Raw genomic sequence first — 224,231 nt, forward strand, 5'->3', positions numbered from 1 at the left:
GCCGGGAGACGGCGTGGTAGGCGCCGCGGAACTTGAAGGCGCCGATCCGCTGGAAATTCTCGGCCTTGAGGTGCACCTCGGTGCCGGCCAGCCGGTCCAGGGTGCGGGAGCGCAGCACGGGCGTGCGGTGCGCGACACCCTGGAGCCGGGCAGCGGCGTCGCGAACGTCGCCGAGCGTAACGCTCATGCGGCGGCACCGCGCAGGACGGCGTCCACCAGGCGCTCGGCGAAGTTGTCCTCGGCGACCTGCGGGTTCCAGTGCATCATGTTCTGCATCGCGGTCGGGCCGGAGAGCATCAGCAGGGTCAGCTCCACGTCCAGGTCGGCGCGCAGCTCACCGGTCGTGATGCCCCGGCGCAGCACGCCGCGCATCACGTCGCGCCGCGGCTCGATGACGCCCTGGTAGATGCGCCGCATCTCGGGGCTCTTGGCGATCTCCGGCAGCAGGCACATGGTGACCTTGCCGTAGTGCTCCATCCGCTTGTTGCGCATGGCCGAGATCAGCATGATGAGGTCGTCGCGGACCGACTCGCCCACCGGCTCCGGCAGCGGGCCCTTCATGGTGGCCACCGCGTCGACCAGCAGCGCCTCTTTGTTGGGCCAGCGCCGGTAGATCGTCGCCTTGCCCACGCCCGCCTTGGCCGCCACCGCCTCGATGGAGACGGCGTCGGCGCTCTGGCCCGAGCTGAGCAGGTCGAAGACCGCCTGGATGATGGCCTGGTCGGCGTGCGCGTTGCGCGGCCGGCCAGGAGCCTTGCGGTCCTGGCCGGCCGGTTCGTCCACGCTGACCGTCGTCATGGGCTCCATTGTTACCGAGCCTTCATGTCGTGGCCACCTGCCCCTGTCATGAAGCGTCGACCAGTGCGATGCCCTGCTCCTCGGCCAGCCCCTCGGCTGTCGTCGGGGCGGGGACGCCGGCCGGCGGCTTGCCCGGCAGCCAGACGGCCGCCACCAGGGCGCCCAGCAGCGCGAAGATCGTGCTGCCGATGGACGCGTAGTGCATCGCGGTGATGAAGGCGTCGTTGGCCGAGCTGATCAGGGCGGCCCCGCCCGGACCGGCCTGGGCCGCCACCCCGTACGCGCCGGAAATGGATTCCTGGGCCACCTCGCGGGCGGCGTCCGGCAGGCCGGCCGTGGCCGTCGTGACGTCGTCGCGGTACGAGGAGGAGACGATCGCACCCAGCGCGGCCACGCCCAGGGCGCCACCGATCTGCCGGATGGTGTTGCTGACCGCCGAGCCGACGCCGGCCTTCTCGCGGGGCAGCACCGACATGATGGCCTCGGTGGCCGGCGGCATCACGTTGGCCATGCCGACGCCCATCAGGAAGAACAGCGCCCCGACGATCCAGATCGGCGTGGTCTCGCCGACGACGAGCCAGCCGGCCAGGCCGGCCGCGACCAGGAGCAGACCCACGGTGCTGACCAGCTTCGGGCCGAACCGCTTGACCATCGCGGCGCTGCGCGGCGCGAAGACCATCTGGGCCACCGCGAACGGCACGAACAACGCGCCGGAGGCCAGCGGGCCGTAGCCGCGGACCAGCTGGAGGTAGAAGGCGCTGAAGAACATCGCGCCCATGGCCGCGAAGAAGACCAGGCCGATGGCGCCGACCGAGGCGGAGAACTGCGGGATGGCGAAGAGCTTGACGTCCAGCGAGGGGAACGCGATGCGGCGCTCGTACAGGATGAAACCGGTCAGGACCGCGACCGCGGCGACCAGCGTGCCCCAGGCCTCGGGCTGGCCGAAGCCCTTCTCGCCGCCCTCGATGACGCCGTAGGTGAGCAGGGTGAGCCCGACGATGCTGAGCAGCACGCCGACGATGTCGATGCGGCCCGGCCGCGGGTCGCGCGACTCGGGGACCAGCACGCTGACCAGCACCACACCGGCGATGACGACCGGCACGTTGATCAGGAAGACCGAGCCCCACCAGAAGTGCTCGAGCAGCAGGCCGCCGACGATCGGGCCGATCGCGACGCCGAGGCCGACGGCGCCGGCCCAGACGCCGATCGCCCGGCCGCGCTCGCGCGGGTCGAAGACGTTGGAGATGATCGACAGGGTCGACGGCATGATCGCGGCGGCGCCGAGGCCCATCAGCGCGCGGGCCCAGATGAGCTGGTCCGCGGTCTGGGCGTAGGCGGAGACCAGGGAGGCGATGCCGAACAGCGCCAGCCCCACGGTCAGGGTGATCCGGCGGCCGAGCCGGTCGGCCAGGATGCCGGCGGTGAAGAGCAGGCCGGCGAAGACCAGGGTGTACGAGTTGATGGCCCATTCGAGCTGGCTCTGGCTGGCGCCCAGCCCCTCGTCCGGGTCGGCGATGGTCCGCAGGGCGACGTTCAGGACCGTGTTGTCCAGCACGACCACGAGCAGGCTGATGACGAGTACGGCGAGAATGGCCCAGCGCCGGGGGTGCCCGGTGTTCTCTGCGGTGGGAACGTCCATGTGGTGCCACTCCTGAGCTGTGGAGGCTGATCCGATACGGAACTGTTCCGTATCTCTGGCCGACCGTAGACCTGTCCCGCGCGATACGGAACAGACTCGTATCGTATTGTGGGCGTCGTCACCCTCGATCGTTTCGGGCACCGGACCGCCGGCAACGGCCGGAACACCGTCGGCACGGATTATTGCGTCGCGGTAAAAGTCTCGATCGCCCATTGACCGGCGCCACCGCCGCTGCTGATCCTGTGACGACGGAGACACGGCCCGCTCCTAGGCACGGCTCGTTCGGCGAAGGGACGCGGGGCATGGCGATCGTCATCATCGGAGCGGGGATCGTCGGGTGCGCCCTGGCGGACGAACTCACCCTGCGCGGCCGCACCGACGTGACGGTGCTGGAGCAGGGCCCGCTGTTCAGCACGGGCGGATCCAGCTCGCACGCGCCCGGCCTGGTGTTCCAGACCAACCCGTCGCGGACGATGGCCGGGCTGGCCCGCTACACCGTGGAGAAGCTGACCGAGCTTGGTTGCTTCGACGCGGTGGGCAGCCTGGAGGTGGCGACCACCCCGGAGCGGCTGCGCGAGCTGCACCGGCGGCATGGCTACGCGACTGCCTGGGGCATCGCCGCGGAGGTGCTCGGGCCGGACGCCTGCCGGGAGCTCTATCCCCTGCTCGGCGAGGTGCTGGGCGGGCTGCACGTGCCGGGCGACGGGCTGGCCCGGGCGGTCGACGCCGGCGAGGCGCAGGCCCGCCGGGCCATCGCCCGCGGCGCCCGGTTCCTGCCGCATCAGCGGGTCGTGGCCATCGAGCGGACCGGCGGCCGGGTCACCGGGGTACGCACGGACGACGCCACCTATCCGGCCGACATCGTGGTCAGCTGTGCCGGCTTCTGGGGCCCCGCGGTCGGCGCCCTCGCCGGAGTGCCGGTGCCGCTGCTGCCGATGGCCCACCAGTACGCCCGGACCACGACGCTGCCCGGCCCGCTGCCCACCCCGATCCTGCGCCACCAGGACCGCGACCTGTACTTCCGCTCGCACGGCGACCGGCTCGGCATCGGCTCCTACCTGCACCGGCCGATGCCCGTCGAGCTCACCGAGCTGGCCGAGGGCCCGCAGCCGTCCATGCTGGCCTACACCCCCGATGACTTCGCCGAGTCGTGGACCGCCGCCACCGAGCTGCTGCCCGCGCTGGCCGGCAGCGCGGTCGAGGAGGGGTTCAACGGCGTCTTCTCGTTCACGGCGGACGGCTTCCCGCTGCTCGGCGAGTCCCGCGAGGTGCGCGGCTTCTGGACGGCCGAGGCTGTCTGGGTGACGCACTCCGCCGGGGTGGCCCGGGCGATGGCCGAGTGGCTGGTCGATGGGCGGCCGGGCGTCGACCTGCACGAGTGCGACCTGAACCGCTTCGACGTGTCCCAGCTGTCCCCGGCGTACGTGCGGGAGCGTTCGGTGCGCAGCTTCGTCGAGGTGTACGACATCATCCATCCGCTGGACCCGCCCTCGGTCCGGGATCTGCGGGTGAGCCCGTTCCACACCCGGCAGCGCGAGCTCGGTGCGGTGTTCGGCGAGGCCGCCGGCTGGGAGCGGCCGCTCTGGTACGAAGCCAACGCCGATCTGCCCCGTACCGCCGTACCGCGCGACGAGTGGTCGGCCCGGCACTGGTCACCGATCGCGGCGGCGGAGGCCCGGGCCACCCGCGAGCGCGTCGCCCTGTACGACATGACCCCGCTGACCCGCCTCGAAGTGACCGGCCCGCTCTCCTTCCTCCAGGGGCTGAGCAGCAACGACCTCGACCGGCCGGTCGGCACGGTGGTCTACACGCTGCTGCTCGACACCGACGGCGGCATCCGCAGCGACGTGACCGTGGCCCGCCTCGCTGAGGACCGGTTCCAGGTCGGCGTGAACGGGCCGCTGGACCTGGACTGGCTGCTGCGGCGGGCCCCGGCCGGGGTGGTGATCCGGGACATCACCGGCGCCACCTGCTGTGTCGGCGTGTGGGGGCCGCTCGCCCGGGAGCTGATCGCGCCGCTGGCCGACATCGACGTCTCGCACACCGCGTTCGGCTACTTCAAGGCCCGGCGCGCCCATCTGGGTCCGGTGCCGGTCACCATGCTGCGGCTCTCCTATGTGGGCGAGCTGGGCTGGGAGGTCTACACCACCGCCGAGCTGGGGCTGCGGTTGTGGGACACGCTGTGGGAGGCCGGTGCCTCGCTCGGAGTGGTCGCGGGCGGCCGAGCGGCGTTCAACAGCCTGCGGCTGGAGAAGGGCTACCGGGCCTGGGGCACCGACATGACCGCCGAGGACGACCCGTACGAGGCGGGGCTGGGCTTCGCCGTGCGGCTGGACCGCGGTGACTTCGTCGGGCGGTCCGCCCTGCTGGAACGGCGTGAGCCCGCGCGCCTGCTCACCTGCCTGGTGCTGGAGGACGAGGGCTGCGTGCCGATGGGCCGGGAACCGGTGTACGCCGACGGCAAGCCGGCCGGGTTCGTGACCAGTGCGGCGTACGGGCACACCGTAGGCGCCCCGATCGCGTACGCCTGGCTGCCCGCCGAGGTCGCCGTGCCCGGCACGGCCGTCCGGGTGGGCTATTTCGACCGGCTGCTGCGCGCCCGCGTGGCCGCCGAGCCGCTGTTCGACCCGAAGCATGAACGGATTCGGCGATAGGAGCCGGCGTGGCCGCATTTGACGTCATCGTTGTCGGGCTCGGTGGAATGGGCAGCGCGGCCGTCCACCAGCTCGCCGCGCGCGGGGTCCGGGTGCTGGGCCTGGAGAAGTTCGGGCCGGCGCACGACCGGGGGGCCAGCCACGGCGGCTCGCGCATCACCCGGCAGTCCTATTTCGAGAGCCCGGACTACGTGCCGCTGCTGCTGCGCGCCTACGAGCTGTACGACACACTGGCCCGTGACTCCGGCACCGACGTCATCACGCTCACCGGTGGGGTGATGGTCGGGCCGCCGGAGAGCCTCACCGTGTCGGGCAGCCGGCTCAGCGCCGAGCGCTGGGGGCTCGACCACGAGATGCTGGACGCGAAGGCGCTGCGCGGGCGGTTCCCCACGCTGAGCCCGCGCCCGGACGAGGTGGCGCTCTACGAGGCCAAGGCCGGCTTCGTACGCCCCGAGGCGACCGTGTCGGCGCAGCTCACGCTGGCCGCGCGGGCCGGTGCCGAGCTGCACTTCGACGAGCCGATGACCAGCTGGGGGCCCGCGGCGGGCGGCGGCGTACGGGTCGAGACCGGCTCCGGCTCGTACACGGCCGGGCAGCTGGTCATCACCCCCGGACCGTGGGCGCCGCAGCTGCTCGCCGACCTCGGCGTGCCGTTCACCATCGAACGCCAGGTGCAGTACTGGTTCCAGCCGGCCGGCGGGGTGGCGCCGTTCACGCCCGAGCGGCATCCGATCTACATCTGGGAGGACGCCGCGGGCAGCCAGATCTACGGCTTCCCGGCCATCGACGGGCCGGACGGCGGCGCCAAGGTGGCGTTCTTCCGGCGCGGCGTCGTCACCACCCCCGAGACCATCGACCGCGAGGTGCACCCCGACGAGATCCGGGCGATGGCCGACCGGACCCGGCGCAACCTGCCCGACCTGCCCGGCACGTTTCTGCGCGCCAAGACCTGCCTGTACAGCAACACCCCGGACGAGCACTTCGTGATCGCCCGGCACCCGGCGCACGAGGCGGTCACCGTCGCGTGCGGGTTCTCCGGGCACGGCTTCAAGTTCGTGCCAGTGGTCGGCGAGATCCTGGCCGACCTGGCCACCACGGGCGCGACGGGGCACCCGATCGATCTGTTCCACCCACGCCGCCTCACAGGGGTGACCACATGACCATGACCGAGCTGCCCGCCAGCCTGTTGCGGACCCTGCCGGGTACCTACTACACCGATCCCGCGATCTTCGCCGCCGAGCAGGAGCGGATCTTCGAGCAGATGTGGTTCTGCGCGGTGCGCGGCTCGGACGTCGGCACGCCGGGCGCGTTCCGTACGGTCCGGGTGGGCCGGGAGAGCGTGCTGGTGACCCGCAACGCGGCCGGGGAAGCGCGCGCATTCCTCAACATCTGCCGGCACCGCGGCGCCCAGCTGTGCGCCGACGACAGCGGGTCGGTCAAGCGGACGTTCCGGTGCACGTACCACGCGTGGGCGTACGACCTGGACGGCAAGCTGGTGGCGGCACCCAACCTGGTCAAGATGCCCGACATCGACCGGGTCGAGTACGGCCTGAACGCGGTGCACGTCCGCGAATGGCTCGGCTATGTCTGGGTGTGCCTGGCCGCGACCCCGCCGTCTTTCGCCGAGACCGTGCAGGGCGCCTGCGAGGAACGGCTGGGTGATCTGGCGGCGGTGGAACGCTACGGCATCGACAACCTGACGGTCGGCCGGCGGATCCGGTACGACGTACGGGCGAACTGGAAACTCATCATCGAGAACTTCATGGAGTGCTACCACTGCGCGACGATTCACCCGGAGCTGGTGCACGTGCTGCCGGAGTTCGCGGGCGGCTACGCGGCGCAGTACTACGTCGGGCACGGCGCCGAGTTCGGCCCGGGCGTCGAGGGCTTCACCGTCGACGGCGGCGCCGGGGTGACCCCGATCGCCGGCATCGACGCGAGCCAGGACCGGCGCTACTACGCGGTGACGATCAAGCCGCAGGTGTTCCTCAACCTGGTGCCGGACCACGTGATCCTGCACCGGATGTACCCGCTGGCGGCCGACCGCACGGTGGTCGAGTGCGACTGGCTTTATCTGAGCGAGGTGGTCACCGAGGGCCGGGACCTGTCGCGCTCGGTGGAGCTCTTCGACCGGGTCAACCGGCAGGACTTCGACGCCTGCGAGCGCTGCCAGCCGGGGATGGCTTCGCGCGCGTACGCCGACGGCGGGGTGCTGGTGCCCAGCGAGCACCACATCGCCGGTTTCCACGACTGGCTGCGTACCCGCCTCGCGGCCTGAACGCGTCGTTAGGGTGAGCAGATGCTCATCGCTCTGACCGCGGCCGGCGTCACCGTGCTGATCGACGCCACCGCCGGGCGGCTGCCCGCCGTCGCCTACTGGGGGCCGGCCCTGCCCGGGCTGGACGCCGAGCAGGCCGAATCGCTCGTCGCCGCGGCCCAGCCGGTGACCGGCTCGAACGATCCGGAGATCCGGCCGCGGGTCGCGGTGCTGCCCGGGCACGAGACCGGCTGGACCGGCCGGCCCGGACTGCGCGGCTCGTTCGCCGGCGCCGGCTGGTCGCCCGCGTTCCTGGTCACCGAGGTCACCGTCGACGGCGACCCGGTGGGCGCCTTCCACGCCGGTGGCGCCGGCCGCGTCGAGGTCCGGGCCGTGGACGACGCCGACCGGCTGGAGCTGCGGCTGACCCTCGAGCTGCTACCGGCCGGGCTGCTGCGGTGCCGGGCGGCGGTGCGCAACCTCGCCGGCGAGCCGTACGCGCTGGACGACCTGGTGCTGGCGCTGCCGGTGCCGGCCGAGGCCACCGAGCTGCTCGACTTCACCGGACGGCACAACCAGGAACGGGTGCCGGTGCGGACGCCGTTCCCGGCCGGCACGCACCTGCGGGAGAACCGCAAGGGCCGGACCGGGGCGGACAGCGCGTACCTGCTGCACGCCGGCACGGCCGGGTTCGGCTTCGCCACCGGGCGAATCTGGGCGGTGCACACCGCCTGGAGCGGCAACCACACGCACTACGCCGAGCAGGTGCACACCGGTGAACGGCTGCTCGGCGGCGGCGAACTGCTGCTACCCGGGGAGATCCGGCTGGCCACCGGCGAGAGCTACCAGAGCCCGTGGCTGTACGCCGCGTACGGCGACGGCCTCGACGAAATCGCCCGGCGCTTCCACCGGCACCTGCGAGCCCGCGAGCCCAAGGTTTCCACCCAGCGCCCGGTGACCCTCAACGTCTGGGAGGCCGTCTACTTCGACCACGACACCGACCGCCTGATCGACCTGGCCGAGCGCGCGGCCGCCGCCGGCGTCGAGCGGTACGTGCTGGACGACGGCTGGTTCGGCTCCCGCCGCGACGACACGTCCGGGCTCGGCGACTGGGTGGTCTCGCCGGAGGTCTGGCCCCGGGGACTGCACCCGCTGGTGGACCGGGTCCGGGCGCTGGGTATGCAGTTCGGGCTGTGGTTCGAGCCGGAGATGGTCAACCCGGACTCGGACGTGGCCCGGGCCCACCCGGAATGGATCATGGCCGCGCGGGCTGCCTGGCCGATCGAGGCCCGCACCCAGCAGGTGCTCAATTTGGGCATCCCGGAGGCGTACGAGCACGTCAAGACCCAGATCCTGGCGGTGCTGCGGGAGTACGACATCGGCTACGTCAAGTGGGACCACAACCGCGACCTGGTCGAGGCCGGCGACCAGACACACCGCGGACGGCCCGGCGTGCACGCGCAGACGCTGGCGTTCTACCGGCTGCTGGACGAGATCCGGGCGGCACACCCGGGGCTGGAGATCGAGTCCTGCTCCTCCGGCGGGGCCCGGGTCGACCTGGCGGTGCTGGAGCGTACCGATCGGGTCTGGGTCTCGGACAACATCGACCCGCACGACCGGCAGCGGGTGATGCGCTGGACCGCCCAGCTGGTCCCGCCGGAATACCTCGGCTCGCACATCGCCTCGGGCCACTCGCACGTCACCGGCCGCCGCCACGACCTCGCCTTCCGGGCCGGCACGGCGATCTTCGGCCACCTGGGCATCGAATGGGACCTCGCCGAGGCGACCGAGGCCGAGGCGGCGGAGCTGCGCGAATGGGTGGCGTTCTTCCAGCGCGAACGCGACCTGCTGCTGGGCGGCGACATCGTCCGGCTGGACGGCTACGACGACCGCATCCTGGTGCACGGCGCCGTCGCCCCCGACCGGTCGCGGGCGCTGTTCGCGATGGCGATCACCGACAGCATCACCCCGGACCCGGCCCCCCGGCTGCGCCTGCGCGACCTGGACCCCGAGGCCCGCTACCGGATCCGCCCGGTGCTGGTCGGCCCGGAGCCGCGCCTAGTCGCACCGGGGTGGTGGGGCGCCGACCGCTCGGGCCACATCCTGACGGGCGCGGCCCTGGAGCTGGCCGGCGTGGCCAGTCCCCGGACGCACCCGGACCAGGTGGTGCTCTACGAAGCGAGCAGGGTCTAGCCTCGCGGCAGTGCCTGTGCGAGATCACCCCGGGAGAGACGATGACCCAAGCTGACGGCAGCGACGACCAGTGGGACGCGGTCGAGGACGACGGCGTGCTGGACAACTCGGACACCCTCGACGGTGACCCGGCCGGTGACCCCCTGGACGTCGGCTACCAGGCCGCCGACCGGTGGTCCGGCGCCGACCGGTTCGGCACCACCGCGGCCGAGCAGCGGCAGGGCGAGTCGCTCGACCAGCTGCTGGCCGAGGAGGAGCCGGACGTCGACCCGTACGCGGATCCGGACCCGGACGCCGACGAAGACGACATCGCCCGCCGCGGCTCGGAGCAGGACCCGCGTTCGGGCCGGCTGTTCGCCGAGGACGAGGGCCTCGGCCCGGACGAGGAACGCGACGCGGTCGCCTTCGACGCGGGCATCGACTCGGGCGCGGCGAGCGCCGAGGAGGCCGCGATGCACGTCACCGACGACCCGAACGGGCCCGGCGAGGGCCCGCGGCTCTAGCCGCTCTCCGCCGCCGGCTCAGGCAGCCTCCGCCAGGGCTGCCTTGGCCTCGGCCAGCACCGCCGCCGGAGCCGAGGTCGTGAGCACGTGTTCGAGCGCCTTGCCGTACGCGAGATCGAACGCCGCCGCGGCCGGCACCGCGATGTCCGGCACCACCCCCGTGCCCTCCCAGTTACCGCCGGTCACCGGATTGACCGAGCGGGCCAGCGGCACGGTGATCTCGACGGTCGCGGTGATGGGGAAGACCTCGGTGGGGTGGGCGCCGCCTCGCGTGGTCTCCCCGATCAGCGTCGCGCGGCCCAGCGCCTGGAGGTTGTAGCAGAACTCCTCGCCCGCCGAGAAGGTGGCGTCGCTGGTCAGCACGAAGACGGGCCGGTCCGGGTACCGCTCGCCGGGCAGGTGGGCCAGGGTCCAGAACTGCCGGGTACGCCCGGACGGGCCGTCGTAGATGTCGTTCAGGTGTGTCTCGTCGTCGCGGAACAGGTAGCTGAGCCAGAACGTGACGCCGTTCGGCGCGCCGCCGCGGTTCTTGCGCAGGTCGATGATCAGGGCCTCGGTGTGCACGATGAGCTCCATCGCCGCGGCGATGGCCCGGCCGCCCACCGAGGCGTCGGCGATCTGCCGCAGGTCGAGGTAGCCGACGTTGCCGTCGAGCCGCTCGACCCGGGCGATGCCGTAGTTGGCGTGGCGCAGGCCCTCCCGGTAGGCCGCCTCCAGCTCGTCCCGGGTCAGCACGTCGTGCAGCGCCGCCTCCCGGGTCCGGACGCGCAGGTGCTTGTCCGCGCAGACCTCGGCCAGGTCGGCCGTGAGCCGCGCCGCCAGGGTCTCCTCGTCCAGCCCGTCGTACTCGCCGGCCGCCCGGCGCTGCCGGATCGCGTTGGCCGCCGTCGCGGCCTTCTCCGGGAAGATGTAGTTGGCGCAGAGCAGGTCCAGCGCTTCGTCGATGATGTGCGGCGACATGCCGGTCAACCTAACGGGATCCGGCCGATCCCGTTGTCCCGCCGGGGAGCCGGCACCGGGACGGCGATCCCGGAGCCGGCTCGCGGCGAACGGTGTCTCAGCCGGCCGGGGTGCCGGTGACCTTCAGGGCGCCGAGCCGGCCGATGTTGTCGAACGAGCCGAAACCGACCCGCCCCGAGCCGAACGTCGTGTCGCGGGCCGTCATCAGCGGGTCCCGGGAGCCGTCCACGTAGACCGCGATCTCGCCGGTCGCCGGCAGGTGCCGGACCACCACGTCGTGCCAGTCACGGTCGACCACCGCCGGGTTCGCGCCGCGGGAGCGGCCGTTCCACTGGTAGTCGATGCGTTCCCGGTCGGCGTTGTTGACCTTGAAGATGCCGTTGTGCGGGTAGATCGTGTTGTCCGTGGACAGGTGGGCGTAGTAGAACTCCGTGTCCGAGCGGTAGCCGAAGACGATGATCACGTCACGGTTGGTGATCTCGACCGGCTCGTCGAGGCGTACCGTCGCCTTGATCTCGACCGACGACAGGGCCGGGCCGGCCGTCAGGACCGCGTATTCGAACGGGCGCCGCGGGCCCGGGCGTTGCACGCCCGCCTCCGCGAGGATCACCTCGTCGCCGGTGAGGCGCCACTTCGCCGGGGTGACCGGCGCCCAGCTGGCCGGGTCCATCGTGCGGCGCACCCGGGTGTGGCCCACCGGCCCGGCCGCGAAGGTACGGGTGCCGGTCACCTTCCAGACCTTGCCGTTCGCCTTGGCCAGCAGGTAGAGCTCGCCCCGGGCGTCGGTGCCGAACCGCAGGTCGACCCGGTTGGGGTCGCCGGGTGCGCCCGGTGCCGACAGGTCCTGCATGCGCACCGGGGTGCCGGCCGCGTTGAACAGGTTGAGCCGGTGGATGGTGGCGGGGGTGCGTCCGCGGCGCATCTCGCTCGCCTCGGTGTAGAGGACCCGGCCGTCGACCAGGTCGCCGAAGACGTACTTGCCGCGCAGGGCGGCCACGTCGCGGCCGCGGTAGACGAAGCCGCCGGCCACGGCCACCCCGACGTCGGAGGTGCAGTTCCAGTCCGGCGGCGGGTTGTGGTCGTACGCGGCCACCGGGTACGTGTAACCCGCGTCGTCGGCCGGCAACGGCAGCAGCCGGTCGCACGGGTTCGTGGCGGTCTTGTCGTAGACGAACCTGCCTTCGCGCTCGCTCCAGCCCAGGTTGTCCCCGGCGCGTACCTCGTAGATGGCCTCGACCGCGTGCTCTCCGATGTGGCCCAGGTAGAGCCGGCCGGTGGCCCGGTCCCAGCTGAACCGGTGCGGGTCGCGCATGCCGTACGCGTAGATCTCGCCCAGCCGCCCGGCCTGCCCCACGTACGGGTTCGACGCCGGGATGCCGTACTTGCCGTTCGGCGCGTTCGTGCCGCGCGGGTCGATGCGCAGCAGCTTGCCGTGCGGCAGCGCCAGGTTCTGCGGGTCGGTGTTGTTCGCGCCCTGGCCCCCGTCGCCGACGGCCAGGTAGAGCAGCCCGTAGTCGGCGTCGCCGGGCCGGGCGGTCGGGTTGAAGTTGATCTCCTGGATGCCGTGGATCTGGCCGCCGAAGCCGATCCGCAGCACCTCGCGGTGGGTGCCGGAGAAGGTGCCGGCCGCCGGGTCGGTGGCCTTCCACTCGTTGATGACCCCGTGGAACAGCACGTTCGTCTGCCGGTAGTCCGGGACGTCGCTGGTGATCGCCCCTTCCTCGGTGTGGATCGTGTAGAAGAGGCCGTTGCGCTTGAAGTCGGGGTGGAACGCGACGTACCCGAAGCCCTGGCCGAGGCCGCGGCCGGAGAAGAACTCCGGCTGGAAGGTCGCGGCCACGTCGAGATAGACGTGCGGCACGCCGTTCTCCACGAAGTACAGGTTGCCGTTCAGGTCGGGCACCGCGCGCCGGCCCGAGCCGTCCGGCACCTCCATGATGGTGTTGATCCGGGCGACCCGGTTGAGCCGCTGGTCGATCAGTGGCGGGTCGGTGACCGACTGGGGGAAGCTCGCGTACTCGGACAGCACCAGGCCGAGCCGGGAGGTCACCGGTTCGGTGGGCACCGGGTCGTAGACGGCGCCGTCCGCGGCATGAGCCGCCTGGGGCAGACCGACCAGAGTGGACAACAGCAGGGCGGCGACGGGCAGGATCCTTCGGAACATCATTACCCCCGGGTCATGAAGCGGTACTGGCTCGCGACCTCGCGCGCCGGCAGCGAGCGGTCGAGGAGCATGAGCGCGTCCATCCGGCAGTCGCACGGATTGCGGTCCGGCGAGCCCTGCCAGGGGAAGCTGCCGCCGATCTTGATGCCGCGCGGATCGGTGGCCGTGGTGACGTGCGGTCCGGGCCCGTTGATCAGCCACGGGTCGTCGGTACGGGTGTAGAAGCCCTCGACCGCCTTGCCGTTGCGGTAAAGCGCCATGGTGCCTGCGGTGAAGTCGAACGTGGCGGTGAGGTGCACCCACTGGTCCCTGGGCAGCAGAGTGCGCCAGTCCTCGTTCGCGGCGAACGTCTGCGAGTTGCCGCCGTCGATGCGCCGGCCCAGCGCGACCAGCCGCAGCGTGCCGTTGACGTCGATCAGTTCGAGCAGCGCCCGTACGGCGTGCCCGTCGGAGTCGCCGGTCAGCACCCCGGTCAGGCCGATCGCGTTGAAGCCGGCGGCCGGGCCGTCCATCGAGCGCTTGAACCAGCCCATCACCGTGGTGCCCTCGGCCGCGTTGAACGCGCGCAGCGTGCGGACGCCGCTGGCCGACCAGATGCCGGCCTTCCAGTCGTCGGTGGTGCCGGCGGCGACCGGCCGGGTCTGCAGGACCTTGCGGCCCCCGGGGTAGGCGCGGTCCGGCACCCGCATGGCCGCTCCCCCGTTGACCAGCTCGATCTCGGTGCCGGAGCGGCCCTGGTCGGCCTCCAGCGCGGGATCGGACGGCATCGGGTGGTCGAAGTCGTAGAACGCGACCAGGCTCGATCGCAGGGACGGATGGACGTCACGCGGGCCGGTGGAGCCCGCCTGCGCCGGGACCGCGGCGGCGCCGATCGCGACGACCACGGCGGTGGCGAGGAGTGCGCGCCTCATCGGTTCACCTCTCAGCTCTTCGGAGTGACTTTCGGCTCGGCGGGACGGCCGCCGAGGTAGAGCTCACCGAGCTGGGGATCGGCCAGCAGCTGGTCGGCCGGGCCGGAGATGTGCACCCGGCCGAGGTCGAGCACGCAGCCGATGTCGGCGGTCTCCAGCGCCCGCCGCGCGTTCTGCTCGACCAGCAGCACGGCTGTGCCGGCGTCGCGCATCCGCACGACCTGCTCGAAGATGGTGCTGGTGGCCTTCGGGTCGAGCCCCATCGACGGCTCGTCGAGCAGCACCGCCTTCGGGTCGACCATCAGCGAGCGGGCGAACTCGACCTGTTTCTGCTGGCCGCCGGAGAGCAGGCCGGCGAGCGATCCCCAGCGCTCGGCGACCACCGGGAAGAGCTCCTTGACGAAGGCGGCCCGCTCGGCGGCCTTCGCCTTGTCCTTCAGGGTGTAGCCGCCGAGCAGGACGTTCTCCTCGACGGTCATCTCCCGGAAGACGCTGTGACCCTGCAGCACCAGGGCGACGCCGGCGGCCAGCATCCGCTGCGGGCCGATGCCGGTGACGTCCTGGCCGCCGACCAGGATCCGCCCGGACCGGGGCTTGAGCAGCCCGCTGGCCACCTTGAGCACGGTGGACTTGCCGGCCCCGTTCGGCCCGACCAGGCAGACCACCGAACCGGCCGGCACCGCCACGCTGAAGCCGCGCAGCACCGGGGCCGCCCGGCCGTAGCCGGCCTGGACATCGACAAGTTCGATCTCAGACACCAAGGTAGGCCCCCAACACGCGCTCGTCGGTGCGGATCAGCGACGGCGGGCCCTCGGCGATCGGGCGGCCGCGGTCGAAGACCACGATGTGGTCGCTGATGCTCATCACCAGGTCCATGTTGTGCTCGACGATCACGAACGTGCGGCCCTCGGCGTTGAGGTCGCGGACCAGCGTGCCGATCCGGTCGAGCAGCGCCGGGTTGACGCCGCCGGCCGGCTCGTCCAGGAGCACGGTGGCCGGCTCGCCCATCAGCACCCCGGCCAGCTCCAGCAGCTTCTGCTGGCCCCAGGACATGTTGCGGGCCTCGATGTCGGCCAGGTGCTCGATGCCCAGCCGGGTCAGCCAGCCGCGGGCCCGGTCGACCTCGGTGCGGTGCCGCGCGCCGCGCAGCCCGCCGGTCACCCCGCCCGGGCGTACGGCGGCCAGCACGTTGTCCAGCGCCGTCATCCGGGGGAACACCCGGCAGAGCTGGAACGTCCGGCCCACCCCGGCCCGGGCGATCTGGTGCGGCGCCTTGCGGGTGATGTCGGTGCCGCCGTACGTGACGGTGCCGCTGTCGGCCCGGATCATGCCCGTGACGCAGTTGAAGAAGGTGGTCTTGCCGGAACCGTTGGGTCCGATGAGCGCGTTGACCTGGCCCTCGCGGAAGGTCACGGTGGCACCGTCGAGCGCCACCACTCCCCCGAACGCCTTGCGCAGCTCCACCGTCGCGAGGCTCATTTGGCCACCTCCGCCCGTTGCCGTTCGGTCTGCAGGTCGGCCGCGCTGACCTCGCGGATCGAGCTCTGCGGCGACTTGCGCAGGCGCTGCCACAGGCCGGTGATCGCGGGGAGCACGCCGTCGGGCATGAACATGACGACCAGGCCCAGCAGCACGCCGGTGGCGACCAGGTGCAGCGGGGTGTTGCCGAACTGGCCCTTGAAGTACTCCAGCGCGGTGCCGACGATCAGGGCGCCGGCCAGCGGGCCGAACAGGTTGCGCACGCCGCCGAGCAGCGCCATCAGGACCAGGTAGGAGCCGGTGAGGATGGAGAACTGGAAGACCGGGTCGAGGTCGCCGAACCACAGCGCGTACAGGCCACCGGCCAGCGCCGTGAAGCCGGCCGACACCACGAAGACGATCAATTTGTACGCGAACGTCGGGGTGCCCAGCGCCTCGGCCTTGTCCTCGTCCTCGCGGATCGCCTTGAGGCCCAGCCCGAAGCGGGACCGGTCGATCAGCCACCAGGCCAGCAGGGCCAGCGCCAGCAGGGCGGCGAACAGGTAGAAGAAGACGCGGTGGTGTTCCGGGCGCCGCAGGTCCGGGAAGGGCCGCGGCACCACGAGTCCCCGCGAGCCGCCGGTCACCGACGCCCAGCTCTGGAACACCAGCAGCAGGATCAGCACCAGGGCGATCGAGACGATGACGAAAGACGCGCCGCGTACCCGTAACGCGGCGAGCCCGATCGGCACCGCCAGGGCCGCGACCGCCAGCGCGGCCACCGCCAGGGCCACGAAGCTCGGCAGTCCCGCCTCGGTGACCAGCAGCGCGGTGCCGTAGCCGCCGAGGCCGGCCAGCGCGCCGTGCCCGAGCGAGATGTAGCCGGTGAAGCCGCCGACGAAGTTCCACGAGGTGGAGAGCACCGCGTAGTTGAGCACCACGATGCCGGCCGACAGGATGTACGGGTTGGGGGCCAGGATGGGGAACGACAGGACCGCGGCGGCGAGCAGGACCAGCCCGACTGCTTTGGCAACGCTGCTTCCCCTAGAAACGCTGCGCAAGACGACCTCCGAAGAATCCCTGCGGCCGGAACGCCAGCGTGGCGAAGAGCGCGAGGTAGAAGATCGTCTGCGCCCAGGTGGTGCCCAGCGGGATCTGCAGCAGGCTCTGGATCAGCCCGAGCAGCATCGCCGCGGCGGCCGCGCCGGGCACGCTGCCCAGGCCGCCGACCACGATGATGGCCATCAGCGGGCCGATCCAGTGCCAGTGCAGCGACGGGTAGATGGTGGTGTCCAGCGACAACGCCGTGCCGCCGATCGCGGCCGTGGCCAGCCCCAGGCCGAAGCCGTAGCCGGCCACCTTCTCGGTGTCGATGCCGACCAGCCGGGCCGCGTCGCGGTGCTGGATCGTGGCCCGCAGCGCCCATCCGAAGGTCGTCTTCTTCATCAGCAGGTACAGCGCGGCGAGCGCGAGCACAGCCAGCCCGAAGGCGATGAGCTTGACGACGGCGATCCGCGCGCCGAAGACCTGCAGGCTGGCCGAGCCGTAGCCGAGCTGGATGCGCCGCTGGGTGCCGGTGAACGCGTACCCGAGCAGCCCCTCGATGATCAGCGCGACAGCGAAGGTCAGCAGGACCGACATCATGGTCAGGGTGAGCGCCCGCAGCCGGGACAGCAGCCCCCGTTGCAGCAGCACCCCGGCGCCGAAGAACAGCGGCACGGTGACGATCAGCGAGAGCAGCGGGTCGATGCCCAGCCGGGTGTGCGTCCACCAGGCCAGGTACGCCGCCAGGATCAGGAACGCGGAGTGCGCGATCATGACGACCCGCATGATGCCGAAGTAGAGGGTGAGCCCGGCCGCCAGCAGGGCGTAGAGACCGCCCAGCAGCAGACCCAGGATCACGCTCTGGAACAGCAGTGCACCGGAGGGCATGCGGGCCTCACCAGGCCGGCTTGGGATAGACGAAGTCGGCTTCCTTGACGGTCGCCGGCAGCACGATCTTGATCTTGCCACCGACCCACTGCTGGATCATGTGCGCGCCCTGCGGCTTGCCGGTCTGGTCCCAGCTCAGCGGCCCGACGACGGTCTCCACCTTGTTGCCGTGGACCCAGTCGACCAGCTTCTTCTGGCAGTCGCCCTGCTCGGCGCAGCCCACGGCGGTCACCGCGGCCGCGACGACCTGCCCGGCCGTGTACCCGTTGGCCTGGTCCTCGTCGGGCGCCTTGCCGAACTGCGCGGTGAACTTCTCGACGAACTCCTTGTTGCTCGGGTACGGCGCGTCCGGGCTGTAGCCGGTCGGCGAGAGCACACCCTCGGTCTTGTTGCCGATCGCCTTGGCGAACTCGGGGTTGGTCGGCGCGCCGGAGAAGGCCGCGAGCTTGGGCTGGTAGTTCAGCTGTTGCAGGGCGACGATGAGGTTGACGCCGTCCTGGTACTGCGAGCCGCCCACCAGCATGTCCGCCTTGGACGAGGCGATCTTCGCGGCGATGCTGCTGAAGTCGGTGGTGTTCGGCGGGTAGACCTCGTTGACGACCGTCTTGATCCCGGCCGCCTCCATCTTGTCCTTGAGGCCGTACGCCGTGCCCTGCGCGAACGGGTCGTCCATGGCCGCGTAGGCCACGGTCTTCGGCCGCTTGTCCGCCGGCAGCGCCAGCAGGTATTCGGCGAGGTGGTTGTAGTGGTCGTTGGCCACCGCCGGGGCCGCGTAGAACAGGTTCTTGAACCCCTGGGAGAAGACCTCCTTGGCGGCGCCGGCCGGCTCGACGAAGAGCATGCCGTACTCCTCCGCGACGCGGGCGGCGGGCACCACGAGCCGGGTGGAGAACGGGCCCACCACCAGGTCGGCCTCGTCGCTGCCGATCAGCTGTTCATAGTCGGCGACGACCCGGTCCGCGTTGGACTGGTCGTCGAGAATCTTCAGCTGCACCTGGCGCCCGAGCAGGCCACCCTTGTCATTGGTGATCTTGGCCCAGGCCTCGTAGCCCTGCTGCACACCCTTGCCGGGCTCGGAGAAGTCCCCGGTCAGCGGCAGCGAGATGCCCACCAGGATCGGGTCGTCAGTGGCGGTGGAACCGCCGTCGCCGTCGCCGCTGCACGCGCCGAGGGCGAGGATCGTGGTCGCGCCAAGGGCTGTGGCCCAACGTGTACGCCGTAGTGATGAACGCATCCTCACCAAGCTCCTTTGCCCGGGACGTAAGCGCTTGCGAAAGCGCTTACGTAGCCTAGGGTGTGTATCACGTCACTGGCAATAGCGGCGTAACACCAGCTTCACCGTCGGTGATCAACTGCGTGTGATCGTTTCCGGGGAGAGTGGACGGATGCCCAAGCCCGGTCCGAGGCTGCGCCTCGTCGACGTCGCCGAACGTGCCGGTGTCTCGCTGGCCACCGCCTCCCGCGCCCTCGCCGGCCGCGACGGGGTCAGCGAGGAGGTGGCCAACCGGATCCGGCAGATCTCCCGCGACCTGGGCTACGTGGCCAACCCGTACGCGCGGACCCTGGCCGGCGGGGCCAGCTCCACCGTGGGCCTGGTCGTGCACCAGGTGGACGACCCGTACTTCTCCGAGATCGCGGGCGGGGTCATCCAGGTCGCCGACGAGCAGAGCCTGCTGGTGCAGATCTGCCACTCCGGCCGCGACCCCGACCACGAGCTGCGCCAGATCCGCAACCTGATCGCCCAGCGGGTCGGCATCATCATCGTGGCCGGCTCGGGCTACGACGACCCCCGCATCGAGGCCGAGGCCAAGGCGGACCTGTCGGCGTTCCAGAGCCTCGGCGGCCGGGTCGCGGTCATCGGCCGGCACTCCCTGGGCGTCGACGCCGTGCTGCCCGACAACGAGGCCGGCGGCCGCGCGCTCGGCGACCACCTGGTCGAGCTCGGCCACCGCCGGATCGCGGTCGCCGCGGGCACCCCGGGCCTGACCACGGTGGCCGACCGGCTCGCAGGGGTGGCGGCGAGCCTGCGCGCCCACGGCCTGTCGCTGGACGACCTGCCGGTCGTGCACACCGACTTCACCCGCGACGGCGGCCGGGCCGCGGCCGACCGCATCATCGACGAGCACCCGGACACCACGGCGATCGTGGCCCTCAACGACGCGATGGCGATGGGGGTGCTGTCCGCGCTGCGCACCCGCCGGATCGCGGTGCCGGACCGGATGTCGGTGGTCGGCTTCGACGACGTCTCGGTGGCGGCGGACCTGGCCCCGAGCCTGACCACGGTCCGGCTGCCGATGACGGACATGGGACGGATGGCGCTGGATCTGGCTCTCAAGCCTCGGTCAGCCCGGCCCCGCCGCCGCCCGACCGGCCACCAGCTCATCGTCCGCGACTCGACCGGGCCGGCACCCACCCCCTGACTACGCGACAGCGGCGACCTCGCGCCGGGACCGGACGAATCCCCGCACGGCCTGGAAGACCGTGAGGTAGCCGTAGCCCTGCACAGTGGTGGCGATCCACCACATCGGGCTGCGCCAGTGCCAGCCACGAACCAGCTCGAAGTCCACCAGCCACCACCCGGCCAGGACGGCGGCCAGACCCACGACACCGCGTACCACTGCTCCCGTTGTGCTCATGGGAACGACGCTATCGACGACGGCGGCCCGGCCTCTTCCCTCTCGCGACCGGAACCGGCTATACCTCAGGCACTAGGCGAGGCCGGCCGAACGCGGCGCGAGCCGAGCCTCGCCAGGGACAATGGCTCCATGGACGCCAGCGATGACGGTCGGTACATCACCGTTTCCGGCCGGCGAAGGCAGGCCGCCGACCCCGCCATCCCGGAGCCACTCCGTCGGGAACTGGTGAAGGAGTTGGCGGCAGCCCGTCAACTCGCCCACGAAGACCCGGAGGCGGCCCGGTCCCGGGTGCGGGATGCCGAGGTCGCGCTGGCCGAACGAGGCGATCCCTGGTGGGAACCGACGCCCGACGGCCAACGTGTACGGCTGGCAGCCGCAATGCGCGCCCTGCTGTGGAATCGCCGTCCCGACGCCACCATCTGCCCCAGCGACGCGGCCCGGGTCGTCGGCGGCGCGGCGTGGCGTGACCTGATGGGCACAGCGCGGGAGGTCGCCGGCGAGCTGGCCAACGAGGGAGTCATCGCTGTTCGTCAGCACGGCACCGATGTCGACGTGGCTACCGCGGTCGGGCCTGTCCGCCTCGCTCGTGGCACCGGCTGGTGAGACGCTAGGACCGGTTGAAGGTTCGGGTCAGTGCGGCTGCGACGGCCGTGAACAGCAGCCAGCCGAGAATCGTCAGCAGATAGGCCAGCCACCGCGCGTTTCCGGTGAAGCCGAAGGCGGTTTCCTGGCCGAAGTTGACGATCGGGACGAGCACGTCGAGCGTGTAGATCAGCGGATTGAACGCGACGCCGCTGCGCCCGCCGGTGGCCGGGTGGAGGTGGAACACCCCAGTGCCCAGGGCGGTCAGGCCGAGCAGCCACAGGGCGGCGCGCCCGGGCCGGTAGCCGTAGCCGACCAGCAGGTCCTGCAGGAGACCCCAGGCCACTGCGGGCGGGGACAGCTGCCGGCGGCGCCGGCGTTGCTTGGCCAGCAGGACCGTACGGGCGTCAGCCTCGTGCCCGATCTGGCGGTAGTGCGTGGCCAGTTGCTCGTACGGCTGCGGCCGGTATCCCTCCGGGTCCTGGCTCAGCCACCGCAGGCGGCTTCCGGCGACGCCGGCGGGCTCCAGGGCGGTGTACCGGGCTCCGTCCAGCCGTAGCCGGGCCGGCGATTTCGCCGGGTCGTCGCGGAGGATCTGGACCTGGGCGTGGCGCAGGTCGACCGTGCCGTCGACGCGTTCCGGCCGCAGGCTCAGTTCGGCGGCGCGCATTCCCCAGGCGTCCAGGGCCGTGTCGTCGGGGTTCAGCAGCACCGCGTCGGTCAGGTTGGCCTCGCCCGTGATGTCGGCTCCTCGAAGCCGTAGCATGCCTTCGACCCGCAGCCCCCGGTGGGCGTAAACCGCGCCGCCGACACGTATGCCGGACAGCTCGACGTTTCCGCTCGCGGTTGTGCCCTGCAGGTACACGTGCCGGCCCACCTGCATCGAATCGCCGAACACGGCTGCCACGCGGTCGCCGAACATTTCCTCGGCGCGGCCGTCGCCGCTCAGGTGGGCCCAGTCGAAATCCAGGTCGCCGCTGACCTGGACGCCGTAGATGACGACGGCTCCGGTCAGGGTGCCCTTGACGAAGCTGAGAGTGCCCCCGATGGTCGCCGCGAAGGCGTCGAGGCCGGGGAGGGTGCTGCCCTCGAAGGACACGCCGCGCAACCGGGCGAAGGACAGCGACGGCACCGAGTCGAAGGTGCAACCGACGAGGTCGATGGCGACGTCGACGTCGGCCTGGTGCAGGTCGAGGACCCCGGCCACCTCGGCGCCGTGCAGACGCAACGCCGCCTGGTGGCCGGGCTCCGCCGATCGGGCGCCGAGCAGCAACGACCGGATCACCGCGGCGCGGACCGTACGTGCGCCGCTCTGCGGCGTTGCCACCCGGCCGTACGGGAACGCGTCCCACAATTGCTGCTCCGCCGCGGACAACTCACCCAGCTCGACGGGGACCACCACGGTTCAGGACGACTGCGGCAGGTGCTGCGCGATCTCCCACATGTTGCCCGCCGGGTCGGCGAACGCGGCTGTCCGGCGGCCCCACGGGCGGTCGACCGGGCCGTTGAGGATGGTGACGCCGTGCTGCCGGAGCTCCTCGCACACGGCGTCGGCATCATCGACCTGGATGGTGATCAGCAGGCGGGCGCCGTTCTCCGGCGGGCCCACCGGCTGCGGCTCGATCAGCATTTCGGCCCGCTCGGCGCGGAGGACATTGATCATCAGGTTGTCCAGCCGGACCACGGCCGAGGCCTCGTCCGCGTAGACGACCTCGAGCCCGAAGACGTTCTCGTAGAACGCCCGCGTGGCCGCGAGGTCCTCGGCGAACACCGTGATGACCTCGATCTTGCTCAGTCCCTTGATCACGCGCCGGTTCCTTCTCTCCACGATCGATCGCGCGACGCCTGCCGCATGGCGGGACAGTAACGGAAGCTGGGCGTCCCGGCTGCCCCGCCGGAGGCGGCTACTGCTCGACGTGCTCCCGGTAGCGTTCCAGGGTCTCGCCGAGGACCTCGCGGCCCTCGCGCGCCCAGACCGCCTCGTTGAAGACCTCGACCTCGATCGGTCCCGTGTACCCCGCCGCGTCCACCGCCTCGCGGAAGCGGCGCAGCTCCACGCAGCCCGTACCGGGCAGACCCCGGCCCAGCAGCACGCCGGCCGGCAGCGGCGTCACCCAGTCGGCCACCTGGAAGCAGGCGATCCGCTGCTCACGACCGGCCCGGGCGATCAGCTCCCACACCGTGTCGTCCCACCACAGGTGGTACGTGTCGATCACGACCCCGACCGCCTCGGCCGGGTACGGCGCCGCCAGGTCCAACGCCTGCCCGAGGGTCGACACGACGCAGCGGTCGGAGGCGTACATCGGATGCAGCGGCTCGATCGCCAGCTGCACGCCCGCATCCAGCGCGTACGGCACCAGCGTGCCGATCGCCTCGCCCACGTGGGCCCGGGCCGCGTCGATGTCCCGGCTGCCCTCGGGCAGACCACCGGAGACCAGCACCAGCGCCGGGGCGCCCAGGGTCGCCGCCTCGTCGATCGCGCGTTTGTTCTCGTCCTGCCAGCCGTCCTGCTGGAAGAAGCCGCCCCGGCACAGCGAGGTGACGCCCAGTCCCGCGTCGTGGACCAGCGCCGCGGACTTCTCGACGCCGTACGCCTGGACGTCCTCGCGCCACAGGCCGACGCCGGTCACGCCGGCCTCGACGCAGCCGGCGACCAGATCGGGCAGGGGCCAGTGTTTGGTGGTCGCCTGGTTCAGGGAGAAGCGCTTCACGGCTGCGCCACCCCCGCAGTCGTGAGCCAGGCCCTGGCCCGGTGGGCGGCGAGATCAGCGTCGGGCAGCAGCCCAGCGGCGTCGGCCAGGCGTAGCAGCTGCGCGAGGTGCCGCGGGGAGCGACCGCTCTGCACGCCACCCACCATCGTGAAGTGGTCCTGGTGACCGGCCAGCCAGGACAGGAACACGATGCCCGTCTTGTAGTACCAGGTCGGTGTCTCGAACAGGTGCCGGGACAGGGTCACGGTCGGGGCCAGGATGCGGTCGTACGCCTCGGGGTCGCCCGCGTCCAGGGCCCGCAGCGCCGCCGCGGCCGGGGGTGCGATCGCCGCGAAGATGCCCAGCAGCGCCTGGGAGTGGCCCTGCTCGTCGCCGCGGATCAGCACCGGGTAGTTGAAGTCGTCGCCGGTGTAGAGCCGTACCCCGGCCGGGAGCCGACGCCGCATCGCCACCTCGAAGTCCTCGTCCAGCAGCGACAGCTTGATCCCGTCGACCTTGCCGGGGTGCGCGGCGATGAGCTCGGCCACCGTGTCGGCGGCCCGGCCCTGCTCGCCGGCTCCCCAGTAGCCGGCGAGCAGGGGGTCGAAGGCCGGGCCGAGCCAGTGCAGCACCACCGGCTGGTCGGAGTCGTCGATCAGCTGGCCGTACACGTCCAGGTAGTCCTGGGCCGTGCGGGCCGCGGCGGCCAAGTGACGGCTGCACATCAGCACCGGGACGGCGCCGGCTTCCTGCACGTCGGCCAGCTGTTCGCCGTACGCCTTGCGGATCTCGTCCAGGGTCGCCGGGCCGGGCGGGAGCTGGTCGGTGGCGACGCCGGCGACGATCGTGCCGCCCACCGCCGCCGCCTCGCGGGCCGAGCGGCGGATCAGCTCGCGGGCCGCCGGATAGTCCAGGCCCATGCCGCGCTGGGCGGTGTCCATCGCCTCGGCCACGCCGAAACCGTGCGCCCACAGGTGACGCCGGAAGGCCAGCGTGGCGTCCCAGTCGACCGCGGGCGGCGCGCCCGGCACGTTCTCGGCGGCGGGATCCGCCACGACGTGGGCCGCGGCGTAGGCAACCCGGCTGGTGAACGGCGCCCCGGGCGTGGCCCACTCGGCACCCGCGCCGGAGAGCGTCAGCGGCCCGTCCGGCAAACGCAGAATCGCGCTCACTGCTCCAGCTCCGGGATCTCGATGCGGCGGCCCTCGCGGGCCGACTGCAGGCCCAGCTCGGCCAGCTGCACCCCGCGCGCCCCGGCCCACAGATCCCACGTGTACGGGGTGTCCTCGGCGACGTGGCGCAGGAACATCTCCCACTGCGCCTTGAAACCGTTGTCGAAGTCCTCGTTGTCGGGCACCTCCTGCCACTGGTCGCGGAAGGAGTGGGTCAGCGGCAGGTCGGGATTCCACACCGGCTTGGGCGTGGTGGCCCGGTGCTGGATCCGGCAGTTGCGCAGGCCCGCCACGGCACTGCCCTCGGTGCCGTCCACCTGGAACTCGACCAGCTCGTCGCGGTTGACCCGGACGGCCCACGAGGAGTTGATCTGCGCGACCACACCCCCGTCGAGCTCGAAGATGCCGTACGCGGAGTCGTCGGCGGTGGCCTCGTACGGCTCGCCGCGCTCGTCCCAGCGCTCGGGGATGTGCGTGGTGACGTGGGCGGTGACCGCGCGGACCGGGGCGAAGAGCTGCTCCAGCACGTAGTGCCAGTGCGGGAACATGTCCACCACGATGCCGCCGCCGTCCGCGGCCCGGTAGTTCCAGCTCGGGCGCTGGGCGGCCTGCCAGTCCCCCTCGAAGACCCAGTAGCCGAACTCGCCGCGGATCGACAGGATCCGGCCGAAGAAGCCGCCCGTGATGAGCCGTTCCAGCTTGCGCAGGCCGGGCAGGAACAGCTTGTCCTGCACCACGCCGTGCTTGATCCCGGCCGCGTCGGCCGAGCGGGCCAGCTCGATCGCGCCGTGCAGCGTGGTCGCGAGGGGCTTCTCGGTGTAGATGTGCTTGCCGGCCTCGATGGCCAGACCGATGGCCTTCTCCCGCTCGCTGGTCACCTGGGCGTCGAAGTAGATCTGCATGTCGGGGCGGGCCAGGGCCGCGCCGAGATCGGTGGTCCACTCGGTCAGGCCGTGGCGGGTGGCCACGTCCCGCAGCTTGGCCTCGCTGCGGCCGACGAGCAGCAGCTCCGGCCAGAGCACGGAGCCGTCGCGCAGCGGCAGCCCGCCGCTCTCCCGGATGGCGAGCAGGGAGCGGACCAGGTGCTGGCGATAGCCCATCCTTCCGGTGACACCGTTCATGACGATCCCGATCGGGACGCGAGCGGACATGGGCCGACCCCCTCAGGTAAGCGCTTTCCCGGCAGGTTACCGGCGCGCGGACACTCCAGGCAAGCGGTTGCCCCCGGCCGCTGATGGACTAGTGTTCACGGCGTGGCGACTCTCGCGGACGTCGCGCGGCGGGCGGGGGTCTCGACCGCGACCGTGTCCCGCATCATCAACAACAGCCCCAAGCCGGTCGCCGAGGCGCTGCGCGAGCGGGTCCTCGCGGCCGTCGCCGAGCTCCAGTTCGTCCCGAACGCCAACGCGCAGCAGCTGGCCCGGGCCGACCGCACCGCCGTCGGCGTCATCGTGCACGACGTCTCGGACCCGTACTTCGCCGAGATCACCCGGGGCCTGCAACGGGTCGCCACCGACCACGGCCGGCTGGTCATCATCTGCAACAGCTACCGCGACCCGGAGCGCGAGCTCGCCTACGTGGACCTGCTGCACGCCCACCAGACCGCCGCGATCGTGCTGGCCGGCTCGGGTTACGTCGACGCGCCGATCACCGCCCGGCTGGACGGCAAGCTGCGCCTCTACCAGAGCACCGGCGGCCGGGTGTCGGTGATCGGCCGGCACGAGCACGCCGGTGACGCCGTGGTGCCGGAGAACGAGCCGGGCGGTTATCTCGCCGGGGACGCGCTCTACCGGCTCGGCCACACCGCCATCGGGGTCATCGCCGGGCCGCGGCACCTGACCACGACCACCGACCGCCTCGCCGGCCTGCGCCGCGCGGCCAAGGAGCACGGGCACCGGCTGGGCGCCAAGCAGGTAATCTACGCCGACTTCGACCGCAACGGCGGTGCCGCGGCGGCCGCCACGCTGCTGGAGCAGAATCCGGGACTGACCGCCATCGCGGCGCTGAACGACTCCATGGCGGTGGGCGCCCTGGCCTGCCTGCGGGAACGCGGGATCGACGTGCCCGGGCAGGTGAGCCTGATCGGCTTCGACGACATGCCCATCTCGGTCGACGTGACGCCGCCGCTGAGCACCGTACGGCTGCCGCTGGAGGAGATCGGCGTCCGCGCGATGTCGCTGGCCCTGCGCGACGGTGACCGGGACGGCCCGCTCGTGGAGCACGCGGCGGCGAAGCTGGTGTTGCGCGGCAGCACCGCCGCCCCGCCCGCGCGTTAGGCGGCCAGTTGGGCCACGTGCCGAGCGTCGACGTCTTCCGTGACGCCGCAGTTCGTGCACTGCATGTAGTAGCGGGCCGGGCGCACCGGGAACAGCGGGATGAAGAAAAGGCTGAACTTGGTCGTGCGTTTGATCAGCACCTGCGCCACCGTGGCACCGCAGTAGGCGTGCAGCAGGGTGGGGGCCGCGATCCGGCGGTCCGAGGACTTGAATCCGAAGATGAGGAACACGCATTGACGGTACCCAGCCACCGCGGGCCCACACCCGGACGGCGCCCGGCGCTGGACCGGCGTACCCGGATCACCCGGTTCTTGTTCGGTATGCGCCCGGAGAGGACGTGACGATGCGCGTCGAGATCGAGAGTGAGACCCGGCTGTGGTTCGGTCCCGGGGTGCCGGTGCGGGCCGCCTCGGCCATCGCGGCGTTCGGTGACGGCTGGCTCGTCGCCCAGGACGACGCCACGCACGCCGCCTGGCTGCGGCCCGGCGGGGTCACCGCGATCCGGGTGATCGCGGCGGTCGACGGCCACGAGACCTTCAGCTCGGCCGAGGGGACCAAACATCTGAAGCCGGACTTCGAGGCGGCGGTGGCCGTCGACGGCGGCGTGCTGCTGCTCGGCTCCGGCTCCACCGCGGCCCGGATGCGCGCCTCCCTGGTGACCGAGCCGGGGGCTTTCCGCACCGTCGACCTGACCCCTGCCTACCACCGGGTCGCCGCGGCGCTCGGGCTCGCGCCGGACCAGCTCAACCTGGAGGGCGCGGCCCGGATCGGCGACCGGCTGCGCTGGTTCCAGCGGGGCAACTCGGCGGCGGGCGTGCCGTCCGCGGCGGTCGACGTCGACCTGTCCGCCCTGCTCGCCGGGGAGCCGCCCGAGGTGCGTCGGCCGTGCCGCTACGACCTGGGCACGGTCGGCGGGGTGGCACTGGCGATCACCGACGCGGTGGCCCTGCCGGACGGCCGGCTGCTGGTGTCCTCCGCTGCCGAGGACACGCCGAACGCGGTCGACGACGGTCCAGTGGTCGGCGCCGCAATCGCCCTGCTCGACGACGAGCGGGTGCTCGCGGTGGCCGCGGTGCCCGGCGGGCCGTACAAGATCGAAGGGCTGGCCGTCCGCGCCGCCGGGCCGGGCGAGGCCGCGCTGATCGCGGTCGTCGACGCCGACGACCCGCTCGCCGCCTCCAGCCGCCTCGACCTCCGGATCACCTGGTGATGTTCAGCGCGGCGCAATGAGGGAAGCAGGAAGACATGGCGACGATTTTGGTGACCGGATCCAGCGACGGCATCGGACGGCAGACGGCGAGCACGCTCGCGGCGGACGGGCACCGGGTGGTCCTGCACGCCCGCAACGAGGAACGCGCCGCCCAGGCCCTGGCGTCGGTGCCGCAGGCCGCCGCCGTGGTGCGCGGCGACCTGACCTCCCTGGCCGAGACCCGCGAGCTGGCCGAGCAGGCGGCGGCGGTCGGCCCGTACGACGTGGTGATCCACAACGCCGGGGTGGGCGGGGGCCAGGACGCGCCGGTGCGCACCGGTGACGGCCTGGAACGCATCTTCCAGGTCAACGTGCTGGCGCCGTACGTGCTGAGCGCGCTTGTCCCCTGGCCGGCCAGGCTGGTCTACCTGACCTCCGGGATGGAGGCCGACGGTGTCCCCCGCCTCGACGACCTGCAGTGGCAGGGTCGCGACTGGGACGGCATGCAGGCGTACAGCGACTCCAAGCTCTACGACGTGATGCTCGCCTTCGCAGTGGCGCGGCGCCGGCCGCGGACCCTGAGCAACGCCGTCGATCCCGGCTGGATCCGGACCCGGATGGGCGGGCCCAGCGCGACCGACGACCTGCCGGCCGGGGCCGAGACGCAGCTCTGGCTGGCCACCAGCGACGAGCCGGCGGCCCTGGTCACCGGCCGCTACTTCAAGCGCCGCCGTGACCTGCGGGCCAACCCGGCGGCGTACCGCGAGGAGCTGCAGGAGGAGCTGCTGGCCACCTGCGCCGAGCTGTCCGGGGTCAAGCTGCCGGACTGAGCGGGCGCCCGGCCGAGCGGACCCGGGCGCGGTACCGGAGAATCATCGACCATGAGTGATCAAGCCGCCGCCCGGGTCCGCGACCTCGACATCGTCGTCTACGGGGCCACCGGCTTCGTCGGGGAGCTGGTGGCCGCCCACCTGGCCGGGCACGCGCCCGCGGGCACCCGGATCGCCCTGGCCGGGCGGTCCGCCGAGCGGCTGGAGGCGGTCCGGTCCCGCCTCGGCGTGGACTGGCCGCTGCTGGTGGCCGACTCGGGCGACGTCCCCGCCGTCGAGCGGCTCGCCGCCGCCGCGCACGTCGTGATCACCACCGTCGGCCCGTACGCGAAGTACGGCCGCGCCCTCGCGCACGCCTGCGCCGCGGCCGGCACCGACTACGTCGACCTGACCGGCGAGGTGATCTTCGCCCGGGCCAGCGCCGACGAGAACCACGAGCTGGCCCGCTCGACCGGCGCCCGGATCGTGCACTCCTGCGGCTTCGACTCGATCCCGTCGGACCTCGGGGTGCACGTGCTGTGGCAGCAGGCGCAGGCCGACGGCGCCGGCGAGCTCACCGACACCACGCTCGTGGTCACCAGCATCCGCGCCGGGATCAGCGGGGGCACCATCGACTCCATGCGTCACCAGCTGGACCTGGTCCGCCGCGACAAGGCGCTGCGGCAGCTGGTCGCAAGCCCGTACTCGTTGAGCCCGGCACCGGCCGAGGAGCCGGACCTGGGCCGGCAGGAGGACATGGTGCTGCTGCGGGGCTCGGAGGTCGACCCGTCGCTGCGCGGCAGCCTGGGACCGTTCGTGATGGCGTCCTACAACTCGCGGGTGGTGCGGCGCAGCAACGCCCTGCGGGGTCACGCGTACGGCCGGGCGTTCCGTTACCGCGAGGCGATGAGCACCGGCACCTCGCCGCTGTCGCCGGTGATCGCCGCGGGCACCAAGGCCGGGCTCGGTGCGCTGGTCGTCGGCCTGTCCCTGCCGCCGACCCGGTTCCTGCTGGACCGGATTCTGCCCAAGCCCGGCGACGGTCCCGACGAGCGGACCCGCAAGCGGGGGCACTTCACCATGGACCTGTTCACCACGACCAGCACCGGCGCGCGCTACACGGCCCGGTTCCGGGCCAAGGGTGACCCCGGCTATCAGGCCACCGCGGTCATGCTCGGCGAATCGGCGCTGGCCCTGGCGCTGGACCGCGCGGAGCTGCCGGAGACCGAGGGCGGCGTGCTGACGCCGGCCACCGGGATCGGTGACGCATTGGTCAAGCGGCTGCGGGCCACGGGTATGGAGATCACCGCGCGGCGGCTCGGCGACTGAGTACTGTCCGATTTAGGTACTCGGGGTCGCCCGGCCGGTGCGGCCGGGGTTAGCGTCCGGGGATCGCCCGCAATGCCGCGTGGAGGTCCTGGATGCGCAGAGTTGCCCTCATCTCATCTGTCGTCATCGCTCTGGTGCTGGCGGCGGTCGCGCCCGCCGGCGCGCAACCCACCCCGTTCCGGCCCGGTGCGCCGGGCATCGGAGACCCCTACTTCCCGCTGGCCGGCAACGGCGGTTACGACGTACGCCACTACGGCCTGGACATCAGATACACCCCGGCCACCGACGTGCTGGCCGGCACCGCCACGATCACCGCCCGCGCCACCCAGCACCTGTCCGCGTTCAACCTCGACTTCGACGGCCTGACCCTGCGGTCGCTGACCGTGGACGGCCGCCCGGCCGCCTGGCAGCGGGCCAACGGCGAGCTCACCGTCACGCCGCAGCGTGGACTGCGCAAGGGCCGCACGTTCACCGTGGTGGCCCGCTACGACGGGGTGCCGCAGATCATCGCCGACCCCAACCTGGGCTCGTCCGGGGTCTTCACCACCGACGACGGCATGGTCATCGTCGGGCAGCCCGAAGTCGCGTCGACCTGGTTCCCGGTCAACGACCACCCCCTGGACAAGGCCTCCTTCACCACCCGGATCACCGCGCCGCGGGGCCTGCAGTCCATCTCGAACGGCGTGCTGGTCGGCACCAGCACCCGGCGCGGCTGGACCACCACCACCTGGCAGGCCCGCGAGCCGATGGCGCCGTACCTGGCCACCGCCACGGTGGGCGAGTATCAGGTGAAGAAGTACAAGAAGGCCGGGGTCGAGTACCTGGACGCGCTGGACCCGAAGCTGTTCAAGCCGGCCGCCGCACCGCGCACCGGCACGCAGGTGGCGTTCACCCAGGCCGGCGAGCCGGCGTACAAGCGGCTCACCCACACCGTCGACGTGCCCGCCGGCGGGGCGACGCTGAACTTCTACGTCACCCGCGACACCGAGCCGGAGTGGGACTACTTCTTCGTCGAGGCACACACCGCCGGGGCCGACGACTGGACCACCCTGCCGGACGCCAACGGGCACACCAGCACGGAGGCCGCGGCGCTCTGCTTCTACGGTCCGCAGACGTATCCGTTCCTCACCCACTACCTGACGCCCGGCCCCGACGACACCTGCGCGGCGCCGGGCACCACCGGCACCTGGCACGCGGCGACCGGCAAGAGCGACGGCTACGAGGCGTGGTCGATCGACCTCTCCGGGTACGCGGGCAAGCAGATCGAGGTGTCCCTGAGCTCGGTGAACGATCAGGCCATCACCGAGGCGGGCGCGTTCGTCGACGACGTGGTGGTCTCCACCGGCCAGGGCACGACGTCCTTCGAGTCCGACGGGAACACCCTGGACGGCTGGGTCCCCGGCGGTCCCCCGCCCGGCAGCCCGGCCAACCCGAACACGTGGATCGCCGGCACGGTGGACCAGTTCCCGCCGACCGTCGGTGACCGGGCCGCGGGGTCGCTGGCCCGCGAGCCCGAGATCATCTCCTTCCTGGCCGAGAACTTCGGGCCGTACCCGTTCTCGGCCGCGGGCGGCATCGTGGACAGCTCGGACAGGTTCGGCTTCGCACTGGAGACTCAGACCCGCCCGGTCTACGCCCAGGTCTTCTTCAGCAGCCCCGAGTCCGGCGACGCCGTGGTGGTGCACGAGCTGGCCCACCAGTGGTACGGCGACAGCCTGGCGGTGGCGAGGTGGCAGGACATCTGGCTCAACGAGGGCTTCGCGACGTACGCCGAGTGGTTGTGGAGCGCGCGCGAGAAGCACGGCACGGAGCAGGAGATCTTCGACGCCAACTACCAGGGGCTCTTCCCGGAGTTCTGGGGGCTGCCGATCGGTGATCCCGGCCCGGATCACCTGTTCGACTTCCAGGTCTACCTGCGCGGCGCCATGACCCTGCACGCGCTGCGTATGGAGGTCGGCGACCGGGCCTTCTTCACCATCCTGCGGACCTGGGCCTCGACCCGGCGCGGTGACAGCGTCACCACGCCGGAGTTCATCACCCTGGCCGAGCGGATCTCCGGCCGGTCCCTGGACGCGCTGTTCCAGGCCTGGCTGTTCAGCCCGACCCGGCCCGAGCTGGCGACGCCCCCGGCGACCTCCGCCCGGACCGCGTCCGTTCCCGCCCCGATCCCCCGGCACCTGCGCCGCTGACCCGCCGGTCCCGCCCCCGCAGCACCGGGGGCGGGACCGGCCCGGGCGGGCGGGCGGGCGACGGGATGCATCTTCCACTGCCCGGCAAAATCTCCAAGTCGGCCCGCACACCGCCCCCCGGTGGTGATAGTGAGGGCATGACCACGGTGATCGCCCCGACCCAGCCTGCCCGCGGACGGCGGTCGTTCGCCGACCTCAGCGTCAACCTGAAGGTGCTGTCGGCCGTGGCCGTCGCCGCCCTCGTGGCTCTGATCGTCGGCATCAACGGCATCCGGTCGCTCAGCGAGGCGAGCAACTCCGCGCAGCTCATCTACACCAGCAACGTGGCGAGCATCAATGCCGTGGGGGACCTCCGGGCGGCGGCGACCCAGGCCCGCTCCGACCTCGCGAACCAGGCCCTGTCACCGGACGCCGCCTCGGTCACCAAGTTCACCCAGGCGTTCATGAAGGATCTGGACCTGTTCAGCACCGCGATGGCGGCGTACCGGGCCAGCGGGCCGGCCGGTGATCCGGCGGTCACGGAGAAGGTGCAGACGACGTGGAACGCGTACATCAAGATCGCGCAGGAGGAGATGCTCCCGACCGGGGCCAAGAACGACTTCGTGACGTGGTCCAAGCTGCGCGACACCAAGACGCTGCCGTTGCTCACCTCGCTCTTCGCTGACGTGAGCACGCTGGACCAGGCCGAGGTCGACGACGCGGCCCGCAACGCCGCCGCGGCCAAGTCGGGCTACGAGTCCAGCCGGACGACCGCGATCCTCACGCTGATCATCGGGGTGCTGCTCGCCCTGGCCCTGGGCGCGCTGGTCGCCCGCCGCATCGTGCAGGCGCTGACCAAGGTCAAGGCCGTCTGTGACGCCCTCGCCGCCGGGGACCTGACCCGGACCAGCGGGCTCACGTCCCGCGACGAGCCGGGCCAGATGGGCCGGGCGCTCGACGCCGCCGTGGGCCGGCTGCGCCAGACGGTGACCACGATCGACGGCTCCGCGGCGTCCCTGGCCAGCGCGTCGGAGCAGATGACCGGCACAGCGACGCAGATCGCCGCCTCGGCGGAGGAGGCCTCGGCCCAGGCCCAGGCGGTCTCAGCCGCGGCCGAGCAGGTCTCGCGCAGTGTCGACACGGTATCGGCCGGCAGCGAGGAGATGGGCGCGTCGATCCGGGAGATCTCCCAGAACGCCACCGAGGCCGCCCGGGTCGCCGAGGAAGCCGTCAGCGTCACTGCGGCGACCTCGGCCACCATGGGCAAGCTCGGCGAATCCTCGGCCGAGATCGGCAACGTCATCAAGGTCATCACCTCGATCGCCGAGCAGACCAACCTGCTCGCCCTCAACGCCACCATCGAGGCGGCCCGCGCGGGTGAGATGGGCAAGGGCTTCGCCGTGGTCGCCTCCGAGGTCAAGGACCTGGCCCAGGAGACGGCCCGCGCGACCGAGGACATCTCCCGGCGGGTGCAGGCGATCCAGTCCGACACCAGCGGCGCCGTGCTGGCCATCGAGGAGATCAGTGCGGTGATCTCACGGATCAGTGAATTCCAGACGACCATCGCCTCGGCTGTGGAGGAGCAGACGGCCACGACCGCGGAGATGAACCGCAGCGTGGCCGAGGCGGCCACCGGCAGCGGTGAGATCGCCCAGAACATCACCGGCGTCGCCGAAGCCGCCCGGCTCACGAGTCAGGGTGTCTCCGAGACGCAGCAGGCGACCGCGGAGATGGCCCGGATGTCGACCGAGCTGAGCAGCCTGGTCGCCACCTTCCGCTACTGATCCGCGCAGGCCACGCAGGTGGTGGCGAACGGCCGGGCGGCGAGCCGCTCGGCCGGGATCGGCCGGCCGCAGCGTTCACAGCCGCCGTAGGTGCCGGCCGCCGACCGGTCCAGCGCGTCGTCGAGATCGGCGATGCGACGCCGGCCCGCGGCGAGCAGGGCGGTGAGCTGCGCCCGCTCGAAGGCGATGGTGCTGCCCTCCGGGTCGTGCTCGTCGTCGGCGTTCGAGCTGCGGGAGGCCGCGAAGAGCTCGAGCAGCTCCTGGTCGAGCCGCTCCACCTGGGCCCGGGCCTCGGCCCGCAGGTGTCGCAGGGTGTCGTCGCGGTCCATCCCCCGACGATACGTTCCATGACCGGGCCTAAGCTGCACTGCTGTGGATGACCTCGCGCACGCCCGGGTGCTCCGCGACCAGCTCGGGCCGACGTTCTGCCTGACCTACGTCAAGGACGCCGACGCCGCGACGGCCCTGCGCCGGCTGGGCGGATGCCCGGACACCATCCGCGAACGCACGACCGCGGAGGTGACCGGTCAGCGGCAGTCCGCCGAGGCCGGATCCCCCGAGGTCGCCGTGGCCCTGGAGCTCGGCGCCTGGTCCGTGGTCATCGAGCCCGGCGGGATCCTCGGTGCCGACCACGGCCTGCTGGAGGTGGCCTCGCGGGGCAGCGCGGCGGTCTCGGTGCTGCGCCACGACGACGCCGCCGCGCACTTCGGCTACGCGGTCGACGGCACCACGATCATCGGCTTCGACCCCGGCTACCCGGCCGAGGAGACGGTCTGGGGCGCCGACCCGGGCATGCTGCGCCACCTGATGGACGCGCTGGGCCTGCGGGCGCCGACCGACGAGTACGAGCCCACCTGGCCGGACGCCGAGGCCCGGGCGATCGTGCTGGCCCAGCGGATCACCGGCGCCCGGCTCCCGGACCAGCCCCTGTCAGCCGCCCGGATCTCGGCCGAGCTGGAGCCCTGGTTCGTCACCCCGGCCACCGCCGGAGACCTGCTGCGCGCCGGCCGGCGGACCCCGTACGCCGCGGAGCTGGTCACCGCCGCGGAGGCCGCCGCGCCGCAGCTGCAGCGGTCGGTCGCGGTCGCGGAGGTACGCCGGCAGGCAACAGTCCTGGGCCTCGCGGACACCCCCGGGCTCCTGCCGGCCATCGCATCCGGCGACCCGATGACACCGGACTCGCCGCTGGGCAAGCAGGTGCGCGAGTGGCTGGCTGCCGGCCGACGGGCGGGGCGTGACTCCGCGTTCCCCTGGTTCCTCGCCGCCCTGCGTGGCGTACGGGACCCGGACCCCCGCGTGGCCCTGCTCGCCGCGCTGAAGCCGTACGGGTCGGGCCTGCCCGGTCTGGCCGACGAGCAGGCCCGCACCGCGGTCCTCGCCGCCCTAGGCGACCAGGCTCGCTGACCGCCCGCTAAGCCGGGCGGTGATCGCGCGCAGCGCGGCGACGGTCTCCGCGTCCCGCTCCGCGTCGTCCTCGGTCGGCCAGGCGCTGCACTTGACGATCACCACGTCGGCCGCCGGGTCGACGAACAGGTACTGCCCGTGCACGCCCAGCCCGGTGAACGCGCCGCCGTCCAGCGTCCACCACTGGTTGGCGTAGCCGTAGTGGTCGTAGCCGCTCGGGCCGAGCGCGCCGATCGCCAGGTGCGCCACGTCGCGGACTCCGCTGCGGGCCACCCAGTCGCGGGGGACGATCTGCTCGCCGTCCAGGACACCGTCGTGGGCCATCAGCAGCCCGAGCCGGGCCACGTCCCGCGCGGTCGCGTTGAACGAGCCGCCGCCGATCGCCGTACGCGGCCGGGAGCGGGAGAGCCAGTAGTAGGCGTCGCGGTCGGCGCCGATCCGGCTCCACAGCCGGTCGGCGGCGTACCGGGCCAGGGACTTGCCGGTGGCGGCCTCGAGCACCCAGCCGATGAGCTGCGCGTCGAGGGTGGAGTAGTTGAACCGCTCCCCCGGCGCCCCGGTGCGCCGGGCCGACCGCAGCACGTCCTCGACGCTGCCGCGGCCCAGGCAGGCCTCCTCGAAGCGCTTGATGTCGGTGCCGGGCACGTCCCACTGCTCGATGTCGCCGACGCCGCTGCTCATCGCGAGCAGGTCGGCGAGGGTGGCGGACTCGTAGGCCGTACCGGCGAAGTCGGGCCGGTAGTCGATCACCCGGTCGGTCAGGGCGCCGATCGCGCCGTCGGCCAGGGCGATGCCGACCAGCATCGAGGTCAGCGACTTGGACAGGGAGAAGAGCTGGAAGCGGGCCCGCGGACCGGCGAAGACACCGGGGTACGACTCGTGCACGAGCTCGCCGCGGTGCAGCACGACGAAGGCGGTGGTGAAGGTCCGGCGGTGCAGGTCGGCGAGGCTCAGCTCGGCGCCGCCGAAGGTGTACGTCACGTCGAGCGGGCGGGACCGGCCCGGCAGCGGCCGGTGCACCGGGCCCCGGGCCACCCGCTCGGTGGGCAGCAGCCAGTTCATGTGGGTGAAGGTCCACTCGTTGAACGGCCGCCGCATGATCAGGTCGCCCTGGCGCTCCCACCAGGAAGAACTCGGCTGAAGGTGATGCTGGTCGATGACACTGGTCATAACAGCCCCCGCTGTCCGATCGACGGTGCGTACGCGTTACGTAACGCCTCGGACATGACTACGGAGTGGATCGGCGAATCGTTCGGCCCGATCGGATGACTTTTTCCCGGCCTGTCCTGGGCCGGCTCAGCGGGACAGCGGGAGCACCAACCGGGACACGCCCAGCCGGACGCCGACCGTGGTGCCGGCCGGGTAGCGCAGTGTGTGGTCGCGTTCGGTGGAGATCAGCACGAGGCCGATCCGGTGCCCGGCCGCGAACACGTGGTCCTGGGTCTGCAGGTTCCAGCTGAAGGTGTAGGTCCTGCCGGCGCGCACCGGCGTGCTGCGCGCGGCGGAGAGCCGGTTGCGCACGTCGAGCCAGCCCCGGGTGACGATCTCCGAGTCGGTGCGCGTGGTCACGTACTCCCGGCGGTTGAAGCAGCCCGGATCCTCCGGGATGCCGGGGCCGACGCAGTCCTGCACCGGCAGCGACCGCAGCCCGGCGAAACGGTCGGCGGGACCGTAGTCGACCAGCAGCGCGGTGAGGTACGGCGACGGGCCGTCCACGTCGGCCCGGATGGTGACCTTCGGCGTGCCGGAGAGCCGGGTCTCGCGGGCCAGCGGCTCGGACAGGTAGGCCAGCCTGTTCGGGTCGGCGGTGAACTCGTCGTCGGCCAGCTGCTCGGCGGTCTGCGCGGGATCGTCGACGAACGACTCGCGGGTGCCGAAGCCGGACGGCGTGCGGCTCAGCGTGCCGCCCGGGCCCGGGAACATGGCGGTCGGCCGGGTGCCCGGCACGGGCCAGGACCGGGCGGTACGCCAGACGGTCGGCGCGACCTCGACGTCGGCCATCGGCTCGCGCATGATGCCGGTGTCGATCCGGTAGAGCCAGTAGTCGAACCAGCGGTGCAGCGTGCTGAGCCACTCGGCCCGCCGGACGTTGAACGGGTCGGTGTGCGCGGCCTGGTGCAGCCAGATCTTGCGCGGCACGTGCCGCTTGGCGAGCGCGTCCCACCACTGCCCGGCCTGCGAGGTCCGCACGTTGTCGTCGTGCAGCCCGTGCACGAGCAGCACGCTGGCGCGCACCTTGTCGACGTCGCGCAGGTAGTCCCGCTCGGCCCAGAAACGGTTGTAGTCGCCGGTGACCCGGTCCTGGTCGCGTTCGATCGCGGCCATGACGTCGGCGCAGACCTCGGGATGCTCACGGGTGAGCACCGCCTTGGCCAGCACGTCGGTGTCCTCACCCTGGAACCCGCCGGGAGCCACGACCCCACCGTTGGCCCGGTAGTAGTCGTACCAGCTGGAGATGGCGGCGATGGGCACGATCGTCTCCAGCCCCCGCACCCCGGTGGCGGCGACGGCGTTGGGCAGCGTGCCGTTGTAGGACACCCCGATCATGCCGGTGCGCCCGGTCGACCACCCGGCCCGTACGGGCGCGCCGGCCTCGTCGAACGCGGCGGCCCGCCCGTTGAGCCAGTCGACGACGGCCTTCATACCGAGCGTCTCGTTGCGCCCGCCGGAGGTGGGACACCCGTCCGACCCGCCACTGCCGAGACTGTCGGCGAAGGCAACGGCGTAACCGCGCGGCACGAAATAGTTGTCCAGGTAGCCGGCGAAGGTCACGGTCTCGGCCGCCCGGTCGGCGCCGGTCACCCCACTGCGGCGCGCGCCGGCGCCGTCCCGGTCGATGTCGTCATGATTCGGTACGTCGTTGAGCCCGGCGTAGTACGGACTGGCCTGGAAGATGACGGGGACGCGGCGCTCGGTCCGCGGCCGGATGATCCGTACGGCGACCCGGTCGGGCTGCCCGTCGGCGTCACTGTCCACCGTGGTCTGCACCCACACCCGCTCACGCACGGCCTGGGTGTAGTCATGGATCGGCTCGGTGCCGACGACGGGCGCGGCCTGCGCGACACTGGCCCCGGCGACCACTGTGAGCAGGGCGGAGCCGGCGGCCAGGGCACGAACCAGGAATCGGACGGATCGCATCGACGCACGCCTCCGGCACTCGGAACCAGATACCGGCCCGACCCTATCGTCTTTGATCGATGCCTGGGGGGCGGCTGATGGTGTCAGTGAACCGTCGGGGGAAGCGCAACCCGTTCCGGGCGCGTCGCCAGTTCGAGCAGGAAACGCGACGCGGACATGTAGTAGGTGACGGAGAAGCGCAGACTCTCGTCGAGGATCACAACCGGCCATTCCTTCGGTTTGCCGGATGCCGGCAGCCAGCACAGGTAGCCGCCGCCACGCAACCGGCCCCAGGTGATCAGGCCGCCGGACTCGGGGTGGATGGTGCCGATCGGCCCGGCGCCGGCGGCGCGCAGCTCGGCCACCCGGTCGCCGAGTTGCTTCAGCTGCGCGAAGAAGTCGGTGGCGGAGCCGTCCGGCGCGGACACGGTCGCCGGCCCGACCGACACTGCGCCCAGCGTGTCGACAAGACGGAAGAAGTCCGGCGGCACCCCCCGGCCTATCCGGGTCAGCACAGCGACACGGTCGACGGTCGACTTCGGCCCCGGCGCTACCACGGCGGCGAGATCGGCGACCGCGTTCACCGGCTCGGCCAGCGGCGTGCGCACCTCACCCTCCAGCCAATAGCCGGCGCGCGGCCGCGCCTGGGTGGCGGAAGCGTAGGAGGACGGGCCTCCAGCGGGCTTGAACGCGACGAAGGTCGGTGGCTGGCGAGCCTCGGCGACATAGGCCAGCATCGGAACTCCCGACGGGACCGTGGTGATCGCACGCATGAACTCAGCGGTGCTCAGGCCGGTCACCTGCCATTCGATGAGCCGGCTCTCACAGACGACGACCGGCCACGCGTCCGGCGTGTCGCCCTCGGGCAGCCAGCAGATGACGTAGTCGAACCCGATCGTCGCCCACGGAACGACCCCGTCCGGAGCGGGATAGAGGGGATACGGGAAACCCTTCTCCTGGGCGTCGTCACGAAGCAGGGCGGCGTATCCGCCCACCTCGGCGGCGTACGCGGCCGGATCCGATTCGGCGGACGGATGCAGGACCTTGAGAAAGCTCTGGAACACGCCCGGCGGGAACAGCGAGCACAGCTCCCGGAACTCGGCCGGGTAGCGCAGACCGATGGCCTGCTCGATCCCCGCCCACTCCAGTTCGGTGGGCGGTGCCGCCCATCCCACGTCCGCGCGGAGGTCCGGCAGAGTACTCATGATCACTTCCGATTCTCGGTCAGGCACTCGGGGACCGGCTCGTCACCCCGGTGTATCGGTTCGACACGGTAGTAAACCGCCACGATCTTCTGGCCGAACCGCCTCGTGCCGGACCGCACGCCGGGATGCCAGAGTTCCTCAGGTGACCTACGAACACGATCAGGAAGCCCGCCGCGAGGCCGCCGACCATGCTCTGAGCGAAGCCGATCTGCGGCAGCTGGCTGCTCAGGTCGCCACCAAGCGGACAAGCCTGGGCGACGATGGCTGGCGCGGCCAGTCGATCGCGTTCGCTCCCGCGAACTGGGCCGGGCTGATCGACGGCATGACCGTCGCCCAGGCGGGGAAGATCTCCCGCGGCGAGGTCTTCGACATCGCGGCCCGGGGCTCGGTGGTCGATGTCTTCATCGCGAGCTTCGTCTGGGGCAGCGGCAAGCGCGGGTACGGCCCCACCCGCTGCCGCAGCATCCTGGAGCTGGCCGGAACGAACCTCGAACGGGCATTGAAGCGCGCAGCGTCGGCGCAGGATCCGATCGCCGCCTACGCGATCCTGTACGGCGGCTACGACCCCAAGAAGCGCGCTCAGGCAGGCGATGAGGCGTGGGGCCGGCTGACCGGGTACGGCCCGGCGTTCTTCACCAAGTTCCTCTACTTCACCACCCCGGGCGCCCTGATCCTGGACCACCGGCTGGCCACCACCGTGCACCGGCTGACGAAGATGCCGTACCTGGTCACCTCCAAGGGCCGGTCCCGCGCCTGGAGTCCGTACCGCTATGCCGTCTACCTGCACTGGATGCACCAGACCGCGCACCGGCTGGCCGTCGAGCCGGACCTGCTCGAACTGACGCTCTTCGAGTCATGAGGTGGCTTGGCAGCACGGGTCGTTTGTCTCGGCCCGTGCTGCCGTCACCGCCGTGCACCGCCGGGTGATGGCGGGCTGACCGGATGGCGGCCGGTCAGTTGTCGCACGCGATCTTGTTGCCGTCGGTGTCCAGCTTCTGCCGGTCCTCGGCGGCCACCTTCAGCTTCTTGAAGCCGTGCTCGGCCAGCCAGGTGCACTTGTCCGTCGTGCCCGGCGGGAACGTCCACGGGACGCACTGGGTGACCTCGCCGTAGTTGTGGTCGCAGCCGTCCACGTTCGGCCGTACGAAATGCGTCCTGGTCGGGGACGGCAGGGGCTTGAGCGGCTTGACGCCCGGCTGGCCCGCGTAGTTCTGCACGAACGGCTCGGCCACCGGCTCGGCCGGGCCGCCGGCCGGAGCGTCCGGTGACGACGGCACCGCGGGGGTGTCCGCGGCCGGCGGCACCGACGTCGCGACGGACGGTCCGGCGGCGAGGCCGGGCCAGCTGCTGTCGGTCGGCCGGGGGGCCGGCGCGGCCACCGGGGCAGCGTCCTGCTGCCCCGGCGCCGCGACCAGCCAGATCCCGGCGGCCACGACGCCGAGCACCCCGAGTACGGCCAGCGCCAGCACGCTGCGGCGGACGCGCGTCACTTGACCTGCACCCACTGGGCGACCGACGGGACGCCGTTGGTGCCGACCACGTAGAGCATGTACCAGCCAGGCGGGGCCAGGTTGGGGTTGCTCGTCAGGTTGAGGCCGATCGTGTTGCCGGTGACGGTCATCGGCAGGTCGACGTAGCGCTGGTTGGGGTCGCTGGAGTGGGTCACGGCCTCCGGGCGGATCAGCGAGGCCTTGAGGATCGGGCCGTCCACGGTGATCTGCTTGGTGGTGCCGTACGGCCACTGCGCCCCGGCCATGCTCAGGATCTGCGGTCGCCCGCCCTTGAACAGGTACGGCGGGGAGTAGACCGAGACGCGCATGTCGAACGTACCGTCGCCGGGGTTGTCGCCGACGGACATGACGCGCCCGTCCGGCAGCAGGAACGCCGACGAGTGGTAGCCGCGCGGCACCGGGTCGGTGGCCATGCCCGGGGTGAAGGTGTTGGTGGCCGGGTTGAACATGGACGCCTCGTACACCGGGTCGGCCCGGTTGTGCAGCGCGCCGCCGGTCTCGAAGACCTTGCCGTCGGGCAGCAGCACCGCCGAGACGTACATCTTGCCCTGCGCGGCCGTCTGCGCGACCCCGCCGGTCAGCTTGCCGCTGGGCAGCAGCGGACCGGGCTTGTAGACCGGGGTGGCCTGCTTGAGGTCGATCAGGTCGGTGAGCCGGTTGGCGTCCGGGTTGCTGTCGATGTTGCCGCCGCCGATGGTCAGCACCCGCTGGTCCTGGGCCGGGGGCAGCAGCACGCTCATCGACTGGTCCCGCTCGTCCTTGCGCTGCAGGCCGGTGACGGGGGTGATGGTGTTGGCGTTGTAGTCGTAGATCGAGGAGCCGGTGCCGGGCAGGCCGTTGCCGAAGACGTGGCTGCCGGTGTAGAACAGCCGGCCGTCCTGCATCAGCACCATCGACGGGTACAGGCCCCAGAAGCTCCAGGTCTGGTTGGCCTCGTTGAGCCCGAGCCAGCGCTGCTCGCTGTTCTTGAAGTACTGCGTCGCGACGGTGCCGCCGGAGTCCTCGCCGAGGCCGCCGAGCGAGATGACGTCGCCGTTGCCCAGGACCGTGGCCGACGGGTACCAGGAGCCGGCGGTCATGTCGTTGACCTTGGTGTACGCCATGGTGTCCGGGTCGAAGATGTACGAGTCCTTCAGGCCCTTGTAGCCGTGGCTGCCGTCGGCGGCCGGGTAGTCCTTGTTGCCGCCCATGATCAGCACCCGGCCGTCGGCCAGCTGGACGTGGCCGGAGCAGAACAGGTCGGCCGGAGTCGGCACGTTGGCGAACGTACCGTTGCGCGGGTTGTAGACCGCGGTCTTGAAGGTGCCGGCGGCGAAGGCGGCCGGGTCGTTGCCGGAGCCGGCCACCAGCAGCACGTTGCCGTTCTTGAGCACCACGGCGTGGATGCCGCGGACCGGCGAGTTGAACGGCATGACCTGCCAGGCGCCGGCCGTGCAGGCGGGACCCGCGCTGCACGAGGTGCCGGGCGCGGCCTGGGTGGCGTCCACCATCGCGTAGTCGTCGGTCTGCAGCGTGCCGACGCCGTAGATGGTCACGCCCCAGACGACCTGGTCGGTGTTGGCCGGCACCGGCGGGGTACGGACCGTCTTCTGCTTCCAGGTGGTGCTGGTGGTCAGGGTGGCGAGGTCGGTCCAGTAGACCCAGCCCTGGGCCACGTCGTGCCGGAACATGGTCATGACCGTGTTCGGCGTGGTGGTCTTGTACCAGGTCGAGACGTCGTACTGGTGGCCCGGCGTGACGTTCGGCGCGCAGGACGGGTTCTCCAGCATCAGCGCCTTGCGGTCGCCGCTGGTGATGGCCGAGACGGTGACCTTCATGGCGTTCGCGCCACTGTGCGGCGCGGTGTGGGTCACCTCGTACGTGTGGGTGCTGTCACCCCAGCCGGACTGCTCCCAGCAGACCGGGAAGCCGGTGGAGTCGACGACCTCCAGGCCGGGGTTGCTCAGCAGGTTGGCACCGGCGAAGGACTTGCCGGGCACGGCCAGCACGAGCACCAGCGTCACGATGACGACCTGGGCTATCCGGACCCGGTCACGCCGGCTCAGCAGGGGCAGGGGGCGACGGTTCATGCGTTCTCCAAAGCGGTGGCCCTGGGCTTGGCCCGGTAGATGACCTTGTCGAGGATGAGGAAGCGCACGACGAAGGACGTCACGAGCGTCATCAGGTTGGCCACGAGCACGCCGACGTGCACACCGTCGACGAGCAGGGCCAGCAGCGGGATCCGCAGCAGCAGGTCGGCGTTGCCCATCAGGAAGAAGCGGGTGAGCCGGCTCGCCAGGCTGCGGTGCCGGCGGTTGCGGTAGAGCAGGGTGTCGGTCAGGGCGAAGTTCCAGCCGACCGCGATCAGGTTGGCCACCACAGCGGCCGCCAGGTAGTGCACCCCGGCCACGTGGGCCAGGAACCACAGCGCGAGCTGGTTGGGCAGCAGGCCGGACACCCCGATCAGGGCGAAGGCCAGCATCCGGGTGCGTTCCGCGCCGAAGCGCAGGATGGCCAGGTGCTTGAGGAAGCGGACACCCTCGGCCATCGTCGACTTGGACTCGCCCGCGTGCCGCTGCTGGAACGTGTACGGCACCTCGACGATGCGGCCGGGCCGGTTGCGGACCACCAGCTCCAGCAGCACCTTGTAGCCCAGCGGCCGTAGCTCGTCGACCTGCAGCGAGCTGGTGCGCACCGCGAACAGCCCGCTCATCGGGTCGCTGACCTGGAGCAGCGAGTTACGGAAGATCAATTTGGTGGCCAGGGTGGAGCCGCCGGAGATGAGCTTGCGGTAGCCGTCGGAGAGGCCGTCGGTGGTGCCGCCGCCCGCGTACCGGGTGCCGATCACCAGGTCGGCGCCGTCGCGCAGACCCGCCGCGATCAGGTCCGGCACGATCTCCGGCGGGTGCTGCAGGTCGGCGTCCATGACCACGATCCAGGCGCCCCGGGCCAGCCGCATGCCCTCGACGACCGCGCCGCCGAGGCCGCCGGTGCTGTGCTCGCGGTGGTGCACGGTGATCGGGATCGGGCAGGTGTGCGCGGCGGCCCGGATCACGTCGGGGGTGTCGTCGGTGCTGTCGTCCACGAAGACGATCTCGGTGTCGCTCTCCGGCAGCACCGCGACGAGCCGTTCCAGCAGGGCGGCGATGTTCTCCCGCTCGTTGAAGGTGGGGATGACGACGGTCTGCCGCAGCGACGTCGCCACCTGCACCTCGCCGATCGCGCCGGTCATCATCCGGACCCGGCCCGTCGAACGTCCTCCGGCAGTGAGTGTCATGGCTTCTCCTTGTCGATCCGGCGGATCTCGATGCGTCCGTCCTCGGGACCGAACGTCGCGATCGGCGTGGAGTTCGTGAGCAGCTTGGTCACCGTGGGCAGGGAGCCGGGGTCCTGGCGCAGGGCCGGGGTGGACACGATGTAGTCGACATCGCGCCAGCCGTCGGGCAGCGTCGCGGCGACCGCGGTGTCGAGGTCGAGCTTGTAGAACCAGATGACCTTCTCGCGCTGGAAACCGGCGTCCACGCAGTCGATCCACAGCACGTCGTCGACCACGATGGTGGCCCGTCCGGCGTCCGGCAGGTCGTCGCGCAGGTAGGTCGCCGCGGCCACGTACTGGGCGTTGTCGTCGGTGGTCAGGGCGCGGCGGTCGCCGACGTACCAGCGGGGCAGCACAAGGGTCAGGGCCGTCACCGCCGCCACGCCGAGGATCGCCCAGCGCCACCAGGACCGCTGCGGCTTGAGCAGCCGTACGCCCTCGTCGGTCACGCCGGCGATGACGATGGCGAAGAACGGCAGGATCTGCACCACGTACATGGCCGGCAGGTAGCCGCCGGGGCGCAGGGCGACCAGCGCCAGGATGGTCGCGGCGATCGCGGGCGCCCGCAGCCGCCGTACGGCCAGTGCGATCACCGTGGCCACGAGCCCGGCGGCCAGGATCACCGTGTCGTAGTAGAGCCACGAGGTGATCAGCGAGTGCGAGCCGGAACCCTCGTCGAAGACCGTGCCGGAGCCCGACCGCGACATGAGCTGGAACTGCCAGGCGCCGATGAGCGAGACGTGCCCCTCGCCGGGGAACAGCTCACCGCGCAGCAGAGCGTAGAGCGGGTAGAAGACGCCGACCAGCACGATGCCGCTGGTGTAACCGCCGAAGGCCCACGGCCGGGTGGACGTCTTCGCGGCGTTCTGCCACATCGCCACCAGCACCGCTGGGGCGGTGAGCAGCATCGTCTCCTTGGACAGCACCGACACCGCGGTCGCGGCCCCGGCGGCCGCGTAGTGCCACAGGTGCTTGCGCGGCGACAGGGCCAGGGCCAGCGCGGCGAGCATCCAGGCGACGGCGAAGCTGTCCAGGTAGATCTGCCTGTTCATGGTGATGGACAGCGGGGACAGCCCGAAAGTGAGCAGCGCGAGCGCGGCAGCCCAGCGGGAGAAGTTCAGCCGCCGGCTGATCACGTAGACCAGGACCAGGCTGGCCGCGACGACCGGCAGCATGGCGATCCGGCCGGCGGCCACGGCGATCAGGTCCGGGAAGAGCAGGGCCGGCAGCCAGGCCAGGCCGGCGAGCTGGATCCAGGCCAGCGGCGGGTGGTCGTACCAGTACGTGTAGTGGGCCAGGCCCTGGCCGTTCTGCACCGCCCACGCCTGGGCGAGGTAGGTGCCCTCGTCGTCGGTGGCGGTCGGGAAGCCGGTGATGTTCCAGGCCATGAAGAACAGGACCACGGCCGCCAGCCCGCCGACCACGTACAGGTCGGTGCGCGAGCGCCGGACCGGCGCGGGCCGGGGCTCCGGCTGCACGGGTACGTCGGGCAGGATGATGACCTGGGTCGGCGCTTCGGCGATGCTCATGCGGCGACACCACTCTCGGCCTTGACGGGCTGGTTGGTCAGGTGCGCGCCGGTGTGCGCGGTCAGTTCCCAGTTGCGCTTGCCGGTGTACTCACGCCAGACCGCCCGCAGCGCTGCCACCGCCAGCACCAGTGCGTACGGGAAGGCGCCGAGGATCAGCCGGGCGTAGTGGTGCCAGCGGGTGCGCAGGCCGTACTGGAGGCCGAAGTCGCGCAGACCGACCGTCTGGAAGACGAGGTTGGCGGCCATCGGGATGACCGGCACGAAGGTGATCAGCGCGACGAAGACCGGCAGCTGGGCCCAGATCGCGATGGCGATGCCGATCGGGATGACGATGCCCGAGAAGGCCTGCAGGAACGGCTGGGTCAGGGTGTAGCGCGCGAGCATCCGCTGGCCGAACTCCGGCAGCCGCCGCCACTCCCCCTTGCGGTACACCTGCAGGAAGCCCTGGTTCCACCGGGTGCGCTGCTTGAGCAGCGACGTCAGCGTGCCCGGGGTCTCCTCCTTGGTCACGATCGCCGAGTCGTACGCGACCACGACCTTGGCGCCCCGGCTGGACAGCCGCACGCCCAGGTCGCAGTCCTCGGCGAGGCAGGTGCCGTCCCAGCCGTTGGCCGCGCGCAGCACGTCGGTTCGCACGAAGACGGTGTTGCCGCCGAGCGGGATGAAGCCCTTGCGGGCGTGCAGGTGCAGCCGGCTGCGGAACCAGAAGAAGTACTCCAGGCAGTTGTGCAGGCTGTACCAGCTGGAGTGGAAGTTGATCAGCTGCACGCCGCCCTGCACCACGTCGGCGTCGGTGGACCGGAACGCGTGGTCGACGTGCTCCAGCAGCTGCGGGTGCACCTGGTCCTCGGCGTCGAAGACCCCGACCACGTCGCCGCGGCAGTACGGCAGCGCGGTGTTGAGCGCGCGCGGCTTGTTCTTCTGCTCGTTGGTGTCGGTCACCACGAGGATGCGCCCGGGCGCGGTGGCGGCCACGCGGTGGGCCACCTCGGCGGTCTCCGGGTCGTCGTGCCCGACGATCACGATGATCTCGAAGCCCTCGTGTGTGGACTCGAGCAGGCGCTGGACGGTGTGCTCCAGCACTGCCTGCTCGTGCCGCGCGGGCACCAGCAGGCTGAACGTCAGCCGGTGTTCCCCGTCCGGCGCGGCGAACCGGGTCGATGCGAGCGTCTCCGGCGTGCGCCAGGCGTGCATCGTCCACCAGAGAGTCACCGCGGCGAAGCCCGCGAGCACCAACGAAACCACAATCATGACGGCGGCAGCCAAAACCCGTTGCCTTTCGGAATGTGGTGGGCCCCACCCCCACCAGCGGGCAAACAATAGCCCGCGGCACCAAGGTGATTTCAAGTCACCGGACAGTTTTTTCACAGCCGCATCCGGATCGTTGCCGAAAATGGCGGGTGCGCGAAACATCGCCTTCATTAATGGCCCGGGAATGGCATGATCACGGCGCTGATTTCAAGCCCCGATCTGACATTACGGGATACGCGAGGTATCAGCCGAATCGGGCCTCGACAGCAGCCGTGCGGAGACGTCCGTCGCTGCCGGAAGTACGAAGGTACTACACGTCTCCACCGAACGGGCGACCGGGGTGGGGCCGTTTCCTGGTCTGCTGAGATCCACGTCTCGTTTGACTGGAAGCGTTCCCACCTGCGGCTCAGCGCCCAGCATCCGGGACCGCCACCGGTGGACGCCAGTTGAACAAGGGGTGAGGAATGGCTTTCCGGGCCGCGCGCGAATAGCCATTCGCGGACAAGAATTGGCAGGTCGCAACCGGTGCCCGCCACGTCCGGGGCGACCCTTCCCCGGGCCGGGGCACCAACCGCGGGCAAACCATTGACGACGCAAATGTTTCCAGCGTGCTTCAGGTCGGAACCGCTCGCTCGACGCCACCGGGTAATGACATGATCACGGTGCGCCCACGGTGCCATTCCGGAATGCGCCGCGCCTCAACGGTCGTTAATGGAACGACGGCTGGTTGACAACTCCGGCCTCAGTGCACGGCGGCCCGAAGCGCGTTGGCCGCGATCGCGTCGATGATGCGGGGCCACAATGCGCGGGGCAGGTCGTGTCCCATGCCGTCGATGACGACCAGTTCGGCCCCCGGCACAGCGTCGGCGGTCGCCTCGCCACCGGTGACGGTGATCAGCGGGTCGTCGGCACCGTGCACGACCACAGTGGGTGCGGTCACCCCACGCAGCCCGGCGGTCCGGTCCGGCGAGGCGATGATCGCGGCGTACTGCCGCAGCGTGCCCAGCGGGTTGTAGGCCCGGTCGTACTTGGCCTCCGCCCGGCGCAGCAGCTCGTCCTCCGGGGCGGGGAAGCCCGGCGACCCGACGATCCGTGCCGCCGAGACAGCGGCAGCCACCGCGGTGGCCCGGTCGCGCGCCGGCGGCCGGCCCAGGACCGCCGCGGCCTCCGGCGTCGCCCGGCCCACCGACCTCTCCCCGGTCGTGGACATGATGGAGCAGAGGCTGGCCACCCGCTCCGGATGGTCGATCGTGAGCTGCTGGGCGATCATGCCGCCCATGGAGGCGCCGACGACGTGCGCCCGCCGCAGACCGAGGGCGTCCAGCAGCCCGGCCGCGTCCCGGGCCAGGTCCGCGAGCAGGTACGGCACCGTCGAGCGGTCTCCCGCCACGATCGCCCGCACGTCGGGCACCCCCCACTCGGGCCGGCTCGCCGACAACCCGGAGTCACGGTTGTCGAAGCGGACCACGAAGAAGCCCCGGCCGGCGAGCTGCTCGCAGAACTCCTGCGGCCAGTCGATCAGCTGCGCGCCCAGCCCCATGACCAGCAGCAGGGGCGGGCCGGCCGGGTCGCCGAGGGTCTCGTGGTACAGCTCGATGCCGTTGGCCTGCACGTCGGGCACGGTGGGGTCCTCTCGTCGCCGCCCGGCGCGGACGCACCCGGCACTGACGATGATGGATGAAGCGGGACCCCGCTGCTACCCGGCCACCACGCTAGGCAGGCCGTGGAAGTCGGGCTGGGCCACGGGCCGGCCGAAGTGGTAGCCCTGGGCCAGCCGGTAGCCCAGGCGGTGCAGCTCGGCGGCCTGCTCGGCGGTCTCCACGCCTTCGGCGACGGCGGTGAGGCCGAGGCCGTCGGCGACCTGGATGAGGGCGGTGGCGATGACCGCGTGCCGGCCGGCCATGGTGATGGTGTCGACGAAGCTCTTGTCGACTTTGAGGGTGTCGACGGGCACGGTCTGCAGCAGGCCGAGGGAGGAGTGGCCGGTGCCGAAGTCGTCGAGGGCGATGCGTACGCCGAGCTGGTGCAGGTCCTTGACGGTCTGCACACTCTGCCCGCCGCCGAAGACCGCGGTCTCGGTCACCTCGACGATGAGGTGGTGGGCGGGCAGGCCGGTGCTGGCGAGCGTGTGGGCGACGAAGTCGGCGAAGCCGGGCTCGGCGAGCTGGCGGGCCGAGACGTTGACGCTGACCCGGCTCGGCGCGACGGCGCCATGGGTGTGCTGCCACGTGACGGCCTGGGCGCAGGCGGTGGTGAGGATCCAGGCACCGAGCTCGACGATGAGGCCGTTCTGCTCGGCCACGGGGATGAAGTCCACCGGGTTGACCAGGCCACGCTCGGGGTGGTGCCAGCGGATGAGGGCTTCGACGGCGACGATGCGGGCGTCGGGCAGCGACACGATGGGCTGGTAGACGAGGCGGAACTGGCCGGTGTCGAGCGCCGTACGCATCTCCGCCCCGAGCCGCGCCTCCGCACCGGCCTCGTCGTCGAGGCAGGGGGCGTAGCGGCGCTGGCGGTCACCGCCGGCCTTGGCCGCGTACATCGCGACGTCGGCACGGCGCAGCAGCTCCATCGGGTCGCCGGTGCCGGCCGCGCCCGCGACGCCGACACCGGCGCCGATGAGCAGCTCGTGCTCGCCGGCCTGCACCGGGACCCGCAGCGCGGCGCAGACCCGCTCCACGAGCGCGTCGCCCTCGGCGTCCGTGGCGTCCGGCGCCAGTACGGCGAACTCGTCCCCGCCCATCCGGGCCACCAGGTCACCCGGGCGCAGACCGGCCACCAGCCGGCCGGCCACGGCGATCAGCAGCCGATCGCCGACGGTGTGGCCGAGGCGGTCGTTGACCGCCTTGAAGCCGGTCAGGTCCAGCATCGCCACCTGCGGGGAACCGGTCGCCAGGGCCTCGCGGACCCGCTGCTCGAACAGGCGCCGGTTGGCCAGCCCGGTCAGCTCGTCGTGCATGGCCAGCACCTCGAGCTGCGCGGCCTGGCTCTGCACCTGGGCCACGAAGCCCGACATCCGCAGCAGCACGAGCAGGAACAGCAGCACGGCGCCGAGCCCGATGGCCAGCCAGCTGACCGGCCGGTGCCCGCTGCTGCCCTGGACGAAGAGCACCGCCGGGACGATCAGAGTCGCGCAGGTGAGCACCGCGAGCCGGCCCCTGCCGAAGCGTTCCGCGAGCTCACGGACCGGCGGCGCGCTCACCGACGGGTGCAGCGCCGCGCCGGCCCAGTAGACATAGGCGATGAGGAACCCGACGTAGATCACGTCGCCGGCGCCCGGCACCACCCCCGGCAGCAGCGTGAGGATGACGTTGGAGGCCAGCGTCGCCACACTGCCGATGATCAGCAGCCAGTGGCTGGGCGTGGGGTGGGCGGCCCGGGTCGCCAGCCGGGCCACCACGGCGATCATCAGCACGCTGGCGGTCGGGTAGCCGACCGTGGCGAGCCGGGCGAGCAGCGGCGTGGCCGGATCGGCCAGGATCGGGTCGATCACGAAGATCCAGTAGACCAGGCCGAGGCCGGCCGCGATGATCAGCGTGTCGACCAGGCCCGCCAGCGGGCGCTGGCGGTGGCTGCGGGCCAGGCCGTAGAGACCGGCGATGAGCGGCACGTACGCGCTGAGATAAAAGGCGTCGGCCCACGACGGGAACGGCAACGCGGGCAGCACCAGGCGACTCACCGAGAACGCGATGTCACCCAGCACCCACAGCACCAGGCTGGCCAGCACGACGTACCAGCAGCGGGCCGCGGCGGGCCGGTTGCGCCGGATCCCGGCGATCGTGACCAGCAGCGCCGCGAGGCCGACCACCCAGGAGATCACTCCCTGCGCGGCGTCGGAGGGCACCAGCGGATAAGCCAGGCACACGAGGGTTCCCGCGCCCATCCAGAGCGACCACCAGCGGTCGACGCGTCCCGTCAGCACTCCCCGTCAATCGGTCGGCCCGGGCCCGACCTGAGGTTCCCGGCCTTCCCGGCCTCCGGGCGGCCGCCGGGGCAGCAGTCCTGCACGCCCGGCCCGACATCCCCGGCCGGGGATGTCGGGCCGGTGGACGCGCGATAGTGTGCCATCGGCGTGTCATGAAGCGTGGGGAGAAGGACCTTTGTCGAGTCAGCCCCTGCGCCCGGGCGACCCGGCCCACCTCGGCGAGTACGAGCTGCTCGGCCGCCTCGGCGCCGGCGGCATGGGCACGGTCTTCCTGGGGCGCTCGCCGCAGGGCCGGCTGGTCGCCGTCAAGGTGGTGCGCGCCGAGTTCATCCGCGACGAGGAGTTCCTCGGCCGGTTCCGCAGCGAGGTCAACCGGGCCCGGCAGGTGCCGCCGTTCTGCACGGCCGAGGTGCTCGGCGCCGACCTCGACCACGAGCCGCCGTACCTGGTGGTCGAGTACGTCGACGGGCCGGCGCTGACCGACGTCGTCCGCGAGAACGGCCCGCTCTCCCCGGCCGCCCTGCACAGCGCCGCGGTCGGCATCGCCACCGCGCTGACCGCCATCCACGGTGCCGGGGTCATCCACCGCGACCTCAAGCCGGGCAACGTGCTGTTCGCGCTGGGCGGGCTCAAGGTGATCGACTTCGGCATCGCCCGCCCGCTGGAGGCGACCAGCCAGCACACGCGTACCGATCAGATGGTCGGCACCGTCGCCTACATGGCGCCGGAACGCTTCGACGAGCATCCCGGCCTGCGGCTGAGCCCGGCCGCCGACATCTTCGCCTGGGGCGCGGTGGTCACCTTCGCGGCCACCGGCCGCACGCCCTTCCAGGGCGACTCGGCCCCGGCCACCGCGATGCGCATCCTGACCCAGCAGCCGGACCTCACCGGGCTGCCCCCGACGCTGCGCCGGATCGTCGCCCGGACCCTGGCCAAGGAGCCGGCCGACCGGCCGACCGCCCGGGAGCTGCTCGACCTGCTGCTCGCCACCGGCCAGCCGGCCGCGACACTGCCGGCCCGCCCGGTCCCCGACGACATGGTCACGGCGATGGCCGCGGCCGAGCCTCGGCCGGACCACGGCCCGGCCGGATCGACGCCGGCCCGGTCCGGCACGCTCTTCGGCCCGGGCGGTGCGGTGCAGCCGTACGGCCCCGGCGGTGACGTCGCGACGCGGCCGCCGCGCCGCCGCGGCCGGGCCGTGCTCGCCGGCCTGGCGGCGTTCGCCGTGCTCGCCGGCGGGGGCCTGGTCCTGGCCCACTGGATCGCGACCCCGCCGGACAACGAGGCGGTGCAGTCACCGGGAGCCGACGCCTCCCCGGCCGGCGGCCCGGGATCGTCCCCGCCGAGGGTCTCCCCCAGCCCGACACCGGCCGGCCCGGCCACCATCCTGGCCGGCGAGCGGCGCATCCTGATCCACTTCGTGGAGATCGACCGCGACCTCGCCATGCCCTTCCCCGACGAGGTCGTGACCTCCGGCGGCACCGGCAAGGACTCCCTGTTCGCCCTGGTCCCGATGGGCGTCGACTACCTGATCCAGTCGCAGAAGCCGACCGACGGCGAGCCGCCCTGCCTCGGCGCCAAGGTGATCCCGGGCGAGTCCGCCGAGCTGGTCGCCACCGAGTGCGCGGCCACGAAGGCGACGCTGTTCAACATCTCGGAGACGGGCAAGAAGGACGACAAGGGCCGCCCGACGTACACGATCTACAACGACGCGCACGGCACGCTGCAGTGGCGCACCCGCAAGCCCCAGGTCTACCTGGAGTTTCTGGGCGACGCGGAGACGGACACCACCTTCAGCTTCGTCGACCGGGGTCCGCTCTGAGGCCGGTGATGCCGTCCAGGACCGTGGTCAGGTTGTGGTCGAAGGTCTCCTCGGCATCGAGGTGGGCGCCGTCGATGACGAGCCGGGCGACGGTGGGATACCGGCCGGTCTCCAGCATGCGGGTGAGGTAGGGGCCGAGGCCGGCCTGCCAGGCAGCCTCATCGGTGCCGGTGGCCCGGGCGGTGCGCCGCTCGGTGACCTCCCGGCGGACCGCTCCGATGACGAAGGAGTTGAGGGCCCCCAGAGCCCGCTGGAGGTCGTCGATGCTTCGCACGCCGGGGGCCCGGCTCAGCGCCGCCGCGGTCGCTTCCCCCACGGCGAGCGCGTGCGGTCCCAGGTGCGGCCTTCCGCCGAGCAGGTCGGCGAACCACTCGTGGTCGAGGGCGGCCTTCCGCGTCGCGTGGGTAACGGCCAGCACCGTGGCGCGCCACTCGGAGTGCGGGGTGACCTCGGCGATCCCGGCGTAGACGACGTCGACCATCAGATCGAGCAGCTCGGACCGGTTGCTCACGTAGTCGTAGAGGCGCATCGGCCCGACGCCGAGCTCGGTGGCGATCTTGCGCACCGACAGGCCGTCGAGGCCGTGCGCGTCGGCGAGCCGGATCGCCACAGCAGCGATCTTGTCGCGGCTCAACGGCACCGGTGCCGCCCGGGGCCGAGGTTCCGGCCGTTCCCAAACCGGCGCGGGCCCGCTACCGTACGGTGTATCCATGAGGTACAGCGTACGGTAAGGACGTGGACATGCGCATCGCGATCGCGGGTGGCGGACTCGGCGGGCTGACTCTGGCCCGGATCCTGCATCAGCACGGCCTCGACGCGGTGGTGTACGAGCGGGAGGCGAGCCGATCCGCGCGGGGGCAGGGCGGCTCGCTCGACCTGCACCCCGAGTCCGGCCAGCGGGCACTGGCCGACGCGGGTCTGGCCGGCAGTTTCCGGACGCAGGCGCGGCCCGAGGGCGAGGAGCATCGCATCGTCGATCCGGCGGGAAGGATCCTGGTCCACCACGTCCCGCAACCCGGCTCGTTCTCCGGACGGCCCGAGATCGACCGGGGCGCACTTCGTGACCTCCTGCTCGATTCCCTCCCCGACGACACGGTTGTCTGGCGGCACCGGCTCGTCGCGGCGGCCCCGCGACCCGGCGGAGGCTGGGAGCTGACGTTCCCTGGCGGTCAGGTGATCGGCTGCGACATCCTCGTCGGCGCGGACGGCGCGCGCTCAGTGGTCCGGCCACTGCTGACCGACGTGCGGCTGTCCCCGGTGGCCACCCTCGTGGAGCTGCACATCAGCGAGGTCGACCGGCGCCACCCCGAGCTCGCGGAGCTCGTCGGCCCGGGAAACCTGTGGTGCGTCGGCGTCAACCAGATCCTGGCCGCGCAACGACTCGGCGACGGCGGTCTGCGGGTCGGGATCACGCTGCCCGCCGGGGATCGCCCGATCGACACGTACGGCAGCAAGCGTGCTCTGCTGGAGATCTTCGGCGACTGGGACGCGCGGCTCACCGCCCTCATCGAAGCCGGCGACAGCGCGCCGGTGCCGCGCCTGATCGAGGCGATGCCCACGGGTACGCGCTGGGCCGGCCGGCCGGGCCTCACCCTCATCGGCGATGCCGCGCATCTCATGCCACCCGTCGGCGAGGGCGCCAACCAGGCCATGCTCGACGCCGCCGAACTCGCGGGCCGGCTCGCCGCCGACCCGGACCCGGCCGTCCGGGCGTACGAGGAGGCGATGTTCGCCCGGACGCAGCCGATCGCCGAGATGTCCGCACGGGTCCAGGCGATGATGCTCTCCCCCACCGCGGCGCAGGACATCGTCCGCTTCTTCACGCCCCGGCCGAGGGAGGCGGCGGCCGTCGACAGCTGAAACTCAGGAGGACGGGCGTGCAACACTTTCGCCCGCTCGAGCGTCCGGGTCGGGAAAGGGGACGCATGACAGAGGAACAAGCATTCGCGGACTTCGTCCGCCTCCGCACGGCTGCCCTCTACCGCTACGGCTACATCCTCAGCGGTAATCACCACGATGCGGACGATCTGGTCCAGGACGCCCTGATCAGGTTGCGCAGTCACTGGGCCAGGGTGGTGCGACGCGATGATCCCACCGGGTACGTCCGTACCACGATGGCCCGTCTGCATGTCAGCGCGTGGCGACGCAGGCGCCGCGAGTGGCTGACCGCCCACGTTCCCGACGCGGCCGTCCCGGATCCGGGTCTCGCCCAGGTCGACGTGGCCGGGCACGCCGAGCAGCTCTGGACCGCCCTCGCTGCTCTGCCGCCCCGTCAGCGGGCGGTGCTGGTCCTGCGGTTCTACGAGCGACTGAGCGACCAGGAGATCGCCACGACGCTGGGCGTGTCCAGCGCCACCATCCGCAGCCAGGCCAAACGGGGCCTGGACAAGCTGCGGGCCGCGAAGTTCAGCGACCTGTCGGAGGCCCTGCGATGAGCGATGTCAACGTGCGCGAGATGCTCGAGACGTATGCCGCCGCGGCACCGGCCCCGCCGCCGGATCTGCTGGAGCGGGTGGAGGCAGGCCACCGGCGGCGACGTCGCCGCCGCCGGGCCGGGAGCGCGGCGGTCGTGCTGGTCCTCGTGGCGGTCGCCGTGGGCGCCGCGATCGGTCCGTGGCCGGGGCGGCGCGCCGCCCCGGATCAGACGGCCGGGCAGCCGGCGCTGCTGGTGCCCGCCTCGTTCGACGACGGGCCCCAGATCGCGTCGGTGTGGCCGCGGGCCATCATCGACGAGCCGCCGGTCACCTCCCCGACGGGTAAGAAGGCCAGTGTGGTGGGGCGTCTGGACGCCGACCGCGTGCTGGTCAGGGACCCGGTGTCGTTCTACTCCTACAACGTGCGCGACAAGACGTTCAAGACGCTCGTCACCGGATACGGTGGCAACGACACCGCCAACGAGGTCCTCATCACGCCGAACTGGCTGGTGTGGCAGGTGCGCAATCACGGCGAGGAGTTCTTCTCGGTCTACCGCGCGCCGGTGACCGGCGGGGAACGGCAACTCGTGGTTACGGTACAGACCAGCTACCTGCTCGCCCGCGACTGGTACGCCACGGACGAAGCGGTGTACTGGTCGGCCCGCACCGGCGGAGTCACCCGCGTCTCGTTGTCCGACGGCGTCATGACGACGCCGGCAGAGTTGCAGCGCCTCGGCACCCACGGCACCGCCTGGGCCGAGCTGACCGGCCGGCCCGCCGGCCGGAGCAGCGGGACAGTGTCACGGCTGCTCCGTAATCTCGTCACCGGGGAAGAGCGTACGGTCACCGCGCTGCCCGACACGGTCTCGCTGCGGTGCGCGCCCACGTTCTGCCTCGGCCGGACGGAGGTCGCCGAGCCGTCGGCCCCGCGTGGCACGATGCGTGAGATCTCCGGCTGGTTCGTCCAGGAGCTGGACGGGTCCGGGCGCCGCGCGCTGCCGCCGGTGTCCGACCCCGGCGGCGCGCGGTTGGTACCCACCGACACCGGGGGCCGGCTTCTGATCTGGACGAAGCGCGTGGACCAGATCGTCCTGAACCCGGTCACGGGCCGCTGGGGCAGCACGCGAACCGGGACCGGTCGATCTCCGAGCTGTGCCACCGCCGGCCAGGACGCCTTCGTCTGGGGCGGGGACAAGCCGCCGGTCAACTGCAACACCGGTCAGGGCGCCCGGATGATGCTGTTCGAGGACGCGGAGTAATACGGGTGGGGTCGCCGATCGCGGCCCCACCCGTATATTTTAATTCGCACCTCTGAACGTGCATCACAATGTTCGGGCCGAGCGTCCTGAACATATGCGGAAACTGAAGATACTGATTTGTTCATTCACCGCGCTGCTTCTTCCCGGTATCGTCCTTGCCGTAGCGGGGGATGCTCAAGGCTTCCATCCGCCCCCGATAATCGTGTGGAACGAATTGCCCGGCGGTCCTTTGTCGGCGATTCCGCCGCCGGTGAGAACCACCGGCCCGTCATCGACGCCGGCCGTCGATCGGTCCGATGCGGGCGCCGACTGCGGAGCGCCGGCCGATGAACTGACCCGGGGTTCGCGACTGGTGGTGACCATTCCTGGAGCACCCTCGTTCACCGTGGGCGATATTCCGGCAACCTCATGGGCCCGACCGCCGTCAACGGATCCGTCCTGGCGGCTGAAGTTCCAAAGCCTGCTGTGGATGAAACCGCTCGCTCGCCGGGCCGGCCTGGACGGCAACAAAAGGGCGCTCAGGGCTCTCGTCGCGCAGACCGTTGCGTTCCACCGCCAGAATCCCGACCCCGGCAGTGACGCCGACGGCTGGGACGAGGGCACGGCGCTGCGCCGGCTGGAGACGGAGAACTGCCTCTATGCGATCAGCCGGTCACCGAGCTTGATCCCGGGGATGGAAGCCGACGCCGGAGTCCTGCTCGGCGATCGGTACTACGGGCCACCGTATCGCCGGGTGCACAACCACGGTCTGTTCGCGAATCTGCGACTGATACAGGCGGCGGCTCTGCTCGATCGTCCGGACTGGCGGGCCACCGCAACCCGGCGGATGATCAGCGAGGTGCCGTACGCCTTCTCGGCCGAGGGGGTGACCAACGAACAGTCGTCGATGTACCAGGGCATCAACGCCAACCTGTGGCGCCAGGCCGAGCGGCGGTTGACCGGCCCCGCGGCCGACCTGGTGCGGTCGGCCGGCGATGATGCCTACCGTGCGTTCGGGTGGATGACGGAACCGGACGGGAACATCGTCCAGATCGGCGATTCCTATGAGGGCGGAGGCCGGCCGATCAGCGTGCCCGGCATCCGCACCCTCCGCGACGACAAGGCCGGATGGATCATCGGCCGTTGGTCGTGGACCGACCCGATGACCAGTTACTACACCGTGCGGTACGGACCCGCACGATCAGCCCACGGCCACCATGACCAGGCCGGTGGGGTCACTTGGACAACGCGCGGCGTCCGCGTTCTTGTCGGGCCCGGAATTTACACTTACGACACCGATAACGCATTGAACAGATACGGCATCGGACCGGAAGGACACAATGTCGCCATCCCTGACGGTGGCACGCCCGGGGTAAAGGCCGCAAAGGTCACCGAGGCCGGTCAGAACGCAACAACGGCGTGGTGCAAAGTCAAAGACCGGATCTATGGAATGTCACATACCCGGGACATCAGGGTGCTGGACGACCTCGCCCGTTTCGAGGTCGCCGACTCTTTTCCCACCGGATCGTCCTGGCGACAGGTATGGCACCTCGACAGCCTGTGGACCATTGTCTCGGCCACCGACAAGAAGGCGGTGTTCTCCCATCCTTCGGGCCGACGCCTGACGGTTTCGACAACGGGCCGGATCGCGGCGATCCTCAGGGGCGATGAATCGGATTCACCGCACGGCTGGCACTTTCCCGCTCCGTCGGTCAAGGTGCCGGCAGCCGAGATCGTCATCCGCAACGTCGGCGGCAACTCCTCGACAACCTTCAAGGTGAGCTAGTTGTCACGTCCGCGTGAAAGTGCGGCCGATCGAGGCGCCGCCGGCGATTCGTCGGCGATGGTGAGTTCCCAGCTTGAAAGGAAACACCGACGATGCAGCACCTGTACGCGCGGCGCCTCCTGGGCGTACCGGCCGCCGCCGCCGTTCTTCTGCTCACCGTGGCGTCCCCGGCCCGCGCCGCGGACATCTACCGCGGCGATCCGATCTCGGCCGCCTTCCCGGACATCGAGGTGCCCGTGGGCGGCACCGCCGTCGACGCGCTGGGACCGAACCTGTGGTCCACGGGCCCGACGAAGCTGACCGGCGCGAAGGTCATTTATGACCTGCGCGGAGTCACCGGCGTCCGGCTCACTCCAAGGAAAGGTGGCGGTGTATGCGTCACACCGTCACCGACCCGTGTCGTCTGCTCGGATCCCCGGGTGTTGTCGTTCGAGGGCGAGACGATCGAGCAGTACCTGCCCGTGCTGGTGAAGGCCACCCGGACCGCGACGGCCGGCCACACCGGGACGGTGACCATCACGTTCTCCGCCGAGGGACTGGCGCCGATCGCCGGGAACAGCGAGGTCCGCATCGTCGACGGCCGGGAGACCCTGGCGGCCACCGGCCCGGCGACCGGGGTGATCGGCCTGCTGGCGCTCGGCGCCGGTGTGCTCGGGGTGGCAGCCACGCGCCGCCGCCGCACCATCGGGTGACGCTCTCCTACGCCGACTCGCGGATGACCAGATCGGTCGGCAGGATCACGGCCGAGTGCTCCTCGCCGTCGATGTGGGCCAGCAGCAGCCGGACCATCTCCGCGCTCTGCCGGGCCCACGGCTGACGGATGGTGGTCAGCAAAGGCTTGGTCGTGGTGGCGATCTTGTTGTCGTCGAAGCCGCCGACCGCCACGTCCTGCGGGACGCGCTTGCCGGCCCGCTGCAAGGTGGTGATCGCACCGGCCGCCATCAGGTCGGAGCAGACGAAGACCGCGTCCAGGTCCGGGGCCTGCTCCAGCAGGCGGGCCATCGCCGCCTCGCCCGAGGCCTGGGTGTAGTCGCCGGTCGCGATCAGCTCAGGGTCGCCGTGCCCGACGATCTCGCGGTAGCCGGCCAGCCGGTCGACGCCGCCGGGGGTGTCCAGCGGGCCGGTGATGATGGCGATCCGGCGGCGACCGGCCGAGCGCAGGTATTCGGTCATCTGCCGGGCGCCGTCGCGGTCGTCGGAGGCCACGTAGGTGACGTCGCGTTCCTGGCCCAGGGGACGGCCGCAGACCACGAACGGCAGCCCGCGCTCCTTGAGCTCGGCGATCAGCGGGCTGCCCAGGTGGTTGGAGACCAGCAACGCGCCGTCGACGTGCCCGGCGGTGACCCAGCGGCCGATCCGCTGGCGGTCCTCGCCGGTGGCGGCCACGGTCAGCAGCAGGGTGATGTCGTGCTCGGCCAGGACCTGGGTGCAGCCGCGCAGCAGGTTGTTGAAATTGGGGTCCTCGAAGAGCTTGTCCTGCGGCTCGGAGAGGATGAAGGCGACCGAGCCCGAGCGCTGGGTGACCAGGCTGCGCGCGTGCTGATTCACCACGTACCCGGTTTTGCTGATCGCGCGCTCGACCGCGGCCAGGGCCTGCCGGCTGACGTTGTGACCGCCGTTGAGCACCCGCGAGACCGTGCCGCGGGAGACGCCGGCCACCGCCGCGACGTCGTCCATCGTCGGGCGGGAGCGGAGTCGGCTGGGCTCGGTCACGGTCACATTCTCCCGCCCGGTCCCACCGCCGCGCAGCCGGGTTGGCCGGACATCAGCCCTTCACCGCCCCGGAGACCAGGTCCAGGCGCCAGTAGCGTTGCAGCAGCAGGAACAGCGCGATCAGGGGCACGATGGAGATCAGTACCCCGATGATCACGACGCTGTAGAGGGCGGGCACGGTCTGGCCCTGGTTCAGCAACGTGAACAGGCCGACGGTCACCGGGAACTTGTCGTCGTCGGAGAGCATCACGAACGGCAGCAGGAAGTTGTTCCAGATCGCCACGAACTGGAACAGGAAGACCGTGACCAGCCCGGGCAGCATCATCGGCAGGGCCACCCGGCCGAAGATCCGGCCCTCGGACGCCCCGTCGGTGCGGGCGGCCTCGAGCACGGTGTCCGGCACGGCCGCGGCGGCATAGATCCGGGCCAGATAGATCCCGTACGGGCTGAGGATGTTCGGCAGCAGCACCGCCCAGTACGTGTCGGTCATCCCCACCTTGGCCAGCAGCAGGTACTGCGGGATGGCCAGCGTGACCCCGGGCACCAGCACCCCGGCCAGCAGCACGTTGAAGATGACGCCGCGCCCGGGGAACCGGAACTTGGCCAGCGTGTAGCCGGACAGCCCGGACACGAACGCCGACAGCAGCCCGCCGGCCCCGGCGTACAGCAGGGAGTTGAGCATCCACTTCCAGTAGACGCCGCCGGCGGACAGGTCGCCGAGGTTGGTGAGGAAGTCCCCGCCCGGGGCGAACGTGAAGGTGGTGAACAGCGACGACCCGCTCTTGGTCGACGCGGCGACCACCCAGGCCACCGGCAGCAGGCAGTAGACCGCCCCGATCAGCAGCACGGTGGTCGGCAGCCAGGCGGTGCGCCGCTGGGACCGCCGGCGCGGCGCCGCCGGATCCCGGTCGTCCCGCACCGGTACGGAGGTGGCGAGCGCCGTCATCGCTCCTCGCTTCCGAAGGCCTGCCGCTGCACCAGCCGCAGGAAGCCGAACGAGACCACGAGCGTGATCCCGGCGATCAGCACCGAGCTGGCGGCGGCCGAGTAGATGTCGTTCTGCGCGAACGCGTCGCGGTAGATCTTCATGAGCGGGGTCCACGTCGAGGAGATGGAGTTGGTAAGCGAGCGCACGGTCAGCGGCTCGGTGAAGACCTGCAGGGTGGCGATCAGCGAGAAGACCGTGGTCATGATCAGCGACGGCATCAGCAGCGGGATCTTGATCCGGACGGCGAGCTGGAATTCGGTGCAGCCGTCGAGGCGGGCGGACTCGTAGATCTCCGAGGGGATGGCCCGCAGCGAGGTGAACAGCACGATCATGTTGAAGCCGACGCCGCCCCAGACCGCGATGTTGACGATGGCGAAGAACACCGAGCCGCCGGTGAGCGGGTCGGGCTCGGGCAGCCCCAGCCGCACGGCCAGGTCGGTGAACGGGCTGACCGCCGGCAGGTAGAGGAAGCCCCAGAGCATGCTGGCGATCAGGCCCGGGACGGCGTACGGCAGGAAGATGGCCAGGCGCGAGAAGCGCGCCAGCCGGACCCCCGGCCGGTCCAGCAGCAGCGCGAAGAGCAGGGCCAGGCCCAGCATGACGGGCAGCAGGGTCAGGCCGTAGGCCAGCACCCGGCCCGCGCTGCCCCACAGCTCGGAGTCCGACAGCGCGGTGCGGTAGTTCTCCAGCCCGGCGAAGATCTCGGTGCGCGCGTTGCGGCCCAGGCCCAGGCCGCTGACCTTGACCTTGCGCAGGCTCAGGTAGACGGCGTAGCCGATCGGCACGAGCAGGAAGAGGACGAAGAGCACGATGGCCGGGGCGAGGAAGAGGTACGGCACCCCGCGGGATGCCGCACCTCGCCGCCGCCGGCCGGTGACGGCCGATGACATGACGGGTCCTCTCAGCTCGCGACCTTGAAGCCGTTCTTCTGCATGTCGGCCACGGTGGCCGTCTGCATGGTGTCGACGGCCCCGGCGAACGGTGTCTTACCGGTGATCGCCTTGCCGAAGGCGTCCTTGTACGTGTCGTACGCGACGTTGACGTTGGGCCCCCAGACGAAGCCGGACGCGGTCTCGGCGATCGCCTTGGCGGAGGTGTAGAAGTCCTTCTGGTTGGCGAAGAACGCGGGCGGCTCCTGCAGCAGCGGGCTGGACTGCGCGTCGCGGGCGGCCGGGTAGATGGCGCTCTCCTTGATGAGCAGTTCGGTGGCGGCCGGGTCGGCGTTCATCCAGGCCGCGAACTTCACCGCGGCGGCCTTGTTCTTGCCGGCCGCGGTGACGCCGGTGGAGGAGCCGCCCCAGCTGCCGGTCTTGTTCTCTCCGGCGTTCCACTGCGGCATCGGGGCCATCGCCCACTTGCCCTTGGTCGCGGGCGCGTTGCCGGCCAGCACGCCGGGCGCCCAGATCGCGCTCGGCCAGGCGATCAGGGTGCCGTCGTTGAGTGCCTTGTTCCAGGCCGGGGTGTACATCGGCTGCTTGTCGATGGCGCCCTCGGCGACCAGGCCACCCCAGTAGTCGGCGACCTTCCTGGTGGCCGCGTCGTTGACGCTGACCTTCCAGGTCTCGCCGTCGATGCCCCACCAGGAGGCGCCGGCCTGCTGCGCCAGGCCGGTGAACCAGCCCGGGTCGTTGGCCGAGAAGGTGGTCAGGTACTTCTTCGGGGCCTTCTGCCGGACGGTACGGGCGGTCTGCGCGAACTCGTCCCAGGTCTTCGGCACGGTCAGGCCCAGCTTGTCGAACTCGTCGGCCCGGTAGTAGAACATCATCGGGCCGGAGTCCTGCGGGATCGCGTACACCGCGTCGGTGCCCAGCGTGACCTGCTGCCAGACGCCCTCGGCGAACTTCTCCTTGACCGGCGCCGCCTCCTTGGCGATGTCGGCCAGCACGTCGTTGCTGACCAGCGTGGGCAGCGACTGGTACTCCACCTGGGCCAGGTCCGGCGGGTTGCCCGCCTTGGCCGCGGTCAGCAGCTTGGTGACGATGTCGCCGCCGCCGGCCTGCTTGCTCAGGGTCACGTGGATGTCGGGGTTGGCGGCGTTCCAGGCGTCGACGGTCTTGTCGATGTTCGGCGCCCAGGCCCAGAACGAGAGCTCGACCTTGCCGCCGGGCTGCGCGCTCTGGTCGGCGTCACCGGAATCGCTGGTGCAGGCGGCACTCAGGCCGGCGGCGAGCACCACTGCGAGCAGGGCGCCGAACTTCTTCCTCATCATCGTGCCTTTCCGGGGATGGTGGCTGTGAGCGCTCACAGCCTTAACCCACGGAAGCACAGTGTCAAGAGTTGCGGATGCGTTAACTGTGCAGGTAGAAGCTATGCAATCATGCCTGTGCACGGTTGGGAGCGCTCACAGATCGGAGCCGTACATGCCGCTCGTCCCGGGGATGGACCGGATCGCCTACGGCGGGGACTACAACCCCGAGCAGTGGCCGGAGGACGTCTGGAGCGCCGACGTGGCGCTGATGCGCGAGGCCGGCGTCAACCTGGTCAGCCTCGGCATCTTCGCCTGGGCGATGCTGGAGCCGGCCCCCGGCGAGTACGAGTTCGGCTGGCTCGACCGCAGCCTCGAGCTGCTGCACGACGCCGGCATCGCGGTCGACCTGGCCACCCCGACGGCCGCCCCGCCGCCGTGGTTCCTGCACCGGCACCCCGACGCCGCCCCGATCACCCGCGAGGGCACGCGGCTGGGCGGCGGCGCCCGGCAGTCGTTCTGCCCGAGCTCACCGGCGTACGCCGCGGCGTCGGCCGGGATCTCCGAGCAGCTCGCCCGCCGCTACGCCGGCCACCCCGCGGTGGTGCTGTGGCACGCCCACAACGAGTACGGCGGCGCCAACCCGTTCTGCTACTGCCCCACTTCGGCCGCGGCCTTCCGCAACTGGCTGCGCGACCGCTACGGCGACCTGGGCAAGCTCAACGACGCCTGGGGCACCACCTTCTGGAGCCAGCGCTTCGGCGACTGGGCCGAGATCGAGCCGCCGACCGTCGCGCCGACCACCGTCAACCCGGCGCAGGAGCTGGACTTCTTCCGCTTCAGCTCGGACGCGCACCTGGCCAACTTCCGGCGCGAGCGCGACATCCTGCACCGTCTCGCCCCGGGCATCCCGGTCACCACCAACTTCATGCTGGCCAACTGCAAGAACATCGACTACTGGAAGTGGGGCACCGAGGTCGACGTGGTCGCCAACGACCACTACCTGCAGGCCGAACGGGCCGACAACCACATCGAGCTGGCCATGTGCGCCGACCTGACCCGCTCGGTGGCGCACGGGCGGTCCTGGCTGCTGATGGAACACTCCACCAACGCGGTCAACTGGCAGCCCCGCAACCTGACCAAGGCGCCGGGCGAGCTGGGCCGCAACAGCATGCAGCACCTGGCCCGCGGCGCCGACGGCATCCTGTTCTTCCAGTGGCGCGCCTCGCGGTTCGGCGCGGAGAAGTTCCACTCGGCGATGCTGCCGCACGGCGGCACCGGCACCCGGACCTGGCGTGAGGTGGTGGCGCTGGGCGCGGCGCTGGACGAGCTGGCCGAGCTGCGCGACAGCCGGATCACCGCCGAGGTGGCGCTGCTGTGGGACTGGGAGTCGTGGTGGGGGCTCGAGCTGCCCTGGCGCCCGTCGCAGGAGCTGAGCTTCCGCGAACGGCAGGAGGCGTTCTACGAGCCGTTGTGGCGGGCGCACCGGACGGTCGACTTCGCGCACCCGGAGGGCGCGCTGGAGGCGTACCCGCTGGTGGTGGCGCCGAGCAGCTATCTGCTCAGCCCGGGCGCGGCCGATAACCTGCGACGTTACGTGGCCGGTGGCGGGACGCTGCTGGTGTCGTACTTCTCCGGGATCGTCGACGGGCACGACACCGTGCACCCCGGCGGCTACCCCGGCGCCCTGCGCGACCTGCTCGGCCTGGGGGTCGAGGAGTTCGAGCCGCTGGCCGCCGGGCGCAGCGTCCGGCTCGACGACGGCCGCACGGCCGACACGTGGGCGGAGCGGCTGGAACTGCACGGCGCCACGGCGCTCGCGTCCTACGCGGACGGTCCGGCGGCCGGGCTGCCGGCGATCACCCGGCACGCGTACGGGAAAGGCCAGGCGTTCTACGTATCGACCCGGTTGACTCCCGAGGGCACCGCCGCTCTGCTGGCATCGGTGTCCGAGGCGGCCGGCCTGCCCCCGGCGCCGGACCTGCCCCCGTCCCTGGAGGTCGTCGAGCGGCACTCCGACACCGGCGCGTACCTGATCGCGATCAACCACGGGAGCAGCGAGGTCGTCGTGCCCGGCGCCGGCGTCGAACTGCTCACCGGGGACGTGGTGGCCGACGGCCTCCCGGTCCCCGCCGGAAGCTTCCGCGTCCTGCGGCGCGGCAACCGATAACAGTCCGTCCTCCCCTTGGAGCTCCCATGCTTCGCACACCCCTCGTCCTGACCGCAGCCACCGCGCTGGTCGTCGCGGCCTCTCCCGCCCACGCCGCCGCTCCCGGTGACGTGCGCAATCCGGGCTTCGAGGCCGGCATCACCGGCTGGTCGGAGAGCGGCTCCCGGGCCGCCAGCTTCGTCGAGGCCGGCGGCTACACCGGCAGTTCTCAGTTGACGCACTACGCGGACACCGCCTACCGGGTCACCACGAGTCAGCCGGTCACCGGGCTCCGGCGCGGCACGTACACGCTGAGCCTGCGGGTGCGCTCGGGCGGCAACCAGCCCTCCGCGTACGTGGGGCTGAACAGTTGCGGCTCCGCGGAGGAACGGGCCGCGATTCCCCGTACCGGAAATGAATGGGTCCGGCTCGCCGTCACCGTCAAGGTGACCGGCGGGCGCTGCACGATCGTGCTGCACTCCGACGCCGCCGCCGGGCAGTACACGAACTTCGACGACATCGCGTTCGGGCCGTCGGACTCCGCGCCGGGCACCCCGCTGGCGATCACCGGAGCGGACGTCTCGCACGTGACCAAGAACGAGGACCACGGCGCCGTGTACCGCACCGCCGCCGGGCAGCGGCGTGACCCGTTCCCGCTGCTCGCGGCCAACGGCGTGAACTTCATCCGGCTCAAGGTCTGGGTGAACCCGGCCGACGGCTACAACGACAAGGACGACGTGCTGGCCCAGGCCCGCCGGGCCAAGGCGGCCGGACAGCAGCTGCTGATCGACTTCCACTACTCCGACGCGTGGGCCGACCCGGGCAAGCAGAACAAGCCGGCGGCGTGGGCGGCGCTCAGCTTCGCCGACCTCAAGCAGGCCGTCTACGACCACACCTTCGAGGTGCTGCACGACCTGCGGGCGCAGGGCACCCCGGCGGCGATGGCCCAGGTGGGCAACGAGATCAACGGCGGCCTGCTGTGGCCGGACGGCCGCTGGGACAACTGGGACGGCCTGGCTGCCCTGCTGACGGCGGGCAGCACCGCGGTCACGGCGGCGTCCCCGGGCACCAAGGTCGTGCTGCACCTGGCCGAGGGCGGCAACAACGGCGGGCACCGCTGGTGGTTCGACCAGGCGACCGCCCGCAACGTGCCGTTCGACGTGATCGCGGTGTCGCACTACGTCTACTGGCACGGCTCCCTCGGCGCGCTGCAGGCCAACCTGCTGGACCTGGCGGGCCGCTACGGCAAGCCGGTGATGGTGGCCGAGACCGCGTACGGCTTCACCACCGCCGAGAACGACCACGAGACGAACATCTTCACCGCGGCCCTGGCCGAGACCGGCGGCTACCCGGCGACGCCGCGCGGCCAGTCCGATGCGCTGCGCGACATCCTGACCGTGGTCGCCGGGGTGCCGAACGCGTTGGGCGTCTTCTACTGGGAGCCGACGTGGACGGCAGCCGAGGGCGCGGGCTGGGACCCGGCCGACCCTGCCTCCGGTGACGGCTGGGAGAACCAGGCGCTGTTCGACTACAGCGGGCGCGCCCTGCCGGCCCTGTCGGTGTTCAAGCGGTTCTGAGCTGTCGAGGGCCCGTGGCACGCCCGCGGGCCCTCGCATGATCAGCCGGGGAGGTCCCCGCGCCGCCGACCATCGACGCGTGACCATATCCTGTCCTTCCCGGCGGGTGCGGACGCACCGTGCCGGACCAACCGGTGCGACCACAGGAGGCCGAGCGATGCCCGACGGCACCCTGCCCCGCGCGGCGGTCCGCGCCTACGTCGAGGGCCTCGGCCCCCGGGACCGTGCGGACGTCGGCGAGGACGTGCTGGCCACGATCCGCGACGGCGGCTACGAGCTGGCCAACCCGTTCGACGCGGTCGACGCCGGGATCCGCCGTACCCTCGCGGTGAGCCGGATCGACGTGCCGGCCGGCACCCATGTCGGTGCGTTTCCGCACCGGTCCCTGCACGCGCGGACGCACAGCGTGGAGGGCGGCACGCTGATCCTGCTCGACACCGGCCTGCGCCCGTTGCTGGACCGGGTGGCCGCCACCCTGGTCGCGTCGCAGCTCACCCCGGCCCGCGACGAGCAGGGCGCCAGTCGGTACGCGGCCGCGGCCCTGCAACAGCGTCAGCAGCGCGAGGAGGCCGACGCGGCGTTCGCCGACGCGGTGACCGCCTACCTGGAGCGGGACCCCACCGCACCCGACGCCCCGGCGGAGGCCCAGAACACCTTCGGCTTCTTCATGGCCCGGTCGGCGGAACGGTTCGCCCTGGGCCACGAGTACGGCCACCTGCTCGCCGGCCACCGCCACACCCCGCCGGACGACGACCCCCGCAACTCCCGCCGCGAGTACGAGGCGGACGAGCTCGCCGCGATGCTGATCCTGCGCGGCGTCGACGAGGGCGCCGAGTTCCGTTGGCGCGCCCTGGCGGTGGCCGGGCCGTTCCTCTTCCTGGCCGTCGAGCAGCTGGTCAACCGGGTGCGCGGCACGACCGACGGTGAGCACCTGCCGCCGGCGCGCCGCACCGAGCTGCTGCGGCGCATCTTCGAGCAGGCCGGCGCGCGCGGCCTGCTGCACTTCGCCGAGGCCTGGGTGAGCTCGCTGGTGCTGCGCGAGGAGACCATCGTGCGGCGCGCCCGCGGCTGACGGCTCAGTTCCCCAGGTGCGGCCCGAGCAGGGTGAGGTCCGCCGGTGACAGCCGGTCACTCGCCGTCTTCGCCTGATGCCAGTACGGGTACAGCAACGTCGGCGCGCTCACCGCGTCCAGCCGGGCCCGCTCCTCGGCGCTGAGCACCAGCTCGGCCGCGGCCAGGTTGTCGGCGAGCTGCGCCGCGGTGCGCGCCCCGATCACCAGCGACGTCACCGCCGGCCGGCCGAGCAGGTACGCCAGCGCGACCTGGGCCGCCGACACGCCACGGTCCGTGCCGATCTGCACCAGCACCTCGACGGTGTCGTAGAGCTTCTCCTGGTCGTGCACCGGCGGCTCGTTCCAGTCGGTGAGCTGCCGCGAGCCGGCCGGCGCCTGCACGCCCCGGCGGTACTTGCCGGAGAGCAGGCCACCGGCGAGCGGGCTCCACACCAGCACGCCCAGGCCCTGGTCGACGGCGGCCGGGATCAGCTCGTACTCGGCGTCGCGGGCCTGCAGCGAGTAGTAGATCTGCTCGCTGACGAAGCGCGGCAGCCCGTTGCGGTCCGCCGTGCCCAGCGCCTTCATCAGCTGCCAGCCGGTGTAGTTGGAGGCTCCGACGTACCGCACCTTGCCCGAGGTGACCAACTGCTGCAGCGCATCGAGGGTCTCCTCCAGCGGGGTCTGGCCGTCCCACTCGTGCACCTGGTAGAGGTCGATGTGGTCGGTGCGCAGCCGGCGCAGGCTGGCCTCGCAACCGGCGATGATGTGGTGGCGGGACAGGCCGGCGTCGTTGGGGCCGGGTCCCATCGGCATCCGGACCTTGGTCGCGACCAGCACCTCGTCGCGGCGGCCGGCGAGCACCTCACCGACGATCTCCTCGGAGGCCCCGTCGGAGTAGACGTCGGCGGTGTCGATCAGGTTGACGCCGGCCTCGAGGCACTGGTCGACCTGGCGCCGGGCCTCCGCCACGTCGGTCGAGCCGACGCTGGCGAAGCCGCCCTTGCCGCCGAAGGTCATCGTCCCCATGGTCAGCACGGAGACGCGGAGACCGGACTTGCCGAGTGTGCGATATTCCATCCAGCCAGCCTAGATCCGCCGCCGCCCGTCAGCCGGTGTGAGCCCGGTCCCGGTGCCGTTCGAGCAGCTCGCAGGCCTGCCGCGTCATCGCCTCGATGATCGCGCCGGCCGGCCGTACCGCATCCACCAGCCCGGTCCCCTGACCCGCCGGCAGCGCCATCTCGTCCAGGTCCCCGGTGGTCAGGCCCCGCACGGGTACGAGGCTCGAGAACTTGCGCAGCTCCGTCGGCACCCCGCCCAGCTCGGTGTGCCCGATGACCGGCAGCCCCGAGGTGTCCGCCGGGACCTCGGCCACCCGGTCCTGCCACTGGAGCACGACCCGGTTGCCGAGCACCCGCATCGGGTTGAAGTCCGGCCGGTCCGGGCCGAACAACGCGGTCCGCACGGTCCCGGTGGCCGGCGCCTCGACGATCCCGGCCTTGTAGCCGTCGTGAGCGGCCGACTCCTGGGTGGCCACCAGCCGGGTGCCGACCCAGACGCCGTCCGCGCCCAGCATCAGCGCCGCGGCCAGGCCCCGCCCGTCCGCCACCCCGCCGGCGGCCAGCACCAGGGCCGGCGCCACCGCGTCCACCACCAGCGGCACCAGGGCGAACGTCGGCAGCTCGGCGAAGTTGTGGCCGCCGGCCTCCAGGCCCTGCGCCACGATCACGTCCACGCCGTCGCCGGCCGCCCGCTGCGCCCCGGCCACCGAGCCGACCTGTTCGAGGACGCGGATCCCGGCGTCGTGCAGCCGGTCGATCCAGGCGCGCGGCGGATGTCCCCAGTGGAACGACACCCCGGCGGGCCGGGCCGCGCAGACCGCGTCGATCTGCTCGGGGCCGGTGAACCCGGTGATGAAGTTGACGTGGAACGGGCCGTCGGTCCCGGCCCGGACGGCGGCGATCGTCGCGGTGATCGCCGCAGCGGGCATCAGGCCGGCCCCGAGCGAGCCGAGCCCGCCCGCGTTGCCGACCGCCACGGCCAGGTCCGGGGTCGCGCCGACGAAGGCCATGCCGGCCTGGGCGATCGGGGTCGACAGGCCGAAGGCGTCGGTGAAGCGGGTCTGCAGTCTCATCCGGTCACCGTGTCGGATGCCGGTCGCGACGGTGTCGCCCTGCGCGCAGCCGGAGTTGCATGGAGCGCAGACGTCGGCAACAGGACAGGAGCAGCCGTGCCACAGACCTGGTCCACGTCGGCCGTCGCCGCGGCGGACCAGTTCGCCTGCTGGCGTGAGCTGATCTGCGAGGCGTTCCTGGCGCTGAGCCCGGAGTCCGATCTGCGCGGCGCCTTCACCGGCCAGGTCACCCAGTGGCCGCTGGGCCGCCTCGACCTGGCCCGGATCGACTCGCAACGCCAGCGGGTGCACCGCACCGGGCGGGACATCGGCCGGTCCCACCGCCCCGGCTACTACGCCAACCTCCAGGTCCGCGGCTCGAGCCTGGTCACCCAGCGGGGGCGCGAGACCGTGCTGGGGCCGGGCGACCTGGCGCTGGTGGACACCGGCGAGCCGTTCACCATGGCGTTCAGCGGCGACTTCCGGCAGCTCTCGTTCTTCGTGCCCGAGCCCCTGCTCAGCGCGCAGACGAGCGGACCGGTCCGGACCGCCGCCCGCGTCGGCACCGGCACCGGGGTCGGTGCGGCGGTGCGGCACGCGTTGACGGCGCTCACCCGTACCCCCTTGGGCCCGGACGTGGCCGCCCGGCTGGCCACCCACGCGGCCGGCCTGCTCGCGGTGGCCCTGGAGCCCGCGGACCCGGCGGCGCGGGGCCACGCCGGGTCCGCGCGGTCCCGGGCCGCGGCGGTGACCGACGTTGAGGAACACCTGGCCGACGAGGACCTCTCCCCCGCCGCGACCGCGCGGCGGCTCGGCGTGTCGGTGCGCACCGTGCACACGTGGTTCGCCGGGAGCGAGCACAGCTACGCCGGCACCGTGCGGCTGGCCCGGCTCGAACGGGCGCGGCGGGCGCTGGCGGATCCGGAGCTGGCTCATCTGCGGGTCATCGACATCGCCGCGGACGCCGGTTTCGGCAGCGTGGCCACGTTCCACCGGTCGTTCCGGCGCGCCTTCGGGCGTACTCCGGGCGACATCCGCCCGGATTGAGCGGTCAGTTGAGCGCGGCTACCGCCGCCAGCACCTTGCCCTGCAGCGCCGCAGGCAGCGGTGTGTAACCGAGCCGTGCGGCGGCGGCCTGGCCCTGCGGGCCGGCGGTGTAGGTCAGGAAGCCGCGCAGCAGCGGCAGGCTGCGGGCGGGCGTGCCGGTCCGGCAGACCACCTCGTACGTGACCAGGACGATCGGGTACGCCCCCATTGCGGTGGTCCGGTAGTCGACGGCGAGCCGCAGGTCGGACCCCGTCCCGGTGACGGCGGCGGCCGCGACAGTACGCCCGGCAGCCTCGTCGGTCAGCGCGGTGAACTCCCCTGCACCGTTGCGGACCCGCGCCACGGCCAGGTTGTGGAACCGCGCGTACGACGCCTCGACGTAACCGATGGCACCGTCCGTGCGGGCGATCGTGGACGCCACACCGTTGCTGCCCCGCTGAGCGCTGCCACCCGGGGCCGCCCAGGTGCTGTCCTCGCCGAACCGCCAGTCGGCCGGTGCGGTCGCCGCCAGGAACGCGGTGAAGTTCGCGGTGGTGCCGGAGCTGTCCGCGCGGTGCACGGTGTGGATCGCGGTCGACGGCAGGACGGCCTCCGGGTTGTCCGCGGCGATCACCGGGTCGTCCCAGGTGGTCACCGTCCCGGCGAAGATCCGGGCCACGGTGGCCGGGGCCAGCCGCAGGTCGCCGACCCCGGCGACGTTGTGGGCCAGCGCGATCGGGCCGATCACCATGGGCAGGTGCACGGCCGGGCCGCGGGCGCACCGGGCATCGGCGGCGGTCTGCTGCTGGGCGGTGAGCGGCGAGTCCGAGCCGGCGAAGTCACCGGTGCCGGCCAGGAACGCGCGGACCCCGGCGCCCGAGCCGGTGCTGCCGTAAGCGACCGTGGCGCCGGAGCAGGCGACCTGGTAGTTCCGGATCCAGGTGTTGACCGCGTTGGTCTGCGCCGACGACCCTTGGGCCCGCAACGATCCGGCCGCGCACGGGATCGCGTCGCCGGCCGCGGGCGCCGTGACGACCGGAGCGCACGCCGCGGCGCCGACCGCCAGCACCAGCACGGCGACGAGACCCAGCGGGGCCCTCATCGGTATTCCGCCAGCCGCGCGCGGACGCCGAGCAGTACGAGCAGCATCGCGACCCCGAGGACCGGCAGCGGGATCAGCGGCCAGCCGGTCAGCAGCCGTTCCCCGTCCCGCAGGGCCGTGTCGAAGCCGGCCTTGCGGGCCGTAGCGGCCGCGCCGACCGCGGCGTCGAAGTAGGAGAAATCGAAGGCCGCGTCGCCGCGGCGGATGCCGGTGACCACGTCGACCGCGGCCCGGGTACGCCCGGAGCCGGCCAGCGCCACGACCCGCTGATGGTCCCGCTGATAGCCCAGCCACCGGTCACGCACTTGACCGTCGGCATCCAGCTGCCCGGCGACGTCGATCAGCTGGGCCGACTTGCCGGTGAAGTCCTGCTGGTAGAGGGCCAGGTTGCCGCTGAGCAGATAGCGGCTGGTGTCCGCGGCGGCGTCGTAGCTCAGCGCCCGGGCCCGCGAGAGGGTCAGATAGGGCGTCAGGTGATCGTTGCGCGCGGCACTGAGCCGCTGCCCCTGCCCGACGACGACCAGGCACACGCCCGCGGTCAGGCCCAGGGCGAGGACTGTGGCGAGGGCCAGGGCCGGATTGAGCAGCCGGCGGAACCGCCGCGCCAGGAACACCTGAAGGATCAGCAGGAGCACGACGAGACCCCCGCCGAGCAGCACGGCCAGTCCGACCGTCCACGCCTCGGTGGTGGCCTTGGCGGCGTACGCCCGGTCGAGACGGGACTCACCGGCGTCGCGCAGCCGGTCGGAGGCGGGCAGCAGCCGCAGGTGCAGCACGTTGGTCGCCTGCGTGTAGTAGCCGAGCGCGTCGGGCGGCAACCGGCCCGGGGGCTGCGGCGGAGCCTGCGACTGCGCGGTGAGGGTCTGCCACACCCACCGGCGGTAGACGGCGAGGTCGTGCATCAGCTCCAGCACAATGGCCCGGTCGGCGTGCCCGGTCACGGTGGTCAGCGACCGTTGCAGATCCTCGTCGATCTGCCGGCTGCGTTGCTGATAGGTGCCGAGCGCGTCGAGCTGACTGCCGGACAATTCCGCGGCGTCACCGACGAGCACCATTCGGGCCACCTGGGCATCGAGATCACTGAGGGCGAAATACAGATCCGCGGCCGTGGCGGCCTGCGGCGCCGCCTCACCACCGATGACCCGGACCTGGCCGCGCAGCTGGGACAACAGCAGGCCGGAGGCGGCGAGCAGGGCCACCGCAACGCCGATCACCAGGGCGGTCCACAAGCGCAGGCGTACGGGGGTTTCGGGACGGAACAATTTTCTCGTCGCCATGACAACTGCGGACACGACGCCACGGTAATGCACTCATGCAATTCTCCGGGTGCCGGCCACTGCCGTTCATTTGTTGTTTTCCCGCAATTCGTTCAGGCGGGCGGCCCGGGTGGTCAGATACCGCCTTTCCGGGCCGCTGGTGGTGCGAGCGGCGGCGGTTCGGTAATGCGTGATCGCGGCACCGGTGTCACCGGACCGCTCGTACAAGTGCGCCCGGACGGCGTCGAGGCGGTAGTGGCCGGGCAGCCGCTCGTCGAGGGTGGCGAGCAGGCGCAGCCCTTCGGCCGGACCGTGCACCATGGACGCCGCGACGGCGCGGTTCAGCGTGACCATGGGGTTGCCGGTGAGCTGGTCGAGCAGGCCGTACAGGGCGAGGATCTGCGGCCAGTCGGTGTCCTGCACCCGGGCGGCCCGGTCGTGCAGGGCCGCGATCGCCGCCTGCAACTGGTACTCGCCGACGGTGCCGCTGGTCATCGCCGCGTCGAGCAGCGCGGTCCCGTCCTTGATCAGCTGACGGTCCCAGCGGCTGCGGTCCTGCTCCTCCAGCGGGATCAGCTCGCCGCCGACGCCGGTCCGCGCGGGGCGGCGGGCGTCGGTGAGCAACATCAACGCCAGCAGGCCGGCGACCTCACCGTCGTCCGGGAGCATTCGGTGCACCGTACGGGTCAGCCTGATCGCCTCAGCGGAAAGTTCGGTGCGGTGCACGTCGGGGCCGGTGCTGCCGGCGTACCCCTCATTGAAGATCAGGTAAAGCACGTGCAGGACCGACCGCAGCCGGGCCCGCCGGTCGGCCGGGTCCGGCATCCGGAACGGGATCGCGGAGGCCTTGATCCGCTGCTTGGCCCGGCTGATCCGCTGCGCCATCGTGGCCTCCGGCACCAGGAAGGCATGCGCGATCTCGGCCGTGGTCAGGCCGCCGACCGCGCGCAGGGTGAGCGCGATCGCAGAGGCGGGCGTCAGCGCCGGGTGGCAGCAGAGGAAGAGCAAGGTGAGGGTGTCGTCCCGATCCGGTACGTCGATCGGCGGCTCCTCGACCGCAGCCCGCCGCTCCCGCTCCCGGCGGGCCAGCTCGTTCCGGATCTGATCAACAAACTTGTTGGCGCCGGTCCGGATCAGCCAGCCGCGCGGATTGTCCGGAACGCCGTCGACGGGCCACCGCAGCGCGGCGGCGAGCAACGCCTCCTGCACGGCATCCTCGGCGGCGTCGAAATCCCCGAAGCGGCGCACGAGCACGCCGAGGACCTGCGGCGCGAACTCACGGAGCAGGTCCTCAACGGGTGAAGCTGTGGTCACAGCTCGGGCGTCAGCAGGGCGAAGTCGGAAGGACCGAGCACCCTGCGTACGCCGATCGGCTGCTGCTGCGGCACCCCGCCGGGCCCCGGAACCGCAGAGATCCGCGCGGCGATCTCGAGGGCCCGCTCCTCACTCTCGACATCGACGAGCTGAAAGCCGGCCAGCATCTCCTTCGACTCGGCGAACGGCCCATCGGTGACCACGGGCGCCGCGACGCCGTCGCTGGTGACGACCTTGGCGAGCTCGGGGCCGGTCAGCGCCTCCTGGTAGACGAGCTCGCCGCTGGCCAGCAGCTCAGCCCGCAACGCGCCGTAGTAGTCCATGTGCGCCTTGATGTCGGCGGGCGCCCACTCGTCCATCGGCTTGTCGATGACACCGGGCTGGTAATCCACGATGAGCAGGTACTTGGTCATGCGTTATTCCTATCCTCGCGCCGCACCCGGTGGGCGCGGTCACCGATGGACGAAGCTGCCCCAGGGGTTCTCGACATCGGCCGGGCATCTGGTGGGAGTTGGTTTCGGCGACCGTACCGGCGGTGGGGGCGGGGCGCTCGCTGGGGTTTCGGCTTCGGCGGGCGGCGGGCCGCGGGCCGCCAGCGGGCGAAGACGGACGGCCCCGGCGGAGCCGGGTAGGCCCGGCGGAGCCGGGTAGGCCCGGGCGGTCGAAGACGGACGGCCCCGGCGGAGCCGGGTAGGCCCGGCGGTCGAACTGACTGGGCATATCCGGCGGTTCAACGGATCGGCAAGTCGGACGGGCAGCGACTGCCGATCCCAGCGGGCCAGCGGCCCGCCGAACCCGGCAAGCCCGGCGGACGTGGAAAGCCCGGCACGTCCGCCAGACCCGCGATGCCATCGGCCCGGCGAACCGGCGGGCGATCGGTCCGGTGAGCCCGGGAGCCGTCGGCCCGGTGAGCCGGTGAGCCGGTGAGCCAGGCGAACCCGCAGCTTGCCGAGTAGCGAGCCGGCCCGCCGTCGGCGGCCGGTGAAGCAGGGGCCGCCTACGATGCGGGCGATGGATGGTGACAAGGCGCAAGGTGTGCGGGTGATCCGCATCGTCGATCACGATCCCGGTTGGGCGGCGCGCTTCGCCGGTCTCGGGCGGCGGCTGCGGGGCGCGCTGGGGGATGTCGCGCTGCGGATCGACCACATCGGGTCCACCGCGGTGCCCGGGCTGGCGGCGAAGCCGGTTGTCGATGTGCAGATCTCGGTGGCCCGGCTGGAGCCGGTCGATCCGTTCCGCGATCCGCTGGTGGGTCTCGGTTTCGTCCATCGCGCCGACAATCCGGAGCTTACGAAGCGGTATTTCCGGGAGCCGCCCGGTGCGGCGCGGACCCATATCCACGTGCGCCGGGCCGGGAGCTTCTCGGAGCAGTTCCCGCTGCTGTTTCGCGACTACCTGCGGGTGCACCCGACCGACGCTGCGGAATACGCGGAGGTCAAGCGCCGGCTCGCCGCTGAGCATCCGCATGACGGCCTCGGCTACACCGACGCGAAAGCCGACCACTGCTGGCAGATCATCCACCGGGCAGACGACTGGGCGCAGCGGACCGGCTGGTCGCCCGGCCCGAGCGACGCCTGAGGTCACAAACTGTCGCGGTGGATCAGTCGAGGTACGCCTGGAGGGCCAGCTCGTCGCCCGCGTTGTGGGCGGCCAGCAGCTCGGCGAAGCGTTCCGCCGGCATGATCCGGACCCCCAGCTCCTCCGCCTTCGCCGCTTTCGAGCCGGCGCCCGCCCCGACCACCACCAGGTCCGTCCGCGCCGATACCGAGCCGGAGGATTTGCCGCCCAGGTGTTCCACCGCTTCGTTGCCTTCGTTGCGGCTCAGGCCCGGGACCGAGCCGGTGACGACCACGGTCATCGGCTTACCGTCCTCCCTGCGCAACGGAAGGGCGGCGGCTTCGGGAACGGTTGCTGCTTCGCGGCCCGGGACGCCCGGCTCGGTCATCGTCACGCCGCGGGCCGTCAGTTTGTCGATGACCGGGCCCAGGTCGATCAGTTCCGCGGCGATCGTGGCCGCGCGTTCCGGGCCGACCGCCTCCACCTCCTGCAGCTGCTCGACCGTGGCCGCGCGGAGGGCTTCCATGGTGCCGAAGTGGCGGGCCAGGCGGCGGGACATCGAGCGGCCCGTCATGCGGACACCCAGGCCGGTCAGGACGCGGGACAGGGGCTGGGCCTTGGACGCTTGGATCGCCGCGACCAGCTTTGTTGCCGAGGTGCGGCCCAGGCGGTCCAGCTCGGCCAGTGCTTCCGGGGTCAGGTCGTACAGGTCGGCGGGGTCGGTCACCAGGCCCGCTGCCACGACGCCGGCGATGACTTTGTCGCCCAGGCCTTCGATGTCCATCGAGTCGCGGGCGGCGAAGTACGACAGGGACTCCCCCGCGCCGCAGGCTCGGCCCTGGGTGCAGCGCCAGCGTTTCTGGGTGCGGTCGATCTCGCCGCCGCAGCGGGGGCAGACCTCCGGTGGGGTGAACGGCTCGGCGTCCGCGGGGCGTTCGTCGAGCTTGGCGCCGGTGATCTCGGGGATCACCTCGCCCGCGCGGCGGACGAAGACGGTGTCGCCGACGCGGACGTCGCGGCGGACCAGGTCGCCGAAGTTGTGCAGGGTGGCCGAGGTGACGACCACGCCGCCGACCTGGACCGGCTCCAGGACCGCGACCGGGGTGATCACGCCGGTGCGGCCCACCTGCACCTCGATCGCAGCCAGTTTGCTGGTGCGGGTGTCGGCCGGAAACTTGTGCGCGATCGCCCAGCGGGGTGCCCGGCTCGACGAGCCGGCCAGGTCACGGTCGGCCGGGTCGTCGGCCTTGACCACGGCGCCGTCGATGTCGAAGCCGAGCGTGCCGCGGGCCGCGCCCATCGCGGCGATGGCGTCGGAAAGCTCGTCGATCGTGGCGCAGCGGGGCATGCCCGCGGGTGAGCCGGCCGTCGTGGCCACGCCCAGCTCGGCGATGGCGGCCATCGCGGCGCTGTGGGTCAGGCCCTCGCCGCCGGGCAGGTCGTGCACCGCGTACGCCAGGAAGGACAGCGGCGCGTCGTAGGCCCGGTCCTGGGCGCGCAGGGTGCCGGCCGCCGCACTGCGCGGGTTGGCGAACGCCTGGCCGCCGTGGGCCGTGCGCAGCTCGTTGGCCCGGGCGAAGTCGGCGTCGGTCATGAAGACCTCGCCGCGGACCTCGACCGTCACCGGCCGGCGCAGCTCGGCGGGCAGGCCGGCGACGAGCCGGGCCTGGGTGGTGACGTCCTCGCCGGCCCGGCCGTCGCCGCGGGTGGCGACCTGGCGCAGCCGGCCGTCGACGTAGCGGGCCGCGATCGCCATGCCGTCGATCTTGGGCTCGACCGTGTAGCCGAGGGCGGGCCGGCCGAGGACGCGTTCCAGCCGGGCCGCCCAGGCGCGCAGCTCGTCGGCGTCGAAGACATTGTCGAGGCTGAGCATCGGGGTGCTGTGCTCCACGTCGCCGGCCGCCACGCCGGCGCCCACCGTCACGGTCGGCGAGTCGCTCTCGGCCCAGCCCGGCTCGGCCTGCTCGGTCGCCGCCGTGCGGGCCAGCAGCGCGTCGTAGGTGGCGTCGTCCATGACGAGGTCGCCGCCCGCGTAGTAGGCGGTCGCGGCGGCGCGCATCCGCTCGATCGCGGCGAGGTATTCCTCCCGGGTGCCGAACGCCGCGGCGTGGGCCGCGTCCACGACCGGGGCCACCTCGTGGCCGGCACGGGCCGCGTCCACGACCGGGGCCACCTCGTGGCCGGCGCGGGCCGCGTCGACGACCGGGGCCACCTCGTGGTCGGTGGTGCTGAGGCCGGCGGACGGTCCCGTGCTCGACATGCGGTGCTCGCTTCCTGTGTGCGGGAGACGATGTCTTGATACCGCACAGGTCCGACAGAAACGCTGAACCTCACTGAGTGTCGTCATGCCGTACACGGAAAGCAGTTGGTTGGGGTGGATGTGGGCCGCATTTTGCAGTTGATGTGAGAATTCCGTCCGAACGTCCATGGCATTCCGATCTTTGCTTGCGGAGCATGGACCGCGTGCCCGGACGCCATCGAAGAACCTTGAGTCTCACCGGCATCGTCGTCAGCGCGGCCACGGCCTCGCTCGTCGTCATCGGTGCCGGATCCTGGCTGGGCTACCAGCGCCTCTCCGCCGGAGACTGTGCCGGGGAGGTGAAGCTCGCGGTCACCGCCGCCGCCGAGATCGCCGGCGCCATCCAGACCACCGCGGACAAGTGGGCCCAGGGTGAGAAGGCCCAGGTCGGCGGCGTCTGCATCAAGGTCGCCGTCGCTGCCGCCGATCCCGCCACCGCCGCCGCCACCATCGCGGCCAAGCACGGCGTCGGTCTCTCCGGCCTGAAGGCGGCGCCCGGCAAGCCGGTCGTGCCGGACGTGTGGGTCCCGGACTCCTCGACCTGGCTGCTGCGGGTCGGCGGCGAGGCCCCCGGCTTCGTGCCCACCGACAACGCCCCGATCGCCGAGAGCCCTGTGGTGCTGGCCATGCCCGCGCCGATGGCACAGAAGCTGGGCTGGCCGGCCCGGAAGCTCAAGTGGCAGGAGCTGCTCGGTCAGCTGACCACCAGCAAGAGCCTGCTGCCCGGCATCGTCGACCCGACCCGCGACGCGGCCGGCCTCACCGGCCTGCTCGCCCTGGGCGCGGCCGCCGGCAACGACATCTCGGGGGCCCAGCGCAAGGTGGCGGCGCTGCGCAAGCTCGCGGCGAACACCTCGAGCATCCGGCAGGACCTGCTGGAGAAGTTCCCGCGTACGGCCGCAGAGGTCACCACCGGCCTGAGCGCCGCGCCCCTCTCCGAGGAGGACGTGGTCGCGTACAACGGGGGCAAGCCACCCATCCAGCTCGCCGCCCTCTACCTCGATCCGGCGCCGACCGCGCTGAACTACCCGTTCGCGGTCATGCCGGAGGTCGATCCGCAGAAGGCGGCCGCCGCCGCGGCGCTGCACGAGGAGCTGCGCGGGACGACGTTCCGGGACGCGCTGGCCGCCGCCGGTCTGCGCGGGCCCGACGGCAAGGCGGGGGCAGGCTTCATCGCCCCGACCGGCGCACCGCCGGTGGCCACCCCGGTGATCGCCCCGGGCGCCACGGCGAGCCAGGGTGCCGCCGCGTCGGCCCAGGCCACCACGGCCATCAGCCAGGTGCTGGGCAGCTGGGCCGCGATCACGCAGCCGGGCCGGGTGCTCGCCGTCTTCGACATCTCCGGTTCGATGCTGACCGAGGTGCCCACAGCTGGTGGCCTGACCCGCAACGAGGTCACCAAGCGGGCCGCGGCGCAGGGGCTGCAGCTGTTCGACGACCGCTGGTCCGTCGGCACCTGGTTCTTCTCCACGGAGCTGGTGGGCAAGCAGGCGTGGCAGCCGAAGGTGGCGATCAGCCCGCTGTCCACGGCGCGCAACAGGCTCAACGACGCCCTCAACGACATGAAACCCAAGAAGACCGGCGACACCGGGCTGTACGACACCGCGCTGGCGGCGTACAAGACCGTGCAGCAGGGGTGGCAGCGGGGCCGGGTCAACTCGGTCATCCTCTTCACCGACGGGGTGAACGAGAACCCCGACGGCCTGACCCGCGACCAGCTGGTCGCCGACCTGCGGAAGGCGCGGGACCCGCAGAAGCCGGTGCGCATGGTGATCATCGGAATCGGTCCGGAGGTCGACCGCGGGGAGCTGAAGGCGATCTCGGACGCCAGCGGGCCGTCCAGCGGCGTCTTCATCGCGGAGGACCCGGCGAAGATCAACGAGATCTTCCTGCAGGCGATCGCGACCCGTACCGGAGCCTAGGACGAGCCCGGCCTGGTGGTACAAACCACCAGGCCGGGCCGGTCGGATCGCAGTGCGTTGCTACGGTTCCGCGGGTGCCGTTCACGCTTGCTCACGCGGACCCACCACGCATCGTCGGTGTTCTGGCTCGATCCGTTGATCGCCCTGGTGTTGCTCGTGGTGTTTCAGGTGCTGCTCAAACGGCCCGTGGTGGCACTCTTGCCGCAAGCCGCCGCAGGGCGTGTGTGGCAGTACGAGCGCCGGGCAACCGCGGTGGCAGCGCCGCTGGTGCTGGGCACTGTCGGCGCGGTGAGAGGTGTCCGGGAACTCATGGCGGCCAACGAGATGCCGTTGACTCGGACGACGTGGACCGGGCAGGACATGGTGGAGCTCGCGGTGCGGCAGTTCGCCGTGGACGGTGTCGCTGCCGTCTGCGTCGTGCTGGCGGTCTACGCCGTCGGCTGGCAGCTGAGCCGTCTCGCCACCGGCAGGCGTGGCCCGGCCGGATCCGGTCCGGGAGAAGACGCGACTCTGCCCGGCTCTTGCTGAGTGGTGCACCTGCTGCCCCGGCTCACCCGGTCCGGGGCAGCAGGCGGTCTCATCAGGCGACTGTGCAGGCGGTGCCGTTCAGCGTGAACGCCGTCGGGCGACTGCTGTCACCGGTGTGCGTGGCTTGCAGGCCGATGCTGGTCGACGCGCCCGTCGCCAGGCTGCCGTTGTAGGAGACGTTGCGGGCGGTGACCGCTCCGCTGGAGCCCGTCCACGTCGCGTTCCAGCCGGAGGTGATGGTCTGGCCCGCCGGCAGGGTGAAGCCGAGCGTCCAGCTGGTCACGGCCGGTCCGGAGTTGGTGATCGAGATCGCCGCGGTCAGGCCGCTGTTCCAGGCGTTGACCACGTACCCGACCCGGCAGCCGCCCGTGCCCGGGGGCGGGCTGGACGGCGGGGTGCTGCTCGGCGGCGTGCTGGACGGCGGGATGCTCGGCGGCGTGCTCGACGGCGGGACGGTGGTGCTGTCCAGCCCGAGGAACGTCACCGCACGCTCGGCCATGCCGGACTGCGGCAGGTTGTGCCCGGTGTTCGCCACGCTGATCGCCTCGACCGGCGGCTGCGCGGAGGTCGAGCCGTAGCGGGTACGCGTCCAGCCCGACTGCGGCGAGTCGGTCAGCACCGGCGTCTGCGAGACGCCGTGCACGTTGGTCCACTGCTTGATCTCTTCGGCGAAGTTCGGGTACCGCAACGTGTCGTCGTTGACCCCGTGCCACACCTGCATCCGCGGCCGCGCCCCGGTGTATCCCGGGTAGGCGCTACGGACCAGGTCGCCCCACGCCTGCGGGGTCTTGGTGATCTGACCGTTGGCGCAGGCGCTGTTCCAGCTTGAGCCGTCGGTGGTGGCGAAGCAGCCGAACGGCACACCCATGAACGCCGCCCCGGCACGGAAGACGTCCGGGTAGTCACCCAGCAGCACGTTGGTCATCATGGCGCCGGAGGAGGCACCGGTGACGACCGTACGGGCCGGATCGGTGCTGTACCGCTGCTGCACGTAGCGGACCATCGAGACGATGCCGGCCGGGTCGCTGTTGCCGTCATGGCGCAGCGCTCCCGGCGAGGACACGTCGAAGCAGTTGCCCGAGCGGGTCGCCGACGGGTAGATCACGATGTAGCCGTACCGGTCGGCCAGGGAGGCGAACGAGGTGCCCGAGTAGAACGCCGGGCCGGAGCCGGTGCAGTAGTGCACGGCCACGAGCAGGGCCGGGTTCGGCGGGAGCCGGTCGGGGACGTACAGGTGCATGCGCAGGTTGGTCGGGTTGGTGCCGAAGCTGGTGACCTCCTGCAGGGTCGCGGCGGCCGCGGGGGCGGCCGGCAGCAGTACGGAGGCGCCGATCGCGCTCACCGCGGCGGTGAGGGCCAGCAGGGTCTGGGTCAGTCGTTTCATGGTTCCTCGCTCCGGGGGGATGGGTCCGGCGCGGCGCGGAAGGGTGGTCCGCGCCGCGCCGGACGTCGCGATCAGGACGCGGCGCAGGCGGGGGTGCCGGTGGGCGGGGTGCCGGTGCCCTGGAAACCGAACTCGGTGCTGGATCCGGCGGCGATCCGGCCGTTGTAGGAGACGTTGGCGAAGCGGACCGCGCCGGTGCTGCCGGTGGCCTGCGCGTTCCAGGCGTTGGTGACCGCGGAGCCCGACGGCAGGGTGAGCGTGGCCGCCCAGCCGGTGACCGCGGCGGAGCCCGCGCTGACCTTGACCGTGGCGGTGAAGCCGCCGGTCCACGCGTTCACGGTGTAGGCGGCCGTGCAGCCCGTCCCGGACGGCGGCGGCGTGGTGCCGGTCGGCGGCGTGGGCGAGACAGGGGGCGAGGTCGGCGGCGAGGTCGGCGGCGTGGTCGGCGGGGGCGTGGTCGGGTTGGTGGTCCCGCCGGCGTTGAGCGCCTCCAGGGTCGAGTTGTACGCCGCCTTCTTGTTACCGCTGCCGTCGAAGAGCAGCGGGGTGCCGCTGGCCCGCCACGAGTCGCTGTCCCGGATGCCCCAGACGGTGATGCCGTTGCACCGGGGCACGGCCAGGCAGTCGCGGACGACGTTGGCGTACGTGGTCGCCTGGGTCTGTCCCGAGCCCTCGATGTCCAGCTCGGTGACCTGCACGTCCACGCCGAGCGCGGCGAAGCTCTCCATCGTGGTGCGGTAGTTGCTCGCGTACGGCGACCCGCTGTTGAAGTGCGACTGCAGGCCGACGCAGTCGATCGGGACGCCACGGGCCTTGAAATCGCGGACCATGTTGTACACGCCCTGGGTCTTGGCCCAGGTCCAGTTGTCGATGTTGTAGTCGTTGTAGCAGAGCTTGGCGTCCGGGTCGGCGGCGCGCGCGGTCCGGAAGGCGACCTCGATCCAGTCGTTGCCGGTGCGCTGCAGGTTGGAGTCGCGCCGGCCGCCGCCGCTGTCCGCGAACGCCTCGTTCACCACGTCCCAGGTGAAGACCTTGCCGCGGTAGTACGTGGCGACCCGGGTGATGTGGTTGATCATGGCGGACCGCAGCGCGGAGCCCTCCATGCTCTGCATCCAGCCGGGCTGCTGCGAGTACCAGGCCAGGGTGTGCCCGCGGACCTTCATGCCCTGGGCGAGGGCGTGGTTGACGATCCGGTCCGCGTTGGTGAAGGAGAACTGGTTCTGCTGCGGCTCGGTCGCGTCGATCTTCATCTCGTTCTCGGGCGTGACCGCGTTGAACTCACGGTTCAGGATCCCGACGTAGGTGCTGTCGCTGAGCTTGTTGGCCGCGACGGCGGTGCCGAAGTAGCGGCCGGTGGCCGCGGCCGAGGCGCCGAGCGTGGTGGCGGCGTCGGCCGAGGGCGCGACGGCCAGCGCCACGCCGCCGGCCAGGGCGCTCGCCGCCAGCAGGGTCAGGGTGGTGCGGAGCCGGGGTCCGCGGGGGACGGGTCGGTCGGACACGGTGGATGCCTTCCGGTTCGGGGAGGGGGATGACACTTTGGGAGCGCTCCCATCTTGAGCCGGTCCGGCTCCCGAGGGAATAGACCGGCGTAATTGTTATTCGGCGGCGCGGTGCCGCGGCAGGGAACGGGCGATGCCGGCGGCGGTGGCCGCGCCGTGGTACTTGCGGACCAGATGCAGGCACAACTCCACGCCGGGGGCGCCGGCGGCGGCCGTGAAGATCGGATCGTCGTCGACGTACCGCACGCCCGGCGCCAGCCGGACCCGCGGATAGCGGCGCCGCAGCTCCTCGGCGTGCGCCGGGCAGGTGGACACCGCCCGGCCGTCGAGCAGCCCGGCGGCCGCCACGGTGAAGACGGCCTCGCCGATGGCCAGGATCCGGCAGTTGCGGCGTACCGCCTCGCGCAGGGCGGCGGCCTCCTCGGCGGTGATCGTGTCCGGCCCCCGCCGCACCGGCGGCGCGATGGCCAGGATGTCCGCCCCGGCGAGCAGGTCGAAGGTGCCCGCCGCGGCGAAAGCCAGGTCGAACACCGGACCGGCGAAGACCTCCCGGTACGTGGACAGCCGGGCCGGCAACGCCTCCGGTGGCGGCAGCAGCACCGCCACGTTGGTCATGTTGGTCATCGCAACCACCGCAACGGGACGGCCTCGGCCAGTGCCCGGTAGCCGGCCGGGTTGAAGTGCAGGTGGTCACCGGTGTCGTAGGCGGGCAGCAGCCGGCGCGGGGCGGCCGGGTCGCGGACGACCGCGTCGAAGTCGACGACAGCGTCGAAGCGTCCGCTGCGCCGGATCCACTCGTTGACCCCGGTACGGGTCTGCTCCCGCAACCCGCCCGGATCGTCGTAGCCCTCGTTGCCGCCGAACGGCGTGATCGTGGCCCCGTACACCTGGATGTCGCGGGCGTGGGCGCGGGTGACGATCTGGTCGTACGCGGCCCGCAGGTCGTCGCCCACCCGCTGTTGCGCCTCGGGGGTGGCTGCCGCCGTACCGATGTCGTTGACGCCCTCGAAGACGATCAGCGAGGCCACTCCGCCCAGCGCGAGCACGTCGCGGTCCAGGCGGGCGAGGGCGCTCGGCCCGAGGCCGTCCTGGAGCACCCGGTTGCCGCCGGCCGCCTGGTTGAGCACCGCGTGGTTGCCGCGCAGCCGGGCGGAGAGCTGGTCCGGCCACCGGTCGTTGCCGTCGGTGGTGGAACCCCGGCCGTCGGTCAGGGAGTCGCCGAGCACCACGGTGGCCGTGCTGTCGCCCGGTGCGAGCACCTCGACCCCGCTGAGAAAGTACCAGTGCACGACGGGGGTGGCGCCGGGCAGGTCCGCGGCGTCGTGGTGGTCGCCGCGCAGCAGGTGCGAGGTGGTGCGGGAACCGGGGTGCGAGGTCACCGCGGTGCTCGCCTGGCCGGTGGCCAGGTAGAGCGTGACGGTGAGCTCACTGCGGGCCGGCACGTCGAGGTCGATGGGATCGGAGACGACCTGCGCGCCCACCGGGACGGACGCGTACGTCCGCCCGGAGAAGGTGACCGGCCGCAGGGTGCCCGGCTCGATCGCGGCCGAGCCCGCCCGGCCCCCGGCGGGCCGGGCGATCGAGACGGCCGTGATCGGCAGGACCGCGCCGCCGAAGGCGTTGGAGAACCGCAGCCGTACGGAGCTCCCGGCGATCGACGTGTGCACGGTCTGGCGCAAGGTGGTGTCCACGAGCACCGAGTCGGTGCCGGTGAACGGGGCCGGCGGCAGGTTGCCCGGCTCGGTGAGCTGCGGCATCGACACCCAGGTGTGCAGCCAGTCCCGGCGGGGACGGTGGCCGCGGGTCTGGACGGCGGTGGCCACGGAGACCGCCGCGGCGCCGCCGAGGCCCAGCAGTGAGCGGCGGTTCATCGGGTCACCCGCTTGCTCTCGGGCGGGCCGAGGTAGCTGTACTTGACCCCGCCGGTGTCGATCTCGAGGCGCTGCACGATCACGGTCGGGTCCACCATCCAGAACTTGAGGGTGTGCACGCCCGCCGTGGCCACGGTGTGCGTCGTGGTGGTGCGGTTGACGTTGTCGGAGGTGTTGCGTTCCCACTGGCGGTTCATGGTCGTGTCGTCGGCGCCGGTGGCCTTGGTGATGTTGACCGTCTGCGGCGGCTGGTCGTCCAGCGAGATCGCGTACTTGAGGCCGTCGGTCGGCAGGACGTTGTTGCGCGGCGACAGCACGGCGGTCACCTTGACGGGGCCGGTCGTCTTCAGGGTGGTCGTGTACTCCAGGCGGGCGCCGGTGCCGCCGAGCGGGGTCAGGCCGTTACCGGTCTTGCCGATCTCCGGCAGCAGCCGCCAGTCGCCCACCTTGCGGGTGTAGTGGTCGGCCTCCATCGCGACGTAGCCGTTGGCCTCCACGAAGCCGCGGGGGCGCAGCACCGGGTTGTCGATCGGCGCCTGCACGACGGTGGTGGCGCCGGCCCCGGTCACGGTGATCGGCACGGTGGTGGTGCCCTTCGGTGCGCGCCGCCAGTCCACCCGGACGGTGGCCCGGACCTGCTGGCCGACCCGACCGGCGGCCGGCGTGACGTGCACCCACGGGACGGCCGGGGTGATCCGGTACGCGAACGGCGTCGTGCCCTTGTTGTAGACCTCGATGTACTGCTGCGGCTGCGACTGGTACGGGCTGAACGCCGGCAACGTGACCGGGTCCGCGCCGTCGAGGTCCACGCCCATCGCGGCCGCCGTGGGCACCTCGATGCGCTTGAGGTACGGGTAGATCTCGTCCGGCAGCGCCACGTTGTCCTTCTCCGGCTGCTGCCAGGGCGCGTTGGGGCCGTACCGGGCCACGTTGCCGTAACCGATCTTGGGCTGGAGCTGCCAGTTCTTCCACTTCCCGCCGGCCAGCTCGTTGTTGTAGTACGCGTTCAGCGCCTGGTCCTCGGCGAACCGGGCCTCGGCGAGGTCGGCCAGGTCGTTGGTGGCGGCGCGGCCCTGTCCGGCGTACCGGATGTTGGTGAACTCGGCCCGGCGCAGCGCGTACAGGTTCGCGGTGGCCTTGACCTGGTAGTAGACCAGCTGGAAGTAGGCGTCCTGCCAGGCCGCGGGCACCCTGGCCTTGATCCGTTCGGCCCGGGCGCCGAGCGCCTGCCACTCGGCGGTGACCCGGTCCATCTCCCGGTAGTCGGTGAGGCTGAACGGGTTGCCCTCGTCGTCGTAGGTGATCACCTGGGTGACCGGGTCGATGGTGATGCGCCGGTTGAGCAGCTCGGGCTTGCGGCGCGACTGCAGGTGGCCGTAGTCGCTGAGCACCTCGGCGATGTCACCGGCCAGGGCCGGGCCGAAGTTCTGGGCGGCGTACTGCCGCTCCCACTCCCCCAGCTTGTGCAGCGGCAGCGCGTCGGGGTTCCAGGCGTAGTCGAGGAAGAACTGGGTGGGCTGCTCCTCGTTCTTCAGGTCGCCGACGTTGACCATCCAGAGCCGGTCGACCCCCGAGCGGTACGAGAGGTTGAGCTGCTCCCAGGTGTTGGTCAGGTTGACCGTGTCGGCCCACTTGTAGTTGCGGCCGCCACCGACGTAGTCGAAGTGGTAGTACATGCCGTAGCCGCCGCTGCGGGCCGGCAGCGAGGCGTCCGGCAGCTTGCGCATGTTGCCCCAGTTGTCGTCGCAGAACACCACGGTGACGTCGTCCGGCGGCCGGTAGCCGCGGTCCCAGTAGCGCTGCACCTCCTTGTAGAGGGTCTGCACCTGGGGAGCGCCGATCAGGCCGGTGTCGCGCAGGATCTCCCGCTGGGTGTCGATGATGGAGCTCATCAGGTCGATACCGTCGCCGTCGGGCAGGCCGACGTCGCCGTTGCCGCGCATGCCGAGCGTGATGACACCCTCGATCTTGTCGCGGGCCATCCGCTCGGCCCCGTCCCGCCAGTACGCCTTGATCGCGTCGGGGTTGCGGCGGAAGCTCCACTCGCCGGTTCCGGCGGGGTGCCGGTTCCACTCCTCGATGCCCCGCATCATCGGCGCCTCGTGCGAGGTGCCCATCACCACGCCGTAGAACGAGGCGGTGGCGTGGTTCTGCGGGTCGTCCTCGGCGAACGCGCGGCCCCAGACGGCCGGCCACAGGTAGTTGGCCTTCAGCCGCAGCATCGTCTCGAAGACCTTGGCGTAGTAGGCCGCGTTGAGCCCGTTCGGGAAGCCGGGCGCCTTGCCGGGCCCGAAGTAACCCGGGGCCCAGGTGCCGGTGGCCGGGTTCTCGTCGTTGATGAAGAAGCCGCGGTACTTCACCGCGGGCGTGCCCTGGGTGTGCCGCCCGGGCAGCAGGTACACCGCGTCCTGGTGGCGGACCGGGACGTCGTCGAAGAAGCGCCAGGGCGAGACGCCGAGACGCTTGGACAGGTCGTAGGCGCCGTAGATGCTGCCGCGCTGGTCACTGCCGGCGATCACGAACGCGCGCCGGACGCCCGGCAGCGGGTTCTCCACGATCTGCTCGACCGTGGTCTCCCACTTGCCGGCGACGCCGCGCACGTCGAGCTTGCCCGCGGCGATCAGCCGGTCGATCAGCGGGCTCTTGCCGATGGTGCCGACCAGCACCGGGTCGCGCCCGCCGGGTACCCGGTCGTGGGCGACCACCGGCGTCACCCCGGTGACCGCGGCGATGTCCGCGCTCAGGTCGTCGACCACCCGGATCACCCCGGCGTGGTCACCCGCGCTGACCACCAGCGGCGCGGCGCGGCCGCCGGCCACCAGCGGGAACCGGCCGCGGCCGGGCAGGGCGGAGACGTACGAGTCGCGCTGCCCCGTGGCCAGCGCGTCACGTGATGCCGCCGCGGCCGGTGCCGGCCCGGCGACGAAGAAGGGCGCGGCCAGGGCCGCGAGAGCGAGCAGGAGCCTCATGGGTACGCCTTCCCTACCGGAAGAGTCGCAGGGGTACGGCTGCGGCGAGCGCGGCCATCCCGGCGTCGTTGGGGTGCAGGTGGTCGCCGCTGTCGTAGGCCGGGGCCAGCCGGAGCGGATCGGTGCGGTCCCGGACGGCGGCGTCGAAGTCGATGACCGCGTCGTAGTCCCCGCCGGTGCGGATCCAGTGGTTCAGCGCGGCCCGCTTGCGCTCGTTCCCGGCCGAGTAGAACCCGAGGGTGTCGTCCTTGAACGGCAGCACGGTGGCGCCGTAGGCCCGCAGCCCGGCCTGGTGGGCCCGGGCGATGAGCTGGCGGTGCCCGGCGATGAGGTCGTCGGCGGAGACCACCTCGGACGCCGGTGCGGTGGTGCCGGGGTGGCCGAGGTCGTTGACCCCGAGCAGCACGATCAGGAACTCCGCCCCGGGCTGGGCGACCACGTCGCGGTCGAAGCGGCGCAGCGCGCTCTGCGCGAAGTACGCGGCGTAGGCCACCGCGTCGCTGCCGGCCGGCGGGTTGGGGTCGTGCAGCAGCCGGTTGCCGGAGACGCCGACGTTGACCACGCCACGGTCGATGCGGGCGGCACGCAGCCGGGCGGCCAGCAGGTCGGGCCAGCGGTGGTTGAGGTTCGCTGCCGCGTTGGCGCCGTTGGTGATGGAGTCGCCGAGGGTGACGATCGCGCCGGCCCCCGAGGCGACGCTGACCCCGGAGAGGAACAGGTTCTGGCCGACCACGGCGGTCGGCGTGACCATACGGGCCGCGGTGACGTTCCCGGCGGCGATCACGTTGTCCTGGTACGCGAAAGCGGCCAGCGTCGTGACCGGCGTGCGCCGCGGCAGGTACACGCTGACGGTCAGCTCGGTGCCGGCCGGGACCCGCAGGTGCACCGGGTCGCTGACCAGCGGCGCGCCCGCCGGGACGGTCGCCGTCGTGTGCCCGCCGAAGGTGACCGCCCGGTCGCTGCCGGGCTGGTTGGCCGTGCTCGCCCCGGTCCCGGCGCGCCGGGCGACCCGCACCTCGCCGACGACCAGCGGCTGCTCGCCGAACTCGTTGGTCAGCCGGATCCGCAGCCGGTCGCCGCCGGTGCTGACGTGCACGACGTGGCGCACGGTCTGGTTCTCCAGCACGGTCGGCGGGGTGGGCGGGACGGTGGTCGGCGCCGCGGCCCAGGTGCCGGTCCAGCGTGGAGTGTCGCCGGTCCGGCCGCTCGCCTGCGCGGGTGCGCCGGGCAGGGTGGCGGCCACGGCGGCGCCCGAGGCGAGCGCCAGCAGTTCACGTCTGGTGGACACGGATCCTCCCCGGTCAGCCACGACGCCGCGGCAGGGTGAAGCGCCAGCCCTGGGCGCGCAGCTCGGGAATGATCCGGTCGACGGCCTCGACGGTCTGGCTGCGGTCGCCGCCGCCGTCGTGCATGAGCACCACCGCGCCCGGGGTGATGCGCTCACGCAGCCGCTGCACGAGCACGTCGGTGCCCGGCGGCTCCCAGTCGGCGATGTCCATCCGCCAGCCCAGCGGCTGCATGCCCAGCTCGGCCGCGACCTGCGGGCTCTGCCCCCAGCTGCCGTACGGCGCCCGGAAGTACGGGATGCGGGCGTGCGGGACCGCCCGGCGGATCGCCGCGCTGGTCTCGATCAGGTCCGCCCGGATCTGTTCCGGGGTCCAGGGGCCGACGTCGTCGTGGTGCATCGAGTGGTTGCACAGCACGTGCCCGGCGGCGGCGATGCGGCGCGCCACCTCGGGATGCTCGACGACGTGGTCGCCCCACAGGCAGAACACCGCGCGCACGTGCCGCCGGCGCAGCACGTCGAGCAGGCGCAGGGTGTCGGGCGGGTTGGGGCCGTCGTCGAAGGTGAAGCTGACGACGTCGCCCTGCCCGCGGGCGGTGTCGACGACCACGGCGGTCGGGCCGCCGGCCTCGGCGGGGCCGGCCAGGCCTCCGGCCAGCAGCAGAGCGGACATCGGCACCGCCAGCCGGCGCCACCACTTCGGACGATGAGACATGGCATCCTCACGATCGATTCCGGGGACCCGTTGCTCCGAAACTTTCGGAAACCGCGCGGCCGAACGTCCGTAACATAGAACCCGGTCGAAGTCGCGTCAAGAAGGCGCTGCGCCCCAGATCACGCGCTCGCCTCATTGATCTTCACCGCTATCTGTCCACGTTGTTACCTGTTGACCGGTGAACAGGATCGGCATATGTTCCGGTCACGTAACGGAAGTTCTCGGAACCTCTCGGCCGTCCGCGGAGGGCCGGAATAGAATGGACAGACGATGAGAGTTCGCGTTCTCGCCGGCGTCGTTCTCCTGACGACCCTCACCCTGACCGGCGGTCCCGCCACCGCCTCCCCGGCCAAGCCCGGTCATCCGGCCCCCACCGGGCTGCGGACCCTGGCCGACCGCGCCGACCTGCGGATCGGCACCGCCGTCGACATGGCGGCCCTGGCCGATGACGACGCCTACCGGGCCGCCGTGGGCCGCGAGTTCTCCACGGTGACCGCCGAGAACGTGATGAAGTGGGAGGCCACCGAGCCGCAGCAGGGCGTGCACGACTGGGCCGCGGCCGACCGGCTGGTCGACTTCGCCCGCGCCCACCGGCAGAAGGTCCGCGGGCACACCCTGGTCTGGCACAACCAGAACCCGGCCTGGGTCACCGAGCAGGCCTTCACGCCCACGCAGCTGCGCGAGGTGCTGCGCAAGCACATCATCGACGAGGTCACGCACTTCCGCGGCAAGGTGTGGCACTGGGACGTGGTCAACGAGATCTTCAACGACGACGGCACCTGGCGGGACAGCATCTGGCTGCGCAACCTCGGACCCGGCTACGTCGCCGACGCGTTCCGCTGGGCGCACCAGGCCGACCCCAAGGCCACGCTGTTCCTCAACGACTACAACAACGAGGGCCTCAGCGCCAAGAGCGACGCGTACTATGCGCTGGTCAAGCAGCTCAAGGCCCAGGGCGTGCCGGTCCAGGGGTACGGCATCCAGGGCCACCTCGCGGTGCAGTACGGCGTACCCGGAGACGTGCTGGCCAACCTGCGCCGGTTCGAGAAGCTCGGCCTGCAGACCGCCTTCACCGAGGTCGACGTGCGGATGCCGCTGCCGGCCGACCCGATCAAGGTGCAGGCCCAGGCGCAGGGCTTCACCGCCCTGCTCCAGGCGTGCCTGCTCGCCGACAAGTGCGTCTCGTACACGCTGTGGGGCTTCACCGACCGCTACTCGTGGGTGCCCGGCGTCTTCGCCGGCGAGGGTTCCGCCACCCCGTACGACGAGAACCTGAACCCCAAGCCGGCGTACGCCGCGCTGCGCGACACCCTGGCGCTCGCCGGGCGCTGATCCTGCTCGGCACCGGTGGGCCCGCTCCGGCAGGGGCGGGCCCGCCGGTTCCGGCCCGCAAGCGAGGAGGAGCGCGATGAGCGCGGACGAGCGCCGGGTGACCATCTCCGCCATCGCGGACGCGGCCGGGGTCTCCGTGCCGACCGTCTCCCGCGTGCTCAACGGCCGCGCGGACGTCTCCGCGGCCACCCGGGAACGGGTCGAGCAGCTGCTGCGCGACCGGGGCTACCGGCGGCGCAACTCCCGCGCGCCGGGCCGCGCGCAGGTCCTCGACGTGGTCTTCGACGAGCTCGACAGCCCGTGGGCCGTCGAGCTCATCCGCGGGGTGGCCGACGTGGCGCACGCGGCCGGCGCGGGCACGGTCGTCTCGGCCGTGCACCAGGACGACACGGCGACCCGGCAGTGGCTGCGCAACCTGCGCACGCGCACCTGCGACGGGGTCGTCTTCGTGCTGTCCCAGGTCGCCGCGCCGGTCCAGATCCAGCTGCGCCGGCTGCACATCCCGGTGGTCGTCATCGACCCGGCCGGCGGCTCGGCCTCCGAGGTCGCCACGGTCGGGGCGACCAACTGGGCCGGCGGGCTCAGCGCCACCGAGCACCTGCTCTCCCTGGGCCACCGGCGGATCGGGCTCATCGCGGGCCCGCGCGGGCTCTCGTGCAGCCGGGCCCGTCTGGACGGCTACCGGGCCGCCCTGGCCGCGGCCGGCATCGGCACCGACCCGGCCCTGATCGTGCAGGGCGACTTCCGCCACGAGTCCGGATACACCGGCGGCGGCCGGCTGCTCGATCTCGCCGAGCCGCCGACCGCCGTGTTCGCCACCAGTGACCAGATGGCGCTGGGTGTCTACGAAGCCGCCCGCCGCCGCGGCCTGCGGGTGCCCGCCGACCTGAGCGTGACCGGCTTCGACGACCTGCCCGAGGCCCGCTGGTCCTCACCGCCGCTGACCACCGTGCGCCAGCCGCTGGCCGAGATGGGCGGGCTCGCCGCGCACACAGTCCTGCGACTGGCGCGCGGCGAGGCCCTTCAGGCTCCCCGCGTCGAGCTCGCCACCGAGCTCAAGGTACGTGACAGCACCGCCCCTGTTGCTACTTCCCGAACCCCGCGGTCAAACCGCTGAGCAACTGCCGCCGGCCGATCGCGTACAGGATCAGGATCGGCAGCGTGGTCAGCACGACCGAGGCGAGCACGGCCGGCACGTTGACGCCGTACTGGCCCTGGAAGCTCCACAGCCCCAGCGGCAGGGTCCGCTGTTCGGGGCTCTGGGTGAGGATCAGCGGCAGGATGAAACCGTTCCAGACGCCGAGCCCCTGATAGATCACCACGGTCACCAGGGCCGGACGGACCAGCGGGAACGCCAGCCGCCACAACGTGCCCCATTCGGTCGCGCCGTCCAGGCGCATCGACTCGAACAGTTCCTTGGGCACGTCCCGGATGAAGTTGGCCAGCACCAGCACCGACAACGGGATGGCGAAGGCGATCGACGGCAGGATGATCGCCAGCAGGGTGTCGTACATCTGCAGCTTGATGATGATCAGGTAGATCGGGATCACCACCGCCTGCAGCGGGATGGCCAGGCCCATCAGGAACAAACCGTTGACCGAGCGCAGGAAGCGGCTGCCCGCGCTGCCACGGACGATCGCGTACGCCGCCATGAAGGAGATCAGGGCGGCCGGCAGCACCGCCCCGGCCGTCACGATGACGCTGTTGAGGAAGTACCGCGTGAACTCGGCCTCGATCACCAGACGGTAGTTGTCCAGGGTCGGCGCCGACGGCGGGACCAGTGGGTTCTGGGCGTAGTAGTTGGCCCTGGTCTTGAAGCTGGTGATGACGATCCAGTAGATCGGCAGCATCACCACGATCAGCCAGAGCCAGCTGAAACTGCCGCCGAACCAGTTCAGTCGCAGCGGGGAACGGCGGCGCGGGCCGCCACCGGACGAAGTCACCGACACGCCGTGCCGCGACGGCGCCTGCCGGGTCGAGATAGCCATCAGGCACCTTCCAGTTGGCTGTCGGACGCGCCGCCGCCACCGAGCTTGCGCAGCAGCAGCGCCAGGCCGAGACCGAACAGCACCAGGATCACCGCGATCACGCTGGCCGGACCCATGAGGTTGGCCATGAACCCGGTCTTGTACATCTCGAGCGCGAGCACGTTGGTGGCGTCACCCGGCCCGCCGGCGGTGAGGACGAAGATCAGGTCGAAGAACGTCAGCGATCCCACCACCATCAGCGTCGACGAGGTGATGATCGTGTACTTGAGCTGGGGCAGGGTGATGCTGAAGAACTTGCGCACCCGGCCGGCGCCGTCGATCTCGGCCGCCTCGTACATGGCGGTCGGGATCTGCCGCACGGCGCCCTGGTAGATCAGCGAGTGGAACGGGATGAACTGCCAGGACACGACGAAGACCAGCACACCCAGGGCGAGGTTGCCCTGGCCCAGCCAGTCCTGGTTGAGCCACTCGAAGCCCAGGCCCGTGCCGAGCCCGAAGTTGGGGTTCAGCAGCGCGCTGAAGGTGATCGCGATGGCCGCCGAGCTGAGCAGCAACGGGATGAAGTACAGCACGGCGAGGAACCCGCGGTAGCGCTTTCGGGCAGCCAGGAAGACACCGATCAGCAGGCTCATCGGCGTCTGGAACACCCAGGACAGCGCCATCACGAGGAACGTCACCCAGATCGAGTGCAACAGGCCGGGACCGCTGAGCACCGATTGCCAGTTGTCCATGCCGGCCGGGTTGATGGCACCGATGCCGTCCCACTGGGTGAAGCTGAGGATGAGCACACCGAGCAGCGGCACCACACCGAACGCCGCGAACATCAGCAGCGCCGGCCACACCATCCAGGAGACGGACCTGCTCCGCCCGCCGGTCTTGGAGGAAGGTACCGCCACCGGGGGCGGAGCAAGAGCGGTCATTTACCGATGACCCCGTTCATGTTGGTGACCCACTGCTGCGGGGTGACCTGCTGCTGGAACAGCTTGGCGATGTTGTCCAGCAGGGCCTCGGCCGCGGTCGGGCTCAGCGCCTGGTCCCAGGACTGGGCGAAGACCTTGGCGTTGACCGAGGTGTCGTAGACGAACTTGAGGAACTCGGCGTCGGGGGACGCGGCCAGGGTGGCCTCCGTGCCCTTGACCACCGGCACCGAGCCGCCGTCGTTGATCCACGCCTTGGTCTCGGCCTCGTCGAGCACGCCGGTGGTGAAGAACTTCTTGGCGATGTCCTTCTGCTCGGCGGTGGCCTTGCTGGAGATCGCGAGGTACTGGCCCGGGTTGCCGACCGTGTCGCTCGGGTCGCCCTTGCCGCCCTCGAAGGTCGGGAACGGGATCCAGCCCAGGTTGCCCTTGGAGACGAAGTCGCCGCCGTCGTTCTTCATGCTGCCGTAGGTCCAGGCGCCGTGCAGCATCATGGCGGCCTTGCCGGTGTAGAGCAGGGCCTGGTCGGCGTTGGCGCCCGCGTCGACCGACGAGAAGCCCTTGTTGAAGCCGTTGGCCTTCACCAGGTCCAGCAGCTTGGTCAGCATGTCCAGCACTGCCGGGTCGGACCAGGCGTCCTTCTTGCCCTCGAAGACGTTCTGGAAGACCTGCGAGCCGCCGATGCGGTCGAGCATGAACTCCAGCCACATCATGTTGGTCCACCGGGACTTGCCGGCCAGCGAGAAGGGCGCGATCTTCTTCTCGTTGAACTTCGGAACGAGCGCCATGACCTCGCTCCAGGTCTTCGGCGGCTGCACCCCGACGTCGTTGAAGACCTTCTTGTTGTAGAACAGGATGATCGGCGCGACCGTCTCGCACGGCATGGCGTAGATCTTGCCGTTGACCGTGGCCGGTCCGAACGAGGACGGGAACAGCTTGTCCTTGATCGCGGCGTTCTGCTCGAACCACGGGGTCAGGTCCTCGACCTGACCGGCGTCCACGTAGCTCTTCAGGCCGCCACCGCCCCAGCCCCAGATCAGCGTGGGCGCCTGGCCGGCGCCGATGGCCGTCTTGATCTTCTGCTTGTAAGCGTCGTTCTCGAACGCGGTGAACTGGATCTTGGTGTCCGGGTTGGCCTTGTTGAAGCGCTCCGCGGCGGCCTGCCGGATGCCCTCGCCGGGCTGGCCGGTGAGGAACCAGTAGCTGGCCGAGCCGGCCTTAGTCCCGGAGCTGGTGCCCGGGCCGGAACTGCCACAGGCGGCCAGGGCGGCGCCGGCGCCGGCGGCGGCCGTCAGGCTGAGGAAGGTGCGACGGGATATCGGACTGCGTTCCACGCTGGTCTCCGTACTCGTGAGCCGCAGGCTCGCGGCGAGTCGAACATCTGAGGGAGAGGCCGCCGAACTCAGATCCAGGTTCTGGAACTTTCGATCGACAACCGCAAGTTACCGAGAGATTTCGTTAACGTAGGATTTCATGATTGGCGTGTCAAGGCCCTTGAAAGACTCGTGCTTTAGGCGCGAGAGTGGACCCACTGCAGCACTGTCAGGCCCGATCTCTCCCCGTCGAAGGTCACGGTAAGGTCGCGGTCCGGTCTCGTCGACAGTCCGAAAGTTTCGGCACGCCTGCACCCCCGTCCTGCTCGTAAGGAGAACCATCGTGACGACACCTGACTGGCAAGACCAGACCCGTAGCGTGGCTGACCGGGTCAGCTCGCTACTGGCGCACATGACCCTCGAGGAGAAGGTCGCGCAGCTGGGCAGCCGGTGGGTCAGCAACGACATGGAGCACGACGAGGAGCCGGCCGACGAGACCGGGACCAACCTCAACGTAGCCCCCATGCAGGACGTGTTCGCCGCATCCGGCTCCGTTTCCCTCGAGGACGCCAGCAAGCACGGCCTGGGTCACCTCACCCGGGTCTACGGCGGCATCCCGCTCACCGTGACCGAGGGCGCCGCCGAGGTCGTCCGCCAGCAGCGCATCGTGATCGAGGACAGCCGCCTCGGCATCCCCGCGCTGGTGCACGAGGAGTGCCTGACCGGCTTCACCACCTACGGCGCGACGGTCTACCCCGCCGCGATCGCCTGGGGCGCGACCTTCGACCCGGACCTGGTGGAGCGGATGGCCGCGGCGATCGGCCGGGACATGGCCGCGGTCGGGGTGCACCAGGGGCTGTCCCCGGTGCTCGACGTCGTCCGCGACTACCGCTGGGGCCGGGTCGAGGAGACCATGGGCGAGGACCCGTACCTGGTCTCGATGCTCGGCGCCGGGTACGTGCGGGGCCTGCAGAGCGCCGGGATCATCGCCACCCTCAAGCACTTCGCCGGCTACTCGGCCGCGCGCGCCGCGCGTAACCACGGGCCGGTGCCGATGGGCCGGCGTGAGCTGATGGACGTGATCCTGCCCAGCTTCGAGACGGCGATCCGGGTGGGCCGGGCCGGCTCGGTGATGAACTCGTACTCCGACGTCGACGGCGTACCCGCCGCCGCGGACTCCTGGCTGCTCACCGACCTGCTGCGGGACGAGTGGGGTTTCACCGGCACGGTGGTGTCCGACTACTGGGCCGTGCCCTTCCTCGCCACCATGCACAAGGTCGCCGCCGACACCGGCGAGGCCGGCGCCCAGGCCCTCGCCGCGGGCATCGACGTCGAGCTGCCCGACACCCTCGGCTTCGGCGCCGATCTGGTCGAGCGGGTGCGCGCCGGCGAGGTGCCCGAGGAACTGGTGGACCGGGCCGCCCGGCGCCTGCTGACCCACAAGGTCGAGCTCGGCCTGCTCGACCCAGACTGGACGCCCGAGGCCTCGGTGGCCCGCGCGGCCGGCACCGACCTGGACTCCCCGGCCAACCGGGCGCTGGCCCGCGAGGTGGCGGAGCGCTCGATCGTGCTGCTGGACGCCGGCACCGCCCTGCCGCTGCTCGACGGCAACCGGGCGGCCCCGACCCGGATCGCCGTGGTCGGGCCCTGCGCCGACGACCCGCGCACCTTCATGGGCTGCTACGCGTTCCCCAACCACGTGCTGCCCCGCCACCCTGAACTGGGCCTGGGCATCGACGTGCCGACGGTGGTGGACGCGCTGCGCGCCGAGCTGCCCGGCACCGAGATCGTCCACGAACGCGGCAGCCAGGTGCAGGGCACCGACCGCTCCGGCTTCGCCGCCGCCGTCGCCACCGCCCGCGACTCGGACCTGTGCGTGGCCGTCGTCGGAGACCTCGCCGGCCTGTTCGGCAACGGCTCGTCGGGCGAGGGCTGCGACGCCGAGGACCTGCGCCTGCCGGGCGTACAGGCCGACCTGCTGGCCGAGCTGCTGGACACCGGTACGCCGGTCGTCGTGGTCGTGGTCTCCGGCCGCCCGTACGCGCTGGGCGACGTGCACGGCCGCGCCGCCGGCCTGGTGCAGGCGTTCATGCCGGGCCAGGAGGCGGGCGGGGCCATCGCCGGCATCCTCAGCGGCCGGATCCAGCCCGGCGGCAAGCTGCCGGTGCAGATCCCCCGGCACCCGGGCGGCCAGCCCGGCACCTACCTGCAGCCGCCGCTCGGCGCCGACCGGACCAACATCAGCAACCTCGACCCGACGCCGCTGTTCCCGTTCGGCTACGGCTCGGCGTACACCACCTTCGAGCTGGACGACCTGCGGATCAGCGCGAGCGAGGTGCCCACCGACGGGGAGTTCACCGTGACGGTCCGGGTCTGCAACACCGGCGAGCGCACCGGCGAGGAGGTCGTCCAGCTCTACCTGCACGACACGGTGGCCCAGGTGACCCGGCCGGTCAAGCAGCTCACCGGCTTCGCCCGGGTGTCGCTGGAGCCGCACACCGACGCCCTGGTCCGCTTCCAGGTGCACGCCGACCGGACCGCCTTCACGGGCCGCGACCTGCGGCGCATCGTGGAGCCGGGCGACATCGAGGTCATGGTCGGCACGTCCGCCGAGGACCTGCCGTGCCGGGGCACGGTCCGGTTGACCGGCCCGCTGCGGGTGGTCGGCGCCGACCGCCGGCTGGTCACCCCGGTCGACGTGATGCCGACCAAGGACGCCGAACTGCCGGTCGCGAGCTAGCCGACGTCTCGTGCCCGCCGCTCCCCCAGGAGACGGCGGGCCGGCGGCTGTCAGCCGGCCGGCAGCCGCGGCCGGGAGTAGGAGCCGACGATCGCCCCGTCGCGGGACTCGATCCCGGTGAAACCGCTGGTGCCGGCGGTGAAGTGGTAGAAGCGCAGCACTGTGCCGTCCGGGTCGGGTACGTCCAGGATGGTGCCCGCCGGGGTGTCGTACGGCTCGGCGTGGCGGATGCCGTACCGCTCGCACCGGGCGATGATCTCGTCGAGGACCGCCCGCGAGGCCGGGGTGAACGCGAACACGTCGAAGCCGTCCAGGCTCGGTGTGCCGGCGCAGACGGTCCGGTCCCGCAGCGCGATGCAGAACCGCTCCCGCGGGTCAATCAGCCCGGCTCCGCGCAGCACGCCGTCCTCCACGAACTCGGAGAACAGCCGCAGGTCGAGCAGCCGGCAGTACCAGGCGACGCTTCGGGCCAGGTCGGTGACCGGCAGTTTCACCTGGGTGATCCGGTCGAGTCCGGTGATGCCCCGCAGGGCCGGTTCTTCGGTGGTGACAGTCATGGCTCGACGCTAGGAGCCTCTTCCCGGACAATCCATGTGTGGAAGTCCGCCGGACCACAGTGTTCGTCTGGAGGGGCCGGGCCGATGGATCTGCTCAGTTCGGTGCTGCGGGAGCTGCGGTTCTCCAGCGCCGCCTACCGGTGGCTGGAGCTCGGCAGCCCGTTCAGCGTGGACTTCGACCGGGCCCGCCTGCGCGGCGTGCACATCATCGCCGAGGGCCGGTGCGAGCTGGTGCTGCGGGACGGCACCGTCCGCGGGCTGACCGCCGGCGATGTCGTGATCCTGCCCCGCGGTGACTCCCACCTGCTGCGCTCGGCGCCGTCCACCGTGGCCGTGTCGGGCTACGACCTGGCCGTCCGCTCCTCCGAGCCACGGTTGACGCTCGGGGGGACGGGCGAGCGGACCGTCGTGGTCTGCGGGGCGTTCGTCATCGGCGAGCCGGACCATCCGGCGTTGCGCGGCCTGCCCGCCGTCATCCAGCTGCCGGGCACCGACGGCCGCCCGCCGGCGTGGGTCGCCGCGCTCGTGGAGGCGTTGCAGGCCGAGGCGTTCGACGGTGGCCCGGGCAGCGAGCTGGTCATGGCCCGGCTCTCCGACGCGCTGCTGATCCGGGCTCTGCGCCACCACAGCGGCACCGTCGGCCAGCAGGGGTGGCTGGCCGGGCTGGGCGACCCGTGCGTCGCCGCTGCCCTGGAAGCGATCCACGGTGACCTCGCGCACCCGTGGACCCTGCCCTCGCTGGCCGCCACGGCCGGGCTGTCCCGCGCGGCCTTCGCGGCCCGGTTCACCGAGCGGGTGGGCCGGCCCGCCATGCGGTACCTGCTGGCGCTACGGATGCAACGGGCCCGCACACTGCTCCGCGACGACCGGGCCACCGTGGCAGCCGTCGCCGGTCAGGTCGGCTACGGCTCGGACGTGGCCTTCGCTGCCGCCTTCAAGCGGGAGGTGGGCATGTCTCCGGGCGCCTACCGCCGCCGGGGTCAGAACGCCGTCGCGTAGACGCGGACCGGGTCACCGTCACGGGAGAGGGTGTCGCGCTCGAAGGCGAGGCCGATCTTCTCCGCGACGCGCTGGGACGGCACGTTGTCGGGGTGGATGATCGCGATCAGGCGCTGCACCCCGAGCACGTCACGGGCGTACGCGTGACAGGCGGCGGCCGCCTCGGTCGCGTACCCGTGGCCCTGCAGCTCCGCGCGCACGTGGTAGCCGACCTCGACGTCTGTCACGCCGTCGATCTCCTGCGGCGTCAGGCCGCAGTCACCGACGAACTCCCCGGTGGCCCGCAGCCGGACCACCCACAGGCCGAAACCCTCGGTCTCGTAGAGGCGCTGGTTCCAGCTGATCCAGTCCCGGGCGCCGTCGCGGTCACGGGTCTTCGGGTAGTACTGCATGACGACCGGGTCGCCGAGCAGGGCGGCCAGATCGTCGAGATCGCCGGGAGTCATCGGGTGGAACTCGAGGCGGCCGGTGGCTTCCGGTGGCTTCATGACGGCTCCGGGGGCAGGTCGAGGGCGGTCAGATCGAGCTTAACCAGGCGGTCGGGATCACCCAGGACATCGATCGCCACCACCCGGCCGGCCGCCACGGTGAAGGCCATGACCGAGAACAGCCGGCCGTTCACCACGACCACCACCCCGGCCGCGCCGTTGACCAGGGCCGGGCGCACGAACGGCGCGAGCCGGCGGGCGGTGAAGGCCTGGCCGGCCACGGTCGAGGCGCCGCGTAGCACCACGTTGAGCCGGGGACGAGTGGGACCGGCGTCGGAGCGCAGCACCACGTCCGGATCGAGGACCGCGACGAGCGCTTTGAAGTCGCCGGCCCGGGAGGCGGCGAAGAACGCCTCCACCACCTGACGCTGCCGGGCCAGGTCCGGGTCCGGCGCCGGTGCCTCGCCGCGCAACCGGCGCCGGGCCCGGCTGGCGAGCTGCCGGGTGGCCGCCGGGGACCGGTCGATGATCGTGGCCACGTCCTCGAACGGCACGGCGAACATGTCGTGCAGGACGTACGCGAGCCGCTCGGCCGGGGCCAGCGTGTCGAGCACCACCTGCAACGCCAGCCCGACCGCGTCCGCCAGCAGCGCCTGGTGCTCGGGGTCGGCGACGTCGGCCCGGCTCAGGACCGGGTCGCTCACGTGGATGTGCCCGTCGAGCGGTTCCTCGCGCTGCTGGGCCCGGGTGCGCAGCTTGTTCAGGCAGATCCGGGCGACGACCGTGGTCAGCCAGGCCCCGAGGTTGTCGACCTCCTCAGCGCCGGTCCGGTCGAGGCGCAGCCAGGCGTCCTGCACCGCGTCGTCGGCCTCGCTGAGGGACCCGAGCATCCGGTACGCCACCGCGCGCAACCTGCCCCGATGGGTCTCGAACAGCTCGGCCGTCGCTGCGCCCTGGTCCACGTGTCACATTCCTTCCGCGCCGGGTGTCATCCCATCAGACCCGCGAGGGCCGACAGATGTGACCGACGATCGGGGAGAAACCATGTCCGCACCCATTCTGCTCACCGGCGGCACCGGCACGCTGGGCCGCCTCGTCCTGCCGCTGCTGCACAAGGCCGGCCACTCCGTGCGAGTGCTGAGCCGCCACCCGCGGGAGACCACCGAGGGCACCGAATACCGCGTCGGCGACCTGGCCACCGGCGCGGGCGTCGACGCCGCCGTGGCCGGGGTCACCACGATCCTGCACTGCGCGGGCAGCGCCAAGGGCGACGAGCAGAAGGCCCGGACCCTGGTACGCGCGGCGCGACAGGCCGGCGCACCGCACCTGGTCTTCATCTCGGTCGTCGGGGCCGACCGGGTGCCGGTGGTCAGCGCCGCCGACCGGGCGATGTTCGGCTACTTCGCGGCCAAGCGCGCGGCCGAGCAGGTCGTGGCCGGCTCGGGGCTGCCCTGGACCACGCTGCGGGCGACCCAGTTCCACGACCTGACCCTGCTGGCGGCCCGGCAACTGGCCCGGCTGCCGCTGGTCCCGGTGCCGGCCGGCGTCCGCTTCCAGCCGGTGGACGCCGGTGAGGTGGCGGCCCGGCTCGTCGAACTGGCCCTGGGCGAGCCGGCCGGTCTGGTGCCGGACCTGGCCGGGCCGCACATCCACCCGATGGCCGACCTGGTCCGCGGTTACCTGCGAGCGACCGGCCGGCGGCGGCCGATCGTGGCGGTGCCGGCGGTCGGCGGGGCGTACCGGGCGATCCGGGCCGGCGCCAACCTCGCGCCGGACCGGGCCGTGGGCCTGCGTACGTGGGAGCAGTTCCTGGCCGACACCGTGCGATGAGCGGGCGGGCCGTCAGCCGGACACGACGTTGCCCCGCTCGTCGACCACCACCTTGCTCCAGTACTCGTCCCACTTGTCGCCGACGTGCTCGGGCACCTTGCCCTCCGGGTAGCGCACGTAGCCCGCCGGCGGCTCCTGGCCCTCGGGCACACAGTCCTGGCCGGTGGTCGTGCCCACGGCCTTGACGGGATAGTCGCCGGAGCCGCAGATCGCGTCCGCGAACGTGCAGCCGCCGGCCGACAGGGTGGTGGCGAGCATCAGGACGGTCAGTGTCTTCCGCATGCCCGTCAGTCTTTCCGCGTGCGGCCCTCCGGGAAATCCGTACGCGTACTCAGCTGAACTGCGGGATGACCTCGCTCGCGAAACGCAGCATCGGCTCGTGGTCGTACGCCACCCGGGGCACGTAGACGATCACGTAGTCGGCGCCGGCCTCGGCGATCCGTTCCAGGCGCCCGATCGTCTCGGCGACCGGCTCGTCGAGCTTGAGCTCGAAGCCGGTCGACTTGATGATCCGGTCGTAGTCGCGGCCCAGGTCGTCGCAGTGCCCGCGCAGCACGCCGAGCTTGTGCCGGATGAGCTCCGGGTCGCCGCCGCCCACGTTGCAGGCGTCGGCGTACTGCGCGACCAGCTTGAGGGTGACCTTCTCGCCACCGCCGCCCAGCCAGAACGACGGGTGCGGCTTGCGGACGCCCTTGGGCTCGTTGATCGGCTGGTCGATCGAGTAGTGCCGGCCGGTGAAGACGGGCCGCTCCTCGGTCCACATCTTGTGCACGATCTCGACGGCCTCCCGGAACTCGCCCATCCGCTGCGGCACCTCGCGCCACTGGTAGCCGTACGCCTTCCACTCGTGCTCGTACCAGCCGGCGCCGAGCCCGGCGTAGAGCCGGCCGTGGCTGGCGACGTCCACGGTGGAGGCGATCTTGGCGTAGAGCGAGGGCTGGCGGTAGCCGTTGCAGCCGACCATCTGGCCGATGTTGATCCGGCTGGTGTCACGGGCCAGCGTCGAGGTGACCGTCCAGCACTCGAACGTCGTGTTGATGGTCGGCTCCGGCACGGTGTGGAAGTGGTCGTACACCCACACCGAGTCCCACGGGCCGGCGTCGGCCGCTTTGGCCACCGCGGTCATCGCCTCGTACTGCTCGACCGGGTCGGCGATCTCGACCAGGTCCATCTTCCAGCCCTGCGGGACGAACACTCCGAAACGCACGCTCATACCGGCAACGTACCGGATCTTGGGGGCGGCTCAGCCGCGTCCCCGGCTCAGGTGGGCGACCGTCACGGCGAACTCGCTGCCGGCCGGGCAGTGCCCGGCGACCACCGGCACGTCGGCGCCGGTGCCCAGCTCCCGCAGCGTGGGCAGCATCGCCACGCGCAGCCCGAGGCGCAGGGCCGCGACCGTCAGAGAGCCCGCACTGCTCAGGGCGCCGGGCATGGCCCGCAGGGTGGCGCCGTGGGCGGGCTCGCGCAGCCCGAACGCCCACCAGCCGGCCCCGGTGGTGGGACCGAGCACCGCGTCGAACTCGCTCAGCAGCTCGGCCGCGTCGGCCAGCAGAGCGGCGCTGAGCTGGGGCACCTGGGGCGCCACGAGCAGCGCGCCGGTGCCGGGCTGATCGGCCCGGGGCGCGAAGGCGTAGGCGAGCGGTCCGATCTCGATCGGCCAGCCCGGCATCGCGCGCACGGCCCGCATCGTGTCGGCGGTGGCCGCGGCGGCGATCATCGCGGCCTGCACCGGGGTCCAGGGCCGGTCCAGCCGGGACGCGGGTCCGCACAGATCGGAGACCACCTGCACGCTGCACTGCCGCAGCACCGGGAGCCGTCGCGGCCGGCACGGGTGGACCCGGCCGCCGACGGGTCGCCGCCCGACCACCGACGTGTCCCGGGTCCGCCGGGACGGCCGGCCGGCGTACGGCGCACTAGGTCGAGTCATCACCCATCCATTCGACAGCCCGGACGGCAGCGGACGCCGCGCCCATCTGCACAGTGGCGGACCGGGCCGGGAAGGTTGCCGCGTTCGGCCAACTTTCTTCAGCGAACGGATGCATTGACACGTCCCGATCGGTCGGCGAGGCTGGGCCCGCACCCCACCGGGCCGGTGGCGGGCGGGAGCCGTGGGCAGTTCCCGCCGTACCCCTGAAGACCCATGCCCTTTTCCCCGGGCCCTTTTCTCACGGAGTGCTGAGCCCTCATGTCCTCTTCGCTACGAATCCGCATCCTGATCAGCGGTCTCGTCGGGATCGTCGTGGCCACCCTGGCCGCGGTCGTCCTCCCGGCCGGGCCCGCCGCCGCGCACGGCAACGTCACCGGGCCGGCGTCCCGCAACTACGGCTGCTACGAACGCTGGGGCAGCAAGTTCCAGGACCCGGCCATGGCCACCGCCGACCCGATGTGCTGGCAGGCCTGGCAGGCCGACCCGAACACCATGTGGAACTGGAACGGCCTCTTCCGCGAGGGTGTCGCCGGCAACCACCAGGCCGCCATCCCCGACGGTCAGCTGTGCAGCGGCGGGCGCACCCAGGGCGGCCGCTACAACTCGCTGGACGTCGTCGGTGACTGGACGCCCACCTCGGTCGGCAACAACTTCAACGTACGGCTGTTCGACGGGGCCAGCCACGGCGCCGACTACATCCGGGTGTACGTCACCAAGCCCGGTTTCAACCCGGTCACCACCGCCCTGAAATGGTCCGACCTGGAGCTGGTCAGCCAGATCGGCAACACCCCGGCCGCCCGGTGGAACTCGGTCACCGGCGGCGTGCAGATCGACCTGCCGGTGGCGCTGTCCGGGCGCTCCGGGCGGGCCATGGTCTACACCATCTGGCAGGCGAGCCACGCGGACCAGTCGTACTACTTCTGCAGTGACGTGGCCTTCGGCGGCACCAGCACACCGCCTCCGACCACCCCGCCGACCACCCCGCCGGCCAGCACCCCGCCCGTCTCCCCGTCGGCCACGGCGGCGCCCACCACCCCGGCCCCGCCGGCGACCGGTGCCTGCTCGGCCACGTACGCCGTGAGTTCCTCGTGGCAGGGCGGCTACCAGGGCGAGGTCAAGGTGACCGCCGGCACCGCGGCCGTCAAGGGCTGGACCGTCACGCTGGCGTACCCCGGCGCCCAGACGATCCAGCAGGGTTGGAATGCCACCGTCTCGGCCAGTGGCAGCACGGTGACCGCCACGAATGCCGGATACAACGGCGCATTGGCGGCCGGCGCGAGTACGACGTTCGGATTCATCGCCTCGGGGTCCAGTGCCGTCCCCACGGCAACCTGTCGCGCCACAGTCTGAGCAATTCCTTAAGGTTCTTCCACCCGACCGGGATGACAGTTACAGTTATCGATGGGAGCGCTCCCAACCACATCCTCCCGTCCCCCTGGAGGTGACCCGGCAAGACCATTCACTGGCCCGGCTCCCGCACCGAACATGAACCGTCCGAAAGCGAAACTGGACGGGGGATGAGGCGCCCTCCTCATCCCCCGTTTCGCGTTGTCCTGCTTATTTTCCGCACAACGAGGGCCCGCGCCGGCGTCCCTTCCGCCGCGGGCCCTCGTGCTTGTCCGGCCGCAGTCCTCAGCCGGTGACCACCGGGTTCCACCCGTCGGTTCCGGCCAGGTACTTCTGGGCCGTGTAGTTCGCCGCGGCCGCGTCACTGAGCTGCGGCCGGTTGCTGTTCACCGTCGCGCCGGCGCCGGTGTTGCGGTACTCCGACAGCCGCGCGTCCCGCCACGAGAAGCCGCTCATGTCGGTCCACGGCTGGGCCGTACGGATGTGCGCGCCCAGCGACGAATTCCGGATCAGCACCTGCGGATCGGCCGAGGTGTCACCGCCGGGGTGCCAGGGCCGGCCGAGATACACCGTGCCGGCGGCCGCGTCACTCGTCAGCCGGGAATTGACGATCAATATGCCGTAGGTACGCGCACCCGGCGTCGCCGAGGCGGTCACATAGCCGTTGTTCGACTGATTGCGCGTCGACGAGAAGATCTCGCAGTTGTCGAAGACCGAAGTGCCGCTGCCGTAGATGAAATCGACGTCACCCTCGACATAGCTCTTGTAGAAGTACGCCCGTACCGCGCCGTGCACCAGCAGGGTGTCCTGATCACCGATCAGCCGCAGGTTGCGGAACTTCGCCCGGTCGGCCTTGACGTAGAGCGCGAGCGCCTGTGAGGCACCGTTGGCGCTCTCGTTGTAGTCGTTGCGGACCGTCAGGTGGCGCATCTCGATGTCCTTGGCCCCGAGCAGCACCGTGGCGCTGCCCTCGGTCCCGTCGGTGTTCTGCGGCCGGCTCGCCGTGATGACGACATCGGTGGCGACGCCCGTGGCGCCGGTGAAGACGATGTTGGGCTTGTTCGACGGCACCACTACCCGGCCGGCGTAGGTGCCCTTCTTGATGGTGATCGTGGCGGTGCTGGAGTTGCCGGCCGGGACCAGGTCGACGGCGGCCTGCACCGTGCGCACCGTGCCGGAGCCGTCGGCCGCCACGGTGATCGCGAGAGCGGCCTGCGCACTCGTGACGCCGGCCAGGGTGCCGGCCAGTGTGGCCAGCCCGGCCAGACCGGTCGCGAGCAGCTTGCGAGGGATCATGAGAGCTCCTGTGGGGATCGGACACCGGAGTGCCCGGCCCCCCGGGAGCGGGAGGCCGGGCACGCACCGGGTCAGAGCGAGATGCGACCCGCGCCGGCGTTGCCGGTCACGATGGACTTCACACTGCTGGCGGCGTCGGCCGTGTAGCCGTACGGGATGGCCTTGACGCTGCCGCCGGTCTGGCCGGAGCCCGAGGAGACGAGCAGGTTGCCCCGGGCGACCAGCGTGCCCGGACCGGAGTCGCCCTCACCGAGGTGGAACGGGTCCGAGACACCCTCGAACGAGTTGTTCTCGACCAGCACGCCGGCACCCTCGGTCGAGGCCACGCCGTAGCCGCTGTTGTTGCGGTAGTAGTTGTTGTAGACGTGCACCGGGTTGCCGAAGCGCACCCGCGGGTGCCGCTGGGTCGAAGCGTCGAACCAGTTGTGGTGGTAGGTCACCCGCAGGTGGCCGGTGTCCTGCGAGGCGTTATCGTCGCTGTGGCCCAGCAGCATCGACTTGTTGTGGTTGTAGACCCGGTTCCAGGACACCGTGACGAAGTCGGAGCCGCGCTTGATGTCGACCGCGCCGTCGTAGCCGTTGGTGAAGGTGTTGTGGTCGACCCAGATGTTGGTGGCCGAGGTCTGCACGTTGATCGCGTCGTCGTTCCAGTCCCGGAACGTGATGTTGCGGATGATCACGTTGCGATCGCCGTTGATGTTGAGGCCGCAGCCCGCGATGGTGGCGCCGGCGTTGCCGATGATGGTCTTGTTGGACCGCACCCGCAGCATGCCGGAGCAGGAGATGGTCCCGGAGACGCGGATGACCGCGGCCGAGCTGGAGCCGACGGCCGTGGTCAGCGCCGAGGCGCTGGTCACCGTGGTGGTCGCGGCGCTGCCACCGCCGGTGGTCCCGCCGTTCTGGGTGGCCCAGCCGACCAGGTCGGTGATGGCGGCCAGGGTGCTCGGCGGGGCGGCGGCCGCGGTGGTCTCCGCGGCGGAGGCGGCGCCGGTCATAGTGATTCCGGCGGTGACGAGGGCGAGAGCGGCTGCGCCGGCGGTTGAGCCGAGCACGAGCTGGCGCACGTTGCTGCGCATGGTTTCTCCTTGACGCTCGGTGAGGTGCCGCGCGATGGATCGCGGCGGGTGAGGAACGGATGAGGTGCCGTCCGGAACGACACGAGCGGCCGCCGGCCGGATCGCCGGGGCGTCACGCTGCTGCAGCTGTTGCTGGCTCCCGCGCCCGCTTTGCCCGAAGCAAGCGCTTACCTATACCACAACAACACAGACGGACGTCAATGTGAAGGCATAGGCGTTTGCAGGTTGTTTGCAGACATTCGGCTCAGTACACGTACGGCCAGCCCGCCGAGTCGTACCCGATCAGGTTGATGCCGAGCCGGGACGCGCCGTTGTCCGCGTAGTAGTGATAGACCAGCACGTCACTGTCGGTGTCGGTGAAGACGGCCTGGTGGCCCGGTCCGTGGATGCTGCCGTGCGAGGCCAGCATCTGGGTGCCGCCGCCGGCGGTCATGGCGGTGCCGTTGCGGTCCACGAAGGGCCCGGTGACGCTGGCGGACCGGCCGACCATGATCCGGTACGTGCTGGACGCGCCCCGGCAGCAGTAGTCGAACGACACCCAGAGGTAGTAGTACGAGCCGTGCCGCACCAGGGTCGGCGCCTCGATCGCACCGCCACCGCGACCGGCGAGGGACCGGATCGTGCTGTCCGACCGCTTGCCCGTCGAGGCGTTCAGGGCGACCTGCTTGATCCCGGACCAGAACGAGCCGAAGCTCAGCCACCACCGGCCCTGGGTGTCCACCGTGAGGTTGGGGTCGATCGCGTTGTAGTCGTTGCCGCTGTTCGACTCGATCACCAGGCCCTGGTTCGTCCACGACCCGGACGCCCCGGTGGTGCTGGTGGCCAGGAAGATCGCCGACCGGTTCGAGCCGAAGGTGGAGGCCGAGTAGTACAGGTGGTACCGGCCGTTGCGGTACGAGATGTCGGGCGCCCAGAGATTGCGGCTGCCCCCGGTGTACGCGGTCGTCCAGCTCGCCCCGTTCGGGAAGACGGCGCCCGCGTTGCGGAAGGCGGTCCGGTCCGAAGAGGTCTTGAGCTGGATGTTGTCCCCGGTGTACGCGGCGAGATAACCACCCGCGGGCGTCTTGACGATCGACGGGTCGTGCACCCCGATGTCGCCGGTCACGACGCCCGGGTTCGGATAGTCGGCCGCTTCCGCGGTGGCGACACCCGTCAGCGCCAGCAGAGCGCCGGTGAGCACACCCACCAGCAGGCCGCGCCGCCCGGTGCGGCGCGTGCGGATCTCGGGCATGGGACCTCCCTGAGCAGACAATGACATCGGTCGATGCCGTGCCGCAGTGTGAACGGTAACAAACCGCGTCGTCAAGGTGTCCCGGTGGTTTCCGGCAGATGAGGTCAGTCCGTCGCCGAACGGGCGCAGCGGCGCAACTCCTCGAGCACGCACTGCGCCGGCGGGGTCGACTCGACCGACGTCTGCACCACGGCGTGGATCGAGCGCCGTACCGCCGGCGCGGTGACCGGCACCGCGACCAGGCCGGCCGGCAGGTTCGCGGCGCCCAGCCGCGGCAGCACCGTGACGCCGATGCCGGCCGCGACGAAGGCCAGGGCGGTCGGATAGTCGTGCGCCTCCACCCGGAACGGCGGGTTGAAACCGGCCGACCGGCAGGCGTCGATGAGGTTCTCCCGGCACCAGCCCCGGGCGAAGTCGTTGTCGATCCAGCGCTCCCCGGCCAGCCGGGCCAGCTCCACCGCCCCGGCGCCGGCCAGTGGGTGCCCCGGCGGCACGACCACCACGTACGGGTCGTCCAGCAGGTGATGCACGCGGGTGTCCCGGCTGCCCGCGAAGTCCGGCGGCGCCACCAGCAGCTGGATGTCGACGCGCTTGGCGGCACCGGCGGTGAAGTCGTCGCGCAGTTCCAGATCGAGCCGGATGTCCGGGAAGCGCCGCAGCAGCGTACGGGCGACGGCGGGCAGCCACGCGGCCCCGACCGACGGGAAGTAGGCCATGGACAGCGAGCCGGTGCGCCCGTCGCGCAGATCGGCCACGAAGGCCTCGACGTCGCCGAGCCGGCTCAGCGCCCCGTCGATCTGCTCGGCCAGCGCGAGCCCGACCGAGGTGGGCTCGATCCCCCGGCCGCTGCGGGCCAGCAGGACCAGGCCGGTCTCCCGCTGCAGGGCGGTGACGTGCTGACTCACCGCCGACGGGGTGTAGCCGAGATTGGCCGCGGCGGCGTTGACCGAGCCGCTCGCCACCACGGCCCGGAAGATGCGCAGTCGGTGCAGGTCCAGCATGATGGTCACCGTACAGCAGGGCTTAACGGTGCGGTAGGAACACTTGCTTGTGCTTAATCGGGTGGCCCGGCCAGATTGGGGTGATGCGCACTCCCAGCCTGCCCCTGCTCGCCACCGCCGTCACGATGATCCTGTGGGCCTCGGCCTTCATCGTCATCCGTTCCGTCGGCGGTCACTACACCCCGGGCGCGATGGCGCTGGGCCGGCTCGCCGCCGGCTCCGCGGCGCTGAGCCTGGTCGCCGCGATGCGGCCCCGGCGCCTCCCCCGCGGCCGTCCGCTGCTGCTGGTCATCGGGTACGGCGTGCTGTGGTTCGGCCTGTACGCGGTGGTGCTGAACGCGGCGGAACACCACCTCGACGCCGGCACGACGGCCCTGGTGGTCAACGTCGGCCCGATCCTGATCGCCGTGCTGGCCGGCGTCTACCTCAAGGAGGGCTTCCCCCGCGGCCTGGTCACCGGCCTGGTGATCGCCTTCTCGGGCGTCGTCACGATCGCCGTCGCCACGTCGACCGGGCGGCACGATGCGATCGGCGTCCTACTGGCCCTCGGCGCCGCCGCCCTGTACGCCGTCGGAGTCCTGCTGCAGAAGCAGGCCCTGCACGATGTGGACCCGTTCACCGCGACCTGGCTCGGCTGCCTGGCCGGCACCGTGGCCTGCCTGCCGTTCGCCGGAGACCTGCTCGTCCAGCTCGGAGACGCGCCACGCAGCGCCACGCTCGGCGTCGTCTACCTCGGCCTGTTCCCCACCGCGATCGCCTTCGCGACCTGGGCGTACGCGCTCAACCGGATGAGCGCGGGCGGGCTGAGCTCGTCGTCGTACCTGGTCCCGGGCATCGCGGTGCTGCTGTCCTGGCTGTTCCTCGGCGAGGTGCCGGCCCCGCTGGCGTTCCTCGGCGGCGCGCTGTGCCTGGCCGGGGTCGCTGTGACCCGGCTGCCCCCGTCAGCACTGTTGCACATTCTTGGCAACAAGTCTGGACCGAGGGCCCGTCGGTAAGTAGCGTGACGGGCATGACTCATTACCTCGCCGAGGTGGCGGACGCGTGGCAGGAGAGCTGGGACCGGCAGCAGGAGGCGTACCTGCCGGACCGGGAACACCGGATCACGGCGATGCTCGACGCCGTCGAGGCGGTGGCCCCGCACGGCCGGCCCGAGGTGCTCGACCTGGCCGGCGGCACGGGCACGATCGCGCTGCGCACCCTCGCGCGCTTCCCGCAGGCGCGGGTCACCGTGGTGGATCAGGACCCCGTGCTGCTGGCCCTGGCCGAGGCATCCCTCGACGGCCGGGCCCAGATCATCGCCGCGGACCTCAATCAGCCGTCCTGGACCGAGGCGCTGCCGCACCGGCACTACGACGCTGTGCTCACCGCGACGGCGCTGCACTGGCTCGCGCCGGACCGGCTCACCGTGCTCTACGCCGAGGTCCACGACGTGCTGCGCGCCGGTGGCATCTTCGCCAACGCCGACCACATGCCCGACGAAGGGCTGCCGGAGCTGACGAAGCAGCTGCTCACCAGGGCGGACAGCCGCCGCGAGGCCCGCTATGCGACCGGTGCGGCGCTGTCCTGGCGGGACTGGTGGACGCGCGTGGCAGCCGACCCACGGCTGGCGCCGCTGCACGCCGAACGGGAGAAGATCTATCCCACCGCGCACGGCAGTTCGGAGTGGACCCCGCCGGCCGGCTGGCACCTCACGGCGCTGCGGACGGCGGGCTTCACCGAGGCTGGACTGCTGTGGCGCGGTGGTGCGGACGCCACGGTCACCGCCGTGGCGTGACGGCGCGGATCAGCCGCTGCGGCGGGTGCCGTACTGGCGGGGGCTCTGCACCGAGCCGCGGCCGACCGGCTGCTGACCCTTGCTGAAGACCTCGCCCCCGCCGCCGGAGCCCTTCTTGCCCTTGGCCCGGCGCTCGGCCCGGTTGGCGAAGACCTCCACCTCGGGCTCCTGCTCGGCGGGCTCCCCGGTGGTGGCTTCTGAACCGGCACTCGACTCGGACATCGTGACTCCCTGAGCTGACGGCGGCCGCGTGGATCGGCACCGACCCGGGCGACGCGGCGGCCGACCGCCAAACGGTATCGCAGAACCCCGCGGCACCGGCGCCCGATCCACCCCCGCCGCGCGGGACGTCGTCAGGAGGCGCCACCCGAGCGGATGCTCTCGCGGATCCAGCCGGCGATGTTGTCGGTGCGGGCGCTGTTCTCCACCGCGGTGTGCGGGCAGCTCGGGCCGTTGCTGACCACCGACACCAGCACCGGGCGGGCCTTGCCGCGCTCCAGGAAGAAAGGGGCCCCGGAGTCGTACGGGCACGGCGTGGTGTCGGGCTGGGGGGCGTACCCCTGCAGGCCGGTCACGGAATCGCTCAGCGAGACCACGGTCATCTGCCCGGTCCGGAGCCGGGTCACCGGCGCCGGGCTCACGCTCGTGGTGGAGCCGTAGCCGGTGACCCGGACGACGGCGCCGATCTCCGGGGCCCGGTGCCCGATGCGCAGCGGCCGCACGTCGCGGACCGGCTGCTCCAGCCGGGCCAGCGAGACGTCCGCGGTCGGTGACTGGATCACCGCGACGACCTTGAGCTCATGGCCGCCGGTGCCGGTCAGATCCGTGCGGCCCACCGTCGCGATGGTCAGGTCGGCGACCGGGTAGTTGACCCGCACGTTGTTGGCGTCCCGGAAGCAGTGCCCGGCGGTGATCACCCACTGCGGCGCGATGAGGGCGCCGGAGCAGGCGCTGTTGCGACGTCCGCCGCTCGCCGTGGGGATGCCGGTCATGGTCAGCTTGACCGAGAACCGGTACTTGCCGTCCGGCACGGGCTCGCCGTTGGCGATCGCGGTCGCGGCGCCACCGGTGCTCAGCACCAGGCTCAGCACGGCCACGGGAGCGAGCAGGGCACCGACAAAGATCGATCTCGTCCGTCGCATCCGGCCAACCTAGCGGCCGGCTCGCGCCGGGTGAACCCCGCACGCGTACGGATGTCCGACAGCGCCCGTCCGCACCGGGCCCGCCGGTGCGTCCGTGCAATGTCGACTCAGCGGGTGGAGGCGGTGCGCAGGGAGAGGGCCTGGAGGAAGACGGCGCCGATCTGGGCCGGGTCCTCGGCGACGAAGACCCCGCCGCCGGTCACCTGGGTGATCCGCTCCAGCGGCGCCTCGTCCACCGCGTCGCCGACCCCGACCACGATGACCTGGACCGGCTTGTCCGCGCTCTTCGCCCCGTCCAGCTGGGTGAGCAGCTGCTCCAGCTTGATGTCGCCGGCCTTCTGTCCCGCGTCGGCGCCGTCGGTCATCACCAGCACCGAGTTGACCCGGCCGGCCTGCCAGCCCTTCTGCACCTCGCGGTAGCCGTCGAGGATCGTGCGGTAGAGCCCGGCGTCGCCACCGGCGGGCTTGATGCCGCTCAGCGCCGCGGTGACGTCGTCACGGTTGTCGGTCAGCGGCCCGATCGGCTCGAGCTCACGGTGGTTGCCGGGGCCCGCGCCGGCGGCGAACAGCCAGAGCCCGACCTGCCAGTCGTCGCTGAACAGACCCAGGCCGCTGCGGGCGGCCGCCAGGGTCACCTGCATCCGGCTGGCGTTGCGGGCGGTGGGCACCGGGGTACGCATGCTGTCCGAGGCGTCGACGATGGCCAGTATCCGGGCCGGCGCCACCACGGCCGACCAGCCGGCCAGCGCCCGGTCGATGGTCGCGCCGTCCGTGGTCGACGCCGCGGCCTCACCGCTGCCGGCCGCCGGGGACGGGCCGATCCGCTTGGGCGCGCCGTCCGGGCTGACGAAACCACCCGGGGTGCTGCCGTCCGGCAGGCGCAGGCCCGCCACGGCGAGGGCGTCGCGGAAGCCGGAGCTCTTGCTCAGGGTCTCGTAAAGCTGGTGCGCGGCCTCGGCCTGGGACTGACCCAGCTCCGGCAGGACCGTGAACGGATAGTCCAGCGGCGCCGCCGCCGGGTCGAGATACAGCGCGGTGAGGTCGACCGGCGGCTTACCCGCGTTGTACGTGACGACGTCACTCTCCGACATGGCGGCCAGCCCCAGCCCGCCGGCCAGCGAGCCCTCGTCGTCGCCCTGGGGCAGCTGGGCCATCAGGTCGTCGCGCAGCACCGAGGTGTCGGTCGCCAGCGCGCGGAGCAGGCCGTTGGAGGTGCCCGGCCGGCGCTGGTCCAGCGTCGACGCGGTGCTGCTCAGCACGAGCAGGCCGGACAGCGCGGCGGCGTCACGGGACGGGTCGACCGTGCCGGCCCGGAAGTTGGTGCTGGTGGTGATCTGCGCGACCAGGTCGGCGTAGCTGAGCTTCTTGTCCGGCCAGCCGAGGTCCTTGGCCACCGGCTCCGGCATCGCCATGACGACCGGGCTCATCGCGAGCGAGCCCTCCTCGGTGAAGGCGAACCGCGGCGCGGCCGCGCGCAGCCGCTGCAACCAGGTGCGCGAGTCGGCGATCCAGACGTCCGGCGGAGTAACTCCGGCCCGCGGCGCCCCGGCGCCGGTGAGCGAGACCTTCTGCTGCGCGCCGAGCACGGCGGCGACATCGGCCGGATCCGCGGCGCGGACGTCGACGACCGCGCAGGTCCCCTCGACGTCGGCCTTACCGGCGACCCAGCTCGCCGCGGACTGCTGCACAGCGGCGGCGATCTCCGGCGCGGCGGACACGGACAACCGCACCTGACCGCTGCACTCCCCGCCCCCGAACTGGCCCACGGCGATCCGCGCGCCGGCCACCACAGCCACCACAGCCAGGATGGTGAGCACGGCTGTACCCGCGCGGAGTCGCAAACGTCGTCGATGGCGGCCTGTCACGTAGCCATCATCGACAAGAACACCTTCTGCCGCTAGGCCTGGATGGCACGGATATGGCCGAGACAATCCGTTTAAGGGGGCAAGGCGGTCCGGAAAACGCGGGACGCGCGGCATATGTGGCTTTTAGAAGGGCGTTCGAGAAAGCAAGGGGACGAGTGGACACGATCAGTACGATCACCGCCATGTTGCGCAGCGACCACGCCCTGGCCCGCACCGTCGACGCGTACCGGACGGCCGAGTTCGCGACCCTGACCCCCGACGGCACCCCGATCGCCTGGCCCACCGCCATCCTGCGCGGCGACGACGGCACCCTGCTGGTGACCACGTCACTGGCCTTCCCGCAGAAGGCACTGAACGTACGCCGCGACGGCCGGGTGGCGCTGCTGTTCTCGGACCCGACCGGCAGCGGCCTGCCGGACCCGCCGCAGATCCTCGTCCGCGGCACGGCAACCTGTCCGGAAAAGATCCACACGGTCCCGGAAGGCGAACTGGGCCGGCTGTGGAAGTCGCTGTTCGAACGGCAACCGGGAGCGCGCGCCTATCTGAACGTGGCGGCCCGCCGGTTCACCGACTGGTACTTCATGCGGCTGCTGATCACGGTGACACCGACGGAGATCACGACAGCACCCCGGCCGGCGCCCGGGCCGGGCATCACCGACGGTCCGCTGCTGGGGGCTCACGCGCTGACGGGGTACGGCACTGCGGTGCTCGCCGCGACGGACAGCGCGGGGGCGCCGGTGCTGCGCCGAACCACTGTCACGAGCACGGCGGACGGGTACGGGGTGGCGCTGGACGAGGACGCGGGGGTGGCGGCGGGGCCGGCGAGCCTGCTGGTGCACCGGCACGACGAGAAGCTGGCTGGGCTGCACAACGCTGTGGTGCGGGGGCGGCTGGCGCGTACCGGGGTGGGGTGGGTGCTGGCCCCGGAGAGGGTGATCGAGCCGGTCGGGCGCGGGCCCCGGGACATGGTGCGGACGGTGCAGAACTGCCGGGCCGCGACAAAGCGCTACCTGGACCGGCGTGGATTGGCGCGGCCGGTCATCCCGTGGGCGGAGTATCGGAAGCTGGCCGCTAAGCGTTAGATCCGCGCTCCTCGATCAGATCGTCGGCCGCCGCGTAGGTCTTCCACCACTTGTCGCGGCGGTGCTTGACCAGCACGCCGCCGAAGCGGGACATCAGCAGCCAGTTGCCGTTCAGGACCAAGGCCGCGTCCTCCGGGCCGGTCTGCAGCAGCCGCCGGACGATCAGCATCATGGCGCCCACCGCGCGGTCGGGCTCTGCGTCCTTGTCCAGGCGGAACGTCACCGCGACGTACGCGGCCGGCTCCCACTCCCACATGCCGGTGTCCGTCTCGGCGTCGAAGTAGCCGTTCTGCCCGGCCCGGACGGTGACCTCGAACCCGTACCGCTCCGAGAGGTCCGCCGCTAGCAACTGCGGCGTTCCGGTCGGCCGCTCGTCCTGCTCGGGCAGCGCCCGCTCCGCGATCAGCACCGGGAGCGTGGACCCGGCCAGGGTCAGCCGGTATTCAGTCGCCATGTGTCACGCTCTCAGCCGTCTTCCGGGTTCGGGGTGATCTGGACAATGTCTCCCTCGGGCGTGATGACCTTGACCTCTTTGAGGTGCTCGATCGGCCAGGCCTGGAACTGCCGCCGGAGGTCGGCGACGTTGCCCCGCCAGTCTTCCAGGTTCACCACCACGCGCTGTGTCTGCTCATCCTTGATCTTCGTCTCGACCTGGCTCCAGATTCCGCGCACGCCCTTGTGCTGCGACGGCGAGTAGCAGTCGAAGACGCGGCCCTCGATCAGGTAGTCGGGTTTCGACGTGGGCCGGCCCGAGTCGCCGGTCTCCTGTCGCGCCCGGGCCACCTCGTCGGCAGTGGGATTCTGCTCAACGCGGTGCCCCCGATCGGCCAGGATTGCCGCGCCCGAGTTCTCCCGCTCCAAGGAACGGCGCACTTCGTCGTCCTCGTGCGGACGGATCCGGGTCGGCTCTCCCTGCGGGGTGCCACCCGGGCTGCCGGACGGCGAGGTGATCAGATCGCCCGGCCCGGCTCCCGATCCCGGGCCACGACCGGCGCCGCCGCTCGGGCGACCAAGCTGCGCTTCCGCCGAGACCGTCTCCTGGGCCGCGGCGATGCTCTCGTTCCCGCCCCCATGCGGACGCCCCGGCCGACCACCGGGCGGCGAACCGTCACCGCCGTCCCCGCCCCTTCCCCCGCGCGCCACGCCGTGCCGCCTACCCCTGCACCAGGCGGGTCAGATTGGTCAGGCTGGTCACCAATGCCGTTGTGTAGCTCAGGATCCGGCCGGCCCATTTGACCACCGCGGCGGGTGATCTGGGCGGCGATCACCGGGATGGTCACCACGAAGATCGCTTCGGCCGCCCACACGATGACCCGGGCGACCAGGTCCGCGATCAGGTCCCGGACGATGTCGCGGGTGAAGCGGACCAGGTTGCCCGCTGCTGCGGTCGCCGCCGCCATCGCGGCGGCCACCGCGCTCAGTCCGCCGACGGCGGCCACGTTGTGGCCCATCATGCCCGCGTACGCCGTGGCGGCCCGGCCGTTCCAGTCGGGCAGATCGCTCTTGAGGTACGAGCTGAGCTCCTCCGCCGTGTCGCTCAGCTCGGCGGCGATGTTGTTCCAGGTGGCGGCGTGCGCGGCGACCACGTCCGGCATGCCGGCGAGCTGGTCGAGCATGTGCTGCAACGGCTCGAAGTACTCCATCGCCCAGCCCAGGCCGTTGGCGAGCAGCGCGCTGAACGGGTCGATCGCGGTGGCCACCACCTCGGTCCCGAAGGCCGCTCCGGCGAGCAGATCGTCGACCCAGCTTTCGCTCTGGATCGCGGCGACCAGGCCTTCGAAGTTCTCCGCCAGCGACATCCCGGTCCACGGCTGACGGGTCGAGGCGACGTCGGCGACCAGCGAGTCGTCGCTCATCGTCCCAGCCGTTCGCCGGCCTTGCGGACCGTCTCGGCGGCGCCCGCGTCGGTGTCCTCGTAGGCCGCGGCGATCTCGGCGAGCGCGTCGGCGGCCAGTGCGAGGTTTTCCGCCACGTACGCGACCAGGCCGTCCTGCCGCTGGTGGCGCCCCTCCAGCACGGGTGGCAGCCAGCCGCAGAGCAGCCCGTACGCCGCGCCGTCCTGGCCGATGGCGGCGCCGGCGGATCTGACCGCGTCGAACCGGGCGCGCACCGCTTCGAGGTGGGCGATGTGCCGGCGGAGCTGGGCCGCGTCGACGGTGAGCTCGTCGGTCACGGCGTGCTCAGCCGTTCGCCGATCTGGGCGGCGATCGCCCGGGCGGCCGGCGATTCCGTGCCGATGGTTTCCGCGACTATCTCCTGGGCCCGGCCGGCGATCCGGCCCTTGGCCGCCCGGATCGTGGTCATGATCGCGTCGGCGACCCGTTCCGGCTCCAGCTGCCGGATCCCCCGGCTCAGCCGCAGGTCCACCAGAGCGCCCTGGGCGTCGACGGTCACCTCCACCGTCCCGCTCTCGTCGGTGGAGGTGACCCGGAGCCGGTCGAGCTGCACGCTCATCGCCCTGGTGTCGGTGGCCAGCTGGTCGATCCGGTCCTTCCAGGCTGCCAGCCGGTCCAGTGCGGCACCCGGTTCCAGGATGGGATCGTTGTCCCACGCCTCGGCGTTCATGGCCACCCCCGTGTCGACCTGTGTCGATGGGTCACGGTAGCGATCCGGTGCCACGTGGGCGTATCCCTGAAATGCCACTTATCGGGGGATTGCCGGGCATAGGCTTCTCGTGTTTCGCGTCGGACGAAGTTTTGTCGCACCGAGAGGGCCGGTTGATGCTGGGGAGACGGGCGCTCGTCGCCGTGCTGCTGGTGCTGGCGGTTTCCGGGTGCGGTGGGGACGACGGCGACGACATCGCCGCCGCGCCGGACCGGGGCGTTGTCGGTATCGCCATGCCGACCAAGAAGAGTGAGCGGTGGATCGCCGACGGGGACAACCTCGCCCGCCAGTTCACGCTGCTCGGTTACCGGCCCGACGTGCAGTACGCCGACGACGACGTCAAGGCCCAGGTCACCCAGCTGGAGGCGATGGTCGCGCGGGGTGACAAGGCCTTGGTGATCGCCGCCATCGACGGCACCGCGCTCAAGGATGTGCTGGGGCGGGCCGCGGCCGCGAAGATCCCGGTGATCGCCTATGACCGGCTGATCCGGGACAGCGCCGACCTGAGCTACTACGCGACCTTCGACAACTTCAAGGTCGGGGTGTTGCAGGGCACCGCGATCCTCGACGGGCTCAAGGGCAAGGGGCCGTTCAACGTCGAGCTGTTCGCCGGCTCCGCCGACGACAACAACGCCACCTTCTTCTTCAACGGCGCCATGAGTGTGCTGCGACCGCAGATCGACTCCGGCCGGCTGGTCGTGCGCAGCGGCGAGACCGCTTTCGCCAAGGCTGCCACGCTGCGCTGGGACGGTGCGGTCGCCAAGCAGCGGATGGCCCGGCTGCTCGCCGCGCACTACCGGTCCGCGCGGGTCGACGCCGTCCTCTCGCCGTACGACGGGCTCAGCCGGGGCATTCTCGACGCGCTCGGGGCCGCGGGCTACGGCGGCGGGAAGAAGGTGCCCGTCATCACCGGGCAGGACGCCGAGCTCGACTCCGTGAAGCTGATCGCCGCCGGAAAGCAGACCGAGACCGTCTACAAGGACACCCGGGAGCTGGCCAAGGTGACCGTGCAGATGACGAACTCGCTGCTGACCGGCGGGCGCCCGGAGATCAACGACACCGAGCAGTACAACAACGGGGTCAAGGTGATCCCCACCTTCCTGCTGCAGCCGGTCAACGTCGACAAGTCCAACTACCGGCGCGTCCTGGTCGACAGCGGCTACTACACCGCCGCCGAGGTCACCGCCTGATGCCGCAGCACCCGCGAGGAGAGTCGTCGATGACCAGCGTTCGCGCCACCCGGTGGTTCCTGGATCTTTCCGTCCGGGTCAAGCTGACCGTGCTGGTCGCCGCGAGCCTGGTGGCCCTGGCCGGCTGCCTGGTGGTGACGGTGGTCAACAACCGCAACGCCGAAAGAACCGCCGACCGGCTGGAGACGCTGACCTCGGCCAGCGCCCTGGTGCTGCAGCTCGACCGGGCGGCCAGCGAGCTCAAGGTCAACGGGTTGCAGTCGGTCATCCGGGCCGACGCCAAGGCCCAGGCCGCCCTGCTCAAGGAGCAGGTCGACGCCACGAACGCGCTGGTGACCAAGCTGGAGGCGGTGTCGCTGCCGGGTGGGCTGGCCGCCGCCGTGGAACGCATCAAGACGGTCGCCGCCGACTACACCGCCACGCTGACCCGCTTCGTGGCCGGCGCCGGGGTCGACCAGGGCGCCGCCCGCCTCTCCTGGGAGCAGATCGGGGTCGACAACTACCTGATCAGCGCCGTGCTGGCCAACGAGCGCGCGCTGTTCCTCGACACCGTCGAGCGTTCGCAGCGGTCCGCCGCCGCGAGCCGCGAACGGGCCGAGCGCATCCTGTGGATCGCCGTGGCGCTGGCCGCCCTGGTCGTCTGCCTGCTCGCGTACGTGGTGGTGCAGTCGATCACCCAGCCGTTGCAGCGGGTTCGGACCGCGCTGCGGGCGATGGCCGACGGCGACCTCACCGTCGGCGCGGGCGTCACCGGCAAGGACGAGGTCGGGCAGATGGCCCAGGCCCTGGACCAGGCGCAGGCCAACATGCGCCGGGTGGTCTCGTCGGTCGCCGGTTCCGCCGACTCGGTCGCCGCGGCCGCCGAGGAGATGTCCGCGACCTCCACCACCATCGCCAACTCGGCCGAGCTGTCGGCCGGCCAGGCGCACACGGTGTCCCGGGCCGCGGCCGGCGTCTCCGAGAACGTGTCGAGCGTGGCCAAGGGCACCCAGGAGATGGGCCAGTCGATCCGCGAGATCGCGCAGAACGCCACCGCCGCGGCCGAGGTCGCCAGCAAGGCCGTCGCCGTTGCGGAGGCGACCACCGCCCAGGTCGGCAAGCTCGGCGAGTCCTCGGCCGAGATCGGCAACGTCATCAAGGTGATCACCGCCATCGCCGGGCAGACCAACCTGCTCGCGCTGAACGCCACCATCGAGGCCGCCCGGGCCGGCGAGATGGGCAAGGGCTTCGCCGTGGTCGCCTCCGAGGTCAAGGACCTCGCCCAGGAGACCGCCCGGGCGACCGAGGACATCTCTCGCCGGGTCCAGGCCATCCAGACGGACACCACCGGCGCGGTGACCGCGATCGGCGAGATCAGCTCGGTCATCGCGGAGATCAACGACTACCAGGCCACGATCGCCAGCGCGGTCGAGGAGCAGACCGCGACCACCGAGGAGATGAGCCGCAGTGTCGCGGCCGCGGCCGCCGGAGCGGGTGACATCGCCACGAACATCACCGGCCTGGCCGACGCCACCCAGGTCAGCACCGAGGGCATCGGGCAGTCCCGGCAGGCGGTCGTCGAGCTCAGCGGCATGGCCCACCACCTGCAGTCCCTGGTCAGCCACTTCAAGTACTGACCGGCAGCCGCCTGCGGGCCCCGGGCGTCCAGCACGAAGCTGGTGCCCGCGGCCCGCAGCCGGATGATCGTCAGGTCACTCCTTGACCGGGATCGCCTGCGACTTGAGCGTCTGGATCGTGGACGCCTGCGCGGCGGTGAGCGCGTCGTTCAGGGTGCCCTTGCCGGAGACGGCGGCCTTGAACCCGTCGGAGGCGTTGGCGTAGGTGGCGGTCATCGTCGGTCCCCAGGTGAAGTCCGGGGTGACCTGGCCGGAGGCCTCGGCGAAGACGTCGTAGATCGCCTGGTCGCCGTAGAACTTGACGCCCTGCTTGAGGGCCGGAAGCGAGGCGCCCGCCTTGGTGGCCGGGTACAGCTGCGCCTTCTCGTTGAGCAGCGTCAGCGCCTCCTCGGAGGTGTTCAGCCACAGCGCGAACTGCGCCGCCTCGTACGGGTGCTTGGAACCCTTGAAGACCGCGGTGGACGAGCCGCCCCAGTTGCCGGCCTTCTTGTCCCCGGCGGCCCACTGCGGCATCGGGGCGACCTTCCACTTGCCCGCCGTCTTCGGCGCGCCGGTGGCGATGGAGTTGGCTCCCCAGACCGCGGAGACCCAGGTCCAGGCCTTGTCGGTGTTGTAGGCGTTGTCCCATTCCGGGGTCCACGGCGGCACGGCCGAGACCAGCTTCTTGTCGATCAGGCCCTGCCAGTAGTCGGCGACCTTCTTGGTGTTCGGGTCGTCCAGCGAGACCGTCCACTGGTTGCCGTCGTTGGCGAACCAGCGGCCGCCGGCCTGCCAGGCGAGCCCGGCGAACTGGTTGATGTCGCTCTGCGAGAAGTTGGTGATGTAGCCACCGGCGGCCTTGACCTTCTCGGCGGCCGCGGCGTACTCGTCCCACGTGGTCGGCGGGGCGATGCCGGCCTTGTCGAACAGGTCCGCGCGGTAGAACAGGGCCATCGGGCCGGCGTCCTGCGGGATGCCGAACACCTTGCCCTGCTCGCCGAAGGTCACCTGGTTCCAGGTCCAGTCCACGAACTGGTCCTTGGCCTTGGCCACGATGTCGCAGCCGCCGAGGTCGGCCAGGCCGTCCTGGACCCGGAAGCTGGGCAGCGCGTCGTACTCGATGTGTCCGAGGTCGGGGGCGTTGCCGGCCTTGAGCTGGTTGAAGAAGTTCTGGTACGTGCCGCCGTTGCCGTTCGGGCCGGTCTGCACCTGCACCTGGATGTTCGGGTTCTTGGCGTTCCAGACCTTGACGACCTCCTCGAGGTTCGGGATCCACGAGGTGTAGGTGAGGGTGACCGGGCCCGACGACGGCTGGCACGACGCCGCCGTGGTGTCCGTACCGGAGTCGTCACCGCCACCGGATGAGCAGGCGGCCAGCAGCAAGGCGGAGGTCAGCAGCACGCCGGCCGACCGGAGGGATGCGCGCATAGCATTTCCTTTGTGATGGGCGGGATTGAGGCGGATCACTTGACTGCTCCGGCGCCGATACCGCTGCGCCAGTAGCGTTGGAGGAAGAGGAAGGCGACCACCAGGGGCGTGATCGAGAGCAGCGCGCCGACGATCACCAGGCCGCGCAGTTCCGGGATGGTGCTCACCTGGCTGTTCCAGGAGTAGAGGCCGAGCGTCACCGGGAAGAGCCGTTCGTCGCTGAGCATCACCAGCGGCAGCAGGAAGTTGTTCCAGACGGCCACGAACTGGAAGAGGAAGATCGTCACCAGGGCCGGGAACATCAGCCGGACCGACACGGTGAAGAAGCTGCGCACCTCGCCCGAGCCGTCGAGCCGGGCGGCCTCGAGCAGTTCCTCGGGCACACTGGCGGTCGCGTAGATCCGGGCCAGATAGACCCCGAACGGGTTGACCACGCTGGGCAGGAACACCGACCAGAAGGTGTTCGTCGCCTCGACCTTGCTGAAGATCAGGAAGAGCGGCAGGGCCAGGGCACTGGCCGGGACGAGTACGCCGCCCAGGACGACGTTGAACAGCGTCTCGCGGCCGGGGAAGCGGTACTTGGCGATGGCGTAGCCGCACATCGCGGCGAGCAGAGTGCCCAGCAGCGCGGCCCCGCCGGTGTAGAGCAGGCTGTTGACCATCCAGCGCAGGAACACCCCGTCGCCGTAGGCGAGCAGTTCGCGGATGTTGGCGCCGAGGTTGAAGTCGGCGAACCAGATCGGGTTGGTGCCGGTGATCTGCTCCCGGCTCTTCGAGGAGCCCACGAACAGCCACCAGATCGGCACCAGGAAGTAGACGGTGCAGACCCCCATGATGATCATCGCCGCGGTCCGGGAGAGCAGGCTCTCGCGCACCTTCAGACCGGGGGCGCTCACCGCTCGCTCCGGCGCTGGGTGGCCTTGAGGAAGGTGAAGGACAGGACGAACGTGGCCAGCGCCAGCACCACGGAGAACGCCGCCGCCAGGTTGAAGTTCGGGATCGACGAGGTGGAGTAGACGGTCAGGTTCGGCGTGTAGGTGCTCGACACCGCCGAGCTGAAGCTGCGGAAGACCTGCGGCTCGGCGATCAGCTGCAACGTACCGATGATCGAGAAGACGGTGGTCAGCACGATCGCCGGCAGCACCAGCGGGATCTTCACCGACCAGGCGATCCGGAACTGCCCCGCCCCGTCGATGCGGGCCGCCTCGTAGATCTCGGTGGGGATCGACAGCAGCGACGAGTAGATGATCAGCATGTTGTAGCCGACATAGACCCAGGTCACGACGTTGGCCATGGCCCACAGCACGAGATCGGCGCTGAGGAAGTCGACGTTGCGGGTGAGCGCGGTGAACGGCGACAGGTTCGGCGAGTACAGGTAACCCCACATGATCGCGGCGACCACCCCGGGCACCGCGTACGGCACGAAGAACGCGAGCCGGAAGAAGCGCCGGCCCTTGACCAGCCCGGAGTCGAGCAGCAGGGCCAGCAGCAGCGCCAGGCCCAGCATCACCGGCACCTGGACGGCACCGAACAGCAGCACCCGGCCGACCGACGCCCAGAACGGGCCGTCGGCGAAGACCCGCTCGTACTGCACGAGCCCGCCGAAGACCTCGCGGGCCGGGCCGAAGGTGCCGGTGCGCTCCAGCTTGTAGAGCGACTGCACGATCGCGTACCCGATGGGCACCAGGTAGAAGAGGACGAACAGCACCCCGAAGGGCACCACGAAGAACAACACTGCCCGGGTGTGCCGGGAACGGCGCGGGCGCGGGAGCCCGGCCGCGGGCGGAGCAGCCCCGGCGATCCGGCTTTCGGTCACGGTCATCCGAGCGGTTCCTCTCTGACGACACGGACGGCACCGGCACCGACCTTGAGCAACCCGGGTACGGCCTCCCCGGTGACCAGGTCGCGTCCGGTGACGGGGTGCTCGATGTCCTGCCGGCCGTGGTTGATGACGAAGACGTAACTGCGGTCGCCGCCGGTGCGGCGGACCACCTCGACGGAGCCGTCGCTCTCCGGACCGGTGGCCCGGACCCCGGCCCCACGGACGGCGGCGCGCAGGAGATCCCGCAGGCCGTCGTCGTCCAGCGCGGTGGCCACGTACCAGGAAGTGCCCTGGCCGTGGCTGTTGCGGGTGACCGCCGGGACGCCCGGCAGCGGGCCGTCGGCGTAGCGGTCGACGATCTCGGCGGTGGTGGCCCGCAGGTGCTCGGTCCAGAGCGTGGCGGTCGCTCCCCCGGTGAGGGTGACCTGGTGGCCGGGCAGCAGCGGGAAGAACTCCTCGGCGACGACGCCGAGCATCTCGCGGAACGCGCCCGGGTAGCCGCCGGGCCGGACCCGGTCGGCGAGGTCGACGATGCCGCTGTAGAACGTCACCACCGCGTGCCCACCATCGGCCACGTACGTGTTGATCGCGGCGGCGTCCTCGTCCGAGACCATGTGCAGGCAGGGCACGATCACCAGGCGGTACCGGCTGAGGTCCGTACCGGGAGCGACCACGTCGGCGGTCACGCCGAGCCGGCGCACCGCCCGGTAGGCCGCGTGCACCTGGTCGAGGTACCGCACGTCCTGCGACGGCCGGGCCTCGGTGTCGGTGGCCCACCACGACTCCCAGCTGAACAGGATCGCCACCTCGGCCCGCACTGTCGTGCCGGCCACCTCGGCGAGCGCGTCCAGCGTCGTGGACAGCTCGAGCACCTCGCGCCAGCCGGCCGTGTCGGTGCCGGCGTGCGGCACCAGCGCCGAGTGGAACTTCTCCGCACCCTGGGCCGAGGCCCGCCACTGGAAGAAGCAGACCGAGTCGGCGCCGCGCGCGACGTGGGTCAGCGAGTTGCGCAGCATCTGCCCGGGCACCTTGGCCAGGTTGTACGGCTGCCAGTTGACCGCGCCGGTGGACTGCTCCATGAGCATCCAGGGCCGCCCACCGGCCAGCCCCCGGGTGAGGTCGGCTGCGAAGGACAGTTCCGCGTCCGGGTCGCCGAGACGGTGGTCGAGGTAGTGGTCGTTGGCGACGACGTCCATCTCCGGCGCCCAGCTCCAGTAGTCCAGCGCGCGGATGTGCGCGGTGACCATGAAGTTGGTGGTGACCGGCGCGCTGCTGTGCCGGCGCAGCACGGCCGCCTCGGCCCGGTAGTGGTCGAGCAGCGCGTCGGAGCTGAACCGCTGGAAGTCCACGAGCTGACCCGGGTTGCGCAGGGAGAGCGCGAGCCGCGGCGGCTGGACCTCGGCGAAGCCGGTGTAGCGCTGGCTCCAGAACGAGGTGCCCCAGGCGTGGTTGAGCGCGTCGATACTGCCGTAGCGGCGGACCAGCCAGGCCCGGAACGCCTCGGCGCTGGCCTCGTCGTAGCAGAGCGCGTTGTGGCAGCCCAGCTCGTTGGAGACGTGCCAGAGGGCGATCGCCGGGTGGTCGCCGTACCGGCGGGCGACCTGCTCGACCAGGGCCAGGGCGTGCTCGCGGAACACCGGCGAGCTGGGACACCAGGCCTGCCGGCCACCGGGAGAGCGGGTGGTGCCGTCGGCGGCCACGGGCAGGATCTCCGGGTGCCGGGTGGTGAGCCAGGGAGGCGGTGACGAGGTACCGGTGCCGAGGTTGATGCGGATCCCGTTGTCGTGCAACAGGGCGATGATGGTGTCGAGGGTGCTGAAGTCGTACTCGCCGGGCCGGGGCTCGATGCTGGCCCAGCCGAAGATGTTGACGGCCACGAGGTCGATGCCCGCCGTACGCATCAGCGCGACGTCCTCGGCCCACACCGCCGGCGGCCACTGCTCGAAGTTGTAGTCGCACCCGAGGCTGATGCCCGCCATCGGGTCTCCTTTCCAACACGTGTGTGCACGTGCACACATTGCGCCGCGGAAACGGGACCGTGTCGGATGTGTGAACGTGCACACACTAGGCACGGCCTCCGGACCAGGTCAATAGGCCGGCCCTACACTGCTGACGTGGCCCCGCCGAGCAAGCCCAGACGCGCCACGGTCCACGACGTCGCCGCCGCGGCCGGGATCTCGCGTGGCACGGTCAGCCGCGTCCTGAACGGCGGCTACGTCTCGGCCGAGGCCCGCGCCGCCATCGAGGCCGCGATCGCCGAGGTCGGCTACGTGCCCAACACCGCCGCCCGCAACCTGGTGATGCGCCGCTCCCAGGCGGTCGGCTTCCTGGCCCTGGAACCGCACTCGCTGCTGCTCGACGACCCCAACATCGGCGCCATCATGCTGGGCGCCAACGAGGTCCTCTCGGTCGCCGACCACCAGATGGTCAACCTGGTCGTCGACTCGGCCCGCGACACCGAACGGGTGGCCCGCTACCTCAGCGGCGGCTTCGTCGACGGGGCGATCATCGTGTCGGCCCGCAGCCACGACCCGATCACCCGGGTCATCGCGGAGCTCCGGCTGCCCGCGACGTTCGTGGGCCACCCGCCCGACCTGCACCGCAGCATCCCGTACGTGGGCATCGACAACGTCGGCTCGGCCCGCGCGATCACCGAACGGCTGGCCGCCACCGGCCGCCGGCACATCGCGATGATCGCGGCGGCGCTGGACCGCGACTCCGGCGCCGACCGCCTGACCGGCTTCCGGGCGGCGCTGGGTGACCGCTTCGACCCGCGCCTGGTCGCGGAGGTGCCGCTGTACGACTACGCGTCCGGGGTGAAAGGCATGCGGGAGCTGCTGGCCCGCGAGCCCCGCATCGACGGGCTCTTCGCGGCCTCGGACGCGCTGGCGGCGGGGGCGCTGGAGGTGCTGCGGGACGCTGGTCGCAGCGCGCCGGCGGACATGGGGGTGGTCGGCTTCGACGACAGCTCGTGGGCGTTGCGCACGCAGCCGCCACTGTCGACGGTGCACCAGCCGGCGCGCGAGATCGGGCGGAACGCGGCGGATCTGGTGCTGCGGCAGCTGCGCGGCGAGGAGCCGGGCAATGTGCTGCTCCCGACCCCCATCGTCTGGCGCGCCTCAGCCTGACCCGCCGCGGGCCGCCGCGCGCCGCCCCACGCCGGCCGCCGAGCCGCCGGCCGGCCGCGCGACTCAGAGGGGCGGCCGCGTGACGAAAGCCTGAGCCGCGGCCGGTGTCACCCGGTTCAGTGACAACACCTCGTCACTTTCAGTCACGTAGCGATCCGGGGCGCTGCGGCTGCGCAACACGAACCCACCGTTCCCCGCCGGCACCGCGCAGAACGTCGCGTCGGCGTCGTACCCGCGGCTGCCGTCGGCCCGTTCGAGCCGCAGAGCCGACTCCCGCGAGCGCAGGAAATAGCCCGGATAGTTGAACGACTCGAACGACAGGCAGGCGGCGTCTCCGCGGCCCGCCCGCGCCGTGAAGCGGGAGTCGGCCCGGTCCAGCTCGCGGCTGCCCGGTCCGACCGGGTCGATCCGGGCCACGAAGTTGCGGTGCCGGACCCGCCGGCCGCGCTCCCCCACCGGCTCCAGCCCGAGCTCCTGGCCGACCACCGGCAGGGCGACGGCCGGCGCTGCTGACGTGGAACGCACCGGGCTGCCGGCCGGGGTGCGCGGCGGCGGCACCACGTCGCGGACCCGGCTGGTCGCCGGTGGTGCGGGACGGTCCTCCGGTGAGGCAGCCGGCGACGGCTCGCTCGGCTCGACGGTCACCGGCGGCACGGTCGGCAGGGCCACGAAGAGTGGTCCGGGACGCTTCTCGTCGCGGGAGGTGACGGCCAGTCCGACCGCGGCGAGCAGGGTGATCACGGCGGCGGCGACCACGACCGTACGCATCCGGCCCGGTGCGGTGGCCCGGTGCGGTGCGGGAGCCGTGACGGCGGCCATCGGGACGCTCGCCGACGTACGCGGAGGTGGGGCGAAGTGCTGGGGCGGTGGTACCCACTCGTCGGCGAGTGGGCCGTCCTCTGGCGACATCCGGATCCGTTCAGTGGGCACAAGACTGCGGGACGCCGCGCGGGCGGTGCAGCAGCAATATTCGGGGCAAAAGCGGCCCGTGGCAAGAGGCAATCCTCGGTTCACCGTCAGTGATCGATCCGAACCGCACTCCCATCCGTAGTCACGAGGGAATCACCACGCGCCGACGACCGCGGCGAACCCGCGGCCGGCGGTGCTTGCCCTCGAGGGAGCAACGCGCAGTGGACAACCCCGCACCGGCAGATCCGGACGCCCCGTACCGGCGTCCCGCCGACCCGACGCCGCCCACGCTGCCATCGATCTCGGACTACTGGCCCGACGCGCCGCACCGCATCGGCCCGCTCGCCGACCACTACACCGACGAACCCACGGAAGCGGCGGTCGACGCATTGCTGCGCTCCGGCACCCGCGAAGGCACCCGCGAAGGCACCCGCGGAGGCGACAGCACCGGGCGCCCGGACAGCACCAACCACCTCACGTTCGCCCCGCCCCGCAGGTCGAAGCGGTCCCTGCTGGCGGTCGTCGCGCTGGCCGCCGTACTCGTGGCCGGGGCCGGCTTCGCCGGGTTCGTCCTCGTCGGTAAGGATTCGCCCCCGGCCGCGCAGGCCCCGCAGCCCGATGCCGAGGCACCACCACCGCCGGCGACCGCACCGCAGCAGCCCATCGAGCCGCAGACCATCGAGCCGCAGACCGACCCGCCGTCCTCGGCGCCGGCGCCGGCCAACGTGATCTCCGCACCCGCGCGGGGCCGCGCCGAAGCCGCGTTCGAGCTGGTCAGCAACACCGCGGTGATTGACCTGCGGACCGGGGACATCGGCGGTGACCTGTACCGGATCACCACGCCGCAGGACGGCAGCGTGGTGCCACGCGCGCAGGTCAACACCAAGGGCGTGCGGCTGTTCCTCGACGAGAAGGCCAAGCGGCCCGACGCGGCGGTCACCGTGCTGCTCAACGCCGAGGTGCGGTGGAGCATGCGGATCACCGGCGGGATCAAGGCCGGGGTCTTCGACCTGGGCGACGCCAAGGTGGACGCGGTGGACTTCGCCGGCGACGCGGCGCGCATCGATCTGACCCTGCCGCGGCCTGACGGCACGCTGCCGATCCGGTTGTCGGGCGGGGTGAACCGCTTCGAGGTCTCCACGGACCAGGGCGTACCGGTACGGGTACGGGCCCGCGGCGGCGCCGGTCAGGTCAAGCTGGACGGGCGCACCGACGACGGGGTCGCCCGGGGTGCCTCGTTCCTGTCGCCGCACTGGGCCGACAGCAAGAACCGGATCGACCTGGACGCCGTGGCCGGGGTCGGCACGCTGCGGGTGGGCCGCGGCTGAGCCGCCGGGACCCGAGGTGGCCGGGCCCGAGGTGGCCGGGCCCGAGGTGGCCGGGCCCGAGGTGGTAGGTGCCGTCCGTGGGCGACGGCCGGCACCTACCCGGGTCGGGTGATCAGTTGTTGACGCAGCCGGCGTTGCTGTTCGCGAGGCCGAGGATCGCGATGCTGTTGCCGCAGACGTTCAGCGGGATGTGCACCGGGAAGTACGCCTGGTTGCCGTTCAGCAGGCCGACGTTGCCACTGCTGTGCTGACTGCCGTGGTGACCCTTGTGGTGGTGGTTGTAGTCGTCGTCGTAGCCGTGCGCGCTCGCGGGGGCCGAGAACGCCAGGGCGGCGGTGGCCACTCCCACGATCAACGCGAAGCCTCGAACCAGTTTCATGACGAACCCTTCTCTTGCGGACAGGTACTGAGATCAAGCTAGCGGCCCCTTTGAGGCGTTTCGCACCTTTTAGGAAAATCCGCCACGATTCAGTACCTGCCGCCGAAGAGGGTCAGGCCAGGGCTCGGCGCAACGCGTCCGTCCGCAGCGCCCACGTACGCCGGGACAGCGCCGCGTCAGCCGCGAAGGTCTCGGCCGCGTGATAGCTCCCCGGGTGCACGTGCAGCTCGGTGGGCACCCCGGCCGCCATCAGCCGCTGGGCGAAGGCGATGTCCTCGTCCCGGAACATGTCCACGGTGCCGACGTCGATGAAGGCCGGTGGCAGCCCGGTGAGGTCCTCCGCGCGGGCCGGGGCGGCGTACTGGTCGGCCTCCTTGCCGCCCAGGTACCAGGCCCAGGCCTCGATGTTGCCGGCCCGGTCCCAGATGCCGATGTCGGTGATCTCGTGGCTGGACGCCGTCTCGTTGCGGTCGTCGACCATCGGGTAGATCGGCATCATGAACCGCAGCGCCGGGCCACCGCGGTCGCGGGCCATCAGCGCGGTGGCGATGGCCAGGCCACCGCCCGCGCTGCCGCCGTAGAGGGCGAGCCGGTCGGGGTCGATACCGAGCTCGTCCGCGTGCGCCGCGGTCCACACCAGACCGGCGTAGCAGTCCTCGGCCGGGGCCGGGTGCGGGTTCTCCGGGGCCAGCCTGTACTCGACCGAGACCACGACCGCGCCGACCTCGTCGCAGAGCAGGGTGGCAGTCGGGTCCTCACCGGCGATGTTGCCGAGGATCATCCCGCCGCCGTGGATGAAGTAGATGCCCGGCAGGGTGCCGGTGGCGTTGCGCGGCCGGTAGATCCGTACGGTGATGTCGGGGTCGCCGACCGGCCCCGGCACAGTCCGGTCCTCCTTGACCACGTTCGGGTTCTCCGGCACCTCGATGGCGCCGAGCAGCGCCTCGACGGTGGCGCGGCGCTGGACGATGTCCGGGATGGCGTTGAAACCACCGGGCAGGGCCTCGAGCAGACCCTCCAGCGGTACGGCGACCTCAGGGTCGATCAGATGACGTCGGGACATGGGTGCTCTCCTTCGCGGATCGTCAGACGGTGAGGGCGAAGCCCTCGTAACCCTTCGCGGCGACCTCGTCGCAACGCTTGCGGTACGCGCCCACCCCACCGGCGTACGGCATGAACACACGCGGCTTGCCGGGCACGTTGGCGCCCATGTACCAGGAGTTCGCCTTGGGGTAGAGCGTGTAGCCGGCGATCTCGTTGACGTGCGCGACCCAGTCGTCCTGGGCCTGCGGGGTGGCCTCGATGGTGCGCAGGCCCTCGGTGTCCAGGTGCCGGATGACTCCGGCCACCCAGTCGACGTGCTGCTCGATCGACACCACCATGTTGGACAGCACCGACGGGCTGCCCGGTCCGGTGATCATGAACATGTTCGGGAAGCCGGCCGACCCGAGGCCCAGGTAAGTCCGCGGCCCGGCCTGCCAGGTCTCCTTGAGCGAGACGCCGTCACGGCCGCGGATGTCGACGTTGGTCAGCGCGCCCGTCATCGCGTCGAAGCCGGTGGCGTAGACGATGATGTCGGCCTCGTACTCGCGCTCGGCGGTCCGTACGCCCTTCTCGGTGATCTCCACCAGCGGGGTGCGCCGCAGGTTGACCAGGTGCACGTCGGGACGGTTCCAGGTCTCGTAGTAGCCGGTGTCCAGGCACGGCCGCTTGGTGCCGACCGGATAGTCCGGGCACAGGTCGTCGGCGACCTCCGGGTCCTTGACGATCTCGTGGATCTTGCGGTGGATCCACCGTTTCGCCGTGTCGTTGGCCGCCTGGTCGGTCGCCAGGTCGGTGAAGGTGGAGAGCAGGTTGACCAGGCTGCCGCTCTCCCAGGCCGCCTCGTAGATCACGTCGCGTTCCGCGTCCGAGACCTCCAGCGCGGACTTCGTCGGCACGGTGACCGGGATGCCCGCGGCGGACTCACGCTGCGCCTGCCGGTACGCCCGGTAGCTCGCCTTGCGCTCGGCGATCTCGTCCGGCCGCAGCGGCCGGTTGCGCGCCGGCAGCGAGTACGCCGGGGTGCGCTGGAAGACGGTCAGGTCGGCGGCCTGCTCGGCGATGACCGGGATGGACTGCACCCCGGAGGAGCCGGTGCCGATGAGCGCGACCCGCTTGCCGGTGAAGTCCACGCCCTCGTGCGGCCAGTGCGCGGTGTGGTAGGTCGCGCCCTTGAACGACTCCAGCCCCGGGATCTCCGGCATCTTGGACGCGGACAGGCAGCCGGTGGCCATCACGAAGAACCGGGCGTTGACGGCGTCGCCGTGCTCGGTGCGCACGAGCCAGGTGCCGGCGTCCTCCTCCCAGGTGGCGGCGGTCACCCGGGTCCGGAAGACGATGTCGCGGCGCAGGTCGAAGCGGTCGGCGACGTGCCGGGCGTACTTGAGGATCTCGGGCTGGGTCGGGTAACGCTCCTCCCACTGGTACTCCTGCTCCAGGTCCGGGGAGAAGGAGTACGAGTAGGCGAGGCTCTCCACGTCGACCCGGGCACCGGGATAGCGGTTCCAGTACCAGGTGCCGCCGACGTCGGTGCCGGCCTCGAAGACGACGACGGACAGGCCCTGCTCGCGGAGCTGGTGCAACAGGTACATGCCGGAGAAACCGGCCCCGACGACGACGGCGTCGACGGACCGTGGGGTGGGCTGGGCTTCGGAAGCGGACATCATGCCTCCCGGGGTACGGCTGCGTACGAGGTGCCGGTGCCGGCGGCGGGCGCACACCCTGCAGTGCGTGCGTCATCGCGGCGCGGCCGGCGGTGCGGAACGCGCGCTGGGGGCAGCGCGGACGGGAAATCTGTGCGGTCGTGTGACCTGCCCCACAACGTAGAATGCATCCTGCATGCGAGTCAATGTTTCTCCGGCGTTACGACCGATCGGCCCAGCTCGCCACTGATCGGCCCAGCTCGTAACTGATCGGCCCCGCTCGCAACCGCTTCAGTCGGCCCCGCCGGGGTCGATAGAAGGACCATGAGGCGGAGCGGGAACAGCCGGGGCACCAGCGCGGGTTCGCGCGTGTTCCTCGCCTATGCCGCCGCCAGCCTGGTGCTCGTCGGGCTCCTGGGCGTCCTGCTCGTACAGGGCTACCGCGACGACGCCGCCCGGCAGAGCGCGGACCAGGGCCGCGCCCAGGCCTCGGTCATCGAGGAGATGGCCGTCGCCCCCGCCCTGGACGGCGCCGACCTCGCGGCCGGGCTCACCACGAACCAGCGGCAGCGCCTGCAGGAGGCCACCGACCTCGCGATCTTCCACGGCTCGGTGCTCAGCATGCGGCTGCGCAGCTTCGCCGGGCAGGTCGCCTTCTCCGACGACGGCTCCACCGCCGGCGGCATCCCGGTGTCCGCCCCGGCCTTCCGCGAGGCGGCTGCGGGGCGTACCGACGTCGCGGTGGTCGCCGACTCCCGGCGCAGCTCCGGCCTGGTCATCCGGGTGCTCCAGCCGGTCATCGTCGGCGCCTCCGGGCAGGCGGTGGGCGTGCTGGAGCTCTACCTGCCGTACGACGCGATCGCCGCGCACCTGCACCGGCAGATGTACGTCACCTACTGGCGGCTCGGCTCGGCCCTGGCCGGGTTGTACCTGGTCCTCGCCCTCATCGCGTGGTCCACCTCCCGATCGCTGCGCCGCTACGCCTCCCGGCAGGAGCACGAGGCGCTGCACGACGCGCTGACCGGCCTGCCCAACCGCGCCGCCTTCCGCTCGCGCGCCCGGGAGACCGTCGCCGAGGACGGTCCCGGCGGCGCCATCGTGCTGGTCGACCTCAACCGCTTCAAGGAGGTCAACGACACGCTGGGCCACCACGCCGGGGACGAGTTGCTCAGAGTGGTCGCGTCCCGGCTGTCCGGCGCGCTCGGCGGCAGTGGCACCGTCGCCCGGCTGGGCGGCGACGAGTTCGGGCTGATCCTGCCGGCGCTCCCCCGCGACGCGGTGCTGGACCTGCTCGAGACGGCCCGCGGCGAGCTCGTGCAGGAGACCCTGCTCGACGGCGTCGCGCTGCGCATCGAGGCCAGCTTCGGCGTGGCTCTGTACCCGGAGCACGGCACCGACGTCGAGGAACTGCTCCAGCACGCCGACGCCGCGATGTACCAGGGCAAGCGCGGCACCACCGACATCGTCCTGTACGACCGCAGCCAGGTCGCGCAGCCCGCGCACTGGCTGATGGTGCAGACCGAACTGCGTCACGCGCTGGAGCGCGACGAGCTCGTCCTGCACTACCAGCCCAAGGTGCGCCTGGCCGACGACGGGATCAGCGGCCTGGAGGCGCTCGTGCGCTGGCAGCACCCGCGGCGCGGACTGCTGTCGCCGGCCGAGTTTCTGCCCGCGGCCGAACAGTCCGGGCTCATCGAGCCGCTGACCGCCTGGGTGCTGCGCCGGGCCCTGGAGGACCAGGCCGGCTGGACGGCGCTCGGCCAGCAGTGGCCGGTGGCGGTCAACGTCTCCGCCCGCAACCTCGAGGCCCCCGGCTTCCCTCGGGTCGTGGCGGCGTTGCTGGCCGAGCACGGCACGCCTGCTGGGCGGCTGCTGCTGGAGGTCACCGAGACCGCGCTGGCCGGGGACGCCGCGACGGCCGCCGACGCCGTCGTCGAGCTGACCGCGCTCGGCATCGGGGTCTCGGTCGACGACTTCGGCATCGGCTACACCAGCCTGTCGCAGCTGCGGTCCGTCCCGGTCGCCGAGGTCAAGATCGACCGCAGCTTCGTCACCGACCTGGACACCGACGCGCCGAACCAGGCGATCGTCCGCTCGGTGATCGCCCTGGCCCACGGGCTCGGCCTGCGGGTCACGGCCGAGGGCGTGGAGACCCCGGCGGTGAGCGTCTGGCTCGCGGACGCCGGCTGCGACGACGCCCAGGGCTACCTCTTCGCCCGGCCCACGGCCTGGCCGCACCTGCTCGACCTCTACCTCAACCCGCGTGGCAACGGCCGGCACGCCCGCGCCGAGCTCGCCACGGTTGCCGAAACCGCGCCCACCGAACCTGCACCACTGAGCACCGGAGGTCTCCGATGAAGCACACCACCCGCCGCCGCGTCCGCCTGGCCGCCGCCGGCATCGCGCTGACCCTGGCCGCCGGCGGCTGCGGTTCGGCCTCCGCCGGCACGGACGCCATGGCCACCGGCGAAGTGGCCGTGGACGAGCAGATCCGCGCCATGCTGCCGGACGCTGTGCGCGATCGCGGCAGCATCCAGCTGGCCACCGACCCCAGCTACGCGCCGATGGAGTCCTACGCGCCCGACGGCCGCACCATCATCGGCTTCGACGCGGATCTGGCCGCGGCGCTCGGCTCGATCACCGGGATCCGGGTGGAGATGGTTGCGGCCGACTTCAGCTCGGCCATCGACGAGACCGTCAAGGGCACATACGACGGCGTGCTCTCCTCGATGACCGACACAGCGGAACGCGAGAAGCTGGTGGACTTCGTCGACTACTTCTCCGCCGGCACCGCGATCGTCGTGCAGCGGGGCAACCCGCGCGGCATCTCGGATCTCAAGGACCTGTGCGGCCAGGTCGTAGCCGTGGAGAAGTCCACCGTGCAGGCCGACCTGCTGCGCCGCTCCCAGCCCAGCTGCGGGGCTAACAAGATGATCATCAAGAACTTCAAGACCAATGCGGACGCCCTGCTGCAGGTCCGCACCGGGCGGGCGGTCGCCATCCTGAACGACTATCCGCCGGCCGCCCACCTCGCCACCGACGCCCGGACCCGCTCGTACTACCAGCTCGCCTCGACCGTGCAGTACGAGCCGGGCCTGATGGGACTGGCCGTGGCCAAGGACAACACGCGGCTGCGGGACGCGCTGCACGCCGCGCTGGACTCGCTCATCCGTTCCGGCCGCTACACCGAGCTGCTGCAGCGCTGGGGCCTGATGAACGGCGCGCTGGCCACGTCGTCGATCAACGCGGGCAGCTGACGCAGGCTCAGGACCGGGTGTTGCGCGGCAGGGCGGACAGCCGGCGGCCCCGGACCAGGGCCTGCCGGCGGCCGATCTCCCGGCCGTCCGGAGTGAACTCGACGCCCTCGACCTCGTACCAGTTCTCGCCGTCGCGCTGGATGGGTCTGTTCCAGTCGACGCGTTCGACGCGCAGGTCCAGGGAGCCGGTGCCGAAGCAGTAGTCCGTCTCCGCGAAGTGGCTCACCGGCCGGTTCGGGCCGCGATTGGCGTCCATGACTTCACTCCTCGTCCGGTAACCATGCACGTGCCCAAGCATCGTCATATGCGCGGGCCGACGCAAGGCCGGATGCACGTGCATATGCACACGGAACCAAAAGTGGAAGATCCGCCGGGCTGCTCCACCGTTCGGACGATGCCCGGCGTGTCGGACGTGACTGTCAGCGCGCGATCTGATGCAGCGCGTCGTCGAGGATGTCCACCGTGCGCTCCGGCGGCTCCGCCTCGAGGCAGGCCCGCTCCATCGCGATCAGGTAATGCTCCACGTCACCGGGCTTGTCCAGATAGATCGCCCCGGTCAGCTGCTCGACGTAGACCACGTCGGGCAGCTCCGGCTCCGAGAACCGCATGATGGCGAACGGGAAGTCGGCCGGCCCGGCCGCTCCCTGATGGAACGGCACGATCTGCAGCCGGACGTTCGGCCGCCGGGCCGCCTCCAGCAGGGCCCGCACCTGTGCCCGCATCACGTCGGGGCCGCCGATCTCACGCCGCAGCACCGCCTCGTCGAGCACGGCCCAGAACTGCGGCGGGTCCGGCCGGGTGAGCACCCGCTGCCGGCTGCACCGCAGCTCGATGCGCCGCTCGATCTCCGCGGCCGGCGCGGTCGCGTGCTCGCGCCGCAGCACGGCCCGGGCATAGTCGGCGGTCTGCAACAGACCCGGCACGTAGTGCGCCTCGTACGCCCGGATCAGCGAAGCCGCCTCCTCCAGGCCCAGATAGGACAGGTACCACGGCGGCACGACCTCGCCGAACTGCCGCCACCAGGCCGGGGCGTTCGCCCGCCGGGCCAGGCTCAGCAGCGCGCTGCTCTCCGGCTCGCCGACGCCGTAGAGGGTGAGCAGGTCAGCCACGTCGCGTTCCTTGAAAGGGACGCGGCCGAGCTCCATCCGGCTGATCTTCGACTCCGACCCGCGGATCTCCCAGCCCGCCGCCTCGCGCGAGATCCCGCGCGCCTGACGCAGGCGCCGCAGCCGCACGCCGAGCTGGATGCGCAGGGCCGTGGGACCACTGCGGTAGTCCTGATCCGTCGAAGTCATTGTCTCCTCCCTGCCCACCACTGTGCCCCGCTGCACGTGCATACAACCGTGCAGTGTCCACGGAAGATGCGCAACCTTCTGCACGATCATCGAACCCGCGGGGTACGGATCCGCCCCCGGGCCCCCGTCCCTCCGGCCGGAGTGGTACGCAGAGCGCATGACACAGAGCACCGGGACCGCCTACGACGTCATCGTGCTGGGCGCCGGTCCGGTCGGGGAGAACATCGCCGACCGTGCCGTGCGGGGCGGGCTGACCGCCGTCCTGGTCGAACACGAGCTCGTCGGCGGCGAGTGCTCCTACTGGGCCTGCATGCCGTCGAAAGCACTGCTGCGCCCGGCCGAGGCGGTGCGCGCCGCCCGGCAGGTCGGTGGGGCGTCCCAGGCGGTGACCGGCGCCCTCGACGTGCCGGCGGTGCTCGCCCGGCGTGACTCCTTCACCAACGACTGGTCCGACGCCGGTCAGGTGGAGTGGGTCGAGGGCGCGGGCATCTCGCTGATCCGCGGCCACGGCGCCCTGACCGGCGTCCGCGAGGTCACGGTCACCGCGGCCGGCGGCGGCACCACCGTGCTCACCGCCCGCCACGCCGTCGCGGTCGCCACCGGCACCGACGCGGCCGTGCCGGACATCGACGGGCTGCGCGCGGCGCGACCCTGGACCAGCCGGGAGGCGACCAGCGCCCGCAAGGTGCCGGGCAGCCTGGCGATCATCGGCGGCGGGGTGGTCGCGACGGAGATGGCCACGGCGTACGCGGGCTTCGGCACGAAGGTGACGGTGATCGCCCGCAGCGGCCTGCTGGGTGGCATGGAGCCGTTCGCCGGTGAGCTCGTCGCCGCGGCGTTGCGCGAGCGGGGCGCCACGGTCCTGCTCGGCACCGCCACCACGCGGGTCACCCGGACCGCCGACGGTGTCGAGATCCAGACCGGCGACGGCGCCACGATCACCGCCGAGGAGGTGCTGGTGGCGACCGGGCGCACACCGCGTACCGGTGGGATCGGTCTGGAGACCGTGGGGCTCACCCCGGGTGACTGGATCACCACCGACGACACCATGCGGGTGCCCGGGTCCGACTGGCTCTACGCCGCCGGCGACGTGACGCACCGCGCGCTGCTCACCCACCAGGGCAAGTACCAGGCCCGGGCGGCCGGCGACGTCATCGCGGCCCGGGCGGCGGGCGCGCCCGTCTCGGACGCGCCGTGGGGCACCCACGTCGCGACCGCCGACCACCGCGCGGTCCCCCAGGTCGTCTTCACCGACCCGCAGGTGGCCTCGGTCGGGCTCACCGCGGCGGCCGCGCGCGAGGCCGGACACCAGGTCCGCGTGGTCGACTACGAGATCGGCCGGGTCGCCGGGGCGAGCCTGCACGCGGACGGGTACGCCGGCACCGCGCGGATGGTGGTCGACGAGCAGCGCGAGGTGGTGCTCGGCGTGACCTTCGCCGGACCGGATGTCGCCGAGCTGTTGCAGTCGGCGACAATCGCGGTCGTCGGTGAGGTGCCGCTGGCCCGGCTGTGGCACGCGGTGCCGGCGTACCCCACGGTCAGCGAGATCTGGCTGCGGCTGCTGGAGACCTACGGCCGGCCTACCCGGTGACCGCCGGGCGGTAGCGGGCGATGATCACCCCGGTGGTGGTGGTCACGGTGTCGGCCAGGGTCATCGCCCGGTGCGCCGCGGCCCCCTCACCGAACAGCTTCGTCCCGGCGCCCAGGGCGAGCGGGTGGATCGACAGGACGTACTCGTCGACGAGCCCGGCGGCGGCCAGCGCCCGGACGAGCATGCCGCTGCCCAGCACCACCAGCGCCCCGTCGACCTCGGCCTTGAGCTTGGCCACCGCGTCGGCGGCGTCGCCGGTCACGAGCACCGAGTTCTGCCACGGCAGCGGCTCGGTCAGGGTGCGCGAGACCACGTACTTGGTCTTGCGGTTGAGCACCTCGGTGTACGGGTTGCCATCGGTCTGCCGGGCCCAGAACCCGTGGAAGTTGACGTAGGTACGCCGCCCGAACAGCATCGCGCCGTCCTCACCCATCCCCTTGCCCATGGTGGCGGCCGCGACGTGATCGGCGTAGGGACGGGCCCAGCCGCCGTACCGGAAATCGCCCCTGGTGTCCTCGTCGGGACTGCCCGGTGCCTGCATGACGCCGTCCAGGCTCAGCTGCTCCACGACCACGATCTCGCCCATGGTGTTCCCCTTCCTCCGGGCCCGCCGTGCGCGGGCCTGCACCGGTTACACGAACGGGCGGTCCTCGGATCGACAATCTTGGGGCGGCGACTATCGTGTGGTGAATGCCGAACGACGCCGTGGTCACGTATCAGCAGGTGGACGCCGATGGTCTGGTGGTCGCCGCCCTCGCCGGGGAGATGGACCTGGACCGCGCGGACGCGGTCCGCGACAGCCTGGCGGCCGCCGCCGCGAGCGGCGAGTGCCGGTATCTGAACGTGGACGTCAGCGAGGTCACCTTCATCGACTCGTACGCGCTCGGGGCGCTGGTGAGCGCGCGCAACACCGCGGCGAGCAACGGGGTGTCGCTGACCCTGACCAACCCGTCGCAGCCGGTCCGCAAGGCCATCCAGGTGACCGGCCTCAGTCACGTCTTCGGCCTGCCCGCCACGACTGAGTGAGGGCCATGGACTATCGCCGCAACTACCGGGCCGCCGCCGTCTCCTTCGCCGACCTCGTGTCCCGGCTGCCGGCCGACCGCTGGGACGGCCCCGGCACCGGCGACTGGAGTCTGCGCGAGCTGGTCGGCCATACGGTCGGCTCCGCCCTGCGCCAGGTGCCGCCGGTGCTCACCGTCACCGGCGGCGTGGTGACGCTGCACGCGCCGGAGGACTACTGGGCGTTCGCCCGGTCCGCGCCGCCGGAGCTGTACGCCGCCGCGACGGCAGCCTCGACGGCCGACGCCCGGGAGACCGGCGCGTGGCTCGGCGACGACGCGGCCACCCGGGTCAGCGAGCTCGCCGGGCAGGCCACCGCGGCGCTGGCCGCGGCGAACGACGACGACGTGGTGACCACGCCGGCCGGCGGCATGCGGGTCCGCGACTGGCTGCCCACGCGGACCTTCGAGCTGGTGGTGCACGGCACCGACATCGCCGCCGCCACCGGGGTGACCTTCGACGCGCCACCGGACGCCGTGGCCGAGGCCGTCGCGCTGGCTGCCCGGGTCGCCGCCGCGGTCGGCGACGGCGAGCTGGTGCTGCGCGCGCTCACCGGCCGGGCCGGTCTGCCGGAGAAGTTCTCGGTCGTCTGATTCCGATGGCCGAACGCCCGGAAAGTGACCAGGTGCACACTTCGCAGCCGGCCGTCCCGCCCTCTACAGTGACAGCTCGATCCGGCTCGATTCCCTCTCCCCGGACGAGGAGTGACGTGACCCTGGTGGCCCCGGCGACCACGGACGCCGCTCCCGGGGCGCCACCCCGGGAGGACGGCGCGCGGCTGCCCGGTCCCCGCATCCGGATCCCGCGACCGCTGCTCGTCTGGGGTCCGGCCGTGCTCCCCGCGCTGCTCATGCTGGTCGTCGGCCGCATCGGCCTGCGCCGGCCGGCCGTCGGGTGGGACGAGAACGCCACCTGGCTGGCCAGCCAGCGCACCCCCGCCCAGATCGTCGACCTGGCCCGGCACTTCGACGGCGTGATCTCCCCCTACTACCTGTTCATGCACTTCTGGACGGGTGTCTTCGGCGACTCGGAGTTCTGGCTGCGCGCGCCGTCGCTGCTCGCCGTGGCGCTCGGCGTGGGCGTCTCGGCCGAGCTGGGCCGCCGGCTGTTCGGCCCGGCGACCGGCCTGCTCGCCGGGCTGCTGCTGGTCACCGTGCCCCAGCTCTCCCGGTACGCCCAGGACGCCCGGGCGTACGGCCTGGCCTTCCTCTTCGCCACCCTCGCGACCCTGCTGCTGCACCGCGCGCTGCGGCAGCCGTCGTGGGCGCGCTGGATCGCGTACGGCGTCACCGTCACGCTGCTCGGCCTCTCGCACATCCTGGCGTTGCTGGTGCTCATCGGGCACGCGTACGCGGTGGTGACCCGGGCCCGCCGGGACCCGGCCGCGGTCCGGCCGGTGCGCTGGTTCGTGGTGACCGCCGTGGCCGTGCTGCCCGTGCTGCCGTTCGTTTATCTCGGCCTCACCCAGCGCGGTTCGCAGCTCGACTGGCTGCCGCCGATGACCGTGCGTCAGGTGCTCGACGCGCCGGGCGACATCTTCGGGGCCGCGGCTGTCGGCCTGCTGCTGATCGGCCTGGCCCTGGTGGCCCGGCACCGCGACGCCCGCCTGCTGCGCGAGTTCGCCGTGCTGGCGGTCGCGCCGCCGGCGGTGCTGATGGCCGTCTCGTTTGTCACCTCGTCGCTGTGGGTCCCGCGCTACGTGCTCGTCGTCGTGCCGGCGGTCTGCCTGTGCGCGGCCGTCTCGTTGCGGGTCGTGCCGCTGCGGGCCGTCGCGGCTCTTGTGCTGCTGGCCGCGGTCGGTGCGCCCGCCCAGCAGCGGCTGCGCACCCAGACCAGCCACATGGGCCCGGACTTCCGCACCGTGGCGCGCCAGCTGGAGCAGCACCAGCAGCCCGGCGACGTGATCGTCTACGGCACCTCGGGCACCTGGTCGCTGCGCGCGGGCATCGACTATCAGCTGCGCGGGCGGGAGAAGCCCCGCGACGTGCTGCTGCGCACCCCGGCGGCCGAGGTGGGCGAGCTGGACGCGGTGCAGTGCGCCGACCAGGTGGCGTGCCTCGGCTCGGCGCGGCGGGTGTGGCTGTTCCGCTGGCAACCGGCCGGCCGGCAGCTGACCGCCGAGGCTCCGCTGTCCGGCGCCGGCGCTCTCGGTCCGGTGCTCACCAGCCGATACAAGGCGGCGGGCGTCTGGCGCGCCACCAAGGCCAACCTGGTCCTCTTCGAGCGCCGCTGACCCCCGGCGGGCCGGCCGGGTGGGCCGGCCGGGCGGGCCGGCAGGCGGAGCGGGTGGGCAGGCCGAGCGGGCCGGCAAGCCGAGCGACCGGGCGGGCGGTCAGCGGCGGGTCGGTGTCACGGGGCAGGACAGCACGCACGGGTACTGCATCCACGCCCGCAGGTCGCCGCGCGGGTCGAAGAGGTAGGCGCCGTCGCCGTGGGCCTGCTGGTCGAAGGTCGGGTTGTCGAAGACGGGGGCGGTCTGGCCCCAGTACTTGTGCGTCGCTGTGGGCGTACCGGATCCGACGTGAACGTAGACCGCGCCCCGCGCGGGCAGGACCGTGCCCGCCGGGAAGGTGTAGCGGCGCAGGGCCGAATCGCGCACCCACCAGCCCGCGACCGGGACCGGCGCGGCCGACCCGTTCTCCACCCGGACCCATTCGCCATTGAGGTTGCGGTCGTCGGCGCCGTCGGCGTCGTAGTTGACCACCACGCTGAGCGGGCTGGTCTGGGCCGGTCCGCTCCCGCACGCGTCGGTGTCGAAGAGGTTGACGCCGTCGCGGGCCGCCTGGGCCTGGGCCAGCCGGTAGCGCGAGTTCCAGGCCCACTCGGCGCCGAACGGCTGCCACAGCGCCAGTCCGCGGCGCATCAGGTCCTGGCCGACGTCGTGCCAGCTGCCGTTGATCCGCACGGCGACGCTGCGCAGCGGACGGGACCGGCTGCTGCTGGACGCCTGCTGGGCGGTCAGGCGGACCACTCCCCCGCCGGCCTTCACGAGCTGTTCCAGGCGGGCGGTGGCGGCGAGGCTGTGGCACTCACCGCGGCGGCGCTGCACCACGGAGGAGTAGACGGTCTGTTCCATCGCCTGCGCGTTGATGAGGCGGATCGAGCGCGGTGTGGTCGTGCCGTCGCCGGCCACGTCCACGGACAGGGTGTCGCCGTCGTTGACGCGGATGACTCTGCCGGTCCAGACCAGGCACGTGGGGCTCGGCGCGCTCGGCAGGCACGGCGTCGTCGCGGCCGCGGCCGGCGTCGCCGGCGCGACAGTGAGGGCGCCGGCCACCGCGGCGGCGCCGAGAGCGGAGACCAGGCGACGGAGCATGCCTGACCCATCGACCATCCGCGCCCGCGGGTGAGGAAAAACCGGCCCGGGTACGGGGTCAGGGACGATGCAGGGCCTGCTCGGTCTGCTCGTGGCTCAACGCCTCGACGGGCAGCGCCGACGGACCCCGCGGCGAGTCCTAAGCTTCCGGGGTGCCGACCCCGCCGGAGATCGTCCAGTTGCTCGCCTCCCCCGTTCACCGCTTCGAGGGACGCCCGGCTGACGGCCCATCCCCCGCGCCCGCCGGCGAGCTCGTGGACGAGGTCCGCATCCGGGCCGGCCTGGGCATCGTCGGCGACCGCTACTTCGGCAAGCAGGCGCACCGCGACGCGAGCATCACCGTCATCGCGGCCGAGTCGCTGCCCGCGGGCGTCGACCTGGTTCAGGTCCGGCGCAACATCCTGGTCCGCGGCATCGCGGTCGACGACCTGGTCGGCGCGGTGCTGGTTCTGGACTCCGGCGACGGCCCGGTGGCCCTGCAGGTACGCCGCCGGGCCAACCCGTGCGCGTGGCTGGACACCACGATCGGCCCCGGAGCGTGGCGGGCGTTGCGCAACAAGGGCGGCATCCGCTGCACCCCGCTGAACGACGGCACCCTGCGCCGAGGACCGGTGACGGCCACAGTGGAGGGCCGCTTGTTCGCATGACCTCCTAGCGGCGGGGGCGGAACTCGCGGGCCAGGACGTCGCGGGCCACCCGCGTGCCGACCTGGGCTCCCTGCACGTCGGCGCTGCGGAAGTGCACGCCCGCCCAGATCCGGGCCTCCACCACCTCCGCCAGCGCCTGCGAGAAGCTGGTGAACGAGCGCGTGGTGCCCGAGTCGGCGCTGTAGGCGCTGAACGCGAGGTCGTCGCGGCCGAAGAAGGTGCGCAGCGCCAGCATGACCGCCGAGGTCGAGCAGGTGTGCCCGGAGGTGTGGTCCGGGAACGGCGGTGTCACCACCAGCGGCGTCCAGGCCGGGTCGGCCGTGGTGGCCGGGTTGCCGTCGGTGTCGGCCAGTTGGACCGCGGTCACCGGGCGCCAGAAGTTCCAGTGCTTCTTCTCGGCGAAGCAGGCGGTCAGGGCGTCAGCGTTGGCGAGGTCGGCCATCGCGAACATCCGGGCCGTCTGCAGCGGGCTGAGCCGCCGGCTCTGCGCGAGGTCCCGCTTGATCTGCCACTCCCCGAGGCGCCGGTCGTGCCACCACAGCGCGGCCTGCGTCTGGTCCGCGGTGCGCGCGGTGCTGGCGGCCGAGCCGAGGGCCTTGACCTCGTTGAGCTCCCGGGCCCAGGCGGCGCTGGTCAGGGCAGGCGGCCCGGCGGTGCGGTAGGCGGTGGCATCGTCGACGACGAACGGCCGCAGGTCCGCCAGCCAGGCGCCGTCCTGGGCGAACGCGGGCGGGGTGGGCCGCCACTGCCCGGGCGCGGTGCTGACGTTCCAGGTGCCGGTGCCGAACGCGCCGTCGTCGCGGCGAGCCTCGATCATCGCGGCGGCAGCCCGCTCGCCCACGGCGAGACCGCCGCGCTTCGAGCGCCCGTCGGGGATGGCCGCGAGCGCCTGGTCGTACTGGGCGGTCAGGGCGGCCGCCTGGGCGGGGAAGAGCGAGACCAGCACCCGGTAGGCCGCGCCGGCGACAGCGGCGTCGGCCGAGTCGCCGCGCCGGCTGCGCGGAGCGATCAGGTACGGCTGGTACGGCGTCCCGGCAACCGCGTTCACGGCGTCGTACACGGCTCCCTGCACCATCGCGAAGCTGCGCCCGGTCACGTTGGGTGACTGGCGGGCGACCTCGTAGATGGCCGTCTGCGCGTGGACGTTCCAGGTGATCACGGCGTTGGGAGTGGTGGCGGCCAGGGCCGGTGTGGGCGTCAGCACCGCCGGCCCGGTCAGAGTGAGCGCGGCGAGCACGGCCGCGGCCCGAGTCCTCGAGAACATCGTTTCCCCCGTCGATGAGGCCGCCGGAAAACGTCGGCCGGGTACAGCCTGCGACCGGGCCCGGCGGCCGACAAGAGATCGAAATGCGGAAATGTCTCGGGTATCAGCCCGGGCACCTTTTGGCTCTTTACCCGGCGACGCGCGGATGCCGTCTGCATCCTGCAGCAGGCTGCCGGAATCGGCGGGCCCGGAACCGTGGCTATCATCGGCAGCCACGGACGCTGGTGGAGGTCGACGCGACATGAGCACCACGCGCACGCGGCTCGGCCTGGCTGCCGCGCTCGTGGCGAGCGCAGCCCTGCTGGCGTTGCCGGCCGGCGGCAACGCGCAGCCCGCAGCGCCGGTCACCGCGGCGGTCGCCTGGCCGCAGGCGCAACGCGGCACCGTGCAGGCGACCCTGCCGGACGGCGCGGAGTACCGCCCGGGCCTCTTCCTCGACGCCCGCACCTCCCTGGGCACCGCGGCGAGCACCGACGACCGCTACCTGCGCCTGGTCCGCGTCGGCGCGGACGGTACGGTCCGCCAGCTCCGGCGGCTGCCCCGGGCGGAACACCCGTCCTTCCAGGCACTGACCGTCGCCGGCGACGTGCTGGCCTGGGTGGAGAGCACCGACGGCGGCAAGCTGCGGCTCTTCACCGCCGGACTGCGCGACGCCCGGCCACCCCGCGAGCTGACCGCCGACCTGGGCCGGGCCGAGTTCTACCAGTCGCAGTACGACCTGGTGATCGCCGACGGCCGGGTGCACTGGGTGGCGGCGGACACCGGTGACGTCACCCAGCTCCGCTCGGTCGCGCTGACCGGCGGGCCGGTGGCCGTCCGCCGCGAGCCCGGCACGTGGAAGATGTCGGCGTGGCCGTGGCTGGTCAACGGCGTCAATGACAGCTCAGGCAGCACTCTGCTGCGCAACCTGGGCACCGGCCGGGACAGCCCGATCGGCCACGCCCGGGACCGGGCGATCACAGCCTGCAGCCCGGCCTGGTGCCGGGTGGCGTCACTGACCGGGGACGGGCTCAGCCGCATCGAGCTGATGCGCCCCGACGGCAGCGACCGGCACCGCATCGCCGGCGACACCGCCGCGACCGTGATCGTCGACGTGGCGCCGCTGGACCGCTTCGAGGTGCTCTCCCGGATCGGCCCGAACTCGGAGCTGACCGGCAACAACGAGCTGATCGCGGTGGAGATCGCCACCCGCCGGACGGTGGAGATCAGCCCGGACGCCGGCTCGGTGTCGTACCGGGACGGCATGCTGTGGTGGTCGACCGGCAATCTGGACGCGGTCGTCTGGCACGCCCTGGACCTGCGCACCATCTGACGGCCCGACAGCGCGACAGCCGACGGCCTGGCGGCCGGCTCAGGCCGGGACGGCGAGTTCCTCCAGGCCGGTGAGGACCTGCTCGGCCGCCGACGTCGCCGTGGCCAGCTGGCGGGTGACCTCGGCCAGCACGGCGGCCTGCTCCTGCATCGCCGCCGCGATGTCGGTCTGGACCTCGTACAGGCCGGCCACCGCCGACGCGGTCGAACCGAAGGTGCTGGCCACGTCGCCGGTCTGGGCGACGATCGCCTGGATCACGCCGTTGACCCGTTCCACCGACTCCGCCGTCTGCTGGGCGAGCTGCTTGACCTCGTTGGCCACCACGCCGAAGCCCCGGCCGGCCTCCCCGGCCCGGGCCGCCTCGATGGTCGCGTTCAGCGAGAGCAGGTTGGTCTGCCCGGCCAGCTGCGCGATCAGCGCGTTGACCGTGGCGATCTCGCCGACCGACGACTCCAGGGTCCGTACCTTGTCGGCCGCGGCCGAGGCGGTGTCCTTGCCCGCGGCGGCACTCCCGGCCGCGTCGCGCGACTGCCCGGCGATGTCGTGGACCGCACCGGCGAGCGCGCCGAGGGCGGCGTCGACCGCGGTGACGGCGGCCAACGCGGCACGGGCCTGGTGGCCGATGGCCAGGGCGTCGGCCGAGAGCCGCTCGGCGCGGACCGCCGTCTCGGCGGCGCGGACCCGTTCCGCCTCGGCCGAGCGGGCCGTGGCCTGCTGCTCGGCGTACGCCGTGGCGGAGCGCTGCGCCTCGGCGGCCTCGGCCAGGGCCTCGTTCTCGCGTTCGGCCTGCTCGGCGAAGTGCCAGAGGACGATGATGCCGATCACCTCGAGGGTCGCCAGGCCCGCGTGCAGGGCGACCTGGCCCAGCCCGTCGAGCACCGACATGTGATGCATGCCGAACACCCGCTCCGGGTTCATCAGGCCCAGGGTGCCGTGATGCAGCACCACGATGACCACGGCCCACAGCAGCGGCGCCCACTGCTGGTAGAGCGCGACGAAGACCAGGACGGCGTACAGGTGGATGTGCATGGCCATCTCGCCGCCGGACAGCTCGATGGCCGCGAACGTGCAGGCGATCAAGCCGATGCTGGTGACCGACGCCCGGGCCCGGGGCTCGCGCAGCACGGCGGCGGTGACGGCGAGGGCGCCGATGCCCGCCGGGAGGGCCAGCGCTTCCCACGCGGGCATCGGTCCGAGCAGTCCCAGCAGGACCAGCGCCGGCAGGTGCAGCCACAGCAGGGTGGTGACGATGCGATGGCGCGCGGCCCAGGATTCCGGGGACAGCCGGGCGCCGCGCGGCAGCCGGGACGCGAGCGTGGTCATGGCACCATCATCCGGCCTGCGGCAGCGCGGCGAGGCGGATCGTCGAAGTCGGCCGGACCGGATCAGAAAAAGAAGTCGGCCGATCCGGTAACCGGGCGGGCGGTGCCGGACCTGAACGTTTCGACGAGGCCGCGCGACGAGGGGAGAAGGCCGGCGTGAGCGACGAGGAGGAGTTCACGGCGTTGTTCCGCCGGCACTATCCCCGTGTGCTGGCGTTCGTGTCCCGCCGTACCGATCAGGCCCGGGCCCATGACGTCGTCGCCGAGACCTTCGCCACCGCCTGGCGGCACTTCGCGCGGCTGCCGGCGGAGCCGCTGCCGTGGCTCTACCGGGTCGCCCGCAACAGCCTGGCCAACGAGGAGCGGGCCGCGCGCCGCCGGGCCCGGCTGTTCGAGCGGATGGCCGGCGGGGGTGTGCCGTCCGCACCGGACCATGCCGTCTCGGTCGTCGCGGACGCCGGGCTGCGCGAGGCCCTGAGCCGGTTGTCGCGCCTCGACCGCGAGGCGCTGCTGCTGATCGGCTGGGAGGGCCTGGACCACGATGCGGCCGCGCACGTGCTGGGCTGCACGGCCGTGGCGTTCAAGGTACGGGTGCATCGGGCCCGACGCCGGCTCGCCCGGCTGCTGGAGGCGGCCGATCAGGATCAGGCGCCGCCGCCGCCGCCCCGACCGTACGAGTTGCACAGTGCCGCGAGCCAGAGGGGAAAGTCCGCATGACCGAGCAGGACGCCATGACCCGGCTGGCCGCCGCCAATCCCGTACCGGATGCCGACGTGCACGACTCCGCGGCCTCGACCCGTGCGCTCGTCCTGCAGCGGGCCGTGCTGGCGCAGCCGCGCAGCCGGCGCCCTGGCTTCCTCCTTCCCGGCCCCAAGTGGCGTTACGCCGTCGTGCCGGCCGCGCTGGCCGCCGTGGCAGCCGCCGCGTTCGCCGTCGTGAACCGGACGTCCCCGCCGCCGCGGCCGCCGGTGCAGGCCGGGGCGAGCACGGCCACGCCGCAGAGCATCCTGGCCGCGGCCGCCACGCAGGCCGAACGCGAAGGCCCGCGCGGGCAGTTCGTGCACGCCACCGGCACCGTCGCGCGGATCGTGCACCTCGGGCCCGGCGCCGGTTACGACGTCATCCGCGTCGACACCGTCCAGAGTGTGCAGCCGGCGGCCGGTCTGCCCGGTGAGGGCTGGCTGACGATCGGCGAGCGCGGATCGAGTGTGCGGCCGCTGACCGCCGCCGACGCGACCGCGTACGCCGCGGACGGCTCACCGGGACCGGCAAAGCTGCCTGCCGACGGCGAGCAGACCCTGTATCCGGACCTGGCCGGCGACGAACCGTACGCGGGTGAGCTGGGCGACCTGCCGGACGACCCGGCGCGGACCGGGCCCGCGATGCTCGCCTGGCTGGCCGAGGCCGGGCAGGATCTGCCCCCGGACCCGCAGGGCTGGCTGTTCCGGACGGGCACGAAGCTGCTCGACACGTTCACCGCGGTGGCGGGCGGGGCGGACCGGGCGAAGATCTACCGGATGCTGGCCGGGCTGACCGGAGTGCGGACGCTGGAGGCGGGCGCGGATCCGCTGGGCCGGCCGGCGCGGGCGCTGGCATACACGGCAACGACACCACGCCACGGGCTCGTCGAGTGGCAGGTGTATCTCGGGCCGGACTCCGACCGGATCACCTACACCCAGGCGGTGGTCCGGCAGCCGGGTGCGGCCAACGCCGGTCTGCCCGCCGGTGCCGTGCAGTACAGCACCGCCGTCACCGCGGTCACATGGAGCGACAAGCCTTGAGCCGCGGCGTCCGTACCGTCGCGGTCTGCGGCCTGGCCGCGCTCCTGGTCCTGGTCGTACGGGTCTTCGACGCGCACTACCGCTTCTTCGACATGGTCATCTACCACGACGCGATCCGGTGGTGGAGCAACGGCGGCGAGCTGTACGACTATGTCGCCCCGGTCCGGGGTGACCTGGGCTTCACCTACCCGCCGTTCGCGGCGTTCGTGCTGATGCCGGTGGCCCGGGTCCCGGCGGCGACGGCGGGCTGGCTGAACGCCGCCGGCAGCGTGCTGGCCCTGGCTGTGGTGCTCGCTGTGCTCGCCGCCCCGATCGCGGCCCGGCAGGGCCGGGCGCTGCGGCTCATAGTGGTGGCGGCCGTGCCGCTCGCGCTGTGCACCGAACCGGTCCGGCAGACACTCGGGTTCGGGCAGGTCAACCTGTGGCTGTTCGCCCTCGTGCTGCTCGACCTGGTGGTGCTGGGCCGCACCGGCTCGCGCTGGGCCGGCGCCGGCGTCGGCATCGCCACCGCGATCAAGCTGACGCCCGGCCTGTTCATCGTGTATCTGCTGGTCACCGGCCAGTGGCGGGCGGCGCGCACGGCGGCGGTGACAACGGCGGCGCTGACCGGGGGCGCGTTCCTGCTGGCCCCGGCGGAGTCGTTGCGCTACTTCGGCGACCTGCTGTGGCAGACCGACCGGGTGGGCACCGCGGCCGCGCTGACCAACCAGTCGCTGACCGGCCTGCTGGCCCGCCTGGCCGGGACACCGGCCGCGCCGGCCGGCTGGTGGGTCCCGCTGTGCGTGCTGGTCCTGGTGGTGGGCCTGCGCCGGGCCCGCCAGGCGTACGCGGCCGGCGACACCGTGACGGCGCTGACCCTGACCGGCCTCACCGCCAACCTGGTCAGCCCCATGTCCTGGACCCACCACCTGGTGTTCCTGCCGGTCGCGGTGCTCGTGCTGGCCGACATCGCAGCCCAACGCCGCGATCCCCTGCCGGCGCTGGCCGCGGTCACCGTCTACGCCCTCAGCGTCGTCTCCCCGATCTGGCTCGTCCCGGACGACAGCGGCGGCGTGCGGGCCCTGATCCTGCGCAACGCCTTCACGCTGATGCTGCTGGCGCTGGTGGCCCTGCTGCCCTGGCGGACTCACCCCGGTGGGGCGACAGCGGCCCGGACCGCGGCGGCGACCGTGTCGACGGTGACCGCGCGGAGCAGGTCGAGATCGGCGTCGACCTCGGACTCGCCGGTGGCCAGCGCCACCACCGCGTCGCCGTCGTAGCGGGAGTGGGCGGGGTGGATCGACCGGGCGAAACCGGTATGGCCGCTCTGGGCGAGCAGATAGCAGTCGTTCTTGGAGAGCCGGGCGTCGGTGAGCACGACGGCCACGGTGGTGTTCTGCATGCCGTACGGGGCTTGCGGCTGCACTGCCTCGGGTGTGCTGCCGAAGAGGGGTTCGCCGTCGGGGGCCAGCACGTCGCCCCAGGCGTTGACCACGACGACGGCGGCCACCCGGGCGGTGCCCGCCTGCCGTTCAGCCAGGCCCAGGCCGCCCGGGTCACGCCGGCCGCGCCACGTGCCCGTCACAGCGCCCGTGCCCGCGCCGGCTCGGCCAACGGTCAGTTCCGTGCCGGCGTACGCGGCCAGCGCGGCGGCCCGGCCGCTCGCCGCATCGGGCGGCCCGGTCCGCACCGAGCCGTCGAAGATCGACATCCCGATGACGATGGGCACCGGTCCGGCGGGCGTCGGGAAGCCGCTCCCCCGCTCACGCAGCAGCGCCATCACGCCTTCGGCTGCGGCGAGCCCGAACGCGGAGCCGCCGGAGAGCACGACCGCGTCCACCCGGTCCACCAGCCGGGTCGGCTCCAGCAGCGCGAACTCGCGGGTCGCCGGCGCGCCGCCGCGGACCTCGCCGGACCCGACGGTCCCGGGCGGCGGAAGGATGACGGTCACGCCGGTGTCCGCCCCGGTCCAGTGGCCGGCCCAGGCGGACAACAACTGCGGTGCGCTCATGGTCCTATCTTTCCTCGCCCGGCGACGGGCACGCGCGCGGTCCGGCGGACCGTCACCGCGAGGGCGACGATCAGGTACGGCACTGAGAGGACCGCGAAGGCGACCCCATTCCCGGCGCCCGCGGCCACCAGGGCGTAGGCACCGTAGACGCCGATCGTGGCTACGTCGGTGGCGGTGCCGGCGAGGGAGGTGACGGTGGCTCGGCTGGCCCCGGTGATCCGGTCCTGGAGCCGGGCGTCGGCGAGGACGGTGGCCAGCTGGAAGCCGCAGAACGCTATCGCTACCAGGACGAATCCGGCTGGGTCGGTGGACAGGGCTCCGCCTGCAAGCGCCACACCTGAGCCGGCTAGGAGGACGGCGTAGCCTCGGCTGTTGAGGCGCTCGCCGAGTGGGGTGAGTAGACCGCCTGCGGTTACGCCGAGCCAGACCAGCAGGAGCAGCATCGGGACGGTCTCGCGGGTTACGCCGGTGCCGGCGGCCAGCAGCGGGGTGTACTCGTCGAGCGCGCCCCACACCGCGGTTACGACGGCGAGCAGGAGCACCGCTGTCCGGACCGCAGGGTCGGCGCGGACCTCGGTCAGGCCGGCGCGGAGGCTCGCCCACCAGCCCAGGTCGTCGCCCTCACCTTTCTCGTATCCCTCGCCCTCGCCCTCGCCGGCGCCCTCGGCCGGCAGGACGGGCGCGGCCGGCAGGGCGGGCGCGGTCGTGCGGTGCTCGGGGAAGCGGGTGGCGACCAGGGCGGCGAGGATCCCGGCGAGCACGCTGGCCGCGCCGACCGCCGGATAGCCGCCCGCCGCGAGCACCGGACCGGCGAGCACGGTGGCCACCAGCACCCCGACCGTCTCCGCCGTGCGGGCCCGGCCCATCGTGCGGGCGTAGCGGTGCGCCGCGCCGAGGCGGGCCAGCTCGCTGTAGACGAGCGCCTCCAGCGATCCGGAGGCGAGCGCCCCACCGGCGCCCCAGAGCAGGAACCCGACAGCGAAGGCCCAATACGAGGGCGCGAGCACCCAGAGCGCGAACGCGGCAGCGCCGGCCAGCGGAGCCAGGCACAGCAGTAGTCGCCGGGAGACCGCGTCAGCCCAGGCGCCGGAGGGCACCTCCAGCAACGTGCTGCCGGCTGACCAGATCACGAACAGCGAAGAGATCTGCCAGACCGACAGGCCGGTGTCACTGAACAGCAGTGCGTACACCGGGTAGAGCAGGACGAGATCGGCGAGGAACGCGTACGCATAGAGCGTGGCAGCCAGCCGGCGCACGCGTGCGGAGTCGAGGGTCATGGGGCCTTCCCGTGAAGTCGGAGCGGACGCCGGTCACACGGCGGCCGCGGCGGCCCACGGGATTGGCCTCTACGGGTGGATCAATGTCGCCAGGTCATGAGGTGATCGTAGGCGGCCGACAGCCGCCCGGGCCAGGCCATTTGTCATCGTTTTGCCGTCCGCTTGGTCACCGCCGGACTTACCCTTCCCACAGCCTCGCCGCCGTCGAAGCCAGAGACACGCACCGAGGTGCGACGGTTGACCGGTTGACAGAAATCAAGCCGGAGAGTGTCGGATCGGCCGGATGCCGTTCGTTGCGTATCCAGAGACGGACGTCGGGTCCGGACGACAGAGGGAGCGGATATGGCTGAGTACCTCATCTACTTCAATCAGCAGTGGGTGGGTGACCACACCGAGGAGTGGTTCCGCGGGCGCGGTCCGCTCGCCAGGGCCGTTGTTGATGAGATCAAGTCCGCCGGGGCATTCGTCTTCGCCGGGGGCCTGGAGGAAGAGGACGGCCCGGTCTTCAGCGCCGACGCCACGAGCGGTGAGGTGGTCTTCGCCGACGGGCCCTACGTCGAGAGCAAGGAGTTCCTGGGCGGCCTGACGATCGTGGACGTGCCGGATGAGGCGGCCGCCCGGATGTGGGCCGGCAAGATCGCGGAGGCATGCGGCTGGCCGCAGGAGGTTCGCCGGTTCAAGCCGCCGCGCGTCTTGCAGGGATGAGATCACTCGCCGGCTGAGGCTTGAGCCGACAGACAAGGCTCCGGGTGCGGCCAGAGAAGTGCCGCCCCGGAGCCGGCCGACAGAAGCGGTGGCCGGCGGAAATCGGGGCCAGGATGGGGTCGGGCGGGAAGCCGCTATCCTGCGCCGTGTGACCCGCCCACTGATGCCGAACGATCCGCGCTGGCTCGGTAACTATGAGCTGCACAGTCGTCTCGGCGAGGGCGGTATGGGCACTGTCTTTCTTGGACGTTCGCCGGACGGCCGGCTGGTGGCGGTCAAGATGTTGCGGGCCGAGCACGCCTGGGACGCCGAGTTCCGGGGCCGCTTCCGCAGCGAGGTCAACCGGGCCCGCGAGGTGCCCGGCTTCTGCACGGCGGCGGTGCTCGACGCCGACCCGGATCACGAGACGCCGTATCTGGTGGTCGAGTACGTCGACGGGCCGAGTCTCTCCGAGGTGATCCGGGAGCGGGGGCCGCTGGACGGCGGCACGCTGCACAGCGTGGCGGTCGGGGTGGCCACGGCGCTGGCGGCGATCCACGGCGTGGGGGTCATCCACCGGGACCTGAAGCCGCAGAACGTGCTGTTCTCGCTGGGCACGCCCAAGGTGATCGACTTCGGGATCGCGCGGGCGCTCGAGGTGACCAGCCGGCACACCAGGACCGACCAGATGGTCGGCACGGTGGCGTACATGGCGCCGGAGCGGTTCGACACCGACTCGGACCGCACGGTCGGGCCGGCGGCGGACGTGTTCGCGTGGGGTGTGGTGGTGGCTTACGCGGCGACCGGACGTACCCCGTTCTGGGCGGATTCCCCGGCCGCGACGGCGGCCCGCATTCTGACTCAGCCGCCCGACCTGACCGGGCTCGGCGGGTCGCTGCGTGACCTGGTGGGCCGCACGCTGGCCAAGGATCCGGCCGAGCGGCCGACCGCCCATCAGCTGCTCGACCTGCTGCTGGAGGCGGAGACCGGCGGAGCACTCGCCCAGCGGCCGGAGCTGCGCAAGGCCGCCGAGGCGGCACAGCACACGGGTCGGGTGCGGCCCGGCGTACGCGAATCGGCCGCACCCGTTCGTCGGCGGGTGAGCCGCCTGGTGGCCGTGGCCACGGCAGCGGCCGTCGTGTGTGCCGGCATCGGGATCGCGTTGTCGCGCCATCAACTGGATGAGGTGCTGGCGTCGTTCGGGCCCAGCACGTCGCCGTCGGCGTCGCAGCCCGCGGCGTCGGCCGCGCCCAGGTCGACGGTGGCCGCGTCGGGCCCGCCCCGGATCCAAGGGCCGGGTGTGTCCGACCATCTCGACCGGCGCGGCCTGTGGAAGGCCGACCGCGCTGCCGAAAACGCCGACGGGTGGTGCACCTTCCGCGACCGGATGCTGGCGACAACCCACATGTCCACCCTCTATCAGTGCAAGGGGCCACAGAACTCGTTCGCCGGCGACCAGACGATCGCGGTCGACGTCGGCATCGTCACCGAGGGCGCCTGCGCGATCATCTGGTTCCGGTTGGTCGACCAGCACGGTTACGTGGCCTCGTTCTGCGAGAACGAGATCCGGCTCGGGATCGACGAGAGCTCGGGGAACGGGTTCAACTCGGAGCAGCGGATCGCCTCGAAGGCGTTCCAGGTGGGGCAGACGCACCGGGCCGGCATCACCGTGCACAACGGCACGGCCCAGGTGACAGTCGACGGCACTCCCGCGCTGAGCATGCCGGTCACCGACCCGCAGCTGGTCGCGGGCCGGGTCGCGCTCGGGACGCTCAACGAGGCGAGCGAGGGGGACGCCACAGTGGCCTTCGCGAACGTTGATCTCCGGTCGCCGGTGGTGGGTCAGCCGGCGAAATTCACTGATCCGACGACCGGCTCCAGCCAGTCGGTGGTGGAGCTCTACTCGTACGATCCGGTCGCCCATTCCGCGGTGGCTCAGCCGGTGCTCGTGATGGACAGTGCGGCCTACTGCAAGCAGTTCAAGATCGACCCGGACGACATCAAGTGCAGCGACCCGTTCCAGATCGTCGAGAGCGACACGAAGGTGACGATCCCGGTCCGGTCCGCGCCGAAGCTGACGGCGTGGGAGAACGTCGGCGGCGGGGACGACATCGTCTCGGTGCGGGCCGGCGCCGGTGACTCCATCTCTGCGTCCAAGTTCACCAAGTGGCTGGCCGGGAAGGAGGATGGTGGTCTGGTCGCGGTCACCACCAGCGACGGCGAGGTCACCACGCTGACCAAGATCGAAAACTTCTGACCCGGTTGCGTCGCGGTCCCGGTCACCGCAGGAAGCTAGATCATTCGGCGCCGTACCCGCCACACCACCACGCCGATCAAGGCCGCCGCGGCGGCGATGAACAGTGCCGCCTCGATGAGCTGGAACGTCCAGAACCGGTCGGCCGGGTGGTAGACCCCGTACTGCTGGATGCCCCGCGTGTGCAGGAACTGGTTGAGGTTGGCGCCGGCCCGATTGGCGACGTCCTCCAGCTCGTAGTACTCGGTCGAGCTCAGCCTGCGCCCGGAGGCGTCCGCGTAGCCCTGTTCGATCATCCAGTCAGCGAAGCCGGAGCCGCCGGCTCCGACCGGCTCCATGGTGGTGAGCGGGGTGGCGTACGCGGGACGGGCCAACAGCGCCACCGCCATCCGGGCGGCGAGGAACGCCCCGAACGCGACGCCGAACGCGGGCAGGCTGCGCCGCAGGATCGCGCCCGCGGCTGTGGCGACGCCGAACGCGAACAGCGCGTACGCCACCGGAACGAATCCCTCCAGGTCGAAGGCGTCGTACTGGAACCGCCCTTCCCACGCGTCGAACGGCTGACGGAACCAGGTGAGCTCCGCGGTGAACATCGCGGTGAGCGTGACGGTGACGCCGGCCAGTGCCGCGAGCTTGACCGACAGCCAGCGCATCCGCGGTACGGCCTGCGTCCAGGCGAGCTGCCAGGTGCCGTCCTCCAGTTCGCGCGCGAGCAGCGGCGCACCGAGGAACGCACCGATGACGACGGGGACCAGATAGAAGGCCGCCAGGAGGTTCTCGACGTACCCGTACTCCTCGTCGAGCCGGCGGAAGGAGGCCGCGCAGGCCTCGTTGGCACCGGCCTCTCCCGCACATCGGGCGGGACCGCCGGGGAACAGGTCGTGGGCCTGCGTCCCGAGCACGAGCAGGGCAATGCCGAACATGCCGACCAGCAGACCCAGGACGCAGACCTCGGTCCGGTGCTGACGCCAGATCAACCACGTCATGCCGCCTCCCCCGACGTGACCGCGGCGCTCGGCTCGGACGGCCGGCGCAGGTACGCCAGCACCAGGTCCTCCAGCGCGACCGGCTGGGCCTGCCACCCCGGCGCGGCCGGGATCGCGCCGTCGCGCACGAGCAGGGTCGTGTGCCGGTCGCTGTGGACGGCCTCCACGACGGGGCCGGCCCGGTCGGGGTCGGTGGCCGTGAGCGGGCCGATGAGCAGCCGGTGCTCGGCGAGGAGGGTGTCGATGTCACCGGTGAGCGTGACCCGGCCCTGGTTGAGCACGATCAGGTGGTCGCAGACGCGCTCCAGCTCGTGCACGACGTGGGAGGAGAACAGGACGGTCACTCCGCCTTCGGCCACCGCGCCCATGAGGACCTGCAGGAACTCGTGCCGGGCCAGCGGGTCGAGGCTGGCCACCGGCTCGTCGAGGACAAGCAGGTCCGGGCGCTTGGCCAGGGCCAGAGCCAACGCGACCTGGGCCTGCTGGCCGCCGGAGAGCGTACCGGCCCGGCGGTCGAGCGGGATGCCCAGCTTCGCCAGCCGGCGCTCGGCCAGCCCCTGGTCGAACCGCAGGTTGCAGGCCCGGCCGAAGCGGAGCATCTCGAGAACGGTGAAGCGCTTGTACAGCGGGTGGTCCTGGGCCAGGAACCCGACCCGGGACAGAGTTTGCGGGGTGCTGGCGGTGACGTCGTGGCCGAGGACCTCCACCGTGCCGGTGCTCGGGGCCAGTAGCCCGACGACCAGGCGCAGCAGCGTGGTCTTGCCCGCGCCGTTCGGCCCGACCAGGGCGATCACGCCGCCCGCCGGCAGGGCCAGGGTGCAGTCGCGCAGCGCCCAGCCCTTCCGGTACCGCTTGCCCACCCCGTCGGTGCGCAGCGCGAACTCGGTCGCTGTCACGCCACGTCCTCGTTCCTCGTCTGCTGGTGGACGGAAGCAAAAAGCGCGTTGACCGCCTGCTCGTCGAGGCCGGCCGCGTGGGCGCGGCGCAACCAGGTCGCCAGGCCGCGGCGCAGCGACGTGTACGTCGATGCCGACATCGCGGCCGACTGCTGTTCATCGACGAACGTGCCCTGGCCTGGCCGGCCGGTGACCAGGTTCTCCTGCTCCAGCTGCCGGTACGCCTTGGCCACGGTGTTCGGATTGATCGCCAGGTGCTCGACCACCTCGCGGATGAGCGGGAGGCGGTCACCAGGTTGGAGAAAGCCCAGCAGCACCGCCTGCCGGACCTGCTGGACAAGTTGCAGGTACGGCGGCACGCCGGAGTGGGTGTCGAGCCGGAAGACGAACACGGTAGCCCCTTACTGCTTTACTAGTACCATAGTAAAGCAGTAAGTTGCCGGTCAAGAGAGCCGGGATGAGGCGGGCTCATGTGGCACGGAAGGGGGAGCAAGGTCATCGCCGATCCCCCTAGCGTCTACCAGGACACGCAAGCACGACCTCGGGGGAGCAACAGATGCGCAACATCGGGCGGGTAACACTGCTGGCGGCCGGCGCGCTGGGGCTCACGCTCGCGGCGGCACCCTCCGGGGCCACAGCCGGCACCTTCGCGGCGGGCAGCGCCGGGGTGCTGGACCTCGCGGCGGTCTCCGCCACGGCGTACACGCTGGTGCTGCCCGACACGGGCGCGGACTACGTCGATCCCGCCACGGGCGAGCCGCCCTCGCGCTGCCACACCGGCGAGCTTCGCATCACCGGCGACGCCGGTTCCCTGATCTTCGAGAACATCACCGGACACGCCTGCTCGCTGCGGGGACACCCCGGCGTCAAGACCGCGGCCGGCGCGTTCACCCCGGCCGGCGCGGCGGCACCGGCCATGCTGCTCGCGCCGGGCGACCGCGTCCGGGCCGCGGTCCGACCGGCCACCAAGACCTGCAAGACAACGGTACGGGTGCCCGGCTACCAGGTCGCGGCCCCGGAGGACACAGGTACGACGTTTGTCGGCGCGCCGCACAAGGCTTGTGCCGCGGGTTCGGTGGCAGCGTTCGCTGGGTCACCTGCACAGTGATCCCGTTGGCGCCGCCGCTCCAGATTTCACTCAGAAAGAATGAGCGGTTCGACTCCGATCCCGGCCTGACGACGAGCTGAGACCTTGCGTCGGCTGATGCGCCAGCCCAGGCTCGTACGCACAAGCTGATCCTCGTAGGTGAAGCTGGCCACCGAACCGTCCTGATTCACGGCCAAGCCCTTCGACCATGCTCGGGCGCCGTCGCCTTCCTCACGGACGACGATGTTGGTGACGTGGTGAGCAAGTGGGCCGGCAGCCCCCAGGCGATGCGAGGCCGCGACGTACATGTCCAGCCGCGGCCGCGACGGGTCGGGTGCCGGCAGCGGAGCGCGGCCGAGATCACTGGCGTCGACCACCAGATCAGACGTGAACACCTCGTCGAACCGCTCATAGGCTCCGGCGTCACTCAGATGACCGTGAAGTGCGATCGTCTCGTGGATCTCCAGGCGGTCATCAGCACTCAGGCTCATCACAACTCCAGACACGACGGTGGAAACGACGGCCGACCATAATGCCGTCGCGCCCGGCCGACAACAAAGTCCCCCGGTCGGCTCTCAGACATGCGCTACCCAGGCGCTCTGGCAACCCAGTACAACTGCTTGTGGCCCCGCGCCTCCATCACCGCCGCGAGTTGTTCGGCGTCCACGCGTGAGTCCTTGCGCGCGACCTCGAACCGGTTGCCGTTGTCGTCCTGCCGCCAGACGATCCATCGATCTGGCGGGCCACCACTGGCAGACCCGTGCTCGCCCTCGGCCCCACGATGCTCGGTCGACATGACGTCATGATGCCTCGTCGGCCGCCACCACCCCATCCGGATCCGCCGACGACCGCGCGCGCCGGTCATCCGCCAACCGTCACCTCAGCTCGAGTACTACGCCATCCTCGGACTCCTCGCCGCCGACCCCATGGCCGCGAACGATGTCGACGATCTCATCAAAGACCGTGGGGCCAACGCCTCGCCGGGAGTCGCTTATCCTGGCGCGGATATTCGCGCGGTTCGACGGATGGCAGGTGGGGAGTAACTGCTCAAGCCATCGGGTCATCGCCGGGTGGCCGAGCGCAACCCTGGACAACTCTGGAGCCCATCGCCTGATCATCGCCGCCGGGCGAGGGCGAGTTGCTCCTCCGGTGTCGGGCCTTCCTCGTCCTGCCCCTGGTCTCCGGGAGCCAGCAACCCCCAGAAGATCATGACAACCAGCGCGGTCCAGCCCCACCACGGCACGCCGAGACCGGCCACCGCGGCCAAGACATCGGCGGCGGCGGTCATCGAGCGCCTCCGGCGCTGACACAGGTGCGCTGCATAGCGGCTCCTCTACTCCGGCGGGTAGGCCCGCCGATCGGCGGCGGGCCCGACGATCAGCGGCCCGTACATCGATCGGCTCCGACAATCCCTGGATGAGCCCCGGAATCGGCGGTGGGCCCCGACAATCGGACGGCCACCGCCGAAGCTGAGGGCTTGCCGCCGTGACTCAGGCCGCGCCCTTCCGCGCAGCGAGCATCTCCCGGTAGTGGGGGTTGTTCATGACCCCGAGCACGTTGCCGAACGGATCCACCACCGAGGCCGTGGCGAAGCCCTCCCCCGCCCCGTGGTGGGTGATCGGCTGGTACTCCGTCGCGCCCAGCTCGAGCAGTCGCGCCACGGTGGCCTCGAGGTCGTCGACGTGCCAGTGCATCACCGCGCCGCCGGGAGTGGTCGCTGCCGCGGGCGGGGCGTACCGGCGGTCGATCAGGCCGAGCTCGTCCTCGTCGTCGCCGATGCGGAACTCGATGTACGCGGGGGCCGCCGGCGCGGGCGGGAAGGCGTAGTACGGCTTCGCGCCGAACAGTTCGGCGTACCAGTCCGCCGCGGCGCTGACGTCGTCGGCGTAGAAGCTGATGGTGGCGAATCCTCGGAACATCGTGTTCTCCCCTGCGCTAGTTGAACGACCTCATCATGCGGGGTATAAGTGCTCACCGAGTGAGCACTTTTCCTGACAGGATCACGACATGCGAGCGGACCGGTTGGTGGCGACCCTGTTGGTGCTCCAGGCCCGTGGCCGGGTGACCGCCGCCGAGCTGGCCGCCGAGCTGGAGGTGTCGGTGGCCACCGCCCGCCGCGACCTGGAGGCCCTGTCCACCGCCGGCCTCCCGGTGTATCCGCAGCCCGGGCGGGGTGGCGGCTGGTCGCTGGTGGGCGGCGCCCGCACCGATCTGAGCGGGCTCACCTCGGCCGAGGCCCGGGCCTTGTTCCTGCTGGCCGGGCCGGCCGCCGCCGTGGCGCCGCCGATCCGCTCGGCGCTGCGCAAGCTGGTCCGGGCGCTGCCGGACACGTTCCGGGCCGACGCCGAGGCCGCCGCCGATGTGGTGGTGGTCGACGCGGCCCGCTGGGGCGAGCGCAACCGGGACCGTCCCGAGTTGGTTGACCTGCTCCAGGACGCGGTGGTGCGCCGGCGCAAGGTCGCCTTCCGGTACGCGAGCCGCGGCGGCGCCGAGTCGCAGCGGCTGGTCGATCCGCTCGGCCTCGTCGACAAGGACGAGGTCTGGTACCTGGTGGCCGGCACCGACAAAGGGCAGCGGACCTTCCGGGTCGACCGGATCGCGGGAGCCGAGGTGACCGACCAGGTCGCCGAACGGCCGGCCGGCTTCGACCTCTCCCGCGAGTGGGAACGGGTGGTCGGCGCGGTCGAGCAGCGCCGGTCCCTGCTCTCCGCAATTGTCCTGATCGCCGAGCGGGTGCTGCCGGTGCTGCAGGACCACTTCGGCCGGCACTGCGAAACGCTGGAGACCCTCGCCGACGGGCGGGTCCGGGTCCGGGTCGCCGCCCCGATGGCTCTGTCCATCGCGGAGAAGCTCGCCGGCTGGGGCGCGGCGGTCGAGGTGCTCGAACCGGAGCCGGTCCGGGCCGAGCTCGCCCGGCTGGGTGCGGAACTCGTCGCCCGGTACGGTCCGGCATAGGCTGTCCGGGTGTCGCCCCCGGCCCCCCTGCTGCTCGTTCTCGACGGCAACAGTCTGTTGCACCGCGCCTACCATGCCGCGGCGATGGAAGGGCTGCTGGACCAGGCCGGCCGGCCCGTGTGGGCGCTGCGCGGACTGGTCGGCTATCTGGCCCGGGCCGCCGCGCATCTGCGTCCCGACGCTGTGGTGGTGGGCTTCGACTGCCCGCAGGACTCCGCGCGGCGCACCGAGTATCCGGCCTACAAAGCCCATAGGCCGGACAAACCGGCTGATCTGAGCGAGCAGATCGCCGGCGCCCCTGAGCTGCTGGCCGCGGCCGGTGTGTGCACGGTCGTGCCGCCGGCGTACGAGGCGGACGACGTGCTGGCCAGCTCGGCGGCGCACGCCTGGCAGCACGGCTGGCGCTCGGTGCTGATGACCAGCGACCGGGACGCGTTCGCGCTGATCGACGACACCACGTCGGTGCTGCGGGTCCGCAACGGCGGCTTCGACGAGGCCGTACTGGTCGACCCCGAGGGTCTGCTGGCGCTCTGCGGCGTACGCGCGGCGCAGTATCGCGATTACGCCGCCCTGCGCGGCGATCCCTCGGACAACCTGCACGGGGTCCGCCGCTTCGGCTCGGCGACCGCGGCCCGGCTGCTGGCCACCTTCGACACCGTCGACGCCGCCTGGGCCGCCATCGACGCGGGCGACGCGCAGGCGGTGCGCGACGTCGTGGGCGCCCAGTGCACCGACGAGCTGGGCCGGCCGGAGACCCGGGAGATCGTCGAGCGCAACCGCCGGCTCATGCGGATGCGGGCCGACCTGCCGATGCCGGAGCTGCGAGCGGCCCGGCTGCCGCTGCGCCTGAGCGCCATGCGGTCCGTCCTCTCCGGACGGGGCATCAACTTCGGGCCCTCGCTGTGGGCGCTGACCGGCGGGAGCCCGCCGGCCGTGGTCACCGAGCCGATGCCGGAGCTCCAGCCGTGGCGGCTCCGCGGCGGACTGACCAGCCGCCGCGACCCCACGCCGGGGCAGCTCGCCCTGTTCTGAGGAATCGGTCGTCCGGAGGGTCGTTGCCCGCGCGGATCGTTGGTAGCGTCGCGCCATGCCGACGGATTCCATCGACCGTGCCCGCCTCCAGGCGCTGACCGAGCGTGAGCGGACCGCCTTCGCCGACCGGCATCCGCGGTCGGCGGCGGCCTACGCCCGCGCCGACCACCTCTTCGGCCGGGTGCCGATGACCTGGATGAACAAGAGCGCGGCCGGCTACCCGGTCTACCTCGACCGGGCTCGCGGGGCCCGGCTCACCGACATCGACGGCCACGAGTACGTGGACTTCTGCCTCGGTGACACCGCCGCGATGGCCGGGCACTCCCCCGCCCCGGTCGTCGCCGCGGTCACCCGTCGCCTGGCCGACCTGGGCGGCGCCAGCACCATGGTGCCCACCGAGGACGCGGCCCTGGTCGGCGCGGAGCTGAGCCGGCGCTTCGGCGTACCGGCGTGGAGTTTTGCCCTCACCGCGACCGACGCGAACCGCTGGGCCATCCGGCTGCTGCGTGCCGTGACCGGCCGCTCGCGCATCCTCGTCAACAGCTACTGCTACCACGGCTCGGTCGACGAGTCCCTGATCGTGGTCGGGCCGGACGGGCGGCCCCGCAGCCGCGAGGGCAACGTCGGCGCCCCCGGTGACGTGACCCTGACCAGCCGGGTCGCCGAGTTCAACGACCTGGACGGGCTGGCCCGGGAGCTGGCCCACGGCGACGTCGCGGCGGTGCTGATGGAGCCCGCGCTGACCAACATCGGCATCGTGCTGCCCGAGCCCGGTTACCTGGCCGGGGTGCGGGCGCTGACCCGCGAGCACGGCACGTACCTGGTCAACGACGAGACCCACACCTTCTCGGCCGGGCCCGGCGGCGCGACCGCCGCCTGGGCCCTTGATCCCGACGTGGTCACCATCGGCAAGGCCATCGGCGGCGGCGTCCCGGTCGGCGCGTACGGGCTGAGCACCGAACTCGCCGCGCGGCTGACCGGGCGCACCGACCTCGACCTGATCGACATGGGCGGAGTCGGTGGCACATTGGCCGGCAACCCGGTGTCGATGGCGGCGACCCGGGCGACGCTGGAGGAGGTGCTCACCGACGCCGCCTTCGCCACGATGATCGAGGTGGCGACCGGCTTCGCCGACGGTGTCCGGAAGATCATCGCCGAGTACGCCCTGCCGTGGTCGGTGGCCCAGGTGGGGGCGCGGGTGGAGTACCGCTTCACCGCCCCGGCCCCGCGCACCGGCACGGAGTCGGCCGCCGGTGCCGACCCCGAGCTGGAGGACTTCCTGCACACGTACCTGATGAACCGGGGGGTGCTGCTGACCCCGTTCCACAACATGGCCCTGATGTGCCCGCAGACCGCGACCGGCGACGTGGCCCGCCACCATGAGGTCTTCGCCGCCGCCCTGGGCGAGCTGCTCGCCTGAGCGAAGCTCAGCTGCGCAGCGTCTCCGACGGGGAGACGCCGTAGCGGCGGCGGTAGAGGGCGGCGAAGCGGCCCAGGTGCACAAAGCCGCACCGGTACGCGATCTCGGTGACCGTGCTGTCCCGGGGTCCGCTGCGCCGCAGCTCCTCGTGCACCAGCGAGAGCCGGATCTCCCGCAGGTAGGCCATCGGTGACGTGTTGAGGAACCGCTGGAAACCGTCCTGCAGGGAGCGTGGGCTGACCGAGGCGATCCGGGCCAGGTCGGCGACGGTGAAGGACCGGCCCGGCTCGGCCCGCATGGCCTCCGCCGCCCGGCGCACCGCGCGCGGCGCGGCCATCCCGGGACGCCGGTTCTCCAGAGCGTCGCGGTAGTTGTGCGACGCGGCCAGCAACAGCCCGCCGATCAGGCTCTCCCGCAGCTGCCGGCCCAGCAGCGGATGCCGGACCAGCCCGTGCTGCTCAGCCGCGTCGACAGCCAGCATCCGGGCCAGCCGCGCCCAGGCGGCGCCGAGCCCGCCGGAGATGTCGAGCTCCCGGACCAGCCGCACCGGGCTGCGGACCGGCCCGTCGATCATCCGGCTCAGCTCCTCCTCCAGAGCCACCCGGTCGATCTTCACGGCCAGCAGCCGGCAGTCGCCGCTCCACCGCTCGAGAACGGTGTCGCCGACCGGCTGGAAGACCGCGGCGCTGGCGGTGGTGGCGATGAGCGGGGCGCCGCCACCCTGGCGCCACTCCAGCTCACCGCTGAGGGGTACGTCCACGTGGTACGCACCCAGCTCGCCGAACGACATCCGTACGTCGATGCCGAAGTGCAGGTCACCGAAGGTCACCAGGCCACTGTGCGCGATGTCGAAGCCGGCCTTCCAGGCGCCCGGGGAGAGCACGTCGACAGTGTTGGAGTAGAAGTGGTCCCCGAGCACCGTCCGGGCCTCGTCCACGTCCGAGGTGGTCACGCTGATGGCTTGCACGCCAACAGCATCACCGATCCGTGACCGAACCGCTACTGCCCCGGTGAGGGCCACCCGGTGGTGAAGGACATCCGGCGCCGCCGTCGCTGGTTACGAGTTGACACGTCGCGTGCGCTGGGCGAGTGTTCCGAGATGAGCGACGACTGGCCGGCGGCGGGCACCCTCCTGGCGTTCCGCTACCGCCTGGTGTCGCGGCTGGAGACCGGCGGGATGGCCGAGATCTGGCACGCCCAGGACGAGCTGCTGGCCCGCCCGGTCGCACTGAAGCTGCCCACCGGCCTCGACCGGGCCCGCAGCAACGTGCTCCAGCTCGCCTGGAAGGAAGCCCGGATGGGCGCCCGGCTGTCGCACCCCAACATCGCCGCGGTGCACGACTACGACGAGGCGGTCCGCCCCGAAGGCTCGGTGGCGCCGTTCGTGGTGATGGAGCTGCTGGCCGGCGAGACCCTGGCAGCCCGGCTGGCCTGCGCGCCGCTGCCCTGGCGGGAGGCGGCCGGGATCGGAGCCGCGGTGGCCGACGCCCTGACCGCGGCCCACGCGAGCGGCGTGGTGCACCGCGACGTCAAGCCGGGCAACGTGATGCTGACCCCGACCGGCGTCAAGATCCTTGACTTCGGCATCAGCGCGGTCACCGGCGAACCCGACGACGACGAGACCGGGGCGACGTTCGGCACCCCGGCGTACGTGGCACCGGAACGGCTCGACGGCAAACCCGCGGAACCGGCGACCGACGTGTACGGGCTGGGCGTGCTGCTGTTCGAGATGGTGACGGGGCAGCCGCCGTACCCGGTGGACACGTGGGAAGAGCTGGCGCGGGCCCGCGCGGAGGGAGCGGCGGCGCTGCCGTCCGAGCTGCCGCCGGCGTTCCGCGAGCTGGTGACCCGCTGCCTGGTCGACGAGCCTGATCGCCGGCCGAGCGCCGCTGAGGTCGGGAAAGGACTCGCGGAGCTGGCGGAGCCTGAGGAGCCGGAACAGCTGGTGCCCGCGGCCACCGCGATCGGGCCCCGCGCCGAGCCGGGTGGCGGCGGACGCCCGGGGTCTGGGCGCCGCAGGCTGGTGCTCTGGTCGTCTCTGGTTGCGCTTGTCGTCTCGGCGCTAGCGCTCTTCGCCGCGCTCGGCACGTCGCGGTCGACCGTGGAGGCCGGACGCTCACCTGCGGCGAGCCCGCCACCGGCGAGCCCGCGGCCCCCGGCTCCGCCATCAGCGGCCCCGCAGCCCTCGGCTCCGCCGGCCACGAAGACAACGCCGCGAACAGCGGTCACCACGGCGGCCGCGCCGCTGGACGCCGACGTCGCGCAGGCCCGGTTCCGCACCGCGGTGGAGGACGCACGGGCCGACGGGCAGATCCGGCCGGACATCGCGGTCGACCTGCTCAACCTGCTCCGGCCGCTGGACCGCGGGGACGGCCGCCGGGCCGACGACCAGGTGGCCGAGCTGCGACGCAAGCTCAACGACCGGATCGCCGAGGGCAGCGTGGACGCCGCCGCCGCCAAGATCCTGCGCGCCCGCCTGGCCGATCTCGACGAAGCACTGCGCTCCAGCTGAGGGTCAGGCTGAGCCGCGGAGGACCAGGCGGGTGCTGAGGACCGGGCCGCCCGGGCCGGGGTCCTCGCCGTCGATCTTGGCCAGCAGCAGCCGGACCATCTGCCGGCCCATCTCCTCGATCGGCTGGTGCACGCTGGTCAGCGGCGGATCGGTGTGCCCGGCGATCACCGAGTCGTCGAAGCCGATCACCGCGATGTCGCCCGGTGCCGACAGCCCTTGCTCGCGCATCGTGCGCAGAGCGCCCGCGGCCATCATGTCCGAGGCGGCGAAGACGGCGTCGATGTCCGGGTGCCGGGCCAGCAGCTGCCGCATCGCGGCGGCGCCGCCCTCCTCGCTGAAGTCGCCGTGCGCGACGATCCCCTCGCCCACCACGTCGCGGTAGCCGTCGAGGCGGGCCTGGCCGGGGGCCATGTCCATGGTGCCGGTGATCGTGGCGATCCGCCGGCGGCCCGAGCGGCGCAGATACTCCACCGCTTCGCGGGCACCGCCACGGTTGTCGGCGTCCACGTAACAGCCCGACTCCCCCTCGGCCGGCCGCCCGGCCCGGACCGTGGCCACGCCGCGCTGCTCCAGCTTGTCCATCAGGTTGTCGGTGCCGTGCAGCGACAGCAGCAGGGCGCCGTCGACGTGCTGGCGGGTCAGGTACCCCTCCAGCCGTTCCCGCTCCTGCGGGGACTGGGAGATCATCAGGACCATCTGGAGGTTGCGCTCCACCAGCACCGACGCGATGGCCTGCACTATGCGGCCGAAGAACGGCTCGGCGAAGAAGCGCTCCCCGGACTCGAAGATGACCAGGGCGATCGAGTCGGTCCGCTGGGTCACCAGGGTGCGGGCGGCGCGGTTGGGCACGTACCCCAGCTCGGCGATCGCATCCTCGACCGCGGCCTTCGCACCCGGGCTGACCTGCGCCGAGCCGTTGACCACCCGGGACACCGTGCCGCGCCCGACGCCGGCCCGTTCCGCGACCTGGTCGAGGGTCGGGCGTCCGGTGGATCGGGACCGCTCCGTCGTCATCGGTCCTCCCCTGCCCTTCACCGTCCCGCCGGGCCCGTCCTGTCCCGCCAGCCACAACCTACCCTGCGGGTTCACTCGTACGCCGGAGGGCGGGTCGTGGACGGCGGCACCCGGTAGCGGCTCAGGGTCAGTCCCATGATGTCGCTGAAGATCGGCGCCGCCACGTCACCACCGGCGCCCTCGGGCACCGCGGCGGAGACGGCGACGACGTAGCGGGGTGCCTCGGCCGGGGCCATGCCGATGAACGAGACCGCGTTCGCGCTGGTGTACTGCCCGTCGACGAGGCGGTCCACGGTGCCGGTCTTGCCCGCGACCCGGTAGCCGGGGACAGCGGCACGACGCCCGGTGGCGCCGGGCATCACGACGACAGCCTCCAGCATGCGCCGCACCTCGGCGGCGACCCCGGGGCTGAGCACCCGCCGGGTCTCCGGCGGTGAGGCGAGCGTCACCGTGCCGCCGGCGTCGACGGTCGAGTGCACCAGCCGCGGCGCGATGTACGTGCCGTCGTTGGCGATGGCCCCGTACCCGGCGGCCATCTGGAGCAGCGTCGCGTCCACGCTCGTACCGATCGGCACCGAACCTGAGGCCGACGGGCTCCACTGCCGCGGCGGCAGCAACCGGCCGGCGCTCTCGCCCGGCATGCCTTCGCGGGTGACGCTGCCCAGCCCGAAACGCTGCTGGTACTCGAAGATCCGTTGCGGGCCGAGCCGGTCGGCGACCGCGATGGTGCCGACATTCGACGAGAACGCCAGCACCTGCGGGATGGTGAGCCGGGTGCCGGCCGGCTGCGGGTGCTCGTCGGCGAACGGCGTACCGCCGCGGACCAGCGGCCCGCTCGCCGGCACGGTCGTCTTCGCGGTGATCAGGCCCTCCTGCAATGCGGCGGCCACGACGAAGGCCTTGTGGGTGGAGCCCGGCTCGGCCGCGACGCTGCTCGCGACGTCGGCCCGCTCGGCGGGCTCGGACAGCAGCGGCTTCGCCGCGTCGAACCCCGGGCAGCTCGCCTGGGCCAGCACCTCGCTGGTACGTACGTCCAGGACCACCGCGGCGCCGAAGGTCGCACCCGCCTCGGCCAGGGCCGGGCACAGCGCCCGCTGGGTCTGGAACTGCAGGTCCCGGTCGATGGTCAGGTGCAACGTGGCGCCCGGGCGGGCCCGGGTCAGCCGGTGGTAGCCGCTGGGGATCTCCTTGGCCAGCCGCCCGTCGTCGACCCCCGGATTGCCGCGCTCGTAGATCAACCGGCCGTCCTGCCCGCGCAGCGCCTCGTCGTAGCGGGCCTCCAGGCCTTCGAGTCCGGTGCGGTCCTCGCCGGTGAAACCGATGAGATTGGCCGCCAGGTCGCGGCCGGGCACGTCCCGGCGCTCGTCGCGCCCGATGCCGATGCCGGCGAGCCCCAGCCCGGCGACGGCGCGCGCGGCCGGGATCCCGATGCCGCGAGCCAGGTACGCGAAACGGGAGCTGGTGCCGTCCGGCCGCTTCTCCTTGGCCATCAGCCGCGCGAGCCGGGAGGGGGCGACGCCGAGCAGCGGGGACAGCCGGTCCGCGGCGGCCCGGGGATTGTTGATGAGCTCAGGGTCGGCGTACACGTAGCGGGACTCGACGCTGCGGGCGAGCACGGCGCCGGTCCGGTCCACGATGCTGCCGCGGGCGGCGGGCAGCTCGATCTCCACGAGCCGGCTGCGCTGCTGCGCGAGGAGCAGCCCCAGCGCCTCGGGTGATTGGCCTACCTGGAGCACGACCAGCCGCACGCCGATCGCGGTGAACAGCGCCAGGGTGAACACGGTGGCCAGCCGGATCCGGCGCCGGCTGCCGGCCAGCCGCAGCTGAGTCCGTGGCGGCCGGGACGGGATGGGAGTCCTGGGGCGTCGGGTCTCTTGTCTCCGGGGAGACCCGACGGACGGCCGGCCATCCGGCGAGGCGGTCGGCCGAGCCGACGATGCCGGTACGGCGGCCGGCGAGGCGGTCCGCCGGGTCAGTGCTGCCGGCGAGGCCTTCCGCCGGTCAACCTGGCCCGGCGAAGCGCCGGACCGCCGGACCGGCGAGGCCGCAGGCCGGTCAACCAGGTCCGGCGAGGCGGACGGGCCCGCGGGCGGGACCGGCAGATCCGGCGCGGCGGACGTGGCGGAAGTGGCCGGTGGGGCCGGCGGGGCAGGGTGGCGGGCCGCGCGCCGGGTGCCCAGCAGGTCGAGGGCGTCGCGCAGGGAGTCAGCGGCCGCGCCCCGGGGCGTGGCCTGGTCACGCGGGACGTACGGGCGGTCGCGGGGCATGGTGGGCGTCCCTCGCATCAGCGGCATCGACGAACGCGATCTTGTCAGGCCCGCTCCACCGTCCGCGCGCCGCCGTGCAGGACCGCAGCACTGTCAGCGTGTCGGGCTGCTCGAACCCGGTCCGGCGGGAAACAAAATCGGCGGTTTGTCTCCGGACCGGCCCGTGGCGTCCGACAAGTGGGTCGTGCAGCTTTGGGCCGGATCAGACGCCACGTTGGCGCAATATCGTGCACGGCAGATCCGGCTCGACTTGTGGATCATCGCCGCGCTGACTCTCATGGGCGCGGTACGCGTCGAAGTGGCCTGGGCGCCGCAGTACAGGTGGTGGCTGGTCCCGCTCGGGCTCGCCGTCGCCGTGGTGCTCGCCGCCAGCGCGCTCCCGTGGACGCGGATCCTGCGCCACGCGGGTGTACGCGGCTGGCTGCCCGCCTGGTACGCGGCCGCCCTGATCGCCCTGTACGCCTTCAACCAGTTCGACGACGACGGCCTGGCGATCTACCCGGCCGGCGCCATCGTGATCGTGGTGGCCGCCTCGGCCGTCTTCCTGCCGCAGACCCTGCTCGGGCTGGGCCTGTTCGCCCAGGCCGGCTATCTGACGCTGGCCATGACCACGCCGCAGCCCAACCCGGTGCTGGTGATGTCGCTGTCGATGGTGCTGATCGTGGTGGCCGGGCTGTGTGCCCTGACCGCGCACAGCCGCCGGCAGCAGGACACCCAGCGCGCGGTCGCCGAGCGCCGCACCGAGGCCATGCTGGAGAACGGCTCCGACGCCGTGCTCGCCATCTCGGACAACGGCGTGGTCTTCGCCAGTTCGTCGTCGGGCCGGGTGCTGGGCCGCGACGCGGCGCAGTTCACCAACGAGACCATGGTCGCGATGACCCATCCGGACGATCTGGCCCGGATCACCGCGTGGATGCTCGACCTGCGCGCGGCCGCCCCGGGTCACACCGAGCGGATCGACTCGCGGTGCCAGCACGCCGACGGCCGGTGGATCAACGTGCAGGTGACCGGGACCAACCGGCTCTCGGACCCGCACATCAACGCGGTCGTGCTGACCATAAGAGACGTGAGCGAGCAGAAGGCGCTGGAGGGTGAGCTCACCCGGCAGGCGTTCCAGGACTCTCTCACCGGGCTGCCCAACCGGGCGCTGCTCGGTGACCGGATGAACCAGGCGGTGGCCCGGAACCTGCGCAGCGGCGGCCGGGTGGAGCTGCTGCTGGTCGACCTGGACGATTTCAAGAAGGTCAACGACACCCTCGGGCACTCGGCCGGGGACGAGCTGATCCAGGCCGTCGCCGCGCGGATGAGCGGCTGCATCCGGCCGGCCGACACGCTGGCGCGGCTGGGCGGGGACGAGTTCGCGGTGCTGGTCGAGGGGCTCGACGATCTGGAGCTGGCCGCGCTGGCGGAACGCCTGCTGGAGATCGTCCGGCTGCCCGTCCGGGTCGGCCACCGCGACCTGGTCACCACGGCCAGCATCGGCATCGCCTCGGCCAAGATCACCCACACCATGACCGAGGCCGACACGCACGAGCTGCTGCGCGACGCGGACCTGGCCATGTACGCCGCCAAGACCGCCGGCCGCGACCGTTACGTGGTCTTCGACGAGTCGATGTACGCCGACGCCCTGCAGGAGGCCGAGGCCCGCCTGCGGCTGGAGCAGGCCCTGACCGACGACGAGTTCGTGGTGCACTACCAGCCGATCGTCGACCTGCCCTCCGGCCGGCTGATCGGTGTCGAGGCGCTGGTGCGCTGGCAGCACCCGGAGCGCGGGCTGCTGAGCCCGGACACCTTCATCGGCCTGGCCGAGCAGACCGGGCTGATCGTGCCGCTGGGACACTGGGTGCTGGCCGAGTCGTGCCGGCAGGTGGCGGCCTGGCACCGGGACGTCCCGGGTGCCGAGCAGCTGCGGATCAGCGTGAACCTCTCCGCCCGGCAGTTCCAGCACATGGACCTGGTCGCGGACGTGGCGGGCGTGCTGCGCGACTCCGGGATCGATCCGGGCCGGGTGGTCCTGGAGATCACCGAGTCGCTGCTGATGCGGGACACCGACGCCACCATCAGCACCCTGCGCGAGCTGCGGGACCTGGGCGTGCACATCGCCATCGACGACTTCGGCACCGGTTACTCGTCGCTGTCGTACCTGCGGCGGTTCCCGATCGACATCCTGAAGATCGACAAGGCGTTCATCGACGGCATCGCCACCGACCCGGACGACGCCACCCTGGCCGAGGCCGTGGTGCAGCTGGGGCGGGCGCTGCGGTTGCAGACGGTGGCCGAGGGCATCGAGAACATCGACCAGCATTCGCTGCTCAGCGCGCTGGGCTGCACGTACGGCCAGGGCTACCTGTTCGCGCGGCCGGCCGGCTCGGCGCAGATCGAGGCGCTGCTGCGGCACTCGGACAACACCACCGGACCCGAGGACTGGTGGAGCACCGCGGAGCAGACGGGCCCGCCCGACTGAGGCGTCCCGCCTAAGCTGACGGGGTGACGTCAGCGTCCGCACGGGTCAGTGCCGAACGTCCCTTCTACAGCCGGCACGCCGCGGCCTACGACCTGCTGATCACCGATCCGGTCGCGCCCTGGGTCGACGCGGTCCACGATCGGCTGGTCCGGGGCGGGCGGCCGCGAGCCGTGGTGCTGGACGCCGGATGCGGCACGGGCAGGCACGCCGAGGCCCTCATCGCCAAGGGTCACCGGGTCGACGTCGCGGACGCCTCCGCCGAGCTGCTGGCCCTGGCCGCCGAACGCTGCCCCGACTCCCGCGCCTTGCTGGCCGACCTGTGCGCGCTGGGCCTGGTGTCCGAGTACGACGCCGTGACCTGCCGGGGCGTGCTCAACGACATGGTCACCGACGCGGACCGGGAAGCGGCGATCGCGTCGCTGACCGCAAGCCTGCGACCGGGCGGCCTGCTCTTCCTCGACGTCCGTGAGGAGGAGGCCTCCCGGCTCCGGGCCGACGGCTCGAGCCGCTCGGTCGTCGCCGAGCTGGGCGGCCACCGCGAGCTGAGGTTCTCCAGCCGCAGCCGGTGGGGGGACGGGCTGCTGCACGTCGAGGAACGGTACGAACTCGTCGTGGACGGGCGGACCGAGGAGGAGTCCAGCTACGACTTCACCATGCGGCCGTGGTCGAGGGGTGAGCTGACGGCGGTGCTGCGGCGGCACGGCATGCGGACCGTGGACATCGCGGACGGGGTCGGCCGCCGTACCGCGGACCGTTTGTTCGTGGTCGCTGCGAACCCGGCCTCTGCCTGATCCTCAGAGGACCCGGGTGACGCCCTCGGCTGCGACCCGGGCATCCAGGGCGTCGCGATCCAGGTTGGCGCAGAGCACAATGGACGCCCCAGCCGCCAGCGGCGCCAGCAGCCACTGCACGGGCTGCTCATGGTTCGTCGCGTCGACCAGCACCCGGTCGCCCGGGCGCAGCTGCAACGAGGCCGCGATGCTGTGCGCGATGTCGGTCCACTGCGCGTACGTCGTACCGTCCGGGCTTGCCGCGTCGCCGGGGCGCAGGGCCGCGTAGGCCGGCGCGTCGTCCGGATGCCGGACCACCTCGGCCGCGAAGTCCCGGTAGTCCGCCGGGACCTCGGCCAGCGGCTGCAGGCCGGGCGCCAGGCCCAGCACGAAGCGGTGCCGGGCGGCCGGCACCTCCTCCAGCCAGCTGTCCAGCCGCTTGCGGGAGACGAAGACGGCGTCGAGCCGTTCGGGCGGCGGCGCGGACAGCCCCGCGGTGGCCCACGAGCGGAACGACACGGCCACCCCCGCCGACCACGCCCCGAGCAGCACCACGGCGGTCTGCCAGTGCGGTGGCAGCAGCACCGCCGCGCTGCCGCCCGCCTGCAGGCCGCAGCCGTCGTGCAGCAGGGCCGCGGTCCGGGCCGACCAGCTGCCCAGCTCGGCCGCGCTGAGCTCGGTGCGTTCCCCGGTCGCGTCGTCGTAGTAGGTGAGCAGCGGACGGTCCGTCTCCGGCAGCGGCACGGAGAGCGCGGCGGTCAGCTCGGCCATCGCGGTGGCTTCCCTTTCCTACTCGGCGGCGTCCAGGTCACGCAGCGCCCTGTGCAGGAGCTCCGGGGTCCGCGCCGGGGGCTCCGCCTCGATCGTCAGCCGGCCCATCGCCGCGGCGTAGTGGTCGACGTCCTCGCGCTTGTCCAGGTAGAGGCCGCTGGTCAGATGCTCGAGGTAGACCACGTCGGGCATGTCGGGGTACGGGAAGCGCAGGATGGTGAACGCGCCACCGGCCGCCGCGTGCCCGCCGGACTCGAACGGGATCACCTGGAGCCGGACGCTGGGCTGCTCGCACATCGCCAGCAGCGACTCGATCTGCTCGCGGAGCACTTCCTTGCCGCCGATCGGGCGGCGCAGCACCGCCTCGTCGAGCACCGCCCAGAGCCGCGGGGACTCGTGGCGTTGCAGCATCTGCTTGCGCGCCATCCGCAGGTCGGCGCGGCGGTCGATCTCCTCGGGCGTCGCGCCGCCGTGCCCGAGCATGATGACCGCCCGCGCGTAGGCGTCGGTCTGCAACAGACCGGGGACAAACTGGATCTCGTACGTGCGGATCAGCTCGGCGGCCTGCTCGAGGTCCAGGTAGTTCTGGAACCAGGTGCTGAGCACGTCGCCGTACGAGTGCCACCAGCCCGGGGTGTTGGCCTCCCGGGCCAGGGTGAGCAGGCGCTGCTGCTCACCCTCGTCCTCGACGCCGTACAGCTTGAGCAGGTCGACGACGTCGCGCTCCTTGAAGCTGACGCGGCCGAGCTCCATCCGGCTGATCTTCGACTCGGAGGCGCGGATCTCGTAGCCGGCCTTGTCGCGGGTGACCCCCTTGGCCAGCCGCAAATTGCGCAGGCGGGCGCCGAGCTGCAAGCGGCGGACCGTGGGCCCGTCGTTCTGCGCCGTCGTCACTGGTGTTCCCGTCGTCGTTTACGGTTTGCGGCCCACGGCACAGTACTGGTCGATCTCCGGCGCGTTCTCGGCACCCGGCTCCGGCTTCCAGCGGGTCACCGGAACGACGCCGGGCTCGACCAGTTCCAGCCCCTCGAACAGCCCGGCGATGCGGGCGGCGCTGCGCAGGTGGTACTTCGGGTTGGCGGAGATGTTCCAGATCCGCACGGCCTCGTTGTTGGCCTCGCTGGTGTCGCTGCCGTCGTACATCGCCAGGTAGCTGCCCGGGGCGAGCCGTCCCATGATCTTGTCGATGATCGACTTGGCTTCGGCGTCGTCCTCGATGTGACCGAGAATGCCCATCAGGAACAGCGCCACCGGCCGGTCCAGGTCGAGGGTGCGGGCGGCCTCGCGCAGGATGGTGTCAGAGTCGCGCAGGTCGGCGTCGATGTAGTCGGTGGCGCCCTCGGGGCTGGTGGTCAGCAGGGCCCGGGCGTGCGCGAGCACCAGCGGGTCGTTGTCCACATAGACGATCCGGGCGTCCGGGGCGACCTGCTGCGCGACCTCGTGGGTGTTGTCGGCGGTGGGCAGGCCCGTGCCGATGTCCAGGAACTGCCGCACGCCCGCCTCGCCGGCCAGGTAACGCACCGCGCGGGCCAGGTAGGCCCGGGAGAGCCGGGCGTTCTCGGCGAGCTGCGGCAGGGACGCGATGATCTGGTCGCCGACCTCCCGGTCGACGGCGAAGTTGTCCTTGCCACCCAGCAGGTGGTTCCAGATCCGGGCCGTCTGCGGGACGGTGGTGTCCAGTTTGGGCATCTCCTGCTGGCCGTCAGCCACGTGCACATCCCTTGCTCGAGCGGAACCACGCCGGATGGAACGGCGCAAGCATAAACCGCCCATCGATCGCAGGCGTGCGCCGAACGGTCATACTCCGCGGCCTAAGCGGGAAGCACCGGTACGCCTTCAGCACTCAGTCGCCGTACGGTTTCGTCCTGTGACGACGCGTCGGTGATGACTCCCGCCACGGCGCTCAGCGGCAGCACCGCGAAGCGGGAGGCGGCCCCGATCTTCTCGGTGCTGGCCAGCACGTAGGTGTCCGCGGCCCGCTTGGCCAGGGCCCGTTTCATCGCGGCCTCGTCGGCGTCGCCGGTGGTCAGCCCGGCGTCCGGGTGCACGCCGGTCACCCCGAGCAGGAACAGGTCCGCGTGCACCACCTGGGCGGCCTCGACCGCCGCCGCGCCGCACGCGACCATCGAGTGCCGGAAGAGCCGGCCGCCGAGGATGTAGACCTCGACCGAGGGGTGCTCGGCGAGCGCGGCGGCGACGGTCGGGCTGTGGGTGACCACGGTCGCCTCCAGGCCGGCCGGCAACGCCCGGGTCACGGCCAGGGCGGTCGTGCCGCCGTCGAGGATCACGGTGCTCCCCGGCCGGATCAGGGCCGCGGCGGCCGCGGCGACCCGCTGCTTGCTGTCCACCTCGACCGCGCGCCGGGTGCCGTAGTCGGCCACCGCCGGCGAGGCAGGCAGCGCACCGCCGTAGACCCGCTGGCAGAGCCCGGCGGCGGCCAGCTCCCGCAGGTCCCGCCGGACGCTGTCCTCGGAGACACCGAGCTCGGCGGCCACATCCTTGGCCACCACCCGGCGGTCGCGGTCGAGCCGGGTGAGCAGGAAGTCCTTACGTTGCGCGGCCAGCATGCACGTTTCTCCACGTTCTTCTTTGTTTTTGCCGAGTCTAGCGTTAATCTGGCGCCATGAAGCCCATGATGATCCTCATTGCCGGCCCCTACCGCTCCGGCACCGGCGGCGACCCCGACCTGATCGCGGCCAACCTGGCCCGCCTCGAGGAGGCGGCGTGGCCGATCTTCCAGGCCGGGCACGTGCCGATGATCGGCGAATGGGTGGCCCTGCCGGTGCTCGACCAGGCGCACGGCGCGGCCACCGCCGAGGACGTGCTCTACCCGACGGCCCAGCGGCTGCTGCAGCACTGCGACGCGGTCCTGCGGCTGCCCGGCGAGTCCACCGGCGCGGACCAGGACGTGGCCATCGCCCGCGAGCGCGGCCTGCCGGTCTATCACCGGATCGAGGAGATCCCCGGGCACGTCACCCAGCCCGCCTGAGCGTCGCTAGGACCGGGCCGGCTCGGGATCCGTCACGTCGGCGAAGGTGGCGTCCAGCGCTTTGACGGCCTCGTCCGCGGCCACCTGCAGGCCGACCCCGCGCTCGCCGGCGCCGAGACCGATCGTGCGGCCGCGCAGCCGTTCGTCGGCGATCACCGGCCAGGCCGTCGAGGACCCGAACGGGGTGATGGTGCCGCGCTCGTAACCGGTGGCCTGCTTGGCCGTCGCGGCGTCCGGCATCGACAACCGGTTGACGCCGAGCAGGGCGCGCAGCTTCGGCCACGAGATCACCCGGTCGCCGGGCACCAGCACGAAGACGTACTGGTCGTCGGCGCGGCGTACCACCAGGGTTTTGACGAGGTCGCGGACCTCCATGCCCTGGGCGGCAGCGGCCTCGGCCACGCTGCCGACCGGCCCGTGCCGCAGCACGCGGTGCGCGATCCCGGCCGCCTCGACGGCCGGCACGGCGGGTCCTGACATGAGATCACCATACCCAGGGCACCGGACACGCCCGCCAACCGCGGGAATCGCCACCCGGGTCCCGGCCGCGGGCGTAGCGTCGGGCCGTGGGCGGGGGTTCCGGCACGAGCACCTCCCCCGGCGCCGGCTCGCGGTCGCCGGGGCGTCGCTCGGTACGCGTGCTCGCCCTGGTCATCGCCCTCGGCCTGCTCGGCACCACGCTGGCCGCGCTGGCGTTGCGGCGGGCCGACGACGACCGGGCGCACCGGGCCCTGGAGCAGCGATCCATGATCGTCGCGCAGACCGTGGCCGCCGAGGTCCGTCGCTACAGCACCTCCCTGACCGACCTGGCCGCGGCCGTCGGCGCCCAGGCCCGGCTGGAGTCCGCCGAGTTCACCGCCATCGTCGCCGCGATCGACCAGCAGCGGCTGCCCGGGGCCAGCGGGGTGGCCTTCGTGGTGCCGGCGAGCAGCTCGCGGATACCGCAGGTGCAGCGTTTCTGGCGGGACCGCGGTGACGCCGGGCTGGCCCTGCAGCCGGTGCCGACCGCCGTGGGCGACCACCTGTTCATCGTGCTGCACCGCTCGCTCGACCGCGGCGAGTCGCTGCTGGGCCGCGACCTGGCAGGGTCACCGGCGGCGGTCGCGGCGATGCGACAGGCCCGGCAGAGTCACCGGGTGGCGACGAGCAGCACCTACCGGCTGATCAAGGACCAGTCCCTGCCGGCCACGCTGCAACAGTTGTCGTTCGTGCTGGCCGCGCCGGTCTACGCGACCTCGCCGGCCGCCCCGGACACCGGGCAGTTCCGCGGCTGGCTGACCATGGGGCTGCGCGGCGGCGACTTCCTGCGGCAGGCGATCAGCGTGGTGGCCGGCGACGCCGTGGCCGTCACCCTGTTCGACACCGCGCCCGGCACCCCGGTCCCGGTCGCGAGCTGGATGCCGCCGGCCCGGCTGCACGACCACCCGGACCCCAGCGACGTCCCGGTCACCGTTCCGCAACGCACCTGGCGGCTCGTCGTCCAGCCCACCCAGCGGCTGCTGCCCGGCGCCGACATGCACCTCGACGTCGCCGCGTGGATCATCGGCGCCCTGCTGACCGCGCTGATCGCCGGGCTCACCGGCACCGTGCTCACCTCCCGCAACCGCGCGCTGCGCCGGGTCGACCAGGCCACCACCGCGCTGCTGCACGACATCCGGCGGCGCGAAGCCGTCGAGCAGCAGCTGCGGCAGCGCGAGACGGAGCTGGTCGGCTTCGCCGGCATCGTGGCCCACGACCTGCGCAGCCCGCTGGCCCGGATCACCGGCTACGCGGACTTCCTGCGCGAGGAGGCCGCGGCGCGGCTCGACCCGCAGCACCGCGACTTCCTGGAACGGCTGTACGGCGGCGCCCAGCGCATGCAGACCCTCATCGACGACCTGCTCGACTACGCCACCGCCGAGAACCGGACGCTGAACACCACGACGGTCGATTTGAAGGCGCTGGCCGACGACATCGCCCACGAACGGCTCAGCGGGGCGCAGCAGTCGGACACCCTGATCGTCGTGGACCCGCTGCCCGCCGTACCGGGGGATGCCACGCTGCTGCGGCAAGTGCTGGACAACCTGATCGGCAACGCGGTGAAGTACACGGCGGAGGGGCACCAGCCGTACGTGCGGATCAGCAGCCGGCCCGAGGGCGACGCCGTCCGGATCGACGTCGCCGACCGCGGCATCGGCATCCCGGAGGACCAGCGCGACACCGTCTTCACCGCCTTCGCCCGGGCGGCCGGCAGCGAGGGCTATCCGGGCACCGGCCTGGGCCTGGCCATCGTGGCCCGGATCGTCGAACGCCACGGCGGCCGGGTCGGCATCGACGACAACCCGGGCGGCGGCAGCCGGTTCTGGTTCACGCTGCCGGTTGTGCCCCGGCCCGCCGACGTGGCCCCCACCGACCCGGCCGACTGGGTTATGGTCGGGCAGTGATCCCGGTGGAGGCAGTCGCGGCGGCGTACGCCCACTGGATCACCCCCGCCCTGCCGCTGTACGGCAACGACCACGAGCGGGCCGACTTCGCTCCCTGACGCAGCCCCGGCACCGGCGCGTCCAGCACCATTCCTCATCGCACAGGGAGCGATGTGTCATGTCCGCTGTCAGTTCCTCTCCGCCCCGGGTCCGCGCGGTGCTGCGTGCGCCGCAGGTCTCCCGCGTCCTGCTCGCCAGCCAGGTCGGCCGCCTGCCACTGGCCTCCGGCCCGCTCGCCCTGCTGCTGTTCGCCCGCCAGTCGCTGAGCCTGACCGCCGCCGGGCTACTGGTGGCGGCGTACACGGCGGCGATGGCGGTGAGCGCTCCCCTGCTGGCCCGCACGGTCGACCGCTGGCGCCAGCCGCCCGTGCTGTGGGCCTCGGCACTGGTGTCCGGCGTCGGTTTCGCCATCGTCGCGGCGGGCGGGCATCGCATTCCGGTGGCCGCCGTCGGGGCGGCGCTGGCCGGGCTCGGCACCCCGCCGCTGGAGGCGTGCCTGCGCGCGCTGTGGCCGGACCTGCTGGCCCCGGACGTGGTCCCCGCGGCGTACGCCCTGGACATCGCCGTCCAGGAGGTGATCTTCGTGGTCGGCCCGCTGACCACGGTCGCGGCCGTGGCTCTGGGTGGCCCGACCGCCGGCCTGCTCACCGCGGCCGCGCTGCAACTGGCGGGCACCGCCGTGTTCGCGCTGACGCCGGCCGTGCGCTCGTGGCGCGGGGTGCCGGCCGTACGGCACTGGGCCGGACCGCTGCGCTCGCACCGGCTGGCGCTGATGCTGGTCGGGGTGCTCTGCGTGGGCCTGGCCTTCGGCAGCATCCCGGTGGCGCTGACCGGCTACGCCGAGGCCGCCGGGGCCCGGTCGCTGAGCGGCTGGCTGCTCGCCGCCCAGGCGGCCGGGGCGCTGATCGGCGGCCTGCTCTACACCCGGGCCCGGCCCGGCGGACCGGTCCGGCTGCCGTTGCTCGCCGCCGCGCTGACGGCCGGCTTCCTGCCGTTGCTGGTCACGCCGCGCCCGGCGGTTATGGCGGTGCTGCTGGCCGTCAGCGGCCTGGCCCTGCCCCCGCTGCTGACGGCGGTGTTCCTCGCGGCCGACCGGCTGGCCCCGGCGGGCACGGTCGCCGAGGCCTTCGCCTGGGTGGCGACGGCCTTCGCGGTCGGCAGCGCGATCGGTTCGGCTGCGGCCGGTCCCCTGGTCGCTGCCGGCATCCGGTACGGCTTCACCCTCGCACCCCTGGCCGCGCTGGTCTGCGTCGCGGTGCTGACCGTCGTGTACCGGGCAAGCTCGGCGCCGGCCCGGGCGGTCGGCGCGTGACCGGCCACATCGTGTGGGACTGGAACGGCACGGTCTTCGGCGACAGCCGGGCGCTCATCGACGCGACCATCGACGCCTTCGCCGCGTGCCGCCTGCCCGCCGTCACCCGCACGGCCTACCAGCGCCACCACACCCAGCCGATCACCACCTTCTACGAGCGGCTCGCCGGCCGGCCGCTGACAGACGACGAGCAACGACGGCTCGACGAGTGCTTCCGCGCCGCGTACGCCCGGCACCGTACGGCCGTGACCCTCACCGCCGACGCGATCGACGCGTTCTCCCGGTGGACGGCCGCCGGCGGCCGGCAGTCGCTGCTCTCGATGTATCCGCACGAGCAGCTCGTCCCACTGATCGCCGCCGCGGGCATCGGCCACCATTTCACCCGCGTCGACGGCAGCACCGGCCGGGACCTGGCCCACAAGGCCCCGCATCTGCGCCGCCACCTGCACGAGCAGGGCATCGCCCCGCACTACGCGGTCGTCGTCGGGGACAGCCTCGACGACGCCCGCGCGGCCCGCGAGTGCGGCGTCCGGTGCGTGCTCTACCACCCGGGCGAGGACGCCCTGCACGCCCGCGACCACTTCGCCGACGCCGGCGTGCCGGTCGTGGCGACGCTGACCGCTGCGGTGGAGCTGCTGCTCAGCCGCCCGGCACCATCCAGCTGAGCACGGGCGTGCCCTGCAGCGTGACCAGGACACACATGACCAGCAGCAGCACCAGGCTCCAGCCGACCACCTTGCGGAAGATGTCACCCTCCCGGCCGGCCATGCCGACGGCGGACGCGGCGATCGCCAGGTTCTGCGGGCTGATCATCTTGCCCAGCACCCCGCCGGAGGAGTTCGCGGCGGCGAGCAGCACCGGATCGAGCCCGGCGCGGGCGGCGGTCTCCACCTGCAGGGCGCCGAACAGGGCGTTGGCCGAGGTGTCGGAACCGGTCACCGCCACCCCGATCCAGCCCAGGATGGAGGACAGGAAGATGAACAGCCCACCGGCCTGGGCCAGGAACTCGCCGAGCGTGTTGGTCTGGCCGGACTGGTTGAGCACGTAGGCCAGCGCCAGCACCGCCATCACGGTGACGATGGCGTGCCGGAGCTCCACATAGGTGTCGGCGTAGGCCCGCAGAGCCCGGCCGGGCCGGATCCGCAGCACCACCGCGGTCAGGATGCCGGCCAGGATCATCAGGGTGCCCGCGGCGCCGAGCCAGCCCAGGGTGAAGGTGGTCGAGGCCAGCGGTTTGCCGTTGGTGCCGATGATGTGCAGTCCCGGCCAGCCGAAGGTGACCGTCCACGGCCGTCCGGCCAGGGCCGACTTGACCGCCCCGATGTTCGCGATCGAGAAGATCACGATGATGATCAGGTACGGGGCGTAGGCGCGGGCGATCTCGGCCCCGCTGTCGCGCCGCGCCAGACCGGCGTCCGCGCCGGCCCGGGCCGGCTCCCTGTCTGCCCCGCCCGGCCGGCTTCCCGGCGCCGCTCCCGCTGACGCCGGCTCGTCACCCGCGCCCACCGGCACGGGCTCCCCTCCCGGCGACGCCGCGCCGCGGCCCGGTTCGGTGCCGGGCGAAGCGGCGGGCTGCGGCTCGCGCAGGTCCGGGGACTCGGCCGGCCGCCAGAACCGCAGCAGCAGCACGACCGCGGCCGCGGCCAGCAGCGACGCGATGATGTCGGTCAGCGGCACCGAGATGTAGTTCGAGGCCACGAACTGCCCGGCGGCGAAGACCACCCCGGCGACCACGGCCGCCGGCCAGGTCTGCCGGACCCCGCGGCGGCCGTCGATCACCGCGACCAGGACCAGGGGTACGACCACAGCCAGCAGCGGGGTCTGCCGGCCGACCATGGCCCCCAGGGTGTCGGTGTTGAGCCGGGGATCGTCCAAGGCGCCCGAGGTGACCGTGCCCAGGGTGACGATCGGGGTGGCGAGCGCGCCGAAGGCCACCGGTGCCGTGTTCGCGATCAATGCCACCGAGGCCGCGCGCAGCGGCGGGAAGCCCAGGGCCATCAGCATGACGACGGTGACCGCCACCGGCGTACCGAATCCGGCCAGCGCCTCCAGCAGGGCACCGAAGCAGAAGGCGACGATGACCGCCTGGATCCGCATGTCCGGGCTGAGCCGGGCCATCGAGCGGCGCAGCACGTCGAAGTGTCCGCTGGCCACGGTGAGGTTGTAGACCCAGATCGCGTTCAGCACGATCCACAGGATCGGGAAGAAGCCGAAGGCGGCGCCCTCGGAGGCGGACAGCAGCGCCTGCCCGACCGGCATCGCATAGACCGCGACGGCGACCACCAGAGCGACCGCGAGCGCGATGATCCCCGCGAGCCAGGCCCGCATGCGCAGGGCGCCGAGCAGAATGAACAGGGTGAGCAGCGGCAGGGCCGCGAACAGGGCCGAGAGCGCCAAGGAATTGCCGGCGGGGTCGGTCACGATCGTGAACTGGTCCGACATGGCAGCCATCCAGGCTCGTCAATGGTAGGCACCACAATCTAACGCTTCTGGCGCGCCCGTGACATGGTGGACAGCGGCGAGCGGGCCGCCGTCGCCCACGCGCGGGCACCGACGGCCCGGCCGGTCGCCAGGGGCGTGTCCTTTGTGCAACGTGCACCGAGTACATGACCTTGACGTGCCAAAATCGCCGATCCGGGCACGGGAGGGCCGAAATCTATGCTCACCGGCTGTTGCTTCCGCGTCACCCTCCGTACTCTGTTGGTCAAATAGCCATCGATCAACTTCAGTGGTGTGAGGCGTCGATGGTCACCCGACCGGCAGCATTGCGGGGAGCACAGCATGGTCATCAAAATTGTCGATCAGATCAACGACGACGAGCTCGCCGAAGCGGCCTGGCAGTTGTACTACGCCGCGTTCAATGAGCTGAACGCGATGGCGGTGCAGCGGCACCTGATGTACCGCCACGAATTCGACGAGGTCATGAACGACACGCGGGTCCAGAAGTACCTCTGCCTGACCGATGACGGGACCCTGTGCGGTCTGGCGACGTACACCAGAGACCTCGAGGCGGTGCCGTTGATCGCGCCGCAGTACTTCGAGCGTCATTGGCCCGAGCACTATGCGGGCAAGCGGATCTGGTACATCGGGTTCGTCGCGGTTCACCCCAAATCCCAGGGCCGGCACATGTTCCGGCAGCTCGTCGAGCAGTTGTACGTCACCGCGGCCACCCAGAACGGGCTCGTCGGCATCGACATCTGCTCCTACAACGACGAGGTGCTGAACTTCTCGCACATCTTCCGGTCCATGGTGGAGCGGCTCACCGACAACATGCGCTTCCAGCGGATCGACCAGCAGTCCTACTGGCTCTACGATTTCAGCGCGGAAGCCGCGGCGGCCTGAGGGTCCCCCGACATCACGCCATAGGCATCTCCTTCGCACGGGCTGGGCGGGCTGACGCTCGTCGCGGCGCTGCCGATACCCCGGAGCTGTCGACTTCGAGGTGCGCCGCAGGGAGCGTCCGCCGGCCCGCTACCACCGTCCGGCCGGGCGCCACGGAGTCACCGGTCCGTGGCTCCCGGCCGTCGTCGGTCATCTGAACGATCTCCTTCCGTCGCCTGGTCTCCTTTTGTGTGCCTGGGTTCAGTAGTGGTATCCGCGGGCCCCCACCGGTTCATGTGACCCTTTGGTCGACGGTGGCCCTTCCGGTAACGCGATGGTGCGGCCGTCCACGCCCCGGCCGATGGCCGCGTACGCCTCGGGCCGCGCGGCCCGCATGACCAGCGCCCAGCCGACGCCGATCGCCGCGACCCCGCAGTAGAGCACCGGGACCAGCCACTGGAACGGCGAGTCGCCGGAGACCTGCAGGAGCTCGCCGAACCCGATGATGGTGATCCCGAGTACGGCGCTGAGCAGCAGGAAGGCGATCATCGGGGCGATCTGCGAACGCCAGACGTTCTCCTTGCCACGGTTGCGCACGAAGAACGCGAGCACCGCGAACGACGCGCTCCACATCAGGAAGAGCACCCCGAGGCCGCCGATCGTGGTCAGCCAGGCGAACACATAGAACAGTGGTTCCAGACCGGCGACGGCGTAGGCCGAGAGCACCCCGACCGCCAGCACGCTCTGGGTGATCGAGCCGAGCAAGGGCGCACCGGTACGCGGGTGCGTCCGTCCCCACGCCGCGGGCAGCACACCCTCACGCCCGAGGGCGAACTGGTAGCGGGCCACGGCGGCGTGGAACGCGAGCAGCGCGGCGAAGACGCTGGTCATGAACAGGATGTAGCCGATGTCGACCAGGATGCCCGGCACGTGCGGCGCGACCAGCTTGAAGACCATGTCCGTACGGTTGGCCTGGGCCGCCGCCACCACCCCGCTAGGCCCGGTGGTCACCGACATCGCCCAGGCCGACAGGCCGCAGAGCAGGCCGGCGAGGATGACGGCCAGGTGGGTGGCCCGGGCGATCGTCTTCTTCGGGTCCTTGGCCTCCTCGGACAGCACGACGGTGGCCTCGAAGCCGACAAAACCGGCGATGGCCAGCACCAGCATGGGCCCCACGTCCGCGGTGAACAGCGGGGCCGGGTTCAGCGTGGCGAAGCTGACGCTGCCGCCGGCCGGGTTGGCGATCATCACCAGGTCGTAGACCAGGACGACGCTGATCTCGGCGATCAGCAGGACCGCCAGCACCTTGCCGCTGAGGTCGACCCAGAGCAGGCCCAGCACCGACACGACCGCCCAGGCCCCCAGGGCGCAGGCGAACCAGCCGACCTTGAGCCCGAACGCCGCCAGGATGTCGGAAGCCGCCGAGCCGAACAGCCCGAACAACCCGATCTGCATGAGCGAGTACGCCGGCAGCGCCACGAAGGCCGCCCCGACCCCGGCCAGCCGCCCCAGCCCATGACTGATGTACGCGTAGAAGGCCCCGGAGTTCACGATGTGCCGGCTCATCGCCACGAAGCCCACCGTGAAGATGGACAGGATGCCGGCGGTGACCAGATAGACCACGGGCACCGCGGTGTTGCCGATGATCGCGTAGATGGCGGAGATCGCGCCGATGATGACGGTCAGCGGGGCCGCCCCGGCCACCCCGAAGAAGACCACCGACGGGACGCCGAGCCGGTTGCGCGCCAGTGCGCTGGAGATGATGTCCGGCTCGGCGGGGTCCTTACGCGCCATCAACAGCCTCCCGGCCCATTGATCGAAGTTGTCCTGGCGGCGGTGGTGCCGCCCGCGAGAGCTCACCGACGGCCGACGGCGAGAACCGACCCGACGCTGGCCTCGGTGTGCTCGATGAGCTGGCGCAGGTCCTCGGGAAGGGAAGCCACTGTGTTCGGCAGGACGGAGAACGCGGACCGGTGCGCCTCGAAGTCCCAGAGCACGTGACGGGTGAGACCGGTGGCGGCGATGAGGCCGGCCAGCACCCGGTCGGTGATGGACATGTCCAGGCCGCGGACCAGGATGTTGGCCAGCCGCATGGGAGCCCAGGCCGCGGCGTTGCGCTGCAGCTCGTTGTTGGGCATGTAGAAGGTCTGGGTGCTCAGCATCCGCCGCCGGGTCACCGACTCCACCGCACCGGAGCGTTCGAGGCGCTCCCCGACCCGTACCGCCGCGTCCTGCGACAGGTAGGCGAGCCACGTCCGCACGTCGCGGTGCTGCGGCTGGGCGATGAGGAGGTCGAGGACGGCGTGGTCGAGCCCGTCGCGAGGAGGTTGGTTGCTCACGATCTCCAGATCGCCCGCGAAGATCCGGAGTTTGTTGTCGAGGATGAGTTCGCCCAGCAGCGCCGCGGCCAATCCGATGCCGGTGGCCCGTGGATGCAGCCGCGAACGGCCGGTCCGGTCCTCGTGAGCGATCAAATAGAACTGGTCAGCCAGCACGCCGCCACTCCCTAGAACATCGACCTGTGATTCGTCAGGGACAACTGCCTGTATAGACCGCACTAACTCCCTGTCCGGTGCATCATGTACCCGGCGCTAAGGTCAACACAAGAAGTACTAGACTCGGAATCACGTCGTGATGTTTTTGCCGGAGGATGGGTCCGGCGCCAGGCGTGGATGTCAAAGTAATCCCATTCCCGAGGACCGAGGGGGCGGCAGTGTCCACTGACGAGGGCCCGACACTGCGACGGCGCCGATTGGGCGCGGAATTGAAGCGCTGCCGCGAGGAAGCCGGCCTGACCCAGGAGACCGTCGGCCGCCATTTCGAGTGGCACGCGGCCAAGGTGACCAGGATCGAGACCGCGCGCGTGGCGGTGACCGCCCGCGACGTCAAGGACCTGCTGACCCTCTACGGCGTGCAGGACGAGAACTACCGCGAGGCGCTCATGGCGCTGGCCCGGATGTCGCGCGAGCGCACGTGGTGGACGGACTACCGCGACATCATGCGGCCGGGCAACTTCGTGGGCCTGGAGGCGGAGGCCTCGACCCTGCTGGCCTGGGAACCCATCGTTCTGCCGGGTCTACTGCAGACGGAGGCCTACATGCGCGCGCTGATGCGGACAGGCCGCGCGCAGGACCCGCCGCACCTGGTGGACCGGCGGGTCGCGCTGCGGCGCAAGCGGCAGGGCCGGCTGCGGGCTACGAATCCACTGGAACTCCTCGCCCTCGTCGACGAATCCGTGGTGCGACGGGTCATCGGCGGCCCGGATGTCATGGACGAGCAGTTGCAGCACCTGATAGAAACCGCGCAATTACCGACCGTGACGTTGAAGATTCTCCCGTTCGATGCCGGCGAACATCCCTTCCTGGGCGGCTCAGCAGCACTTTTGGCGTTCCGGGAGACCACTCATTTGGATGTAGTTTACCTAGAGGGTCTTGCGGGCGACTACTACGAAGAGCAACATTCAGAGGTCGCCCGCTACCGTGACGAGTTCGAGCGACTGAGCGCCAAAGCCCTCGATCCCCGCTTGTCCATCAAGATGATCGAGGGCCTGCTTCGCGGATAGGCCGGTACGACCGAATGCCTGCACGAACCCGTGCAGGGGAGAACTACAACCGCATATTGAAGGGAGGTGCTTGGCATGCCTGCGCACCATCTCGACGCTGCTGTGTGGAAGAAATCCAGTCGCAGCAACGGAAACGGTGGCAACAACTGTGTCGAGGTCGCATTCCTCGACACAGTTGTCGCCGTACGCGACAGCAAGAACCCTACGGGTCCAGCTCTCATCTTCAACCCGTCGGACTGGACCGAGTTTGTTCACTCGGCAAAGGACGGCGAGTTCGATAACAACAGATGAGAGGTTACCGATAGGTGCGTGACGATGGGAAGTAGTCAATCAACGTCAACTTCCCGAACGGCAAGATCCGTTTCAAGATAGTGAAACGTCTGCGCCGGCCGAATCGTTGCGCACGATCGGGACCTTGAGGTAACGCCGGATCGGGGCGCCCCAGACGGGGCGCCCCGAATCTGTGCAATGGGGCCCTGACCTGCACAGACTCCGCTGTGGACAGATCCGGCGGCGAGCGCGGTATTCACCCGGAGCACCCCCGAGGTGTACGCTCAGCAGCGGAGCTGTCACCCAGCGTGAAGGGGTTCCCCGTTGCGCACTTTTCCTCCAGGCCCCGCGGTAGCCGATTCGCCGGCCGGACTGCAAGGCCCTCCCTCCGTTTCCGGCGTGCCTGTCCTCGAGATGAAATCCGCGCGTATAGCCGCTGCCGTCGAAGAATTCAAGAACGCATTCCCGAACGTCCGTCCATTCTTCGCGACCAAATGCAATACCGACCCCGGGGTGCTGCGCGTGCTGCACACCGCGGGCGCCCGTTTCGAGGTCGCCTCGGTGGACGAGGTGGGCATTCTGCGGTCGCTCGGCGTCCGCGGCCAGGATCTGCTCTTCAGCAATCCGGTACGGGCCCGCGAACAGACCCGCGGAGCCGCCCGCGCCGGCGTCTACCGGTTCTCTGTGGACTCGCTCGACGAGCTGGAGCGAGTGGCCGAGGAAGCCCCCGGGAGCTGCGTCTACGCCCGGCTGTCCACCGGCGACCGGGCCAGCCTGGTGCCCAGCGAGGGCAAGTTCGGTGTGGACGTGCCCGGGGCGATCGAGCTGCTGGTCCGCGCGCGCACGCTCGGGCTGGTGCCGTACGGGATCACCTTCCACATCGGGTCGCAGTCGCTGACCCCGGCCGCGCTCACCGGGCCACTGGAGGACGTGCACACCGTCCTGGCCAGACTCGTCAGCCACGGCATCCGGCTGCAGATGGTCGACATCGGCGGCGGGTTCCCGGCTGTCTACGACGAGCCGGTGCCCGCACTGGCGGCGTTCGGTCGCGCCGCCGCGGCCGGCATCGCGCAGCTCCCGTACCCGGTGGAGGTCTTCGCCGAACCGGGCCGGTGCCTGGTCGCCGAGGCCGGGACCTTCCGCTGCCGGGTCATCGGGGTCGCGCGCCGGCCGTCGGGCTGGTGGGTGCACACCGACCTGGGCGTCTTCAACGGGATGATGGAGGTGCTCGAGTCCAGCGGGGAGCTGCGCTACCCGATCTGGGACGCGCGCCGCTCGGCGGCCCGGCGAAACTGGCACATCACCGGCCCGACCTGCGACGGCCAGGACACGTACGCCCGCGACGTACCCCTGTCGGCGGACCTGCGGGAGGGTGACGAGCTGTTCATCGGTTCCGCCGGTGCCTACACGACCGTGTACGCGTCCCGTTTCAACGGCTTCGCCAAGCCGCACGTGGTGCTGACCTGAGCTCGTTCAGGCGCAGCGGCGCAGGTGGGCGCGGATGTCTGCGGGCACCTCGGCGCAGGCGCCGGCGATCGGGTGCCAGGTCTCGGTCAGCTGCGAGTAGCGGAAGACCACGTCGGCACCGTCGGGCCGGGTGCGAGCCAGGGCGTAGCTGTCGTAGCAGTCGACGTCGCCCAGCCCGCCGGTGGTGGCGAGGTGCTGGTAGCGGTCGCCGGCGCGCAGAGCGTCGAGCAGGAGCGGCGCGGTCACGGGGCAGCCGTCGTCGACGGGGCGGCCCTTCACCTGCCCGGGGACCGGCTTCCCGGCCGGCACACCCGTCGGCTCGACGGCGGGCGGAGGCGGCGGCAGGCCGTCAGCCTCACCGGCCCGCAGGGTCGACTCGCCGGCGGGCCGAGACGGCAGAATGCCGTCAGCGCCCGGCGGGGACGGCAGAATGCTCTTGCCAGCCGGCGGGGACGGCAGGATGCCCTCGGCGCCCGGCGGGCCGGAGCTCGCCCGGCCGGCAAGAGCCACCGGTACGCCGACGGCAAGGACCGCCGCGGCCGCACCCACGACGGCAGCGAGCCGGCGCCGCCCGGAGAAGCTGCCGGTTCGACGCTGCGGCTCGACATCCTCGGCCACGGGCTGATCCCTCCGCACGGGCGCGCCGGCGCGGCTTGATCAACCGGCTGTGACGACGCGGATGCAGACTACCCGGACCCGGGGAGGCCGCCGCCGGGCACTCAGGTCCGGAGGAACACGCCGGCCAGGGTCGCGTACGAGGCCGGATCGGGCACCGGCGCTGTCCCTGGGTCCGGGTGCCACTCGGGCCCGTGCACGATGCCCGGCGCGACCGGGGTCCAGCCCTCCAGCAGGGCCGCCAGACCCGGCTGGTCGCGCATGACCAGCGGCGTACCGGTGCGGTGGTAGAGATCCGTGAAGCGTTCGAGCTGCTCGCGGCGGGAGCCGCCGGTGGCGTGGGTGACCGCGAGGACGCTGCCCGGTGCCACGGCGTCGTGGTAGTGCCGCAGCGCCTCGGTCAGCTCGGGGCCGTCGGGCAGGAAGTGCAGCACCGCCACCATCAGCACGCACACCGGCTCGGTGAGGTCGAGCACGGCCCGCAGCGCCGGATCGTCGAGCAGCTCGCGGCTGTGCTGCAGGTCGGCCTGGAGCACGGCCGTACCCGGATCGTCGCCGAGGATCGCCCGGGCGTGCAGCACCGCGGTCGGTTCCGGGTCGACGTAGGCGACCCGGGCGTCCGGGTGGACCGCCCGCGCGATCTCGTGCACCGGGTCCGCCGTCGGGATGCCGGCGCCGAGATCGAGGAACTGCCGGATGCCGCGGCCCGCGGCGAACCGGACGGCCCGGCCGAGGAAGGCCCGGTTCGCCCGGGCGATCAGCGGCACCTCGGGCACCAGCTCGACGGCGCGGTCGGCGACCACCCGGTCGGCGGCGAAGTTGTGGGTGCCGCCCAGGAAGTAGTCGTACATCCGGGCCGGACTGGGCCGGTTCGGGTCGATCCCGGCGGGGAGCGGCGCCGGCTCACCCATGTCGCCCTCCCAAAGTTCGAGCGATTCGATGAACCTCGCCCCCTTTTGCCGGAAATGATTTTACGTTGGGTGTCGCGCGTCCGGCTGGTGAACCAGGCGCCGGGTGGACGGGGGGACTGTGGAGCCGCTGGAGTCCCTGACCGGCCTGCTCGTGCAGGAGGCGCCCGACGCCGTGATCATCGTCCGCTCCGACGGCACGATCGCCCTGGCCAACCGGCGGGCGCACGGCATGTTCGGCTATCCCGAGCGGACCCTGCCGGGCCGGTCGGTGGACGAACTCGTACCGGACGAGATCCGGGCCGTGCACCCGCAGCACCGGGCCGGCTACCTGGCCAGCGCCCATCCCCCGCTGCGCCGCCTGCCGCTGCGCGGCCGGCGGTGCGACGGCAGCGTCTTCCCCGTCGAGGTGTCGCTGGCCGCGGTGGCCGCGCCGGGCGGCGAGATGTACGTGACCGCGGTGCTGCGCGACGACACCGCGCACCGGGAGGCCGAGCAGGCCCGGGCGCTGCTGGCCTCGATCGTCCAGTCGTCGCACGACGCCATCGTCACCACCGACCTGGACGGCGTGGTGCTGACCTGGAACCCGGGGGCGGAACTGCTCTACGGTCACCCCGCTGCCGAGATGGTCGGCTCCCCGGTGCACCGGATCATCCCCGCGGACCGGCGCGTCGACGAGGACGAGGTGCTGGCGCTGGTCCGCCTCGGCGGCCGGCTGGACCGGTACCGCACCTACCGGCGGCACGCCGACGGATCGGCGATCGCGGTGTCGCTGCTGGTCTCCCCGCTGCGCGACGCCACCGGCACGATCGTCGGCGTGACCAACACGGCCCGCGACATCAGCGATCGGGAACAGGCGGAGGCGCGGGTGCAGGCCGTGCTCGACGCGGCCCCGGACGCGCTGCTGGGCGTGGACGCCGACGGTCACGTGGTGCTGGTCAACGCCGAGGCGGAACGGATGTTCGGCTACCCCCGGCACGACCTCACCCACATGGCCGTGCGGCGGCTGCTGCCCGACGGCCTGCCCGCGGCCTCGACCGTCCTGCGTACCGGGGGCGACTCCACCCCGCTGGACACCGAGCGGCTCACCGGCACCGCCACCCAGGGCTGGGCGACCCGGACCGCCCGCCGCCGCGACGGCGGCGACCTGCCGGTGGACATCTCGTGCAGCGCCCTGGACACCGGCAACGGGCTGATCGTGGTGGCCGCCGTCCGCGACATCACCGACCGGCTCGCCGTCGAGGCCGAGCAGCAGGCCCTGCGCGCGGAGGCCGAGCAGCAGAAGATGGAGGCCCGCTTCCAGCGCACCCAGCGGCTGGAGAGCCTGGGACAGCTCGCGGGTGGGGTCGCACATGACTTCAACAACCTGCTCGCCGTCATCCTCAACTACGCCGCGTTCATCGTCGAGGACGGCGCCGGCACGCCGTTCGCCCAGGACGCCGAGCAGATCGCCCGGGCCGCCCGGCGTGGCAGCGACCTGACCCACCAGCTGTTGTCCTTCGCGCGCCGGGAGGTGATCCGCCCGCGGGCGCTGGACGTCAACACCGTGGTCACCGAGGTGCACCAGATGCTGCAGCGCTCGATCGGCGAGCACATCACCCTGGCCGTGCAGACCGCGGACGGCCTGCCCGCTGTGATGGCCGACCCGGGACAGCTCGAACAGGTGCTGGTCAACCTCGCGGTCAACGCCCGCGACGCGATGCCCGGCGGTGGCCACCTCACCATCGACACGGCGGCCGTGTGGGTCGACGCCGACCACGCCGCCGGCCGCGCGGGCCTGAGCCCCGGCCGCTACGTGCGGGTGCGGGTGTCGGACACCGGTACGGGGATGGGAAAGGACGTCGTCGACAAGGCCTTCGACCCGTTCTTCACCACCAAGCCCAGCGGCCAGGGCACCGGGCTGGGCCTGGCCACCGTCTACGGCATCATCACCCAGGCCGGCGGCACGGTGCAGATCTACTCCGAGACCGGCCTGGGCACCACGATCACGGTGCTGATGCCGGTCACCGACGCCGCGGTGACGGCCGAGTCCGACCAGCCGCCACCCGTGGTCGTCGACGGTCGCGGGATCACCGTCCTGGTCGTCGAGGACGAGGACGCGCTGCGCGAGGTGACCGAGCGCATCCTGCGGCGGGCCGGCTACACCGTGCTGACCGCGGCCGACGGCGTCCAGGCGCTGCGGCGGGCCAAGGCGTACCCGCACCGGATCGACCTGCTGCTCACCGACGTGATCATGCCGGGGATGCTGGGCAAGGACGTGGCCGCGGCGGTGGTGGCCGAACGCCCGGACACCCGGGTGCTGTTCATGTCCGGGTACGCCCAGCCGGTGCTGACCACCCACGGCACGCTCAGCGCGGACGTGCACCTGCTGGAGAAGCCGTTCACCAGCGCCGAGCTGATGCAGGCCATGCGGGCGCAGCTGCGCCACCGCACCCGCTGAGCCCGCTCTGGTGGTGGCCGGTGCAGCCCGGCATGCTTGGCCGGTGACCAGCACGGCAGCGGGCCCGGATCCCGCCGATCCCCGGTTCTCCGACGAGCAGCTCGCCGCGCTGCGGGCCTACGGCGTGCCGCGCCGGGTGCCGGCCGGTGCCGTCGCCTACAGTCCGGCCGACGAGCGCAACGACCTGCTGGTGGTGCTGGCCGGGGAGATCGTCGTCGGCGACGAGTCGCCGGGCAACGAGGTGGAGTTCGCGCGGTTCGGGGCCCGGGGCTTCGTCGGCGAGCTCAACCTGCTCACCGGACAGCGGCCGTACGTGACGGCCCGGGCCGCCGTCGACAGTGAGCTGGTCGCGGTGTCGGTGGACCGGCTGCGGGAGCTGCTCGACCGCGAGACCGATCTGGCCGACCTCCTGGTCACCGCCATGATCGCCCGGCGCCGGTTGCGGCTGGCCGGGGCCCGGGACGCGCCTTTCGAGATCATCGGCACCGATCGGTCCGAGGCGTCGCTGGCCCTGCGGACCTTTCTGAACCGCAACACCATCCCGTACCGGTGGGTCGACGCGGACGCCGACGGCGGGCCGGACGAGCTCGCCTCGGCCGGGGCCGGCCGCGCGGATCTTCCGGTGGTCGTGCATCCCGGCGGGGTGCTGCTGCGCTGCACGCCCGGCCGGCTGGCCGAGGTGCTCGGGCTGGCCCAGCTGCCCGGCGACGACCTGCTCTACGACGTGGCGGTGATCGGTGCCGGACCGGCCGGGCTGGCCGCGGCCGTCTACGGCGCGTCCGAGGGGTTGCGGGTGGCTGTCTTCGACGCGACCGGACCGGGCGGGCAGGCCGGCACCAGCTCGCGGATCGAGAACTACCTCGGCTTCCCGGACGGCATCTCCGGCGCCGAGCTGACCACCCGGGCGACGATCCAGGCCCAGCGCTTCGGGGCCCGGCTCAACAGCCCGTGCCGGATCACCGGGATCGAGCAGCAGCCGGACGGCTTCACCGTGCTGCTCGGGGCCGGCGCGCGGCTGACGGCCCGTACGGTCGTGGTCGCGACCGGGGCGCAGTACCGGCGGTTGCCCCTGGAGAACTGGACCCGGCTCGAGGGCGCGGGCATCTACTTCGCCGCCACTGAACTGGAGGCCGGGCTCAGCGCCGGCGGCCCGGTGTTCGTCCTCGGCGGCGGCAACTCGGCCGGGCAGGCGGCCCTGTTCCTGGCCCGGCGGTGTACGCACGTCACCGTCGTGATCCGCCGCGGGTCGCTGGCCGAGTCGATGTCGCAGTACCTGGTCGACCGGATCCACGCGCACCCGGTGATCACGGTGGCCTCGTCCACCGTCATCGCCGGGGTGGACGGCGGCGAGCACCTGGAGACGGTGACCCTGCGGCACACGCCGACGGGTGAGGTCAGTCAGGAGCCGGCCCGGGGTCTGTTCTGTTTCATCGGCGCGCGGCCGGCGACCGGGTGGCTGCCGGCCGAGGTGGAACGCGACGACGACGGCTTCATCCGTACCGACGTGGCGCTGGGCGGGTCGCGGCTGCCGTACGAGACCTCCCTGGACGGGGTGTTCGCCGCCGGTGACGTGCGCCTGGGGTCGATGAAGCGGGTGGCGGCGGCGGTCGGCGAGGGCTCGTCGGTGATCCGGTCGGTGCATCAGCACCTCAGCGAGCGTACGGGCGACCTTGTCCGGCCTTGGTAGCTTTCTGTCACATGATCATCCATCGTCCCTCCTTCCTCAAGCGCGAACCGTCCCCTCCGGCCGTAACGGATAGTGACGATGCGAGTGCGCGGGAGCCGGCGATCTCGCGGCGGCGCCTGCTGCGGGCCGGGCCCGGACTGGCCGGGGCACTCGTACTGGCCGGCTCGGCGCCGGCGTCGGCTGCGCGCGTACCGGCGCCGCGGGCCACCACCTCGCCGCGGCCGGCGGCCCCGCGGCCGTCCGGGAAACCGCCGGCGCCGGCCGGTCTGCGGCCGCTGAAGGAGCCGGTGTTCACCCTCAAGGACTACCGGCGCGCGCTGCCCGGCCCGGCGTTCCCGTCCGACGCGGTCGCGCTGACCATCGACGACGGGCCGCACCCGGTGTGGACGCCCAAGATCCTGCGGCTGCTGGACAAGCACCACGTGCCCGCGCTGTTCTGCATGATCGGCAACCAGGTGCTCGGGCACGAGGCGGTGGCCCGCAGCGTGGTCCGCGACGGCCACCAGGTGGCCAACCACACCTGGAGCCATCCCACCGAGATGGGCCGCCGCCCGGACCGCCTCCTGCGCAAGGAGCTCGCCCGCGCCCAGGAGAAGATCTACGACACCACCGGGTACGCCCCGGCGCTGTTCCGCTCCCCCGGCGGCGACTGGTCACCGGCGCTGCTGCGGGCAGCGGCGAAGGCCCGGATGGTCCCGCTCGACTGGAGCGACGACCCGCGCGACTGGTCCCGCCCGGGCGTCGCGGCGATCACCCGGCGCCTGCTGGCCGCCCGGCCGGGCCAGATCCTGCTCTGCCACGACGGCGGTGGCGACCGCTCGCAGACCTACACCGCCCTGCGCACGGTGATCCCGGCGTTGAAAGCTCGCGGCTACCGCTTCGTCGCCCTCGATCACCGCCACCCGTAAGGCCCACAATTCCTGTCGGGTGAGTAGGATGGGTTTCCGCATCGACCCGGGAGCGCCGCGTGATATCGCTGACCGAACCGGCCGCCGAGCTCCTGGTGGCCGAGCACGCCTTCACCCCCGGGCTCCCGGGTTTCGTCGGCCTCTCCGTGGACCTGCTGCTGGATGAGCCGGGACTGCCGGACTCGCTGGTCGGCTCGCTGCGGGAACGCCCGCCGCTGCGGCACGGCCTGCTCGGCGCGCGCTCGGCGCGGATCGCGGTGGTCAGCGGCCCGCCGTCGCCGGGCATCGATGTCGTCGCCGCACGGATGGCCGAGGACCTGCCGATGCCGCACCCGCTGATCGCGGGACACGGGATCGCCGTCCTGACCGAGGCCGCCGACGCCGTTGACCCGGCGACCGCCGCGGGTGACACGTACGCCACGGCGACCGCGGGCATCCGGGTGGCGCTGGAGGCCGGCGTCGAGGGGGGCGGGCCGTTCGGGCTGCGCCGGCGGTGGAATCTGGCCCACGCGCTCGCACCCGTGCTGGCCGCGGCGTTCGCCAACGCGCCGCTGCGGCACGGCCGGCCCTCCGGCTGGCGCAGCACCCGCCAGGCCCTGCGCCGCAGTCTGCCGTCCGCGCCGCCCACAGCCGACCCGCGCGGCGCCTGGACGGCCCTGGTCCTGGACGCGCCGGTGGCGGGAACGGGCCGGACGTTGCGGGCCTGGAGCCGGTCCGGGCCCGGCGACCGGCCCACCATCACCGACCTCACCCGGCACCTGGCGAGCCTGCGGCCCCCGGTGGCGGCCCGCGGGCACCTGGAGCTCGACATGGCCGACCGGCAGCCCGGCAACGGCTGGCGGGTGCCGCTCGCGGTGATCGCCGCGCTGCTCGACGATCCGCCGGCGGCCACCGAGGCCGAGGCGGCGACGCGGGCACTGGCGGGCACGCCCCGGCTCTGGGAGCGCGCCGCCCGCGACGCTCTCACCGATCCCGAACTGGCGGCGGTCGCGCGGGAGTGTTTCGTGGCCGCGTACGCGTCGCTGTCCCGTCAGGGGGTTTCACGCGAGCTGCGGGACGCGGTGGCCGACTTCACCGAACGGTACGTGCTGCGCGGCCGCTGCCCGGCCGACGACGTCCTCGACCGGGCGACAGCGCGCCCCTGAGGGCCGGCCGACTGCTAGGTTCGTACCTTTATGTCGGCCCGGCCCACTGCTCAGGAGCCTTGTGAAGATCCTCGACGAAGTGTCGCGAACGCTCAACGAATTCCTGCTCGTCCCCGGCCTCACCACCGCCGGCTGCACCCCGGACAATGTCGACCTCGGCGCGCCGCTGGTGCGCCACCGGGTCGGTGAGCCCGCGGCCGTCCGGGTGGCCACTCCCCTGACCAGCGCGATCATGGGCGCGGTGTCCTCGCCGCGGCTGGCCATCGCCCTGGCCCAGTGCGGCGGGCTCAGCTTCGTGCACCAGAACCAGCCGGTCGCCGCCCAGGCCGCGATGGTCCAGGCCGTCAAGCGGCACAAGGCCGGCTTCCGGTTCTCCGACATCAACATCAAGCCGTCGGCCACCCTCGGCGAGGTCGCGCTCCTGCTGGAGTCGGCCGAACGGGACGTCGCGGTGGTCACCGACGACGGCAGCCCGCACGGGCGGTTCGTCGGGCTCATCTCGACCGACGACTTCCATCCGCACCGGCACGACCTGGGCAGCCCGGTCGACTCCCGGATGCGCCCGGCCCAGGATCTGGTCACCGCCCGGCCCTCGATCACCCTCTCCGAGGCCAACACGCTGATCTGGGACCACCGCCTCGACGTACTGCCGGTGGTCGACGCCGACGGGCTGTTGCAGTCCATCGTGCTGCGCCGCGACTACGAGCTGCACAAGCAGTTCCGCAACGAGTCCATCGACGCCGACAAGCGGTTCCGGGTCGGCGCCGGGGTCAACACGCACGACTACCGCGAACGCATCCCGGCGCTGGTCGAAGCGGGCGCGGACCTGCTCTGCATCGACTCCTCCGACGGCTATTCGGTGTGGCAGGCCGACACCCTGAAGTTCGTCCGGGACACCTACGGCGACGAGGTGCGGATCGGCGCGGGCAACGTGGTGGACGCCCGCGCGTTCCGCTACCTCGCCGACGCAGGCGCGGACTTCGTCAAGGTCGGCATCGGCGGCGGCTCGATCTGCACCACACGCGACCAGAAGGGCATCGGGCGCGGGCAGGCGTCGGCGTTGATCGACGTCGTGGCCGGGCGGGACGCGTACGCCGCCGAGACCGGGGTGTACGTGCCGCTGTGCTGCGACGGCGGCCTGCTGACCGACGCGCACATGGCGGTGGCGTTCGCCCTGGGCGCCGACTTCGTGATGCTGGGCCGCTACTTCGCCCGCTTCGACGAGAGCCCGTCGCCGCTGGTCCGGGTCGGCGGTCAGTTCTTCAAGGAGTACTGGGGCGAGGGCTCGAACCGGGCCCGCAACGTGTCGCGCTACGAGCACGGCGGTGGCAGCCGGCTCACCTTCGAGGAGGGTGTCGACGGGTACGTGCCGTACGCGGGCAGCCTCTACGACAACGTGGCCCTGACCATCGCCAAGCTCAAGGCGACGATGATCAGCTGCGGGGCGACCGACCTGCCGGGCTTCCACCGGGACGCGGTGCTGGTGCCGGTGTCGCAGCAGAGCTTCCTGCAGAACAGCGCGGAGATCCAGCTCCGGGACCGCCCGGGCGACGCGGGCCGGTGATCAACGACCCGGCGTGCGGCACCCCGACGTCCGTCCTCGCCGTTCGCGTCCGGCGGGGACGGACCTCGGCGTGCGGGAAGACGAAGCGTTTGAACGCCCACAGCCGGAACACCATGGCGACGGCGGTGCCGATCACGATGCCGCTGACGAAGTCGGCGATCTCCTGCACCGGCCGGCTGACCTCGGGCACCCGCAGCAGGAACACGTACCGGGAGGCGTAGAGCGGCAGCACGGTGAGCACGATGCCGACGGCACTGACCAGGAAGAAGAGCGACGCTTCGTGCCGCCGCCCGCGGCCGCCGCGGGTACGGAAGGACCACTCCCGGTTCAGCACGTACGACAGGATCGTGCTCAACACGGTGGCGATGCCCAGCGCGGTGACCGGCTTGTGGGGCAGGACAGTCAGCTTCAGCGCGTAGTTGACGGCGGTCGTGGCCAGAAAGCACGTGCCGCCGACGACGAGGAACTTCGCCACTTCGTGATGCCGCCGCAACAGCCGGGTGAGCCACATTCGCGCGAGCCTAGGACACCCGGTCACCGGCCGTGGGGCACGCGGGCCGGGATGAGCCCGGACCCTTGGTGACTCATGTCACACGTACCGGAGAACCGCGGGCGGTGATCTTTCGTCTTGCTGGGTGTGAGACGAAGCTTGGACGCGGCCGGCGAGGACGACCTCGTACGCCGCACCGCCGCCGGTGACCGGGGCGCATTCGACGAGTTGTACCGGCGTACGTCGCCGTGGCTGCTCGCCCGGTTGCGTCGCCGGTGCGCCGACGAGGACGTCGTCGCCGACGTGATGCAGGAGACGTACCTGGCCGTGTGGCGGGCCGCGGGCACCTTCGCCGGGTCCGCCACCTCCGGCAACGGGGTCGGCTGGCTGTGGACCATCGCGGCCCACCGCCTCGTCGACGCGTTCCGGCGCCGGGCCCGGCAGAACCAGCTCCCGGCGGTGGCGCTCACCGAGACGGTCGCGCCGGCCGCCGAGGACGAGGTGATGGCCGCCCGGGTCGGTCAGGAGCTGGAACACGCCCTGCTCGTGCTCCCACCGGAGGCGCGACAGGTGCTGCAGGCGATGGTGCTCGACGGCTTCTCGGTGCGGGAGACGTCGCTGCTGCTGGGCGTACCGGAGAACACGGTGAAATCCCGGGCCCGGCGGGCCCGGCTCGCGCTGCGGGAGGCGCTCTCATGACGACCCATCCGAACCCCGGGGTGATCGCCCGCTACGCCGACCCGGCGGCCGAGCTCGACGAGGTCACGGTGTGGTCCGTCGAGGTGCACCTGGAAGGGTGCGCGGACTGCCGGGCCCTGGTGGCCGGCAGCACGGCGGCCGACACCCGGAGCGTGCTGGCCCGGGTCGCCGCCGGGCTGGACGACGGCATTGCCGCCGGTCCGGCCCCGGTGCGCCGGCCACGCTGGTCGGCGGCACGGCACCGCTGGGTGGTCTGGCATCTGACTCCGTGGCTCACCATGACGGTCGCGGTGCTGGCCTGCGCGGTGCTGCTCCAGGCGCTGGCGCCCGGGCTGCCGTCGCTGGTGTCGCTGCTGGCTCCGGTGGCGCCGCTGCCGGGCGTCGCGATCGCGTGGAGCCGGCGTCACGACCCGGCCTGGGAGTTGATCGCGGGTACGCCGGCGGCCGGGCTGACGATGCTGTTACGGCGTACGGCCGGGGTGCTGGCCGTGGTGGTGCCGACGCTGGCGCTGGCGAGCACCCGTACCGGAACCTCCCTGGCCCTGACGCTGCTGCCGTGCCTGGCCTTCACCGCCGCGACCATCGCCGTGGGCGCCTTTGTCGGGGTGCGCCTGGCCGCCATCGGCCTCGGCGCGGCCTGGGCGCTGGCCGTGATCGTGCCGGCCGTGGTCACCGCCGAACTGCCGGTGGTGCTGCGCGCGGGCAGTTCTCCCGGGTGGGCACTGCTCACCCTCACGCTGGCCGGGCTCGCCGTGCTGCGGGCCGACAACTTCCGCCGGCTGTCCAGCCACAACTGAGCTTCCGGGCATCCGCCCATTATTTCGGAGGATTGATGATGCGTACGGTGAGCGCGGACGAGACGGCTCCCACCACCCACCCCTGGGCGGTCCACGCCCAGGAGCTGCGGGTGCGGGCCGGCCGGCATCTCGCCGTCGACGGGCTGGACCTGGCCCTCGGCACCGGGGTGCACGGCCTGCTCGGCCCGAACGGCGCCGGCAAGACCACGCTGATGCGGGCGCTGGCCACGGTGGTGAAGCCCGCCGGCGGCCGGCTGACGCTGCTCGGTGAGGCGGTCGACGGCCGGGCCGATCTGCGCCGGGTCCGCCGCGGCCTGGGCTACCTGCCGCAGCAGTTCGGCTTCTATCCCCGGTTCACGGTCCGGGAGTTCGTCGAGTACATGGCCTGGCTCAAGGAGATGCCGAAGCCGGCGGTGCCGGGCGCGGTGCAGCGGGCGATCGACCGGGTCGGGCTCACGGCCAAGGCCGACGCCCGGATGAAGACGCTGTCCGGCGGCATGCTGCGCCGGGCCGGCATCGCCCAGGCGATCGTCAACGACCCGGCCGTGCTGCTGCTCGACGAGCCCACCGTCGGGCTCGACCCGGAGCAGCGGCTCGACTTCCGTGAACTGCTGCGGGATCTCGGCGTCGACAGCTGCGTGCTGGTCTCCACCCACCTGGTGGAGGACGTGGTCGTCGCCTGCACCGACGTCGTCCTGATCAACGAGGGACGGCTGGTCTATCAGGGCACGCCGGACGACCTCACGACGCAGGGCGGCCAGGGTGACGCCGGGGACAGCCCGGCCGAACGCGGCTATTCCGCGCTGCTGCGCCGGCACCGGGCGGAGGCCGGCCGATGACCCGCATCCTCGGTATCGAACTGCGCCGCTCGGCGGCGCTCGGCTCGGCCCTGGCCCTGGCGGTGGCCGGCACCCTGCTGCTCTTCTTCGCCGAGGGGATCGGCTTCTCCACCGGGTGGATGCAGCTGGCCATGACGCAACGGCTCTACCTGGCGGTGCTCTGGCCGCTGGCGCTGGCTGCCGGCGCCTGGCAGGCCCGCCGGGAACACCGGTCCAACGTGGAGGAACTCTTCGGCAGCACGCCCCGCCCGCGGGCGCACCGGACCGTGCCGACGCTCGGCGCGATGGGTGTCGCCGTGGTGGGCGGCTACCTGGCGATGGGGATCGCGGGCGCCGTGTGGATCGTCACCACCGCGCGGTACTTCCCCCTGGCCGTCCTGGCCGTCACGGCCGTCGGCGTGCTGGCCCTGGTCGCGGCGGTCTGGGTCGGCCTGGCGGTCGGCCGTCTGCTGCCCTCGCTGGTGACCGCCCCGGCGCTGGGCATCGCCGGCCTGGCGCTGCTGTTGCTGATCCCGGCCGCGACGCGGCCCCGGGGATGGCTGGCGCTGGTGTTCTCGCCGATCTACGAGATGAACATGCCCGATGCCTACGCGACCGTGCCCGGCCGGGTCAGCGCCGCCCAGGCCATCTGGCTGGCCGCGCTGGCCGTCGCCGCCGTGCTGCTGTTCGCGTCCGGCGGCTGGCGGATCCGGGTGGCCGCGCTGCTGCCGGTGGTGCTGGGCACAGCGCTGGCTATCACCGTGATGCCGCACCAGAACAGGTTCGTGACAGACGCGATCGACCCGGTGGCGCGGGCCCTGGTCTGCACCGACGACCAGCCGCGCGTGTGTGTCAGCCGGGTCCACTCCGGACTGCTGGCCGAGGTGACGCCCAAGGCCCGCGAGGCCCTGACGGTCCTGACGAAGCTGCCGGGCGGACCGACCGAGGTGCACGAGGACACCACTGCGTACCCCGACGTCTACCCGGCGTGGCGTGAGGACGTCGCCCTGGTCAGCGTCGAGGCCGGCCCGGACGGACACGTGCTGGAGCCGGCCGCGATCCCGGCGGAGGTGGTCTCCGGCGCCTTCGCGAGCCCACCCCGGTGTGAGAAGCCGGCCGGCTGGCCGGAACGGATCGCGGCCGCCTCCTGGCTGCTGGGACGCGAGCCGGCGGCCGGCGAGAGGTACGACCCGGAGTTCCGTGACAGTGCCGTGCAACTGTGGCAGACCCTGCGTCAGCTGCCCCAGGCCGAGGCCGAGAAGCGTGTGGTGGCGCTGCGCCGGGCCGCGCTGAGCTGCTCGGTCGACGAGGGACTGCTCTCGGGGACCGCGCGATGAGGTGGCTGGCGCTCTATCTGCGCTCCCGGCGGGCCCCGATGGCGCTGGCCGCGGCCGGCGGCCTCGCGGTGCTGATGTGGTCACTGTGGTCGGTGTTCTCGGACACGCGCGATGTGGGCTTCCAGATGGTCGTCCTGACCGTGCTGCTGCTGGTGGTCGCGCTGACCGCCACGCTCGGCGGGCCGGACGACGCGCTGGAGGGCACGGCGGCATTGCGCTGGCCGCGGCGGCGGGTCGCGCACCTGCTGGTGGCGTTGCTGGTCGTGGTGGTGCTGCTGCTGGTCACGCTGGCGACCGGTGCCCGCTTCGGACCGGGGTGGCTGGTGGTGCGTGACGCGGCCGGGCTGCTGGGGCTGACCGCCCTGGCCGCCGCCACCATGGGCACCGCCCGGGCCTGGTTCCTGCCGCTGGCCTGGACCCTGGCCGCGGCCCTGTACCCCAGCTCGGAACTGGTCGTCGGCCAGGTCCTGACGTGGCAGGCCCAGCCTCCGGCGAGCACGGCCGCGAACCTCACGGCCGCGTTGCTCGCGCTCGGCGGGCTCGTCGCCTACGCGGTGGCGGGACCGGCCCGGCGCCCACCCGCCGAGGCCGGCCAGCACTGACGCGAGCGGGGCCGGGCCGGCTTTGAGGCGGGCGGGACCGATCAGGGCACCGGCTCGGTGACCCGGTCCTCGACGGTGAAGCGACGCAGCGCGGGTGTCGTCAGCGCGATCAGGCCCGTCGCGACGACGCCGAGGACTCCCCCGATGGCCAGCGACGCGCCGCCCGAGGTCACTGTGGCGACCAGGCCGGCCCGCAGATTACCGAGCTGCGGTCCGGCCGAGCCGACGATGTGCTCGAGCGAGGCCACCCGCCCCCGGTACGCGGCCGGCGTCACCGTCTGCACCACCGTGCCCCGGGACACGACCGCCCAGGTGTCGGCCCCGCCGGCCACCGCCAGCAGGCCGAGCACGACGAGCAGGTGGCCGCTGAGCCCGACCAGCCCCAGCGCCACGGCCCAAACGGCCCCGCAGACCAGCAGCACCGTCCCGGGGTGGCGGCGGTGGGTGGCCAGGCCGGACAGCACCGACGCGAACACCCCGCCGACGGCGACGGCCGTGACGAACAGCCCGAGGATCTCCGGCCGGCCGCCGAACTTCTCCTCGTTGATCACCGGGAACAGCGCGATGGGCATGGCCAGCAGCGTCGCGGCCAGGTCGGCCAGGAACGCGCCCCGGACCTGCGGGGTGCGGACGGTGAACGCGAGGCCGTCGCGGACCGCCGCCGCACCCGGCCGGCCCGTCGCCCCCTGCACTCCCCGGGGCAGGCCGGCGATGCCGATCAGCGCGAAGCCGAAGGTGACCGCGTCGATGACGAAGCACCAGGTCGTCCCCCACTGCGCGGTGACCAGGCCGGCCGCGGCCGGGCCGAGCAGCATGGCGAGCTGGAAGGACAGGTGGTTCAGGGCCAGGCCGGCGGCGAGCCGGTGCCCGCTGAGCAGCACCGGGGTGAAGGTCTGCTTGGCCGGCCCGCCCAGGGCGGCCAGCCCGGAGGCGGCGCCGGCGAGGACCAGCATCAGCGGTACGCCGCCCACGTCCGAGGCGGCCACCCCGGCCATCCCCACGCTGATCAGCAGCTGGCCGTACGAGCAGCCCAGCGCCAGCCGCCGGCGGTCGACGTGGTCGGTGAAGGCGCTGCCGGCCAGCGCGAGCACGATCAGCGGGACCGCGGTGACCAGGCCGACGAGCCCGACCATGGCGGCGCTGTGGGTGCGTTCCCAGATGTAGTAGACGACGGCGAAACCGCCGAACTGGCCGCCGAGGCCGGAGGCGGTGGTGCCCAGCCACAGCCGGCGGAACGTGCGGTTCTCGCGCAGCGGGCGCAGGTCGACCAGGGAGTCGAGCGCGCTCACGACTGCTCGCCGGCGAGGTGGTCGCGCAGCCGCTGGGCGAACGGGCGGGCGCTCAGGGCGGCCTGGATGTCGGCCACCGCCCGCATGATCGGGTACGGCAGTTCGGCGTCCAGGGCCAGCACCGTCGCCTCGGTGGCCCGCCACTCGGCCTGCAGGAACGGCAGGAGCTCGCGGGACCGGGCGGTGAGCTGGACCCGGCGCTTACGTCCGTCGCTGTCGCCGGCCGGCTCGACCAGGCCGGCCTTGCGCATCGCCGCGACGGTCTGGCTCATCGCCGAGTGGCTGACCTTGCGGCGTTCGGCGATCTCCTTGATGGTCAGCGGGCCGCCGCGGCCGAGTTCGATCATCGGGCCGACGAAGCGGGTCCGGACCCCCTCGATCCCCGCCTCGGCGTACAGCCCGGCGATGTCGGCGTCCATGTCGGCGAGCAGGCGGAACAGCGGACCGTAGTAGCTGCTGTCGAGCAGATCGGGAGGCGGCATCGGGAAACTGTAACAGTGCTTATATAAATTCGCCGCCTAGGATGCGGGCATGGGACAGATCGACCTGCGACGGCTGCGCCTGTTGCGGGAGTTGCGCGACCGCGGCACGGTCACCGCCGTCGGCTCCGCGCTGCACATGACCTCGTCGGCGGTGTCGCAGCAGCTCGCACTGCTGGCCAAGGACATCGGCGCGCCGCTGCTGGAGCCGCACGGGCGGCGGGTGCGGCTGACCGACGCCGCCTGGCTGCTGCTGCGCCACGCCGACCGGCTGTTCGCCCAGCTGGAGCTGGCCCAGACCGAGCTGGACGCCTACGTGAGCGGGGCGGCCGCGACAGTCCGGGTCGATTGCTTCACCACGGCCGTGCCGGCCCTGGCGGTGCCGGCGATGGCCCGCCTGGCCACGGACGCGCCGCGGCTCACCCTGCGGGTGCGCGAGGCCGACACCGAGGAGGCGCTCGACCGGCTGCTGCGTGACGAGACCGACGTCGTGGTCGGGCTCGATGGAGAGGTACGGGCGGACGACGCGCGCTTCACCCGTACGCCGCTGCTGGTCGACCCGCTCGACGTGATCCTGCCGGACGGGCATCCGCGGGCGGCCACCGCTGACCTGTGTCTCGCCGACCTCGCCGAGGAGGAGTGGATCGTGCCGCCGGCCGGCCTGTGCCGCGACATCGCCCTGCGCGAGTGCGCACTGGCCGGCTTCACGCCCCGGATCGCGCACACCGCGGACAGCTACGTCTCGGTCTTCGCCCTGGTCCGCGCCGGGCACGGCGTCGCGCTGGCACCCCGGATGTGCGCTGCCGGCCAGGCGCCGGGCCTGACCGTACGGACACCCCGGGCGCAACAGCCGGCGCGGCAGGTCTCGGTGTTCCTGCGGCACGCGGCCGAGCAGGCGCCGCACCTGCGACCGGTCGTCGAGGCGTTCCGCCGGGCCGCCGCCGAGCTGGAGCAATCTTTCATTTCTGCTTAACAAAAGCGCTTAGAAACACCTGGTGGACGCCGGAGCCCCCGCACTTCGAGGATAGGACCATGAAGATTCGCTTCGTGGTTCTGGCGCTGCTCTGGGGCAGCAGCTTCACGTTCATCAAGGAGGCCCTGGCCGGCCTCTCCCCCGCCCAGCTGGTGCTGGCCCGGCTGGTGCTGGGCGCGGCGGTGCTGCTGAGCATCGCCGCGATCCGCCGGGTGGGGCTGCCGCGCGGTGCCGCCGTGTGGGGCCACCTGGCCGCCGCCGCCCTGTTCGGCAACGTCATCCCGTTCCTGCTGCTCTCCTACGGCGAGCGCACCGCGGGCGCCGGCATCGCCGGGGTGCTGGTCGGCGCGACCCCGCTGCTCACCCTCTCGGTCGCGGCCTTCGCGCTGGCCGAGGAACGCGCCACCGCGCGCAAGCTGATCGGGCTGCTGGTGGGCTTCGCCGGCCTGGTCGTGGTCATCGCACCGTGGCGCACCGGAGGCGGCTCGGCCGGCGGGGAGCTGGCGTGCTTCGGCGCGGCGGTCAGCTACGCCGCCGGCTTCGTCTACGTCCGCAAGTTCCTCTCGCCGCGGCACCTCGCGCCGATGTCGCTCGCGGCCGGCCAGCTGTCCATGGCTGTGGTGCTGCAGGCGGCGGTCAGCCCGTTCCTGCAGTGGGGTGCGGTGTCGCTGACGCCGCGGGTGACGGTGAGCATCGTGCTGCTCGGCGTACTGAGCACCGGGCTGGCGTACGTGCTGTACTTCCGGCTCATCGGTGAGGTGGGCGCGACCACGGCGTCCGCGGTCAACTACCTCGTACCGATCGCGGCGGTCGTCGTCGGGGCTATCACGCTGGGCGAGCGGATCACTCTCACCACAGTGGCCGGTGGTGTGATCGTGCTGGTCGGCATGGCGTACGCGGAGAACCGCCTGCGCCGTCCGCGCCGCGACCCAATCACCGCGGCCGCGCCGCAGCCGCGGTGACCTCAGACCGGGCCGCCGCCGAAGCCGATCTCGTTGCCGTCCGGATCCCGGAAGATCGCCTTGCGCACGCCGTTCTCGTAGGTCTCGCTGTGGGCCGGGGTCAGGCCGCGACCGGCGATCGCGGCCAGGCGGTCGTCGAAGTCACCGACGAAGACCGTGTGCAGGGCGTGCCCGGCCCGGTCCGGGAGCACCTCGATGTACAGGAATCGGTGCTCCGCGAGCTCCCAGACCGCCTCGGTGTCGTTCGGCAGGAACGACGGCGGCTCCCCGAGGAGCTGCTCGTACCAGGCCGTGGCGGCGGTGTAGTCCCGGACCGGGACGCCCGCGAACAGGTCCAGAGTCATGCGCCCATCGTGCCACCTGCTCAGCGGCGCCCGGGGCCCACCGGGACGTCGCCGCGCAGGGTGATCCGGTGCATGACGCGGCGCTCGGTGCCGTAGTCGCGGTTGGCGTAGTGGGCCGTGCTGCGGTTGTCCCACATCGCGACGTCGCCGGCCCGCCAGCGGTGCCGGACGATGTGCTCCGGCTTGGTCAGGTGCGCGTAGAGCAGGTCGAGGATGGCCCGGCTCTCGAACTCCGACACCCCGGTGATGTGCGAGGTGAAGCCCGGGTTGACGAAGATGCCCTTGCGGCCGGTCTCCGGGTGCACCCGGATCACCGGATGCTCCACCGGGTCGAGCCGGGTGACGACCTCGCCGTCCCACTCGTTGCCCTGCCCGCCACGGCGCTGGGCCAGGTAGTAGCCGAACTCGCGGGTGCCGTCGTGCACCGCGGTCAGCCCGTCCACCAGGTCCCGGACCGCCGGGCTGAGCGAGTCGTAGGCCAGCTGTGAGTCGGCCCAGTTGGTGTCGCCACCGCTGGGCGGCAGCGTGACGGCGCGCAGGATCGAGCCCAGCGGAGGGCGGCGCATGAACGTCACGTCCGTGTGCCACACGTCCGCGAAACCGTTGTCGGTGCTGTCCAGCGCGTACACCTCGGGGTGGGCGGCGTCGACCCCGCCGACCACCGGGTGCGACGCGGTGAGCTCGCCGATCCGCCGGCCCAGCCGGACCTGACCGTCGTCGTCCAGGCGCTGATCGCGGAAGAAGAGCACCTTGCGCTCCACCAGAGCGGCCCGTACGGCGACAAGCTGCTCGTCGGTCGCGGTGCCCAGGTCCACGCCGTGCACGACCGACCCGAAGTGCGGGCCGAGCGCCTCGAGGTCGAGTCCCACTGCGGTAGCGGTCATGCGGACACTCCTTCTCCAACGGTGGCCGCCACGCGGACGGCGTGACCGATCTCCGAGCGCAGGGCGGCGTACGCGGGCAGCCCACGCAGCTCGTCCGGCGCGATGCCGGTGCGGGGCAGGTCGATCGGCAGGTCCAGGGCGACCCGGCCGGGCCGCGCGCTGAGCACCACGACCCGGCTGCCCAGGAACACGGCCTCGTCGACGCTGTGGGTGACGAAGACACACGTACGGCCGGTGTCGGCACTGACCCGGCGCAGGTCCTCCTGCAGCCGCTCGCGGGTCAGCGCGTCCAGCGCGGCGAACGGCTCGTCGAGCAGCAGCAACGGGTTCGGCACGGCCAGCGCCCGGGCGATGGCGACGCGCTGCTGCTGGCCGCCGGAGATCTGCCAGGTCCGCCGGTGGGCCACGTCGTGCAGCCCGACGCCGGCCAGCAGCTCGGCCACCCGTTCGCCGCGGTCGGCGAGGCCGGCGTAGCGCAGGGCCAGCTCGACGTTGCCGCCCACGGTCTTCCACGGGAACAGCCGCGGCTGCTGGAAGACCAGGCCCGCACCGCGGCCCGGCACGGGGGCCGTCCCGCCGGTGCGGACCGTGCCCAGGGTCGGCTGCTCGAAGCCGGCGATGAGCCGCAGCAGCGTGCTCTTGCCGCAGCCGGACGCGCCGACCAGCACCAGGAACTCCCCGGCCGGCACGGTCAGGCTGACCGGCCCGACCGCCGTGACGTCGCCGTAGGAGTGCTGGACGCCGTCGAGCTCGACCGCGGCCTCAGCTGAGGACATCGGGCAGTCCCTTGACGTAGATGGACTTCTGCACGGTGGCCAGGTCGGGCACGGCGTCGATCTTCTGCTGGCTCTTGAGGAACTCCGACGCGCTGACCAGGTTCTCGGCGAGCTTGCCGACCTGCGCCTCGGTGCCCAGCCACTCCGGCGAGGCGAGGTCCGCGGGCTTGAGGAAGACGCCCTGGCTGAGCTGCTTCTGGGCGTCGGCCGGGCTGAGGTTCAGCTCCTGGCCGACCGCCTTGGCCGCCGCGGCCGGGTCGTTGGCGATGACGTCGAGGGCCTGCGCCTCGACCTTGCGCCACGCGTCGACCGCCTCGGGGTGGGCCTGGATGAACGCGGTGCTGACCACGCCCAGGTCCAGGGTGGGCTTGCCGGCGGTGGCCAGCTCCTTGCTGCTGATCAGGACCTTGCCGTTCTTCTTCAGCTCGTCCAGCGACGGCAGCCACGAGTACGCGGCGTCCAGGTCCCCGCGGGTCCAGGCGGCCAGGATGTCCTGCGGCTCGAGGTCCACGATGGTCACCTCGGACTCCTTGACCCCGGCCTTGTTCAGCGCGGCGAGCAGGCTGTAGTGCGCGGTGGAGGCGAACGGCGTGGCCACCTTCTTGCCGCGCAGCCCGGCCACGTCGGTGACCCCGCTGCCGTTGCGCGCGACCAGCGCCTCGTTGTCACCGGCCACGTCCAGCACGAACGCGACCTGGTACGGGATGTTCAGCGGCGCCGACAGCCCGCGGGCCACCGGGCTCGACCCGATCGCCGCGATGTCGATGCTGCGGCCCAGGAACGCGGTGTTGATGCTGGCGCCGGAGTCGAACTTGGTCCAGGTGATCTTGTAGTCCGGCAGCGCCTTCTCCAGCAGCCCCTGGTTCTTCACGATCAGGTCCCCGCTCGGGAACGCCTGGTACGCGAGCCGGATGGTCTTGTCCGCCGACCCGGAGCCACCGCTGGCGGCACCGTCGCCGCAGGCGGCCGTCGCGAGCAGCGCAGCGGCGGCGAGAACGGAAAGGAATTTCTTCACGGGGGTTCCTTAACTACGGCCGCGCCACGGGATCAGCCGGTCCTCGGCTGTCCGCAGCAGGGCATCGATGAGCAGGCCGGAGAGGCCGATGGCGAACAGGCCGAGCACGACCACGTCGGTCTGGGAGTAGCGCTGGGCGTCGCGGATCAGCCCGCCGATCCCGGGGACGCCGTTGATGGTCTCGGCCGCGACGACCGAGGAGTACGCGACGCCGACGGCGAGCCGCGCGCCGGTGAAGATCTCGGGCAACGCGTTCGGCAGCACCACGTCCCGGGTGGTCTGCCAGCGTCCGGCCCCCAGCGCCCGGGCCGCCTCGACCAGCCCGGTCGGCGCCGAGTAGACGGCCGCGGCGGTGGCCACGGCGACCGGCGGCAGCGCGGCGATGGACAGCAGCCACAGCTTGGGCGTCTCGTCGATGCCGAACCAGATGATGAACAGGCTGAAGTAGGCCAGCGGCGGCAGCGCGCGGACAAACGTGACGACGGGCTCGACGACGACCCGCAACCAGCCGACCGTACCCATCAGGATGCCCAGCACCAGGCCGCCGCCGATGCCGATCGCCGAGCCGATGAGGATGCGCCGCAGGCTCACCCCGAGGTGCTCGACGAGCAGGTGGCCGCTGTAGCCGCGGATGCCGTCGTGGGTGGACGACGTGACAATCAGCTGGTGCCAGACGGCCGCCGGGGCCGGGATGAAGGTCGGGTTGCGCACCAGCCGGGCGGCGACCTCCCAGAGCACGTAGAGCACGACGAGCGAGACGAGCCGCAACACCAGGCGACGCCGGCGCCCGCCGCGCGCGGCCGGGGCGGGACGGACAGCGCTGGGCGCCCCCAGGCCCGGATCGGCACCGGCGGGAGCCGGCGGAACGGACACGGAGGTGCTCACGGACGACTCCTGCGGGACGGCGGATGCGGCCTGCTATTCCTATAGCCTTACTAGGCTTTTGGGCAAGCCCCCGTCCCGCCTGCTGGAAGCGAGCTGCGTCCTAACCACCCGGCGCGGGCCTCACCTACGGTCTGGGCGTGCCGAACCGCCGTACCGTCTCGCTCGCGATCTGCCTGTGCGCCGCCTTCACCACCCTGCTCGACCAGTCCAGCCTCAACACGGCGATCCCGTCGCTGCGCACGGCCCTGGACGCCGGCCCCGGCACCCTGCAGTGGATCGTCGCGGGCTACTCGCTGACGTTCGGGCTGGCCCTGGTGCCGGCGGGCCGGCTGGGCGACGCGCACGGCCGCAAATGGCTGTTCGTCGGCGGGCTGAGCGTGTTCACCGCGGCGAGCGTGGTGGGCGGCACGGCGGAATCGGCGTGGGTGGTCGCGCTGGCCCGGCTGTTGCAGGGCGTGGGCGCGGGCACGGTCAACCCGCAGATCTTCGGCATCATCCAGGAGCTGTTCACCGGGCGCGAACGGACCCGCGCCCTCGCGGCGTACGCGACGGTTGGCGGCATCTCCGGCGTGATCGGGCCCCTGGTCGGCGGCACGGTCATCGGGGCGCTGGGCGAGCAGGACGGGTGGCGCTGGGTGATGCTGCTCAACGTGCCGTTCGGGCTGATCACCGTACCGCTGGCCCTGAAATGGCTGCCCGCGGCGGCCCGGCGGCCCGGCACCCGGCCGGCCCTGGACCTGGCCGGGCTGGCCCTGCTGGCCACGGCGACGCTCGCCGTGCTGCTGCCCTTCGTCCTGCCGGACGGCCAGGGCCCGCCGCGGTTCTGGTGGCCGGTGGTCGCGGCGGCGGCGCTGGTCACGCTGATCGCCTGGGAGCGATGGTACGCCCGCAGCGGCCGCACCCCGATCCTGCTCCCGGCCCTGCTGGGCTCCCGCGGCTTCAGCCTCGGCGCCCTGACCGCGATGTTCCAGTTCGGCGCGACCATGTCGGCGTCGCTGGCCCTGACACTGTTTCTGCAGGACGGGCTCGGCTGGTCACCGCTGCACGCGGCGCTGACGATCCTGCCCAGCTCGCTGGGCTTCGCGATCGCCTCGTCGCAGAGCTGGCGGCTGGTCAGCCGCTACGGCCGGATCAGCGTGGTGTGGGCCCTGACCGGATCCTTCGTGACGCTGGCCGTGACGGCGGCGGTGATCGGCTGGGTGCCGGCGGGACAGATCGGCCTCGCGCTGACGGTGACCCAGCTGGCGATGGGCATCTCCGGCGGCCTGATCATCTCGCCGAACCAGGCGTTGACGCTGGCCCACGCACCGGCCTCGGCGGCGGGGCTGGCGGGCGGCTTCCTGCAGGTGTCGCAGCGGATCTCGGCGACCATCGCGACGGCGGCGGTGGCCGGGGTGGTGCTGGCGGGCATCACGGCGGGGGTGGCCCGGGAGGCGGTCGCGCACGGGCTGGTCATCTGCGTGGCCATGCTGGCGCTGGCGACTTTTTGCGCGGCCCTGGACGTGCGACGTCCCCGGGTCGCCACGGAGCCCGGTGGGCGGGAGGCACCACACACGCCACCGATCGCCTCTGGTGCCGGTCCGGCCGGGTGAGGAGTGCTGCATGCTGGTCGGGTGCGGAAGCTGACCAACGAAGAGTTCAAGGCCACGACTTCTCGGAAGGGGACGTGCCGTACGGCTGGACCATGACCGGCACGCCGTACCAGCACGTCCTCGTCCAGTGCGAGACAACCAACGTCGTCCTGGTGCTCGTGCTGAACCTCGACGAGCATGCCGTCGCCGGCCATCATCTGCTCGACCTCAACAAGGTGTACGGCCTCGCCTGACCAGTCGCGCGCGATGTGACCCGACGGGCACTATCAGGCGATGAGCCGCTGGCAGCATGCGCACCTCGTTGTGACGTACATCGGTGAACACGCCGAAGTGACCGGCCGGATCTTCAATAAGACGTTCCAGGCTCAGGAGAAACGTCGGCTAGGCCCGGCTGCCGTACTCGGTGCGCTGGACGGCTGAGCGTCGCTCAACGAGGGTGCAGCGAGTAGGTCTCGTGAGCAGCGACCATCGTGCGGGCCGCGCGGATGCCCCATTGCCCGTCGGTTCCCACGCCCTGTCCGGTGTACCGGGTGCCGTTGCGCATCTGAGTGTTGAACACGGTCTCCGAGTAGCCGCCGAACAGCTTCTTGCGTCCCTCGATCAGCGAGAAACTCGCGATGTCGGCGAACTGGGTCACGTCAACGCCGCCGTCCTGCAGCAGGATGATGATCCGGTCCGGGGTGACCACCAGGGTGCCGAACGGGAAGTGGCATCGCGTGAAAGTGAGTATCTCCTCGTCACCCAGCTCGCCTTCCAACTGGATGATCCGGTCCTCCATGATGGTGGAGCGTTCCTTCGGCGGCATCTCCCCAAGAATGTGCGCAACGTTCGACATGCTTATCAGCCTCTCGACGTGTTCACTGTGTGACGTATCGTTCCGCGTCACCGTGGGCGCGTCATCGACCGCCGGTAGCCAAGGGCTGAGCCGGCAGTCCTTTCCGGACGCGAATCAGCGGTCGGCGGTGTCACACTCGACGTCGATCCATGGATGATCGGCAATTTCGTGACCCGAGCAGCCGGAGCCGGGCGCGAACCGGAGGACCACGATCGGCTGACGACGATCAGCCGCGCGGCGCCACCGGGATCGAGCTGATCTGCTGGCGCAGAGTCGCGATGATCGGCGCCGCTGGGGTGCGTGCCGCCGTGAACGGGTGCACGTCCGCGTAGCGCACCGTTCCCGTGCGGTCCGCGACCACCACGCTCGGGTACGGCAGGACCGACCGTCGCGTGCCCAGCAGCTCGGTGGCCTCCGGCGCCTGATAGCCGAGGCCGAACGCGTCGATCAGCGTGTGCCGGGGGTCGGCCGCCACCAGGTAGCTCAGGTCGTTGCGGTGTTTGACCGGGGCCAGCAGCTCCGCCCGTTGCGGGCTCACCGCCACCAGGTGCGCGCCCAGGTCCGTGCAGGCCGGGGCCAGAGTCCGCTCGTACGCCACCAGGGTTTCCTTGCAGGCCGCCGAGCCCGCGTACCGGATGAAGACCAGGACCAGCGGCCCGGTGTCCAGCAGCCGGCGCAGGTGGATCGGGCCCAGGTCGACCTCGATCAGGGGCAGGTGCGGGACCCGGCCGCCGGGGGCGATCATCCGGCTCCAGACCGCGTCCTTCTCGAACTGGCGCCGGACTGCCGCCTCCTCGGCCCGGCGGCGGGCGGCGTCCGGGCCGCCGGCGCTCAGGTGTACGGATCTCGTCATGGCGCCACCATATCCATCCAATAGGTAGGCATTGTGAAGCCTTGATGAACGCTTGTCAGGGCACGAGCACCAGCCGTCCGCGCAGGCCACCGGCGGCCAGCCGCTCGTGGGCCCGGGCCACGCCGGCCAGTGGGAGCGTGTCCGCCACGCGCAGCGTCAGCAGACCGGCGTCGACCAGCGCCGCGAGTTCCGTCAGGCGGCCGCCGTCGGCCCACACCTCCTGGACGACGACGCGGGTGGCGCGCAGCGGTGGCGGGGCGAACGGCGCGACGAGGGCCACGAACACCCCTCCACCGCGCAGCGCCTCGTGGGCTGTGACACCCGCCACGGCGGCGTCGACGACCGCGTCCACTCCGCCGGGGACCACGTCGCGTACTGCCGCGCCCAGCCGGTCCGTGCGGGTCACGAACTCGTCGGCGCCGCGTTCCCGTACCGTTTTCTCGTCGGTCCCGGCCGCCACCGCGACCGTGCGGATGCCGCGGATGGCGGCGAGTTGCAGCAGCAGGCCGCCGACCCCGCCCGCCGCACCGGTGACCAGCAGGGTCTGGCCTGCTCGCAGGCCCGTCAGGGACAGCGCGCGGTCGGCGGTGAGGCCGATCAGCGGGAGTGTGGCCGCCTCCGGCAGGCTCACCGAGCGGGGCGCCGGAGCGGTGGCGGACTCGTCCAGCACCACCCACTCGGCCTGCGCACCGCCGGCCGACAGGACGTCACGCAGGCCGATGACGGTGTCGCCCGGGGCGCGGCGGTGTACCCCCGGACCGGCCTCGTCGATCACGCCCGCGACATCCCAGCCCAGCTTGACCTCGTCAGCCGGCGGCAGCAGGGCCGCCTGCGTCATGGCGCCGCCGCGGGTGGACAGGTCGATGCGGTTCACGGCCGCCGCGGCGACGCGGATCCGGACCTGGCCCGGGCCGGGGCGGGGTTCGGGGACGTCGGCCACTTCCAGGACTTCGGGGCCGCCGAAGCGGCGCACGATCACGGCTCTCATGGTGGCGACGCTAGGGGCGATATCGTCGGGCGGTAAGGACGCACCCGGGAGTGCGTACCGTACGGGGAGGAGCCCGCCGCGATGGTCACGAAGTCCGCCGCAGAGCGCCGGGACGACGCGCAGCGCGCCTACAACGCCAACCTCGCCGAGTGCCCCGGCCACGACCTGCTGGGCACGCTGAGCGACAAATGGCTGACCTTGGTGGTGGCCGCGCTGGCGGACGGGCCGCTGCGGTACGCCGAACTGTCCCGCGAGGTGGCCGGGGCCAGCCAGAAGATGCTCACCCAGACACTGCGCAAGCTGGAACGCGACGGCCTGGTGGCCCGCAGCGTCACCGCGGCGGTCCCGGTGCAGGTGTCGTACGAGCTGACCGCGCTCGGCCACGAGCTGCTGCCGTTGCAGCGGGCCATCAAGGGCTGGGCCGAGACCCACATCGCCGAGGTGCACCGCGCCCGCGCCGCCTACGACGACGAAGTCGGCTGAGCCCCGCCGAACGCCTCTGGCATCCTGGGGCGGGCAACGGAGGAGGAATCATGGGGGATCGCCGGCGGGACGACTATGTGCTGACCACCGACGCCGCGCGCGTTGATGTCGGGCGGGTGCATCGGTGGCTGTGCGACGAGTCCTACTGGGCTGCCGGGCGGGACTATGACGTGGTGGGGCGGTCGATCGAGGGCTCGCTGCCGTACTCGGTCTTTCACGGCAGCGAGCAGGTGGCCTTCGCCCGGATCGTCACCGACGGGGCGACCTTCGCGTGGATCTGCGATGTCTTCGTCGCCGCGGACCACCGCGGCCGGGGACTCGGCGGGTGGCTGGTCGACAGCATCGTCGAGGACCTCACCGGCCGGGGTGTCGCCCGTCTCATGCTCGCCACCAAGGACGCCCACGACGTCTACCGGCGGGTCGGCTTCACCGGGCTCGAGGGCGCCGACCGCTTCATGGAGCTCGACCGGCGACCCACCCGCGCCGCCATCCTCGGGCAGGCCTGAGGCACCGGTCAGGGGGCGGCCGCCGCCGGGCCGGGACTCGCCGCCACCGGGTCGTCCGGCGGCCGGGCACCGCGGCGGCGGGACAGCACCCCCTGGGAGATCGCCACGCCCGTCAGCACGATCAGCGCGCCCAGCGGCTGGTTCCAGATCAGGTGCTCGCCCAGGATCAGCACGCCGACCACCGTCGCCACCACCGGCATCAGGTAGGTCACCGACGCCGACGTGCTCGCGCCGGCCACCCGGATCACCCGCATGTTGAGCACGAACGCCAGCCCGGTGCCGAGCGCGCCCAGCGCCAGCACGCAGAGCACCACCTGCAGTGACAGCTGCGTCGGGGCCGGCGGCGCGCCGGCCAGCAGCGGCGCCAGCACGGCGAGCTGGGCCAGGGCCATCAGCAGCTGCCCGCCGGCGATCGACACCCCGGAGCCGGCCCGGCCGGCGATGAACTTCTTCTGGTACGGGATCGCGACGGCGTAACACATCGCCGCGCCGAAGCACATGAGCTGCCCGGTGAGCTGCGAGCCGCCGAGGTCCCGCCAGACGCCCAGCACCACCAGCACACCGAGGAAGCCGGTCGCGATGCCGGCCACCCGGCGCGGGGTCAGCGCCTCGGTGCGGAAGACCAGCACTGCCAGCGGCAACGCGACCAGTGGGGTGGCCGCGTTCCAGATGCCGGCGAGCACCGAGGAGACGCGCTGTTCGCCGTACCCGAAGAGGGTGAAGGGCACCGAGACGCCCAGCGCGGCCACGACCGCCAGATGGCCCCACAGCCGGGCGTCGCGGGGCAGCCGGTCGCGGGTCACCGCGAGCACGATCAGCAGGACCGCCGTGCCCGCGGCGACCCGGGCGAAAGTGAGCCACAGCGGGTGCAGCTCACGCACGCCGACCTTGATGAACAGGAAGCTGGTGCCCCAGATCGCGGCGAGCGCCAGAAAGCTCGGCAGCCAGTCGCGGGGCTGGGCCGTGTCAGGGGCGGTAGGGCTACGCACCCCTGACACTCTGCCGCATGGGTACGACACTTCGCTCAGAAGGCCGCCAGCACCGAACCCTGGTACTTGTCGGCGATGAACTTGCGGACCTCGGGCGAGTGCAGCAGCTTCTCCAGCTTGACCACCCGCGCGTCGCCCTCGTCGCCGGTGCGCACCACGACCAGGTTCGCGTACGGGTTGTCCTTGCCGTCCTCCAGGGCGAGCGCGTCCTGCGCCGGCTTGAGCCCGGTCTCGATCGCGTAGTTGCCGTTGATCACCGAGAGCGCGGTGTCCTCCAGGCTGCGCGGCAGCTGGGCCGCCTCGAGCGAGGAGAACTTGAGGTTCTTCGGGTTGGTGGCGATGTCCCGCTCGGTGGCCTTGACGCCGACGCCGGGCTTGAGCGTGATCAGGCCGTTCCTGGCGAGCAGGTTGAGGGCCCGGCCCGAGTTGGACGGGTCGTTCGGGATGGCCACGACCCCGCCGGCCGGCACCTCGGCCAGCGACTTGACCTTCTTGGAGTAGACGCCCAGCGGCTCGATGTGCACCGGCTTGAGCGCGGTGAACTTGTAGCCCTTGGCCGCGACCTCCTCCTCCAGGTACGGCACGTGCTGGAAGTAGTTGGCGTCGATCTGCTTCTCCCGCAGCGCGACGTTGGGCTGGATGTAGTCGTTGAACTCGACGATGTCGAGCTTGAGGCCCTCGGCCGCGGCCAGGTTGTCCTTGACGTAGGTGAGGATCTCGGCGTGCGGGACCGGGCTGACCCCGACCTTGAGGGTGTCGTCGCCGGCGGACCCGGCGGTGTCATCGGACCCGCCGCACGCGGCCAGGCCCAGGACGAGGCCGGTCGCGGTGAGCAGGGTGGCGAGCAAGCGGCGGCGCATGAGGTGGTGCCCTTCTATCGGTGGGAGAGGCGCCGGACGACGACGTCGCCCAGCGTTTGGACGGCCTGGACGAGCACGACGAGCGCGACCACCGTGGCGATCATCACGTCGGTCTCGAAGCGCTGGTAGCCGTAGCGGACGGCGAGGTCACCCAGGCCGCCGCCACCGACCACGCCGGCCATGGCGGAGTAGCCGACCAGGGCGACGACGGTGATCGTCAGTCCGGCGACCAGGCCGGGGCGGGCCTCGCGGAGCAGGACCTTGCCGACGATCTGGCGGCGGGACGCACCCATCGCCACGGCGGCGGCCACGACGTCACCGGGCACCTCACGGATCGCCGTCTCGACGATCCGGGCGTAGAACGGGATGGCGCCGATGGTCAGCGGCACGACGGCGGCGGTGGTGCCGATGGTCGTGCCGACCACCGCGCGGGTGAACGGGATGACCGCGACCAGCAGGATGATGAACGGCAGCGACCGGCCGACGTTGACGACCAGGCCGAGCAGCGCGTTGACCGGCCGGGCGGCGAGCAGCCCGCCGCGGTCGGTCAGCACCAGCAGGATGCCCACCAGCAGCCCGCCGACGGCGGTGAGCAGGGCGGAGAAGCCGACCATCCAGGCCGTTTCCCGTACGCCGGTCCACAGCAGCTCGGAAAGCTCAGCGAAGGTCATCGCCCCGCCTCCGTCACCAGGGCGCCGCGCTCGCGGAGGTGGCTCAGCGCGGCGGCATTGTCGTCGGCGCTGCCGGGCAGGGCCAGGCGCAGCCGCCCGGCCCGGGTCGCGGCCAGCGTCTCCACTGCGCCGTGCACGATGCGCACGTCGCTGTCGAACCGCCGGGCGAGCTCGGCCACGATCGGCTCGTCGGCCGCCGCGCCACTGACCGTGACGTCGACGAGCGTCTCCCCCGGCCGCGGCTCGGCCGGCGGCAGCGGGAAGAGCCCCTGGGCCAGCTCCGAACCGGGCCGGCGCAGCAGATCGGCGACCGGGCCGGACTCGATGAACCGGCCGTCGCGCATCACCGCCGCGGCGTGGCAGATCCGCTTGACCACGTCCATCTCGTGGGTGATCAGCAGGATGGTGAGTCCCAGCCGCTGGTTGAGCTCCCGCAGCAGATCCAGGATGGACCGGGTCGTCTCCGGGTCCAGCGCGGAGGTGGCCTCGTCGGAGAGCAGCACCTGCGGCCCGGCCGCGAGCGCCCGGGCGATGCCGACCCGCTGCTTCTGCCCGCCGGACAGCTGCGCCGGGTACGCGTTCGCGCGCTCGCTCAGCCCGACCAGCTCGAGCAGCTCGGCCACCCGCCGCGCCCGTTCGGCCCGCGGCACGCCGGTGACCTCCAGCGGGAAGGCGACGTTGCCGGCCGCCGTACGGGAAGCCAGCAGCGCGAAATGCTGATGCACCATGCCCACCCGCTGCCGGGCCGCGCGCAGCGGTCCGCGTTTGAGCGCGGTCAGCTCGACGCCGTCCACGACCACGGTCCCGGCGTCCGGGCGTTCCAGCAGGTTGACGCAGCGCAGCAGGGTGCTCTTGCCCGCGCCGCTCTGCCCCAGCACGCCGAAGATCTGGCCCCGGGCGACGCTGAGATCAACGCCGTCGACCGCGACAACGGCAGCGCGCCGGCGGGAGTGGTAGGTCTTGCGCAGACCCTGGATCTGAATCACGGATGCACCGTCGAATCCTATAAAGCCGATGGGTATTGCGAAGACGGAAGATAGCCCGGACCGCCGCCGCGGGTCGATGCCCGGACGGGAGTTTGTAACGACCGTCACCGCCCGGCAGACCTGACCCCGGCGGCTCTGCTACGGTGCTTTCAGGTCATGAGTGCCAGCGCGAAGCCCCGGCTTGCTGGCCGGCAACCCTTGTGTTCGCGATGGGGTGCTCCGGGTGAGGACCGGGCCGGCGTCGACACCGACGCGGGCAAGCGCGGGCCCCGGGGCGGGGTCCCCGACCTCCCGGAGGCAGCACCATGTCCCTCGTCCTGCAGCACACCGACCTCGACGTCGTCGGCGCGGAACTGAGCGTCGACCTGCCCGATGGCACGACGGTCCCGTTCGCCCACCTCGACTACGCCGCGACCGCCCCCTGCGTGCGCGCCGCCGCGGACGCCGTGCAGAGCCTGCTCCCCTGGTACGGCAGCGTGCACCGCGGCACCGGCATCCGCTCCCAGACCTCGACCCTGGAGTACGAGCGAGCCCGCGACCTCGTCGGCGAGTTCATCGGCGCCCGGGCCGGCGACACAGTGATCTTCACCCGCAACACCACCGACGCGCTGAACCTGCTCGCCCGCGCCCTGCCGCCCGAGGCCACCACGATCGTCTTCGACGGTGAGCACCACGCGAACCTGCTGCCGTGGCGCCGCCCGCTGCGACTGCCCACGCCCGCGAGCCCGGACGAGGCCGTCGCGGCCGTCGAGCGAGCGCTGCGGGGCGTACGCGGGCGGGACGGGCCGGGACTTGGCGCTCTTGGGCTGGGCGGGCCTGGGCTGGGCGGGCCTGGGCTGGGCGGGCCGGTCCTGGTCGCGGTCACCGGGGCGAGCAACGTGACCGGCGAGATCTGGCCGGTGCGGCGGCTGGCCGACCTGGCCCACCGGTACGGCGCCCGCATCGTCGTGGACGCCGCGCAGCTCGCGCCGCACTCCCCCGTCGACCTCGCCACCCTGGGCGCGGACTATCTCGCCCTGTCCGGGCACAAGCTCTACGCCCCGTTCGGCGCCGGCGTCCTGGCCGGGCGGACCGACTGGCTCGACGCCGCCGAGCCGTACCTCAGCGGCGGCGGGGCCAGCACCGCGGTCGGCGCCGCCGCCGGGGACGTGACGTGGGCCCGCGGGGCCGCCCGGCACGAGGCGGGCACCCCCAACCTGCTCGGCGCGGTGTCGCTGGCCGCGGTGTGCGCGGCGCTGCTGCGCACCGACCGCGCCGCGCTGCACGAGCGCGAGCAGGAGCTGCTGGGCCGGCTGCGGGAGGGACTGGCCGGGATCCCGGGGGTACGGACGGTGAGCGTGTTCGGCGATCGGCAGCCCCGGGTCGGCATCGTGTCGCTCGCCCTGCCCGGCCACGACACCGCGGTGATCGCCGACCGGCTGGCCCGGGAGTACGGCATCGGGGTGCGGGCCGGGTTGTTCTGCGCCCACCCGCTGACCCGGCGGCTGACCGGGGACACAGGCACGGGTGGCTGCGGCAGCGCGACGCCGGGGCTGCTGCGGGCGAGCTTCGGGCTGGGCACGACCGACGACGACGTCGACCGCCTGATCACCGCCCTCGCCGAGCTGACCGCCCGCCCCAGCTGACCGCCCGCCTGCGGCGCTTCCGCCGATCGGAGCACCCGAGGTTGGCCGGGATGCCCAGGGGTATGTGCGGCAGGTGATACGACGCATCGCACGGATGACTCCCGGCCAGCGCCAACTGACCCGGGCCGCACCGCGGACCGCCCAGGGATTCGTCAGCCACTGGACCGCGGTGGCCGGCCTGCGGCTGCACGTACGCTCCCGGGCCGCCGCCACCGGCCGGCCGTGGGTGCTGCTGCACGGGCTGGCCGTCTCCCACCGCTACCTGATGCCGACCGCCGCCGCGCTGACCGGCGGCCCGGTGCACGTGCCCGATCTGCCGGGCTTCGGCCTGTCCAGCAAGCCCCGGCAGGTCTTCGACGTCGAGCAGCACACGGCGGTCATCGCCGCCTGGATGGACACCGAGGGCATCACCGGCGCGCGGGTACTCGCCAACTCGTTCGGCTGTCAGATCGCCGTCGAGCTGGCCGTACGGCGGCCCGATCTGGTCTCCGCGCTGGTGCTGGTCGGCCCGACGGTGGACCCGGCCGCGCCCACCGCCACCGGTCAGGCGCGCCGCTGGCTGGCCGATCTGCTCTGGGAGGACGCGCGGCAGGCCCGGATCATCGCGGCCGACGTGCGCGACGCGCGGCCTCGCCGGATCCTGACCACCCTGCGGTTGTCCGTGCGTCATCGCATCGACCACCGGCTCCCGCTGGTCCATGCGCCGGTGCTGTTCCTGCGCGGCGAGCACGATCCCATCGCGCCGCCGCGCTGGCTGCGGCAGGCCGCCCGGTTGACGCCGTACGCCGTGACCGATGTCGTGCCGGCGGCCGGGCACAACGCGATCACGACCGCCGGGACCGTCGTGGCCCGGCGGGCGGTGGCGTTCGCCGCGCACAGTGCGGTCGGGAAATAGACCAATAGCGCGTTTCGGACGGTCAAGATCGGGCACCGGGGACACGGCCCGGATTCCCGGTGCCCGGTCTCGAGACGAGGACAGTAGATGGCAGTGAAGCGCCCCCGCAGGTCAGAGCCCACCGTGCCGAGCCCGGCCGCCATGGAGCCGGCAGCGACCACCCCGCTGACCGGAGCGCTGGCGCCGGAACAGGGGTTGCAGACCGGGGAGTTCCTCACGACGGCGCAGGGTCTGCGGCTCAGTGACACCGATCATTCGCTGAAGGCGGGACCCCGCGGGCCCTCGCTGCTGGAGGACTTCCACCTGCGAGAGAAGATCACCCACTTCGACCATGAGCGGATCCCCGAGCGGGTCGTGCACGCGCGCGGGGCCGCCGCGCACGGCGTCTTCCGGGCGTACGGCAGCGCGGCTTCGGTCACCAAGGCGGGCTTCCTGGCCGAGGCCGGCAAGGAGACGCCGGTCTTCGTCCGCTTCTCGACCGTGCTCGGCTCGCGCGGGTCCGCCGACACCGTGCGCGACACCCGCGGCTTCGCCGTGAAGTTCTACACCGATCAGGGCAACGTCGACCTGGTCGGCAACAACATCCCGGTGTTCTTCATCCAGGACGGCATCAAGTTCCCGGACATCATCCACGCCGGCAAGCCGCACCCGGACCGGGAGATCCCGCAGGCGCAGTCGGCCCACGACACCTTCTGGGACTTCG

207 protein-coding genes, 2 pseudogenes and 1 riboswitch (2 of these 210 running past the window's edge) are annotated in these 224,231 nt (G+C 72.0%); of the genes and pseudogenes, 89 read left to right on the plus strand and 120 right to left on the minus strand.

The window, feature by feature from the left end:
- The 3 genes in view from ACQP2Y_RS27665 to ACQP2Y_RS27675 are tightly spaced (at most 46 nt apart) and all read right to left on the minus strand, a layout consistent with a single transcriptional unit that may run on beyond the window.
- Positions 1-187, minus strand: the beginning of a protein-coding gene (locus ACQP2Y_RS27665; protein ID WP_433717947.1) for a threonine ammonia-lyase. It extends 785 nt beyond the left edge of the window; only the first 187 of its 972 coding nucleotides appear in the window; the start codon lies at positions 185-187; its stop codon lies off the left edge, out of view.
- A complete protein-coding gene (locus ACQP2Y_RS27670) occupies positions 184-798 on the minus strand; it encodes a TetR/AcrR family transcriptional regulator (RefSeq protein ID WP_433717948.1) in 615 nt (204 codons plus the stop codon). The genes ACQP2Y_RS27665 and ACQP2Y_RS27670 overlap by 4 nt, the downstream gene beginning before the upstream one ends.
- A gap of 46 nt (positions 799-844) precedes the next feature.
- Positions 845-2,437, minus strand: coding sequence for an MFS transporter (locus ACQP2Y_RS27675; protein WP_433717949.1), 1,593 nt, complete (start codon positions 2,435-2,437; stop codon positions 845-847).
- 302 nt (positions 2,438-2,739) lie between these two features.
- Between ACQP2Y_RS27675 and ACQP2Y_RS27680 the strand changes: the two genes are divergently transcribed.
- The 5 genes from ACQP2Y_RS27680 to ACQP2Y_RS27700 are packed head-to-tail and all read left to right on the plus strand — an operon-like array spanning position 2,740 to position 10,044.
- Positions 2,740-5,091: a GcvT family protein gene (locus ACQP2Y_RS27680; RefSeq protein ID WP_433717950.1), complete on the plus strand. Its 2,352-nt coding sequence runs from the start codon at positions 2,740-2,742 to the stop codon at positions 5,089-5,091.
- A gap of 8 nt (positions 5,092-5,099) precedes the next feature.
- Positions 5,100-6,251 (plus strand): N-methyl-L-tryptophan oxidase, encoded by a 1,152-nt coding sequence (gene solA, locus ACQP2Y_RS27685; RefSeq protein ID WP_433717951.1) that lies wholly within the window; start codon positions 5,100-5,102, stop codon positions 6,249-6,251.
- Entirely contained in the window at positions 6,248-7,369 is a 1,122-nt protein-coding gene (locus ACQP2Y_RS27690) for an aromatic ring-hydroxylating oxygenase subunit alpha (RefSeq protein WP_433717952.1), read from the plus strand. The genes solA and ACQP2Y_RS27690 overlap by 4 nt, the downstream gene beginning before the upstream one ends.
- 21 nt (positions 7,370-7,390) lie before the next feature.
- Positions 7,391-9,541 carry an alpha-galactosidase gene (locus tag ACQP2Y_RS27695; protein WP_433717953.1) on the plus strand — a complete coding sequence of 717 codons (2,151 nt, stop codon included), beginning with the start codon at positions 7,391-7,393 and terminating at the stop codon, positions 9,539-9,541.
- A gap of 41 nt (positions 9,542-9,582) precedes the next feature.
- A complete protein-coding gene (locus ACQP2Y_RS27700) occupies positions 9,583-10,044 on the plus strand; it encodes a DUF5709 domain-containing protein (protein ID WP_433717954.1) in 462 nt (153 codons plus the stop codon).
- An 18-nt stretch (positions 10,045-10,062) separates the two neighbouring features.
- On the opposite strand, the gene ACQP2Y_RS27705 is transcribed toward ACQP2Y_RS27700, so the two are convergent.
- The 8 genes from ACQP2Y_RS27705 to ACQP2Y_RS27740 all read right to left on the minus strand — a co-directional run bounded on the left by ACQP2Y_RS27705 (position 10,063) and on the right by ACQP2Y_RS27740 (position 18,703).
- Entirely contained in the window at positions 10,063-11,004 is a 942-nt protein-coding gene (locus ACQP2Y_RS27705; protein WP_433717955.1) for a S41 family peptidase, read from the minus strand.
- A 97-nt stretch (positions 11,005-11,101) separates the two neighbouring features.
- Positions 11,102-13,168: a PQQ-dependent sugar dehydrogenase gene (locus ACQP2Y_RS27710; protein WP_433717956.1), complete on the minus strand. Its 2,067-nt coding sequence runs from the start codon at positions 13,166-13,168 to the stop codon at positions 11,102-11,104.
- Between the two features lie 2 nt (positions 13,169-13,170).
- Positions 13,171-14,079, minus strand: coding sequence for a LamG-like jellyroll fold domain-containing protein (locus tag ACQP2Y_RS27715; protein ID WP_433717957.1), 909 nt, complete (start codon positions 14,077-14,079; stop codon positions 13,171-13,173).
- An 11-nt stretch (positions 14,080-14,090) separates the two neighbouring features.
- Positions 14,091-14,837 carry an ABC transporter ATP-binding protein gene (locus ACQP2Y_RS27720; protein ID WP_433717959.1) on the minus strand — a complete coding sequence of 249 codons (747 nt, stop codon included), beginning with the start codon at positions 14,835-14,837 and terminating at the stop codon, positions 14,091-14,093.
- Positions 14,830-15,558 carry an ABC transporter ATP-binding protein gene (locus ACQP2Y_RS27725; protein WP_433717960.1) on the minus strand — a complete coding sequence of 243 codons (729 nt, stop codon included), beginning with the start codon at positions 15,556-15,558 and terminating at the stop codon, positions 14,830-14,832. The genes ACQP2Y_RS27720 and ACQP2Y_RS27725 overlap by 8 nt, the downstream gene beginning before the upstream one ends.
- Positions 15,555-16,598, minus strand: a complete 1,044-nt coding sequence (locus ACQP2Y_RS27730) for a branched-chain amino acid ABC transporter permease (protein ID WP_433717961.1) — start codon at positions 16,596-16,598, stop codon at positions 15,555-15,557. Before ACQP2Y_RS27730 ends, ACQP2Y_RS27725 begins: the two co-directional genes overlap by 4 nt.
- Positions 16,582-17,469: a branched-chain amino acid ABC transporter permease gene (locus ACQP2Y_RS27735; RefSeq protein ID WP_433717962.1), complete on the minus strand. Its 888-nt coding sequence runs from the start codon at positions 17,467-17,469 to the stop codon at positions 16,582-16,584. The genes ACQP2Y_RS27730 and ACQP2Y_RS27735 overlap by 17 nt, the downstream gene beginning before the upstream one ends.
- A 7-nt stretch (positions 17,470-17,476) precedes the next feature.
- Entirely contained in the window at positions 17,477-18,703 is a 1,227-nt protein-coding gene (locus tag ACQP2Y_RS27740; RefSeq protein ID WP_433717963.1) for an amino acid ABC transporter substrate-binding protein, read from the minus strand.
- A 151-nt stretch (positions 18,704-18,854) separates the two neighbouring features.
- Here ACQP2Y_RS27740 and ACQP2Y_RS27745 point away from each other — a divergent pair, with 151 nt between their 5' ends.
- On the plus strand, positions 18,855-19,889 hold the full coding sequence (locus tag ACQP2Y_RS27745) for a LacI family DNA-binding transcriptional regulator (RefSeq protein WP_433717964.1): 1,035 nt from the start codon (positions 18,855-18,857) through the stop codon (positions 19,887-19,889).
- Here ACQP2Y_RS27745 and ACQP2Y_RS27750 read toward each other — a convergent pair whose 3' ends face one another.
- Positions 19,890-20,105: a hypothetical protein gene (locus ACQP2Y_RS27750; RefSeq protein WP_433717965.1), complete on the minus strand. Its 216-nt coding sequence runs from the start codon at positions 20,103-20,105 to the stop codon at positions 19,890-19,892.
- 129 nt (positions 20,106-20,234) lie between these two features.
- Here ACQP2Y_RS27750 and ACQP2Y_RS27755 point away from each other — a divergent pair, with 129 nt between their 5' ends.
- Positions 20,235-20,708, plus strand: coding sequence for a DUF3253 domain-containing protein (locus ACQP2Y_RS27755; RefSeq protein WP_433717966.1), 474 nt, complete (start codon positions 20,235-20,237; stop codon positions 20,706-20,708).
- Positions 20,709-20,712: 4 nt separating this feature from the next.
- On the opposite strand, the gene ACQP2Y_RS27760 is transcribed toward ACQP2Y_RS27755, so the two are convergent.
- From ACQP2Y_RS27760 to ACQP2Y_RS27780, 5 genes are all read right to left on the minus strand, one after another.
- Positions 20,713-22,089, minus strand: coding sequence for a hypothetical protein (locus tag ACQP2Y_RS27760; RefSeq protein WP_433717967.1), 1,377 nt, complete (start codon positions 22,087-22,089; stop codon positions 20,713-20,715).
- A 3-nt stretch (positions 22,090-22,092) separates the two neighbouring features.
- Positions 22,093-22,494 carry a VOC family protein gene (locus ACQP2Y_RS27765; RefSeq protein WP_433717968.1) on the minus strand — a complete coding sequence of 134 codons (402 nt, stop codon included), beginning with the start codon at positions 22,492-22,494 and terminating at the stop codon, positions 22,093-22,095.
- Positions 22,495-22,591: 97 nt separating this feature from the next.
- Positions 22,592-23,398 (minus strand): sugar phosphate isomerase/epimerase family protein, encoded by an 807-nt coding sequence (locus ACQP2Y_RS27770; protein WP_433717969.1) that lies wholly within the window; start codon positions 23,396-23,398, stop codon positions 22,592-22,594.
- On the minus strand, positions 23,395-24,549 hold the full coding sequence (locus tag ACQP2Y_RS27775; protein WP_433717970.1) for a dihydrodipicolinate synthase family protein: 1,155 nt from the start codon (positions 24,547-24,549) through the stop codon (positions 23,395-23,397). Before ACQP2Y_RS27775 ends, ACQP2Y_RS27770 begins: the two co-directional genes overlap by 4 nt.
- Entirely contained in the window at positions 24,546-25,700 is a 1,155-nt protein-coding gene (locus ACQP2Y_RS27780) for a Gfo/Idh/MocA family protein (protein ID WP_433717971.1), read from the minus strand. Before ACQP2Y_RS27780 ends, ACQP2Y_RS27775 begins: the two co-directional genes overlap by 4 nt.
- A gap of 102 nt (positions 25,701-25,802) precedes the next feature.
- Between ACQP2Y_RS27780 and ACQP2Y_RS27785 the strand changes: the two genes are divergently transcribed.
- Positions 25,803-26,825 carry a LacI family DNA-binding transcriptional regulator gene (locus tag ACQP2Y_RS27785; RefSeq protein ID WP_433717972.1) on the plus strand — a complete coding sequence of 341 codons (1,023 nt, stop codon included), beginning with the start codon at positions 25,803-25,805 and terminating at the stop codon, positions 26,823-26,825.
- On the opposite strand, the gene ACQP2Y_RS27790 is transcribed toward ACQP2Y_RS27785, so the two are convergent.
- The gene (locus tag ACQP2Y_RS27790; RefSeq protein ID WP_212989055.1) at positions 26,822-27,055 is read right to left on the minus strand and encodes a zinc ribbon domain-containing protein; all 234 of its coding nucleotides are present in this window, start codon (positions 27,053-27,055) and stop codon (positions 26,822-26,824) included. The genes ACQP2Y_RS27785 and ACQP2Y_RS27790 overlap by 4 nt on opposite strands.
- 113 nt (positions 27,056-27,168) lie before the next feature.
- On the opposite strand from ACQP2Y_RS27790, the gene ACQP2Y_RS27795 reads away from it, so the two are divergent.
- The 5 genes from ACQP2Y_RS27795 (at position 27,169) to ACQP2Y_RS27815 (ending at position 34,104) form a co-directional block, all read left to right on the plus strand.
- Complete coding sequence (locus ACQP2Y_RS27795) at positions 27,169-28,035, plus strand: DUF6910 family protein (RefSeq protein WP_433717973.1); 867 nt, start codon at positions 27,169-27,171, stop codon at positions 28,033-28,035.
- 35 nt (positions 28,036-28,070) lie between these two features.
- A complete protein-coding gene (locus ACQP2Y_RS27800) occupies positions 28,071-28,844 on the plus strand; it encodes an SDR family NAD(P)-dependent oxidoreductase (protein ID WP_433717974.1) in 774 nt (257 codons plus the stop codon).
- A gap of 51 nt (positions 28,845-28,895) precedes the next feature.
- On the plus strand, positions 28,896-30,152 hold the full coding sequence (locus ACQP2Y_RS27805; protein WP_433717975.1) for a saccharopine dehydrogenase family protein: 1,257 nt from the start codon (positions 28,896-28,898) through the stop codon (positions 30,150-30,152).
- Positions 30,153-30,244: 92 nt separating this feature from the next.
- Positions 30,245-32,341: a M1 family metallopeptidase gene (locus tag ACQP2Y_RS27810; protein WP_433717976.1), complete on the plus strand. Its 2,097-nt coding sequence runs from the start codon at positions 30,245-30,247 to the stop codon at positions 32,339-32,341.
- Between the two features lie 137 nt (positions 32,342-32,478).
- On the plus strand, positions 32,479-34,104 hold the full coding sequence (locus ACQP2Y_RS27815) for a methyl-accepting chemotaxis protein (protein ID WP_433717977.1): 1,626 nt from the start codon (positions 32,479-32,481) through the stop codon (positions 34,102-34,104).
- Here ACQP2Y_RS27815 and ACQP2Y_RS27820 read toward each other — a convergent pair.
- Positions 34,098-34,433, minus strand: a complete 336-nt coding sequence (locus ACQP2Y_RS27820) for a TraR/DksA family transcriptional regulator (protein ID WP_433717978.1) — start codon at positions 34,431-34,433, stop codon at positions 34,098-34,100. The genes ACQP2Y_RS27815 and ACQP2Y_RS27820 overlap by 7 nt on opposite strands.
- A gap of 43 nt (positions 34,434-34,476) precedes the next feature.
- On the opposite strand from ACQP2Y_RS27820, the gene ACQP2Y_RS27825 reads away from it, so the two are divergent.
- On the plus strand, positions 34,477-35,508 hold the full coding sequence (locus ACQP2Y_RS27825) for a DUF6461 domain-containing protein (protein WP_433717979.1): 1,032 nt from the start codon (positions 34,477-34,479) through the stop codon (positions 35,506-35,508).
- On the opposite strand, the gene ACQP2Y_RS27830 is transcribed toward ACQP2Y_RS27825, so the two are convergent.
- From ACQP2Y_RS27830 to ACQP2Y_RS27840, 3 genes are all read right to left on the minus strand, one after another.
- Entirely contained in the window at positions 35,488-36,678 is a 1,191-nt protein-coding gene (locus tag ACQP2Y_RS27830) for a serine hydrolase domain-containing protein (protein WP_433717980.1), read from the minus strand. The two genes, ACQP2Y_RS27825 and ACQP2Y_RS27830, sit on opposite strands and share 21 nt — an antisense overlap.
- A gap of 126 nt (positions 36,679-36,804) precedes the next feature.
- Complete coding sequence (locus ACQP2Y_RS27835; RefSeq protein WP_433717981.1) at positions 36,805-38,646, minus strand: Xaa-Pro dipeptidyl-peptidase; 1,842 nt, start codon at positions 38,644-38,646, stop codon at positions 36,805-36,807.
- A gap of 83 nt (positions 38,647-38,729) precedes the next feature.
- Positions 38,730-39,830: a hypothetical protein gene (locus tag ACQP2Y_RS27840; protein WP_433717982.1), complete on the minus strand. Its 1,101-nt coding sequence runs from the start codon at positions 39,828-39,830 to the stop codon at positions 38,730-38,732.
- Between the two features lie 142 nt (positions 39,831-39,972).
- Here ACQP2Y_RS27840 and ACQP2Y_RS27845 point away from each other — a divergent pair, with 142 nt between their 5' ends.
- A complete protein-coding gene (locus tag ACQP2Y_RS27845; RefSeq protein ID WP_433717983.1) occupies positions 39,973-40,689 on the plus strand; it encodes a hypothetical protein in 717 nt (238 codons plus the stop codon).
- Between the two features lie 94 nt (positions 40,690-40,783).
- Here the strand turns inward: ACQP2Y_RS27845 and ACQP2Y_RS27850 are convergent, their stop codons facing one another.
- The 7 genes from ACQP2Y_RS27850 to ACQP2Y_RS27880 all read right to left on the minus strand — a co-directional run bounded on the left by ACQP2Y_RS27850 (position 40,784) and on the right by ACQP2Y_RS27880 (position 51,340).
- Positions 40,784-41,320, minus strand: a complete 537-nt coding sequence (locus tag ACQP2Y_RS27850) for a hypothetical protein (RefSeq protein ID WP_433717984.1) — start codon at positions 41,318-41,320, stop codon at positions 40,784-40,786.
- Positions 41,317-43,410, minus strand: a complete 2,094-nt coding sequence (locus ACQP2Y_RS27855; RefSeq protein WP_433717985.1) for a galactose oxidase-like domain-containing protein — start codon at positions 43,408-43,410, stop codon at positions 41,317-41,319. Before ACQP2Y_RS27855 ends, ACQP2Y_RS27850 begins: the two co-directional genes overlap by 4 nt.
- Positions 43,407-44,597 (minus strand): glycosyltransferase, encoded by a 1,191-nt coding sequence (locus ACQP2Y_RS27860; protein ID WP_433717986.1) that lies wholly within the window; start codon positions 44,595-44,597, stop codon positions 43,407-43,409. The genes ACQP2Y_RS27855 and ACQP2Y_RS27860 overlap by 4 nt, the downstream gene beginning before the upstream one ends.
- Positions 44,594-46,165, minus strand: coding sequence for an ArnT family glycosyltransferase (locus ACQP2Y_RS27865; protein WP_433717987.1), 1,572 nt, complete (start codon positions 46,163-46,165; stop codon positions 44,594-44,596). The genes ACQP2Y_RS27860 and ACQP2Y_RS27865 overlap by 4 nt, the downstream gene beginning before the upstream one ends.
- Positions 46,162-47,418, minus strand: coding sequence for a glycosyltransferase (locus ACQP2Y_RS27870; protein WP_433717988.1), 1,257 nt, complete (start codon positions 47,416-47,418; stop codon positions 46,162-46,164). The genes ACQP2Y_RS27865 and ACQP2Y_RS27870 overlap by 4 nt, the downstream gene beginning before the upstream one ends.
- 742 nt (positions 47,419-48,160) lie before the next feature.
- Positions 48,161-49,039 (minus strand): alpha/beta fold hydrolase, encoded by an 879-nt coding sequence (locus ACQP2Y_RS27875; protein WP_433717989.1) that lies wholly within the window; start codon positions 49,037-49,039, stop codon positions 48,161-48,163.
- A gap of 75 nt (positions 49,040-49,114) precedes the next feature.
- The gene (locus tag ACQP2Y_RS27880) at positions 49,115-51,340 is read right to left on the minus strand and encodes a putative bifunctional diguanylate cyclase/phosphodiesterase (RefSeq protein ID WP_433717990.1); all 2,226 of its coding nucleotides are present in this window, start codon (positions 51,338-51,340) and stop codon (positions 49,115-49,117) included.
- A 178-nt stretch (positions 51,341-51,518) separates the two neighbouring features.
- Here ACQP2Y_RS27880 and ACQP2Y_RS27885 point away from each other — a divergent pair, with 178 nt between their 5' ends.
- Positions 51,519-53,165: a serine/threonine protein kinase gene (locus ACQP2Y_RS27885; protein WP_433717991.1), complete on the plus strand. Its 1,647-nt coding sequence runs from the start codon at positions 51,519-51,521 to the stop codon at positions 53,163-53,165.
- Here ACQP2Y_RS27885 and ACQP2Y_RS27890 read toward each other — a convergent pair.
- Positions 53,137-53,877: a TetR/AcrR family transcriptional regulator C-terminal domain-containing protein gene (locus ACQP2Y_RS27890; RefSeq protein ID WP_433717992.1), complete on the minus strand. Its 741-nt coding sequence runs from the start codon at positions 53,875-53,877 to the stop codon at positions 53,137-53,139. The genes ACQP2Y_RS27885 and ACQP2Y_RS27890 overlap by 29 nt on opposite strands.
- Positions 53,878-53,906: 29 nt before the next feature.
- On the opposite strand from ACQP2Y_RS27890, the gene ACQP2Y_RS27895 reads away from it, so the two are divergent.
- From ACQP2Y_RS27895 to ACQP2Y_RS27915, 5 genes are all read left to right on the plus strand, one after another.
- Positions 53,907-55,025 (plus strand): FAD-dependent oxidoreductase, encoded by a 1,119-nt coding sequence (locus ACQP2Y_RS27895; protein WP_433732086.1) that lies wholly within the window; start codon positions 53,907-53,909, stop codon positions 55,023-55,025.
- Positions 55,026-55,090: 65 nt separating this feature from the next.
- On the plus strand, positions 55,091-55,600 hold the full coding sequence (locus tag ACQP2Y_RS27900; RefSeq protein ID WP_433717993.1) for a SigE family RNA polymerase sigma factor: 510 nt from the start codon (positions 55,091-55,093) through the stop codon (positions 55,598-55,600).
- Positions 55,597-56,838: a hypothetical protein gene (locus tag ACQP2Y_RS27905; RefSeq protein WP_433717994.1), complete on the plus strand. Its 1,242-nt coding sequence runs from the start codon at positions 55,597-55,599 to the stop codon at positions 56,836-56,838. The genes ACQP2Y_RS27900 and ACQP2Y_RS27905 overlap by 4 nt, the downstream gene beginning before the upstream one ends.
- A 94-nt stretch (positions 56,839-56,932) precedes the next feature.
- A complete protein-coding gene (locus ACQP2Y_RS27910; RefSeq protein ID WP_433717995.1) occupies positions 56,933-58,603 on the plus strand; it encodes a heparinase II/III domain-containing protein in 1,671 nt (556 codons plus the stop codon).
- 92 nt (positions 58,604-58,695) lie between these two features.
- A complete protein-coding gene (locus ACQP2Y_RS27915; protein ID WP_433717996.1) occupies positions 58,696-59,295 on the plus strand; it encodes a hypothetical protein in 600 nt (199 codons plus the stop codon).
- A 7-nt stretch (positions 59,296-59,302) separates the two neighbouring features.
- On the opposite strand, the gene ACQP2Y_RS27920 is transcribed toward ACQP2Y_RS27915, so the two are convergent.
- From ACQP2Y_RS27920 to ACQP2Y_RS27935, 4 genes are read right to left on the minus strand one after another with little or no spacing between them, the layout of a single operon-like run.
- Positions 59,303-60,316: a LacI family DNA-binding transcriptional regulator gene (locus ACQP2Y_RS27920; RefSeq protein ID WP_433717997.1), complete on the minus strand. Its 1,014-nt coding sequence runs from the start codon at positions 60,314-60,316 to the stop codon at positions 59,303-59,305.
- 52 nt (positions 60,317-60,368) lie between these two features.
- Positions 60,369-61,262 (minus strand): carbohydrate ABC transporter permease, encoded by an 894-nt coding sequence (locus ACQP2Y_RS27925; protein WP_433717998.1) that lies wholly within the window; start codon positions 61,260-61,262, stop codon positions 60,369-60,371.
- Positions 61,259-62,194 carry a carbohydrate ABC transporter permease gene (locus ACQP2Y_RS27930; protein ID WP_433717999.1) on the minus strand — a complete coding sequence of 312 codons (936 nt, stop codon included), beginning with the start codon at positions 62,192-62,194 and terminating at the stop codon, positions 61,259-61,261. Before ACQP2Y_RS27930 ends, ACQP2Y_RS27925 begins: the two co-directional genes overlap by 4 nt.
- Before the next feature lie 11 nt (positions 62,195-62,205).
- Complete coding sequence (locus ACQP2Y_RS27935) at positions 62,206-63,510, minus strand: ABC transporter substrate-binding protein (RefSeq protein ID WP_433718000.1); 1,305 nt, start codon at positions 63,508-63,510, stop codon at positions 62,206-62,208.
- Between the two features lie 154 nt (positions 63,511-63,664).
- On the opposite strand from ACQP2Y_RS27935, the gene ACQP2Y_RS27940 reads away from it, so the two are divergent.
- The 3 genes from ACQP2Y_RS27940 (at position 63,665) to ACQP2Y_RS27950 (ending at position 68,287) form a co-directional block, all read left to right on the plus strand.
- Positions 63,665-65,659, plus strand: coding sequence for a beta-galactosidase (locus ACQP2Y_RS27940; RefSeq protein ID WP_433718001.1), 1,995 nt, complete (start codon positions 63,665-63,667; stop codon positions 65,657-65,659).
- A gap of 26 nt (positions 65,660-65,685) precedes the next feature.
- Positions 65,686-67,215 carry a glycosyl hydrolase 53 family protein gene (locus ACQP2Y_RS27945; RefSeq protein ID WP_433718002.1) on the plus strand — a complete coding sequence of 510 codons (1,530 nt, stop codon included), beginning with the start codon at positions 65,686-65,688 and terminating at the stop codon, positions 67,213-67,215.
- A gap of 157 nt (positions 67,216-67,372) precedes the next feature.
- Positions 67,373-68,287, plus strand: coding sequence for an ImmA/IrrE family metallo-endopeptidase (locus ACQP2Y_RS27950; protein WP_433718003.1), 915 nt, complete (start codon positions 67,373-67,375; stop codon positions 68,285-68,287).
- Positions 68,288-68,291: 4 nt separating this feature from the next.
- On the opposite strand, the gene ACQP2Y_RS27955 is transcribed toward ACQP2Y_RS27950, so the two are convergent.
- Both ACQP2Y_RS27955 and ACQP2Y_RS27960 read right to left on the minus strand, forming a co-directional pair.
- Positions 68,292-69,347: an aldo/keto reductase gene (locus ACQP2Y_RS27955; RefSeq protein ID WP_433718004.1), complete on the minus strand. Its 1,056-nt coding sequence runs from the start codon at positions 69,345-69,347 to the stop codon at positions 68,292-68,294.
- Between the two features lie 28 nt (positions 69,348-69,375).
- Entirely contained in the window at positions 69,376-70,401 is a 1,026-nt protein-coding gene (locus ACQP2Y_RS27960; RefSeq protein WP_433718005.1) for an NAD(P)H-dependent flavin oxidoreductase, read from the minus strand.
- A 96-nt stretch (positions 70,402-70,497) separates the two neighbouring features.
- Here ACQP2Y_RS27960 and ACQP2Y_RS27965 point away from each other — a divergent pair, with 96 nt between their 5' ends.
- Entirely contained in the window at positions 70,498-71,427 is a 930-nt protein-coding gene (locus tag ACQP2Y_RS27965) for a helix-turn-helix domain-containing protein (protein ID WP_433718006.1), read from the plus strand.
- A gap of 4 nt (positions 71,428-71,431) precedes the next feature.
- Here ACQP2Y_RS27965 and pstS read toward each other — a convergent pair whose 3' ends face one another.
- Genes pstS through ACQP2Y_RS27985 form a run of 4 tightly spaced genes read right to left on the minus strand, consistent with a single transcriptional unit; the run spans position 71,432 to position 75,491 of the window.
- Positions 71,432-72,508, minus strand: a complete 1,077-nt coding sequence (gene pstS / locus ACQP2Y_RS27970; RefSeq protein ID WP_433718007.1) for a phosphate ABC transporter substrate-binding protein PstS — start codon at positions 72,506-72,508, stop codon at positions 71,432-71,434.
- Positions 72,505-73,800 (minus strand): hypothetical protein, encoded by a 1,296-nt coding sequence (locus ACQP2Y_RS27975; RefSeq protein WP_433718008.1) that lies wholly within the window; start codon positions 73,798-73,800, stop codon positions 72,505-72,507. Before ACQP2Y_RS27975 ends, pstS begins: the two co-directional genes overlap by 4 nt.
- A 51-nt stretch (positions 73,801-73,851) precedes the next feature.
- Positions 73,852-75,078 (minus strand): RNA polymerase sigma factor, encoded by a 1,227-nt coding sequence (locus tag ACQP2Y_RS27980; protein WP_433718009.1) that lies wholly within the window; start codon positions 75,076-75,078, stop codon positions 73,852-73,854.
- A complete protein-coding gene (locus tag ACQP2Y_RS27985; protein WP_433718010.1) occupies positions 75,075-75,491 on the minus strand; it encodes a YciI family protein in 417 nt (138 codons plus the stop codon). Before ACQP2Y_RS27985 ends, ACQP2Y_RS27980 begins: the two co-directional genes overlap by 4 nt.
- 598 nt (positions 75,492-76,089) lie before the next feature.
- Between ACQP2Y_RS27985 and ACQP2Y_RS27990 the strand changes: the two genes are divergently transcribed.
- A complete protein-coding gene (locus tag ACQP2Y_RS27990; protein ID WP_433718011.1) occupies positions 76,090-76,656 on the plus strand; it encodes a GrpB family protein in 567 nt (188 codons plus the stop codon).
- Positions 76,657-76,678: 22 nt separating this feature from the next.
- Here the strand turns inward: ACQP2Y_RS27990 and ligA are convergent, their stop codons facing one another.
- Positions 76,679-78,895, minus strand: a complete 2,217-nt coding sequence (ligA, locus tag ACQP2Y_RS27995) for an NAD-dependent DNA ligase LigA (RefSeq protein WP_433718012.1) — start codon at positions 78,893-78,895, stop codon at positions 76,679-76,681.
- 227 nt (positions 78,896-79,122) lie between these two features.
- Between ligA and ACQP2Y_RS28000 the strand changes: the two genes are divergently transcribed.
- Positions 79,123-80,856, plus strand: coding sequence for a VWA domain-containing protein (locus ACQP2Y_RS28000; RefSeq protein WP_433718013.1), 1,734 nt, complete (start codon positions 79,123-79,125; stop codon positions 80,854-80,856).
- Positions 80,857-80,973: 117 nt separating this feature from the next.
- Positions 80,974-81,384, plus strand: coding sequence for a DUF4184 family protein (locus ACQP2Y_RS28005; protein WP_433718014.1), 411 nt, complete (start codon positions 80,974-80,976; stop codon positions 81,382-81,384).
- Positions 81,385-81,436: 52 nt separating this feature from the next.
- Here the strand turns inward: ACQP2Y_RS28005 and ACQP2Y_RS28010 are convergent, their stop codons facing one another.
- From ACQP2Y_RS28010 to ACQP2Y_RS28040, 7 genes are all read right to left on the minus strand, one after another.
- Complete coding sequence (locus tag ACQP2Y_RS28010) at positions 81,437-82,768, minus strand: extracellular catalytic domain type 1 short-chain-length polyhydroxyalkanoate depolymerase (RefSeq protein WP_433718015.1); 1,332 nt, start codon at positions 82,766-82,768, stop codon at positions 81,437-81,439.
- 71 nt (positions 82,769-82,839) lie between these two features.
- The gene (locus ACQP2Y_RS28015; protein WP_433718016.1) at positions 82,840-84,267 is read right to left on the minus strand and encodes an endo-1,4-beta-xylanase; all 1,428 of its coding nucleotides are present in this window, start codon (positions 84,265-84,267) and stop codon (positions 82,840-82,842) included.
- A 96-nt stretch (positions 84,268-84,363) separates the two neighbouring features.
- On the minus strand, positions 84,364-84,891 hold the full coding sequence (locus tag ACQP2Y_RS28020) for a hypothetical protein (protein ID WP_433718017.1): 528 nt from the start codon (positions 84,889-84,891) through the stop codon (positions 84,364-84,366).
- Positions 84,888-86,138 (minus strand): SGNH/GDSL hydrolase family protein, encoded by a 1,251-nt coding sequence (locus tag ACQP2Y_RS28025; RefSeq protein WP_433718018.1) that lies wholly within the window; start codon positions 86,136-86,138, stop codon positions 84,888-84,890. The genes ACQP2Y_RS28020 and ACQP2Y_RS28025 overlap by 4 nt, the downstream gene beginning before the upstream one ends.
- Positions 86,135-89,107 carry a glycosyl hydrolase 115 family protein gene (locus tag ACQP2Y_RS28030; protein ID WP_433718019.1) on the minus strand — a complete coding sequence of 991 codons (2,973 nt, stop codon included), beginning with the start codon at positions 89,105-89,107 and terminating at the stop codon, positions 86,135-86,137. Before ACQP2Y_RS28030 ends, ACQP2Y_RS28025 begins: the two co-directional genes overlap by 4 nt.
- Before the next feature lie 13 nt (positions 89,108-89,120).
- Positions 89,121-90,395, minus strand: coding sequence for a GDSL-type esterase/lipase family protein (locus tag ACQP2Y_RS28035; RefSeq protein WP_433718020.1), 1,275 nt, complete (start codon positions 90,393-90,395; stop codon positions 89,121-89,123).
- A 13-nt stretch (positions 90,396-90,408) separates the two neighbouring features.
- Complete coding sequence (locus ACQP2Y_RS28040) at positions 90,409-91,107, minus strand: polysaccharide deacetylase family protein (RefSeq protein WP_433718021.1); 699 nt, start codon at positions 91,105-91,107, stop codon at positions 90,409-90,411.
- A gap of 270 nt (positions 91,108-91,377) precedes the next feature.
- Here ACQP2Y_RS28040 and ACQP2Y_RS28045 point away from each other — a divergent pair, with 270 nt between their 5' ends.
- The gene (locus ACQP2Y_RS28045; RefSeq protein ID WP_433718022.1) at positions 91,378-92,439 is read left to right on the plus strand and encodes an endo-1,4-beta-xylanase; all 1,062 of its coding nucleotides are present in this window, start codon (positions 91,378-91,380) and stop codon (positions 92,437-92,439) included.
- 76 nt (positions 92,440-92,515) lie between these two features.
- Positions 92,516-93,556, plus strand: a complete 1,041-nt coding sequence (locus ACQP2Y_RS28050) for a LacI family DNA-binding transcriptional regulator (RefSeq protein WP_433718023.1) — start codon at positions 92,516-92,518, stop codon at positions 93,554-93,556.
- On the opposite strand, the gene ACQP2Y_RS28055 is transcribed toward ACQP2Y_RS28050, so the two are convergent.
- The 3 genes from ACQP2Y_RS28055 to ACQP2Y_RS28065 form a co-directional block, all read right to left on the minus strand.
- Complete coding sequence (locus tag ACQP2Y_RS28055; protein ID WP_433718024.1) at positions 93,525-94,427, minus strand: carbohydrate ABC transporter permease; 903 nt, start codon at positions 94,425-94,427, stop codon at positions 93,525-93,527. The two genes, ACQP2Y_RS28050 and ACQP2Y_RS28055, sit on opposite strands and share 32 nt — an antisense overlap.
- Positions 94,427-95,272, minus strand: coding sequence for a carbohydrate ABC transporter permease (locus tag ACQP2Y_RS28060; RefSeq protein ID WP_433718025.1), 846 nt, complete (start codon positions 95,270-95,272; stop codon positions 94,427-94,429). Before ACQP2Y_RS28060 ends, ACQP2Y_RS28055 begins: the two co-directional genes overlap by 1 nt.
- Positions 95,273-95,343: 71 nt before the next feature.
- On the minus strand, positions 95,344-96,678 hold the full coding sequence (locus tag ACQP2Y_RS28065; protein WP_433718026.1) for an extracellular solute-binding protein: 1,335 nt from the start codon (positions 96,676-96,678) through the stop codon (positions 95,344-95,346).
- Between the two features lie 322 nt (positions 96,679-97,000).
- On the opposite strand from ACQP2Y_RS28065, the gene ACQP2Y_RS28070 reads away from it, so the two are divergent.
- The gene (locus ACQP2Y_RS28070) at positions 97,001-99,397 is read left to right on the plus strand and encodes a glycoside hydrolase family 3 N-terminal domain-containing protein (protein WP_433718027.1); all 2,397 of its coding nucleotides are present in this window, start codon (positions 97,001-97,003) and stop codon (positions 99,395-99,397) included.
- A gap of 50 nt (positions 99,398-99,447) precedes the next feature.
- Here the strand turns inward: ACQP2Y_RS28070 and ACQP2Y_RS28075 are convergent, their stop codons facing one another.
- Complete coding sequence (locus ACQP2Y_RS28075; RefSeq protein WP_433718028.1) at positions 99,448-99,954, minus strand: VOC family protein; 507 nt, start codon at positions 99,952-99,954, stop codon at positions 99,448-99,450.
- 84 nt (positions 99,955-100,038) lie between these two features.
- On the opposite strand from ACQP2Y_RS28075, the gene ACQP2Y_RS28080 reads away from it, so the two are divergent.
- Positions 100,039-100,953 carry a cupin domain-containing protein gene (locus tag ACQP2Y_RS28080; protein ID WP_433718029.1) on the plus strand — a complete coding sequence of 305 codons (915 nt, stop codon included), beginning with the start codon at positions 100,039-100,041 and terminating at the stop codon, positions 100,951-100,953.
- On the opposite strand, the gene ACQP2Y_RS28085 is transcribed toward ACQP2Y_RS28080, so the two are convergent.
- Entirely contained in the window at positions 100,935-101,441 is a 507-nt protein-coding gene (locus tag ACQP2Y_RS28085; RefSeq protein WP_433718030.1) for a GNAT family N-acetyltransferase, read from the minus strand. The genes ACQP2Y_RS28080 and ACQP2Y_RS28085 overlap by 19 nt on opposite strands.
- The gene (locus tag ACQP2Y_RS28090) at positions 101,438-102,343 is read right to left on the minus strand and encodes a sigma-70 family RNA polymerase sigma factor (RefSeq protein ID WP_433718031.1); all 906 of its coding nucleotides are present in this window, start codon (positions 102,341-102,343) and stop codon (positions 101,438-101,440) included. The genes ACQP2Y_RS28085 and ACQP2Y_RS28090 overlap by 4 nt, the downstream gene beginning before the upstream one ends.
- An 82-nt stretch (positions 102,344-102,425) precedes the next feature.
- Between ACQP2Y_RS28090 and ACQP2Y_RS28095 the strand changes: the two genes are divergently transcribed.
- Positions 102,426-103,211, plus strand: a complete 786-nt coding sequence (locus tag ACQP2Y_RS28095) for an SDR family oxidoreductase (protein ID WP_433718032.1) — start codon at positions 102,426-102,428, stop codon at positions 103,209-103,211.
- 12 nt (positions 103,212-103,223) lie between these two features.
- Here the strand turns inward: ACQP2Y_RS28095 and ACQP2Y_RS28100 are convergent, their stop codons facing one another.
- Genes ACQP2Y_RS28100 through ACQP2Y_RS28110 form a run of 3 tightly spaced genes read right to left on the minus strand, consistent with a single transcriptional unit; the run spans position 103,224 to position 105,138 of the window.
- A complete protein-coding gene (locus ACQP2Y_RS28100; protein ID WP_433718033.1) occupies positions 103,224-103,493 on the minus strand; it encodes an SCO0607 family lipoprotein in 270 nt (89 codons plus the stop codon).
- Positions 103,494-103,542: 49 nt separating this feature from the next.
- Positions 103,543-104,424, minus strand: a complete 882-nt coding sequence (locus ACQP2Y_RS28105; protein WP_433718034.1) for an LLM class F420-dependent oxidoreductase — start codon at positions 104,422-104,424, stop codon at positions 103,543-103,545.
- Positions 104,425-104,454: 30 nt separating this feature from the next.
- Positions 104,455-105,138: a DUF2064 domain-containing protein gene (locus tag ACQP2Y_RS28110; RefSeq protein ID WP_433718035.1), complete on the minus strand. Its 684-nt coding sequence runs from the start codon at positions 105,136-105,138 to the stop codon at positions 104,455-104,457.
- A 258-nt stretch (positions 105,139-105,396) separates the two neighbouring features.
- On the opposite strand from ACQP2Y_RS28110, the gene ACQP2Y_RS28115 reads away from it, so the two are divergent.
- A complete protein-coding gene (locus ACQP2Y_RS28115; protein WP_433718036.1) occupies positions 105,397-106,488 on the plus strand; it encodes a lytic polysaccharide monooxygenase auxiliary activity family 9 protein in 1,092 nt (363 codons plus the stop codon).
- Positions 106,489-106,770: 282 nt separating this feature from the next.
- Here the strand turns inward: ACQP2Y_RS28115 and ACQP2Y_RS28120 are convergent, their stop codons facing one another.
- The 4 genes from ACQP2Y_RS28120 to ACQP2Y_RS28135 all read right to left on the minus strand — a co-directional run bounded on the left by ACQP2Y_RS28120 (position 106,771) and on the right by ACQP2Y_RS28135 (position 111,089).
- A complete protein-coding gene (locus ACQP2Y_RS28120) occupies positions 106,771-107,781 on the minus strand; it encodes a pectinesterase family protein (protein ID WP_433718037.1) in 1,011 nt (336 codons plus the stop codon).
- 71 nt (positions 107,782-107,852) lie between these two features.
- A complete protein-coding gene (locus tag ACQP2Y_RS28125) occupies positions 107,853-108,857 on the minus strand; it encodes a pectate lyase family protein (RefSeq protein WP_433718038.1) in 1,005 nt (334 codons plus the stop codon).
- A gap of 244 nt (positions 108,858-109,101) precedes the next feature.
- Positions 109,102-110,088, minus strand: coding sequence for an arabinan endo-1,5-alpha-L-arabinosidase (locus ACQP2Y_RS28130; protein ID WP_433718039.1), 987 nt, complete (start codon positions 110,086-110,088; stop codon positions 109,102-109,104).
- Between the two features lie 104 nt (positions 110,089-110,192).
- A complete protein-coding gene (locus ACQP2Y_RS28135; protein ID WP_433718040.1) occupies positions 110,193-111,089 on the minus strand; it encodes a LysR family transcriptional regulator in 897 nt (298 codons plus the stop codon).
- An 83-nt stretch (positions 111,090-111,172) separates the two neighbouring features.
- Here ACQP2Y_RS28135 and ACQP2Y_RS28140 point away from each other — a divergent pair, with 83 nt between their 5' ends.
- Together ACQP2Y_RS28140 and ACQP2Y_RS28145 are read left to right on the plus strand one after the other, a co-directional pair.
- Complete coding sequence (locus ACQP2Y_RS28140) at positions 111,173-112,084, plus strand: DMT family transporter (RefSeq protein ID WP_433718041.1); 912 nt, start codon at positions 111,173-111,175, stop codon at positions 112,082-112,084.
- Between the two features lie 14 nt (positions 112,085-112,098).
- A complete protein-coding gene (locus ACQP2Y_RS28145) occupies positions 112,099-112,863 on the plus strand; it encodes a class I SAM-dependent methyltransferase (protein ID WP_433718042.1) in 765 nt (254 codons plus the stop codon).
- A gap of 9 nt (positions 112,864-112,872) precedes the next feature.
- On the opposite strand, the gene ACQP2Y_RS28150 is transcribed toward ACQP2Y_RS28145, so the two are convergent.
- The 3 genes from ACQP2Y_RS28150 to ACQP2Y_RS28160 all read right to left on the minus strand — a co-directional run bounded on the left by ACQP2Y_RS28150 (position 112,873) and on the right by ACQP2Y_RS28160 (position 115,822).
- Positions 112,873-113,085, minus strand: coding sequence for a hypothetical protein (locus ACQP2Y_RS28150; protein WP_433718043.1), 213 nt, complete (start codon positions 113,083-113,085; stop codon positions 112,873-112,875).
- Positions 113,086-113,216: 131 nt separating this feature from the next.
- Positions 113,217-114,005 carry a S1 family peptidase gene (locus tag ACQP2Y_RS28155; RefSeq protein ID WP_433718044.1) on the minus strand — a complete coding sequence of 263 codons (789 nt, stop codon included), beginning with the start codon at positions 114,003-114,005 and terminating at the stop codon, positions 113,217-113,219.
- A 107-nt stretch (positions 114,006-114,112) separates the two neighbouring features.
- Positions 114,113-115,822 (minus strand): substrate-binding domain-containing protein, encoded by a 1,710-nt coding sequence (locus tag ACQP2Y_RS28160; RefSeq protein ID WP_433718045.1) that lies wholly within the window; start codon positions 115,820-115,822, stop codon positions 114,113-114,115.
- Between the two features lie 230 nt (positions 115,823-116,052).
- Between ACQP2Y_RS28160 and ACQP2Y_RS28165 the strand changes: the two genes are divergently transcribed.
- Entirely contained in the window at positions 116,053-116,952 is a 900-nt protein-coding gene (locus ACQP2Y_RS28165; RefSeq protein ID WP_433718046.1) for a pyridoxamine 5'-phosphate oxidase family protein, read from the plus strand.
- Here ACQP2Y_RS28165 and ACQP2Y_RS28170 read toward each other — a convergent pair.
- The 5 genes from ACQP2Y_RS28170 to ACQP2Y_RS28190 all read right to left on the minus strand — a co-directional run bounded on the left by ACQP2Y_RS28170 (position 116,942) and on the right by ACQP2Y_RS28190 (position 119,517).
- Positions 116,942-117,406: a SitI3 family protein gene (locus tag ACQP2Y_RS28170; RefSeq protein WP_433718047.1), complete on the minus strand. Its 465-nt coding sequence runs from the start codon at positions 117,404-117,406 to the stop codon at positions 116,942-116,944. The two genes, ACQP2Y_RS28165 and ACQP2Y_RS28170, sit on opposite strands and share 11 nt — an antisense overlap.
- A gap of 11 nt (positions 117,407-117,417) precedes the next feature.
- Positions 117,418-117,825: a hypothetical protein gene (locus ACQP2Y_RS28175; protein WP_433718048.1), complete on the minus strand. Its 408-nt coding sequence runs from the start codon at positions 117,823-117,825 to the stop codon at positions 117,418-117,420.
- Positions 117,826-117,902: 77 nt separating this feature from the next.
- Positions 117,903-118,808, minus strand: coding sequence for a WXG100 family type VII secretion target (locus ACQP2Y_RS28180; protein WP_433718049.1), 906 nt, complete (start codon positions 118,806-118,808; stop codon positions 117,903-117,905).
- Positions 118,805-119,125, minus strand: a complete 321-nt coding sequence (locus ACQP2Y_RS28185; RefSeq protein WP_433718050.1) for a type VII secretion target — start codon at positions 119,123-119,125, stop codon at positions 118,805-118,807. Before ACQP2Y_RS28185 ends, ACQP2Y_RS28180 begins: the two co-directional genes overlap by 4 nt.
- Positions 119,122-119,517: a YbaB/EbfC family nucleoid-associated protein gene (locus tag ACQP2Y_RS28190; protein ID WP_433718051.1), complete on the minus strand. Its 396-nt coding sequence runs from the start codon at positions 119,515-119,517 to the stop codon at positions 119,122-119,124. The genes ACQP2Y_RS28185 and ACQP2Y_RS28190 overlap by 4 nt, the downstream gene beginning before the upstream one ends.
- 155 nt (positions 119,518-119,672) lie before the next feature.
- On the opposite strand from ACQP2Y_RS28190, the gene chvE reads away from it, so the two are divergent.
- Positions 119,673-120,746 (plus strand): multiple monosaccharide ABC transporter substrate-binding protein, encoded by a 1,074-nt coding sequence (gene chvE, locus ACQP2Y_RS28195; RefSeq protein WP_433718052.1) that lies wholly within the window; start codon positions 119,673-119,675, stop codon positions 120,744-120,746.
- 29 nt (positions 120,747-120,775) lie between these two features.
- The gene (locus tag ACQP2Y_RS28200) at positions 120,776-122,362 is read left to right on the plus strand and encodes a methyl-accepting chemotaxis protein (RefSeq protein ID WP_433718053.1); all 1,587 of its coding nucleotides are present in this window, start codon (positions 120,776-120,778) and stop codon (positions 122,360-122,362) included.
- A gap of 75 nt (positions 122,363-122,437) precedes the next feature.
- On the opposite strand, the gene ACQP2Y_RS28205 is transcribed toward ACQP2Y_RS28200, so the two are convergent.
- From ACQP2Y_RS28205 to ACQP2Y_RS28220, 4 genes are read right to left on the minus strand one after another with little or no spacing between them, the layout of a single operon-like run.
- Positions 122,438-123,769 (minus strand): ABC transporter substrate-binding protein, encoded by a 1,332-nt coding sequence (locus tag ACQP2Y_RS28205; RefSeq protein WP_433718054.1) that lies wholly within the window; start codon positions 123,767-123,769, stop codon positions 122,438-122,440.
- 35 nt (positions 123,770-123,804) lie between these two features.
- The gene (locus ACQP2Y_RS28210; RefSeq protein ID WP_433718055.1) at positions 123,805-124,665 is read right to left on the minus strand and encodes a carbohydrate ABC transporter permease; all 861 of its coding nucleotides are present in this window, start codon (positions 124,663-124,665) and stop codon (positions 123,805-123,807) included.
- Positions 124,662-125,591 (minus strand): carbohydrate ABC transporter permease, encoded by a 930-nt coding sequence (locus ACQP2Y_RS28215; protein WP_433718056.1) that lies wholly within the window; start codon positions 125,589-125,591, stop codon positions 124,662-124,664. Before ACQP2Y_RS28215 ends, ACQP2Y_RS28210 begins: the two co-directional genes overlap by 4 nt.
- A complete protein-coding gene (locus tag ACQP2Y_RS28220) occupies positions 125,588-127,570 on the minus strand; it encodes a beta-galactosidase (protein ID WP_433718057.1) in 1,983 nt (660 codons plus the stop codon). Before ACQP2Y_RS28220 ends, ACQP2Y_RS28215 begins: the two co-directional genes overlap by 4 nt.
- A 135-nt stretch (positions 127,571-127,705) precedes the next feature.
- Here ACQP2Y_RS28220 and ACQP2Y_RS28225 point away from each other — a divergent pair, with 135 nt between their 5' ends.
- A complete protein-coding gene (locus tag ACQP2Y_RS28225) occupies positions 127,706-128,719 on the plus strand; it encodes a LacI family DNA-binding transcriptional regulator (protein ID WP_433718058.1) in 1,014 nt (337 codons plus the stop codon).
- Positions 128,720-128,782: 63 nt separating this feature from the next.
- On the opposite strand, the gene ACQP2Y_RS28230 is transcribed toward ACQP2Y_RS28225, so the two are convergent.
- The gene (locus ACQP2Y_RS28230) at positions 128,783-129,538 is read right to left on the minus strand and encodes an AbfB domain-containing protein (protein ID WP_433718059.1); all 756 of its coding nucleotides are present in this window, start codon (positions 129,536-129,538) and stop codon (positions 128,783-128,785) included.
- A 311-nt stretch (positions 129,539-129,849) separates the two neighbouring features.
- Between ACQP2Y_RS28230 and ACQP2Y_RS28235 the strand changes: the two genes are divergently transcribed.
- Entirely contained in the window at positions 129,850-130,956 is a 1,107-nt protein-coding gene (locus ACQP2Y_RS28235; RefSeq protein WP_433718060.1) for a hypothetical protein, read from the plus strand.
- A 112-nt stretch (positions 130,957-131,068) separates the two neighbouring features.
- Here ACQP2Y_RS28235 and ACQP2Y_RS28240 read toward each other — a convergent pair whose 3' ends face one another.
- From ACQP2Y_RS28240 to ACQP2Y_RS28250, 3 genes are all read right to left on the minus strand, one after another.
- Positions 131,069-131,335 (minus strand): chaplin, encoded by a 267-nt coding sequence (locus ACQP2Y_RS28240; protein ID WP_433718061.1) that lies wholly within the window; start codon positions 131,333-131,335, stop codon positions 131,069-131,071.
- Between the two features lie 112 nt (positions 131,336-131,447).
- Positions 131,448-132,398, minus strand: coding sequence for an alpha/beta hydrolase (locus tag ACQP2Y_RS28245; RefSeq protein ID WP_433718062.1), 951 nt, complete (start codon positions 132,396-132,398; stop codon positions 131,448-131,450).
- A 22-nt stretch (positions 132,399-132,420) separates the two neighbouring features.
- Positions 132,421-134,040 carry a flavin-containing monooxygenase gene (locus tag ACQP2Y_RS28250; protein WP_433718063.1) on the minus strand — a complete coding sequence of 540 codons (1,620 nt, stop codon included), beginning with the start codon at positions 134,038-134,040 and terminating at the stop codon, positions 132,421-132,423.
- 348 nt (positions 134,041-134,388) lie between these two features.
- Here ACQP2Y_RS28250 and ACQP2Y_RS28255 point away from each other — a divergent pair, with 348 nt between their 5' ends.
- Together ACQP2Y_RS28255 and ACQP2Y_RS28260 are read left to right on the plus strand one after the other, a co-directional pair.
- Entirely contained in the window at positions 134,389-136,377 is a 1,989-nt protein-coding gene (locus ACQP2Y_RS28255; protein WP_433718064.1) for a putative bifunctional diguanylate cyclase/phosphodiesterase, read from the plus strand.
- A complete protein-coding gene (locus ACQP2Y_RS28260) occupies positions 136,374-137,276 on the plus strand; it encodes an ABC transporter substrate-binding protein (RefSeq protein WP_433718065.1) in 903 nt (300 codons plus the stop codon). The genes ACQP2Y_RS28255 and ACQP2Y_RS28260 overlap by 4 nt, the downstream gene beginning before the upstream one ends.
- 7 nt (positions 137,277-137,283) lie before the next feature.
- Here ACQP2Y_RS28260 and ACQP2Y_RS28265 read toward each other — a convergent pair whose 3' ends face one another.
- Positions 137,284-137,532 carry a hypothetical protein gene (locus tag ACQP2Y_RS28265; protein WP_433718066.1) on the minus strand — a complete coding sequence of 83 codons (249 nt, stop codon included), beginning with the start codon at positions 137,530-137,532 and terminating at the stop codon, positions 137,284-137,286.
- A gap of 163 nt (positions 137,533-137,695) precedes the next feature.
- On the minus strand, positions 137,696-138,571 hold the full coding sequence (locus tag ACQP2Y_RS28270; protein WP_433718067.1) for a helix-turn-helix domain-containing protein: 876 nt from the start codon (positions 138,569-138,571) through the stop codon (positions 137,696-137,698).
- A gap of 157 nt (positions 138,572-138,728) precedes the next feature.
- Between ACQP2Y_RS28270 and ACQP2Y_RS28275 the strand changes: the two genes are divergently transcribed.
- Positions 138,729-140,162 (plus strand): dihydrolipoyl dehydrogenase family protein, encoded by a 1,434-nt coding sequence (locus tag ACQP2Y_RS28275; RefSeq protein ID WP_433718068.1) that lies wholly within the window; start codon positions 138,729-138,731, stop codon positions 140,160-140,162.
- On the opposite strand, the gene ACQP2Y_RS28280 is transcribed toward ACQP2Y_RS28275, so the two are convergent.
- A complete protein-coding gene (locus tag ACQP2Y_RS28280) occupies positions 140,152-140,748 on the minus strand; it encodes a dihydrofolate reductase family protein (protein WP_433718069.1) in 597 nt (198 codons plus the stop codon). The genes ACQP2Y_RS28275 and ACQP2Y_RS28280 overlap by 11 nt on opposite strands.
- Before the next feature lie 104 nt (positions 140,749-140,852).
- Between ACQP2Y_RS28280 and ACQP2Y_RS28285 the strand changes: the two genes are divergently transcribed.
- The 3 genes from ACQP2Y_RS28285 (at position 140,853) to ACQP2Y_RS28295 (ending at position 143,457) form a co-directional block, all read left to right on the plus strand.
- Positions 140,853-141,188: an STAS domain-containing protein gene (locus ACQP2Y_RS28285; RefSeq protein WP_360543157.1), complete on the plus strand. Its 336-nt coding sequence runs from the start codon at positions 140,853-140,855 to the stop codon at positions 141,186-141,188.
- Between the two features lie 5 nt (positions 141,189-141,193).
- Positions 141,194-141,817, plus strand: a complete 624-nt coding sequence (locus tag ACQP2Y_RS28290; RefSeq protein ID WP_433718070.1) for a maleylpyruvate isomerase family mycothiol-dependent enzyme — start codon at positions 141,194-141,196, stop codon at positions 141,815-141,817.
- A 116-nt stretch (positions 141,818-141,933) separates the two neighbouring features.
- The gene (locus ACQP2Y_RS28295; protein ID WP_433718071.1) at positions 141,934-143,457 is read left to right on the plus strand and encodes a glycosyltransferase family 39 protein; all 1,524 of its coding nucleotides are present in this window, start codon (positions 141,934-141,936) and stop codon (positions 143,455-143,457) included.
- A 99-nt stretch (positions 143,458-143,556) separates the two neighbouring features.
- Here the strand turns inward: ACQP2Y_RS28295 and ACQP2Y_RS28300 are convergent, their stop codons facing one another.
- Positions 143,557-144,540: a lamin tail domain-containing protein gene (locus tag ACQP2Y_RS28300; RefSeq protein WP_433718072.1), complete on the minus strand. Its 984-nt coding sequence runs from the start codon at positions 144,538-144,540 to the stop codon at positions 143,557-143,559.
- Between the two features lie 152 nt (positions 144,541-144,692).
- On the opposite strand from ACQP2Y_RS28300, the gene ACQP2Y_RS28305 reads away from it, so the two are divergent.
- Positions 144,693-145,187 carry a molybdenum cofactor biosysynthesis protein gene (locus ACQP2Y_RS28305; protein WP_433718073.1) on the plus strand — a complete coding sequence of 165 codons (495 nt, stop codon included), beginning with the start codon at positions 144,693-144,695 and terminating at the stop codon, positions 145,185-145,187.
- A 4-nt stretch (positions 145,188-145,191) separates the two neighbouring features.
- Here ACQP2Y_RS28305 and ACQP2Y_RS28310 read toward each other — a convergent pair whose 3' ends face one another.
- Positions 145,192-146,451, minus strand: coding sequence for a vanadium-dependent haloperoxidase (locus ACQP2Y_RS28310; protein WP_433718074.1), 1,260 nt, complete (start codon positions 146,449-146,451; stop codon positions 145,192-145,194).
- Between the two features lie 241 nt (positions 146,452-146,692).
- On the opposite strand from ACQP2Y_RS28310, the gene ACQP2Y_RS28315 reads away from it, so the two are divergent.
- Positions 146,693-147,763: a hypothetical protein gene (locus tag ACQP2Y_RS28315; protein WP_433718075.1), complete on the plus strand. Its 1,071-nt coding sequence runs from the start codon at positions 146,693-146,695 to the stop codon at positions 147,761-147,763.
- 39 nt (positions 147,764-147,802) lie between these two features.
- On the opposite strand, the gene ACQP2Y_RS28320 is transcribed toward ACQP2Y_RS28315, so the two are convergent.
- Positions 147,803-149,086 carry a methyl-accepting chemotaxis protein gene (locus ACQP2Y_RS28320; RefSeq protein WP_433718076.1) on the minus strand — a complete coding sequence of 428 codons (1,284 nt, stop codon included), beginning with the start codon at positions 149,084-149,086 and terminating at the stop codon, positions 147,803-147,805.
- Between the two features lie 155 nt (positions 149,087-149,241).
- Between ACQP2Y_RS28320 and ACQP2Y_RS28325 the strand changes: the two genes are divergently transcribed.
- Genes ACQP2Y_RS28325 through ACQP2Y_RS28335 form a run of 3 tightly spaced genes read left to right on the plus strand, consistent with a single transcriptional unit; the run spans position 149,242 to position 152,125 of the window.
- Complete coding sequence (locus ACQP2Y_RS28325; RefSeq protein WP_433718077.1) at positions 149,242-149,802, plus strand: RNA polymerase sigma factor; 561 nt, start codon at positions 149,242-149,244, stop codon at positions 149,800-149,802.
- The gene (locus ACQP2Y_RS28330) at positions 149,799-150,866 is read left to right on the plus strand and encodes a hypothetical protein (protein WP_433718078.1); all 1,068 of its coding nucleotides are present in this window, start codon (positions 149,799-149,801) and stop codon (positions 150,864-150,866) included. The genes ACQP2Y_RS28325 and ACQP2Y_RS28330 overlap by 4 nt, the downstream gene beginning before the upstream one ends.
- A complete protein-coding gene (locus ACQP2Y_RS28335; RefSeq protein WP_433718079.1) occupies positions 150,848-152,125 on the plus strand; it encodes a glycosyltransferase 87 family protein in 1,278 nt (425 codons plus the stop codon). Before ACQP2Y_RS28330 ends, ACQP2Y_RS28335 begins: the two co-directional genes overlap by 19 nt.
- Here ACQP2Y_RS28335 and ACQP2Y_RS28340 read toward each other — a convergent pair.
- Positions 152,068-152,856 (minus strand): annotated as a pseudogene (locus ACQP2Y_RS28340) (P1 family peptidase); the annotation flags it as partial. The gene ACQP2Y_RS28335 and the pseudogene ACQP2Y_RS28340 overlap by 58 nt on opposite strands.
- Complete coding sequence (locus tag ACQP2Y_RS28345) at positions 152,853-154,133, minus strand: MFS transporter (RefSeq protein WP_433718080.1); 1,281 nt, start codon at positions 154,131-154,133, stop codon at positions 152,853-152,855. The gene ACQP2Y_RS28345 and the pseudogene ACQP2Y_RS28340, both read right to left, overlap by 4 nt.
- A 342-nt stretch (positions 154,134-154,475) precedes the next feature.
- On the opposite strand from ACQP2Y_RS28345, the gene ACQP2Y_RS28350 reads away from it, so the two are divergent.
- Positions 154,476-154,838 carry a YciI family protein gene (locus tag ACQP2Y_RS28350; protein WP_433718081.1) on the plus strand — a complete coding sequence of 121 codons (363 nt, stop codon included), beginning with the start codon at positions 154,476-154,478 and terminating at the stop codon, positions 154,836-154,838.
- Between the two features lie 148 nt (positions 154,839-154,986).
- Positions 154,987-157,074 carry a serine/threonine protein kinase gene (locus tag ACQP2Y_RS28355; RefSeq protein WP_433718082.1) on the plus strand — a complete coding sequence of 696 codons (2,088 nt, stop codon included), beginning with the start codon at positions 154,987-154,989 and terminating at the stop codon, positions 157,072-157,074.
- A 35-nt stretch (positions 157,075-157,109) separates the two neighbouring features.
- Here the strand turns inward: ACQP2Y_RS28355 and ACQP2Y_RS28360 are convergent, their stop codons facing one another.
- Genes ACQP2Y_RS28360 through ACQP2Y_RS28370 form a run of 3 tightly spaced genes read right to left on the minus strand, consistent with a single transcriptional unit; the run spans position 157,110 to position 159,345 of the window.
- Positions 157,110-158,057: an ABC transporter permease subunit gene (locus ACQP2Y_RS28360; protein ID WP_433718083.1), complete on the minus strand. Its 948-nt coding sequence runs from the start codon at positions 158,055-158,057 to the stop codon at positions 157,110-157,112.
- The gene (locus tag ACQP2Y_RS28365) at positions 158,054-158,953 is read right to left on the minus strand and encodes an ABC transporter ATP-binding protein (protein WP_433718084.1); all 900 of its coding nucleotides are present in this window, start codon (positions 158,951-158,953) and stop codon (positions 158,054-158,056) included. The genes ACQP2Y_RS28360 and ACQP2Y_RS28365 overlap by 4 nt, the downstream gene beginning before the upstream one ends.
- Positions 158,950-159,345 (minus strand): GntR family transcriptional regulator, encoded by a 396-nt coding sequence (locus tag ACQP2Y_RS28370; RefSeq protein ID WP_433718085.1) that lies wholly within the window; start codon positions 159,343-159,345, stop codon positions 158,950-158,952. Before ACQP2Y_RS28370 ends, ACQP2Y_RS28365 begins: the two co-directional genes overlap by 4 nt.
- 164 nt (positions 159,346-159,509) lie before the next feature.
- On the opposite strand from ACQP2Y_RS28370, the gene ACQP2Y_RS28375 reads away from it, so the two are divergent.
- Entirely contained in the window at positions 159,510-160,061 is a 552-nt protein-coding gene (locus ACQP2Y_RS28375; RefSeq protein ID WP_433718086.1) for a DUF4232 domain-containing protein, read from the plus strand.
- A gap of 26 nt (positions 160,062-160,087) precedes the next feature.
- Here the strand turns inward: ACQP2Y_RS28375 and ACQP2Y_RS28380 are convergent, their stop codons facing one another.
- From ACQP2Y_RS28380 to ACQP2Y_RS28395, 4 genes are all read right to left on the minus strand, one after another.
- Positions 160,088-160,531, minus strand: a complete 444-nt coding sequence (locus ACQP2Y_RS28380) for a nuclear transport factor 2 family protein (protein WP_433718087.1) — start codon at positions 160,529-160,531, stop codon at positions 160,088-160,090.
- A gap of 95 nt (positions 160,532-160,626) precedes the next feature.
- Entirely contained in the window at positions 160,627-160,836 is a 210-nt protein-coding gene (locus tag ACQP2Y_RS28385; RefSeq protein WP_433718088.1) for a hypothetical protein, read from the minus strand.
- 318 nt (positions 160,837-161,154) lie between these two features.
- The gene (locus ACQP2Y_RS28390; protein ID WP_433718089.1) at positions 161,155-161,328 is read right to left on the minus strand and encodes a hypothetical protein; all 174 of its coding nucleotides are present in this window, start codon (positions 161,326-161,328) and stop codon (positions 161,155-161,157) included.
- A gap of 202 nt (positions 161,329-161,530) precedes the next feature.
- Positions 161,531-161,959, minus strand: coding sequence for a VOC family protein (locus ACQP2Y_RS28395; protein ID WP_433718090.1), 429 nt, complete (start codon positions 161,957-161,959; stop codon positions 161,531-161,533).
- 88 nt (positions 161,960-162,047) lie between these two features.
- Between ACQP2Y_RS28395 and ACQP2Y_RS28400 the strand changes: the two genes are divergently transcribed.
- From ACQP2Y_RS28400 to ACQP2Y_RS28410, 3 genes are read left to right on the plus strand one after another with little or no spacing between them, the layout of a single operon-like run.
- Positions 162,048-162,995: a helix-turn-helix transcriptional regulator gene (locus ACQP2Y_RS28400; RefSeq protein WP_433718091.1), complete on the plus strand. Its 948-nt coding sequence runs from the start codon at positions 162,048-162,050 to the stop codon at positions 162,993-162,995.
- 9 nt (positions 162,996-163,004) lie between these two features.
- Positions 163,005-164,027 carry a 5'-3' exonuclease gene (locus ACQP2Y_RS28405; RefSeq protein ID WP_433718092.1) on the plus strand — a complete coding sequence of 341 codons (1,023 nt, stop codon included), beginning with the start codon at positions 163,005-163,007 and terminating at the stop codon, positions 164,025-164,027.
- Between the two features lie 55 nt (positions 164,028-164,082).
- Positions 164,083-165,447, plus strand: coding sequence for a transaminase (locus tag ACQP2Y_RS28410; protein WP_433718093.1), 1,365 nt, complete (start codon positions 164,083-164,085; stop codon positions 165,445-165,447).
- A 7-nt stretch (positions 165,448-165,454) separates the two neighbouring features.
- On the opposite strand, the gene ACQP2Y_RS28415 is transcribed toward ACQP2Y_RS28410, so the two are convergent.
- A complete protein-coding gene (locus tag ACQP2Y_RS28415; protein ID WP_433718094.1) occupies positions 165,455-166,414 on the minus strand; it encodes an AraC family transcriptional regulator in 960 nt (319 codons plus the stop codon).
- Positions 166,415-166,546: 132 nt separating this feature from the next.
- Between ACQP2Y_RS28415 and ACQP2Y_RS28420 the strand changes: the two genes are divergently transcribed.
- Positions 166,547-167,959, plus strand: a complete 1,413-nt coding sequence (locus tag ACQP2Y_RS28420) for a serine/threonine-protein kinase (RefSeq protein WP_433718095.1) — start codon at positions 166,547-166,549, stop codon at positions 167,957-167,959.
- A gap of 3 nt (positions 167,960-167,962) precedes the next feature.
- Here ACQP2Y_RS28420 and ACQP2Y_RS28425 read toward each other — a convergent pair whose 3' ends face one another.
- Both ACQP2Y_RS28425 and ACQP2Y_RS28430 read right to left on the minus strand, forming a co-directional pair.
- Entirely contained in the window at positions 167,963-168,973 is a 1,011-nt protein-coding gene (locus ACQP2Y_RS28425; RefSeq protein WP_360543209.1) for a LacI family DNA-binding transcriptional regulator, read from the minus strand.
- A 71-nt stretch (positions 168,974-169,044) separates the two neighbouring features.
- Positions 169,045-171,240: a penicillin-binding transpeptidase domain-containing protein gene (locus ACQP2Y_RS28430; protein ID WP_433718096.1), complete on the minus strand. Its 2,196-nt coding sequence runs from the start codon at positions 171,238-171,240 to the stop codon at positions 169,045-169,047.
- Positions 171,241-171,403: 163 nt separating this feature from the next.
- Here ACQP2Y_RS28430 and ACQP2Y_RS28435 point away from each other — a divergent pair, with 163 nt between their 5' ends.
- Together ACQP2Y_RS28435 and ACQP2Y_RS28440 are read left to right on the plus strand one after the other, a co-directional pair.
- The gene (locus ACQP2Y_RS28435; RefSeq protein WP_433718097.1) at positions 171,404-173,704 is read left to right on the plus strand and encodes a putative bifunctional diguanylate cyclase/phosphodiesterase; all 2,301 of its coding nucleotides are present in this window, start codon (positions 171,404-171,406) and stop codon (positions 173,702-173,704) included.
- 23 nt (positions 173,705-173,727) lie between these two features.
- Complete coding sequence (locus tag ACQP2Y_RS28440) at positions 173,728-174,495, plus strand: class I SAM-dependent methyltransferase (RefSeq protein WP_433718098.1); 768 nt, start codon at positions 173,728-173,730, stop codon at positions 174,493-174,495.
- Between the two features lie 3 nt (positions 174,496-174,498).
- Here ACQP2Y_RS28440 and ACQP2Y_RS28445 read toward each other — a convergent pair whose 3' ends face one another.
- The 4 genes from ACQP2Y_RS28445 to ACQP2Y_RS28460 form a co-directional block, all read right to left on the minus strand.
- Positions 174,499-175,245: a TIGR03089 family protein gene (locus ACQP2Y_RS28445; protein WP_433718099.1), complete on the minus strand. Its 747-nt coding sequence runs from the start codon at positions 175,243-175,245 to the stop codon at positions 174,499-174,501.
- An 18-nt stretch (positions 175,246-175,263) separates the two neighbouring features.
- Positions 175,264-176,139: a helix-turn-helix domain-containing protein gene (locus tag ACQP2Y_RS28450; protein WP_360543219.1), complete on the minus strand. Its 876-nt coding sequence runs from the start codon at positions 176,137-176,139 to the stop codon at positions 175,264-175,266.
- A gap of 18 nt (positions 176,140-176,157) precedes the next feature.
- Entirely contained in the window at positions 176,158-176,934 is a 777-nt protein-coding gene (locus ACQP2Y_RS28455; protein WP_433732088.1) for an SAM-dependent methyltransferase, read from the minus strand.
- Positions 176,935-177,056: 122 nt separating this feature from the next.
- Positions 177,057-177,812: a DeoR/GlpR family DNA-binding transcription regulator gene (locus ACQP2Y_RS28460; protein ID WP_433718100.1), complete on the minus strand. Its 756-nt coding sequence runs from the start codon at positions 177,810-177,812 to the stop codon at positions 177,057-177,059.
- 56 nt (positions 177,813-177,868) lie between these two features.
- On the opposite strand from ACQP2Y_RS28460, the gene ACQP2Y_RS28465 reads away from it, so the two are divergent.
- Complete coding sequence (locus ACQP2Y_RS28465; RefSeq protein WP_433718101.1) at positions 177,869-178,234, plus strand: DUF4406 domain-containing protein; 366 nt, start codon at positions 177,869-177,871, stop codon at positions 178,232-178,234.
- Between the two features lie 6 nt (positions 178,235-178,240).
- On the opposite strand, the gene ACQP2Y_RS28470 is transcribed toward ACQP2Y_RS28465, so the two are convergent.
- Complete coding sequence (locus ACQP2Y_RS28470; protein ID WP_360821894.1) at positions 178,241-178,714, minus strand: aminoacyl-tRNA deacylase; 474 nt, start codon at positions 178,712-178,714, stop codon at positions 178,241-178,243.
- A gap of 86 nt (positions 178,715-178,800) precedes the next feature.
- Between ACQP2Y_RS28470 and ACQP2Y_RS28475 the strand changes: the two genes are divergently transcribed.
- The 3 genes from ACQP2Y_RS28475 (at position 178,801) to ACQP2Y_RS28485 (ending at position 182,673) form a co-directional block, all read left to right on the plus strand.
- Complete coding sequence (locus ACQP2Y_RS28475; RefSeq protein WP_433718102.1) at positions 178,801-180,657, plus strand: sensor histidine kinase; 1,857 nt, start codon at positions 178,801-178,803, stop codon at positions 180,655-180,657.
- Positions 180,658-180,814: 157 nt separating this feature from the next.
- Positions 180,815-182,008 (plus strand): MFS transporter, encoded by a 1,194-nt coding sequence (locus tag ACQP2Y_RS28480; protein WP_433718103.1) that lies wholly within the window; start codon positions 180,815-180,817, stop codon positions 182,006-182,008.
- Positions 182,005-182,673: an HAD family hydrolase gene (locus tag ACQP2Y_RS28485; RefSeq protein ID WP_433718104.1), complete on the plus strand. Its 669-nt coding sequence runs from the start codon at positions 182,005-182,007 to the stop codon at positions 182,671-182,673. Before ACQP2Y_RS28480 ends, ACQP2Y_RS28485 begins: the two co-directional genes overlap by 4 nt.
- Here ACQP2Y_RS28485 and ACQP2Y_RS28490 read toward each other — a convergent pair.
- A complete protein-coding gene (locus ACQP2Y_RS28490) occupies positions 182,648-184,459 on the minus strand; it encodes an L-lactate permease (RefSeq protein ID WP_433718105.1) in 1,812 nt (603 codons plus the stop codon). The two genes, ACQP2Y_RS28485 and ACQP2Y_RS28490, sit on opposite strands and share 26 nt — an antisense overlap.
- Before the next feature lie 330 nt (positions 184,460-184,789).
- Between ACQP2Y_RS28490 and ACQP2Y_RS28495 the strand changes: the two genes are divergently transcribed.
- The gene (locus ACQP2Y_RS28495) at positions 184,790-185,350 is read left to right on the plus strand and encodes a GNAT family N-acetyltransferase (RefSeq protein ID WP_360543235.1); all 561 of its coding nucleotides are present in this window, start codon (positions 184,790-184,792) and stop codon (positions 185,348-185,350) included.
- 240 nt (positions 185,351-185,590) lie between these two features.
- On the opposite strand, the gene ACQP2Y_RS28500 is transcribed toward ACQP2Y_RS28495, so the two are convergent.
- Positions 185,591-187,123, minus strand: coding sequence for an APC family permease (locus tag ACQP2Y_RS28500; protein WP_433718106.1), 1,533 nt, complete (start codon positions 187,121-187,123; stop codon positions 185,591-185,593).
- Positions 187,124-187,185: 62 nt separating this feature from the next.
- On the minus strand, positions 187,186-187,824 hold the full coding sequence (locus ACQP2Y_RS28505) for a GOLPH3/VPS74 family protein (RefSeq protein WP_360824221.1): 639 nt from the start codon (positions 187,822-187,824) through the stop codon (positions 187,186-187,188).
- A 218-nt stretch (positions 187,825-188,042) separates the two neighbouring features.
- On the opposite strand from ACQP2Y_RS28505, the gene ACQP2Y_RS28510 reads away from it, so the two are divergent.
- From ACQP2Y_RS28510 to ACQP2Y_RS28520, 3 genes are all read left to right on the plus strand, one after another.
- A complete protein-coding gene (locus tag ACQP2Y_RS28510; RefSeq protein ID WP_433718107.1) occupies positions 188,043-188,891 on the plus strand; it encodes a helix-turn-helix domain-containing protein in 849 nt (282 codons plus the stop codon).
- Positions 188,892-188,966: 75 nt separating this feature from the next.
- The gene (locus ACQP2Y_RS28515; protein ID WP_360543243.1) at positions 188,967-189,182 is read left to right on the plus strand and encodes a DUF397 domain-containing protein; all 216 of its coding nucleotides are present in this window, start codon (positions 188,967-188,969) and stop codon (positions 189,180-189,182) included.
- 393 nt (positions 189,183-189,575) lie between these two features.
- Complete coding sequence (locus ACQP2Y_RS28520; protein WP_433732090.1) at positions 189,576-190,628, plus strand: type III PLP-dependent enzyme; 1,053 nt, start codon at positions 189,576-189,578, stop codon at positions 190,626-190,628.
- A 6-nt stretch (positions 190,629-190,634) separates the two neighbouring features.
- Here the strand turns inward: ACQP2Y_RS28520 and ACQP2Y_RS28525 are convergent, their stop codons facing one another.
- Together ACQP2Y_RS28525 and ACQP2Y_RS28530 are read right to left on the minus strand one after the other, a co-directional pair.
- A complete protein-coding gene (locus tag ACQP2Y_RS28525) occupies positions 190,635-191,246 on the minus strand; it encodes a hypothetical protein (protein WP_433718108.1) in 612 nt (203 codons plus the stop codon).
- Between the two features lie 101 nt (positions 191,247-191,347).
- A complete protein-coding gene (locus tag ACQP2Y_RS28530) occupies positions 191,348-192,154 on the minus strand; it encodes an SAM-dependent methyltransferase (protein ID WP_433718109.1) in 807 nt (268 codons plus the stop codon).
- 103 nt (positions 192,155-192,257) lie between these two features.
- Between ACQP2Y_RS28530 and ACQP2Y_RS28535 the strand changes: the two genes are divergently transcribed.
- From ACQP2Y_RS28535 to ACQP2Y_RS28555, 5 genes are all read left to right on the plus strand, one after another.
- Positions 192,258-194,591: a PAS domain S-box protein gene (locus ACQP2Y_RS28535; RefSeq protein ID WP_433718110.1), complete on the plus strand. Its 2,334-nt coding sequence runs from the start codon at positions 192,258-192,260 to the stop codon at positions 194,589-194,591.
- Positions 194,592-194,634: 43 nt separating this feature from the next.
- Positions 194,635-196,278 (plus strand): FAD-dependent oxidoreductase, encoded by a 1,644-nt coding sequence (locus tag ACQP2Y_RS28540; protein ID WP_433718111.1) that lies wholly within the window; start codon positions 194,635-194,637, stop codon positions 196,276-196,278.
- 11 nt (positions 196,279-196,289) lie between these two features.
- Positions 196,290-197,186 (plus strand): polysaccharide deacetylase family protein, encoded by an 897-nt coding sequence (locus ACQP2Y_RS28545; protein WP_433718112.1) that lies wholly within the window; start codon positions 196,290-196,292, stop codon positions 197,184-197,186.
- 59 nt (positions 197,187-197,245) lie between these two features.
- Positions 197,246-198,331 (plus strand): glutamate-cysteine ligase family protein, encoded by a 1,086-nt coding sequence (locus tag ACQP2Y_RS28550; RefSeq protein ID WP_433718113.1) that lies wholly within the window; start codon positions 197,246-197,248, stop codon positions 198,329-198,331.
- Between the two features lie 61 nt (positions 198,332-198,392).
- Positions 198,393-199,895, plus strand: a complete 1,503-nt coding sequence (locus tag ACQP2Y_RS28555; RefSeq protein ID WP_433718114.1) for an IMP dehydrogenase — start codon at positions 198,393-198,395, stop codon at positions 199,893-199,895.
- Positions 199,896-200,031: 136 nt separating this feature from the next.
- Here the strand turns inward: ACQP2Y_RS28555 and ACQP2Y_RS28560 are convergent.
- Positions 200,032-200,406 (minus strand): annotated as a pseudogene (locus ACQP2Y_RS28560) (GtrA family protein); the annotation flags it as partial.
- A 126-nt stretch (positions 200,407-200,532) separates the two neighbouring features.
- Between ACQP2Y_RS28560 and ACQP2Y_RS28565 the strand changes: the two are divergent.
- The 5 genes from ACQP2Y_RS28565 to ACQP2Y_RS28585 are packed head-to-tail and all read left to right on the plus strand — an operon-like array spanning position 200,533 to position 204,638.
- Entirely contained in the window at positions 200,533-201,084 is a 552-nt protein-coding gene (locus ACQP2Y_RS28565; RefSeq protein ID WP_360833281.1) for an RNA polymerase sigma factor, read from the plus strand.
- The gene (locus ACQP2Y_RS28570) at positions 201,081-201,881 is read left to right on the plus strand and encodes a hypothetical protein (protein ID WP_433718115.1); all 801 of its coding nucleotides are present in this window, start codon (positions 201,081-201,083) and stop codon (positions 201,879-201,881) included. The genes ACQP2Y_RS28565 and ACQP2Y_RS28570 overlap by 4 nt, the downstream gene beginning before the upstream one ends.
- Before the next feature lie 35 nt (positions 201,882-201,916).
- Positions 201,917-202,720, plus strand: coding sequence for an ATP-binding cassette domain-containing protein (locus ACQP2Y_RS28575; RefSeq protein WP_433718116.1), 804 nt, complete (start codon positions 201,917-201,919; stop codon positions 202,718-202,720).
- Entirely contained in the window at positions 202,717-204,036 is a 1,320-nt protein-coding gene (locus tag ACQP2Y_RS28580; protein ID WP_433718117.1) for a hypothetical protein, read from the plus strand. The genes ACQP2Y_RS28575 and ACQP2Y_RS28580 overlap by 4 nt, the downstream gene beginning before the upstream one ends.
- Complete coding sequence (locus tag ACQP2Y_RS28585; protein WP_433718118.1) at positions 204,033-204,638, plus strand: hypothetical protein; 606 nt, start codon at positions 204,033-204,035, stop codon at positions 204,636-204,638. Before ACQP2Y_RS28580 ends, ACQP2Y_RS28585 begins: the two co-directional genes overlap by 4 nt.
- 41 nt (positions 204,639-204,679) lie before the next feature.
- Here the strand turns inward: ACQP2Y_RS28585 and ACQP2Y_RS28590 are convergent, their stop codons facing one another.
- On the minus strand, positions 204,680-205,927 hold the full coding sequence (locus tag ACQP2Y_RS28590) for an MFS transporter (protein ID WP_433718119.1): 1,248 nt from the start codon (positions 205,925-205,927) through the stop codon (positions 204,680-204,682).
- On the minus strand, positions 205,924-206,409 hold the full coding sequence (locus ACQP2Y_RS28595; RefSeq protein WP_433718120.1) for a MarR family winged helix-turn-helix transcriptional regulator: 486 nt from the start codon (positions 206,407-206,409) through the stop codon (positions 205,924-205,926). Before ACQP2Y_RS28595 ends, ACQP2Y_RS28590 begins: the two co-directional genes overlap by 4 nt.
- Before the next feature lie 49 nt (positions 206,410-206,458).
- Here ACQP2Y_RS28595 and ACQP2Y_RS28600 point away from each other — a divergent pair, with 49 nt between their 5' ends.
- Both ACQP2Y_RS28600 and ACQP2Y_RS28605 read left to right on the plus strand, forming a co-directional pair.
- On the plus strand, positions 206,459-207,379 hold the full coding sequence (locus tag ACQP2Y_RS28600; RefSeq protein WP_433718121.1) for a LysR family transcriptional regulator: 921 nt from the start codon (positions 206,459-206,461) through the stop codon (positions 207,377-207,379).
- Positions 207,380-207,438: 59 nt separating this feature from the next.
- On the plus strand, positions 207,439-208,341 hold the full coding sequence (locus tag ACQP2Y_RS28605) for a DMT family transporter (protein WP_433718122.1): 903 nt from the start codon (positions 207,439-207,441) through the stop codon (positions 208,339-208,341).
- A 2-nt stretch (positions 208,342-208,343) separates the two neighbouring features.
- Here ACQP2Y_RS28605 and ACQP2Y_RS28610 read toward each other — a convergent pair whose 3' ends face one another.
- From ACQP2Y_RS28610 to ACQP2Y_RS28630, 5 genes are read right to left on the minus strand one after another with little or no spacing between them, the layout of a single operon-like run.
- Positions 208,344-208,685, minus strand: a complete 342-nt coding sequence (locus ACQP2Y_RS28610; RefSeq protein WP_433718123.1) for a VOC family protein — start codon at positions 208,683-208,685, stop codon at positions 208,344-208,346.
- Between the two features lie 20 nt (positions 208,686-208,705).
- On the minus strand, positions 208,706-209,569 hold the full coding sequence (locus tag ACQP2Y_RS28615) for a TauD/TfdA dioxygenase family protein (RefSeq protein WP_433718124.1): 864 nt from the start codon (positions 209,567-209,569) through the stop codon (positions 208,706-208,708).
- On the minus strand, positions 209,566-210,345 hold the full coding sequence (locus ACQP2Y_RS28620) for an ABC transporter ATP-binding protein (protein WP_433718125.1): 780 nt from the start codon (positions 210,343-210,345) through the stop codon (positions 209,566-209,568). Before ACQP2Y_RS28620 ends, ACQP2Y_RS28615 begins: the two co-directional genes overlap by 4 nt.
- Positions 210,332-211,360: a taurine ABC transporter substrate-binding protein gene (locus ACQP2Y_RS28625; RefSeq protein WP_433718126.1), complete on the minus strand. Its 1,029-nt coding sequence runs from the start codon at positions 211,358-211,360 to the stop codon at positions 210,332-210,334. The genes ACQP2Y_RS28620 and ACQP2Y_RS28625 overlap by 14 nt, the downstream gene beginning before the upstream one ends.
- A 9-nt stretch (positions 211,361-211,369) precedes the next feature.
- Positions 211,370-212,245 (minus strand): ABC transporter permease, encoded by an 876-nt coding sequence (locus ACQP2Y_RS28630; protein WP_433718127.1) that lies wholly within the window; start codon positions 212,243-212,245, stop codon positions 211,370-211,372.
- 137 nt (positions 212,246-212,382) lie between these two features.
- Here ACQP2Y_RS28630 and ACQP2Y_RS28635 point away from each other — a divergent pair, with 137 nt between their 5' ends.
- The 3 genes from ACQP2Y_RS28635 to ACQP2Y_RS28645 all read left to right on the plus strand — a co-directional run bounded on the left by ACQP2Y_RS28635 (position 212,383) and on the right by ACQP2Y_RS28645 (position 214,257).
- Entirely contained in the window at positions 212,383-213,837 is a 1,455-nt protein-coding gene (locus ACQP2Y_RS28635) for an MFS transporter (RefSeq protein WP_433718128.1), read from the plus strand.
- A gap of 74 nt (positions 213,838-213,911) precedes the next feature.
- On the plus strand, positions 213,912-214,070 hold the full coding sequence (locus ACQP2Y_RS28640) for a hypothetical protein (RefSeq protein ID WP_433718129.1): 159 nt from the start codon (positions 213,912-213,914) through the stop codon (positions 214,068-214,070).
- Between the two features lie 40 nt (positions 214,071-214,110).
- On the plus strand, positions 214,111-214,257 hold the full coding sequence (locus ACQP2Y_RS28645) for a hypothetical protein (RefSeq protein WP_433718130.1): 147 nt from the start codon (positions 214,111-214,113) through the stop codon (positions 214,255-214,257).
- A gap of 7 nt (positions 214,258-214,264) precedes the next feature.
- Here ACQP2Y_RS28645 and ACQP2Y_RS28650 read toward each other — a convergent pair whose 3' ends face one another.
- The 3 genes from ACQP2Y_RS28650 to ACQP2Y_RS28660 all read right to left on the minus strand — a co-directional run bounded on the left by ACQP2Y_RS28650 (position 214,265) and on the right by ACQP2Y_RS28660 (position 216,513).
- Positions 214,265-214,672 (minus strand): hypothetical protein, encoded by a 408-nt coding sequence (locus tag ACQP2Y_RS28650; RefSeq protein WP_433718131.1) that lies wholly within the window; start codon positions 214,670-214,672, stop codon positions 214,265-214,267.
- A 226-nt stretch (positions 214,673-214,898) separates the two neighbouring features.
- Complete coding sequence (locus tag ACQP2Y_RS28655; RefSeq protein ID WP_433718132.1) at positions 214,899-215,525, minus strand: redoxin domain-containing protein; 627 nt, start codon at positions 215,523-215,525, stop codon at positions 214,899-214,901.
- 55 nt (positions 215,526-215,580) lie between these two features.
- Positions 215,581-216,513: an NADP-dependent oxidoreductase gene (locus tag ACQP2Y_RS28660; protein ID WP_433718133.1), complete on the minus strand. Its 933-nt coding sequence runs from the start codon at positions 216,511-216,513 to the stop codon at positions 215,581-215,583.
- Between the two features lie 81 nt (positions 216,514-216,594).
- Between ACQP2Y_RS28660 and ACQP2Y_RS28665 the strand changes: the two genes are divergently transcribed.
- Both ACQP2Y_RS28665 and ACQP2Y_RS28670 read left to right on the plus strand, forming a co-directional pair.
- Positions 216,595-216,996, plus strand: coding sequence for a winged helix-turn-helix transcriptional regulator (locus tag ACQP2Y_RS28665; protein WP_433718134.1), 402 nt, complete (start codon positions 216,595-216,597; stop codon positions 216,994-216,996).
- 50 nt (positions 216,997-217,046) lie between these two features.
- Complete coding sequence (locus ACQP2Y_RS28670) at positions 217,047-217,502, plus strand: GNAT family N-acetyltransferase (protein WP_433718135.1); 456 nt, start codon at positions 217,047-217,049, stop codon at positions 217,500-217,502.
- Between the two features lie 8 nt (positions 217,503-217,510).
- Here the strand turns inward: ACQP2Y_RS28670 and ACQP2Y_RS28675 are convergent, their stop codons facing one another.
- The 4 genes from ACQP2Y_RS28675 to ACQP2Y_RS28690 are packed head-to-tail and all read right to left on the minus strand — an operon-like array spanning position 217,511 to position 221,008.
- Positions 217,511-218,491, minus strand: coding sequence for a DMT family transporter (locus tag ACQP2Y_RS28675; RefSeq protein ID WP_433718136.1), 981 nt, complete (start codon positions 218,489-218,491; stop codon positions 217,511-217,513).
- Positions 218,492-218,526: 35 nt separating this feature from the next.
- Positions 218,527-219,351, minus strand: a complete 825-nt coding sequence (locus ACQP2Y_RS28680) for a MetQ/NlpA family ABC transporter substrate-binding protein (protein WP_433718137.1) — start codon at positions 219,349-219,351, stop codon at positions 218,527-218,529.
- Between the two features lie 14 nt (positions 219,352-219,365).
- Positions 219,366-220,022, minus strand: a complete 657-nt coding sequence (locus ACQP2Y_RS28685; RefSeq protein ID WP_433718138.1) for a methionine ABC transporter permease — start codon at positions 220,020-220,022, stop codon at positions 219,366-219,368.
- Complete coding sequence (locus ACQP2Y_RS28690) at positions 220,019-221,008, minus strand: methionine ABC transporter ATP-binding protein (protein WP_433718139.1); 990 nt, start codon at positions 221,006-221,008, stop codon at positions 220,019-220,021. The genes ACQP2Y_RS28685 and ACQP2Y_RS28690 overlap by 4 nt, the downstream gene beginning before the upstream one ends.
- Positions 221,009-221,160: 152 nt before the next feature.
- A riboswitch (SAM riboswitch) is annotated at positions 221,161-221,277 on the plus strand.
- A gap of 36 nt (positions 221,278-221,313) precedes the next feature.
- Between ACQP2Y_RS28690 and ACQP2Y_RS28695 the strand changes: the two genes are divergently transcribed.
- The 3 genes from ACQP2Y_RS28695 to ACQP2Y_RS28705 form a co-directional block, all read left to right on the plus strand.
- Positions 221,314-222,633, plus strand: coding sequence for an aminotransferase class V-fold PLP-dependent enzyme (locus ACQP2Y_RS28695; RefSeq protein WP_433718140.1), 1,320 nt, complete (start codon positions 221,314-221,316; stop codon positions 222,631-222,633).
- 94 nt (positions 222,634-222,727) lie between these two features.
- Positions 222,728-223,528 (plus strand): alpha/beta fold hydrolase, encoded by an 801-nt coding sequence (locus tag ACQP2Y_RS28700; protein WP_433718141.1) that lies wholly within the window; start codon positions 222,728-222,730, stop codon positions 223,526-223,528.
- 87 nt (positions 223,529-223,615) lie between these two features.
- Positions 223,616-224,231 carry the beginning of a catalase gene (locus ACQP2Y_RS28705; protein ID WP_433718142.1) on the plus strand. Its footprint extends 1,511 nt past the window's final position, so the window shows 616 of its 2,127 coding nt (coding positions 1-616); it begins with the start codon at positions 223,616-223,618; the stop codon falls past the right edge of the window.

The sequence above is a fragment of the Actinoplanes sp. CA-051413 genome (genome assembly GCF_050955795.1).
GTDB lineage: Bacteria > Actinomycetota > Actinomycetes > Mycobacteriales > Micromonosporaceae > Actinoplanes.

Bases quoted from the DNA above. Each gene is read 5' to 3' on its own strand.
- ACQP2Y_RS28285 (WP_360543157.1), top strand. From the start codon at position 140,853: ATGCCGAACGACGCCGTGGTCACGTATCAGCAGGTGGACGCCGATGGT.
- ACQP2Y_RS28300 (WP_433718072.1), bottom strand. From the start codon at position 144,540: ATGCTCCGTCGCCTGGTCTCCGCTCTCGGCGCCGCCGCGGTGGCCGGC.
- ACQP2Y_RS27930 (WP_433717999.1), bottom strand. From the start codon at position 62,194: ATGTCATCGGCCGTCACCGGCCGGCGGCGGCGAGGTGCGGCATCCCGC.
- ACQP2Y_RS27675 (WP_433717949.1), bottom strand. From the start codon at position 2,437: ATGGACGTTCCCACCGCAGAGAACACCGGGCACCCCCGGCGCTGGGCC.
- ACQP2Y_RS28150 (WP_433718043.1), bottom strand. From the start codon at position 113,085: ATGTCCGAGTCGAGTGCCGGTTCAGAAGCCACCACCGGGGAGCCCGCC.
- ACQP2Y_RS28420 (WP_433718095.1), top strand. From the start codon at position 166,547: ATGAGCGACGACTGGCCGGCGGCGGGCACCCTCCTGGCGTTCCGCTAC.
- ACQP2Y_RS28170 (WP_433718047.1), bottom strand. From the start codon at position 117,406: ATGGCGACTGAATACCGGCTGACCCTGGCCGGGTCCACGCTCCCGGTG.
- ACQP2Y_RS28490 (WP_433718105.1), bottom strand. From the start codon at position 184,459: ATGGCTGCCATGTCGGACCAGTTCACGATCGTGACCGACCCCGCCGGC.
- ACQP2Y_RS28500 (WP_433718106.1), bottom strand. From the start codon at position 187,123: ATGGCGCGTAAGGACCCCGCCGAGCCGGACATCATCTCCAGCGCACTG.
- ACQP2Y_RS27670 (WP_433717948.1), bottom strand. From the start codon at position 798: ATGACGACGGTCAGCGTGGACGAACCGGCCGGCCAGGACCGCAAGGCT.
- ACQP2Y_RS28060 (WP_433718025.1), bottom strand. From the start codon at position 95,272: ATGGTGTGGCCGGCGCTGCTGATGTTCGCGGCGTTCGGTGTGGTGCCG.
- ACQP2Y_RS27815 (WP_433717977.1), top strand. From the start codon at position 32,479: ATGACCACGGTGATCGCCCCGACCCAGCCTGCCCGCGGACGGCGGTCG.
- ACQP2Y_RS28180 (WP_433718049.1), bottom strand. From the start codon at position 118,808: ATGAGCGACGACTCGCTGGTCGCCGACGTCGCCTCGACCCGTCAGCCG.
- ACQP2Y_RS27810 (WP_433717976.1), top strand. From the start codon at position 30,245: ATGCGCAGAGTTGCCCTCATCTCATCTGTCGTCATCGCTCTGGTGCTG.
- ACQP2Y_RS27860 (WP_433717986.1), bottom strand. From the start codon at position 44,597: ATGACACTCACTGCCGGAGGACGTTCGACGGGCCGGGTCCGGATGATG.
- ACQP2Y_RS27695 (WP_433717953.1), top strand. From the start codon at position 7,391: ATGCTCATCGCTCTGACCGCGGCCGGCGTCACCGTGCTGATCGACGCC.
- ACQP2Y_RS28390 (WP_433718089.1), bottom strand. From the start codon at position 161,328: ATGACCGCCGCCGCCGATGTCTTGGCCGCGGTGGCCGGTCTCGGCGTG.
- ACQP2Y_RS28250 (WP_433718063.1), bottom strand. From the start codon at position 134,040: ATGTCCGCTTCCGAAGCCCAGCCCACCCCACGGTCCGTCGACGCCGTC.
- ACQP2Y_RS27835 (WP_433717981.1), bottom strand. From the start codon at position 38,646: ATGCGATCCGTCCGATTCCTGGTTCGTGCCCTGGCCGCCGGCTCCGCC.
- ACQP2Y_RS28470 (WP_360821894.1), bottom strand. From the start codon at position 178,714: ATGTCAGGACCCGCCGTGCCGGCCGTCGAGGCGGCCGGGATCGCGCAC.
- ACQP2Y_RS28240 (WP_433718061.1), bottom strand. From the start codon at position 131,335: ATGAAACTGGTTCGAGGCTTCGCGTTGATCGTGGGAGTGGCCACCGCC.
- ACQP2Y_RS27830 (WP_433717980.1), bottom strand. From the start codon at position 36,678: ATGACCAGTGTCATCGACCAGCATCACCTTCAGCCGAGTTCTTCCTGG.
- ACQP2Y_RS27800 (WP_433717974.1), top strand. From the start codon at position 28,071: ATGGCGACGATTTTGGTGACCGGATCCAGCGACGGCATCGGACGGCAG.
- ACQP2Y_RS28465 (WP_433718101.1), top strand. From the start codon at position 177,869: ATGAAGCCCATGATGATCCTCATTGCCGGCCCCTACCGCTCCGGCACC.
- ACQP2Y_RS28040 (WP_433718021.1), bottom strand. From the start codon at position 91,107: ATGTCTCATCGTCCGAAGTGGTGGCGCCGGCTGGCGGTGCCGATGTCC.
- ACQP2Y_RS28095 (WP_433718032.1), top strand. From the start codon at position 102,426: ATGTCCGCACCCATTCTGCTCACCGGCGGCACCGGCACGCTGGGCCGC.
- ACQP2Y_RS27680 (WP_433717950.1), top strand. From the start codon at position 2,740: ATGGCGATCGTCATCATCGGAGCGGGGATCGTCGGGTGCGCCCTGGCG.
- ACQP2Y_RS28045 (WP_433718022.1), top strand. From the start codon at position 91,378: ATGAGAGTTCGCGTTCTCGCCGGCGTCGTTCTCCTGACGACCCTCACC.
- ACQP2Y_RS27945 (WP_433718002.1), top strand. From the start codon at position 65,686: ATGCTTCGCACACCCCTCGTCCTGACCGCAGCCACCGCGCTGGTCGTC.
- ACQP2Y_RS28275 (WP_433718068.1), top strand. From the start codon at position 138,729: ATGACACAGAGCACCGGGACCGCCTACGACGTCATCGTGCTGGGCGCC.
- ACQP2Y_RS28620 (WP_433718125.1), bottom strand. From the start codon at position 210,345: ATGTCCTCAGCTGAGGCCGCGGTCGAGCTCGACGGCGTCCAGCACTCC.
- ACQP2Y_RS27990 (WP_433718011.1), top strand. From the start codon at position 76,090: ATGGATGGTGACAAGGCGCAAGGTGTGCGGGTGATCCGCATCGTCGAT.
- ACQP2Y_RS27705 (WP_433717955.1), bottom strand. From the start codon at position 11,004: ATGTCGCCGCACATCATCGACGAAGCGCTGGACCTGCTCTGCGCCAAC.
- ACQP2Y_RS27915 (WP_433717996.1), top strand. From the start codon at position 58,696: ATGCAGCACCTGTACGCGCGGCGCCTCCTGGGCGTACCGGCCGCCGCC.
- ACQP2Y_RS27805 (WP_433717975.1), top strand. From the start codon at position 28,896: ATGAGTGATCAAGCCGCCGCCCGGGTCCGCGACCTCGACATCGTCGTC.
- ACQP2Y_RS28495 (WP_360543235.1), top strand. From the start codon at position 184,790: ATGGTCATCAAAATTGTCGATCAGATCAACGACGACGAGCTCGCCGAA.
- ACQP2Y_RS27900 (WP_433717993.1), top strand. From the start codon at position 55,091: ATGACAGAGGAACAAGCATTCGCGGACTTCGTCCGCCTCCGCACGGCT.
- ACQP2Y_RS28575 (WP_433718116.1), top strand. From the start codon at position 201,917: ATGATGCGTACGGTGAGCGCGGACGAGACGGCTCCCACCACCCACCCC.
- ACQP2Y_RS28280 (WP_433718069.1), bottom strand. From the start codon at position 140,748: ATGGGCGAGATCGTGGTCGTGGAGCAGCTGAGCCTGGACGGCGTCATG.
- ACQP2Y_RS27910 (WP_433717995.1), top strand. From the start codon at position 56,933: ATGCGGAAACTGAAGATACTGATTTGTTCATTCACCGCGCTGCTTCTT.
- ACQP2Y_RS28075 (WP_433718028.1), bottom strand. From the start codon at position 99,954: ATGACTGTCACCACCGAAGAACCGGCCCTGCGGGGCATCACCGGACTC.
- ACQP2Y_RS28245 (WP_433718062.1), bottom strand. From the start codon at position 132,398: ATGTCCCGACGTCATCTGATCGACCCTGAGGTCGCCGTACCGCTGGAG.
- ACQP2Y_RS28380 (WP_433718087.1), bottom strand. From the start codon at position 160,531: ATGAGCCTGAGTGCTGATGACCGCCTGGAGATCCACGAGACGATCGCA.
- ACQP2Y_RS28660 (WP_433718133.1), bottom strand. From the start codon at position 216,513: ATGAGAGCCGTGATCGTGCGCCGCTTCGGCGGCCCCGAAGTCCTGGAA.
- ACQP2Y_RS27935 (WP_433718000.1), bottom strand. From the start codon at position 63,510: ATGAGGAAGAAGTTCGGCGCCCTGCTCGCAGTGGTGCTCGCCGCCGGC.
- ACQP2Y_RS28460 (WP_433718100.1), bottom strand. From the start codon at position 177,812: ATGCTGGCCGCGCAACGTAAGGACTTCCTGCTCACCCGGCTCGACCGC.
- ACQP2Y_RS28135 (WP_433718040.1), bottom strand. From the start codon at position 111,089: ATGCTGGACCTGCACCGACTGCGCATCTTCCGGGCCGTGGTGGCGAGC.
- ACQP2Y_RS28650 (WP_433718131.1), bottom strand. From the start codon at position 214,672: ATGTCGAACGTTGCGCACATTCTTGGGGAGATGCCGCCGAAGGAACGC.
- ACQP2Y_RS28270 (WP_433718067.1), bottom strand. From the start codon at position 138,571: ATGACTTCGACGGATCAGGACTACCGCAGTGGTCCCACGGCCCTGCGC.
- ACQP2Y_RS28205 (WP_433718054.1), bottom strand. From the start codon at position 123,769: ATGCGCGCATCCCTCCGGTCGGCCGGCGTGCTGCTGACCTCCGCCTTG.
- ACQP2Y_RS28385 (WP_433718088.1), bottom strand. From the start codon at position 160,836: ATGTCGACCGAGCATCGTGGGGCCGAGGGCGAGCACGGGTCTGCCAGT.
- ACQP2Y_RS27750 (WP_433717965.1), bottom strand. From the start codon at position 20,105: ATGAGCACAACGGGAGCAGTGGTACGCGGTGTCGTGGGTCTGGCCGCC.
- ACQP2Y_RS28290 (WP_433718070.1), top strand. From the start codon at position 141,194: ATGGACTATCGCCGCAACTACCGGGCCGCCGCCGTCTCCTTCGCCGAC.
- ACQP2Y_RS28595 (WP_433718120.1), bottom strand. From the start codon at position 206,409: ATGCCGCCTCCCGATCTGCTCGACAGCAGCTACTACGGTCCGCTGTTC.
- ACQP2Y_RS27870 (WP_433717988.1), bottom strand. From the start codon at position 47,418: ATGATTGTGGTTTCGTTGGTGCTCGCGGGCTTCGCCGCGGTGACTCTC.
- ACQP2Y_RS28190 (WP_433718051.1), bottom strand. From the start codon at position 119,517: ATGAACGCCGAGGCGTGGGACAACGATCCCATCCTGGAACCGGGTGCC.
- ACQP2Y_RS27985 (WP_433718010.1), bottom strand. From the start codon at position 75,491: ATGACCAAGTACCTGCTCATCGTGGATTACCAGCCCGGTGTCATCGAC.
- ACQP2Y_RS27700 (WP_433717954.1), top strand. From the start codon at position 9,583: ATGACCCAAGCTGACGGCAGCGACGACCAGTGGGACGCGGTCGAGGAC.
- ACQP2Y_RS28375 (WP_433718086.1), top strand. From the start codon at position 159,510: ATGCGCAACATCGGGCGGGTAACACTGCTGGCGGCCGGCGCGCTGGGG.
- ACQP2Y_RS27855 (WP_433717985.1), bottom strand. From the start codon at position 43,410: ATGAACCGTCGCCCCCTGCCCCTGCTGAGCCGGCGTGACCGGGTCCGG.
- ACQP2Y_RS27905 (WP_433717994.1), top strand. From the start codon at position 55,597: ATGAGCGATGTCAACGTGCGCGAGATGCTCGAGACGTATGCCGCCGCG.
- ACQP2Y_RS28020 (WP_433718017.1), bottom strand. From the start codon at position 84,891: ATGACCAACATGACCAACGTGGCGGTGCTGCTGCCGCCACCGGAGGCG.
- ACQP2Y_RS28100 (WP_433718033.1), bottom strand. From the start codon at position 103,493: ATGCGGAAGACACTGACCGTCCTGATGCTCGCCACCACCCTGTCGGCC.
- ACQP2Y_RS28335 (WP_433718079.1), top strand. From the start codon at position 150,848: ATGGAGCGACAAGCCTTGAGCCGCGGCGTCCGTACCGTCGCGGTCTGC.
- ACQP2Y_RS28145 (WP_433718042.1), top strand. From the start codon at position 112,099: ATGACTCATTACCTCGCCGAGGTGGCGGACGCGTGGCAGGAGAGCTGG.
- ACQP2Y_RS28330 (WP_433718078.1), top strand. From the start codon at position 149,799: ATGACCGAGCAGGACGCCATGACCCGGCTGGCCGCCGCCAATCCCGTA.
- ACQP2Y_RS27890 (WP_433717992.1), bottom strand. From the start codon at position 53,877: ATGGATACACCGTACGGTAGCGGGCCCGCGCCGGTTTGGGAACGGCCG.
- ACQP2Y_RS27725 (WP_433717960.1), bottom strand. From the start codon at position 15,558: ATGAGCCTCGCGACGGTGGAGCTGCGCAAGGCGTTCGGGGGAGTGGTG.
- ACQP2Y_RS28200 (WP_433718053.1), top strand. From the start codon at position 120,776: ATGACCAGCGTTCGCGCCACCCGGTGGTTCCTGGATCTTTCCGTCCGG.
- ACQP2Y_RS27740 (WP_433717963.1), bottom strand. From the start codon at position 18,703: ATGCGTTCATCACTACGGCGTACACGTTGGGCCACAGCCCTTGGCGCG.
- ACQP2Y_RS28165 (WP_433718046.1), top strand. From the start codon at position 116,053: ATGTTGCGCAGCGACCACGCCCTGGCCCGCACCGTCGACGCGTACCGG.
- ACQP2Y_RS28050 (WP_433718023.1), top strand. From the start codon at position 92,516: ATGAGCGCGGACGAGCGCCGGGTGACCATCTCCGCCATCGCGGACGCG.
- ACQP2Y_RS28125 (WP_433718038.1), bottom strand. From the start codon at position 108,857: ATGCGCAGCAACGTGCGCCAGCTCGTGCTCGGCTCAACCGCCGGCGCA.
- ACQP2Y_RS27925 (WP_433717998.1), bottom strand. From the start codon at position 61,262: ATGACGGCGCTCGCCACCTCCGTACCGGTGCGGGACGACCGGGATCCG.
- ACQP2Y_RS28410 (WP_433718093.1), top strand. From the start codon at position 164,083: ATGCCGACGGATTCCATCGACCGTGCCCGCCTCCAGGCGCTGACCGAG.
- ACQP2Y_RS28545 (WP_433718112.1), top strand. From the start codon at position 196,290: ATGATCATCCATCGTCCCTCCTTCCTCAAGCGCGAACCGTCCCCTCCG.
- ACQP2Y_RS28310 (WP_433718074.1), bottom strand. From the start codon at position 146,451: ATGTTCTCGAGGACTCGGGCCGCGGCCGTGCTCGCCGCGCTCACTCTG.
- ACQP2Y_RS28530 (WP_433718109.1), bottom strand. From the start codon at position 192,154: ATGGGTGAGCCGGCGCCGCTCCCCGCCGGGATCGACCCGAACCGGCCC.
- ACQP2Y_RS27780 (WP_433717971.1), bottom strand. From the start codon at position 25,700: ATGTCCGCTCGCGTCCCGATCGGGATCGTCATGAACGGTGTCACCGGA.
- ACQP2Y_RS28455 (WP_433732088.1), bottom strand. From the start codon at position 176,934: ATGCCCAAACTGGACACCACCGTCCCGCAGACGGCCCGGATCTGGAAC.
- ACQP2Y_RS28345 (WP_433718080.1), bottom strand. From the start codon at position 154,133: ATGACCCTCGACTCCGCACGCGTGCGCCGGCTGGCTGCCACGCTCTAT.
- ACQP2Y_RS28080 (WP_433718029.1), top strand. From the start codon at position 100,039: ATGGATCTGCTCAGTTCGGTGCTGCGGGAGCTGCGGTTCTCCAGCGCC.
- ACQP2Y_RS28445 (WP_433718099.1), bottom strand. From the start codon at position 175,245: ATGGCCGAGCTGACCGCCGCGCTCTCCGTGCCGCTGCCGGAGACGGAC.
- ACQP2Y_RS28120 (WP_433718037.1), bottom strand. From the start codon at position 107,781: ATGATCCCTCGCAAGCTGCTCGCGACCGGTCTGGCCGGGCTGGCCACA.
- ACQP2Y_RS28130 (WP_433718039.1), bottom strand. From the start codon at position 110,088: ATGCCCGAGATCCGCACGCGCCGCACCGGGCGGCGCGGCCTGCTGGTG.
- ACQP2Y_RS27755 (WP_433717966.1), top strand. From the start codon at position 20,235: ATGGACGCCAGCGATGACGGTCGGTACATCACCGTTTCCGGCCGGCGA.
- ACQP2Y_RS28695 (WP_433718140.1), top strand. From the start codon at position 221,314: ATGTCCCTCGTCCTGCAGCACACCGACCTCGACGTCGTCGGCGCGGAA.
- ACQP2Y_RS28025 (WP_433718018.1), bottom strand. From the start codon at position 86,138: ATGAACCGCCGCTCACTGCTGGGCCTCGGCGGCGCCGCGGCGGTCTCC.
- ACQP2Y_RS28055 (WP_433718024.1), bottom strand. From the start codon at position 94,427: ATGGCTATCTCGACCCGGCAGGCGCCGTCGCGGCACGGCGTGTCGGTG.
- ACQP2Y_RS27745 (WP_433717964.1), top strand. From the start codon at position 18,855: ATGCCCAAGCCCGGTCCGAGGCTGCGCCTCGTCGACGTCGCCGAACGT.
- ACQP2Y_RS28115 (WP_433718036.1), top strand. From the start codon at position 105,397: ATGTCCTCTTCGCTACGAATCCGCATCCTGATCAGCGGTCTCGTCGGG.
- ACQP2Y_RS28480 (WP_433718103.1), top strand. From the start codon at position 180,815: ATGTCCGCTGTCAGTTCCTCTCCGCCCCGGGTCCGCGCGGTGCTGCGT.
- ACQP2Y_RS27955 (WP_433718004.1), bottom strand. From the start codon at position 69,347: ATGGAATATCGCACACTCGGCAAGTCCGGTCTCCGCGTCTCCGTGCTG.
- ACQP2Y_RS28220 (WP_433718057.1), bottom strand. From the start codon at position 127,570: ATGGCGGGCATCAGCCTCGGGTGCGACTACAACTTCGAGCAGTGGCCG.
- ACQP2Y_RS28430 (WP_433718096.1), bottom strand. From the start codon at position 171,240: ATGCCCCGCGACCGCCCGTACGTCCCGCGTGACCAGGCCACGCCCCGG.
- ACQP2Y_RS28260 (WP_433718065.1), top strand. From the start codon at position 136,374: ATGAAGCACACCACCCGCCGCCGCGTCCGCCTGGCCGCCGCCGGCATC.
- ACQP2Y_RS27950 (WP_433718003.1), top strand. From the start codon at position 67,373: ATGCCCGACGGCACCCTGCCCCGCGCGGCGGTCCGCGCCTACGTCGAG.
- ACQP2Y_RS27820 (WP_433717978.1), bottom strand. From the start codon at position 34,433: ATGGACCGCGACGACACCCTGCGACACCTGCGGGCCGAGGCCCGGGCC.
- ACQP2Y_RS28645 (WP_433718130.1), top strand. From the start codon at position 214,111: ATGAGCCGCTGGCAGCATGCGCACCTCGTTGTGACGTACATCGGTGAA.
- ACQP2Y_RS28520 (WP_433732090.1), top strand. From the start codon at position 189,576: ATGAAATCCGCGCGTATAGCCGCTGCCGTCGAAGAATTCAAGAACGCA.
- ACQP2Y_RS28600 (WP_433718121.1), top strand. From the start codon at position 206,459: ATGGGACAGATCGACCTGCGACGGCTGCGCCTGTTGCGGGAGTTGCGC.
- ACQP2Y_RS28680 (WP_433718137.1), bottom strand. From the start codon at position 219,351: ATGCGCCGCCGCTTGCTCGCCACCCTGCTCACCGCGACCGGCCTCGTC.
- ACQP2Y_RS28140 (WP_433718041.1), top strand. From the start codon at position 111,173: ATGCGCACTCCCAGCCTGCCCCTGCTCGCCACCGCCGTCACGATGATC.
- ACQP2Y_RS28320 (WP_433718076.1), bottom strand. From the start codon at position 149,086: ATGACCACGCTCGCGTCCCGGCTGCCGCGCGGCGCCCGGCTGTCCCCG.
- ACQP2Y_RS28215 (WP_433718056.1), bottom strand. From the start codon at position 125,591: ATGACCGTGACCGAAAGCCGGATCGCCGGGGCTGCTCCGCCCGCGGCC.
- ACQP2Y_RS27715 (WP_433717957.1), bottom strand. From the start codon at position 14,079: ATGAGGCGCGCACTCCTCGCCACCGCCGTGGTCGTCGCGATCGGCGCC.
- ACQP2Y_RS28105 (WP_433718034.1), bottom strand. From the start codon at position 104,424: ATGAGCGTGCGTTTCGGAGTGTTCGTCCCGCAGGGCTGGAAGATGGAC.
- ACQP2Y_RS28230 (WP_433718059.1), bottom strand. From the start codon at position 129,538: ATGGCCGCCGTCACGGCTCCCGCACCGCACCGGGCCACCGCACCGGGC.
- ACQP2Y_RS28010 (WP_433718015.1), bottom strand. From the start codon at position 82,768: ATGAAACGACTGACCCAGACCCTGCTGGCCCTCACCGCCGCGGTGAGC.
- ACQP2Y_RS28315 (WP_433718075.1), top strand. From the start codon at position 146,693: ATGAGCACCACGCGCACGCGGCTCGGCCTGGCTGCCGCGCTCGTGGCG.
- ACQP2Y_RS27840 (WP_433717982.1), bottom strand. From the start codon at position 39,830: ATGAGTACTCTGCCGGACCTCCGCGCGGACGTGGGATGGGCGGCACCG.
- ACQP2Y_RS27690 (WP_433717952.1), top strand. From the start codon at position 6,248: ATGACCATGACCGAGCTGCCCGCCAGCCTGTTGCGGACCCTGCCGGGT.
- ACQP2Y_RS27735 (WP_433717962.1), bottom strand. From the start codon at position 17,469: ATGCCCTCCGGTGCACTGCTGTTCCAGAGCGTGATCCTGGGTCTGCTG.
- ACQP2Y_RS28360 (WP_433718083.1), bottom strand. From the start codon at position 158,057: ATGACGTGGTTGATCTGGCGTCAGCACCGGACCGAGGTCTGCGTCCTG.
- ACQP2Y_RS28395 (WP_433718090.1), bottom strand. From the start codon at position 161,959: ATGTTCCGAGGATTCGCCACCATCAGCTTCTACGCCGACGACGTCAGC.
- ACQP2Y_RS27940 (WP_433718001.1), top strand. From the start codon at position 63,665: ATGCCGCTCGTCCCGGGGATGGACCGGATCGCCTACGGCGGGGACTAC.
- ACQP2Y_RS28030 (WP_433718019.1), bottom strand. From the start codon at position 89,107: ATGAGGCTCCTGCTCGCTCTCGCGGCCCTGGCCGCGCCCTTCTTCGTC.
- ACQP2Y_RS27895 (WP_433732086.1), top strand. From the start codon at position 53,907: ATGCGCATCGCGATCGCGGGTGGCGGACTCGGCGGGCTGACTCTGGCC.
- pstS (WP_433718007.1), bottom strand. From the start codon at position 72,508: ATGAGGGCCCCGCTGGGTCTCGTCGCCGTGCTGGTGCTGGCGGTCGGC.
- ACQP2Y_RS28400 (WP_433718091.1), top strand. From the start codon at position 162,048: ATGCGAGCGGACCGGTTGGTGGCGACCCTGTTGGTGCTCCAGGCCCGT.
- ACQP2Y_RS27710 (WP_433717956.1), bottom strand. From the start codon at position 13,168: ATGTTCCGAAGGATCCTGCCCGTCGCCGCCCTGCTGTTGTCCACTCTG.
- ACQP2Y_RS28155 (WP_433718044.1), bottom strand. From the start codon at position 114,005: ATGCGACGGACGAGATCGATCTTTGTCGGTGCCCTGCTCGCTCCCGTG.
- ACQP2Y_RS28700 (WP_433718141.1), top strand. From the start codon at position 222,728: ATGACTCCCGGCCAGCGCCAACTGACCCGGGCCGCACCGCGGACCGCC.
- ACQP2Y_RS28585 (WP_433718118.1), top strand. From the start codon at position 204,033: ATGAGGTGGCTGGCGCTCTATCTGCGCTCCCGGCGGGCCCCGATGGCG.
- ACQP2Y_RS28605 (WP_433718122.1), top strand. From the start codon at position 207,439: ATGAAGATTCGCTTCGTGGTTCTGGCGCTGCTCTGGGGCAGCAGCTTC.
- ACQP2Y_RS28085 (WP_433718030.1), bottom strand. From the start codon at position 101,441: ATGAAGCCACCGGAAGCCACCGGCCGCCTCGAGTTCCACCCGATGACT.
- chvE (WP_433718052.1), top strand. From the start codon at position 119,673: ATGCTGGGGAGACGGGCGCTCGTCGCCGTGCTGCTGGTGCTGGCGGTT.
- ACQP2Y_RS28610 (WP_433718123.1), bottom strand. From the start codon at position 208,685: ATGACTCTGGACCTGTTCGCGGGCGTCCCGGTCCGGGACTACACCGCC.
- ACQP2Y_RS27795 (WP_433717973.1), top strand. From the start codon at position 27,169: ATGCGCGTCGAGATCGAGAGTGAGACCCGGCTGTGGTTCGGTCCCGGG.
- ACQP2Y_RS28110 (WP_433718035.1), bottom strand. From the start codon at position 105,138: ATGACTCGACCTAGTGCGCCGTACGCCGGCCGGCCGTCCCGGCGGACC.
- ligA (WP_433718012.1), bottom strand. From the start codon at position 78,895: ATGTCGAGCACGGGACCGTCCGCCGGCCTCAGCACCACCGACCACGAG.
- ACQP2Y_RS28425 (WP_360543209.1), bottom strand. From the start codon at position 168,973: ATGACGACGGAGCGGTCCCGATCCACCGGACGCCCGACCCTCGACCAG.
- ACQP2Y_RS28615 (WP_433718124.1), bottom strand. From the start codon at position 209,569: ATGACCGCTACCGCAGTGGGACTCGACCTCGAGGCGCTCGGCCCGCAC.
- ACQP2Y_RS27865 (WP_433717987.1), bottom strand. From the start codon at position 46,165: ATGAGCATCGCCGAAGCGCCGACCCAGGTCATCATCCTGCCCGACGTA.
- ACQP2Y_RS28265 (WP_433718066.1), bottom strand. From the start codon at position 137,532: ATGGACGCCAATCGCGGCCCGAACCGGCCGGTGAGCCACTTCGCGGAG.
- ACQP2Y_RS28570 (WP_433718115.1), top strand. From the start codon at position 201,081: ATGACGACCCATCCGAACCCCGGGGTGATCGCCCGCTACGCCGACCCG.
- ACQP2Y_RS28580 (WP_433718117.1), top strand. From the start codon at position 202,717: ATGACCCGCATCCTCGGTATCGAACTGCGCCGCTCGGCGGCGCTCGGC.
- ACQP2Y_RS28665 (WP_433718134.1), top strand. From the start codon at position 216,595: ATGGTCACGAAGTCCGCCGCAGAGCGCCGGGACGACGCGCAGCGCGCC.
- ACQP2Y_RS27960 (WP_433718005.1), bottom strand. From the start codon at position 70,401: ATGAGACTGCAGACCCGCTTCACCGACGCCTTCGGCCTGTCGACCCCG.
- ACQP2Y_RS28350 (WP_433718081.1), top strand. From the start codon at position 154,476: ATGGCTGAGTACCTCATCTACTTCAATCAGCAGTGGGTGGGTGACCAC.
- ACQP2Y_RS28515 (WP_360543243.1), top strand. From the start codon at position 188,967: ATGCCTGCGCACCATCTCGACGCTGCTGTGTGGAAGAAATCCAGTCGC.
- ACQP2Y_RS28670 (WP_433718135.1), top strand. From the start codon at position 217,047: ATGGGGGATCGCCGGCGGGACGACTATGTGCTGACCACCGACGCCGCG.
- ACQP2Y_RS28685 (WP_433718138.1), bottom strand. From the start codon at position 220,022: ATGACCTTCGCTGAGCTTTCCGAGCTGCTGTGGACCGGCGTACGGGAA.
- ACQP2Y_RS28655 (WP_433718132.1), bottom strand. From the start codon at position 215,525: ATGACGAGATCCGTACACCTGAGCGCCGGCGGCCCGGACGCCGCCCGC.